This is a genomic window from Arthrobacter sp. efr-133-R2A-120, assembly GCF_030209835.1.
In the GTDB taxonomy this organism is placed as follows: Bacteria; Actinomycetota; Actinomycetes; order Actinomycetales; family Micrococcaceae; genus Arthrobacter.
The window spans coordinates 1-209,703 of sequence record NZ_JARVRF010000002.1; the positions used below are offsets into that span (position 1 = coordinate 1).

Genomic DNA, 209,703 nt, shown 5'->3' on the forward strand with positions numbered 1-209,703 from the left:
ATAAATCGGTATCAACAAACTTGGCACACTATTGAGTTCTCAAACAACAGACACACCCGGCACCACCCACACCCACCAAAGGGTCCAGGATCGCTCCGGAGCAACTTTCCAAACTTACCAGACACGCTCTCCCCGCACAACTCCCGAAACCGGGAACCACGCCGGACAAAACACCATCCGCGACCCCCGGAAACCGCACCGGAACGCAAAAAAGCGAACCAGGAATTTGGTTTCCATTTGAAAGGGAGTCCGTCGCAATTTTTCCGCATCAGCGGCGGCGACTCGATCTACTTTACACACCCCCAAGACCCGAGGCAAATCACGCCTGCACCACCATCCTGGACCCCAAGACCCTCTACAACACGGCGATTTCGGGTCCAACTCCAGCGGAATAAAGGCCATTCGGGCCGCAATGCGCAAACATGCCGTGCGTCACAAAACAAGCGGCGCGGCGCCGCCACCAAGCCGACCCGCCACCAGCCGCGCCGCCACCCAGCGGCGCCGCCCCGCGCGCGTCTAGTGCCCGGCTGCTCCCTCGGTCTTGCGCATCATGGTGGACAGCACTACGGCAACCACCGCAATCAAAGTGGCTGTCAGGAATGCGGCCTGCATCCCGGCAACAAAGCCGGAGGCAGCCGAGACCACGGCGAAGATCGAAACCAGGAGCGCAGTCCCTGCGGCTCCCGCCACCTGCTGGAGTGTGCTCATGATGGCCGAGCCGTGCGAATAGAGGTGGGGCGGAAGCGGGTTGAGGCCAGTGGTGAACGCCGGCGTGAACAGCAATGCCAACCCCAGGCTAAGCACTGCGTAAAGAACCACGACCCACCACAGGGGGCTGCTCGCGTTGAGCATCGAAAACTGCCACAGCGTGAGCACCAGCAGGATGGAACCCGTGACAGTCAGCGGAAGCGGACCTATCTTGTCGAACAACCTGCCGACCACCGGACCGAGCAGGCCCATTGCCAACCCGCCCGGAAGGAGTGCAAGTCCAGTCTCCATCGGCTGCAGGTGGAGGACGTTCTGCATGTAGAGCGGTAGCAGGATGACTCCGCCGAACAGGGCCATCATGGCAACCACCATGAGCAGGACCGACACCGTGAACATACGGAAGTTGAATGCCCTGAGGTCCAGCAACGGCGCGTCGGACTTCTGCAATTTGAGCTGGCGGAAAACGAACGCCACCATGCACAGGACACCGATCACCAGCGCAGCGATCGGAACGGCGGTTGCTCCGGCGTGGCCGCCGATCTGGCTCAGTCCGTAGACCAGCCCGCCGAAGGCAGGAACAGTCAAGACCACGGAGACGAAGTCCAACTTGACGTTGCCGCGTTCACCGACGTTGGTCAGGAACTTGGCGCCGATGCCCATAGCCAACAAGGCCACCGGCAGCACGAAGACGAACATGAATCGCCACGAGAAGTGGTCCAGGATGATCCCGGAAACCGTGGGGCCCAAGGCCGGCGCAACCGAGATCGCAATGGTCACGTTGCCCATCACGGCACCGCGGCGGGACAGGGGTACCAAGGTCAAGATGGTTGTCATCAGCAGCGGGAGCATGATTGCCGTGCCTCCCGCTTGGACGATGCGCGCCAACAAGAGCACTCCAAAACCCGGGGCTAGTGCCGCGAGCAAGGTGCCGCTGCTGAACAGTCCGATTGCCAGGAGGAACGCGGCTCGAGTGGTGAGCCTCTGGAGGATGAAGCCGGTGGTGGGGATGACCACGGCCATGGTCAGCATGAATCCAGTGGAGAGCCACTGGACTGTGGGTGCGTCGACATTGAGGTCCGTCATGAGCCGCTGCAAGGCGACGTTCATGATGGTCTCGTTGAGGATCACCACGAAAGTGGCCACAAGGAGCGTGACGATGACGGTGACAGACTCGCGCGACATCCTGTCGCTGGCTTGCTGTGTCCCCGTTTCCGGCACGGGGTTGCCGTGCGCGTCTGATGTGACGTCGGTAGACATGAGGATCCCTCAGCTTTGGGTGCGATGGTTTCCGGTGCTCCGCACCGGTGGAGATTGCAACAGTCTAAGCCTCAAGCGCATTCCCGTCAGCAACTTAATCCAAACGTTTGCGTACTCGCATCCGAAAGTTAAGAGTGCTCAGGAACTCAGCGGCACGTTGTCGATCAACCGCACCGGTCCGACCGTCGCCGCAATGATCGCGAGCCCTTCACCCCGGAAAGGAGTTTCCTTGCAGTTTTCGGCGAGCGGTTCCAGCGTGCGGGGGTCGACAACATCGAAATAGTCCAGCGTCACGAGAGGCTGCGATTCAACGAGCGCGACGGCGGAGTCCAGCTCGAGCGGTTCGTTCGCCAGGGCGCGGGACTCGAGGAGGCGGAGGGCCCGGGATAGAACCAGCGCCGCTTCCCGCTCTTCTTCGGAGAGGAAACGGTTCCGGCTGGAAAGCGCCAGCCCTTCCGCGTTACGCACAGTAGGCACCGCCACGATGTCCACCGGAAAGCTGAGATCGGCCACCATCCGCTTCACGAGGGCCAACTGCTGGGCATCCTTCTGGCCGAAGTACGCGCGGTACGCGGCAGCACCTCCGTCGGCGGCTGGACCGCCAGGCAGTCCGTAGTGCAGAAGTTTGGCGACCACTGTGAGGGCGCCGTCGAAGTGGCCGGGACGCGAGGCGCCCTCCCATTTCTCACCCAGCGGTCCCGATGTCACGCGGACCAGAGGCTCCCCACCGGGGTAAACCTCGTCAACGGAAGGGGCGAAGACGAGATCCACTCCCTCGGCGTCAAGGAGGGCCATATCGGCATCAAGCGTGCGCGGGTAGCGTTCGAGGTCCGCGGCCTCGCCGAACTGCAGGGGGTTCACGAAGATGGAGGCCACGACCACGTCGTTCTGCTGGACGGCGGTGCGGGCCAGCGCTGCGTGACCGGTGTGCAGCGCTCCCATCGTGGGGACGAGGCCTTGAGAGCTGCCACGCTTTTCCGCGAGCAACCGCGCACTCTCGGCCCGCAGTTCCGCCGCGGTGGTCACAAGTTTGATGGCCATGGTCAGTTTCCTTCCTGCGTCCCGGCAGCATCGTTGCCTGGACGGTCTTCGCCATTGTCCGGCGTACTCGAGCTATCCAAGGCGTTGTTGATGTCGCCAAGCTGGCCCTCCTTGAGCAGTCCGCGATTGACCGCCCGCCGGGCCGTGGCGAGGGCCATCGCCCGGTACGCGGCAAGGACATCGCCGCCCGCACCGCCGTCGTACTCCTTGAGCGCCTCCGCATGGGCGGCCACGGTTCCCGAATCCCCTCGGGCCACAGGCCCGGTCAGAGCCGATTCGCCCGAGGCCAGCGCATTCTCCAAGGTGGCGCGGAGCAAGGGGCCGAGCATGCGTTCCGGGGTGTCGACGCCGATGTCCCGGAGCAGTTGGGAGGACTGGGCCACGAGGGTGACCATGTGGTTCGAGCTGTGCGCGAGGGCTGCGTGGTAGAGCGTGCGATCGGCCTCGGCAATGGCCACCGGTTCAGCGCCCATCTCCACCACGAGGGCTTGGGCGATGGGCAGCATCGCGGCGTCCGCGGTGACCCCGAACGTGCAGTCCATGAGCCGGGTGAGGTCCAGGCTCATGCCCGTGAACGTCATGGCCGGGTGGAGCGCGAGCGGAATGGCACCTGCCGCGCGGACCGGCTTCAGTATCCCGACGCCGAACCGGCCGGAAGTGTGCGCCACGAGCTGTCCGGGTTGCCAAGCCCCGAGCTTGGCCAGTCCGGCTACGAGCTCACCGAGGGCGTCGTCCGGAACGGCGAGGAGCACCAACTCTGACCGCTCCACGATTTCCTGGATTTCGAGGATCGGAACCCCCGGCAACAGCGTCTCCGCCCGCTCCCGGCTCGCCTCCGACACTGCGGAAACCCCGACGACGGCGTGCTCGGCCCCGCGCAGCGCCGCACCTAGTACGGCACCCACCTTTCCAGCGCCGATGATTCCTACGCCGAGTCGTCCTGGCCTAGCCATGGTCGGGTTCCTCCTGGGTTGATGCACGCCGGATGGCATGCATGGCGGGCGGGGCTGGCACCGGCATCGCCGCGGGCGGAAGTTGCGCCAGCCATTGCTCGCTACTTTGCAGTTTGCGGGCTTTCCGCGCCCGGGCCCCCTGCTGGTCGAACAAACTTACTGCTTCCTCTGTGGCCGCCTGGATGAGCCGGGGAGCCACGGGCCCTGGAGTCGTATGCAACACGAGGTCGGCCACGCCGAAGAGCCGGGCCAACGGACCCTGGTGGAGGGCGATGGACTGGGTTCGCTGATGCGGGACCATCACCAACTTCCGCCACAATCGGCCGGAACGCAGCAGCAGGGCCGTATCCGTTGAAAGGAAGCCGTTGCGTCGCCAGCCCAACGGGGAAAGTATCCAGGCACGCTTGGGGGTGGTGACGAAGCCGGCGCCGGAATCCAGGCCGGTCAGCCCGGCTGTGAACACGCGCTCGGGATCGGCGGTACCGGGGTCGGGCAAGACGAGTGAGAGCATCATCATCACCTCGGGCTTCCGGCCGACCGGGAGCAGCATGGTCCGGTGCTCGCCTTCGCTGCGGTGGTGTTCACCGTAGCCGGCAACGTTCACGTGGATCCTGTACCAGCCGAGAATGCGCCACAACGGCGGCTGGGTGACCTTGAGGGCCTGGATGCGGCCGGGAGGCACGGTCTGTGCCCGGGTATCCAGGAGTCCGTAGCGCAGGCGGATGCCGTCCGGGGAAATCGCCGCCGTAAAGTTGTAGCCCGTGTTGAATGAGCGCCAGTAGGCGGTACCCAAGCCGAGGATTGCCGGAATCAAGTAGAGGATGAATGCCCGGGACTCGGTCAGCACTGACATCAGGACCGACGCGATGGCGCTGAGCACAATGAAGAGGCTCTGCTCGCTCAAGATCAGCGAACCGACAAGCCTCCCAGGCGGCACGTAGAGCACCACCTGTTCGGGGGCCTCGGGCACCTCGACCGTTTCGCTCCCGTCAGCAATACCTGCAGCCCGGCCCAGGATGGTGGCACGGAGCTGTTTGGCCTGCGCGAGCCTGAGGTAGGAGAGCCGCACGGCCGAATGGCCGGCGTCGGCCACCTCGAACTTCAGCTCCGCGAGCCCGAAAATGCGGGCAAGCAGGGGCTGCACGATGTCGATGGCCTGGACCCGGTCAAGCCGCGCCTGGCGCTGCTGTTTGAACAGGAAGCCGGTGTTGACGCGAACGTAGCCTTCGGCAAGCTGATACCGGGTGAAGTACCAGCTGAGGACGAAGGACCCCAAAGCCAGCAACAGCACGACGCCGCCCCCGGCCAGGAGCCAGAGCGTGCGTTCGTTGAAGTTGTCGCCAATGGTCCCCCGGCCTTGCAGCGTTCGTTCAAAGGTATCGCGGCCGAAGAAATAGATGATCGCCGCAAGCGCCACCCATCCCCGCACGAATGGCGACGCCGGGTGCACGCGGTGCCAGTCGCCGTCGACGACCGTCTGTTCCTGGGTCACAGCCCGGCCAGCCTCGCTTCGCCGCGGGCCGAAAGCTGCTCGCGCAACCGTGCTCCTTCAGCGGCGGGAAGTCCCGGAAGGTGGGCGTTGGTTCCGGCGGAAGCGGTGTGGAGCTTGAGGGTGCACAGCCCCAGGACCCGCTCGACGGGCCCAACCGCCACGTCGACGTACTGCATCCGGCCGTAGGGAACCACCATGGTCCGCTGGAAGAAGATACCGCGGCGGATCAGCAGGTCGTCGTCGCGCTCCGCATAACCGATGGCCCTCACTTGCCTCGGGATCAACACAAGGCGCCACAGTGCAATCAGCAGAAGGGCCGCGGGAACGGCGACGGCGAGCCACAGCGGCGGCCATTTCCACCACCCCAGTTCCACGAAGAGCAAGGGCAGGCTGAACAGGCCGACCATGATCACGTTGCCGATGGCCCACTCGACGAGCCGCACCGTCACGTATTTCGGCGAAACGCGCAGCCACTGGATGCCAGGAGGATCAATCGCCGCGGTATGCATATTCGCCTTCGCCCTTGGTTTCGCCACGGCGTGAATCCCGGACGCCGGGGCCGCCTTCCAGGTCTTCCGGTGGGATGCGGCAGAACCGCTCCACCACGAGCCCGACGACGGTCATGATGAGCCCGCCGCCGCCCATGATGAGCGCGAGCCAAAGGATGCCTTGGTCACTGCGGAGGCTCCAGAGCCGGAGTTGCTCAATCACGATCCCCACATGCCAGCCCAGCAGCACCGTGCCCGCATAGGCGCAGGCCTGGGCCAGGATCAGGGTTCGCGCGGCGAGGATGGGGTTGAGCATGGTCTTCTTCTTGCCGTTGCGCCAGCGCAGGACGCGGATGCCCATGATCAAGGTCAGCACGGCGATGACGCCCATGGTCACCAAAGCGGAAGGAGGAAGCACCGGCGTCGCCATGCTGTAGCGGGTGGTGAGCACAGTGGTAAGCCAGCCAACCGCGGCAAGAACGACCGCGATGATCGCCAACAAGAGCGGACGCATGGCCTTCATGGACTATTCCACCGCTCCCGCGGCAGCGACGCTGCCGGATCCGTCGAAACCGTCGAAAGGCCGAAGCCCCGGAAAGTCCTCGGCCTTGGTGGCCAGTTCGGCGACGCTCTCGCCGTTGAGCCGCGCCGCAGGGTCCAGGAGGGCCCACGGATAGAGCACGAAGGCCCGCTCCGCAGCCCGCGGATGCGGCAGGGTCAGGGTTTCGTCGTCGCTTGTGAGTTCGCCGTAGACAATGATGTCCACGTCCAAGGTGCGGGGGCCCCAACGGACCTCGCGGACCCGGTGGTGCTTTTGTTCGACGTCGTGGCAGTGCTGCAAGAGGTCCAGCGGCGCAAGGGTGGTCTCAACGGCGATCACCATGTTGAGGAAATCCGATTGCCCCACGGGCCCGCCCACGGCTTTGGTCTGCACCACGGGAGAAACACCGAGCAGGCGGATTTCCGGGCGGTCAACAAGGTCGGCAACGGCGGTGGACAAGGTGTCATTTCGCTCGCCCAGGTTGCTGCCGAGGGCCAGGATGGCCTTCGTGAATGGGGAGGTCATGCACGCTCCCTGTGGACACTGACAGTGACGTCACCGAAGGGCACTTCGATGGGAGCTTTGGGTTTGTGGACCGTGACATCGACGGCGGCGACGTTGAAGCCAGCCAGGATCCCCTCGGCGATCCGCACCGCGAGGGCCTCGATCAGGTTGAGCGGCTCGCCCGCAATGAGGGACGTAATGTACTCGGCCACTTCACCGTAGTGCGCCGTGAACTGCAGGTCATCGGTTTCCGCGGCCTTGCTGAAATCGGTGTACAGCACCGCGTCGACGACGAACGGCTGTCCGTCACGGCGCTCGAAGTCGAAGACGCCGTGATGCCCGACGGCGGTAACGCCGGTTAGTGTGATCTTGTCCAAACCGGTTCCTCCCCCTTTGTTCACGAAGCTTAGTGTCTGATGCGTGCGGCAACCTTGACGGCGTCAAGGCTGGGGCCGACGTCGTGGACGCGCACGGCCCAGGCGCCGTTCGCGGCACTGATTGCCGTGATTGCAGCGGTGGCATGGTCGCGTTCCTCCGGTGCCGCCGCCTTGCCGGCCACGGTCAGGAGCGTTCCGAGGAACCGCTTGCGGGAAGCTCCGATCAGGACCTTGTGGCCAAGTTCATCCAGCTTGCCGATGTACTTGAGAAGTTGCCAGTTCTGGTCCTCGTCCTTGGAGAAGCCCAGGCCCGGATCCACAATGATTTGTTCCGGGGTGACGCCTGCCGCGTAGAGCTTGTCGCGGACGCCCTTGAGCTCCTCGATGACTTCCTCCACGACGTCGCCGTAGTCGGCAAGGCTGTTCATGGTCTCGGCGTCGCCCCGGCGATGCGTCAGGACATAGGGCACCTTGGTACGTGCGACGAGTTCGGCCATCTCGGGTTCGATGCTCAACCCGGAGACGTCGTTGATGATCGCGGCGCCGGCCTCCACGGCCGCAGCTGCCGTCGATGCGTGCGTCGTGTCGATGCTGACAAGCGCCCCGGCCTTCACGAGTGCCTGAACCACCGGCAAGACCCGGCGCTGCTCTTCTTCCGGGGAGACGGGCTCGGCGCCCGGGCGGGTCGATTCGCCGCCGACGTCGATGATGTCCGCTCCGGCATACAACATGCGCAATGCATGGGCGATGGCGGTGTCCGCCGTGGGGTGCTTGCCGCCGTCGCTGAATGAATCCGGCGTGACGTTCAGAATTCCCATGACAAGCGTGCGGTCGGCCGGCAGGTCCGCGAAGCGGGCGGCCGGACGGGGTTTGCGGAGAATAGGCAGGGGGCTGGTAGCCGGGCCCGTTCCTGGTGCTGCTGCGAGGGAATCCATGGTCTTTGTTACCTTCCGAGTATGAGGCTCATGGCTTCGGCGCGGGTGGCCGGGTCATGAAGTTGCCCGCGTACCGCACTGGTGACGGTCTTGGCGCCGGGCTTGCGGATGCCACGCATGGACATGCACATGTGTTCGCATTCGACGACGACGATCGCGCCCCGGGGCTTGAGGTGGGTCACGAGCGCTTCGACGATCTGGGTGGTCAGGCGTTCCTGCACTTGGGGACGGCGGGCATAAATGTCCACGAGACGGGCAAGCTTGCTGAGCCCCGTCACTTTGCCGTCGTGGGAAGGGATGTATCCAACATGCGCGACGCCGTGGAACGGCACCAGATGGTGCTCGCACGTGGAATAGAACGGGATGTCCTTGACCAGCACGAGTTCCTCATGGTCGAGGTCGAACGTGGTGGACAGGACATCCTCGGGATCCTGGTGCAGGCCCGCGAAGACCTCGGCGTAAGCCTTGGCAACGCGCTTTGGCGTATCCACCAGTCCGCCACGGTCCGGGTCCTCGCCCACGGCAATGAGGATCTCGCGAACGGCGGCCTCGATGCGTGGCCGGTCTACCTTGTATGAGTGGTGTCCGTGGCCGTGGCCGTGGCCGCCTGATTTCCCCCCGGAGGTGCCGCCGAAGTCATCACTGGCGGCACCGCTGAAGTCGTCGTCGTCGATATGAGTCACAGCAGAAAGCTTAGCCTTGATGCGAAACGTCGGTGCCCGCGTCAGGTCCTTGACCGGTGAACGACTCCTGGCTGCTGACTCCCTGCGGGTGCGGGGACTGGGCGTCCAAGGGCTCTTCGAGACGCGCGGCCTTGGCTTGTTCCTGTGCTTCGCGTTCAGCCTTTTCTGCGCGGGATTCCACCGGCGGGATGGTCTGTACCGGACGGGACTCTTTGGAGAGCCAGACTTCGCGGAAATCACGCTTGCGGATGTCGCGGAAGATGTGGGCGATCTCGGCTTGGTTCAGCGTTTCGCGCTCAAGCAGTTCGAGGGCCAACTGGTCCAGTACGTCGCGGTTCTCGGTCAGGATCGCATAGGCCTCATCGTGGGCCTGATCGATCAGGCGGCGCACTTCCTCGTCAACGATGTAAGCCACCGAGTCCGAGTAGTTGCGTTCCTGTGCCATATCCCGGCCCAGGAACGGCTCGCCTCCGCCAGCGCCGAGCTTCACGGCGCCGATGCGCTCGCTCATGCCGAACTGGGTGACCATCTTGCGGGCCGTTCCGGTGGCCTTTTCGATATCGTTCGAGGCGCCCGTCGAGGGGTCGTGGAAGACGATTTCCTCTGCAACGCGGCCACCCATGGCGTACGCCATCTGGTCCAGGAGTTCGTTGCGGGTGATCGAGTACTTGTCGTCCTCGGGGACCACCATGGTGTAGCCGAGGGCGCGGCCTCGGGGCAGGATGGTGATCTTCGTGACAGGGGCGGAATTGCGAAGTGCTGCCGCCACCAGGGCGTGGCCGCCCTCGTGGTAGGCGGTGATCTTCCGCTCCATTTCCTTCATGACGCGGCTGCGCTTCTGCGGGCCCGCCATGACGCGGTCGATTGCCTCGTCCAGGGCGCGGTCGTCAATCAGGTTGGCATTGGACCTTGCCGTCAGGAGGGCAGCCTCGTTGAGCACGTTGGCAAGGTCCGCACCCGTGTAGCCCGGGGTCTTCTTCGCGACGCCTTTGAGGTCGACGCCGTGGGCCATCGGTTTGCCCTTGGCGTGGACGCTCAGGATCTGTTCGCGACCAATCAGGTCCGGTGCTTCAACGGTGATCTGGCGGTCGAAGCGGCCGGGACGGAGCAGGGCAGGGTCGAGGACGTCCGGGCGGTTGGTCGCCGCGATCAGGATGACGTTGGTCTTGACGTCGAAGCCGTCCATTTCGACCAGGAGCTGGTTGAGTGTCTGCTCGCGCTCGTCGTTGCCGCCGCCGATACCGGCGCCACGGTGACGGCCGACGGCGTCGATCTCGTCAACGAAAATGATGGCGGGCGCATTGGCCTTCGCTTGCTCGAAGAGGTCGCGGACGCGGGAAGCACCGACGCCTACGAACATTTCGACGAAGTCCGAGCCCGAGATCGAGAAGAACGGGACGCCTGCCTCGCCTGCGACAGCGCGGGCCAGGAGGGTCTTGCCGGTGCCCGGAGGGCCGTACAGCAGCACGCCCTTCGGGATCTTAGCGCCAACGGCCTGGAACTTTGCCGGTTCCGCGAGGAATTCCTTGATTTCCTGGAGCTCTTCGACGGCTTCGTCCGCGCCGGCAACGTCATCGAAGGTGACCTGCGGCATGTCCTTATTGACCAACTTGGCCTTCGACTTGCCGAACTGCATCACCTTGGAACCGCCGCCTTGCATGCGCGAGAGCAAGAACCAGAAAAGCACGCCCAGCAGGAGCACGGGGACGAGGAGCGAGAAAAGTCCGGAGAACCAATTGTTCTCGACGGGCTGGTCCGTGAAGCCGCCGGACGGTTGGGCATTGGTGACGGCCTTGACGACGTCCCCGGCCCGCGCCGTGACGTAGAAGAACTGGACGTTCTTGCCCTTGTCCTGGCCGTCGATGACGAGGTTGTCTTTCAGCGTCAGGTCAACGCGGTTCTCGGCGTCGTAGATTTTGGCCTGGTCCACCTTGCCGCTCTGGGCGAGGATCGCGAGGCCCTTATCGGTGTCGATACGGGTGGATCCGCCGGGGGCAAGGGTTGCAAATGCCACCAGGAGCAAGCCGACTACGACAACAATCCAGATGCCCGGGCCCTTGAAGAAACTCTTAGCTTTCATCTGTTCGGGGGCTCCGCCCCGTCCCTCCTGGTAGTGCTGCACGGCGCAGCTTCTGCGCGCGTGTGGTGCTGCGTCAGTTTCTAGCTTTACACCGTTCGGAGTGATTCACGCACAGTAAGGGGCAAAAGTTCCCTCTAGGCGTACATGAACAGGGAATTCCGGAAGCTCGCGGGAGAAATCCAAGGTTCTTTCAGGATCGCTGCGTAACCGCACAACGAGAAGCGGCCTCCCGAACAGGAGGCCGCTTTCACTCCGCGAACCTGCCGCGGTGGTTCGCTGCGAAAAGAGTTACTCGTAAACGTGCGGAGCGAGGGTTCCCACGAAGTCCAAGTTGCGGTACTTTTCGGCGTAATCCAGCCCGTAACCGACGACGAATTCGTTGGGAATGTCGTAGCCGACGTACTTGACGTCGATCTCGACCTTGGCGGCCGTAGGCTTGCGGAAAGCCGTACAGATTTCCACGGAAGCCGTGCCCCGCGATTCGAGGTTCGTCTTGAGCCAGGAGAGGGTCAGGCCGGAATCGATAATGTCTTCGACAATCAGGACATCCTTGCCCATGAGGTCGGTATCAAGGTCCTTGAGGATGCGCACGACGCCGGAAGACTGGGTACCGGAGCCGTACGAAGACACCGCCATCCAGTCCATGCTGACGTGGCTGTGCAGCGCACGGGCGAGGTCTGCCATGACCATGACGGCACCCTTGAGCACGCCGACGATCAGCAGCTCACGGCCCTCGTAGTCCTTGTCAATCTGTGCAGCAAGTTCGGCGATCCGTTGCTGGATCTGCTCCTTGGTGTAGAGAACGTGTTTGAGGTCTGCCTGGACGTCGTTTGAATCCACCAATGGCTCCTGTGTTGATGCGTGGGTGCGGCTACTGTTGGGGCGATCTTTGATGCCGGAATACTAGCTTCCCACAGCCGCCGCCTTCGCGGGGAACGGCAGTTCCCCGTGCTGAGGCCTCCCTCTCCAATTCGCTCAGGGATACGCGGTAGACGCTGACGCTTCCGGGAAGCTGCACCGGACCCGCCGATCCCTGCCGGCGCAGTAACGCTTCGGCCGCTTGAAGCCGCCCGTAACCGGGCTGTTGGCTCCCGACGTCGGCCGCTGCCTTGGCGATCACCCGGAACCTCAGCGCGGGGGACAATTCCCTCAAGGCGTCTTCGGGAAGCCAGACTCCATCGTCGCTCCGGTTCACGAGGCCCGCATAGCGCTCTGCGGCAAGCTGCTCCAGGAAGTCAGCGTCCTGTTGGAGGATCGCGGCGGTGCGGGCGAGTGATTCGGCAACCCCGGGCCCCAGCTTGTCCTCAAGCAAGGGCATCACCTCAACCCGGGTCCGGGAGCGGGCGAAGGCAGGGTCCGCGTTACTGGGATCGTGCCAGGTTTCGAGCTCCTCGACGTCGCAGATTTCAAGCGTTTCCGCCCGGCGAAGCCCCAGGAAGGGACGGAGGAGCTTGCCGCGTGCGGGGCGCATTCCAGCGAGGGAGCGGGTTCCCGAACCCCGCGCCAGGCCGAGCAGTACCTGTTCGGCCTGGTCGTCCAGCGTGTGCCCGAGCAGGATTGCTCCACAACCGAGTTCGGTGGCGGCTGCTTCGAGGGCCGCATGCCGGGCGTCCCGGGCTGCCGCCTCGGGTCCAAAGCCGGTAGCCGCCACGTCCACGGTCCTCAGCTGGACAGGCGAGAGGCCCAGCACCTCCAGGATCGCCACGGTTCGTGCCGCGACCTCACCCGAGCCTTCCTGCAGCTGATGGTCAACCACGACGGCGGCAACGCTCACGGGGCGGCCGTGCACATGGCCTCGACGGGCAAAATAGGCTGCCACTGAAGCAAGGGCCAGGGAGTCCGGCCCACCGCTGCAAGCGACGAGGATTCGCTCGGGATAGCCTGCGGAGGCCAGCGCGTCCTGCAACATGTTCCGTGCCTTGCCGACGACTGGCGCCAAACGCCCGGGGCGCCGTCGTCCGCTGCTTGCTGCGATACTCCTGCTTGGTGGGTTTATACTGCTTGCGCCCGGACCCGATGTGGTACCCGCGGTCACAGCCCCATCCGCTCAAGCCACAGCTTGGAGTCGTGGATTTCGGCTTCCGTGGGCAGTTCTTCGGCCGATTCCCACACCCGGTTCAGGCCTTCCATGCCGGCCACCGCAACCACTTCGCGGACAAACTTGGCTCCGTCGCTGTACTGGCGCATCTTGGCATCCAGGCCGAGGATGTTGCGGATGAATTTCTCGATCACCCCGCGGTCTTTGCCCCGTGCGTTGAAGCGCTGCCTGATGGTCTTCACTGAAGGGACAAGGGTGGAATCGACGGCATCCATCACCACGTTGGCGTGGCCTTCCAGCAAGCTCATGACGGCTGTGAGATGCGAGAGCGAGGCTTTTTCCTCGGGGTTCTGCAGGAGGTCCAGAATGGCCCCGCGGCCGGGTGTGGCACCGGTGGAGCGGTCGCGCAGGGAACGCGCGGCGGCCGTGGCGCGATCCATGATGGAGTCCACATTGCCGATCAGGTTGGCGCTGAGGCGCTCGATTTCCTCAAGCATGTGGGTCCGGAGCCAGGGCGCCGCAGCGAACTGCACCCGGTGGGTCTGCTCGTGAAGGCAAACCCAGAGCCGGAAATCGTCCGGATCAACATTGAGCTCGCGCTCCACGGAGATGATGTTCGGAGCCACCAGCAAAAGCCTGCCAGCAGGCGGCGCTTTCGAGTCCGGGGCGAGCGCCGCGAAAGGATCGTATTGACCCAGGACCTTGCTCGACAAGAAGGCAAGCACGGCCCCGAGCTGGGTACCCGTGATGGCGCCGCTCGCGGCAGCGGCAGCCGGCGTCATCGCCGGGCCGCGCCGGGAATCCAGCATTTGCTGAAGGGCCGGCTGGAGCATCACGGCAAAACTTTGGGTATTGGCCTTCGCCCATGACGCCCGGTCAACTACCAGGACATGGGAATCGCGGAGATCGCGTGCGGCTTCCAGACCGGTGATGTCATGCACATGCGGTACCGAGATGTCCGCGCTGAACCGCAGGCTGTCCACGGCTTTGCCGATCTGCGCCGGACTCAGTAGTGGACCGGGGGGAGCGAGCCGGGCAGCCGTGGAGGCGGCCAGCTCCCAGTTGATGAGGGACTGGGCTTGCTGCTGAGACTCCATACGAACCATCAGAACACAACAGGCTGAATCTGCGCCCTTAAGTTCGCTCAGCGGCGAACATCAGGCAGCGGCGAACGTCAACCACCAGTGCAACCACATGACGCGAGTGCAGTGGCGGCCCTGTCCAGCGCCACCTTGTTCCCCGCTGCGCCCGGCGTCAGCCCGTTGCCGATAAAGGAAAAGACCAGAAGGCGGCCGTTCGCGTCCACTACGTAGCCGCTCAAAGCGATCACCGAATTCAAGGTACCGGTCTTGGCCCGCACCAGCCCCGCCCCTTGGGAGGTGGTGGGGTCTGCGTAGCGGTCACCGAGCGTCCCGGTCAGTCCAGCAACCGGGAACCCGGCGAGGGCGGCGCGGAGACGAGTGTCCGGTCCCGAGGTAATGGCCCGCACAACGTCCGCGAACTGCCGAGCCGACACCTGGTTGCCCAAGGCAAGGCCGGACACGTCCGCCAAGTGCATGGAGTCCGTGGCGATCCCCACTTCCGCCAACTGGGAGCTCACGGCCGCCGTCGCGCCGTCGTTGGATCCCGGCTTTCCCTCGGACAAAGCGGACATCCGGCCGAACACCTCGGCCAGGTAGTTGTCCGAGGTTTCGAGCATCAAGTCCACTTGCTCGCGGACGGTGGCAGACACCACGCTGGCGAGAACGTCCTGCTTTCCGGACGGAGCGGCGGCGCGTTCCACACCCGGGACCACCGTGAATCCGGCCGCGGCGCCCGCGGCTTGGAGCTTTCCCGCGAAAGCCTCGGCAGCGGTGAGCGCGGCGTCTTGCGGGCGCGGACCTGTGGTTGCGCCCGGGCTTGTCCTGGCCGAGTTCAGGGCGAGCGGAAAGATTGGCGCGGTTTCGCCGGCGGCGACGTCGTCGAGGCTCCACGCCGGATTCAAAGCGGGCCCGGTGAATAGGCCATCGTCCAATTGCACCGTGACCGGCCCCTTCACGCCCCGGTCCTGCAGCGCTTTTGCGGCATCCGCCGCGAGGGTCTCCAGGCCGGCATGGCCAAGCACCTCGCCTGGCTGGGACGGGCCGTCGCCGAGCAGGACGTCGCCTCCGGCGCTCAGGATGATGGTCGACGCGGAAGGTCCTGCCAGGACCCGCGTGCTGAAGCGGGTCTCCGGGCCGATCGCCCGCAGCGCCGCGACTGCGGTGAGCAGCTTCATGTTGGACGCCGGCACCCGGTTCTTGGCGCCGTCCCGATCGTAAAGCGGAAGCCCGGTCAGCGCATCCTCAACGACGCCGGTGAAGTCTCCCCCGCCGTCGGGGGTCAGGAGGGCGTTGAGCTGGTTCGTGACATCGGCCGGCAGCGGGACCGGGGCGGAAGCGTCCAAGGGCGCAACGATGTGGGTACGGCTCAGCTGCTTGGGGACTTGTTGCCAGGCGGGCATCTTGGGTGTGGGCGTAACGGCTGCCCCGAAGAGGCCGGCCGCGACCCCGAGGCCCATCGGGACGGCCAAGGCCGCGATGACCAAGGTCAGCAAGACCTGCGGCAGGAAGCGGAAAATGGCCTTCGAAGCAGGGTTCGGGGGCCGGGTCTTCCTGGGCCTGAGAACGGGAGTGTCCTGCTGTTCCGGAGCCTGCTTTTCAGCCTCCGCCTCGTTAACGCCCTTCATGCAGCTTTAGTCCTCAAAGTCTTGAATGTCCCCACCGTTTCAAGAAACTTGGGCCTCTCGCTATATCCTCAATAGTAGTCGGCGGCGTCGGCTGCTCTGTTGCCGCGCCCATGCCAATACCGTCAAGGAGCATTCCATGAAGCACGACGTCACGATCGAGATCCCCAAGGGGTCGCGCGTCAAGTACGAAGTTGACCACGAGACCGGTCGCGTCCGCCTGGACCGCGTCCTGTTCACCTCCATGCAGTACCCCACGCATTACGGGTTCTTCGAGAACACCCTGGGCGAGGACGGCGACCCACTGGATGCACTGGTGCTCCTGCAGGACTTCGACCTGTACCCCGGAGTCATCGTTGAGTCCCGCCCGATCGGCGTTTTCAACATGACCGACGACGGCGGCGGAGACGCGAAGGTCCTGTGCGTTCCGGCCGACCCGCGCTTCGACCACATCCAGGAAATCTCCGATGTCAGCGAATTCCTGATCAAGGAAATCGAGCACTTCTTCACCCGCTACAAGGACCTTGAGCCGGGTAAGTGGGTCAAGGCTGAAGGCTGGGCCGACCGCGCAGCAGCCGAAGCCGAGCTGGAAGCTTCCATCAAGCGTTACGTTCCGGTCGCGCACTGATCCCCACCGCCACCCTAACCTCGCTCCGCTCGGCCAGGGAACCCTGGCGGCGTGGGCCCTGCGATGGTGCCCGACGGCGGCGGGTGCGGTTCCAGGCGAACCGCACCCGCCGCCGTCGTTAACGGGTGGGTCCCGGACGCGGAACGGATCGGCTCACAATCGCTGGGCACGCGCGGCCGTAACGACCAGTTGACTCTCGATTAACCCCTTGAAAGTCAGCTACCTGCCGGTAATGTTTGATCCACCATGTTCACGCTGACCATCAACCAACGCGACAGCCGCGGCAACGGAGACCTCGTACCGCAGCTGCTCAAAGACTTGCGCCACATCCCTGCGCGCTTGGACTTTGACCGCTCGGTGGAGGACGAAGTCCAAGGCATCGTGGAATTCCCGCAACAGGCCGTGGACTCAGCGCTCATAGCCTTGCGGAGCGGACAGTGGTACGTGGGAATCGGCGTCGGACCCGTCAACGAACCCCTGCCCAAGCAAATCAAAGACGCCTCCGGACACGGCCTGGTCTACGCCCGCCGCGCCGTGGACCGCTTGCGGAACAGCAAGGAGCGAGTCCCCGTGGCCGTCGAGGGGCCGATTGCTGCGCTTGCTGCCGAATCGGAGGCTGTGCTGCGGCTCTTGGGGCACATTGTGCAGCATCGGAGCGTTGCTGAGTGGCGCGTCCTGGACCTGTTGATGCCCGGCGTGCGTGGTCAACAGAAGGCCGTGGCCCAGGAACTGGGGATCAGCACCCAAGCCGTGAGCAAGGCACTGGCCCGCGCCCAATGGGTAGAGGAGCACGCTGCCAGACCGGCCGCAGCACGCTTACTGCAATTGATCCTCGAGGTTTACTGATAGCCCTCGGCCGCCTTTAGCCGAACCAGCCCTCGACACATCCAACCATTCCCGCCTAACTTGGGTCCATGATCACCAAGCCAAAGCTTGGGCGGCTACTTCCAGCGCTCAAGCAGGCTGTCACAGGGCACCGTCTCCTGTTTGCTGCCAAGACGGCCGCCGCGGCCGGGCTGGCTTGGTACCTCGCGCCACTCATGCCAGGGTCTGCCGCCGCCTACCCGTATTACGCACCCCTGGGCGTTTTGGTCAGCATGCACCCCACCGTTGCGGCTTCCGCCAAGCACGGGCTGCAAAGCCTTCTTGGACTCGGCTTGGGCATAGCCATGGCCTTCGCGGTGACCACGATTACCGCGCCAAACGCACTGGCGGTGGCCGTCGTCGTCGGCCTGGGCGTGCTCGTCGGTGGCCTGCCAAGACTTGGAAGTGCCTCCGAATGGGTGCCCATGGCGGCGCTGTTCGTACTGGTGCTGGGTTATTCGAATGCGCAAGGCTTCTCGTTCGCGTACGTCCTGCAGATGGGCATGGGGGTGGCGGTCGGTTTCGCGGTGAACTGGCTGGTCTTCCCGCCCCTGCATCTTGAAGGCATCGATCCCGCCATCGACGGTCACCAACGGGCGCTGTCCAAGCAACTCAGGGACATGGCCAGAGCCATGACGGAATCGTGGCCACCGGACCATGAGGAATGGGCGAGCCGCAGCGGCGAGCTCGCACGTACCGCGACCGTGGTGCGGACAGCTGTCCAGGCAGCGAAGTTGAGCGCCAAAGCGAACCCGCGGTCCCGCCGTCGAGCCGGGCGCCTGCCCGGCGACCTGGCCGGTTTGCGGGTGATGGAACGGCTGACTTTTCACGTCCAGGACGTCACAGATGTCCTGGCAAGCGTGATCTGGGAAGAGAACGCGGGAACGGTCATTCCGGAGGGTGTCCCGCCTAATTTGGCTGAGGCCCTGGAGGACGTTGCAACAGCGATTCGGCAATGGAGGCATGGAGACGCCGAAGACTTCAGGAGCGCCTTGCGCGACGCTAGGGACAGTGTGGCATCACTAAGTGGCACTCTCACGGAAGCCGCCGCCGGCCAGGAGTCCGTGAACGCCACCGCGTCGGTCGCCATGAGCCTGCGGCGTATCATCACCGTGGTCTCCGACGCCGCCTGAACTGCGGATGGCCAGTCCCGCTGAGTGTGGGTTTTTACAGTAGGCGGCGCAGGATGAGGGCTGCACCGTCGTCGTAGACAGAAGCGGTGACCTCATCCGCGACGGCGATGACTTCCTCGGGTGCCTGGCCCATGGCGACACCGCGCCCGGCCCAGCTGAGCATCTCGATGTCATTGCGGCCGTCCCCCACTGCCACCGTGTGGCGGGGGTGCGTACCGAGCCGCTGCCGCAACAGTTCCAAGGCGCTGGCCTTGGTGACGCCGGCGGCGGCGATATCCAGCCAGGCCGTCCAGCCCACTGAGTAGGTGACCCCGGACAGTCCGATCTTCCGGATGGCTGCGGAAAATTCTTCAGCCGTATTCTCGCTGCTGAACACCACCACACGCACGGCAGTGGCATCCAGCATGGTCTGGAAATCGACGCCGATTGCCTCAACACCGAAGCTGGCGTCCTGGAACCGCTCTGTGGAGAGAAAATTCCCGTCCTCGTCTTCGAGCGCGTATTTGGCGGACGGAAGCTGCTCGCGAAGTGCCATCAACGCCGGGGCAGGATCGAAGGTGGCCTTGTGAATGATCTCGTAGCCTGCGTCCAGCTGGGGGTCGAGCCGCAACGTGACTCCGCCGTTGCAGCATACGGCGTACCCGCGTTCCAGCCCGATCTGCTCAATGATGGGCAAAGTGGCGTTCAACGAACGGCCGGTGGCGATCAGGACGTCGTGACCTTGGGCGACGACTGCCCTTGCGGCGTCGCGGACACCTGGCGACATGTGACCATCGTGATCCACGAGGGTTCCGTCGACGTCCAACGCGACCATGAGTTTGTGATTCGAATTCCGCTGGTCATCGATGCCAGCGACTGAGGTACCAGTCAAAATAGTCATGCCTCCAGTGAAGCAGACCCCACCGACACCAGCTAGGACGCAGGCCACAGCAAGGGATTAACACGCGGTGAATACTCCCACGTTGTCCACAGTGTGAATGTTAACTTGAGGCTCTGGCGCGAGGCCTCAGTCCGGCGCGCAGGAGCTTCTGCCGAAGGCGACCTGGCTGCTCCAAATCCGCCCAACTCCACCTGACGACGGTGAACCCGAGAGCACGGATGCTGTCCTCACGCACCTTCTCCCGATAGACGATCTCCTCCGCGGTCCAATCCCCACGCATGTCTTCGTCAGCGTACTTTTGCTTGCTATCGAATTCGCCCGCGATCGATTGCTCCGGCCACCAGAAATCGGTTCTGGCGACGAACTGGCCGGAGTCAACAATCATGTGCTGTTGGAGCGGTTGCTCAAAGCCCAGCAGCTCGATGACGGCCCTGCTGAACGACTCCCCTGCGGATTCGGCCTTCGGGTGGGCCAAGCTCGCGATGCGGAGTGCCCGGTGCTTGGCGGCATCAGCCACGATCCTGTCCAGTGCCGAGGCGATCCCAGGGTGTTCGATCAAGCGGGCATCCTGCCCGAGCAAACCCTGCTGCCACAGCATTCGTGCGATTCCGTCAGCCACAACCAGCGCGCTGCTGAAGGACGAGGTGCACATAACATCGATGACCGTCTGCACCGGACTTGTGCAGGAAAAATGGCCGGAAACCACGGCCTGCGCATTGCGTCGAAGGACGTAGCGCATGGGATGGTTGCCTGCATTCCGGGCTTTTTCGGCAAGCACGCTGTTTCCGTGAACCGCAAAAGTCGCTGGCCGCCGTCCGGTGATCCGCTCGGAGGAAGTGGCCAGATCGACGAACTCCGGCGGGCGCAGTGTAGGGACGCCGAGCACGACAGCTGCGGACTCACCGCAAAAGACGGGCTGGTCGAATGCCATGCCCACCGCCGCCGCAGACCACTCGAACCTCTCGGCAGGCGTCGCTTCCACCCAGGTGGAGGTTTTCACGTAGTACCCCCGCCTCAGCCGGACGAGACGGCCTGCCCTGAACGGCCGGTGAATCCCGGCCGTGGAGCCCGTAAGGGCCAGCCGCTCGGCGGAGACGATGAGCTGCGGAGGTATGTCCATGGAATTACTATCCATGGGTCGTTCGGCAGCGTCAGCCGTGCTTTGGCTCTATGTGGATAAGCCAGGCTGTGGAGGACTACAGAACGGGCAGGACCTCGAGCCCTCCGATGTACTTCTGGAGTGCCTTGGGGACGTTGACCGAGCCATCCGGGTTCTGGTGGTGCTCCAGGATGGCCACGATCCAGCGGGTGGTGGCCAGCGTGCCGTTCAGGGTGGCGACAGCGCGCGTGCCCTTCACTACGCCATCCTCGTTGACCGCGCGCTCACGGATGTTCAGGCGGCGGGCCTGGAAGGTGGTGCAGTTGGACGTCGACGTGAGCTCGCGGTACGCGTTCTGGGTGGGGACCCAGGCTTCGCAGTCGAACTTCCGGGCCGCGGACATGCCGAGATCGCCCGCCGCCGTGTCGATCACGCGGTACGGGAGCTCGACCTTGGCCAGCATTTCCTCTTCCCAGGCCAGGAGGCGTTCGTGCTCGGCAGCGGCTTCTTCAACCGTGGTGTAGATGAACATCTCCACCTTGTTGAACTGGTGGACGCGGATGATCCCGCGGGTGTCCTTGCCGTGTGAACCGGCTTCGCGGCGGTAGCAGGAGCTCTGCCCCGCGTAGCGGATGGGGCCGGCGGAAAGGTCCAGGATCTCGTCCGCGTGGTAGCCGGCGAGGGCCACTTCAGAGGTTCCCACGAGGTAAAGGTCGTCTTCAGCGAGACGGTAGATCTCGGCGTCGTGCTTTACATCGAAGCCGGTGCCCTGCATGGTCTCCGGGCGCACCAAAGTGGGGGTGATCATCGGTACGAAGCCGGCCTCGATGGCCTGGTCCATGGCCATCTGCAACAGTGCCATCTCCAGGCGGGCACCGACGCCGCGGAGGAAGTAGAAGCGCGCACCGGACACCTTGGCGCCGCGTTCCATGTCGATCGCGCCGATGAGTTCGCCGATTTCCAGGTGGTCCCTCGGCTCGAAGTCAGGGAATTCGCGTGGTGTGCCGACCGTCTTGACCACCACGAAATCGTCCTCGCCACCCTCGGGCACGCCGTCCACAATCAGGTTGGGGATGACCCGGAGCAGCTCTTCCTGCTTGGCCTGGGCGGCGTCGGCTTCGGCAGAAGCGGCCTTGACCGAGTTGGCCAGTTCCTTGACCTCGGCCAGCAGCGCCTGCTTTTCCTCGCCCTTGGCCTGTGCCACCTTCTTGCCGAAGACGTTCTGCTCCGCACGGAGGTTTTCGTAGCGGATCAGAGCCGCGCGGCGGTCTGCATCGGCGGAAATGATCGCGTCCACCACGGACTCGTCGGCGCCGCGGGCGCGCTGGCTGGCACGGAACTTGTCCGGGTTTTCGCTGAGGTCTTTTACGTCGATCACCAGACAAGAGTATCGAATGAGCGCGCAGCTCCGCGGCCAACGCCCGACGGCGGCAGTCACCCCGTTCCGCCGTGCACGGCCGCACGTGCAGCGGGATAGGGTTGAATCACCATGAGCGACTGGATCCTGTACGTGATTCTGGCTGGGGGCGTGGTCTTCGCCGTCTCCAGTTGGTGGGGCGTGCGCCGGCTCAGAGCCAGGCATACCCGCAGTGCTGTGCACGAGGACGCATACAAGCCTGAAGCCGGCTTGCAAAGGGTGGCCGTGATCCTCAACCCGGTGAAAGCGAAGGCCGAGGACGCGCGGAGGATCATCCGGGAAGCCTGCCATCTTGCTGGCTGGGACGAACCCCGCTTCTTCGACACCACAGCGGAGGACCCCGGCCATTCGCAGGCCAAAGCGGCACTCGCGTACAGGCCCGACGTCGTACTCGTCGGCGGCGGCGACGGTACCGTGCGCGTCGTGGCAGAGGCCCTCGCGCACACCGACGTGGCGATGGGCTTGATTCCCCTGGGAACCGGAAACCTGCTGGCACGCAACGTGAACCTGGATGTCAACGACCTGAGGGGCAACGTCCACACGGCGCTCTTCGGCCACCAGCGCTACATCGACACCGCACGAATGGCTATTTACAACGAGCGGACGGGCGCCTCTTCCGAGCATGCTTTCCTGGTGATCGCGGGCATGGGATTGGATGCCGAGGTTGTAGGCGATACCAATGACGGCCTCAAGAAGGCAGTCGGCTGGCTGGCCTACACCGAGGCGGGCGTCCGCCACCTACCCGGCCGGCGCAAAAGGGTCTCCATTGCCATGGACGACGAGCCCGAGCAATCCCGGAAAATCCGAAGCGTCTTGTTCGCCAACTGCGGCCTGATTCCAGGTGGCATCGACTTCATCCCCGGCGCGATGATCGACGACGGCGTCCTGGACGTTGTGGTCATGAGCCCCCGCAGCGCCATCGGCTGGATTGCGGTGTACGCCAAGATCCTGTTCAAGCACAACCGGAACCTGCCGGTCATGAATTACTACCGTTCGGGCAAAGTGGTCATCAGCAGCAGCGAACCGATGGCCACGCAACTTGACGGTGATCCCTCGGGCGAGGCCACGAAAGTCACCGTCAAGGTGGAGCCGCGCTCTCTTCTCGTGCGCGTGCAATAACTCGTGCGCGTGCAATAGCGCGATGCGCTATTTGGCGTTCTTCGCCGCTTCCGTTGCCTTGTGCTCTGCCAGTTTGTTTTCCGCCAAGGCTTTGGCGGCCGCTCGCGCTTCCGATTGCTCGCGAATCATGGCCTGTTCTTCCTCAAAGCGCAGCCGATCAGCCCGGTCGGCGTCGTCGCCGTCCCAGTCCTGGTTGTCCGCCTTGGGCTTGGGGTTGACGATCATTCCCTGGCCGCTGGTGTCATTGCTATTTCCCGACATGGCCCGCTCCCTCCGTTAGGGGCATGCGTCCATCAATTGTGGATCAAGCAAGCATACGCACAGTTTTATCCACGCGATAGGGGTTGAAGAGTCAATTATCCAACGCTTTGCGAGAGCGGATTCGGGCGGTCAAGCGCCCGGTTCGCCACCCAGAATGCCACGAACCCAGGCATGCGCCGACGTGAACGCGGCGTCGGAGGTATGCGGCGCAACCAGGGCTTTCTGCTCGTCCGCCCGCGCATACGACCCCAGGAAGCGGGTGGCCGGGCTGATCCGGTGCAGGCCCGCCAGGGCATCGGCAACCCGGGCGTCCGCGGCGTGGCCATCGGCGTCGATACTGAAGAAGTAGTGACCCAGATACTGCCCTGTGGGCCGGGACTCGATGCGGCTGAGGTTGACTCCGCGGGTGGCAAACTGGTCCAGGATTTCCATCAAGGCGCCCGGGCGGTCTTCAGGGAGGGGTACAACGACGGTGGTCTTGTCTGCGCCCGTGGGTTCAGGCAGCGCGCCGGGGCGGCTGACCAGGACGAAGCGGGTAACCGCGCCGGGGTTGTCGCCAATGTTCTCCGCAAGGATATTCAGGCCCGGGCGTTCGGCCGCGACAAGGGGGGCACAGATGGCGGCGTCGTAGTGCGCATCGCCTTCAAGAAGCCCGACGGCGGCTGCCGCCGTGGAGGATCCCGGCACGTATTCCGCATTCGGGATATTTTCGTCGACCCACAGCCTGCACTGGGCCCAGGCATGGCCATGGGTGGAGATCCGGCGGATGTCCGAAATCTTCAAACCGGGGCGGGCAACCAGCACGAACGTGATGGGAACGAGGGCTTCACGGATGATCCGCAGTTCGGTACCGGTGGCAATGGCATCCAAGGTGGCGGTCACGCCGCCTTCCACCGAGTTCTCGATCGGCACCATGGCCGCATCGGCCTCGCCCTGGCGGACCCTCTCCAAAGCCGTATTCACATTGGTACAGGGCACCCTGTTGGCATCGGACGCGCCCGGGACCTGCAGGAGGGCAGCCTCGGTGAAGGTGCCTTCCGGGCCGAGGAAGGTGTAGGTGAGCGCGGATGCCGACATTTATATATTCCTTAGGTGTTATGCGTTGTGACTACAGGACGACCGGCTTGAGGCCGTTTTCCGAAACCATCGGGCGGCCGGTCTCGAACCACATGTCCATGCCTCCGGCGATGTTGGTGGCGGTGTAGCCCTGCGCCACCAGCCACTGGACGGCCCGATAGGACCGTCCGCCCGTGCGGCATATGACGTAGAGGTCATCGTCGGGGTCAAGTTCGTCAAGGCGTGCCGGGATCTGGTCAAGCGGAATATGCAGCGCGCCCTCAGCGTGGCCCGCTACCCATTCGTAATCCTCCCGGACATCCAAGATTTTCGCGTCCGCCGGAACATCGCCGACAGGCACGGTCTCGAAATCGCTCACGTGAGTTCCTTCCAGTTGATTCAGATCTCCAATCCAGCCTACCGTTGCAGGGACCGCGACCACACAAGGCAGGAGGCGTCCACATGGCTGATGGCGAGCCCACGATCCTGGCAACCTCCGGCGGCTATAAGTCCGGCCATCGCACCAGGATGGAGTTCGACCTCCTGGTTCACCACGCCGTCGAACTCTCCGGGGTGACTGGACGCGCGCCGCGAGTGGCGCATATTGGCACGGCGTCCGGGGACCAGCGTTGGTTCGCCGCGGAATTGGATCAAGCCGCAAGGGTGTCGGGCTTCGATTTCAGCCACCTGAACCTTTTCACGATGCCCAATCACGGAGATCCCGAGGCCTACCTTCTGGAACAAGACGTGGTGTGGGTCAACGGTGGCTCCGTGGTCAACCTTCTGGCCGTATGGCGTGCACACGGACTGGACGGCATCTTGAGGCGTGTCTGGGAACAGGGCGTAGTACTGGCCGGAGTGTCCGCGGGCTCGATTTGTTGGTTCCAAGGGGGCACCACGGATTCCTACGGCCCTGAATTGCGCGCCGTGACCAATGGACTTGGCTTCCTCCCCTACGCCAACGGCGTCCACTATGACTCCGAGCCGGGTCGCCGCCCGCTGGTCCACCAGTTGGTGGCAGACGGCGTGCTGGGGGAAACGCACTGCACCGACGACGGCGTCGGGCTCGTATACAGAGGCACGGAACTTGTGGACGTGGTTGCCGAAGCCAGGGGAAAGGCCGCCTATCGCGTCACCGCGGCACCCGGCGATTCGGTCGACGGCGTTCCCGCTGCCGTGGAGGAGCGCTTGGAGCCCCGCTTCCTTGGCTGACATCCACGAACTCGACGCGGTCGAGTTGCGCCAAGCCCTGGCCGCCGGCCAGCTCTCTGCAACTGAGGTGGCGGAACACTTCCTCGCGAGGATCGGACAGCTGAACCATATGCTGGGCGCCTTCGTCACGGTGACGGCGGACCAGGCCATGTTTGACGCCCGAACCGCCGACTCAGCGTACGTTCGCCGGCGCAGCGGAGGTCCAGAGCTCCCCCTCCTGCACGGCGTGCCGCTGGCCTTCAAAGACCTCACCGATGTCGCGGGAGTCGTGACCACTCACGGCAGTGGAGCTTTGGACCGTAAGCCCGCCCCGGAAGACGGGGCCCTCGCCGCGACGCTCAAAGGCGCCGGTGCCATCTCACTGGGCAAGACTCAGGTTCCGGAATTCGGACTTACGGCCTACAGCGAAAACCGCATCGCACCGCCGTCGCGCAATCCACACGCACTGAGCCGCAGCTCCGGCGGGTCCTCGGGAGGCAGTGCTGCCGCGGTTGCGGCGGCGTTGGTTCCCTTCGCGCCCGGGAGCGATGGCGGCGGGTCCATACGTATTCCCGCTGCGGCATGTGGACTGCTGGGGTTGAAGCCGGGCCGCGGTTTGGTGCCGGCCGGCGAAAGCGTCGGGGACACGGCACGCCTCGTGGTGGCGGGGCCCATGGCGCGCTCCGCCGCCGACGCTGCGCTCATGATGGATGTCCTGGTGCCACGCGAAATCCGGCCGGAAGGGGGCTACCTTGCGGGCCTCGAGGAGGCTCCTGCTGCCTTGCGGATCGGCGCGAGCCTGGACAGTCCGTGGTCCACCACGTTTCCCTTCGCCCCGGAGCGAGAAGCCCTGGATGCCCTCACCAAGGGCGTCGCACTACTGACGGACGCGGGCCATTCAGTGCTCGACGCCGAGATCCGCTATGACAATCGATATCCGGAAGCGTTCACTACCGCCTGGACGGCCGGTGTCGGGAGCGCCCGGATCCTGCCCCAGCGCGAAGCCCTGCTGACCCCGCTGACCCGGACGTTCCGGCGTCGGGCGCAACAGCGGAGCGCAGCCAAGGTCAACGAGGCCATCGGCTTCCTGCGGCAGTTCAGCCACGACACCATCGCGCAATACGCACAGTGGGACCTCGTCCTGACACCATCGCTCGCACAGACGCCAAGGCCTGTGGGCTGGTTCACCGGGACAATCCCCGGAGGCGAGCAATGGCCGGCCCCGGACTGGCCCGGCGATGCAGACGACGACTACCGCAAGCAATGCGAGTTCGCGCCCTGGTCCTCCATGGTGAATGTGTGCGGGCTGCCGGCAATCACAGTGCCCGTTCATTGGACCGGACCAACGCCTGGAACGGGGCTTCCGATGGGTATCCAACTCATCGGAAAACCAGGATCGGAGCTCCTGCTCCTGCGGCTCGCGAGGCAGCTTGAGCGGCAGCAAAAGAAGGCACCTATCGCTAGCAGATAGTTGCCCGAGGCATCTAAATGATGTGACAATGCGCTTAGCCAATGTCACCATGGATTAGATGAGCACAACTCTAGACACGCGGACGCCCGCCAAAAACGCGGGCGATACGTCATTTTTCGGCCACCCAAAGATGCTGGCCAGCCTCTTCTCCGTAGAAATGTGGGAACGATTCTCCTTCTACGGCATGCAGGGCATCCTGCTTTACTACATGTACTTCACCGCGGACCATGGCGGACTCTCGATCGATAAATCGCTCGCCGCCGGACTGGTCGGCGCGTACGGCGGAGGTGTCTACCTCTCCACGATCCTGGGCGCATGGTTGGCGGACCGGCTTTTCGGCTCCGAACGGGTACTGTTCGGTTCCGCGATCATGATCATGACCGGCCACATCGCGCTTGCCCTCCTGCCCGGGATCCCGGGCCTGGTGGCAGGCCTGGTGCTGGTGGGCATCGGCTCCGGCGGCCTCAAGGCGAACGCAACAGCGCTGGTTGGCACCCTTTACGGAGAGAAGGACGAACGCCGTGACGCCGGCTTCTCCATCTTCTACATGGGCATCAACCTCGGCGCCCTCATTGGACCGCTCGTTACCGGCTGGCTGCAGGAAAGCAATGGCTTCCACTGGGGCTTCGGCGCAGCCGCAATCGGCATGGCGATCGGCCTCGTCATCTACGCACTGGGCCGCAACAAGCTCCCGGAAGAGGCGCACCGCGTTCCGAACGCCCTTCCCTCCGCACAGCGGAGCCGTTACGGGCTCATCTTCTTCGGCATCGCCGTCGTGATCGCAGTGCTGCTGATGACCGGTGTCGTGAACCCCGGCAACCTGGCCCGCAGCATGGCTTACGCCGCCATTGTCGCCTCAGTCATCTATTTCACGCTGATCTTCAGAAGCAAGAAGGTCACGCCGTTTGAGCGCAAACGTGTTGTCGCGTTCATTCCGCTGTACATCGCGTCGGCAGCGTTCTGGGCACTCTTCCAGCAGCAGTTCACGTTCATTGCCGTGTACTCGGAGGAAAAACTGGACCGCAACCTCTTCGGCTGGGAAATGCCGGCAGCCTGGGTACAGTCCATCAACCCTGTATTCATCATCGTCTTCGCAGGCGTCATGGCTGCCCTCTGGACAAAACTTGGGCCGAAGCAGCCGGGATCCTCTATCAAGTTCGCTGCCGGGCTCTTCGTCATGGGCCTGGCGTTCCTGGCCTTCATTCCCTTGTCCGGCGCTGGAAAGACCCCGCTGCTTGCGCTCGTGGGAATCCTGTTCCTCTTCACGCTGGCGGAGTTGTTCCTGTCCCCCATCGGCCTGTCCGTGAGCACCAAGCTGGCCCCCAAGGCGTTCCACACCCAGATGGTGGCCCTGTTCTTCCTCTCGGTGTCGCTCGGCACCGCGCTGGCCGGCATCCTGGCCGGGCTGTACAACCCTGACAACGAACTGCCGTACTTCCTGGGCGTCGGCGGCACGGCCGTAGTGATCGCTGTGGCCTTGGCAGCCGGCTCGCCCGCCATCAAGAAATTGATGGGCGGCGTCCGCTAGTCACTTAATCGGGCTAAACCCGCGACGGCGGCCGGTGCGTTGGGTGGGATTCCCGCCAAACGCACCGGCCGCCATCGTTGTTGCTAGTAGTTGTAGTTGTAGCGCGAAGCAGTAGCGGCGAAAATCGCGATGAAGACCCAGAATATGACCGCTCCGGCAATGCCCAGGTAGCCCATCACAAGGCCCGCAATGGCCATGCCTTTGCCGGCCGGTTCCTTCTTGAGGGCCATGTGGCCGAGGATAACGGCGGCAATCTGGGGCAGGACGAAGAAGCCAAGGCCCACGAAGACCGCGATTCCGCAGCACATGCTCGCAATACTCAGGCCCTTGGGCTCGACCGGCATGCCGTAGTAAGCAGGCTGGCCATAAGGGCCCGCAGGCTGCCCGTATGCCGGCGGTCCTTGGGGAGCTTGCCGATACGGCTGTGCAGGCTGTCCGTAAGGGCTGGCCGGCTGCTGTCCGTAGGCGGGCTGGCCGAATTGAGCCGGACCACCCTGCGGCTGGCCGTACGGCTGCTGCGCTTGCGGCTGTTGCGGCTGGGGCTGGCCGTAGGGGCCGGAAGCCGCCGGCGAGGCGAACGGCTGCTCGCCGTACGGGTTTTCGGCGGGTTGGGGTGCCGGCGGAATGTGCGACGGCGGTTCGTAGCCCTTGGGCGGTTCGTCACCCTCGGGAGCGTTCTCGGGTTTAGCTGGCTGGTCGGTCATGGAATATCCCCCTTGCGAGTCTTTGTGCCCAGCCTACCGCCGAGCGAAGGCGGGCATAAGCTCACAGGGCCCCGGCTTCGCAACCCCATGCCGCACTCCGGTAAACGGGCAGTGAATCTTCGTCGGTGAAGCGGAAATACGAAGTCACAGGTACCGCAATAGTGGGTTTTCTCTTCAAGCACACCTGACGGTCTGGCATGCTGGGTCAATGGCTAGCCGTGCGGGCACTGTTGCCCTTCCCCAGGACCTTGTAGACATCACCGCTCTTCTTGACGCGTACTACGACGTGACGCCGGATCTGAGTGATCCCGCACAACGCGTTGCCTTCGGCACCTCCGGGCATCGGGGGTCGAGCCTCAAGGCCTCGTTCAATGAAGGGCATATCCTCGCCATCACCCAGGCGATTGTGGAATACCGTGCCGGGCAGGGCATCACCGGCCCACTCTTCCTGGCCAAGGACACCCACGGACTGAGCGAACCAGCACAGAATTCCGCCCTCGAAGTTCTCGCCGCCAACGGCGTCAATGTGCTGATCGACGCGCGGCACGGCTACACCCCCACCCCGGCCCTGAGCCACGCGATCCTGAAGTACAACAACGAAGCCGGCCCTGGCCAGCCGCAGGCAGACGGCATCGTAGTCACGCCGAGCCACAACCCTCCGGCCGACGGCGGTTTCAAATACAACCCCCCGCACGGCGGCCCTGCAGACACGGACGCCACCGGCTGGATCGCCAACCGCGCCAACGAGCTTCTGGAAAACGGCCTGCGCGGCGTCAAGCGGATTCCGTTGAACGACGCCCTCAAAGCGGATGGCACGGGCAAGTTCGATTTCCTGAGCAGCTATGTTGACGACCTCCCGTCCGTCCTGGACCTCGATGCGATCCGCACCGCGGGCGTGCGCATCGGCGCTGACCCCATGGGCGGCGCATCCGTGGACTACTGGGGTGAAATCGGAGAGCGTCACCAGCTCGACCTGACTGTGGTCAACCCCACCGTGGACCCGCAGTGGGCATTCATGACCCTCGACTGGGATGAGAAGATCCGCATGGACTGCTCCTCGCCGTCGGCCATGGCCTCACTCATCAAGCGCATGTCCGACAGTGCTTCGGCAGGCACGGGCGCCTTCGACGTCGCCACCGGAAACGACGCCGACGCGGACCGCCACGGCATCGTGACACCCGACGGCGGCTTGATGAACCCAAACCACTACCTCGCCGTCGCGATCGACTACCTCTACCGCAACCGCACAGGCTGGAACCCGGAATCCGTGGTCGGCAAGACCCTCGTCTCCTCCTCCATCATCGATCGCGTTGCCGCGGGGCTGGGCCGCAAGCTTGTGGAAGTTCCCGTGGGCTTCAAGTGGTTCGTCCCCGGCCTGCTCTCCGGTGAGGGTGCCTTCGGCGGCGAAGAATCAGCGGGCGCCTCCTTCAACAAGCGCGACGGAAGCGTCTGGACCACCGACAAGGACGGCATCTTGTTGGCCCTTCTCGCGTCGGAGATCACGGCGGTCACCGGCAAGTCGCCGTCCCAGCTTTACAAGGGCCTAACCGACCAGTTCGGCGCGCCCGTCTATGCCCGGATCGACGCCGCTGCGACGCGGGAGCAGAAGGCCAAGCTTGGCAAGCTCTCCGCCGCGGATGTCACGGCCACCACGCTGGCGGGCGAGGAAATCGCTGCGAAGCTGACCGAGGCTCCCGGCAACGGGGCGTCGATCGGCGGCCTCAAGGTTGTCACGGAAAATGCCTGGTTCGCTGCCCGCCCCTCGGGAACCGAGGACGTGTACAAGATCTACGCCGAGTCCTTCAAGGGTGCCGACCACCTCAAGCAGGTCCAGGAGGAGGCCAAGGCGCTCGTGGACGGCGTGATTTCCTAGCCTTCGCTAGCTTGATTCCGCCGGGAGGCGCCACACTTTCAGGATCCGCCGGATCGTGTGGTTGCCTTCCGGCGCCATGTCCACCAGCGCGATCTGGTCGAGCACGACGGCGTCACCCGGATTGGGGCGCTTGCCGTCGTGATGCGAAATATGCGGGCGGTAGTGCTCCAGGACGTAGCGCGGGGTTGCTGCGCGCCCTCCAACGCTCTCCATGGCGTCAAACAGTTCCTCGTGCAGGCCCTGCAATATGGGATGGTGTTCCACGAGGCTGACTGGGATGGACCCTTGGTGACCGAATCCGGCGTCGGGCCCCACGATGAGTTCCGCCCCTAGGGCGCCCATCGCGGGGGCCGTGACAAGCTCGCTGAGGCGCGCGGCGACGTCGACACCATCGGAGGGCTCGACGTCGAACCTCAACAGCGTGATGTGCAGCGGCCAGTCACTGCGCGGGAAGACCAGCCCGTCAGCCACGGCTTCGACGAACGCCACCAGTATCAGGTTCCGCATAAGGAAATTTTGCCACCGCGGCGCCCCTCCCACAGCGACGATCAATCCGAGCGGTGAGCGAGCGTCGGTCAAAAAGGCGTTATAGGTGAGCGAGCGTCGGTCGAAGAAAAACGCTCGCTCACATACACCGCCCCAAACACCGACGCTCGCTCACATATCTGGTGTAAAACCAGCAACGCTCGCTCATATATACCGCCTTAAGCGCGAACGCTCGCTCACAAGAGTGAGCGAGCGTCGGCGAAAAGGACGTCAAAAGTGAGCGAGGGTTAGACGGTGCGGACGACGTCCTCGTAGGCGAACTTCGGCTTGGCTTCGCCGAAAGCGTCCGGACCCGGCTGGCCGATGTTGACCACGAGGAAGCTCTTCTGGTCCCCGGCCGGGAAGAACTCGGCGTCGATCGCGGCGAAGTCGGCACCGGTCATGGGGCCGGCAGCGAAACCGAGGGAGCGGACAGCAAGGATGAAGTAGCCAGCCTGCAGGTGGGCGTTGTTGTTGCCCGTTGTTGCGGTGAACTCGGGGTTGGCGTCGTACATGGCCTTCGGGGCGGAGTAGACCGGGAGGAATTTGTCCCACTGCTCGTGCCAGGCGGTGTCGTAGGAGAGCACGGCGACCAGCGGAGCAGAGGCGGTCTTGGCCTTGTTGCCCGGAGAGAGGGTCTCGACGAGCTTGGCGCGGGCCTCGTCCGAACGGACGTAGGTGACGCGCAGCGGCTGGGAGTTGAACGCCGTCGGGCCGAACTTGGTCAGTTCGTAGATGGCCTGTGCTTGCTCGTCCGAGACCTCACCAGCAAAGGAGTTGGCAGTGCGGGCTTCGGCAAAGATGGCGTCGACTGCTGCGGCGTCAATCACTGCTTCTTCGTGGGCGATCGTCATTCGCGTACCTTTCGCTGTGCCCGCAGCCATCGACGGCCGGGCGCTTATGCTTTCCATGGTTGCAACTTCAACTTCCCTCCGCCTCTTCCCGTGAAGCCACGTGACGTTCCACACAGCGGAATCGGCGGCGCGTCCGGGCGGTAAGGTTGCACCCGGACAATCACAACTTTCAGGGAAGGCTCCCGTAGATGAGCATGCTCGGAACCAAATGGAAGCTGCACGGCAACGGCAAGTCGATCCGGCCGGGACATGTGGTGGCACCCGAGGAGCGGCTGGCGTGGCCGCTGACCATCGGCGTCGGCATGCAGCACGTCGTCGCGATGTTCGGAGCCACCTTCCTGGTGCCCATCATCACGGGCATGCCACCGGCCACCACGCTGCTCTTTTCCGGCATCGGCACCCTGTTGTTCCTGGTCATCACCAAGGGGCGCGTACCGAGCTACCTTGGTTCGAGCTTTGCCTTCATCGCCCCCATCCTGGCGTCCCAGCAGCAGTTCGGCGTTCCCGGCGCGCTCGGCGGAGTGGTGCTTGCCGGCGTCGTACTGGCGCTCGTCGGCGCAGTGGTGCAGAAGTTCGGCGCTGAGTGGATCAACCGGACCATGCCACCTATTGTCACGGGCGCCATCGTCGCCCTGATCGGGCTCAACTTGGCGCCGGCCGCAAAAGCCAACTTCGACAAGGCCCCGGTCACCGCCCTCGTGACGCTGGTGACGATCATCCTGGTGAGCGTCCTCTTCCGCGGCATTCTGGGCCGCCTGAGCATCCTGGTGGGCGTGGTGGTGGGCTACCTCACCGCCATGACGCGCGGCGAGGTGGACTACTCCAAGATGGACGCGGCGTCCTGGATCGGCCTGCCGCACTTCCAGACTCCGGAGTTCCACCTCGGCGTCGTGGGCTTGTTCGTGCCGGTCGTGCTGGTGCTCGTGGCCGAGAACGTTGGGCACGTGAAGTCCGTGGCCGCGATGACGGGACGCAACCTCGACGACGTCTCCGGGCGCGCGTTGATGGCCGACGGCGTCGCGACGGTCCTCGCCGGATTCGGCGGCGGCTCCGGTACCACGACGTATGCCGAGAACATTGGCGTCATGGCAGCCACGAAGGTCTACTCGACGGCGGCCTACTGGGTTGCAGGTGCCTTCGCCATCCTCCTGAGCTTCTCGCCGAAGTTCGGCGAACTGATTGCCACAGTTCCCCCCGGCGTGCTGGGCGGTGCCGCGACCATGCTCTACGGGATGATCGGCGTCCTGGGCGTGAAGATCTGGGTGCAGAACAAGGTCAACTTCTCCAACCCCATCAACCTGACCACGGCCGCCGTCGCGTTGATTATCGGGATCGCGGATTACACCTGGACCATCGGCGAACTGAAGTTCACGGGCATCGCGCTGGGCTCAGCCGCTGCCTTGGCGGTCTACCACGGCATGAAGGGCCTGGCCCGTTGGCGCGGGACAGTTGCCGAGCCGGAGATGGAGACGTAACCTCTCGTGTTTGCGTACAGATCGTGTCCCCTAAGCGCGCTTTAAAGGACACGATCTGTACAGACTTCCGTTAGCGACTATGAGAGGCGCTTGCGAACAATCTCGCTGACCGCCTTGCCGTCGAAGCGGCCGGCGACTTTTTCGCTGACCGGCTTCATGACATAGCCCATGTGCATCAGGCTCAACTCCACGCCGTCGGCCTTGAGCGAGGCGATGACCTCGTCAACGATGGACTCGACGTCCTCGGCGGTCAGTGGTTCCGGCAGGTATGCCTCGATTACCTCGGCATCCGCAATCTCCGTGGCGGCCCGCTCGGATTCTCCGGCCTCCTCGTAAAGGCGCGCGACCTCGTGATACTGGGAAGCCTCCTTCTGCAACATGGCCGTGATCTGAGCGTCGTCCAGGTGGATCGGCGTCTGGCCGGCTTTCTCACGGGTGTCAATCTCGCTGAGGACGTTGCGTGTGGCGTTCAGGGCGATGCGGTTGCCATCCTTCATGTGGCTGACGACGTCTGCGTGCAGCCTCTCCTTCAAGGTGGACATGGTGTGCTCCTCGATTCGATGGTGCCGTGCTGGCCGGCTGCCAGCCCGGCAGGCGGTGACGGCGTCCCGGGAGGGGTCGTCGCATCGTAGTTGCATGGCAGAAGTCAGAGCCATGCTTTGTACGTTAATTATCTGCCCGGCTTCGGCTAACAGCCCCGTTGAGCATGCCCCCTGGTGGATCGGAACTTAGACCCCTTCAAGCACCTGGCTCGTAGCCCAGGCGAGGTACTTGGCCGCGTTGGCCACGGCGTCGGCAACGTCCGGCACGCCATCCCGTCGCCGCGCGACGTCGAGCAACTGTGCCGCGGCAACCACGCCGTGGCCGGCTAGTTCCTCGGGGGTCACCAGGATCCTGCCCGCTACCACGATCACCGGAATGCCATGCTCCTGGGCGGAATCGGCCAGAGCGATAGGGGCCTTGCCGGTCAGGGATTGCGAGTCCATGGACCCTTCGCCGGTGATCACCAGGTCCGCGCCACCGAGCTGTTCGGGAAGCCCCGTGAGTCCCGCCACGAGTGCGAATCCGCCTTCCAGCGTCGCCTGGGTGAAGGCCAGGAACGACGCCGGGAATCCGCCGGCCGCTCCGGCGCCGGGAACGTTGACGTCCTGTCCGCCCGCTTCCCGCAGCAGCGACGCCCAGTTGCGCAGGCCGGCGTCGAGCAGTTCCACCGCGTCCTCGTCCGCACCCTTTTGGGGGCCGAAAACATGCGCGGCGCCGTCGCTGCCAAAGAGCGGGTTCTGGACGTCGACGGCGATCCGGAACCTCACCGCGGTCAGGCGCGGGTCCAGCCCGGAGACGTCGAGGGACACGACATCGGCGAGCGAGCCTCCGCCGAGCGGAACCACATTTCCGGCCGCGTCCAGAGGCTTGAGTCCAAGTGCACGCAGGGCGCCGCTGCCGCCGTCGGACATCGCGGAGCCGCCCAGGCCGAGCACAATCTCGGTGGCCCCGGCGTCGAGTGCCGCGGCGATGAGCTGGCCGCAACCGTAGCTGTGGGCGCGCAAGGCGTTTTCCGGAGTCGGCTCCATGTGCGCCAGTCCGGAAGCCTGCGCCGTTTCGATCACCGCTGTGGCTCCGCCGAAGGCATTTTGCCGAATGGCCCACGCGGCGCCTATCGGCTTGAGAATGGGGCCGACGACGGCATTGATCCGCTCTTCGTAGCCTGCCGCCACGGCTGCTTCCAGCGTTCCTTCGCCACCATCGGCGATGGGAAACTGAGTCACCACAGCGTCCGGATAGACGCGCAATGCCCCTTCGGCCATGGCCGAGGCTGCTTCGACGGCGGTGAGGGAGCCTTTGAACTTGTCCGGGGCAATCAGGATGCGCATGCTCCCATCCTGCCAGCGGGGCTAAGCTTTTCGCAGATTCGTGCGCGGAGATGTCGAAAACAGCCCACGCCGTTCGTATAGAGGGTGAGACGCGGGCACGGTACCGGCGCCACATCCCAAGGAGGAACAGTCATGCCACGCTATCTGCTCAGCATCTACCAGCCCGACGGCCCCGCCCCTGAGCCCGAAGTCCTCAACAAAATCATGGCCGATCTTGACGTCCTGAACCAGGAAATGCGCGACGCCGGCGCCTGGGTTTTCACCGGTGGCCTGCACCCCGCCAGCACTTCCACGGTGGTGCGTGTGAACGACGGCGAAGTACTCACCACGGACGGCCCCTTCGCGGAGGCCAAGGAACACGTGGGCGGCCTGTGGGTAATCGAGGCCCCGGACCTGGACGTGGCACTTGGCTGGGGACGCAAAGCCGCCCAAGCCACCACGCTGCCTATCGAGGTCCGGCCGTTCGCAGGTTACCGGGAATAGTTTTCCCATGATCCATATTTCGGAGATCGGACAAATATTCCGTGAAGAGTATGGACGATCCGTGGCGGTCCTGGTCCGCGTTTTGGGCAGCATCGATGCCGCCGAAGACGCGGTCCAAGACGCCTTCACCGAAGCCGTTGCCCGCTGGCCCGACGCCGGGCTGCCGCCAAGCCCCGCTGGCTGGATCATCACCACCGCCCGCAACCGGGCAATCGACCGGCTCCGACGCGAGGCATCCGGCAGGGAGAAACTCGCCCAAGTGGCCGTCCTGCGGGGCGATGAACCCGGCGATGAACCCGAAGGAATCGAGGTGGATACCGTGGAGGACAATCAGCTCCGGCTAATCTTCACGTGCTGCCACCCCGCCCTCAACCGGGCCGCGCAGGTGGCCCTGACACTCAAGCTCCTGGGCGGGCTCAGCACCGCGGAGATCGCCCACGCTTTCCTGGTCCCGGAGCCAACGATGGGCCAGCGCCTGGTGCGGGCGAAAGGAAAGATCCGCGACGCCCGCATCCCCTACCGGGTTCCGAGCGGGGCAGAGCTGCCTGAGCGCTTGAAGTCGGTGCTGGCGGTGGTCTACTTGGTCTTCAATGAGGGCTACGCGGCGAGTTCAGGGGCCGGGCTGGTGCGCGAAGACCTCTGCCGCGAGGCTGTACGCCTCGGCCGGCTCATCATGGAACTCATGCCAGATGAGCCCGAAGCCAAAGGCTTGTTGGCCCTCATGCTTCTGCTTAATGCCCGCCGTGCCGCCCGGACAACTCCCGACGGCGGCCTAGTGCTCCTTGCGGACCAAGACCGCAGCCTGTGGGACAGGGATCAAATAGCGGAGGGGCAATTGTTGGTGCGGCAATGCTTGAAGAGGAACCAGCCCGGACCATATCAATTGCAAGCTGCCATCAACGCGGTGCACAGCGATGCCGCACAACCCGCGGACACCGATTGGCGCCAAATCCTGGTGCTGTACGGGCAACTCCTGGCCATCGAGCCGACGCCGGTGGTCGCTTTGAACAGGGCCGTTGCCCTGGCGGAGGTGGAAGGACCGGCCGCGGGGCTTGCCGCCGTCGACGTCCTTGAACTAGGCAGCTACTACCTGTTCCACGCCGTGCGGGCGGATCTGCTCCGGCGCCTGGGCCGCAACAAAGAAGCTGTCGCAGCCTACCGGGCAGCGCAGGAGCGCACGAATAACGCCGCCGAGCGAGACTTCCTGGAAGGGCGCGTCCGGGCGCTCACCACCACTGGCCGCGGCCCTGCAGCACCGACTTCAGACGATCCGCACGGTCGGTGACCAGGCCGTCCACGCCCACGTCCAGCAGCCTGGCCATCTCGGCGGAATCGTTGACGGTCCAGACGTGAACCTGCAGCCCAAGCCGATGGGCGCGGCGCAGGAAGCCGCGGGTCACTACCGTCAGGGGTCCGTAGCGGACCGGCACTTGGAGCGCATCGACGTCGTGCAGGATCTTCCGCAACCAGCGCTCCGGAAGTAACGGTCCTAAGAGGGTAAAGGCAGCGTTGCAGGCGATGCCTGCCGAGGACGCCGTGGGGCGGCGGAGCAGGCGCAGGACGGCCCGACGCCGGCGATCTGAGAAGCTCGCAATCAGCACTCGGTCATGGGCATCGAGTTGCTCAATGACTCCGGCGAGGGCATTAACGGTATGCCAATCCTTGACGTCGACGTTGAGCCGCGCCTCGGGGAATTCCGTCAGGACGTCAGCCAAATGGGGAATTGCTTCGCGGCCGCCGATCCGGGCTTTGGCGATCTCGGCAGAGCTGAGGCTGGAGATGAGGCCATGGGCATCTGTGACACGGTCCAAGGTGTCGTCGTGGAAAAGGAGCACCACTCCGTCGGCGGTGGTGCGGGCATCGGTTTCAAGATGCGTGAAGCCGAGGTCAAGCGCCGCCCTGAATGCCCCGGCCGAGTTCTCAAGGCCATCCGGCGAAAACCCGCGGTGCGCGAAGGCAAGCGGAGCGGATTGTCCGTCCGGACGGCTGAAGAAGGGCAAGTACGAGCTCACACGGGTAGCCTAACCCGGCCGTGCTGCCCGAGGCCCTGTCAGGATTCCTGCGGGACGATCTCGACGCCGTCGCCGCAGTGCACCAGCGTGCGGCCGCGGCCGCCGTCGAGATTCACCCAGACCACGCTGTGGTCACTCGACACGGCGTCCACCTGGCCGGGGTTCTCAAACCCCGGCGCGAGCTTGACGCTCACGCGGTCTCCGCGGCGCAACTGCTTCCAATGTTCGGCCGGTACTGCGCGGCGAACGGGGGCCTCGGGCCACCCCGTCGTCTTCCTCTTGGCCATCATGTCCCCTGTGATCGGCATCGAATACGGCACGAGCCTACGGGGAGTAGTTGAACGGCAGTTGGACTTGAGCTGTGTAATGGGTGAGCGGTCCCAACTAACTAGCAATTGTTGTCGTTTAGAGGCCTGAAAACGACATTAAGTGCGAGTCAGTTGGGACCGCCCGGCTGGAAAAGGGCCCTAGATGATGGCGGCGCGAAGTTGCTTCGCGGCCAGTGCGGGGTCGTCCGCACCGTAGATGGAACCACCGACGACGGCGACATCCGCTCCAGCGCGCTGGACCGCTCCGATGGTGGACAGGTTCACGCCGCCAGCCACGGAGAACGGCACGCGGGCTTCCTCACCGGCGCTCAGCAGGACATCCAGGTTGTAGCCCGGCTTTGCCTGCTCGTCGAGGCCGGCATGGAACTCGATGAACTTGGCACCGAGGGCCCGGGCTTCCTTGGCACGGGTCACTTTGTCAGCCACGCCGATCAGGTCCACCACGATGCCCTTGTTGTGGTCCTTGGCTGCCTTGACAGCACCGGCGATGGTGGAGTCATCGGCGCCGCCAAGCACGGAGACGAGGTCCGCGCCGGCCTTGAATGCGATGTCGGCTTCGAGTTCACCGGCATCCATGGTCTTGAGGTCGGCGAACACGATCTTGTCCGGGTGGGCTTCCTTGATGGCGGTCACGGCGGACAGGCCTTCGCTTTTCACGAGCGGGGTGCCGAGTTCGATGATGTCCACGTATTCGGCGACCTTGCCGGCGATCTCGAGGGCGGCTTCGGTGGTGAGGACGTCGATGGCGACTTGCAGCTTCATGGAGGGAATCACTTTCGTTGTGGGTTGAGGTGTTGTTGCGGTGGAAATCAGGGGCTATTCGAGGTTGGCGTGGCGGAGCCAGAGTTCCTCGGCCGGGGTTGCGTCGTTGTCCCACAGGGTCTGGAAGACTGCTTCGGCAGCGAGGAAGAGCACCTGCTCGAACAGGCTGCCGGAGTATTGACGCGACAGCGTGGAACCGTGGTCTGTCTTCTGCGCCGCAGGAATGATGACGACGACGTCGGCCAGTTCCGCGAGCGGGGACGTGGCGTTCGTGGTGTACACGGCGATCCTGGCGCCGGCTTTGGAGGCTGTCTCGGCGGCTCGCACGACGCCGGAGGTCGTCCCGGAGCCCGAGGCGACCAAGAGGAGGTCGCCCGAGCGGATGGCCGGTGTGGTGGTGTCCCCCGCGATGTGCACGTCGAAGCCGAGGTGCATCAGCCGCATCGCAGCCATCCGCAGGACGAGGCCGCTGCGGCCGGCTCCTGCAACGAAGATCCGGCCGGTGGCCGAGTTCCCGGCAGTCTGGACTTCCGTGGCCAGGCGGGAGAGCTGCCCGAGGTCGACTTCAGCGGCTGTTTCCGCGATCTCGCTGCCCACGAGGGCCAAGCTCAGGTCGACATCCAGGCTTAGGTCGACATCCTGGGCGCCGCTCGCCAGGACGCGATCTTGGTCTGATGTGGCCTCGGCGGCCTCTGCGGTGGTAGTCATGCGTTGCCTCCTGCTCAGGTGAATGTTCCGTTTGAATCAATCGTTCCGGATTGAACGGATAGGAGTAACACTGAGCACGGGCAGTCTTAACTATCCGTTTGGGTAGTGTGCGCGTGTCCGAAACGGCTAAGGTGGCGGAATGACTTCAAGCACATGGACATTGCTGGAGGCCGTGGCCGAGCTGGCCAACGCTCCGCTCACGAGCATCGCCGAACGGCTCCGTGAAGCAACCCTTCCGTACGTGGGCAGCAGCGCGCTGGTCATTTTCACCGAGGATTGCACGGGCCGGCCCCAGAAGAAGGCGGGGGCAGAGGGGATCATCAGCCGCGTCTCCATTCCGGAGCTTGATCAATTGCGGGCCCGGGTCAAGGAAAGCGAGGCGTGGCAAGGTGAAGCGACCATCGCCGGCGAGCAGCGGCCCGTTCTCGCTTTGACGTCCGAGACCAACGCACTGCTGACCCTCACCGTGCCGGTCCTGCCCGAAGAACCGTTGGAGCGCGAGTCGGCGCTGCGGATGCTTGACTACCTCTGGCAGCTGACAGCCCGGCGCATCCAGGAGAAGGTGGCGGACGCGCCGCCGTCGTACCTCTTGGAATCCCGCGCTGCGTCAGCCGAGCGGCTCCGTGTCACGGCCGAACTCGTGGACAGGCATTCCACCACCCTGGAGACACTTTTGGCGGCGTTGCGATCGAGCGCCCTCGACGACGCGACTGCCAGAAAAACCGTCACGGACCTGGCCGCTACCTCGCTGGTCAATCTTCGGACGCTCAGCGACCGAACAACGGACCTCGTCGAAGAGCCGGTGGCCAAGGCCTTCGAACGGCTGCGGGAGGACTTGCGACCGCTCATGCATTTCAGTGGACTCGATATCCAGTTCATCGAGCCACCGGTCAACGGCCGCGCACTGCCCGGCGAAGTGGCCCACGCCGCCCGGGCGATCGTGCGGGGGCTGGTGCTTGCCATCGTTGAGCAGCCCGAGGTCCGCCGGGTGCGTGTGCAGTGGGATTGCGACGGAGTGAACCTCCTCGTCAACGTTCGCGACGACGGCCTTGGCGAACTGACGGCGGATTCGCCCAACATTTCCCGGCTCAACAGCAGGGTGTCGGCGCTCGATGGTCGCATGAACATCGAGGTCATGGCCGGCTGGGGGGCTGACGTGCAAGTGGTCCTGCCGCTGGATCCCCCGACGGCTCCCGTGGGCGACATCGGGGGATGGGGCTTGGCGGAACGCGAAATCGAAGTCCTCCAGCTGCTCGCTGCCGGCCAGCGCAACAGGAGCATCTCGGCCAAGCTGCACATCAGCGAAAACACGGTTAAATTCCATGTTAGGAATATCTTCAGGAAGCTCGGCGTGGGCTCACGAACCGAAGCCATTGCCTTGGCGCACAGCCACGGACTGCGGGCGCCGAACTAGCCGTGCACGGCGGCCCGGTGCGGGGCTCCCTAAACCCGCAGGGAAGCGAGCTTTGCCTCGAGGATCTGGGCCACGCCGTCGTCGTCGAAATGGGGCGCCTGCTGGCCGGCTGCGCTGATCGCCTCCGGATGGCCGCTGGCCATCGCATAACCGTCGCCCGCCCAGCGCAGCATCTCGACGTCGTTGGGCATGTCGCCGAAAGCCACCACATCGGCGGCGTCGATGCCCCGGGATGCCGCATATTCGGCGAGTGTGACGGCTTTGTTGATACCGGGCGCCGACATTTCCAGGAGTGCGGTCCGCGGCGCCGAGTGGGTGGTCTCCACGAGATGCGCGACGGCGGGCTGCACCTTTGCGAGGAAATCATCCGGAGTGCCGCTGCGGGTCACGGCAAGGAACTTCACCACGGCGTCGTCCGCGGTCAGCGTTTCGTCCAGCCAAGCGGGAGTGAACTCGGCCAGGAGCTCGCTGGTCTCGTTCTCGATGAACCCGGGTTCGAGATGGAATCCGGTAAGGGTTTCGGCCGCGAACAGGGCGTCGGGCCTGAGCTGTTTGATGATCCGGCGGGCCTCAAGCACAGACTCGATGCTCAAGGCATTCGCCGAAATCAGCTTGTCAGCTTCAAGATCCCACACCACTGCCCCATTGGAGCAAATAACGATGCCGCTGTGGCCGATCTGCTCGCGGAGGGGGTAGAGCCAGCGCGGCGGCCGCCCGGTTACGAACACCACCTCAATGCCCGCGTCACGGCAGGCATGGAAAGCGCGGATGGTGCGGCTGCTGATCTTGCCGTCATGTCCAAGGATGGTGCCGTCAATGTCACTTGCTACGAGCCGCATTATGTCAGTCTACGTGGGGGCGGCATCGGATTCGCCGCCGAGGCTAACGCTGTTCGAAATGGCCCGTGATGACGGCCCGGCCCAGCGTGTGGGCTGCCAGCTTGCGGACGAGCGCTTCCGTGGAGGCACCGGCGTCGAGGCCCAGTTCTTCGACGTCGACCGCGTGCACGGCCACGATGTACCGGTGCGGACCGTGCCCGGGCGGAGGCGCGGCACCCAAGTAACCGGGGAACCCGGCGTCGTTCTTGAGTTGAACCGCTCCGGCCGGCAAGTGCGCACCACCCGGAACGCCGGCACCGGCAGGCAACGAGTTCGTAGTGGCGGGGATGTTGACCACTGCCCAGTGCCAGTAGCCGCCCGCCCTCGGAGCATCGGGGTCGAAGACGGTGACGACGTAACCCTTGGTGCCCTCGGGGGCTCCGTTCCAGCTCAATTGCGGGGATTCGTCTTTGCCGCCTGCCACGCCGAAGCGCTTGCTGGTCTGGGCCGGGCTGAGCGCGTCACCGTCCTTCAGCGAGCCACTGGTGACATCGAAGGAGGGGACACGTGGGAGGTCGGCGTAACTCATGACTGCCTTTCGACACTTGCACCGGACTCCGGGACGCCCAGGGCGTTAAGTTCCGCGCGGGTCGGCGGGTTCGCGCCTGGCCGGGAGACCGTGATCGCCGCGGCGCGCGCCGCATGGTTGAGGATTCCTTCGAGCACTTCGGCGGGCATGGCATGCAGCTCGTCGCGGTTCTGGGCCCCCGCCAGCCCGTGGTCAACGATCCCCGAGAGGAGCGCGGCCATGAAGGAATCGCCCGCGCCCACCGTATCCGCCACCTCTACCTTTGGTGCGTCCACCTGGGCCTCGCCCGCGGCGGTGACGCCCCAAGGGCCGGCCGCGCCTCGCGTGACCACCACGACGGCGGGTCCCCCGCTGCCGCCCAGGCCCAGCCAGCGTCTGGCCGATTCCAAGACATCGACGCCGGGATAGAGCCACTCAAGGTCCTCGTCGGATGCCTTGACCACGTCGGCAAGCGCCACGAAACGCTCCACCTGAGCCCGCGCAAATTCTCGATCCTTGATGATGCTGGGCCGGCAGTTGGGATCGAAGCTCACAGTCGCGTTCGGATGGGCATGCTCGACGGCGGCAAGGACCTCAGCCGCGCCCGGCTCCAACATGGTGGCAATCGAGCCCGTGTGCAGGAGCGATGTCCCCTGAAGCATGAAAGGCAAGCGCGCGGCGAGGCCGGGAAGCTCCCAGGCGAGGTCGAAGGTGTAGCTGGCAGCGCCGTCGTCGTCGATCAAAGCGGTGGCCACGCTCGTGGGACTCTCATCCGGCGGCAGCGGGACCATGACGGAACTGGAGCGCAGATGGGCAGCGATCGATTCCCCGTAGGCGTCCTTGCCGAAGCGGCCAATGAACTGGACCGCGTGGTCCAGTCTGGCCAGACCCACGGCAACGTTGAGCGGACTGCCGCCCACGTGGGCGTCGATTCCCGAGGAACGCTGGACGACATCAACCAGCGCTTCACCTATGACTGTCAGCATGGGACAACTCTGCCACGCGGATGTGGTGCGCGTCTCTCGATGACAGCTGGTGACTTTGCCTGCAAACCGTCACCCCAGCAGTCGCTGCACCAACTCCCGGCACTTCTTGTACGCGACCGCCCTGGGGTCGATCAGGTCGTAGTGGTCGCCGGGCACCTTGAGGAACTGGGCCGCGCCCCCGGAAGCGGTGGCTGCGGCAACGTAGGCCTCGGACTGGCTGCAAGGGACATCCTCGTCCGATGCAGCGTGGACTGCGAAGACCGGAACGGGGATAGGCAGGGACCTCATGGGGTCCGCATAGATATGCCGTTTGGGGTATCTCACCGAGTCGCCACCCATGAGGTTGTCGACCGCGCCGTTGCTCAGGTTGAGCCGCTCGGCGTCAGCCAAATTCAGCAGACCAGATTGGCTCACGACGCCGGTCAGCCGCACTGCCGCGCCGTTTTCATGCCGATGGAGCTGCCGGTCGGCGTCCGGGGCGCCGATCTTGGAGAGCTTTTCCCGTCCGGCTGCCCAGACCGCGAGATGGCCGCCCGCGGAGTGTCCCAGCGCCACCACTTTGTTCAGATTGAGTTCATGCTTGCCGGCAATCTCGCCCAGGTGGTCGATCCCATCGAGGACATCTTCGAACGTATGCGGCCAGCCGCCTCCGTTTCCTGCCCTCCGGTACTCGAGGTTCCAGGCGGCTATTCCATGCGCAGCAAGGTCCCGGGCAATCGGCTCACCGAGTTCCGCGCCGTACTGGGAGCGCCAATAGCCTCCATGGATCACCACCACCACTCCGTCGGGTCTGCTGCGGTGTGGCTGCAGCGAATTGTCTGGTACGAACAGCTCGCCCCATTGGCTGGAGTGCTGGCCGTAGTAGTACTTGTGCCGCTTCATCGTGTCCTCCTTTGTGCCGAGCCTATCGCGGAGGAGCGCCGCGGAGCGGGAGCAATGGTTTGAGGATCAACGCGGAGCCTTCCTCAAGGCACTGCCCGAGCGTACCCTCCTGCTTCCAGGTGGCGCACCGGTAGCACCAGAGGCTCCTGCTCCGCTTCACTGTCGGCCCTCCACCGTAAGCTGGAGGCATGGCTAGCAATTGGGACAGCTTGGATCCTCAGCTGCGCGAATCAGTACAGGCGAATGTGGAGCTCTACGAACGGGTCCGGCCTGCCCTGAAACTCGTTACCCGCGACGTCCTGTTGACCCTGCGGGACATGCTCAAGAACAGCGAGTCCGTGCCGCTCTTCGTCACGGGACGCACCAAGACGGTCGAGTCTTTCCGGGAGAAGATTTCCCGTACCGAGGTGCCCTTGGAGGGCGGCCCGCGGGTGCTGAAGTTCCCGGACCCGTTCCGGACCCTGAACGACATGGTGGGGCTGCGCGTCATCACCAAGCTTCCGGCCGAGAACGCCGCGGTTGCCAACTTGATCAAGCGCCAGCGCCAACTTTTCGATTGCCGCGGCGACCTTGAGAAGGACATCGGCTCCATAGAGTCCGGCACCTACGGATATTCGAGCCGCCACCTTATCCTCCGCACCATCCAGAACGAGTCCGTGAAGGCCTACCAGCAAGTCTTCAATCCGGACATCCCCCCGAATGGCAGCTACTTCTTCGAGTGCCAGATCCGCACGGTTTTCGCGCACGCCTGGAGCGAGATCGAACACGACATCCGCTTCAAGGCCGAGGATCCGCGCGCATGGACGCCGCATTTCGACCGCCAGTTCACCGCCACAGCGGCAATGCTCGAAACCGTGGAGAGCGCCTTTGCCGACCTCCACGAACGCTACGAGGAAGTCCGCGGTTACTGGGATCTCGACGGTGAAGGTTCCATGCCCCTCACGCCCAATCGTGTGCGTGACGTTTGGCGGACGCTGCTTCCGCACGTTGACCGTAAAGTTGATGACGACTGGGGTTGGGCCGCGGAGCTCCTTGCGGCCCACGGACTGAACAAGACCGTGGAACTCGCCGGACTCCTCAGTGCCAACCGGATCACCGAGGTCCGCAAGGCCCTGGACCACCGTTACTCCCCTGGACCGGACCGCCTCCTGGATGACCTCCTGCTGTGGCAGTACGGCACTGAACACATCGACCTCACCGCCGAGGCGCCCGACGTCGTCCCCCACCCCCGGCGGGACAGCCTCCAGCGGCGCCTCAAACAGATTGAGCGGTACCGCCTGACCAACAGCTAAGGACCCATGACACCCGAGCAGCTCCAGTCCCTCCGTTTCACGCTGCGCTCACCACGCAGGCTCAAGACGGAAGCATTGGCCGGCTTGGTGGTGGCGCTTGCCCTCATTCCGGAGGCCATCGCGTTCTCCGTAATCGCCGGCGTGGATCCACGGATCGGGCTTTTCGCGTCCTTCACCATGGGAGTCACCACCGCGATCGTCGGCGGCCGATCTGCCATGATCTCCGCGGCCACCGGCGCCGTCGCACTCGTGATCGCACCAGTCATGAAGGACCACGGGCTCAACTACCTGATTGCCACGGTGATCCTGGCAGGCATCTTCCAAATCGTCCTGGCGGTCCTGGGCGTCACGCGGCTGATGCGCTTCATTCCGCGTTCGGTGATGATCGGGTTCGTGAATGCCTTGGCCATCCTGGTGTTCATGGCGCAGCTGCCTGAACTCCTAGGCGTTCCCTGGATGGTCTATCCGATTGTGGCCGTCGGGCTGCTGATCGTCTTCGGTTTGCCCAGAATCACGACGGCGGTGCCCGCGCCTTTGGTGGCGGTCGTCGCCCTCACAATCGTCACGGTACTGGCCGGAATCAATGTTCCTACGGTGCATGACAAGGGCGAACTTCCCAACAGCCTTCCCGGTTTCTTCCTGCCCAATGTTCCTTTGACCTGGGAGACCTTCCAGACGATTGCACCGTTTGCTTTGTCCATGGCGCTGGTGGGCCTCCTAGAGTCCCTCTTGACGGCCAAGCTCGTGGATGACATCACGGATACCCGCTCCAACAAAACCCGTGTTTCTTGGGGCCAAGGCATCGCCAACATCGTCACCGGTTTCCTGGGTGGCTTGGGCGGCTGCGCCGTGATTGGCCAGACCATGATCAACGTCAAGGGTTCGGGTGCCCGCAGCCGGCTGTCGACGTTCCTGGCCGGAGCGTTCCTGTTGGTCCTTGTGGTGGCGCTCGGGGACGTGGTGGGCATGATTCCGATGGCCGCTTTGGTGGCCGTGATGATCTTCGTATCCCTCATCACCTTTGACTGGCATTCGATCCGGCCCACGACGCTCAAGCGACTGCCGAAGTCCGAGACCGGCGTCATGCTCGTGACGGTAGCCGTGGTGGTGGCCACGCACAACCTGGCCATCGGGGTAGGAGCGGGCGTTCTGACGGCCATGGTGCTGTTTGCGAGGCGAGTGGCCCATTTCGCCACTGTGGAGCGGAGCGAACTCGAGCTCAACGGCCGGACCGTGGCGAGCTACACGGTGGACGGCGAGTTGTTCTTCGCCTCGTCCAATGACCTCTACACGCAGTTCGACTATGCGAAGGATTCCTCGGAGGGAATCGACCACGTGGTCATCGACCTGCATGCCTCGCACATCTGGGATGCTTCCACCGTTGCCGTACTGGATTCCGTGACCGAGAAATACCGCAGGCACGGCCGCGAGGTGGAGCTCATCGGCCTCAACGCGGCGAGCGTCCGGATGCGAGAACGGCTGGCAGGCAAGCTCAACGCAGGCTAACGTCCCCCGGCCCACCCAACTCACTCGCAGTTGTTGTCGTTATGAGCCGCCAAAACGACAACAAACGCGAGTCAGTTGGGCTCGGGAAAGCTACGGAGTCTTGAACTCCCAAGGCGCGGCCTTGGTGGTTCCCGCGCCAATGGTGCGTCCGGCGAGCCGGTCCAGAAGCAACGTGATGGCTCCTTCGAGGGCTTCCGGTTCCGGAGTCCCGCCCGCGGATCCAGGGGCCAGGACATCGAACCCGGCAGGCTGCATCGTGTCCGAAATGATGACCTGGGCTACTCCGCGCCGGGCCAGCTCCCCCACTGTGAGGTCAAGGAGGGTGCCGGGTGGAAGAGCCCCGATAATGGCGCCGTCGGCACCGCCGGAGAGCATGAACCGCCGCCATCCCTCGCCGATGAGGATCACGGGCTGGTAGCCATGCTGGGGCAAAATGCGTGCCGCCGCAGTCGCCAAGGCCCGGTCCCACGGCCACTCAAGGTCGCCGATGGCGATCGCCACGAGGTCGGTCTTGCCGCGGCGCATTCCGCGGGCGGCCTGATTGGGTACGTAACCCAGTTCCTTGGCCGCGGCTTGGACACGCTCTTGTGTTGCTTCGCTGATGCGGGTGGTGCCACCAAGGCGCCCGGACAAGACGTAGGACACGGTGGTGAGGGAAACGCCGGCGCTTTTGGCGACGTCCCGGATGGTCGGCTTGGCTCCAAGTCCCATGGCCTAGCGCTTTCCTTTCTTGCGGGAGCCCTTGCCCCTGCCCTTGTCCGGGTTCGGGGCATAGCGCTGAGCCACTGCAGGCTTTTTGGCACCGGTCCCGCGCCGGTCCGGCTTGGGTGCCCTCTTGGGCTTCTCTTGCTGCGCCGAAGGCTGCCGCGAACTCTGCGCGGTCCGGCCCCGGACAATGCCAATGAATTCCTCGATGACCTCGCTCGAGGAGTCGCTCGGCCAGGCAAGGGCGATCTGCGTCCCTTCGGCCCCGGTCAGGCGCCGCGCTACCGTGTCCTTGACGTTGAAATGCCGGGCCACGGACATCGGCAGGATCACGACGCCGGCACCCGAGGCCACCACCTGCATGGCCATCTCCGGCCCGCCCATTGCGGTGACATCCAGGAAGTTCTCCTCTGCGAGATCCTCCAGCGCCACCTCTTCGAACACCGAGATTTCGTGGCCCTTCGGGGCCACCACCACGGGCTGCTCTTCGTAGAGCGGAATGACGTGGAGTCCATCGCGATCCACGGGCAAGCGGACAAAGCTGAGATCCGCGGAACCGTCGCGCAGGACCTCCAGCTGCGCGCCGTCGTCGGACATGAACGAGTGCAGCGGAACATCGGGCATGCGTTCTTCCCAGCGCCGGATCCATTTCCCGGGCGTCACGCCGGCGACGTAGGCGAAAGTCAGCCCCTGGGGGCCGCTTGTTTCAGCGTCGGAGGCGCCGGGGACGCCGACGGCGGGCAGGGATTCTTGATCGGATGGCACCAGTTCACAGTACCGCGCGGGCGGTAGCCAACCCAGCGCCGGCCCAGGCTATGCCGCGTAGACCTGGACCGCCGTGGCCTTGACCACAAAGTAGACGCGCGATCCGGGTTCCAGTCCCAGCTCGGCGGACGCGGACGGCGTGATGTCCGCTGCCAGATCGCCAGCCCGGACCCTGATGTGGTCCCCGTGCGGTTCAAGATCCGTGATCGCAACGGGGAACGAGTTGCGCGGGCTTCCGTGGGCGGCATCCAGGAAGATGGAAACGGCCGACGGCGGGAAGGCCGCGACGCCGGGCTCGCCCGGTTCCGCTTCGTCATCGAGGTGTCCCGCAACATGCAAGCTGGGCAGCTCCGCGTTGGCGAAGGTCCTGAGTCCGTCCTCCGTGACGGTGCCCGCCATGAGGTTCACCCCGGCCAGGCCCGCGGCGAATTGGCTTCGTGGACGCCGGAAGACCTCACGGGTGGCGCCTTCCTCCACAATCCTGCCCTTGTCCATGACGATTACGCGGTCCGCGAGCATGAGCGCGTCCAAGACGTCGTGGGTAATGATCAGGGCCCGACGCCCGGACAGGACGCGTTTCAGGAGCCGGCGCAAGTGCGGAGCGGCGTGGATGTCCAGTGCGGACATTGGTTCGTCAAGAAGCAGCAACTCGGGACTTGCCGCCAGCGCGCGGGCCACCGCAACACGCTGGGCTTGTCCCCCGGACAGCTGCCCGGGCTTCCGCCCGGAGAACTCCATGACGTCGACTTCAGCTAGCCAGTGCCGCGCGGTTTCGCGTGATTCCGCCCGGGAAGCGCCTGCGCTGCGCGGGCCGAAGGCCACGTTGTCGAGGACGCTCAGGTGCGGGAAAAGCAGCGGTTCCTGCGCCAACAGCGCCGTACCGCGAAGGTGAGGAGGGGTCCATACCCGGCTGCCGCCGTCGAGGTTGAAGAGAACCTGGTCCCCTAGGCGGGCAGAGCCGGCATCCGGGCGCACGAGTCCCGCCGCGACGGACAGGAGCGTCGATTTTCCGGCCCCGTTGGGCCCGAGGATCGCCACGGTTTCCGCTTGCCCAAGGCTCAACGACACGTCGAGGTTGCGGGCCCGAACGGTGGCGTCAATGTGGAAACTCACGCGGCGGCCTCCGCGGGAATGTCCGCGCGGTGCGGACGCCGGTAAGACAGGCCGACGACGATCACAGCCACCGCGACGAGAACCAGTGAAAGCGCGACGGCGGCGTCCGCGTCGGTCTCGCGCTGCAGGTAGATTTCCAGCGGCAAGGTCCTCGTGACACCTTGCAGGCTCCCCGCGAAAGTCAGCGTGGCCCCGAACTCGCCCAGGCTGCGGGCAAAGGACAGTACGGCCCCGGACGCGAGCCCGGGGAGGACCATGGGTACGGTCACACGCCGCAGGATGGTGGTGGGGCGGGCGCCGAGCGTCGCGGCAACGGCTTCGTAGCGATTGCCGGCCGTCCGTAAGGCGCCTTCGAGGCTGACTACCAGGAACGGCAGGGCCACGAACGTCTGGGCGAGGACCACCGCCGTCGTCGAAAAGGCGATCTGGATGCCCGCGAGCTCAAGGCTCTTCCCCAGAAGACCCTGCCGCCCGAATGTGTAGAGCAGCGCAATGCCGCCCACCACCGGCGGCAACACCAAGGGCAGGAGGACGAAAGCGCGGAGGAGCCGCTGCCCGCGAAAGGGCCGGCGGGCAAGGACGAGGGCCAAGGGGATGCCCAAGACAACGCAGAGCGCGGTGCTCGCTGCCGAGGTACGGAGGCTGAGCCCTAGGGCCGTCAGCGAGGAATCGGAGGTCACCAGCGGGATGAACTGCGCCCAATTGACCTTTGCGACCATGGCAGCCAGCGGCAACAAGACGAACAGGCCGCCCACTGCCGCAAGGCCATAGACCCACCGTGGAATCCCGCTGAAGTTCATCAAGGCTTGCGGTACGCCGGGGCTTGCGTCACCGGGACTTTCCGGGCGGCCCCGGCGACTCTTATGTGCGGCATGGATTCATCCTAGAACAGCGGCTGTGCCACTTCCCTGTGGGGGCGGATACCCTTGAACCATGACCTCTGCAAACTCCCAGTCCATGAAGCCGGCCACCGTTGCCAAGAAACTTGGCATCTACCTGCCTGCAACACCCCAGGAGTTCCAGGATTCGGAAATCACCCGCGCCGATTTCGCCGAGCTCCAAGCCAACGCCCCGGAGTGGCTCGCCGAGCTACGCCGCACGGGTCCGCACCCGCGTCCCGTGGTGGCACAGAAGCTGAATATCTCCATCAGCGGCCTCGCCCGCGGCGGAATCACGGATCCCCTGACGACGGCGGAAATCACCGAACTGCTCGCAGCTCCCCCGCAGTGGCTCGTCGTCGAGCGCGCCACGCACGCAGCCGTGCGCTCCGAGGCAAAGCGCATCAAGGAAGAAGCTGCCAAGAAGGAAGCCACGAAGGACGCCAAGACAAACGCCGCTGCCAAGCGGGACGCGCCCAAGGCATCCAAGCGGGACCACGCTTAAGCTCCAACCGGACTTCCGCAGGAAGGCAGGACACCCCGGGGTGTCCTGCCTTCCTGCGTTGAGGAGCAAATCGGGCTCTCGCCTCCAGGGCTTCCTCGGCGCATACTGATTTCAAAGGGGTGCGCATTCGCGTGGAGGTGGTCCGATTGCCCGCCACAACTGGAATCCAGCTGACGTTCTGGGAGATCGGGCTGTGGGCGGTTTTGCTCATGTGCGCAGTGGCCTTTACGGTCAACACGGTCCGAAAAGCGGTCATCCACGGAGCCCCCGACGGCGGCCGCCTCGCCTTCCAGGGGCCCCTCGGCCACCGCGACCGGGACCTCGTCAAAGAGCCGGACGCCACCTTCTGGAACATCTTCGCCGGACTCGTGGTGATTGTCCCCGCAGTCCTCATCCCCGCGTTGGCCTCCCCCGCCGTCGGGCTCTTGATGCTCTTCCTCGGCCTAGCTGCCGCGGTTGCCGCCTTTGCCGTCGGCCGGAAACTGGAGCAGAAACGTCAAAACCGCAGCGGTTTCACGGAAGCGGCAGCCCGTCACGACGCCCTCCTGGCCCGCTGGCAAAGGTATGAACTGGATCCCGCCAAGGGCATCGACTTCCCCGGCATGAGCGACGTCAACGTTCCGCAGACCGCCGCCTTGGTCCGCGCACTGCAGGAAGCCCAACGCTGCCGTCTCACTGCGGGGACGGACTATGCCCGCGCGGTCCAGCAGTTGGACACCGCGATGGCCGAAGCCGAAGCAGCGGCGGGTGCTTCCGCGCCGTAGGCCGCGTCGCGCCTGTTTCGTGCACCTTATGGAATTGCCCCGATGTGCACAAGGAGTTCGTGCTCGGCACCGTCGAGGTAGCGGCGCAATTCGGCTGCGGCCTCTTCGCGCTCCCCGTTGCGGATCTGGGCAACCAAGGCGGCGTTGCGTTCAACGTAATGCCCGTGGAAGTCGGGGGTGGTGGCCATGGCGTGGAAGACCAATCGCATCTCGGCAAGCACTTTCTCCATCAATGCGTCCAGGGAGGCGCTTCCGGACAACGACACCAGGGCCTTATGCAGTTCCTGGTTGGCGTCCGCCATGCCAGCCACGGATCCTTCCGCGAGGGCGGCCCGGGCTTTGTCGACGATGACGTCCATGGCGTCTAGGGCTCCCGCCGGGACATCGCCCCACAACACGGCCGCGGGCTCGATCAAGCGGCGCACCCGGTAGATTTCGCGGACGTCGTCCGCTCCGGGAGCGGCTACGAACACGCCGCGGTTGGGGATGCGCTGGACCACGGATTCACCCGCCAGGACGGTGAAGGCCTCCCTCAGGGTGTTCCGGGATACGCCGAGCGCCTCGGACAAAGCTTGCTCGGAGAGCTTCGTGCCGGGCGGCAACAGACCATCGGAGATGCGCTGGCGAAGCTGGGCGGCAACCCACGCTCCGGTGTGGGCGTGGGTGGCGTGGCCGGCGTCGGCGATTCCTTGAAGCGCTGCGTTCATGGGCATGCCCCAAATCTACCGAACGGCGATGCCCCCGCAGGCGACCCCTCAGCCGATGCTCGCGATCACCTCTCCGCGCCCGACGGCGGCGCCCGGTTCGTGCGGACCCCGCGCCACGGTGCCGGAACGGTGGGCCGGGACAGTGGTTTCCATCTTCATGGCCTCCAACACGGCCACGGGTTGACCGGCTTCCACGGCTGCCCCGTCCTCAACCAACCACTTCACCAGCGAGCCGGACATCGGCGAGGCCAGCCCGGCGTCGTCGGCCACAACCGGAGCCGGGGCAGCAGAAACGGAACCGCCGCCACCGTTCATCAGCGCTTCGAACAAGCGAACGGGTAGCCCAAGTTGTACCGCTTTACCGTCCAACTCCACCGTGAACGTGCTTCGTTCGGAGCCTGGGGCCACGCGGGCGACCTCCGGAGAGGCGGCCAGCTCTTCGGCGAACTCGGTCTCGATCCACGTGGTGTAGACGCCGAGCTTGTCCTCCGAGGTGAAAGCCTCGTGGCGGACCACGGCCCGGTGGAAGGGAAGCACGGTGGGCAAACCCTTGATCTGCATCTCGTCCAGGGCAACCCGGGCGCGGCGCAGGGCCTGCTGCCGGTCCTCGCCCCGGACGATCAGCTTGGCCAGGAGGGAATCGTATTCTCCAGGAACCACTGAGCCGGATCGAACCCCCGAGTCCACGCGGATGCCCGGACCGGTGGGCGCCTCGAACGCGTCCACCACGCCGGGGCCCGGCAGGAAGCCGCGGGCAGGATCCTCGGCGTTGAGGCGGAACTCGAAGGCGTGGCCTTTCGGCTCCGGGTCTTCCGTCAGGGAGAGGACGCCGCCCGCGGCGATCCGGAACTGCTCGCGGACCAGGTCCACGCCGGAGGTTTCCTCGGTGACAGGATGTTCCACCTGCAGGCGCGTGTTGACCTCCAGGAAGGAGATGGTGCCGTCCACGGCCACGAGGTATTCGACGGTTCCCGCACCGTAGTATCCGGCCTCGCGGCAAATGGACTTGGCCGATTCGTGGATGAGCTTGCGCTGTTCAGGGCTCAGGAAGGGTGCGGGGGCCTCCTCCACGAGCTTCTGGTTCCGACGCTGCAGGGAGCAATCGCGGGTTCCGAGGACCACCACGTTGCCGTGCATATCGGCCAGGACCTGCGCCTCGACGTGCCGTGGCTGGTCCAGGAAGCGCTCCACGAAGCATTCGTCGCGTCCGAAAGCCGCCTTGGACTCACGCACGGCCGATTCGAACGCGTCCTCGATGTCCTCCAGGCGCCGCGCAATCTTGAGCCCTCGGCCGCCACCGCCGAAAGCAGCCTTGATGGCCACTGGCATACCGTGCTCCAAGGCGAACGCAAGTACTTCGGCGGCGTTGGCCACAGGTCCGTCGCTGCCGGGAACAAGGGGGGCCCCGGCGCGGACGGCGATCTCGCGGGCGACCACCTTGTTTCCCAGTTCCCGTATGGACTGCGGTGCCGGGCCGATCCATGTGAGGCCCGCGTCGATCACGGCCTGCGCGAAGTCGGCGTTCTCGGAGAGGAAGCCATATCCGGGGTGCACGGCGTCGGCACCGGCGCGGCGGGCGACGTCGATCAGCTTGGCGATGTCCAAGTACGTCTGGGCGCCGGTGGAACCTCGCAGTGGGTAGGCCTCGTCGGCGAACCGCACGTGGAGGGCGTCGGCGTCGGGGTCCGAGTACACGGCAACAGACCGCAAGCCCTCGTCTGAGCAGGCGCGGGCAATCCGCACGGCGATCTCGCCGCGGTTGGCGATCAGGACCTTCTTCATGGCTGGGTTCCTTCGGAGACAGCGCCGGCAACGGCAGGTTCATGTGGTTCAAGGGTTGCGGGGTCCACGATCGTGAACCGCACGCGGTGGCCGGGCGGCAATTGCGCCGCCGTCGGCAGGTCTTCGGGTACGACGACGGCAATCACCGGATACCCGCCGGTCACCGGGTGGTCGGCCAGGAAGAGGACGGGATGGCCATTGGGCGGCACTTGGAGTGCGCCGGCAACGGCGCCTTCGCTGGGGAGCTCTGCCGTCCGGTTGCGTTCGATCGTCACGCAGCCGACGGGCTTGAGCCGGACGCCGATCCTGTTGGACTGCTCGGTGGTGACCCAGTCCTGGCCCGTGAGCGACCCGAGTGCGCTGGAATCAAACCAGTCGTCCCGGGGGCCCAGGGTGATGCGCAGCTCGGTAAAGACGGCTCCTAGCCGCAGCGTGGATTCCTCGGGAGCGCCGACCATCTGGAACAGCGGCGCTCTTCCCACGGGGAGCCGGGTCCCGGCCACCAAGCGTGCGGGACCGATTCCGGACATCGAGTCGCTTGAGCGGCTGCCGAGCACCGGATGCACATCAATCCCGCCGCGGACGGCAAGGTAGCTGCGGGCCCCGAGCGTCGGTTCCCCCAGGTTAAGGGTTTCGCCGTCCAGGAGGACGAAGGGAGCGCACATCGCGGCGCAGCGGGCCGGATCCCCCGAAGCATCGCGGATTTCCAAAGGGACCACCGCCCCGGCAACAGCGAGCACCTGGTCGCCGACGGCCCGGACCGAGAGTCCGCCCAGCACCGTTTCCACAACCGCAGCACGGGCTTCGTTGCCCACCAAGCGATTGGCCTGACGCGTCGATTGTTGGTCCACGGCGCCCGCGGCTGAGACTCCCAGATCCCCTAGTCCGGGGCGCCCGAGGTCCTGGACCAGCGATTGAAGTCCGGGTGAGTCCACAACCAAGGCGGGTCCGTTGACTTCGCGGGCTGCCGGCGGTGCCGGAGTCAACGCGATGGCCTCTCGGACCGCCACATACCGGACCCGGTCTCCCGGACGAACAAGCGCCGGTGACTCCCGCTCGAGATCCCAGAGGACCGCCGTCGTGCGCCCGATCAGTTGCCAGCCGCCCGGGGACTGCCGCGGATAGACGGCGGAAAACGCCCCGCCGAGCGCCACGGAACCGGCCGGAACGGAGGTACGCGGCGAGCTGCGGCGCGGAACGTCGAGGCTGTGGTTCTCGCCGAGCAGGTACGTGAAACCCGGGGCGAATCCGCCGAAAGCCGCGATCCAAAGCTGGCCGGTGTGCCCGGCCACGACGCCGTCCCGGCCCAGACCGGTGAGCATGCCCACCTCGGTGAGGTCCTCGCCGTCGTACACCACTTCGATGGTGACGTCGCGGGAACTGTCGTGTGGCACCGCTCCCAGGTCAACATGCCCGACGGCGGCGCGCGCCGCGAGTGCCTCGGCGTGCGTTCCGAACTTAAGCAGTACGGTGGCTGCCGCGGCGACCGCATCAAGCTGGCCGGGCAGTGGCTCGGCAAGCAGGCGGGAATGAAACGCCAGCACGGAAGGGAGGTCGGAAAGCTCCACCAGCAAGGCGCGCGGGCCGGCCCAGCGTATTCCCGTGAGGCTCATGCGAAGCTCCGTACGGTGACCCCGGCGGACTCGAGTCCCGCGCGGACAGCGGCTGCCATGGCCACGGCGCCGGGAGTGTCTCCGTGGACGCAGATGCTTTCTGCATGTACGTTCCGGGTGGAACCGTCGCGGGCCACGACCTTGCCTTCCGTTGCCAGACGGACCATGTTCTCCGTGATGGCAGCGTGATCGTGAAGCACGGCGCCTTCTTCGCGGCGCGATACGAGGGTGCCGTCCGGGTTGTAGGCGCGGTCAGCGAATGCCTCGGCTACTCCCCGAAGCCCCTTCGCTTCGGCTTTGGCGAGTGCGACGGAGCCCGGCAGGAGAAGGAGCGGGAGTCCGGGACTGAAGGAATGGACGGCGTCGACGACCGCCTGGGCATGGACCTCGTGGTGGACGATCGTGTTGTAGAGGGCTCCGTGGGGCTTGACGTACTTGATCTCCGAGCCGGCAGCACGGGCCAGGGCTTGAAGCGCGCCGAGTTGGTAGAGGACGTCGTCGGCCAGTTCCGTTGCGGAGCAGTCGAGGAAACGGCGGCCGAAGCCCGCGAGGTCCCGATAGCCCACGTGGGCACCGATGGCCACTCCTGCGGCGACGGCCTCACGGCAGGTGCGGGCGATGGTGCTGGGATCTCCGGCATGGAATCCGCAGGCCACATTGGCACTCGACACGTAGCGGAAGACTGCAGCGTCGTCGCCCATGGTCCAGTTGCCGAACGATTCTCCGACGTCGCTGTTGAGGTCAATAAAAGGCATTGTGATCCCCGTCTCAGGTTGAATACCTCACCATCATGCCTGAAACGGGAAGATTGTTCAACAATCTTGGTGGCGGGACCGAATGCCCGGATTCCAAAAGTGAGGTCTCGACCCTTTCAACGAGCGAAAGAGCCGAGACCTCACGTGTGGATAGGATCGACTAGGAGACCGGTACCGCAGCGACACGGTTGTTGGCGGTGACGATCCGGGCGGCCGTTGCCTGGCCCATCCGGACTGCGCCGTCCACGTGCTGGTAGCCTTCCGCAGCCAGATCGGAGGAGGACCAGTAGATGGGTCCGACATTGGCGTGTTGGTCCTTGCCGTAGCGGTGCAAACCACCCAGGTCGTAGCTGGCCGCGTAGGCCCCGCGGGTCCATTCTTCGGAACCCCAGTCGGATTCGTAGTAGACCTCGGCGTCCAGGGCCTTTTCGCCCAGGAAGCTCGCGATGGACTCAAGGACCTTCTTCTTACGGTCCTCTGCGCTGAGCTCGAAGACGGCGTCTGCCTTTTCGTCCGAGATGAAGCCCACCAGGGTCCCGCGGGTGTCTCCATGGTTCGTGTTGTCGTAGACCTCCTGAACCAGGGCGTCGGCGCCGAAGCCCGTGCCGGACAGGCCGTCTTCGCGCCAGAACGGCGTGCTGTAGACAGCGTGGACTTTGATGACCAGGCCCAGGGACTGATGCTGGTGCATCTGGTGCTGGCGGCGCGGCAGCGGCGGGTTGTAGGACACGCGGGAGTACAGGTTCGGCGGGACAGCCATGATGACGAATCGCGCGTTGACGGTTGCGCGCTCGGACTCAACGGTGACGCGATGGCCTTCACCCGCCGGCTCCCAATTGATGGTGCGGACCGGGCTGTTAAGTACGACGTCGTCACCCAGTTCCGCGGCGATCAGCAGGGAGACCTGCTGCATGCCGCCAATAACCCGCTTGTCCAGGATGAAGTCTTCGTCCGTCAGGTTGGAGAAGGAGCCTGCCGAAGCCGCCATCAGCACTGCTTGCAGCGCAGAGAAGGCGTGGGCCGGCTTGGTCAGCATGCCACCGGCGATGAACAAGCCGATGTTGTTGCAGGCTTCCTCGTCCGTGGAGTTCTGGCGCAGCCAGTGGTGGAAGGAAATGGTGTCCAATTCGCGGGCCTTGGGGTGGGCCCAGGGCTCCTCCGGGCCCATCTCGGCGGCGAGGCCGTCCAAGATGGCGGTGAGCTTCTCCATCTCGGCTGCAGTGGTTTCGCTCACCGGGAAGGAAGCCCCGGTGTAGCGGGTGCGGCTGCCGTCAGGTGCGAGGTAGACAGATTCGCCGTCGCGGTAGCGGGAGTACATCTTCAGGCCCAGTTCATCCAGGAGCCCCATAAGGGCGGTCTGGTCCGGGGACACCCATTGTCCACCGATCTCCAGCATGGCCCCGTCAATGGTGTCGGTCCACGTGCGGCCGCCGACGCGGTCGCGTGCTTCAAGCACGGCAACACTGAGCCCGGCCTTCTTCAATTCGCGTGCAGCCGTCAACCCCGACGGACCGGCACCGACAATTACGACGTCGCGATCAAGATTCAGCATGATGTCCTTTCTGTGGCCGTCCCCGTTGGCTGACCAATAAATGAATGACGTTCATTTATCTCAACTGTAGCTGGCTTGGCCCCGGCTGTGAAGACCCAAATGGAATAATGCTGTGACACAGTCTCCAGAAAGGTCAGCGATGCCTGAACCCACCCCCGCTCCCGGCGAGACCAAAGCGCGCCGCAGGGCAGGTCGGCCAATGGCGGCGGTCCTGGACCAGGACGGCATCACTGCAGCTGCGCTGGAACTGATCAGCAAGAAGGGCTACGACGGCCTCACCATGGCCGCACTCGCGCGCTCCCTGGGTGTGGCGCCGTCGGCCCTCTACAACCACGTGTCCTCCAAGGATGAAGTCCTCAAGCTCGTCGAAGAGGACCTGATGTCGAAGGTCGACTTCGGCGGTTTCAGCACGCTGCCCTGGGAGGATGCCGTCCGGCAATGGGCTTATTCATACCGCGGCATTTTCGCGAGGCACACTCCGCTGATCTCGGTGATCGCGGTTCTTCCCGTGACCGACGCGCCCCAGACGCTCGCCATGTACGAAGCCGTCACGGAGGGATTCCTCCGCGCGGGTTTCCCGGAAAAGCAGATCATCCCAAGCATCGTGGCCCTCGAGGCCTATATCTTCGGCGCCGCTTTCGACGCGAACGCGCCGGCGGACATTTTCGATTCAGGCCGCTTGGCCGACTCCACACCGCACTTCACGTCGGCGGTCCGCAGCCTGGGGCCCGAGCGGAACAACTACCCGTCCGACCTCGCGTTCAGCATGGGCCTGGATGCGCTGATCACCGGGCTCGGGGCGCTGCGCGGGTAGCCCAACTCACTCGCATTTGTTGTCGTTATGAGCCGCCAAAACGACAACAAATGCGAGTCAGTTGGGAGTTACGAGGGAGTTAAACAAAGGAACCCCGGTCAGAGACCGGGGTTCCTTGAATTGCGTGCGCGAGGGGGGATTTGAACCCCCACACCCTTTCGGATACTGGCACCTGAAGCCAGCGCGTCTGCCGTTCCGCCACTCGCGCGCAACTTCCTTCGCCCGGGCCGCACCAGGTTTCCCCGGCCTCACCCCTGCGAAAGCAGCGAGATCAAGCATAACGGACAACGCGTTGAAAACGCCAATCGGCCAAGGACTGGGCCGTAAAACCCCGGGATGCCGCGGATTGGCGGTCCCCACATGATGCGGAAATCGCGCAGGAAGCGTCCCGAAATGACGCAGGCAGGCGAACTTTTCCGGCGTTCCAGGCGTTGTGGAATAAGGCCTTTCACAGTCTTGCCCAGTAGTATCGGGGTTGAAGACAGGCTTCTTGCGTGCGCTCCGGCCACTGCGGGGATTCGTCTTGGCTACTGATACTGCAGAGTCAACGAAACGGAAGGAGAAGGACCATGGGCTTGCTCGACAGGGTTGAACGTGGCATCGAAAAGGCCGTCCGCGGCGTCTTCTCTACCGGTTCGCGGGCGCGGGTGGAACCGGTGGAGATAGCCAGCAAGCTTCGCCGTGAACTGGACAATAAGTCCATCACCATTTCGGCCGGCCGTACCTTGGCTCCCAACGTCTTCGACGTCCTCTTGAGCAATGAAGACTTCGCTCGCGCCCAGGACTGGGGAACCCCCTTGGCCGAAGAACTGTGCGACGTGGTCATCCAGCACGTGCGCAGCCAAGGTTACATCCTGCAGGGTCCCGTACGGATCTCCTTCCGTCACGACGAAGCCCAGCGCGAAGGCCACTTCGAAATCACGTCCAGCACTGAGAAATCCAACGGGGCTGCCGCGCCCGCTGCCCCTCGGCCCGTTGTCCCCGCCGCGCCGAGCCGCGAGCCCACAAGGCTCCAGCCTGTCCTGGACATTGGCGGACAGCGCTATTCCCTCAATGCACCTTCCGTGGTGCTGGGCAGGTCGTCCGAGGCCGACATCCTGGTGGACGATACCGGCGTTTCGCGCAAGCACTTGGAAATCCAGACGGCGAACGGGATCATCCGCGCCGTCGACCTCGGTTCCACCAACGGAAGTTACGTCAACGGCCACAAAGTGGACGGCAGTGTGGAACTTACTGACGGATCCACCATCACCATGGGACGGACCAAGATCATTTTCAGACTTCTCCCCCAGCCCTCTGGTGGGCGCCCGTGAGCGACATCAGCGAACTGACAATCACCGCGCTCCGCTTCGGCTTCCTCCTGTTGCTGTGGGTACTGATCTTCAGCATCGTCTCGACCATGCGTCGCGATCTCGTGATCGGCCGCAAAGCGGCCATGGGAACTCCGACGGCGCGCGAAGTACGCAAGCATCCTGAACTCGCCCCCGCGCCACCCCAGCCAGTGAAGCAGCAAGCGCACCAGCTCGTCGTCGTCGAGGGACCGCTCAAGGGGACCACGCTTCCTCTGGCCGCGAGCCCCATTCTGCTGGGCCGCGCACAAGAGGCCACGTTGGTCCTCGAGGATGATTACGCTTCGGGCAGGCACGCGCGCCTGTTCCCCCAAGGCAGCCGATGGTTCATCGAAGACCTCGGCTCCACGAACGGCACCTACCTCGCCGACCAGCAATTGACCCGCGCCCTGCCGGTGGAGCTTGGCGTCCCCGTGAGGATCGGCAAGACGGTCATCGAATTGAGGGCGTAGCCCATGGCTTCCCCCCAAGCCTCCGAGGGCAAGTCACTGCCTCCGGAACTTCCCCTGATCATGCGCTACGCGGCGCGATCCGACGTCGGTCGTGTCCGCTCGAAGAACGACGACTCCGCGTATGCCGGCCGGCATCTTGCCGTTGTCGCTGACGGCATGGGCGGGCATGCGGGCGGGGACGTCGCCTCGGCCTCCACTGTGCTGGACATGATCCACCTCGATCACGATTCCTACCCGGACGGCGCGGAAACAGTCCTGGCAGATGAAATCCAGACCGCCAATTCCCTCCTCTCCGAGCTTGTCCATGTGGACCCGAAGCTCGCAGGCATGGGTACCACCGTCACCGCCCTGCTGCTCGAAGGCAGGCGGCTGCACTTCGCGCACATCGGTGATTCCCGCGCCTACCGCCTGCGCAATGGCAAATTCGAGCAAATCAGCGTGGACCACACTTTCGTCCAGAGGCTGATCGACGAAGGCCGGCTGCGCCCCGAGGAAGCCGAAACCCACCCGCACAAGAACGTCCTCATGCGCGTTCTGGGCGACGTGGACGCCAGCCCCGAACTGGACCTGGACGAGCTCGACGTCGAACCGGGCGAACGCTGGCTCCTTTGCTCCGATGGCCTGAACTACGTCCAAGGGGCCGTCGTGGAGCAAGTGGTCCGCGAAACCAAGGACCTCGCCGAATGCGCCGAGCTCCTCGTTGAGCTCACGCTCGCCAACGGTGCCCCGGATAACGTCACCGTGGTCCTGTTGGAAATCGTGGAAGAGACCGGCGACCTCAGCACGGCCGCCGTCGACGTCGTCCAGTCCGCGCCGACACCCCCGAAAGCGGCCGACGCGGGAAAGGCCGCACCGAGCACGGACGAGCACAGCAGCGATGCGAAAGCCCCGGCCAAGGAATCCGGGGCCAACAGCCCCGCCGCCGGTCGGGTCACGCCACCGGAAACAACGTCCGACGCCGGGCCTTCCGCCGCAGGAGTAAAGCCCACCGCCGCGGCGGAGCCTGGAGCGACAGGTCCCGCAAAGCCCGCCGGGACAACTGAGCCTCCGACGGCGACAGACCCACACTTGGGCGAACACCTGTCGGCGGAGATCCTCCGCGAAGAGCTTGCAAGCCGTCCGCACGAACTGGTCGGTGCTGCCGCAACCGCGGCGGAAACGGGCTCGATCCCCACCGTCGCCGGACGCAGCGTTGCACGCCGGGCAGCCACCGTGCTGACCCACAAGGCTGAACAGGACCGCCAGGATCCACAGCCGCTCGTCGCCCCGAAGCGGCGCTGGTTGACGCCGGCTATCGCCGCGGTCCTGGCCATTTTTGTGATCGCCGGACTGTGGCTCGGGTATGCGTGGACGCAGACACGATACTACGTCGGTGAATTCAACCAGCACGTCGCGATTTTCAACGGCATCTCACAGAGCCTTGGCCCTTTCCAGCTCTCGAAAGTGGAGGCCACGACGAACATCCGCATGGACTCTTTGCCTGAATTCACACAACAAGTCGTTCGCCAGACCGTACCGGCGCGGGATCTCGCCGATGCCCAGCAGATTGTGAAAAACCTGCAGGAGAAGGGCACCACCGGGCTGCCGGTCAATTGCCCTACAGGCACAGCAAAGCCGACGGCAAGTCCCACCCACGCGGCAAGCCCCACGCCGGCAAGCCCAAGTCCTTCGAACCCTCCAACATCGTCACCCACGTCCACGCCTGTCCCTACGTGCGCGGTGTCCCCATGATTCTGGCCATAACCACACCCAAGCCGCGCCGCAATGTCGAGCTCGTCCTGCTGATCCTTGCCCTCGCTGTGGGAATCGGCGCCAGCGCCATGGTCGGGCTCAATAGCGCGGCCGCTTTCGACAGTGATTTCTGGTTCCAATCGAGTCTCTTGATCGTGGCCTCATTCGCTTTCCACATGATCCTCAGGTTCCGCGCAAAATATGCCGATCCGATCATGCTTCCGATCGTTGTTGCCCTCAACGGCTTGGGACTGGCCCTGATCCACCGCATGGACCAGCCAGGCGAGGACACAGGCAACAACCAGTTGCGCTGGACGCTCCTTGCCATGGCCGTGTCAATCGCTGTGGTCTGGTTCGTGAAGGACCACCGACTCCTCCGCCGCTTCACCTTTATCTCGCTCGCGGCCAGCGCAGTCCTCCTTGTATTGCCACTCGTTCCCGGCATCTCCGCCGGGGAAGTGCTGGGCGCCAGCGTCTGGATCCGGCTCGGCCCCATGACTTTCCAGCCAGGCGAAATCGCGAAGATCACCCTGGCTATATTCTTCGCAGGTTATCTTTCCTCCAACCGGGACCTCATCCTGCTTGCAGGCCGCAAAATCGGCCCCATGCAATTGCCGCGCTTCAAGGATCTTGGCCCCATGATCACGGCTTGGCTCGTGAGTATCGGCATCCTCGTCTTCCAACGGGACCTCGGCACCTCCATCCTCTTCTTCGGCTTGTTCATCGTCATCATCTACGTGGCGACGAGCCGAATCAGCTGGGTGGTCATCGGCGTCGCGCTGATCCTCGGTGGCGGATTCCTGGCGTCCAGGTTCTTCTCGCACGTCGCGTTCCGCCTGGACAGCTGGTGGAACGCGTTCACCCCGGAAGTCTTCGACAGGTCCCCGGGCGGCAGCGGACAGATCGTCCAAGGCCTCTTCGGCATGGCCGATGGCGGACTTGTGGGCACGGGGCTCGGACAAGGCAGGCCGGATCTGGTGCCTTTTGCCAACAGCGACATGATCGTAGCCCTCATCGGTGAGGAGCTGGGACTGATTGGTCTCTTTGCCGTCGTGATGCTCTACATGCTGCTCTTCACCCGGGGGTTCCGCGCAGCTCTTGGCGCCCGGGACGCGTTCGGCAAGCTCTTGGCTTGCGGCTTGTCCTTTGCCATCGCGTTGCAGTGCTTCGTGGTGATCGGCGGCGTCACCCGGTTGATCCCGTTGACGGGGCTCACTACTCCCTTCCTCGCAGCGGGCGGTTCCTCTTTGCTTGCCAACTGGATCATCGTGGGTTTGCTGCTGATGATTTCGAACACCGCGCGCGGCCCGGTGGACACTACGCCCGTTACCCATGCCCCCACCGAGGCGGTGCAGACCTCATGAACCATTCCATACGCAATGCCTGGATGGCAGCCGTTGCCATGTTCGCCCTACTTTTTGGCGCAATCAGCTATGTCCAGGTCATCGGCGCGGGCGACCTCAATGACAATCCGTGGAACCAGCGCGCCGTCCTGGCGAACTACTGCAACGACCGGGGTGCGATCATCGTGGGCGGCAAGCCAATCGCCGAGTCCATTGCCGGGGACGAGACCTGCAAGTACCAGCGCAGTTATGCCCAGCCGGAGCTCTACGCAGGGATCACGGGCTACTTCTCCAGGACCTATGGGTCCACCGGGCTTGAGCAGCAGCTCCGGGATGAGCTGGCCGGAAGCTCAGACCAACTCTTCCTGGACCGTGTGAGCCAGATTTTCCTCGGCAGCCAGCCGAAGGGGGCTTCGGTGGAATTGACCCTCGATCCCGCGATCCAGAAGCTCGCCTACGACCTCATCCCTGATGGTCAGCGTGGCTCGATCGTCGTCACCAACCCTAAGACGGGCGCCATCATCGCCATGGTTTCCAAGCCGTCCTATGACCCCAACTTGATCGCAACGCACGATCCCGCCAAGGAAAAGGCCAGTTACGACCAAATCAACCAAGTCCCCGGGATCGACCTCAACCAGTCGGTGAGCGGACCCACCGGTGAGCTGCTGGCCCCCGGTTCCGTGTTCAAGCTCGTCGACACCGCGGCTGCATTGAGCTCCGGAAAGTACAACAAGGACAGCGTTTTGCCGAACCCGAGCAGCCTGCCCTTGCCCGGTTCGAGCGCATCGCTGCCCAACTACGCCGGCGGGAACTGCTCAACCCGCAACACGGCCGATTTCGCTTTCGCCTTGGAGCAATCATGCAACACGCCCTTCGCCAGCATCGCCTTGGACCTGGGCCAGAAAGCCATCGCGGACCAGGCCGGAAAGTTCGGCTTCGGACAGGATTTTGGGGACCAGCTCAAGCTTCAGACCGGGATCAGTATCTTCCCCAAGAATCTGGACCAGGCAGCGCTCGCCCAGTCCGCCGTCGGCCAGCGTGATGTCAAGGCCACTCCGCTGCAGATCGCGATGATGACCGCCGCTATCGCCAATAATGGCGTCCAGATGAAGCCGAACCTCATCAAGACTGTGCGGGCACCTGACCTCCGTGTGATCAGCGAGCCCAAGCCCGAGGCGCTGCGCACTTCCACGACGCCTGATATCGCCAGCCAGATCACACAGTGGATGACCGACGTCGTATCCCAGGGAATTGCGAGCGGTGCCGCGGTACCGGGAGTCCAGGTGGCCGGCAAGACCGGTACGGCGCAACTCGGCGATTCAGGCTTGAACAACTCATGGTTTACCGGGTTTGCCCCGGCCAACGACCCGCAGGTAGCCGTCACCATTGTCATGGAAGGTGTTGATGTGTCTACCGGCGCAAAGCTAACCAGTCCGAACGCGAAGAAGATTTTTGAGGCGGTGTTGAACAAGTGAGGCCTACGTCAGGAATCACCCTCGGCGGCAGGTTCCAGCTGACCAGTCGCATTGCAATTGGCGGCATGGGAGAGGTCTGGAGGGCAAAGGACCAGATCCTTGGCCGGATCGTCGCCATCAAGGTACTCAAAGAGGAATATACGGGTGATCCCGGGTTCCTCCAACGGTTCCGCGCCGAGGCCCGTCACACCGCGTTGCTCAATCACGTGGGGATCGCCAACGTCTTCGACTATGGAGAGGAAGACGGCTCCGCCTACCTCGTCATGGAATTGGTGCCAGGTCAGCCGCTGAGCAGCATCCTGGAACATGAGCAGGTACTTTCGCCGGACCGCACCCTGTCCATCATTTCCCAGACCGCCCGGGCACTGGCTCCCGCGCATGCCCAGGGCCTGGTGCACCGGGACATCAAACCGGGAAACCTCCTGATCACGCCGGACTTCCGCGTCAAGGTCACCGACTTCGGTATCGCCCGCTTGGCAGACCAAGTTCCACTCACGCAGACCGGGCAGGTCATGGGTACTGCCCAATACCTGGCTCCTGAGCAAGCCACGGGGCAAACGGCCACGGGCGCCTCGGACATATATTCCCTCGGGGTTATCGGTTATGAGTGCCTCACGGGGCATCGTCCGTTCTCCGGTGAATCCCAGATCGCCATTGCGCTGGCCCAGGTCAACGACGCTCCGCCCCCGCTGCCTGAAAGCCTGCCCACTCCAGTACGCGCCCTGCTGATGTCCATGCTCGCCAAGGATCCGAAGAACCGTCCCGCGGATGCCATCAAGCTGGCCGAAGCCGCAGAAGCGATCCGCGCGGGCGATATTTCCACGGCGCACGCCGCCGTACCGGGAATGTTGCTCTTCGAGTCCGCCACGGGCCCCATCACTGCTCCTACCGACATCGCCACCGCACCCACCGGGATCGTAGCCTCGCCGTACGGCAGGGAAGCGCGTTCGACGTCGACGTCGGCGCTCCCGGTGATCGGCGCCGCGGCAGCGGGAGCCGCAGCCGTAGGGGCTGCAGCCGAAGGCGGAAACGCTCTTGCCCGCGCCAATGCCTTGGCTGCCGAGCGCAGTTTGGATCAGGCCGACGCGCACAACCAGTACATCCATGAGGAAGAGGAGTACCAGGAGGAGCCGCCGCGGAAGAAACGCAGCCCGTGGACATGGCCGCTCATCGCACTCATCGTGCTCGTGCTGCTTGCCTTTGTGGGTGCGATCCTGACCCAGTCCGGGCTGTTCTCGCCGAGCAATCCAGCACCGGCCACTACAAGCGCGCCGGTCCAGAGTTCCAGCGCACCGCCAACCTCGGCAAGCCCGAGCCCCACGGAGACATCAGCCACTCCGACACCCACCACGACCACCGCCGAGGCCATCAACCTGATACCGGAGCAGTACAAGGGACAGCCGTACGACAAGGTGCGCTCGGACCTCAATGCACTCGGCCTCGTTGTCAGCGGTGTCCAGGTCTTTGATCCGTCCACGCCCGGCACCGTCATCGATATCAATCCTTCGGGTCCCGTGGCCAAGGGATCAACCATCACGGTCAGCTATTCCAAGGGACCGCAGATGGTTACTGTGCCGACCATCGGCCAGGGCGCCGCCGAATCACAGGTGCAGGCCGCCATCGAAGGCGCCGGCCTGCGCTGGGTCACTGGAGCCCCCGTTGATGGAGCGACCGGCCAAGCGCCGGGAACTTTCGTCAGTTCCGATCCCGCGGCCGGGCAGAAAGTACCTTCGGGGTCCGTCGTGACCTATCACCTGTCAAAGTCGGCCCCGTCTTCGTCTGCTACACCCGGCAAATAGGACACCATGCCAACCGGTCGCTCCACACCTGCCCACAGAGAGGACAGCACTCCCATGACATCCCAGCGCGTCCTCAACGGGCGGTACGAACTCGGTGAATTGCTCGGCCGTGGCGGCATGGCCGATGTCTACAAGGGCACTGACACTGTGCTCGGACGAACCGTGGCAGTGAAGCTGCTCCGTGCCGATCTCGCCCGCGATCCGCAGTTCCATGCCCGTTTCAAGCGCGAGGCTCAGGCTGTGGCGGCCCTGAACCACTCCTCGATCGTAGCTATCTACGACACCGGCGAGTACACCGTGTCCGGCGGCCCGGGCGAGGACGTTCGGGTCCCTTACATCGTCATGGAATACGTGTCCGGCCGGACTCTCCGCGATCTGATCCGCGCCAAGGAACTGGACATCGATCAAGCCATCGAGTTCATCCTTGGCGTCCTGGCCGCGCTGGAGTACAGCCACAAGGCCGGGATCGTCCATCGCGATATCAAGCCGGCCAACGTCATGGTGACCGGGGAGTCAAACGACGTGAAGGTCATGGATTTCGGAATCGCCCGGGCGATGGCGGATTCCGCGGCAACCATGACCCAGACGCAGGCCGTGGTTGGCACTGCCCAGTACCTTTCACCCGAGCAGGCCCTCGGCGAGACTGTGGATGCCCGCAGCGATCTGTACTCTGCGGCGTGCTTACTGTTTGAAATGCTCACATCACGCCCTCCGTTCACGGGCGACAGTCCTGTCTCGGTGGCCTACCAGCACGTCCGCGAGGTCCCGGAGCCCGCCAGCACGTTCAATCCGGCCGTTTCGGAGGCACTGGACAGCGTCCTCGCCAAGGGCCTGCAGAAGAATCGCGCCGACCGTTTCCAGGATGCGGCTGCCTTCCGCCGCGCCTTGCGTGCGGCCAAGAACGGCGTGGCAGTCCCGGCCTTTGCCGCCGGAACTCCCACAGACGTCCAGGACGTCGTGCCGTCGACGCAGCAGATTCCCGAGGGTGGCTTGGCGCGCGGCCTGACAGGTGCCGAGTTCCTGGACAGCACCCTGACCGGGGGGTCGGGCAATGGCCATGACGCCGGCGACCAGGACACGATGCTGGCCCTGCAGGCCGGTGAACCGGAACCTGAACCGGACAACGACGGCGCCATGCCGCTTGGTTTCGCCCCTGAACGCGAGCGGACCGCCCGGCAGAAGTCCCGCCGTCGTGCGTGGACCGCGGTGGTGGTTATTTTAGTGCTGCTGGTCTTGGCCGGCGGTGGATTCTGGGTGTACAGCACGGTGAACCAGAAGCCGGCTCCGCCGGCGTTGATCGCGGTACCGGCGGTCGCCGGCATGAGCGAGGCCACGGCGTTGCAGACGCTGTACGGCGCCAATCTCAGCCCCGAGTCGCACCATGTCCCGGATGACAAGGTCCCGAAGGGGACGGTGATCAGCACCGACCCCGGCGTGGGGTCCCAAGTGGCGCCGAAATCGCAAGTCCTGCTGAACGTTTCAGATGGGCCAGTCTCGGTGACTGTCCCGGCAGGCTTGAACGGACTCACCGAAGCCGCGGCCCGCGACCTCCTGCGTCAGGCTGGCCTCGTGGGCGGGTCAAGTACCTTGGCCAATAGTGCCACGGTTCCCGCAGGCTCCGTCATCAGCACCAAGCCGGCTTCCGGGGCTGTAGTAGGCGTGGGCAGCACCGTTGACTTGGTGGTGTCCACAGGCAAGGTATCCGTGCCTCAACTCGTTGGTTTGAGTGTGGCCGATGCCGAAGCGCTCCTCAAAGCGAACGGCCTGGCCATGGCGGTCACCGAACAGGAGAATTCGCAGGTAGCTCCCGGAAAGGTGACGAGCCAGGGCGATGCTTTCAATTCCCTTGTGGAGCAGGGCAAGACCATCAGCGTGATTGTCGCTAAGGCTCCCGCCCCGTCCCCGAGTCCCACTCCGACGCCCACGCCGTCTCCTAGCGACACCCACGGCGGAGGCTTCGGCGGATTAGGCGGCTAGCGCTGGATCAAGGGGCTAAGGGTGGCCGCACGGGCGGCCGCCCCGGACATCCCCAGTGATTCAAGCCAGTTCCCGAGCATGAGGTAGCCACCTTCGGTGAGTACCGATTCCGGGTGGAACTGCACTCCGCACAGCGGCGCCGAACGGTGCTGCAGGCCCATGACAACCCCGCTGGCGGTTTCGGCGGTGATTTCCAGTACGTCGGGAATGCTTTCCCGGACGGCCGCCAGGGAGTGGTAGCGGGTGGCCGTCACCGGCGAGGGCAGCCCGGCGAAAACGCTCTTGCCTTCATGCTGCACAGGTGATGTCTTGCCGTGCATCAGCTCCGGGGCATGCGTGACGGTTCCGCCGTAGGCCTCGGCCAGCGCCTGGTGCCCCAGGCAGACCCCGAACATCGGCTTGTTGTTGTCTCCGCACCACTTGATCAGCTCAATGCAGACACCGGCTTCGGCAGGGGTGCCGGGACCGGGAGAGATCAGCACGCCGTCGCGCGCGTCCGCCAGCTCGATCGCTTCGGCGAGAGTGACGTCGTCGTTCCGGACCACTGTGGTTTCCGCACCGAGTTCCTGCAGGTAACCGACCAAGGTGTAGACGAAGCTGTCGTAGTTATCCACGACGAGGATTTTTGTTGTGCTCATGGCTGCTGTGCTGAACCAATCGTTGAGTCGGTGAGGGTAGTGAACTGTGACATCCAGGGGAAGAGGAACTGGACCATCAGGGCAAGCGCGCATGCGACGAGGGCCGCTGATGTCAGGATACGCACCCACAGGGGTCCCGGGAGGTGGCGGAAGATCCATCCGTACATGGCTTAGCCCTTTCCGGCCGTCTGGGCGACTTGCTTGGCGATCTCCTGTGGTGGCCCGGCGGATGCCGGTTGCCAGCTTTCCAGCAAGGAGTACGCGATGATGCGTTCTTGCGCACCAAAGCGCGGATTGCAGCTGGTCATGGTCAGGTAGCTTTCGGTGGGCGTCGCACCGGGCTGTGTGGGGACCGGAAGAAGGACGTCGGTTCGCGAGGGCAGCACGATCTGGTTGTTGCGGAAAACGTACGTGTAGTAACCGTCTTTGGTCTGCACGTAGATTTTGTCGCCCGGAACCAGGAGGTGGATGTTGTCCAGTACAGCGCCATGCGTCTGACGATGTCCGGCGACGGCAAAATTGCCCGGGGCTCCGGGCATGCTGGTGGTCCCGTAGTGGCCCAGGCCCAGCGTGTCCAGGATGTCGGAACCGGTTCCCTCGATGATGGGCCGCGAATAATCCGGGCCGAATCGCGGAATGTACATGATGCCGATCATGCCGCCGTGCTCGGGAGCCTGGGCAACCACGGGCTTGCCGTAGTTGGGCGGTCCAGCAGGGTTGGCAGGGGCAACAGGTGCCACAGGTCCCGCAAAACTCTTCGCGAATCCCTGGACGGCCTGGCTTTGCTTCGCGTCAGCTTCGACGTTGGTCCACCACAGCTCCCACGCCACAAAGAGCAACAGGATAAGTCCCGCGGTGAGGAGGAGTTCGCCTACGATCTGCACGACCTTACGCACAATGTCGCCCGTGCTTGGCCGGCCCTTGCGCCTCGCCGGGCGCGGCCTGTGCCCCCCGGGGCGGGGACCCTCCGAGCCGGTTCCCGTGCCGTCGTCCGGCATGGCAGCGGCTTGCTGCGTCTGCTGCTGCGCCACTGGATCTCCTCTTAACAGGCGCGGATGCCCGACGACGAGCAGTCTCCGAAATCCGGCTAGACTTGACTGCTAGTACGAACCCCGGAATTGCCGCGTGCGCGTTGACCGCTGGAATTTTCCTTCCTGCAGGATATCAAGCTAGCGCGTGGCCTTTTCATTCAGCCGGCCAAGGAGGATCCGTGCCCGAGTCCAAGCCCCGCAAGAGGGCCGCCCGCCCCACCGAGGCGGCCACCACGCAGCAGTACAAGCCGAACCCCGTCTGGTACAAGCCCGTCATGTTCGGTCTCATGATCATCGGCTTGCTGTGGATCATCACGTTCTACATCACCAGCGGCCAACTTCCCGTAGCCGCATGGGCGTCCTGGAACATCGTCGCAGGGTTCGGCATCGCGATCGTCGGCTTCCTGATGACCACGCGCTGGCGCTCCTAAGAGACGACCTCACATTTCGGCCGCCTGCAGCGTCTACAAGACATGACCACCAGGCACACCATTATTGAGTCCCCACTGGGCCAGCTCACGCTGACTGCCCGGGACGGGCTGCTGACCGGCATCTTCTTCGAGGGTCATTGGCATATGCCGCCTTCGGAATTCTTCGGTGAAGCCGTCCCCGCTGACGATCCCTTGTTCCAGCAAACTGCCGTTGAGCTCGGCGAATACCTGGCTGGCGAGCGGACCGTGTTCGACGTCCCTTTCAAGGCTTCAGGGAATCCGTTCCAGCAGCGGGTCTGGGCAAGACTGGAAGAAATTCCGTACGGGGAAACCGTCAGCTACGGAGAATTGGCCACCGAGCTGGGCGATCGCAACCTTTCCCAGGCCGTCGGCTCGGCGGTTGGCCGCAATCCGCTGAGTATCATCATCCCGTGCCATCGGGTTGTGGGGAGCGACGGGAAGCTCACCGGATACGCCGGCGGCCTCGACAACAAACGGTTCCTCCTGGAACTCGAGGAACCAGCGGCGGCGAAGGAAAGCAAGCTCTTCTAGTGGAGCCCAAGAAGCCGTTCGAGCTGGTCGTCCGGGAGCACGGGCCCATGGTCCTGCGAGTGTGCCGCGCGGTTCTCGGCGCCCACGACGCGGAAGACGGCTGGTCCGAGACTTTCCTCTCCGCACTGAAGGCCTACCCCGAACTGCCTCCAAACGCCAACGTCCAGGCGTGGCTCGTCACCATCGCGCACCGCAAATCCATCGACATCGTCCGCGCCAGGACCCGTCAGCCGGTTCCCGTGGATGAACTGCCCGTGCGACCGTCCGGACTCGGCATCCCCGGCGACGGTCACCGGGAGGTGCTCGACGCCGTCGGGCAGCTTCCGCCGAAGCAGCGCCAGGCGGTTGCGTACCACTACCTCGCCGGGCTCCCCTACAAGGACGTCGCCGGGCTTCTCGGCGGAACCCCCGACGCCGCGCGTCGCGCGGGAGCCGACGGAGTCAAGGCGCTGCGCACCATTCTCGTCGATAGCTCCATGAGCTACGTGAAAGAGGAAACCCCATGACCATCCATCACGACGAACCGGACGTCTCCGAGCTCCTCGCACCCCTCGATTCCGCCGAACCGGGCGCCATGCAACGGCTCCACGACCGCCTCGCAGCGGCAGCCGCGGAGCAGCACACCCTCGATATTGCCTACCGCACGGTGGATTCCCCGATCGGCAAACTGCTGCTCGCGGCCACGGAACGCGGCATGGTGCGCGTGGCGTTCGAAGTGGAAGACCACGACGCCGTATTGCAGCTGCTCGCGGAAAAGCTCAGTCCGCGGATCCTCTTCTCAGCGAGTCGCCTGGATCCCGCGGCCCGCGAGCTGGACGAATACTTTGCCGGAACCCGGCACCGCTTCGACCTGCCCCTGGATTTCAGCCTTTCGCGCGGCTTCCGCCTCAGCGTCCTGGAACATTTGCCGCAGATCGCCTACGGCCATACGGAGAGCTACGCGCAAGTGGCCTTGGCGGCCGGAAGCCCGCGGGCCGTGCGCGCCGTAGGCACTGCTTGCGCCACCAACCCGCTGCCAGTGATTGTTCCTTGCCACCGGGTGGTGAAGTCCGATGGATCGTTTGGCAACTACCTCGGCGGCACGGAAGCCAAGCGCGCCTTGTTGGCTCTTGAGGCAGCATGAGCCCGGGGTGGACGGAACCACTGTTTCCGCTTGAGTTACCGGACTTGCCCGACGCCGGTCCACGGGAGATCGCGCCCGGCGCGGTGCACGTTCCGGGCTGGCTGAGCCTCGAGCAGCAGCAGTGGATCGCGGCCCGTTTCGATGAGTGGACGCGGGGTCCCGTCCCCTTGCGTGCCGCCGTCCTCCCAGGCGGGCACCCGATGTCCGTCCGGACGGTCTGCCTCGGCTGGCACTGGCAGCCCTACAGATACACGCGCGAGGCCTTTGACGTCAACGGCCGGCGGGTCCTCGACTTTCCCGATTGGATGGTGCGTCTGGGCCGCAAAGCACTGTTCGAGGCCTACGGCGACGCCGCCGAAGCCACCGGCTACACGCCAGACACTGTGCTGGTGAATTTCTACGACGAGGCCGCCAAGATGGGGATGCACCAGGACAAGGACGAAAAGTCCCGGGCCCCCGTCGTCTCGATCAGCATCGGAGACAGTTGCGTCTTCCGCTTCGGGAACGTGGAGACGCGCACCAAGCCGTATACCGACGTCGAACTTTCCTCAGGAGACCTCTTCGTGTTCGGAGGGGCATCCCGTTTTGCGTACCACGGCGTCACCAAAGTGCTCCCCGGAACGGCTCCTGAAGGCTGCGGGCTGCCGAGGGGGCGGATCAATATCACCATGCGCGTCACTGGAATGTCGTAGGACCGGGGCACAATGTCAACAACAGCTTCTGCCCGGCTTCCTGTGGAGGAACAGCTATGAACCCGCCCGAGAACGGCACCATCATTGGCGACGACGGCCTTGCGCGTCCGCCTTGGGCATCCGTTGACCCGCTCATGCGCGAGTACTACGACCACGAGTGGGGCATGCCGGTACGGGACGAACGGGGCCTGTATGAGCGCATCAGCCTTGAGGGATTCCAAGCGGGCTTGTCCTGGGCCACTATCTTGCGCAAGCGCGAAGCATTCCGGTCCGCTTTCCTGGACTTCCACCCTGAAAGCGTCGCGGCTTTCACGGAGGCGGACGTCGAACGGCTGATGCAGGATTCGGGAATTGTGCGCAACCGCCTCAAGATCCGCGCAACCATCACCAACGCCAAGGCCACCATCGCCTTGCGGAGCGAAGGCGGGTTGGTGGACTTCGTGTGGTCGTTCCAACCGGAATCGACGCCGGAACCGCGCACCTTTGCCGATGTCGCTACCCAATCGCCGGAGTCGATTGCTCTGTCCAAAGCCCTGCGGAAGAAGGGCTTCGCTTTCGTAGGCCCCACCACCATGTATGCGCTGATGGAGGCGATCGGCATGATCGATACCCATCTGCTTCACAGCCATCGTCGGGGAAGCTCCGGAGTTTGGCTCTGATGCCCAGCTTCTTTCCACAGAAGTGCGTAACTTTATCCACAGCTGTGGACAATTCATGTGGACATCCATGCACATGAAGCCAAGATCCCTGACATTCAGGTGATAACCGGGCCCTCACGCCTCGAACCCGTGGTTTTACCCAATGTGCACAAGGCTGTGGATAGTATCCGCGGGTTCACTGAGAGTTCACCGCGAGAGCATTGAGAACTTCATTCAGACCCTACTGACCGTGGCGTCTGGTCGACTTCCGGTTCGCTGTCCCGGGTCCTCGATGTGGGTTTGGCCGGGTTGTGTGAAAGAATCTGCGTATGAATGCAGATAAGAATGCCTGCTCGCTGGGAGTCGACAGCCAATACGTTGAATTGGCTGTGGAAGTGTTCGCGATGCTGGCTGATGCGACGAGGGTCCGGATCGTCCTGGCGCTCCGGAACGGCGAAATGGCCGTCGGGGCGCTGGCGGAACTCGTAGGGAAGTCGCCGGCGGCAGTATCGCAGCACCTTGCCAAAATGCGCTTGGCGAGAATGGTTTCCACGCGACAGGACGGAACCAGGGTCATGTACCGGCTGGAGAACGAGCATGCCCGCCAACTGGTGGCGGATGCGATATTCCAAGCAGAACACGCCTTGGGCGGCACCCCTGCACACCACCGCGCGGAACAGGAATCGGCATGAGCGGTCACCAGCAAGTCGGTCATCACGAGCATCATGTGCACGACCACGACCACGACCACGACCACGAGCATCATTCGGGTCTCAAGGGGTGGTTGTATGAGCTTTTCGTCCCACACACCCACGATGCCGCCGATTCAATCGACGATGCCCTTGAGTCCAGCACACAGGGCGTCCGGGCGCTGAAGATCAGCCTTTTCATACTCCTGGGCACCACGGTCCTGCAGTTTCTTGTGGTCCTCATCAGCGGCTCGGTTGCGTTGCTGGCCGACACCATCCACAACTTCTCGGACGCGCTCACCGCAGTGCCATTATGGATTGCGTTCATCTTGGGACGTCGCGCAGCAACTCGCCGCTACAACTATGGATTCGGGCGGGCGGAAGATCTTGCCGGACTGTTCATCGTCGGCGTGGTCGCGCTTTCGGCAGTCGTCGCCGCGTGGCAATCCATCGATCGGCTGTTCCATCCCCAACCCCTGCACAATCTGTGGTGGGTTCTTGCGGCCGGAGTCATCGGCTTTGCGGGCAATGAAATCGTGGCCGTCTACAGGATCAGGGTCGGCCGGCAGATCGGGTCTGCTGCGTTGGTTGCCGACGGCGTGCATGCGCGCATTGACGGATTCACCTCGCTCGCGGTGGTGCTTGGGGCCGGCGGCGTGCTGCTTGGCTTCCCGTTGGCGGATCCGATTGTGGGCCTGCTGATATCGGCGGCCATCATCGTCCTGCTCTGGGGTACGGTACGCAGCATCGGAAGACGGCTGATGGACGGCATAGAGCCCGAACTCCTGGACAGCGCAAAGGCCGCATTGGAAATGACACCGGGCGTTCTCTCCGTGCCGCGGCTGCAACTGCGTTGGGTCGGCCATCGCCTGCAAGGCGCCGCCACCATCGTCGTCGCCAACGCGCCCCTGTCAGCGGTGGAAGAAACTGTCAACGAGGCCACGCATCGGCTTGGGCACGCCCTCCCAAAGCTTGACGACATGGTGATACAACCCGTTGCGGAAGCTGGCCGCTGATCGACCGGGTCCTGTTCCCAACCGCTACCCAGCCCCTACGGCTATGATGGCCCACTGAACCTTATGTTGAGCCACTGACCCGATCTTGAGCCACTGAACCGGACCCGCCCGGCCGCCCGAGATCCACGAAGGAATATGCCCATGAGCCAGCAAGCGATTCTGGCGAAGCCTCGCCGAAACGTGGAAATGGTGCTTTTGGTGCTGGCCCTTGGCGTCGGCATTGGTGCCCTTGCAATGACCAGTGTGGACAAAAAGGAAGCCCTTGACGTTGGATTCTGGCTTCAGGCGGGTGCCTTGACGGCACTGGCCGGGGTCTTCCACGTTGTCCTGCGGTTCAAGGCAAGGTATGCGGATCCGGTGATCCTCCCGATTGTGGTGGCTTTGAACGGCCTCGGCATCGCCATGATCCGACGCTTGGATGCCTCGAACGGTACGACTGCGGGAGCTAATCAGCTCACATGGACGATCGTCTCGGTTCTGGTCGCGGCCGCCGTTTTGTGGCTTTTGAAGGATCACCGGCTTTTGCGCCGGTATACCTTCATTGCACTTGCGATCAGCGCCGCCCTCCTTATCCTTCCCCTTGTGCCGGGCATTTCGGCCGGCGACATCAATGGCGCGAATGTCTGGATACGCCTCGGCTCCCTGCAGTTCCAGCCCGGCGAGATCGTGAAGATCACGCTCGCCGTCTTCTTCGCGGGCTATTTGTCCTCCAACCGGGACTTAATCCTGCTGGCCGGCAGGAAATTCGGACGCCTGCAGTTCCCAAGGATCAAGGACACGGGCCCGATGATCACCGCTTGGGCAGCGAGCGTCGGCGTACTGGTCTTCCAGCACGATCTCGGCATGTCCATACTGCTGTTCGGGCTGTTCATCGTGATGATCTACGTTGCCACGAGCCGGGCCAGCTGGCTCGTCCTCGGCGTCGTGCTCATGCTTTTGGGCGGATACGCCGCAGCAAAGATCTTTTCCCACGTCGGCTTGCGCATTGACGCCTGGATCAATGCTTTCGACCCCCAGGTCTTCACCCGCTTCCCCGGAGGCAGCGCCCAGATTGTCCAAGGCCTCTTCGGAATGGCCGACGGCGGCCTGATCGGCAAAGGCCTCGGGCTCGGAAGCCCGGACCTCGTGCCATTCGCGAACAGCGACATGATCATCGCTTCCCTTGGTGAAGAACTTGGCCTGATCGGGCTGTTCGCGATCGTTCTCCTCTATTTGCTGCTTTTCACGAGGGGATTCCGGGCCGCCCTGGGCATCCGGGATGCGTTCGGGAAGCTCCTTGCCTGCGGGCTGGCCTTCTCCATGGCTCTTCAGTGCTTCATCATTATCGGCGGCGTCACCCGCCTTATTCCCCTCACAGGGCTGACGACGCCGTTCCTCTCCGCGGGCGGGTCCTCCCTCCTCGCCAACTGGATCATCGTCGCCCTGCTGTTGCGGATAAGTGATGCCGCCCGCAGGCCGCAGACCGTTGCTTCCCAGACCGAACACGTTCCGGTCTGACTCCGGTCCGCTACCCAGGCTGCCAGGCGTGCGTGCCTCGGCGAAGCCCGTCGCACCATCGAGGAGCCCCGGCTTCGTGTCGAGTTCTGGTCCGACTTAGCCGAGGGTGGCGACTTCACGGTGCTATGGTGACTCGCCCTGTCGGGACGGGTCCGTCTATATCGAAATTGTGAGCCGGGCGGTTTCGTCTGGGAGGCTCCACCCAAAGCGAGTACGGCTGGCGCGCGGCCGTGGTTTCGTCCGGCGCGGATGACCGTCTACTCCGGGCACCACGGTAGCTTTAAACGCATGTCTGGTTCCATGTCGCGATTGATCTACGTGGACGATTCCGGCGACCCGAAGTTTGGGTGGATCGTCTACGGATGGGTTGAATGCGCCCCTGCGGAATGGCGGCATGCTCTGCGCGAGTGGCTAGAGCTTCGTAAACGGCTCTGGCGCGACTACGGCGTTCCGCCGGGACAGGAGCTTCACGACACCCAGTACGCGCAGGGCCGGGGCAAGATTTCCAAGCTGTGCCCTGAGCGGTACATTCATGAAGGGGTGATGTACTGGAAGGATTTGGGGCGCAACGTCGCAGCCGAGTGTTTGGAAGTGCTCAAAGCTTGTCCCAGCATCCGGATCGGGGCAGTGGCCCGCAAGACAACCGCCAAAGGTTCTGATTACGAAGCTGAAAGGCCGAGGTCTACACCCGGCTCATCAACCGGTGGAACGATGAGCATGCTCAGGACGGAACTTTCGTGTTCGTCAGCATGGATGGCGACGGATCCGCCCAAAGCTATTTCAAGGCCCACCGGTCCTTGCCGTTGGACACCCGTCACGTGATTGAAGACCCGATGTTCCACGACTCCAAACGGTCCCAGTGGACGCAGATGGCCGACTTGGTCGCGTACGCGGCCTACATGCACGTTGACCAACATCCGAGAAATAAATTCGCGTGGGGCTGGTACCAGGATTTTCTCTCGAAAATCCTCCCGAGCTGATCTAACCTCTTAAACAGCTAAGCCCGCCAATCCGCGGAAGCGGGGCGAGCTTGCTCATAAAGCATAACACTACACAGGTGTAACCCACGATCATGGCGCAGGTACTCCACCGCATGGTCGCTGCGACCTTCCATTGCGCTGGCATTGTGGAAAGCGGCGGGGATAGTACCCGTCCGCGCTCCTATTGGTGCCGGCGGCACCGCCGTATCGCTTGGCCTCCTGCTGCGGCGGCCGCGAGCGATGGATGAACACCAGATTCCGGTAACAGATTTCATTTGGCGCCTTTCCACGCCTGGACCCAGGCATGTGCCGCTACCGGCAAGACAGAGCGATCAAAAATCCGCTTCCCACAACCGCTGCAGTGGGGGCACCCGAGTTACGCACTTAACAACAGGCAACTACCCACAAGTTATCCACAGTTGGGGAAAAACTGCGCCTACATAGTGGAAAACTCCCGGAACGGCGGGCCTCAGAGGGTAGGAAAGACAACGAACTACAGCAATGTGAGTTATTAACAATGTTGATAACTCTGTTGATACCGCGCTCTTGCGGCTGCGAACGCTGAAGTTGTCCACACACCCCCGGATAACCCACTTCTTATCCACATACCCACAGGCGTATGGGCAAAAGTTATCCACAGGTGTGGACGTTAATCCCAAGAGGAAAGCCCGACCCCTGCCATCTCGCTCCGGAGAGTCCATTCACCATCGAACTACATGCTTGTAAGTTACGCACATTGTGGATAACGCCTGTGGAAAACATCTCCAAGGGCCTTGACGGCATCAGTGCACAGTTCTAGGCTGGCCTTATTCAATGAATTAGTTGATAAACCAGTTGCTTGAGTACGGCGGAAGAGGTGGAAATCCGCGATGCGTGAGCCTGAGCCCAATAGGGGAGAAGCATGCCGGGCACGATTGCTGCAGCGGTGCTGGATCCGGAAGACCAGCTCAACAGGGCGTTCATGGCCCTCGCCGATCCTGTCCGCCGCAAGATACTGGCACGGTTGGCCTTGGGCGATGCCACCGTCAATGAGATCGCCCAGCCCTTCGCCGTCACCCTCCAAGCCATCTCCAAGCATCTTCAGGTGCTCGAAGGCGCGGGGCTTATCACGAGAAGCAGGGAAGCCCAGCGCCGTCCCTGCCACTTGAACACCACGGCGCTCGGCCCCTTGGCCGAGTGGATCGAGAACTACCGTCTTCAGGCTGAGGAACGTTTCGCCCGACTGGACGAACTATTGGCCAGTGAGACGCCATCTGCCGGCGAAGACACGGCAGACCCCGTCAAAAAGGGCACAGCCGACAAGGACAATCCGGAAAAGGAGAAGAACAATGAGCACCAACACAACAACCATTGACGTCACGGCGGGCACGCCGTTCATCGACACGAGCCGCGACTTCGACGCCGCACCGGAGCGCGTGTTCCAGGCTTTCACAGACCCCGAACTCGTCGTCAAATGGTTGGGTCCGCGTCGCCTGGAAATGCGCCTGGAGTCGTACGACGCGCGTACGGGCGGCAGTTACCGCTACACGCATCTCGACGACCAGGGCAACGAGTTCGGCTTCCGCGGGGTCTTCCACGAAGTCCAGGAGCCACTGCGGATCATCCAGACCTTCGAGTTCGACGGCGCCCCGGGGCAAGTCACCTTGGACACAACCAGGTTTGAAGACCTCGGAGGCCGCACACGTGTGGTGCAGCACTCCGTGTTTCCCTCGGTGGAAGCACGGGACATGGCAGTAGCCAGCGGCATGGATGCGGGCATCAAAGAGTCGATGGATCGCTTGGAGGAGCTCCTCGGTTAAGGAGTTCCTAGCCCGTCGTGAAGCGGAAGACGGTAGCCAGGACCAGAATCCCGGCCACAAGCGCCAGGCCGGCAGTCTGCAACAGCGCCTGGCGCGGTCCACGCGGAGCAAAGGCAATCACGGCGGCACACAGGCCTCCGGTGACAAGGCCGCCCAAGTGGGCCTGCCAGGCGATTCCCGGGACAACGAAGCCAATCACGCCGTTGATGGCAATCAGGATCCACAGCTGCCGGGTGTCTCCGCCGCGTCGGCTTTGGACTACCAACAGCGCGCCAAAGAGGCCGAAGATCGCACCGGAAGCACCTTCTACTGCAGTTCCAGGGATGACAGGAGTCAGGAGCAGGAAGCCGACAGAGCCACCAATGGCAGACAGAAGGTAAACGGCCAGGAAGCGGATGCGCCCCAGGACAGGCTCCAGCACTTGGCCAAAGATCCAGAGCATGTACATGTTGAGCACGATGTGCAGGACGAAGCCCTGGGAATGTACAAAAGCACTCGTCAACATCCGCCAGGGTTCGAAAGCCCCGTATTGCGGAGTGGCATAGCCGGATACAAAGAAGAGCTGACGCTCGACGACATCGCCGGGAATCAGCCATTGCAGCACGTACACCAGGGCACACAGCCCGATAAGTATGTACGTCGCCAAAGGACGTCCCGTCGCAATGGCGCCGCCATAAGCGGAACGCACTGCCGGCGTCGAACGCTTCATTTCATTGACGCAGTCAATGCATTGGAACCCGACGGCGGCCGCCCGCTGGCATTCGGGGCATGCAGGACGCCCGCAACGCTGGCACCGTACATAGGAGGGCCTGTCCGGGTGCCTGGGGCACACCGGAATGTCTGCTGACGGCTCCGCCGCCGGGATTCCGTAACTCATATGCTGCTCAGGCCCCGGGGATCAGAGCTGGACAATGTCAATGCTGTTGATGACGACGTCTTCGACAGGGCGGTCGCCCATGCCGGTGCGGACAGCCTCGATGGCGTCTACAACCTTCTTGGACTCTTCGTCAGCAACCTCACCGAAGATGGAGTGCTTGCCGAAGAGCCAGTCGGTGTTGACCGTGGTGATGAAGAACTGGGAACCGTTGGTGCCCTTGCCCATCTGGATGCCGGCGTTGGCCATGGCCAGCTTGTAAGGGGCGTTGAAGTTGAGTTCCGGGTGGATCTCGTCGTCGAACTTGTAGCCCGGACCGCCGATGCCGCGACCGAGGGGATCGCCGCCCTGGATCATGAAGTCTTTGATGATGCGGTGGAAAATGGTGCCGTTGTACAACGGGGTACCGGTCTTGTCTTCGCCGGTCTCCGGGTGCGTCCAGGACTTTTCGCCTGTGGCCAGGCCAACGAAGTTGGCGACCGTCTTGGGCGCGTGGTTGCCGAAGAGGTCAACCACGATGTCACCGAGGCTCGTGTGGAAAGTTGCTTTTGCGGTTGCGATGGTCATACGGCCATTCTTCCACGCAGGGTCAACGCCGGGACGGCCAGGAAGGCGGTTCCGCGCTCGGTGAAATCTTCCATGAATCCGCCGGATGAATAGCCGGTGCCGATCAAGCGACGTAGGCTAACAACAAACGAGCATGTTGATCGGGAGGTAGTTGTGAAGAAATCGGACCGGATTGCCCGCGAACTTGAACACACCGTTGTGAATGGTGTCGAAAATGCCAAGGACTGGGCGACACCGCGCGTCGAAGCAGCTGTGAACTGGGCTGTTCCCCGCATCCAGCACGGAATCGACACCGCTTCGCCGAAGCTCCAGGAAGGCCTGAAGTCGGCTGCGTACAACCTCGCCGACGGCGTTGCAACCGTCACGCCGAAGCTCCAGGAAGGCCTCGCGAACCTCGCACCGAAGATCCACGACGTCGTCGAGGACGCCTCACCCAAGATCCAGGAAGCCCTTAACAAGGCCACCCCGGCCCTCAGTCACGCCCGAGACAAGGTTGTGGAGGAGTACCTGCCCAAGCTCTCAGAGCAGCTCGGGCAAGCCTCCGAGGTTGTCCACCACGCCCTTGAGAATGCACCCGCGCAAGTGGACGCCGTCGCCCAGAAGCTGGTGGACTCCGGCGTGGTTCACAATCTGCAGGAGCAAGCACAAGCCACAGGATCCCAGCTGAAAGCCGCGGCCGAGGAAGCCTCCAAGACCGTTTCGAAAGAACTCGCCAGGACCCGGAAGCCCAAAAAGCGGGGCTTCCTGATCTTCACCGTTGTAGCAGCAGCTGCCGCGGCCGGGGTCGCCGCGTGGAGAGCCAGCCGCCCGGTGGAGGACCCGTGGAAGACTCCGGTCCCGGTAACCCCATCACCGGTGCCGGCCGCAGCGGTGGCCGAGAAAGTCGCTGACAAGGCCAACGAAGCAGCCGCCAAGGTAGCTGACAAGGTTGACGACGTGAAACTCAACGTGGCTGACAAAGCCGAGACCGTAGCCGAGAAGGCAAAGCACGCCGTCGAGGACGCTACGGACACCGCAGCAAAGGTGGCAACCGACGCCAAAACCGCGGTAAAGAACATCGCCGCCAGCCTGCACAAGGACGAAGCAGGCAAGGATCAGGCGGCCACGGACGAAGCCGGCAAACACGAAGCCTGAGCGAAAGCCACATTCGCTCCACGTTGAAGGGATTCCGGTTCGCCGGGATCCCTTCAATTGTTTGGCCACTTGTCACCGGAGGCTTCCTCAAGTAACACCGGCCTGATGTTAGATTTATGGGGATGCCAGCCGATAGATCTTTCGTAGATGCAGCCACCAACGCAGCCGTCGCACCCGTGAAGCCGAGCGTTTCAATCATCATCCCGGCGTTCAACGAGGAAAGCGTCATACGGCAGTGCTTGATCGCGGCCATCTACCAGTCGGTACCTGCGGACGAGATCATCGTCGTGGATAACAGGTCCACAGACCGCACTGCGCAGATCGTCCAGCAGATGCAGCAGGAATACCCGGAGAGCCCCATCATCCTGTTGAGCCAGGACAACGTGCAGGGACTCATCCCCACCCGCAACTTTGGCCTCAATAGCGCAACGTCGGATGTCCTCGGCCGGATCGATGCCGACTCCGTCCTGGAACCTGACTGGGTTGAGCAGGTCCAAAAGGCCTTCGCCGATCCCTCAGCGCAGGCGGCCACGGGTCCGGTGGTCTACTACGACATGCCCATGCGCCGATTCGGACTCAAAGCAGACGACAAAATGCGCCAGCTCATGCTTCGGCTCGCGAAACACCAGTACCACTTCCTCTTTGGATCCAACATGGCGCTTCGCCGTTCCGCCTGGGAAACCATCCGGGACGAAACCTGCCTGGATGAGAAGGACGAGATGCATGAGGACATCGATCTATCCCTGCACCTTGCCGACCACGATCTCAGGGTCCAGTACTGGCCGCAGATGGTCTCGGGAATGTCTGCCCGCAGGCTCGAGGATTCACCGCGCGACTACCGGTATTACGTGACCCGTTTCGACCGCACCTACAAGGCCCACAACGTCAAGAAGATGGCACTGAAGGCCCCCATGGTGGTGTTCTTCTCGGTCTACTTCCCGGCCAAGCTTCTCCGGGCCATCCACACGGCCAATGCAGGCCAAGGCGTGCGCCGCGGCGGCCTGTAGCCACTCAGTCAGCGCCGAGCTCGGCGATCTTGCCCTCGGCGTCGCCCTTGCCGCGCCGCTGACCAGCGACGACGACGGCGAGCCCAACCAGGATCAGGGCGAGTCCAGCATAGGTACCGGCCGGCAGGGTCTCGTGCAGGAAGACGGCAGCGAGAAGGGCTGCGCCCGGAATCTCCAGCAGGATGATCATCGACACCAGCAGCGGGCTCACGGTGGCCAGGAGGTGGTTGAACGCGGTGTGGCCCACCAATTGTGCGCACACAGTGATTGCTACGATCCCCAGCCAACCGCCGGCGTCGAACCCCACAAGCGGCTGGCCGCCAGTGAGGGCCAGAACGGCGACGATGGCGGCACAGATCCCGTAGCAAAGCGTCGTGTATGTTCCGGTGCCCATGCTCTGGCGGGCTTTACCTCCGGCCAGGGTATACAGGCCCGCCAGGGCGCCTCCCGAGAGGGCCAGGATGTCACCAAGGAGGGCTTTCGGGGAGGTTCCCATATCGAAGCCCGTGATGGCCGCGACGCCGCCCAACGCGATGCCCAGGCCCACCAGGACCGGCCAACGGTGCTTGCTGCCCCGGAGGAGCTGGAAAACGGCGATCCACGCCGACTGCAGGCACACCAAGGCGGTGGCTGCCGCGACTGACGTGAGCTGCAGCGCAGTGATGAAGCAAGCGAAGTGGAAGGCCAGCGCCACTGCCGCGACAGCGGACCAAGTGAACTCTCTGCGGGTGATCTTGCGGAACTGGCGCGGCTCGCGGATCAAGACCGGCGAGGCCATGACGACGGCGGCGATTGCGTTGCGCCAGAACGCGATGGCCAGCGCCGTGACAGAGGTAGCTCCAAGCGTTCCGGCGATGAGGGGTCCGGATGATGCGACTCCGAGCACACCCAAAGCAGCAACAATGAAGTTCACATTTCAACCTTAGTGGGGTGGCTTAACGCAAAGAGTCCCGGTCATTTCTGACCGGGACTCTTTCTTATGGTGGAGGCACGGGGACTCGAACCCCGAACCCCCTGCTTGCAAAGCAGGTGCGCTACCAATTGCGCCATGCCCCCATAAGAAGCAACCCATCCATACTACCCCAGTTCCTTCGATGGTTTTCACCATCTCCGGGCCGGGCGCCTTCGCTAGTCAACCGTGTCGGTTGCCTTGCTCCAGACTGTTTTCCGGGCTTCGGATTCCTGCACTTTTTTGTAGAGCAGGACGCCTGCGATCGCAGCTGCAACTACCAGCAACTTCTTCACATGCACCCCGTTCCGGCTTGGCTTCCCAAACCTTTAGCAAAACCTGTGCAGGTTCCGTGGGCGTACCAGGACTTGAACCTGGGACCTCTTCGTTATCAGCGAAGCGCTCTAACCGCCTGAGCTATACGCCCCGATACCTCTTCGGGCCGAGACATGACTTTACAGCACATCCCGGCCCGATCTCAAATCGAGGTATTTTCACCACTGTTTTCCAGCAGTTTCCCTCATTTTCCGGCCGTCTGTATCAGTCGTCGGTAAGGGTCACGCCAATACCGCCCACGAGTGTTGCCGCAATGTTATAAAGCACGGCGCTCAGCATGGACAGGGCGGTCAGCAGCACAACATTCACCACGGCAATGATGGTGGCGAAGGAGGCCACCTGTCCCAGCGATGCGACCTTCTTGAGTTCGAAGCCACCGCTTTCCGAGCCTGCCAGGGTGCCCAGAAGGCTGTCCACCTGGTTGAAAATGCCGGTGAGGTCCAACACAGTCCAAAGCACGATTGCGGCAATCACAGTCACGATGCCCAAGGCAACGGACAACAGGAACGCCATCTTCAGGACAGACCACGGATCAACCTTGCTGACGAGCAGGCGGGCGCGGCGAACCTTCGCCTTAGGAGCCGGCTTCACGAGCCCGGGAGCCCCGGTGGCGGGCCGCTGCTGGCCCTGCACGGGCCGCTGGCCCGGTGCGGCGGGACGCTGCCCCGCCGGGCGCTGCGTTCCAGCGGGACGCTGGCCGGGAACCGCCGGGCGCTGGCCGGGAACCGCCGGACGCTGACCTGGGACCCTTTCCGCCCCAGTTCCTGCCGCACCCGAGGAGGATGCCACAGGGCGCTGCTCGGGACGGGCCGGTGCGTCTACCCGCGGAGTAGCCGACGGCTGCCGGAATCCTCCAGGGACACCCGTGCTCGGCTTGGGATATGAGTCCGAATTGCTCACTCGTTACCTCCGGTGTTGTCTTCGTTCAGCTCGACGCCGGACCCATTGCCGGATCCTGCGGCCGATCCCGATTCGGCCGTCGCGGTCGCCTGATCGGCGCCGCCGTTTGCAGCCAACGTTACGTCATCGTCCGCCTCGGACTGTCCTCCGACGGGATTTTCGACACTATTGACGGTTGATGCGTCGTGTCCGCCCTCACCCTGTTCGTCGTCGGATTCCTCGCCTTCAAGGCCGCGTTCGCTGTTGCGGGCCACCTCGATGATGCGGTCGTTCTTGTCAGGCTTCGCGAAGATGACGCCCATGGTGTCGCGGCCCTTGGCAGGCACACCGGCCACGGCCGAGCGGACGATCTTTCCACCCTCCATGACCACCAGGACTTCGTCTTCTTCGTTGACGATCAACGCACCGACAAGGTCGCCGCGCTCTTCCTGAAGCTTGGCCACCTTGATGCCCAGGCCGCCACGGCCTTGGAGCCGGTACTCCTCGACGGCGGTGCGCTTGGCGTACCCGCCTTCGGTCACGACGAACACGAACGAGCCGTCCTGCACGACGTCGGCCGCGAGGAGTTCGTCGTCTTCGCGGAACTTCATGCCGGTCACACCCGAGGTGGCGCGACCCATGGGGCGCAGTGCCTCGTCGGTGGCCGTGAAGCGGATCGACTGGCCCTTGCGGGAAACCAGGAGGAGATCATCCGTTTCGGACACAAGCTGCGCCGAGACGAGCTCGTCCTCATCCCGAAGGTTGATGGCGATGACGCCAGCGGTGCGGTTGGTGTCGTAGTCTTCCAGGCGCGTCTTCTTCACAAGGCCGTTCTTGGTGGCGAGCACCAGGTACGGGGCTTGCTCGTAGTCGCGCAAGTCCAGGACCTGGGCGATGTGCTCGTCCGGCTGGAAGGCCAACAGGTTTGCCACGTGCTGTCCCTTGGCGTCACGGCCGGCCTCGGCAAGCTCGTACGCCTTGGCCCGGTACACGCGGCCCAGGTTGGTGAAGAACAGCAACCAGTGGTGCGTGGTTGTGACAAAGAAGTGCTCCACAACGTCGTCGCCGCGAAGCTGGGCACCCTTGACGCCCTTGCCGCCTCGCTGCTGCGAACGGTAGTTGTCGCTGCGGGTGCGCTTGACATATCCGCCGCGGGTGATGGTGACTACCACTTCTTCCTCGGGGATGAGGTCTTCCATGGACATGTCACCGTCGAAGCCCATGAGGATATGGGTCCGGCGGTCATCACCGTGCTTGGCCACGATCTCGGCAAGTTCCTGGCTGATGATGTCGCGCTGGCGCTGCTCGGAGGCCAGGATCGAGTTGAATTCCGTGATCATGGCTTCAAGCTCGGCGTGCCTGTCCTGGATCTTCTGCCGTTCCAGCGCTGCGAGGCGGCGGAGCTGCATGTCGAGGATGGCGCGGGCCTGGAGCTCGTCGATCTCCAGCAGACCCATCAGGCCGTCGCGGGCAGCCTCGGTGGTGTTGGAGGCCCGGATGAGTGCAATGACCTCATCCAGCATGTCCAGCGCCTTGAGTAGTGCGCGCAGGATGTGCGCCTCTTCCTCGGCTTTGCGCAGGCGGTAGCGGGTCCGCCGGACGATGACGCTCATCTGGTGGGCCACCCAGTGCCGGATGAAGGCGTCCAGGCTCAGGGTGCGGGGTACGCCGTCGACGATCGCCAGCATGTTGGCACCGAAATTGTCCTGCAGCTGGGTGTGCTTGTAGAGGTTGTTGAGCACCACCTTGGCTACGGCATCGCGCTTGAGAACGATCACGAGCCGCTGGCCGGTTCGGCCGGAAGTCTCGTCGCGGAGGTCCGCGATGCCTTGGATCTTGCCGTCCTTGACCAGTTCGGCGATCTTGATGGCCAGGTTGTCCGGGTTCGCCTGGTACGGCAATTCGGTGACCACCAGGCATGTGCGGCCCTGGAGTTCCTCCACGTTCACCACGGCGCGCATCGTGATGGAGCCGCGGCCCGTCCGGTACGCGTCCTCGATGCCCTTGTGGCCGAGGATGGTTGCACCGGTCGGGAAATCCGGACCCTTGATCCGCACGAGCAACGCCTCGAGCAGCTCTTCACGGCTGGCCGTCGGGTTGGCCAGATACCACTGCACACCATCGGCGACTTCGCAGAGGTTGTGGGGCGGGATGTTGGTGGCCATGCCGACGGCGATGCCGGAGGAACCGTTGACCAGCAGGTTGGGGAAACGGGCAGGCAGGATGGTGGGTTCCTGGTTCTTGCCGTCGTAGTTGTCCTGGAAATCGACGGTTTCCTCGTCGATGTCGCGGACCATTTCCATGGCCAGCTGGGCCATCTTGGTTTCGGTGTATCGCGGAGCCGCGGCACCGTCATTGCCAGGGGAACCGAAGTTACCCTGGCCGAGCGCCAGCGGATAGCGCATCGTCCAGTCCTGGATGAGGCGGACCAAGGCATCGTAGATCGCCGTGTCACCGTGCGGGTGGTACTGGCCCATGACCTCGCCCACCACGCGGGCGCACTTGTTGAAGGAGCGGTCCGGGCGGTACCCGCCGTCGAACATCGCGTAGAGCACGCGACGGTGGACAGGCTTCAGGCCGTCGCGGACGTCCGGAAGCGCACGGCCAACGATGACGGCCATGGCGTAGTCCAGGTACGAACGCTGCATTTCCGTCTGCAGGTCCACCTGGTCCACGCGGTCGGTCAGCACATCGCCCTCAAGTACGGGCTCCGGAATGCCGGCCGACTCGGCGGGAACCTCGGGTGTTTCTTCACTCATAGTCTATGATTTCCGTTTCAGGTATATGTCAGTACTGGAATATTCCTAGGGGCTTTGAAGTCTCTAGATATCCAGGAACCTGACGTCCTTGGCGTTCTGCTGAATGAAGTTCCGGCGCGATTCCACGTCCTCACCCATTAGCACGGAGAAGGTCTGGTCCGCCGCCAGGGCATCGTCCATGGTGACTTGCAGGAGCGTGCGGTGGTCCGGGTCCATGGTGGTGTCCCAGAGTTCGGTGTAGTCCATTTCGCCGAGGCCCTTGTAGCGCTGGATGCCGTTGTCCTTCGGGATACGGCGGCCGGCGGCCTGTCCGGAAACCAGCTTGGCGTCACGTTCACGGTCGCTGTAGACGTAGTCGTGAGGGGCGTTCGACCACTTGATGCGGTAGAGCGGCGGCTGGGCCAGGTAGACGTAGCCGTTCTCAATGAGCGGACGCATGTAGCGGAACAGCAGGGTCATCAACAGCGTGGTGATGTGCTGGCCGTCCACGTCGGCATCGGCCATCAGGACGATCTTGTGGTACCGCAGCTTGGAGATGTCGAAGTCCTCGCCGATCCCGGTACCAAAGGCCGTGATCATGGACTGGACCTCATTATTGCCAAGGGCCTTGTCCAACCGGGCGCGCTCCACGTTCAGGATCTTGCCGCGCAACGGCAGGATGGCCTGGGTCTCGGGGTTCCGGCCACGCTTGGCCGAACCGCCCGCGGAGTCACCCTCCACGAGGTAGACCTCGCAGCGCGATGGGTCCTTCGACGAGCAGTCGGACAGCTTGCCCGGCATACCAAAGGATTCCAGGGGGCTCTTGCGGCGTGCGTTGTCGCGGGCCTTCCGGGCCGCCATCCGGGCCTGGGCAGCCTGGACAGCCTTGCGGATGACGTCGCGGGCTGGGCCGGGGTTCCGCTCCAACCAGTCACCAAGCTGGTCGGTGACCACCCGCTGGACGAAGCCCTTGACCTCGGAGTTACCCAGTTTGGTCTTTGTCTGGCCCTCGAACTGCGGTTCGGACAACTTCACCGAGATGACGGCCGTGAGGCCCTCGCGGATGTCGTCGCCGGTCAGGTTGTCATCCTTTTCCTTGATGATGGTCTTCTCGCGCGCGTAGCGGTTGATGAGCGATGTCATCGCGGCACGGAAACCTTCTTCGTGGGTGCCGCCCTCGTGCGTGTTGATGGTGTTGGCGTAAGTGTGGACGCTCTCGGAATAGGCCGTGGTCCACTGCATCGCGACCTCGACGGCGATGTGTCGCCCAATGTCCTCGGTTTCGAAGGCGATGACGTCCTCGTGGACGACGTCCACCTTCTTGTTCGAGTTCAGGTGCTTCACGTAGTCGAGCAAGCCGTCGTTGTATTGGTAAACGACGGTGCGGTGTTCAGCCGCCACTTCGCCGTCAGTGGCAACCGCGTCAAGATCCAGATCATCGTCGCCTGCTCCTGCGACAGGACGCTCGTCCGTGAGCGTGATGCGCAGGCCCTTGTTGAGGAAGGCCATCTGCTGGAAGCGTGCGCGGAGGGTCTCGAAATCGAAATCGGTGCTCTCGAAGATGGTGCCGTCCGGGTAGAACGTCTGGGACGTTCCAGTCTGGTCCGTTGCTTCGCCCTGGACGAGCCCGCCCTGCGGCTTGCCGCCGTCGGCGAAACTCATCCGCCAAACGTGGCCCTGGCGACGCACCTCGGTGTCTACCCTGCGCGAAAGCGCGTTGACGACGGAAATACCGACGCCGTGGAGGCCACCGGACACGGCATAGCCACTGCCGCCGAACTTGCCGCCCGCGTGCAGGATGGTCATGACAACTTCGACGGTTGGCTTCTTCTCCGTGGGGTGCATGTCCACGGGGATGCCGCGCCCATCGTCCACCACCTTGACGCCGCCGTCGGCCTGGAGGGTCACTTCAATGTGGCTGCAGTACCCGGCAAGGGCCTCGTCCACCGAGTTGTCCACCACTTCGTACACCAAGTGGTGGAGGCCGCGCGGGCCTGTGGATCCGATGTACATACCCGGGCGCTTGCGCACCGCTTCGAGACCTTCAAGAACGGTGATGTCGCTCGCACCGTACTCCTTGGACCCCGAGGGTGTGTCAGGCTTGTGGGCGTTCTCCTTCGCGGGATCTACTGCCAAGGTCTCTGCATTGTCGTTAGCCACAGGCGCTTTCGACTCCTCCGTGTTCGATGGTCGCCGGCCGTCACCGCACCAAGGAAGCACGTCCGTCAGGACACACCCCAGGGATACGGCAGCCGCCAACAGGGACGTCACTGCTAACGCCGGCTACTTCGTGATTGGCGGATCCGCTTCTACAAGTGCTGTTCAGCGGAGCCAATCGACGTTCACCGGCGCCCAGTTGTCTATGCCGATTCTATCGTGACTAAGCGCAGTTCCTTGCAAAACCCGGCCCTTATGCTCAGGAAAGTAGCTCTGGGAGGCCGCTGGCCGCATCTGCAAGCTGCCAAAACGGCACCCTCTAGGGAGCTATACGGTCCGGGCAGGTTTCTCGCCCCTGTGCGCCGTTCAAGCAAATGCGCTCACGCGGGTGCCGGGGAAGTTACCCGTAGGTATCCCGGGGGCCCCGCCCATTGACGCTTCGTCCGCCCTTGCGCCAGCTCGGCGCGGTGGGCGCGAGCACTTGAATGGACGTCACCACACCGTCTCCGAGTTCTTTTCGGAACATGTCCAGGAGGCTGGTGCTCAGGAGCCTGAGCTGCGTTGCCCACGCGGTGGAATCGCAGCGGACATGCAGGGTGGTGTCGGTGAAGCTCTCCGGAGTGCAATGTGCGGAAATCTCCGGTCCCACCAAGGCATCCCACTCGGCCATCACGGAGCCCACGGCAACTGGAGATGTCCAACCGCGTTCGGCCACGAGCCTCCCGACGACTTTCCCCAAACCAAGCGGGTCCCGGCCGCTGCCATGGAATTGGCTGAATCCTCGGGTGTCCCGGACGCCCTTGCGTTTCGGAGCGGTACCCGTCCGCGGGGCGGCGCGACGGATTTCGCCCCGCGCAGCGGCCGCTTCGCGCATCCGGTTCAAAGCTGATTGGGCAGCGTCAATCTCGTCAGGGTCCCTGCCCGGCTGGCGTCCGCCGGGGCTATCCTTCTCCATCAATGCCTCCGGGCACAACCTTCACGCGCCGCCCCGCCAGTTCCTCGGGAATATCGGCGTCGACGGCGGCCGTCACCAAAACCTGTTCGGCGCCGGCCACTATTGCAGCCAGTTTACGCCTGCGCTGCACGTCCAGCTCGGCGAACACGTCGTCGAGGATGAGGATCGGAGCAGAACCCCCGGTACGGGTGTCGTCGAGCATGACGTAGTACGAGGCCAGGCGCAGGGAGAGGCACATGGACCATGTTTCGCCATGGGAAGCATAGCCCTTGGCCGGAGCTTGGCCTAAAACCAATTCGAGTTCGTCGCGATGGGGTCCGACCAGGGAAATTCCGCGTTCCAACTCTTTGCGGCGCGAGGCGGCGAAAGCCTGGACGTAACGCTCAGTGAGTTGCTCCACGGATAGCAGGCGGAGGTCCTCAACCCCCTCTGAACCCTCAGCCAGACGTTCGGCGGGACCGCCGTCGTCGTCCAACACGCCTTGGATAGTGGAGCGGTAGATCGCGCCCGCTTCCTTCGATCCATCCGTCAGTTGCGCGTAGGCGCTGTTTAGGTGGGGTCGAAGCCGTTCCACGAGTTCCAGCCGTGCATGCAGGAGTTCCGCGCCGGCCCGCGCCATGTGCTGGTCCCAAACATCGAGCGTTGCTTCGTGGCCCGCGGTGAATTTTCCGGTGCGGGCCGATTTCAGCAGGGCGTTGCGCTGTTTGAGCACGCGGTCGTAGTCGCTGCGGGTCGCCGCATGCACTGGCATGAGGCTGACCAGCAGCTCGTCGAGGAAGCGCCGGCGGTTGGACGGATCACCCTTGACCAGGGCCAGGTCTTCGGGGGCGAAGAGCACGGTCTGGCAAATGCCCAGGATGTCGCGGGCGCGTACGGGATTTCCGCGGTTGATCCGGCCACGGTTGGCACGGCCGGCATTGATTTCGAGCTCGACCACGGTGGATTGTTCACCGCGGACAAGCTTCGCCCGGATCAAAGCGCGCTCCGTGCCGAAGCGCAGGAGGGGCGCATCCGTGCTGACTCGGTGCGAGCTCAGGGTGGCCAGGTATCCGATGGCTTCCATGAGGTTCGTCTTGCCGATGCCGTTGGACCCCACGAGGACGGTGACCCCGGGGCCGAGCTTGAGGTCAACCTGCGCGTAGCTGCGGAAATCGGTCAGCGAAAGATGTTCGAGGTACACGCGTACTGCTGGTCGGCCGGGACTTAGTTGGCCGGGCGGGTGGCGTGTCCGCCGAACTGGTTGCGCAGCGCGGACACCATCTTCATGGCCGGTGAGTTGTCCTCGCGGGAGGAGAAGCGGGCGAAGAGCGCAGCGGTGATTGCCGGCGCGGGGATCGCGTTGGCAATCGCTTCTTCAACGGTCCAGCGGCCTTCGCCGGAGTCCTCGACGTAGTCCCCGATGGAGGCCAGGCCCGGGTCTTCGTCCAGGGCTTTGACCATGAGGTCCAACAGCCAGGACCGCACCACGGTGCCTTTTTGCCAGGCACGGAAAGTCCCGGGAAGGTCCTTGATGATGTCCTTGGCCGCGAGCAGTTCGTAGCCTTCGGCGTAGGCCTGCATCAAACCGTATTCGATGCCGTTGTGGACCATCTTGGCGTAGTGTCCTGCTCCCACGCCGCCCACGTGGACGAAGCTGTCGGCACGATCGCCTTCGGGACGGAGCGCGTCGAATACCGGCATGGCCAGTTCGATGTCTTCGTCCGCGCCGCCTGCCATGAGTCCGTAGCCGTTCTGCAGGCCCCAGACGCCTCCCGAAACACCGCAATCGGCGAAGCGGATGTCCTTGGATGCCAGGAAGGCGGCATGCTTCTGGTCTTCGGTGAAGCGTGAGTTGCCGCCGTCGATCACCATGTCCCCGGCGGAGAGCTTTTCACCGAGTTCGCTGATCACGGCATCGGTGATGTCGCCGGAGGGAACCATGACCCAGACCAGGCGCGGAGCCGGAAGTGCAGCAATCAGTTCGTCAACGGATGCGACGTCGGCGATGTCCTGATTGCGGTCAAAGCCAGTGACCTCGATTCCGCCGTTGCGCATGCGTTCGCGCATGTTGAAACCCATTTTTCCAAGGCCGATCAGTCCGATGTGCACGGTGTGAACTCTTTTCTGCGCTGGTGGTTTTGGTATTGACCCGACCGTTCCCTGGCCGTGGGGCCCCTCCGGCGAGGGCCCCTGCCTGAGCTTGCGAAGGCTGGGAGCCGGTGGGGACTTGCGAGGCGGTGGGGACTAGTTGGGGAGACGGACGGGCATCACGAGGTAGCGGTAGTCGCCCTTGTCATCGCCGTCGGCGTCAACCTGGGCGGTGATCATGGCTGGCTTGGGTGCGGTAGTGAAGGAGAAGCGCACGAACTTGGTCTCAATCACGCCCAGGCCTTCCACCAGGTAGTGCGGGTTGAAGGCCACGGTGATGTCGTCGCCGCTGAGCTGGGCTTCCAGTTCCTCGGATGCCTGGGCATCTTCGCCGGTACCGGCGTCGAGATTCAGTTGGCCTTGGGTGAACGCCAGGCGAACCGGGGTGTTTCGTTCCGCGACGAGGGACACACGGCGAACGGCTTCAACGAGTTCCTGGGTTTGGACCGTGGCGTGGATCGGCGTGGAATCCGGGAACAAGGACCGGATCTTGGGGTAGTCGCCGTCGACGAGCAGGGAAGTGGTGGTGCGCCCGCCGCTTTCGAAGCCAATCAGGCGGCTGTCGTCATCAGCGAGTGCGAGGTGGATGTCGCCGCTGCCACCGAGCGTCTTGGCCACCTCGTTGAGGGTCTTGGATTTCACTAAGGCACTCGTGGAAATTCCCGGGGTGACGGGCTTCCACGGCACTTCCCGCATGGCGAGGCGGTAACGGTCCGTGGCGAGGAGGGTGATCATGTCATCCTCGATCTCCATCCGGACACCGGTAAGGATCGGCAGGGTGTCATCCCTGCTGGCCGCGATGATGACCTGCGAAACGGCTTGGGCGAAGGCGTCGCCGGGCAAGGTTCCACTGATGGCGGGAAGCGCCGGAAGTGGCGGGTACTCGGATTCCGGCATGGTGGCGAGATGGAAGCTGCTTCGACGGCACGTGAGGGTGACTTTGCTGCCGTCGGTTTCGATGTCGACAGGCGCCGAAGGGAGGCTGCGGCAGATATCGGCCAAGAGGCGACCGGAAACCAGGATGGTTCCCTCGGTGGTGACGTCAGCCGGAATCTCGAGACGGGCGGAGGTCTCGTAGTCAAAGCTCGAGAGACTCACTGTTCCGGCTTCTGCCTTGAGCAGGAGACCTGAGAGTACCGGGACGGGCGGCCGCGGAGACAAGGACCGGGCTGTCCATGTGACGGCTTCTGCCAGGACATCCCGCTCGACTCTGAACTTCACGGAAGGGTGCCGCCTTTCATTGCTGCTGCCAGTGTTCCACCGGAAACTCCCGCAGGAGCCCCGAAAACCAGCGCCCCGAACTCGGCAGCTGCATGGTCCGCAGTGAGCGAACTACAAAGCAGCGCCAAGGATGGACGCGATGCAGACAGCTTAGCCGGAACTTCGGGCATTAACCCATCCCCGGCTTGCTGGCTTGTGGTTCGAAGCAGCCACGGGCTGCGTCGGCGGGTGGGCGGAAGGAGATTGTTATTTGAGGGAATTCATTTTTTTGGGATTAGTAGTGTTAATAACCCCTGTGGAAACTGTGGATAACTGCCTCTGGACCCGCGGTTCCGCGGTTAACCCCTGTTCACGACATGTGGGCGACAGGGGTTTTAAACAGGGTGTGGACGTGGATAACCCCCAGGGCCGTTTTTAACGATCCACAGACGCCTTAAGGGTTTTAAGCCCATTAACCGCGCTTGTCCCCTTAAGTATCCACAGGCTTATCCACATGCGCCTGTTAATAAGGTATGGAGTGGCTCGAGGGAGGGACTCAGGAATCGCGTTGCTGCTGCTTGATGCGGTTGGTCAGCTCTGTCACCTGGTTGTAGATCACACGGCGCTCGGCCATCAGTTCGCGAATCTTGCGGTCCGCGTGGATCACGGTGGTGTGGTCGCGGCCGCCTAGCTCCTGGCCGATCTTGGGCAGGGACATGTCCGTGAGCTCGCGGCACAGGTACATGGCGATCTGCCGCGCGGTCACTAAAGTGCGTGTGCGGGACTTGCTGCAAAGCTCTTCCATGCTGAGCTTGAAATAGTCAGCCGTCTGCTTCAGGATCTGGTCGGCCGTGATCTCCTGGGCGCCGTCGTCGGTGATCAGGTCCTTCAGCACCATTTCGGCGAGGGCCACATCGACGGGCTGGCGGTTGAGGCTGGCGAACGCAGTGACGCGGATCAGCGCGCCTTCGAGCTCGCGGATGTTGCTTGAGATCTTGGAAGCGATGTACTCCAAGGCGTCGTCGGGCGCGGACAGTCCCTCGCTCTGGGCTTTCTTGCGGAGGATCGCGATGCGGGTTTCGAGTTCCGGCGGCTGGATATCGGTCAGCAGGCCCCACTCAAAACGGGACTTCATGCGGTCCTCGAAGCCGGCGAGCTGCTTGGGCGGCAGGTCCGAGGTGATGACCACTTGCTTGTTGTTGTTGTGCAGGGCGTTGAACGTGTGGAAGAACTCTTCCAGCGTCCGGTCCTTGCCTGCAAGGAACTGGATGTCGTCAATCAGGAGCACATCGACGTTGCGGTACGTGGTCTTGAAGCTGGCGCCTTCATCGTCGCGGATCGAGTTGATGAAGTCGTTGGTGAACTCTTCGGAATTCACGTAGCGCACCCGGATGCCGCTGTAGAGTCGGCGGGCGTAGTGGCCGATCGCGTGCAGCAAGTGCGTCTTGCCGAGCCCGGAGTCGCCGTAGATGAACAGCGGGTTGTAGGCCTTGGCTGGTGCTTCGGCGACCGCGACGGCGGCCGCGTGGGCAAAGCGGTTGGAAGAACCGATCACGAAGGTGTCAAAGACGTATTTCGGGTTCAGCCGGCCGAATTCGTGTGAAGTACTCGGCGGGGTGGGCTGCGGCTTCAGTTCCACGGCCAGGTCGTTCGCGGAAGAGAGTTCGACGGCGGGGGCCGGCTCTTCGTGGATGGGCACCAGATCCGTGTCGACGTCGATCGCGCACCGGATATCGTCGGAAAAGACGCTGCGAAGGGCGTCATCGAGGGCGTCCTTGACTTGCGTCTGGAGAACCTCGCGGGTCAATTCGTTGGGTACGGCCACCAAGAGGGTGGAGCCGATCAGGCCCTGCGCCTGCGCAAGGATAACGAAACCGCGCTGCCGGGGTGTGACGCGATCGTCTTGTTCCAGCAGGCTCAGCACCCGCCGCCAGGAACTTCCGACCGTGTTGGCGTGGTTGGCTTCGTCTACCGTCATCAATTGGTTCCCTCGAGTGCTTGCTTGCCTGGATTGCGGCAGCCGAAGGTCCAAACCATGAGTGGATTCCGAACCGAATCCACAGGGTTATGCACAGTCCGTGGATAATCGGCTACTGAGACACTCTAGGGGATGGAAACTCCAGAAGATAGCTGGGAACAAGCTTGTGGATAATTACACCGTTGTGGTTCTTAAACGGGGTCTGTGAGCCACTTCATCCACAGGCTGGCGGTCGTACTTAGCCACAGCTGGGGATATCGGGCACGGTGGCTCCCGGTTTGACCTCGGGGGTCTTTTTGCCCTAACGTTGTGAAGTCCTATGTGTCCGCTTTTCGACCACCCGCACTTCCGGTAAATCCGGCGTTGGGCGGCGGCGGATACACAATAAACTTAGCGTCGGCCAGTTCTTCCCCTTTTGATCGGGTGGGCGCACCTTTGATCCACTGGAGTAACTAACGTGAGCAAGCGGACTTTTCAGCCGAATAACCGCCGTCGGGCCAAGAAGCATGGCTTCCGCCTTCGTATGCGCACCCGTGCCGGCCGCGCCATCCTGGCCGCCCGTCGTGGCAAGGGCCGCGTCGAACTGTCGGCCTAAATAACTGACTCGTCGGTCAGCCTTCCAAGCGAGTCAATAGGTGCTAGCCACCCGTAACCGTCTGCGGACTTCTACCGACTTTTCAACAACTGTACGTTCCGGCGTCCGCAATGGACGCCGGAACTTAGTGTTATATACGGCACCTATTGGTGCCGGAGAACCGAGCCGCATCGGCTTCATCGTTTCCAAAGCTGTCGGGAACGCTGTGACCAGGAACCTCGTTAAGAGGAGACTGAGAGAAGCAGGTGCTTTGTCTTTGAATAGGCATGGCACGGGTCTTGCTGTCGTGGTCCGGGCGTTGCCTGCGGCTGCGACGGCGAGCTGGGACCAGCTGCTGACGGATTACAATGCCGCCTTGGCGGCAACCACGAAACGGCTCGGCGGATCCTCTCCGCGGGTTGTTTCGCCCACCCAGGGCACCACAACGGAAGGGACACCGCGTGCATGAGCTGAGCTCCGCCGTCGTCCGCTTCTTTAGAGTCGCTCCGAGGATCCTCGGAACTTTTCTGTGGGAGCTGCCGCGCAACGTCCTCATCATCTTGCTGAAGACGTATCGCAGGATCATCTCTCCCTTATACGGCCAGGTGTGCCGGTTCTTCCCATCCTGCTCGGCATATGCCCTCGAAGCGGTGACGGTACATGGTGCCGTCAAGGGAAGTTGGCTCGCAGTGCGGCGCCTAGCGCGTTGCCACCCCTGGAACGCCGGCGGCGTGGACCACGTCCCCGCCGGACATCGTCACTGGCCCGAAGGCCAGACGCCCACAATTGTTGTACTGAACAACCCGGACCAGTTCCTGGCTGTGTGGTCTGATGAAGACGGTCGCCGCACAGCGGCCTGAGGAAATAGGGAAAACGTATGGACATCTTTGGAACAATTCTGGCCCCGTTCAAGTGGCTAGTGTCCGCGATCATGCTGGGGTTCCACGACGGGCTGAGTTTCATCGGCCTGCCTCCGGAGAACGGTTGGACGTGGACGCTGTCCATCATCGGTTTGGTGCTGGTGATCCGTGCCGCCCTGATTCCTGTTTTCGTCAAGCAAATCAAGGCACAGCGAGGCATGCAGCTGCTTCAGCCTGATCTGAAGAAGATGCAAGCGAAGTACAAGGGCAAGACGGACCAGCTCTCCCGCCAGGCGATGGCGCAGGAACAGATGGCGCTGTACAAGAAGCACGGCACCAACCCGTTCTCCGCTTGTTTGCCCATGCTGATCCAGATGCCGTTCTTCTTCGCGCTGTTCCAGGTGCTTTCCGGTATCAGTGCTGCGAAGGAAAGCGGCCAGGGCATCGGCGCTTTGAGCCATGAGCAGGTAGTGCAGTTCGATGCGTCCAGTATCTTCGGCGCCCCCCTCTCGGCTTCGCTGCTTCACGGGACACCGGCCGGCGGCGGCGACGTGACTGTTGTGTGGGTCCTCTCCATCGTGATGATCCTCGCCATGACGGCGTCGCAGTTCATTACGCAGAAGCAGATCATGGCCAAGAACATGTCCGAAGAGGCCATGGCCAGCCCGTTCATGCGCCAGCAGAAGATGATGCTCTACATCCTGCCGCTCGTGTTCGGTGTTGGTGGCATCAACTTCCCGATCGGTGTGCTCATCTACTGGACCACCACCAACCTCTGGACCATGGGCCAGCAGTTCTTTGTCATCCGCCGCATGCCGACGCCGGGATCTCCCGCCGCGAAAGCCCTCGCTGAGCGTCGCGCCGCTAAGGGCCTGCCCTCCCACCCCCTTCTGGGCGGTAAGAAGGACGCAGACGTCGCCGCTGAAGTGGCCGCCGTCGAGGTCAAGGCACAGCAGCGCATCCAGCCACAACGTAAGAACAGGAAGAAGAAGTAATGTCTGTTGAAAGCACCGAAGAGGCAACGGCCGCTGCCGCCACCGAGGAACCGGCAGAGGCCACAGTAGAAACTTCCGAAGAGGGCGCTCCCGCCGGCAAGGGCACTTCCGTGAGCCGCCTCGAGGAAGAGGGCGACGTCGCCGCAGACTACCTCGAGGAACTGCTCGACATTGCCGACATCGACGGCGACATCGACATTGAGATCCGCAACGGCCGTACCTACATCTCCATCGCAGCCGAAGACGACTCCGAGGGGCTTGAGAGCCTGGTAGGCCGCGACGGTGAAGTGCTCGAAGCCCTTCAGGAACTCGCTCGCTTGTCCGTGCTGTCGGCGACCGAGAACCGCTCGCGCCTGGTGCTCGACATCAACGGTTACCGCAAGGAACGTGCCGGCGATCTTCAGCAGATTGCCGAAGACGCCGTCGCGAAGGTGAAGGAGACCGGCGCCCCGGTGGCCCTTGAACCTATGAGCGCTTACGAGCGCAAGATTGTGCACGACGCCGTGGCTGACCTCGGGTTCGTATCCGAGTCCGAGGGCGAAGGCGCCGGCCGCCACATCGTGGTTTCGGCCGACTAACGGATCATGGTTGAAATCACGGCAGCCGAACTCCAAGCGGCAGAGAAGATTTTCGGTGACCGGCTTGGGCTCGCCCAGCGGTACGTAGAACACTTGGCGACATCCGGAACCGAGCGCGGGCTGATTGGCCCGCGCGAGGTTCCCCGCCTGTGGAGCCGGCACGTTCTCAATTGCGCCGTCATCGAGTCGGCAATAGCCCACGGAAGCCACGTCGCAGACGTTGGTTCCGGTGCGGGCCTTCCCGGCTTGTGCTTGGCAATCGCGCGTCCCGATCTTGAACTCACGCTGATCGAACCCCTGGAGCGGCGCGTCATTTGGCTTCAGGAAGTAGTGGACGACCTTGGGCTGGGTAATGTGACCGTTATGCGCACGCGGGCCGAGCTCGCGGTGGGAATGGTCGACGCGGACGTTGTCACGGCACGGGCTGTCTCTGCTCTGTCCAAGCTCGCCGGATTGACCATTCCCTTGCTTAACGGCAAGGGTGAAGTGGTGGCGATCAAGGGCCGCAGTGCTGCCGAGGAGATTGAGCAAGCAGCAAAAGTCATTCGCAGGCTCGGCGGCGTGGAAACGTCTGTTGTGGTTTGTGGGCAGGAGCTCTTGGAGGAACCCACCACTGTGGTCAGGATCGTCGTTAACAAACAGCGGAAGATCGCTTAGCTTCGGCGCTGTGTCCCGCGTGTCCGCAACTGAGCGGTTAAGCTAGAGAACGGCAGCTAGAGCCGAATGAGAGTGAGAGTGTGACAGTGGGCAGTAGCGAAACCTCCACCCAGCGGATCCCGCCATTTATTTCCTTGGGGTCGGCTCGGGCCATGGCTGCACCTTCGGCGTCTTTTGAATCTGCGCTGATGCGTACGAATTCAGTTGCAAACGCCGCTGTTTCACGTGAAACCCTGATTGTCGGACACGACAACGTCATGGACTCCATCGATGACTCCAGCCCTATTGCACGCCAGCTCGCCAACGAGACCAGACGTCGCGAACGGCTGCTGGGACGCGAGCTTCCCAAGCCGGAGAAGACCCGCATTTTCACGGTGTCCAATCAAAAGGGTGGCGTTGGAAAGACCACCACCACGGTCAACATTGCGGCCGCCTTGGCTTCCGCCGGACTCAATGTCCTGGTGATCGACATCGATCCCCAGGGAAATGCATCCACTGCCCTCGGCATTGAGCACCACGCCGACGTCGACAGTATTTACGATGTGCTGATCAACGACCTTCCGCTGCGTGACGTTGTGGCCCCTTGCCCCGATATTCCCAATCTCATCTGCGCGCCGGCAACCATTCACTTGGCCGGCGCTGAGATTGAATTGGTTTCCCTCGTTGCACGCGAGCAGCGTCTGCGCCGCGCAATCGATGTGTATTCGAAGGAACGGGCGAAGAACGGTGAAGCCCGCCTTGACTTCATCTTCATCGACTGCCCGCCCAGCCTGGGCCTGCTGACCGTTAACGCCTTCTGCGCCGCCAGCGAGGTACTCATCCCGATCCAGTGTGAGTACTACGCATTGGAGGGGCTGAGCCAGCTCCTGAAGAACATCGAAATGATCCAGAAGCACCTTAACGCTGATCTGGTCGTTTCCACCATTCTCCTCACCATGTACGACGGCCGCACGAACCTGGCCGCGCAGGTGGCTTCCGAAGTCCGTCAACATTTCCCGAACCAGGTTCTCGGTGCGGTGGTTCCACGCTCCGTGCGAATCTCGGAGGCCCCGAGCTACCAGCAGACGGTGATGACCTACGATCCGTCATCCAGCGGCGCGTTGTCCTATATGGAAGCCGCCGCGGAAATCGCCGAGCGTTAGACTTTCTGAATCACTGCAATATCCTTGGCGGGCTCTATTCTTGCCAATCCACCGGAGGGACATACTAATGAGCGAAAAGCGACGAGGCCTGGGTAGGGGTCTTGGGGCTCTCATTCCCAGCTCCGCTTCGGCTGGTGCATCGGGCAATGGCGTTCCGACGTCCCGCCCTGTGGACCTCTTCTTCCCTGAGGCGCGCAAGGCCCCGGAGACGGTGGATACGCCTGAGGTGCCTGAAACCGAAGTAGCGAAGAGCTCTCCGTCGCGAGGCTCCTCTTCCAAGAGCACGACGGCGGCAAAGGGTGCTGCTTCGAAGTCGCCCGCCGCGAAGGTCACCACCGTTGAGGAGCCGGCCGTGTCTGAGCCGGCCGATGCCACTGCCGATGACGCCGTTTCTGAGTCGTATGCCGCGGAATCGTCCGAGGTTCAACTCGTTGAAGTACCCGGGGCGCGCTTTGCCGAAATTCCGGTTGGGGACATTCATCCCAACCGGAAGCAGCCGCGCAGCGTCTTCGATGAGGACGACATGGCGGAGCTGGTTCACTCCGTCAAGGAAATAGGCGTACTCCAGCCAATTGTTGTACGGACTTCAACTGAAAAGGGTGGAGAACCGTACGAACTGGTGATGGGTGAGCGTCGATGGAGGGCAGTACAGGCCGCCGGGCTCGAAACCATCCCGGCGATTGTTCGCGATACCAATGATGACGACCTCCTGCGCGATGCTTTGCTGGAGAACCTCCACCGCAGTCAGCTGAATCCTTTGGAAGAAGCTGCCGCATACCAGCAACTCCTGGAAGACTTCGGCACCACACACGAGCAGCTAGCTGATCGGATCGGACGGTCGCGGCCGCAGGTGTCCAACACCCTTCGCCTCCTCAAACTTCCTCCCTTGGTACAACGGCGCGTCGCGGCAAGCGTGCTCTCGGCCGGCCACGCACGTGCATTGCTCGCTCTCCCTGATGCGGCCTCGATGGAACGTCTCGCTCAGAAGATTGTCGCCGAAGGAATGTCCGTACGTGCAACTGAGGAAGCAGTGGCGTTGTACCAGGATCCTACGGTTCCGCCGAAGAACAGTATCCCGCGCCCTAATGCACGGCATGAGCGTCTCGACTACCTTGCTTCCTCTCTTTCGGATCGGCTCGACACCAATGTGAAGATCACCTTGGGTGCCCGTAAGGGTCGAGTCAGCATTGAGTTCGCAAGCGTTGAGGATCTAAACCGCATTATGGATGTTTTGTCACCGACGGACGAGGGCTAGTCGCTCGACTTCTACGGAATTGGGGTTTGCTTCTAGTGAGGCAGATCCCATTTTCTTTTAAGAGTCTCCTGGGCGTGCATGGATATTGCACTGTTCCTGGGAGGGGTTCATCCTCGACGGCACTTTGTACGTGCGCGTTCGGGGGTTGTGCCTGGCTGTGAACTGCTGTCTGAGATTGCTTGCCCGTACTTCCTGTGTGGCCGGGCTTGGGAACCATCTGCCCTCGACGCGCGCAATTATGTGCGTCTGGCTTCCATTTGGTTCTGATTTGACTCTGAAGTATCCGTTGCTGTGAGGCCGCCCGCAGCGCCGGGCCCTTATCGTTTGGGGTGAGTTCGGTTCGCTTGTATCCGCGAACGATCGTGGAGATTGGTAGGACCCGGGTATAGCGGCGCTACGTCGGTGTTTCACGTGAAACGATCGGCAGCAGTGAGAAGGCTGATGGGATCGAGGGCTTCTCATTGGCGCTCCGGTGAGGATGGTGGGTTCGCGCCGCTCTAAGACGCATGAGTGCTTCGTGCAATCGCGAGAGTCTTTCGGTTCCAGCATCTTGGGTGGTCCTATAAAGTGAGGCGACAGCCTGTTACGTTAGGTGGCGTGCCTGGCCTCCCCCAATCTTTCCGTGAGTTCATTTCCTTGAGTTTCACGTGAAACATCAGGGTTCGCCTGCCTTTTTTACGAGCATCCGGAACGCGGACATTCGAGCCTCAAAAGCCTCGCTCAATTGCTTGTCCGTCAGGTCTACATCCTCCATCGTGGGCCGGTCTGGATCCATGCTTGTCCAAGTGAATCAACGCCTTGTGCGCGCCGTGGCGGTTCACGATGTTTCACGTGGAACAGTCACCGCATAGAGCCTCGGAAGGTGGGACGTGAACCGGCCTGAGTGGTGGCTCTTCAGACGGCCTGCTCGGACGGACGACTCCTTCGGTTTCACGTGAAACACTGACCTGCAGCAGGCTCGATCGTCGACTACACTCGATGCCGTGGCTCTAGCCTCCATAATTGGTAGTTCACTCGCAGTACGAATGAATGCTCAGTGGCGCGCCTCTGCGAGAAGGCTCGGAGCTTTGTTGATCCACCGGTTTTCCCTTCTCCACTCACCCTTTGGAAGGTGTGGTCTCAGGGATCTGACAATAGACCGTCGACCCTCCGCCCAAGGTTGGGTCGCAACCGCCCGAGTCATCGAAGGAGCGTTCGTAGTAATAGTGATGGGTCCAACTAGGCCTTCCGGCGCCGCCTAGTCACAACGTAGGCTGCCATCGCCTCTTGGCAGACAGCTGCACTAAGGTCAAGGCTCGGCGCACTTCGCCGCACGAAGCAGGGCTGAAAGTAGTCCCGGCAGGCGTGCGTGGGCACCATGCGGCGGATGCGCGCGGGGTCTTGCGGTTGGCCGACTGGTCCGGTGTGGAGCCAGCACTATTCGCCGGAGCCCGCGCTGCTCGGTGCGAAGTATTGCTACCGTAGTGAATGCGTATGGGTCGGTGCAGAATTGGGCGGCGCTCTGAAGCTATCGAAGGAGGGATAGCCAGGAGCTGGCACTGGGGCTGGCCATGGGGAACTGCCACCGGCGGGCGCTGCGCATGGCCTCGGAGCCAGCGAAAGGGTTGCTGATGGCACGCTGTTGATTGTCTTCGCGTGGCTGGGTACTGCGCTGATTGTCGCTGTAGGGTGCGGATCTGAGCGACGCAGACCCCATTGCACATTTGGTGCCTGCAGCACTCAGTCGAGGTCAGCGATCGGGCGCTGGTCCCCTGCTCGCCGGAGAACGAGGTCGGTAGGGACGAAAGCATTTTTGCCGGTTTCAACCGGGGTGGCACTGTTGAGCCGGGCCCTGTCCCGTCCGGCGTCAGGGTTGTTGCATGTTCTCTGTGCGGACGCGTCCAGTACGGTTGGTGCCTCCCTTGGGCCGTGTGAGTCCCCAGGTCTGCCTCGCAGTTGGCTCCCACGTATCGAACGCGATATCGCAAACGGTCTCAGCGACAACGTGACCGTACCCTCCTGACCTGACGAGGCTCAGGATCTGTGTCGCAGTACCCGTGCTGGATCCGGCACCGGTTCTCGGGACGATGTTCACAGTCGGGCGCAGCCTGGTACTACCTGCCGTGATCGCATGGGATGAAGGCATCAATTGACGGCGGCTCCCCCAGCCTCGTCATGCTCTGGTCGTCCGTGGCGCACGGGCACACCCGTTCACTCTGTTAGTGGCCCACCCTCGGATACGACTTCCCGATGGTTCGTGCCTGCGGCGATGGGCGACCTGGGAGAGCCTGGATGGTGAGCGACTAGTAGGGTGCGTGACGTCCATGTCGATCCACACCGCGGTCCGTGGTGTATAGGGATTGAGCCTGGACTGTGGGCACTCTCTCCGGGCAAAGCCATGGACCGGCCGCACACCGTGCTCGGAGCCGTCGGGCGGTGGCGATCGGCTGCGGGGTCACATCGGCATGCCAAATTCTAGAGATCTAGTGACAGCCGGATGCGATCCTCGGTAGGCCCCTGCCGGACCATTGAGACAGGCACATGCGGTACTTCCAGAACCCTGGCAATCCGCTATCGATGATTCAAGACACGGAAGGTCGCGGAGAATTGAGGCACGCTGGGTGAGCCCCTGGGGTAGGAGAAAGCGCGTCTCTGCTTCGCCGGCGCCATGGCCCTGGCTCGTTGACGCGTACAAACCGCTGTTGAAAAGTCCGGGAGCAGCGGTGGATATCGTTGTGGATAACTTTGTTGATAAGTGGTCCGGGTTGAGGGTGTGGCGGTCTGCACCGAACTAGTTTTTGTCCAGGCGGCGTTGATACTCGTGTGCTCCTTGAGCTCTTCGATGGCCTTGTTTCACGTGAAACAGAGCCACGGTCTGCAAGCTGGTCATTTACACCCCAATTTGGCCTGATTCTGGCCGATTTCTGACCCTTCATGCGCAATCCAGGCCAGACGAAGCTTTGATCTGTTCTGGACCCCTGGTCGTCGCCCCTACTCGCGCCGGACTCGCTCCATTCCACGTCGGGAGAGCCGCGCGGACGACCATTCTTCACCGGTGGATATCGTTGTGGATAACTTTGTGCATAACTTCCGAGCGGTCGGTGGATATCTCTCCCGGCGAGGATTCCGTTGCTGCGGTAGCTTGGCCCTGTGTTGTGCCTAGTGCTTGTACTGCTGGTCGGCAATTGCGGATTTCTGGTGCCTCCCGCGCTCGGTGCAACGAGCAGGTGCACCATGGTCCCGTCATGTTTCACGTGAAACTGCGACTGCTCCGGCTACTCCACGTGGCAGCAACATTCTCTAACTGAGGGGGAACTGCGGGGCGAAATTGTCCTATGGGCACAGGCGCACCAATGCGCTGAGGTGAGAAGGAGCGTTACGGATTATGTAGATCTAGTGCTGAGACCCGCAACGGCCGCACACTCGCCTACTTTGGGGCTTGTCCAGTCTTGGCGCTGTTACGGCGCCGAGAAGGTCGACCGTCCTCATTGCTACCGGGTAACGGCTTGGGCCAATCAATCGTCAATGACGCCGCGCATGCCCTGTTCCAAGCCGGACCTCAGCCAGTATGTTGAGCGGTCAAGACTTGCGGGTGAACCGCAGGCTCCTTGCTTGGGCGAACTCTCGCCCTTCGGAATACCACCCGAGGTCCACCTCTTCGACTGCGTGGACCATCCACACACCCGGACACACACGTGTCTTCGGTGCGTTAGTGTCTTACCGGTACCCCGGAGTACAGTTCATGCTCTCCATCTCAGGCCGACCCACCCTGCCAACCTCGCAACTGATGAGCGTTCTTAACTGGGAGCTTGCGTGTGGAGATGCCAGAGCAAGGGGGCCCTCCATAGACCGATCCCGCAAGACCCTATGCGGGACGCCGATGCTTCCGTTGCGTTTGAATGATCCTCCTGCCTTGTCCGCGATTGTTGCCAGGCTGCTTTCGTTACTCGTGGTCAGCGGCTGGACGTACGCGCAAGGTCCGTCGAGGCACGCGGCAAATAGCTCGAACGGAAGACTGCCGACGCCGGTTCGCCCGCTACTTAGGGTCAAAGGTCCTGACCAGAATCCCCGAGGTGCAGCGCCCCCGAGGTGCAGCCCCCGGACTGCTCTTTTGGCTCCTCTTGAATTTCCCTCCACCCCAATTTCGGCCGTGGGAACTGAAGCCGAAGGCTGCAACGTTGGCTTCTAGGATGTGCGCCTTGGGATGGTTCGCGTGGACCGCTTTCCATTAGCGAACGCGCCGCTACTATCCGGGCATGGCTTTCGAAAGGCCGACCGCCACGATGAGTCGTGAGTTGGGAGTTCAAGCGCGAGTCAGTCGCTGATTGGCCGGCTCGATGGAACCTGCCCGACCGAATTTGAGGGTTAAGCTGACCCGTTCGTACGACTGCTGCAGTGCCGCGTGTGATTAAAGTGGCGGTGTCCTGAGTCTTGTGGCGCTGTTTCCGGGCCCTATCCCTTCCGATGGCTTGAAGGCAGCTGCTTTGCCTCCTCCACTGGTGTTTTTGCAAGTGTCCTACTCCGAGCCACTCTGTTGCACTCTTTGAGTCTGCTTGTGAGATACATCCCGGAATCGAGGGCGTGTGGGAGCCGCGAATCCCATCGTCACCCCCATAGCTGTTGAGAATGATGTCCACGGCGTGCCGGCTCGCGAGGATCGAGGTGTGTCAGCGGACAGATCCCGGGTCCGTCATCGAACCGCAGGGCTATGGTGGCTTGTCCTCGGTCATCGTGAGAAAGGGCTCGACCGCCGACTCTGGGCGACCACGGCCCCTGTGCCTATCCGAGTGCCGAGCTGTGTCCGAAAGCTCCTGATGTCCTGGCATCGACGATGGACTGGGCTGATGAGTGTGGAAGTGGATCTACGTGTGTTGAAACAATCTAAATAGATTGTGTGAGCAACTAGGTAGATTGCGCTAACCGCGTTCAGAATCCCAGGCTTGAGAATCCGGCTGGAGGAGCAGCTGCCCGGCGACGTGGTGCGGCCGGGCACTCGAGTCTTGTGTGATGCTCACAGTACGTCGCGCCGATCTGTCGGGGCCCGCTGCTTCTTGAAGGACTCTGGCAGCGAGTCCTATCGAGTCCGCGCCGAAGAGCGTTTGGCGCAGCCCCCCTTCCGGCATGGCGTTTCACGTGAAACATCCAGCACAGTGGAGTTCCCGCAGAACACACCTATTTGTCAGCGAAGAGGTGATCGGGGCGGTCCTCCTCCTCCGGCCAGGCGATACGCTCACGCAGCCAGCAGGATCGGGAGTTCGCAAGGCATATGAATCAGCAAGCCAGGCTGATGTTATACGGCATCAGCACAGGCAAGAATTCAGCCACGGCCAGTGTCTGCAACAATGCCGCAAACTCGGCAGTGACCCGCGACCCCGCGACCCTTGCGCTGATCCTGTTTCACGTGAAACATATGCAAGTTCCAGATGGCAAGGAGCATGTCCTCAGTCCAAACACCACAAAGGCAAATCGAAGCCTCCCGAGCGGTCAGCCTCGTTTCACGTGAAACGGCGTATCGACTCAGTGCTCGCGAGGATCGCCCTGGTACTGAATTCGACAACGGAAGTCTCCCGGCATCTACCGAAGGACCAACTCTGTTTCACGTGAAACGGCCGAATCGAACACTTCGGCTCTGACATCACACAAGGAGGCGCTACAAGCGAGTGGACTCCCCGACATCAACCACGAGCAAAAGGCTCAATAGGGCGAACGCGCCATAAGGCGCTGTCTCAGGTCTCGAAGGTTGGACGATTTCCGCGGCCCGGCGGCCTGACTCCAGCCGAGCAAGAGATGTCCTGCCCGCCTGACACCCTCACAGAGAATCCGGTCCTTTTGTAATCCAAAAAGGTTCACAAACCGCAACGCCAAGCTCTGAGCAGCAAGTGCCCATTCGCGCACCCAGCTATACCGCAAACAATCACCCGTAGCTGCGGGACTGCGGGCCCAGGAAGGAGAACCCGAAGACGCGAAAAAGCCGGTGGTTCTCGCTCAATAGCGAGAACCACCGGCTGAATCAGAAGCGGCCGCTAAACGGGCGCCTGAAGTCCTAGGACAGGACGGACTCAAATTCCTTTTCGAAGAACTGCTTCGGCTTGGCACCGATAACCGTGCTCTTAACTTCTCCCCCACTGAAGAGGTAGACCGCCGGAATAGACGTGATGCCGTACTCAGCGGCGATTGCGGGGTTGTCATCGACATTCAGCTTGACGACGTCAACCTTGTCTCCGTATTCAACCGAGATCTCGTCGAGGATCGGACCCAACTTGCGGCACGGGCCGCACCACTCTGCCCAGAAGTCCACGATGACCGGCTTTTCAGCGGCCAGGACGTCGGTGCTGAAACTGGCGTCGGTAACGTTTTTAGCGTTGCTCATAATTCTTTCCCTTCGAATGGATGGCTGCTGTGCCGATTAGGCGTGCAGGTCTGCAAGATAGTGCTCGACGTCCAAAGCCGCGACACAACCGGAACCGGCTGCCGTGATGGCCTGACGGTAGGTGGGGTCGACGACGTCGCCGGCGGCGAAGACGCCCTTGATGCTGGTCTTCGAGCTGCGGCCTTCGACGGCAATCGTGCCTTCGGCGGCGAGCTCCAGTTTCCCCTTGACGAGTTCCGTGCGGGGATCGTTGCCGATGGCCACGAAAACGCCAGTGACGGCGAGTTCGGACTCGGTGCCGTCGACGAGGTTCTTCAGCTTCAAGCCGGTCACCTTGTCTCCACCGATAACGTCCTCGACGGCGGTGTTCCACACAAAGTTGATCTTCTCGTGGGCCTGGGCGCGGTCACCCATGATCTTGGAAGCCTTGAGGGTGTCGCGACGGTGTACCACGGTGACTGACTTGGCGAACTTGGTGAGGAAGAGTGCTTCTTCCATCGCAGAGTCGCCGCCGCCGATGACTGCGATGTCCTGGTCCTTGAAGAAGAAACCGTCGCAGGTTGCACACCAGCTCACGCCATGGCCCGAAAGACGCTTTTCATTCGCGAGGCCGAGTTCGCGGTATGCGGAACCGGTCGACAGAATGATGGCACGTGCCTTGAAGGTCTCCCCCGTGCCGATGGTCACGGACTTGATGTCGCCGTCGAGGTCCAGGTCGGTGACATCCTCAAACTGAATTTCAGTCCCAAAACGTGCCGCCTGCTTTTCGAAGCTCTCCATGAGATCAGGTCCCATGACGCCCTCGGGGAAACCGGGGTAGTTCTCGACGTCTGTTGTGTTCATCAGTTCGCCACCGGCAGTCACGGAACCGGCGATGAGCAGCGGGTTCATGTTGGCGCGTGCCGTGTAGACGGCCGCCGTGTAACCGGCAGGCCCGGAGCCTACGATGATGACATCACGTACGTTGGACGCGGTGTTTTCTGCGTTGCTCACTGTTGGGTGAACCTCTTCCTTAGTCGATGCACCGGATCCTTGCGGCCGGCCACATGGCACAACCCTGTGACGGCACGGAATATTCCGATGTTCCCGGGGACCCTAATATCCGCCACCATTCAGGGTACCTTCTGGCAGCGCACGGCATGGAAGGACGAAGGCTCCGTTACCGGAGTTGACGCTCCCCCGGGTTGCAAGCACCCGAAACAGACGCAAGCCCCCGAAACGCTCCCGTGCCGCCGAAGAGGCCGCACGCCGTCGACTACTGGACCTTGATCTCCGCAAGGCGCAGGCCGAACCCGTAGCGCGTCTTGGGTGCGGTCAGTTTGGGCAGGGACTTGATGGAGACAATCACGTACTGGGCCGTTACAGGGGAACTCAGCGGCATGGTCAGCTCCGGTGAGGTGAAGCTGTTGGTGCCCACCATCTTGGCGCCGTCCATCGCGGGACGATCATTCGTGTAAACGCTGATGTTTCCACCGGAAGCGCCCAACTGGCTCAAGGTGACGGACGTCACTTGCGAGGGTGCCTTGAGCTTGACAAGAAGTGAGACTCCATCAGGAGCGAGTCCACCCCAGTCCGCAGTGGCGAACTCCATGTCCGACCAGTAACTCGCCGCATTGCCGTCGTAGGCCTTGACCAAGTCCTTGTCATAGGTCGCGGCGAACTCGAAATCACCCATCCGAGTGACTCCGTCAATGACCGGTGGCGCTGCCACCGGAGCTGCCGACGCACTGCTACTCGGCTGTCCAGTCACTGGCTGGGACGCTGTGGAGGACTGCTTGGCTGCGGGAGTCCCGCCGGGGATCAGGTTGCCGAGGTTGGTGACAGCCAGAATCAAACCCAGGATCAAGACGGCGGCAAGGACCCCGCCCACAAGCCAACGGAAGGAACGGGGCTCGCGAACGGGCTCCTCGTCATAGTATTCGTCCTCGTCGAGGGGCTCTGCTTGCTCACGAGCTATCGCCGGGAAGCTCGATGCTCCTCGGCTGTATCCACTGGTAGCAGCGGCCGTATCGCGGGAAGCGCCCGCACCGCGGGAGCCGGCGTCGTCATTAATGAAACCGTAGTCGTCTTCGGACCAGAGAGAGACTTTGGATTCCTGGGCGGGATTGGCGGAGGTAGGCGCCGGAGGAGTGGACGCTGGTACAGCCTGCGTGTCAGGCGCCGCTTGGATTTGCTGGGGGGCGGTCCGGCTTGACTCAGCCCGGCTCGACTCGGCAGCCGAATCGGATCCGCTCCTCCCGGAAGGTGCGGCTTCGCCGTCGTCGCTGTTTGCCTTGCCGGTGCCCTTTACGGCGGCCGCGGCCGCAGCTGCAGCCGCCCCTGCTCCGGCTGCCGCCGCGGCGATCCGGGAACCAATGCCTCCGGGGGCCGACGCCGGCCGGCCAGCAGGCATGGGAGGAACCACCGGGCGGCGCGGGTCCGCAGGTGCCGCGGCAGGTGGTAGTGATTCGCCGGCAGGATGTGGCTCGACTTCGTCGTAACTGATGTACTCGGCGTCGTGCTCTTCGTCGTCGTACAGTCCGTCGTAGGTCTCGGGTTCGTGGGACCGGGCCTGGCCGAAGATCTCGCTGCCAAGCGTGTCGGTGAAGAACGGTTCGACGTAGGGCGGGTTGGTGGCCACCACGAGGTCCAACAGGTCAGGTGCGCTGCTGTGGTTGGTGATGAGGTACGTGGTGCTGTCGCTGACGCCCAGATCGAGGATCTGGACATGCCCGGGCCGTTCGCCGGTGGCTACCTCGCGGGCGCTCTTGGCAACCTGCTCGGCGTTTTCGGGGCCAGCCACGAGGATGCTGACAGGTCTGTTGAGAACCTGGTCCACGCCGTCGAGCACCAGATCCTGGTCGTGCGAAGTCAACACGGTGGCTGTGACTTTGTAGCGGCCGCCAAGCACTGATCCGACATCGATCGGGTGGGACACGGGTTCCTCCTATGACTGTCCGGAAGCTGCGGGTCCTGAATACGGGATCCGGCCAGCCGGGTGACCCGTGGTCTGCAACTACCTGTATTAGTTTCTGATCCTAGCTGATTGGGCCGTTCTGGCTCTCGGTTTGCGAGGATGCGTCACCGTTTGCGGCGGTGTCCACCGCGGAAATAGGGGTTGTTTCCCAGCGTTCCTTGATAGGTGCGGCGGCCGGGCAGCGGGATGCCTGGGCGGCCTGTGCCCCCTTGTGCGGTACTGGGCAGGTCTTCATCCGGCAGATATGACTTCTCGACGTCGGACCAAGCGTCCACCTTATCCTTCCCTTCAGCAGTAGCTCCATCGCGGACGTCATCCCACCCGTCCTTGGAAGGGATGGTTTGCAAGGCGGGACCGGCACGGAACGATGCTGCGTCGAACTCGCCCGAGATGCGCGGAATGAGCCCGGTGTCGTCGGACACGGTGGCGCGGACCGCCGTCGGGGTCTGCTTTCCGCCCGCGGACGGTGTTTTCGCGACCGGAACGCCCCGGCCGAGCCGGCCGAGTACCGGTCGAAGCAAATCGCGCAGCTCGCTCACGTGGAAGACCCGTAGCAGGAACAGGTACGCAAGCAGCATGACGGGCCCGACGACGACTACCGTCACCAAAGCGGCGGGCCTGCTGCTCCATGCGAAGCCGTCAGCGTGATAGCTGCCCAGGAGCCACAAGGCCAAGGCGCCGGCGATTGCCGAGCCCAAGGCGGCGTAACCCATGCGGATGTACGAGTTTGCGATCCGAGGGCCGTCCACATGGCCGAGGAGGCGTCGCAGGAACCAGACGCTGATGACCACGGACAGGATATTGCCGAGGGTGTACAGGACTGCGATGGCGAAGATGATCTGGCCCACCGGCAGGAACTGGATGATGAACGCGCCCACAACGTTGAGCAGGGCCAGCATGAGCTGGATGTAGAAAGGGGTTCGGGCGTCTTCGTTGGCGTAGAAGACGCGGGACATCATGAAGTTGGCGCTCATGAACGGCGTGCTCAGCGCGAGGATCGTCAGCGTCTGGGCGAGCATGACGCCGTCCTGGGGCTTCCCGCCGGAGAAGAACATGCCCAGCGGTCCGGCGAGGGCAAAGAGGGCCAGCGCCCCGAAAACAGTGGCGACGGCCATGGTCCGCAGTCCGTGCGAAAGGGCTTCACGCAGTTCGGCTTTGTTGCCCGCCTGGGACGCGTGGGCCATCCGGTTGAACAGCACCGTGGCGAGCGACAGCGCAATGATCGAGTGCGGCAGCAGATACAGCTGGCTGGCGACTTCCAGGACCGCGTTACCGGGGAGGGTGGCAGCCGCCGGGTCTTGCGCGTGCTCCAGGCGGAGCCGCTCGGAGCCAGGAATCGTGGCGATCCTCATGACATAGAGGAAAGCGAGCTGCCCGACGGCGGCGGTCAGGAGGGTCCAGACGCTCAACTTCGCTGCCTGGCCGAGTCCCACGCCCCTCCAGCCGAAGCGGGGCCGGAGCCCGAGCCGCAGGCGGATTACCGGGACGAGGAGTATCGCCGTCTGCGCTAATACGCCGACGGTGGAGAATCCTGCGATCAGGAAGGTCTGGAAGGGCCCCCAATTGTCCAAGGTGTGGGGGTTGGTGTTGTTGGCGCCGAGGATCCAGATGAACATGCCCAGTCCGGCGATGGCCACCACATTGTTCAGGATCGGCGCCCACATGGCCGGGCCGAAGGCGCCGTTGGCATTGAGGACCTGGGTCAGGAGCGCATACAAACCGTAGAAGAAAATCTGCGGCAGGCAATAGAACGCGAAGGTTACGGCCAGCGATTTCTGTTGGGGTGAATAGCCCTGCGTAGTGAGGTCGATGACCATGGGCGCGGCCAGCGTGACCAGCGCCGTCAGCGTCAACAGAACCAGTACGGCCAAGGTCAGGAGCCGGCTGATGTAGTCCGCGCCGCGGTCCGGGCCCTTGCTCGCTTTGATGATTTGCGGGACAAGCACGGCGTTGAAGACACCGCCCGCCACCAGGAGGAAGATCAGGTTGGGCAGGTTGTTGGCGTTGATGAAGGTGTCGTTGACCGTCGACCCCAGGCCCAGTGCGGCGCCAAGCATCCAGGTTTTGGCGAAGCCGAGGAACCGTGAAACGAGCGTCCCTGCGGCCATGACGGCGCTGGAACGGGTTTCTCCGGACTGGGTTGACTGGGTTGTTTTGGCGGCAGACATTGTCATTATCGTCCCATGAGCCGGGCTGCCTGGTGCGTCAAGCCTGTATAAAAGGCCGCGTTAGAGGTGTTCGGGCAGGACTTCCCGGGCAAGATCGGCGATGCGCCGCTCATTGGGAAAGGACAACTTACGGGCCAAATCCTGGAGTGGAACCCAAGCGGCATCGATGGCCTCTTGGTCGGGATCGTTCTCGATGGTCAGCTCCCCGCCCGTCGCCCGCAGGAGGAAATGGTGCACGGTTTTGTGCACCCGGTGCCCGCTCACGGTGAACCAGTAATCGATGCTGCCGAGAGGAGCGAGGACGTTGCCTTCGATCCCGGTCTCTTCAGCAATCTCGCGGACGGCTGCCTCTTCGTTGTTTTCCTTGCCCTCCGGATGCCCCTTCGGCAGGCACCACTCGAGCCGGCCACCCCTATTAAGGCGGGCGATGATCGCGACCCTCAGTTCGCCGTCGGACGTGTCCACTACGACGCCGCCGGCAGAGACTTCCTCTACCGTCGGAAGGGCAGCCTGAGCCGGGTGCGGGGCGGGCGCGACGTGGGCACCAATTGCCGACGGCAATGGTGCGTTCGTCCTCCTGCCAGGAGCACTCGGGATCGGGTTGGCCATGAAGTCCACTCTAACGACTCTTGCCCGTTGGTGATGACCGGGACATGGACTCGCGGTGACGCGCGGATGGCGTTCGGCCGTGATCCCGGTGTCATCGCTACGCAATCGCAGCGCAATGACAGGGATCCGGTGGGATGGCGCTGCGAAATCTGACAAGCTTAAGGAACTATGGCGCAAGTATTGGACAGTTCTTCAGTTAATTTCCAGATGGATCCAGTGGTCCTGGACCTCGGTCAGCGGTTCGTGGACGCTGGATTCGAACTGTCGCTGGTTGGCGGGCCGGTGCGGGACCTCTTCCTTGGCCGTGTCTCACCGGACCTGGATTTCACCACCGACGCCACTCCGGACCAGACCCTCTCCATCATCAAGAGGTGGGCAGACAATTTCTGGGAGATCGGCCGCGCCTTCGGAACGATCGGGATGAAGAAGTCCGGCTTCCAGATCGAGATCACCACGTACCGCGCCGAGGCCTACGATACCGATTCGCGTAAACCCGCGGTGGCTTTCGGCTCCTCGCTCCTGGACGACCTCCTACGCCGCGACTTCACCATCAACGCCATGGCCCTCCGGCTGCCCTCCCTGGAGCTCGTGGATCCGTTCGGCGGGGTCCGCGATCTCCATGCCTCGGTCCTCGCCACCCCGGGAGCACCGGAGGCGTCATTCTCCGACGATCCCCTGCGCATGATGCGCGCTGCCCGCTTCGCGGCACAGCTCGGCGTTGCGGTGCACGACGACGTCCGCCTCGCCATGTCCGGGATGGCCGAGCGGATCAAGATCATTTCCGCCGAACGGGTCCGCGAGGAGCTCGTCAAGCTCATTAACGGTGCGCACCCGCGCGCGGGCATCGACCTCCTCGTGGATACCGGACTGGCCGAATTCGTCCTCCCCGAGGTTTCCGCGCTGCGCCTTGAAGCCGATGAGCACCACCGGCACAAGGACGTTTACCAGCACTCCCTGCAGGTCCTGGAGCAGGCCGCGTCGCTCGAGACCGGTCCGGACGGCCCGGTGCCGGGTCCGGACTTTGTGTTGCGCTTCGCCGCGCTAATGCACGACGTCGGCAAGCCGGCGACGCGCCGTTTCGAACCGGGCGGCGCGGTGAGCTTCCGCCACCACGACATGGTGGGCTCCAAGCTGACCGCAAAACGCATGAAGGCCCTGCGCTTCGACAACGACACCATCAAGGCCGTGGCGCGGCTTGTAGAGCTCCACATGCGTTTCTACGGCTACGGGGACGCGGGCTGGACCGATTCTGCCGTCCGCCGCTACGTCGCAGACGCCGGGCCTTTGTTGGAGCGACTGCACCGACTGACCCGGTCCGACGTCACCACACGTAACCAGCGCAAGGCGGAGCGGCTTTCCTTTGCCTACGATGACCTTGAGCAACGGATTGAGGTCTTGGCCGAACAGGAATCGCTCAATGCCATCCGGCCGGACCTGGACGGAGCGCAGATCATGGCTTTGCTGGGACTCAAGCCCGGACCCGTGGTCGGCCGCGCCTACAAGTTCCTGCTTGAGGAGCGCATGGAAAGCGGTCCATTGTCCCAGGAGGAGGCCGAGTCCAAGCTCCTGGCGTGGTGGTCAGGGCAACCCGAGTCCGCCGTCGAACTTTCATCGGAACCAGCCGTCGATGCCAAAACAGGCACCGCCGAACCAGAGGAGTCCTAAGTGAACCCTGCATCCAAGCCCTCCCGGCCTCAGCTCTGGATCATGCGTCACGGAGAGACCGAATGGTCCAAGAGTGGCCAATACACCGGTTTGACGGACCTTCCCTTGACGGTGGAAGGCGAGCAGCAGGCCGTGGAAGCCCGCAAGATCCTGGAAGGCATCGACTTCGATTTGGTCCTGACATCGCCGCTGCGCCGAGCCCGGCGTACCGCGGAGTTGGCGGGCTTCCCCGACGCCGTTCATGAACCGCTTGCCGTGGAATGGAACTATGGCGACTACGAAGGCATCAGCTCGGACCTCATCCGCAAGGACAACCCTGACTACCTCATCTGGTTCGATGGAGTCCCGAATGGCGAGACGCTCGACTCCGTGGCGGCCCGTGCCGACAAGATCATTGCGCGCGTGCTGGAGTCCGGGATGGACAACGTCCTGATTGTCGCCCACGGCCATTTCTCCCGCATCCTCACGGCCCGCTGGCTTGAATTGGACGCTCGGGAAGGACGCCACTTTGTCCTGGGAACAGCCAAAGTTTGTACCTTGGGATGGGACAAGCGGACGCCGGCCATTCTTCGTTGGGGACTGTAAGAAGAATTAATTTCTAAATTGTTTGTAATTGGCTGGTCAACAGCGCGATTCATGGTGTAACTTTATTTTTGATCCCAGAGCGATCTGCCGGGATTGAGGCGTGCGCTGTCCAGTCAGTCAGCTGGACTAGTGCCAAAGCAGAAAAGGAGGTTGGGAAAATGATTACTTTGACTAGCGGATGGAAGATGACCGTTGCTGGCACCCCGGCCTTTGCTGCTCGACGCCGTTTTGCGGCCTAACTCCCCCTGATGTACTTCCTGCCCTGATTATTTGGGGCAGTTCAAGGTGCAATCAGGCTCCGAGTTTGGCCTGCCATTGAGCGGTATCACGCGATCGACGTGGTGCGCAGTTTCCTCATAGTTCGGAACCAGCTTCTTGTTGGGGACGGCTGCCCCCTGGATACCACGTACCGGAGCTCCATGCTCCTGTACTGTCCACGGTCATTCGCGAAATCCGCTTAATCCACTCATTATTGCCCGGCATTCACATGCCTAATTCTGCCGCTGTTTTCTTCGAATTCAGGGGGCTTAATTGTCATGCCTGAATTCCGGCAATTCTCTTCAATGACGAAAGGAGGTGAACCCTTGGCCAAGCGCCTCAAGGACCTGATGGTCTTCAACGGCAAGCCCGTCGTCAAAGACAAGACCCTCTTCAACGGTCAACTGTTGGACCAACGCCGGGAAGACGTATACGTCGTCCTGCATCAAATGGGCATCATCCGCTGAGTGTCCCCCACCGTTGCAATTCAGGAGGGACTGATGGCACACATCGGACCGTTCGCCTCGGAAGCCCACGCGGCTATGCGTGGGCTTCCGCCTTTTAAAGGCTCAACGGGCGGCCGGGCCGGGTGCGGCGGGCCCGGCCCTGGCGGGACTCGACGCCGTCGGGGGCGGCTGAAGGTAAGCTCGATTCCATGCAGGAGACGAAGCCGCACATCCAGCAAAAGCGTGCGCGCTTTGTGGTTCCCAGCCGTAGCGACTCCCTGCTGGGGAACTTCACCGAACTGATCGGAGGACCCCTCGGGCGGCGGTCCTCCCCTGGAGCCGTCTCCCCCGGATTCTTCACTGTTGAACGGGTCCTGATCATCCTCACGATCGTTGCCGCGCTCATGTCGATCCTGATCAAGGGCTATTGCCGCGTCAATGGCTGGCACACCCCCCAACAGTTTTACGCGACCTGTTACTCGGACTTCCCCGAACTTTTCAGCAGCCGGGGCCTTGCGGATGGCGTGTTTCCGCTCTTCGACCAGAAAACCCTCTTCGAGTACCCCGTGATCACGGGGCTTATAGCGGGTGTCACCGCATGGCTCGTACCAGGGCACGGTGCCAGCCCCGATCGGATCCTTGGCTACTTCGATGTCAACGCCACCCTCATTGCGGCCATGTGGATAGTGGTCGTTCTGGCCACCGCACGCATCAACCGACGCCGCCCGTGGGACGCTGCCATGGTGGCCCTGGCACCCGCGATCGTGCTGGCCGGATTAATCAATTGGGACATGTGGGCCGTGGCCATGCTCGCGGTGGGGATGTACTTCTTCGCGAAGGAACGCCCCGTCCTGGCCGGTCTGTTCATCGGCTTGGGAACAGCCACCAAGCTCTACCCGGTGCTCATACTGGGTGCAGTCTTCCTACTGGCGGTACGCAGCGGCCGGCTGCGGGTCCTCTTCGTGACAACCCTGTCAGCCGCGGTAGCGTGGCTCGCGGTCAACGCCCCGGTAGCCGCGGCGAACCCAGCCGGCTGGCGGTACTTTTTCGACTTCACCCAGGACCGCCCCGCCGGATACAGCTCGTTGTGGTTCGCCTATAACCTCGTTGCCGAACGCCTGCGGCTGTCCCAACTTGGTCCCGGAGCCATCAACGCCTTGGCGATGGACATGTTCCTCCTTGCGTGCGTTCTGATTGCAGGATTGGCCTTGACAGCGCCTCGGCGACCGCGGCTGGCCCAGTTGACTTTCTTGATAGTGGCAGCCTTCGTCCTGAGCAATAAGGTCTATTCGCCCCAATATGTCCTGTGGCTAGTGCCATTGCTGGCTTTGGCCAGACCCCGCTGGCTCGATTTCCTGGTCTGGCAGGCAGCCGAGGCGTTGCATTGGGCCGCCACGTGGATGTATCTCGGTCAGATCAGCAGCGGCGGGGCGGCGCAGAACAACATCGATATGCCGTACTACGTCATGGCCGTGTTTCTACATATGGCCGTAACGGCATATTTGATGCTGAGGGTTGCGTGGGACATCTGGGAGCCCCACCTGGATCCCCTCCGAGTCCAGGGTGTGGATGACCCTCACGGCGGTGAGTTCAATGGTGCCGAGGATTGGTTCCGGGTGGACCTCAAGAGTCCAGCGTCATCGGTGTTGCCTTGGCGGCGGGTAGCTGCGTTCTCCGGCGCGTCCAAGTCGACTGGCGATGCCGCACAGCCTGAGCACGATTCATTGCCTTCCACGCGCGGCGAGGGTGAACGCGATGGCTGACGTCGCCGTCGTCGGCTCCGGACCGAACGGTTTGGCCGCCGCTGTGGTCATGGCTCGCGCGGGACTGGCTGTGCGGGTGTACGAGGCTGCCGAGACGATCGGTGGGGGAACACGGACGGCTGAACTGCTGGAACCGGGACATCTCTACGACGTCTGTTCCGCGGTCCACCCGATGGCGCTGGCTTCGCGTTTCTTCCGGGATTTTGAACTCGGGCGGCGCGTGGAGCTCCGTTTGCCGGACGTCCAATACGGAACTCCGCTCGACGGCGGCAGGGCGGCCCTCGCGTATCGCTCGCTGGAGCGGACCGCTTCTGAACTCGGGGCAGACGGAGCTGCGTTTACCCGCCTGATGGGGCCGTTGGTCGAGCGGCTGGGCGGGGTGTTGGACGTGACGCAGAATCAGCTGCTACGGATCCCGGCCAATCCGGTGGCGGCTTTACGACTCGGCCTGGCAACCTTGGAGCAGGGTTCGCCGTGGTGGAACCGGCGCTTCTCCGGGGATGCGGCGCCAGCGCTCTTGACTGGTGTCGCGGCGCATGCCGTGGCGCCGCTTCCTTCGCTCGCCGCTGCGGGGGCGGGACTCCTTCTGGGTGCGCTGGCTCACGCCGGCGGGTGGCCGATTCCGATTGGTGGCTCGGCGGCGATCGCCGATTCCATGGTCCGGGATATCGAGGCCCACGGTGGAGTGGTAGAGACCGGTGCGCAGATCGATTCCTTGGAAGAGCTGCGTCCGGCGAAGGCGATCCTGCTCGACGTCGCTCCCCCGGGACTGTTGCGTGTGGCGGGTACAGCGCTTCCCGGGCGCTACAGGCGGTCGCTGGAAACATTCCGCTTCGGGAATGCAGCATGCAAGGTTGACTTCATCCTGTCGGGGCCGGTGCCCTGGTCGGCTCCAGGGCTGGCCGCCGCCGGAACGGTTCACGTCGGTGGCACTCGTGCCGCCATGGCCGAGGCCGAGAACCTGGTAGCCTCTGGCCGGCATCCCGCGAAGCCGTACGTCCTGGTGGCCCAGCCATCCATCGTGGATCCCGGGCGCGCTCCCGCTGGGCGGCACATCCTCTGGTCCTATTGCCACGTGCCCAAGGGATCGACCGTTGACATGGCCGAGGCGGTCATGTCGCGGATCGAGGAATTCGCGCCGGGTTTTCGCGACGTGGTGGTTGGCTGGAAGACGACGACGGCGGCAGGCTTGGCCGATTACAACGAGAACTATCTGGGCGGCGATTTCAGTGCGGGGATCATGGACATTCGAGGGCTCGTGCAGCGTCCCGTGTTCTCCCCGGTCCCGTGGCGGACCCCTTTGCCCGGAGTGTACTTGTGCTCCTCGTCCACGCCCCCTGGGCCCGGAGTGACAGGAATGCCCGGGTACCACGCCGCTAAACATGCCTTGAAGGACATGTTCGGCCTGAAGATACCCGGGCTTGGCTTAGGCGCGTAACCACCCCCGACGCTCGCTCACCCATGCCGGCGAAATCCGGGACGCTCGCTCACCTATGCCGGAAAGATCCCGAACGCTCGCTCACCTATGCCGGAAAGATCCCAAACGCTCGCTCACCTATGAGCCCAATCGACGGATCGCTCCTGCAGATAATCTGCAGGAGCGATCGGTGTTTTTCCCTCAGATGTGAGCGAGCGTTGGCAAATGGGCCGTCAGATGTGAGCGGGCGTTGGGTTAGTTGGCTGCCGTGAAGCGGGCGCGGCGGTGGGCCGGAGTTTCGATCTCATCCAGCATGGCTACGGCGTAGTCCTGCGTGGAGATGGTGTTGCCGGCTGGGGAATCCTTGGCAGTGGAGTACTTTCCTGTGCGCTCACCTGGCTGGATGACGGGCGCGGGTGCGAGTACGGTCCAGTCCAAGCTCTCGGGAGCTTCCTTGACGGCGGCGAAAGCTGCGGCCGCGGTGGTGGCCTCGGCCTTGTAGGCCTCAGGGAAGTCGGGCGAATCGAGGAGCCGAACGCCGTCGATCTCCAGCGTGCCTGCGCCGCCGACGATCATGAGGCGCGTGCCTTCTGCGTTGCTGTAGGCGGTGTCCATTGCCGCGAGCCACTCTCCGTGGTCGCCGCCGGTGCGGCTCGGGCCGGTGGCGAGGATGACGGCGTCGTGCTCTTTGGCGATCTCCGCGAAGCTCTGGCCATCAGCGAGATCGGCAGCGAGGGCCTTCGCTCCGGCAACCTCTGAGCCCTTGCGGGAGATGGCAGTGACTTCGTGGCCGCGGGTGAGGGATTCGTTGACGATCTGGCTTCCGACCATGCCTGTTGCGCCGTAAACTGCGATTTTCATGACTCTCCTTGGGTTGCTATCCTTGCAATATGAAAACAGTATCTAATTGATACTGATAGCTTCAAAGGAACTTAGTTACCTCATGGATACCGACGATCTGCCAGCAAACGTCCTCGACCCTGATTGCCCGTCCCGGGTGATCTTTCAGCGCATCGGAGACAAATGGGCCTCGTTGGTGGTCCAGGTCCTCGCGGACGGCCCTATCCGTTTCTCCGAGCTTCGCAAGATGGTCCACGTGGTGACGCCCAAGGTGCTGACCCAGACCCTTCGCACCTTGGAGCGCGATGGTCTCATCACCCGGACTGTCCACGCGCAGGTGCCCCCGCGTGTTGACTATGAACTGACCGAACTTGGAGCATCCCTATTGGAACCATTGACACTCTTGCGCCTTTGGGCCGAGGACCACGTGCCCAGCATTCTCAAGGCTCGCGACGCTTATGACGATGCCCAGGACGAGGCTGTCATCGGGGGCTGACCCTTCGTTTCTTGCCCAACTGACTCGCAGTTGTTGTCGTTTTGAGGCCTCATAACGACAACAAATGCTAGTCAGTTGGGTGCTCCGACGGGGACGCCCACACCGAGGCGCCCGTCCCGCATAGTTGCGACCGAATCGGTGAGCGGCAGGAATTCGGTGTCGTGCGTGACCATGACGGTCGCCGTTGCGAACTCGTCCGTGACCTGGCGCAGCAGCCGCACGATCGATTCACTGCGCTCGTGATCCAAGGCTGCCGTCGGCTCGTCGACAAGCAGCACTCGGGGCTGGCCCATGAGCGCCCTCGCGATGTTCACGCGCTGCCGCTGGCCTCCTGAGAGCTGGTGCGGCCGCTTGTTGAGAGAACTCCCAAGCCCGACGACGTCGAGCAGTTCCGTAGCGCGCTTGCGTGCCGCTTTGGCCGGCTTCCCCCGGAAATGGTCGCCGATGATCAACTGCTCGACGGCGGTCAGCGAAGGAAGCAGATTGGGTTGCTGGAAGATGATGCCCACCTTCTCCCGGCGCAGGGAAGTGAGTTCGGTGTCCTTGAGTCCTGTGGCATCCGTGCCGTCGATGATAACGAGCCCTGAACCCGGCCGGACCAATGTCGCCGCGACTGCCAGGAGCGAGGACTTCCCGGAGCCGGACGGGCCCACGAGGGAAAAGAATTCGCCGGCGTGCACGCTGAGATTTACGGAGTCCAGGGCCTTGAGGGTGGAATCGCCGTCCGGGTATTCCAGGGTGACGTTGACGAGGTTGAGTACGGGGTTCATTGATATGCCTTTCGTGGAATATTTTCGGGTGGATTGCCTAGTTGCCGCCGAGGGCAATGAGTGGATCCACTCTGGTGATGCTGCGTACTGCCAGCGCCGCACCGCCAAGCCCAAGGAGCACGATCCCGGCAATCGGGACGAGCGTAGTCAGCGGGGTCACGAGGAACGGGGCCGCCTTGGCAGCAAAGAAGCCGCCCAGCACGCCCAGGCCGCCACCGAGTCCCGCGCCCGCGAGCAAGACGATTCCCGCCTGGACCAGGGCGTCCCGCACCACGTAGCCGGACGAGGCACCCATGGCCTTGAGCACCGCGATGTCGCGAGTGCGCTGAACAGTCCAGACGGTCAGGAATGCCACGATGACAAGGGCCGAGATGCCGTAGAGGAAAGCCTGCATCAGCATGAGGGAGCCGTTTTCGCTCTTGTAGGAGCCGAGGGCCTGGAACGAACCATTCGGAGTGGCGCTGACAGTGCCGGCCGCCGCATTGGCGGCGTCGAGGTCCACGGTGGCTCCGGCGTCGTACGTCACGGCAAGGATCGTCCCAATCGATTCCCCTGCAGGAATATGCGCAAGCTTCTGCCACGTAGCCCGGGAGGTCCAGACGACTGCGGTGTGCGAATACCACTCATCCTGGGTGATGGCGGAAACCGTCAGTTCGGTACCGCCCACCGTCACCCGGCTCCCGGTACTCAGAGAGAGTTCCTTCGCCAAGGACTCCCCGACCACCGCGTCACCCTCCTTGACCGCTACTGGCGAGATGCCGCCGTCGGCCCCGAAGACTGCGACGTTGGCAGTGCCGGCAGCATTATTGGAGGAATCGAGGGACTGAAACCGCGTCTGGCTGATACCAACGGCTTCGGCAGAAGCAACCCCCGGCCGGTTCCGCCAAGCTTCCAGCTGTTGGTTCGAGACTTCCGATTCCGTATAGGAGGCCCTCGCCTCGCCCCCGGCCGGCGCACCGAAGGCGATTTGCTGCGCCGGAAGGGCTGCAATGGCCGACGTCGACTGGTTGCCGAGGCCCGCCGTCAGCCCGGAGAGCATGACGAGGAGGAGTGTGATGAGGGCGACGACGCTTCCCATGAGGGCGAAGCGGCCCTTGGCGAAGCGGATGTCGCGCACGGCGAGAAACATGGAATTCCTTTGGTTCGGAGGCGATCTTCTGGTCTTGTTTCAACTCTCCGGGCACGGGACGCGTGAAGCATCGGGAAGTGGATGGACCCATCCGATCGCCTTGGTTGACCCGCGGATCAACCGTTCGGTTGATTGGGCACGAATACGGCGGAACCGGGGCAAAAGTGTCGGAGGGCGAGGCTACGCTGGAAGGCATGCAGGGAGACGATTCGCCGCGAGCCACCGCGCAGCCCAGCGTTACGGCGCAGCCCAAAGAGACGGCGCAGCCAGGAGAGCCGGCGCAGCCCAGTGGCTCCGCGGTGATTTTGCGTGTCCTGCGCGTCAGCCTGCACGTCGGTTTTGCGGTGCTTCTCTTGGTGGCAGTCGTCAGGCTTGCGGTCGCGGGCCTTTCGGCATTCGCCACTTGGGCAGGCCTCGGTCTTGCCCTGCTGTTGGCTGCCGTCTACCTCTTGGGGACGGTTCTAGAAAAGAGACACGCCGGCAATTCCGAGCGTTTCGATCCGAAGCCATATGCGCGCTGGTGGCTCGCCGTCGTTGGTTTCCTGTGGCTGCTGCTCATGCTCATCACTCCGGACTTCGCTTGGATAGCTTTCCCGTTGTTCTTCGTGCAATTGCATATCTTGCCGCGGCGCTTCGCCCTGCCCGCGATAGCTGCAAGCACGGCACTCCTGATCGCGGCCATGTGGTTCCATAACCGTGGTGCCGGGGCGGATGCCTTGCAACTTGGCATGGTCCTCGGGCCTGTTTTCGGTGCCGCGTTCGCTGTTGTCACCGGCCTGGCGTATCGGGCGCTTTACGTGGAGGCAGAGAACCAACGCCTCGCCGCCGAGGAATTGCGCCGCACCCGGGCCGAGCTGGCACGTAGCCAGCACGACGCCGGCGTGCTGGCTGAGCGCGAAAGGCTCGCCCGCGAAATCCACGACACCCTGGCGCAAGGATTTTCGAGCATCGTCCTGATGGGGCGCTCGGCGGAAAAAGCCCTCGACGTCGGTGACCACGCCGCTGCCCGCGACCGACTCAGGACAGTCCGGGAGACAGCAGCCAGCAACCTGGCGGAGGCCCGCAATGTTGTCCGGGGACTCGGGTCCCCGGAACTGGTCGAATCCTCCTTGGCGGACACTCTGCGGCGTCTCTGCACCAAGACCGAGGCCGAGGCCGCCGCACGCGGAGCCACGTTGCGCTGCCGCTTCGAGCTCCAGGGCACTCCGGTGCCGCTGCCCAACCCTTACCAGACCACCTTGTTGCGCGCGGCTCAGTCTTCCCTGGCGAACGTGTGGGCGCATGCCCAGGCGAGGACCGCCGTCGTCACTCTCTCCTTCCTGGACGCCGAGGTGACCATGGACGTGTTCGACGACGGTGCGGGCTTCGACCCCGCAGCGGCCGCCGCCGCGGCAGCCCGCGGTGACGGAACCGGCGTCGGGCTCAAGAGCCTGCGCGAACGGCTCGCGGCGCTGAATGGAACGCTCGAGGTCGAGTCGGCTCCCGGCGAGGGGACTGTGGTGGCAATCCGGCTTCCGCTGGTTGCTGGCAGCGCAGCTCTGGAGGCGTCCCCATGACCAACATCAGGGTTTTGCTGGTTGACGATCATCCCGTGGTCCGAGCGGGGCTCCGCGCCATGCTTGCAGACTTCGAGGGAGTCCAAGTGGTGGCGGAGGCGGCCGACGGCGGAGCCGCGTTGGCGGAACTGTCGAAGCTCCACACCCTCGGCGAACCCGTGGACGTGGTTCTCATGGACTTGCAAATGGGCTCGGGAATGGACGGCGTCACCGCCACAGGCAAGATCAAAGCCGGTGAAGCCGGAACTCCCCCACCGCCGGTCCTGATCCTGACCACGTATGACAACGACGCCGATATCCTCGCCGCAGTAGAAGCCGGTGCCAGCGGATACATGCTCAAAGACGCGCCACCCGAGCAAATCCGGCAAGCCGTGGTATCTGCTGCAGCGGGTCAGACGGCCCTGGCTCCCGAGGTTGCCGCGCGGCTCATGGGCAGGATCCGCAATCCTGTGCATGCCCTGAGTGCGCGCGAAGTCCAACTCGTGGAGCTCCTCGCCACCGGCATGAGCAACCGTGCGATGGCGAGGGAACTCTTCATCTCCGAGGCCACGGTCAAGACCCATTTGGTGCATATCTACAGCAAGCTGGGCGTCGACAACCGGACGGCGGCCATCGCGGTGGCGACTCAACGCAGGATCATCCGCAGCCAGTAGGATCGGCGCGCAGCTCTTGAGCATCACAAAAGCGCAACGTGCTGTGATTTGGATCATTTCTGTCGGCCCAAGAAGGCATAATGGCGCAAATGGGGAAAACTAAAAACATTGTCCTGGGGCTTGCCGCCCTGATGATTGCTGGGTCGCTGACCGCTTGTGATGACGGCCGCTCCGGGGCGGAAGGCGCTGCCAAGCAGCTCGCGTCGTCCCTGGCGGCGCTCGACGTCGGATCGCTCGCCGTTGACGGCAAAGACGCCGCAGCGGCAAACGAGCAGCTCAAGGCGGTGTTTGCGGCCCTCGATCCGGCCAAGCCTTCCGTTGAAAGCGGTGCGGTGAAGCTCGACGGCGACAAAGCGTCGGTCCCGCTCAACTTCACGTGGAAGATCGGAACTGCGGAGTGGAAGTACACCTCCCAGGCCGCACTGAAGAAATCAGGCGACAAATGGGCCGTCCAATGGACTACAACTCTCTTGGAGCCGGACTTGAAGGACGGCGAAGTCCTGGACAAGACCGTCACTGCGCCAACCAGGGCCGAGATCCTCGGCGCAGGGGACTCGAAATTGGTCAGCTACCGTCCTGTGGTTTACGTCGGCATCGACAAGACTACGATCGGAGCCGCGGATCCCGCTGCTTCAGCGGCGAAGCTGGCGCAACTGGTCGGCGTGGACGAAGCGGCGTATGTGAAACAAGTCCAGGCGTCCGGCCCGCAGGCTTTCGTCAGCGCCATCACCCTGCGTCAGGACGGCCGGACGATCACGGACCAGCAGATTGCTGCTATTCCAGGTGCCCGTGGCATTCCCGATTCACTGCCTTTGGCACCGACACGCACCTTCGCCCGTGCTGTGCTGGGTACCGTCGCTGAGGCAAGCGCCGAACAGATCCAAAAGGCAGGGGGTGCCTTCAAAGCGGGAGACGTCGTCGGGACCGGGGGCCTGGAGGAACAATACGACGCCCAGCTTCGTGGCCAGGATGGGGTCTCCATCAAGGCCCGTCCGCAAGGCATGACCGACGACCAGATAAAGGCCGCGAAGCCCGACCCACGCCGGGTGCTTTTTGCCGTCGACGCCAAGCCTGGCGATCCGCTGAAGACAACCCTGGATCCGCGCCTGCAGCAACTCGCCGAAGACACCTTGGCCGGCGTTGGCCCGGCTTCGGCAATTGTCGCGCTCCGCCCCTCCACCGGCGCCGTCCTCGCAGCGGCTTCCGGCCCCGGAAGCAACGGCTACAACACGGCAATGCTGGGCCAGTACGCGCCGGGCTCCACGTTCAAGATCGTCGATTCCCTCGCCTTGATCCGCAATGGAATGACGCCCGATTCCAAGGTTGAGTGCACACCAACAATTACCGTGGATGGCCGGACTTTCAAGAACGCCGAAGGTTATCCAGAGTCGTCGCTCGGCTCTGTCGCTCTGCGGGACGCTTTTGCGCATTCGTGCAACACGGCCTTCATCAGTTCCCGGGACAAGGTAAGCCAAGCCCAGCTTGAGTCGGCGGCAACCTCATTGGGAGTGGCAGTCCAAGCCCCGAAGCTGGGGGCCGAGGCTTTCTTGGGCTCAGTACCGGGAAATGCAGACGGCACCGAGCACGCAGCTTCGATGATTGGCCAGGGCAAAGTGCTGCTTTCCCCGCTGGCCGCAGCGATTATGGCCGCCTCGGTGGCCCATGGCGCTCCGGTGTCGCCGCAACTCGTCCTGAACCCCGCCTCAGTCTCAGCGGGTGCCACGACGACGGCGTCCGGGCCGCCGTCGTCGTCGGCCTTGCCCTCCGCGCCGGCGTCCGACAAGCCGGTCACCCCGGCGGAGGCAGCCGCGCTCGGTGACATGATGAGGGCCGTGGTGACCTCCGGCCACGCCGGTTTCCTCGCGTCGGTGCCCGGGGCGCCCGTCGGTGCGAAGACCGGGACGGCCGAATTCGGAAACGAGAACCCGCCCAAGACACACGCCTGGATCGTCGCAGTGCATGGAGACCTGGCAGTGGCAGTATTCGTGGAAGATGGTGGCCTCGGTGCGACGACCAGCGGCCCGCTGCTCAAGTCGTTCCTGACCGCGGCCGGCTGACGCCAGGGAACTACAGCTTTAGGGAACCAGTCCGCCGGCGATGTCCAGCACGTCGTCCAGGATTGCCAGGCCGGCCTTGAGGTCGTCAACGCTGATGTTGCACGGCGGGACTACGTGGATGCGGTTGAAGTTGGCGAAGGGGATGAGTCCGCGGGACTTGCAGGCGGCCACGAGTTGGTTCATTTCCGGGCTTGAGGAGCCATAGGCGGCCAGGGGTTCCCGGGTTTCACGGTCGCGGACCAACTCGATTGCCCAGAAGACGCCCTTGCCGCGGACCTCGCCCACGGACTTGTGCCGTGCGGCGAAGCCGGCAAGGGCAGGCCCGATCACCGTCCCGCCCAACAGGTCAGCGTGTTCCACTATGCCCTCGCGTTCCATGGCGTTGATGGTGGCGACGGCTGCGGCTGTTGCCAAGGGGTGGCCGGAGTAGGTCAGGCCGCCGGGGTACACGCGCTTGCCGAACGTCGCCGCGATCTCCGGGCTGATCGCCACTCCGCCCAGCGGCACGTACCCGGAATTCACCCCCTTGGCGAAGGTCAGCAGGTCCGGGACGACGTTGAAATGCTCGACGGCGAACCACTTGCCCGTGCGGCCGAAGCCGGCCATGACCTCGTCGGCGATGAACACGATGCCGTACTTGGTGCAGAGCGCCCGGACGCCCTGCATGTATCCGGCCGGGGGCACGTAGATTCCTGCCGTTCCAGGTATCGATTCCAGGATCAGTGCCGCGATGGTGGATGGGCCCTCGAATTCGATGAGCTGCTCGAGGTGCTCCAAGGCGCGCTGGCTCTCTTCCTCTTCCGTGGTGGAGTGGAAGACGGTGCGGTAGAGATAGGGCGGGAAGAAGTGGATGGTGCCGGTGGAGCCGTTGTCGTTGGGCCAGCGGCGGGGGTCGCCCGTGAGGTTGATGGCGAGTTGGGTGCCGCCGTGGTAGGAGCGGTAGGCGGAAAGGACCTTCTGTCTGCCGGTGTGCAGCCGGGCCATGCGGACGGCGTGCTCATTGGCGTCTGCCCCGCCGTTGGTGAAGAAGATCTTGTTGAGCTCGCCCGGGGTCCGTTCGGCGATGAGGCGGGCTGCTTCGGAGCGGGCCTCGTTGACGTAGCTGGGTGCGATGGTGCATAGCTTCGCTGCCTGGGCTGCGATGGCGGCGACGACCGCGGGGTGCTGGTGTCCGATGTTCGTGTTGACCAGCTGGGAAGAGAAGTCGAGGTACCTGTTGCCCTCGCCGTCCCACACGTGCGATCCCTCGGCGGCCGAGATGACCATGGGGTCCAGCAGATCCTGGGCGGACCACGAGTGGAACACGTGCATGCGGTCCAGCTCGTAGGCGCGGCGTGCGGAGTCGATGTCGCTTTGAAGGGGCGTATCTACTGTCGAGGTCATGATTGATTCCGTTCCTGGAGGAGGCAGTCTGGTCAGTTGTTCTGCGGGAATCCGAGGTTGATGCCGCCGTGGCTGGGGTCAAGCCAGCGGGTGGTGACGGCCTTGCCGCGGGTGAAGAAGCCGACCCCCTCCGTGCCGTGCGCGTGGGTGTCTCCGAACAGGGAGTTCTTCCAGCCGCCGAAGGAGTAATAGGCCATCGGGACAGGCACGGGCACGTTGATGCCCACCATGCCCACCTCCACTTCGTTCTCGAAGCGGCGGGCCGCACCGCCGTCGTTCGTGAAGATCGCCGTTCCGTTGCCGTAGGGGTTGGCGTTGATCGTGGCGAGGGCCTCGTCGTAGCTGTCCACGCGGACCACTGAGAGCACCGGGCCGAAGATCTCGTCGCGATAGATGGACATGTCCGTCGTGACGTTGTCGAACAAGGTGGGGCCGACGAAGAAGCCCTCGCCCTCGGCGTCGGGCATGACCGAGCGGCCGTCGACGACGAGTGTGGCACCCGCCGCTTCGCCGGCGTCGACGTAGCCGGCAACCTTGTCCCGGTGCTGGGCGGTGACGAGCGGGCCCATGTCGCAGCCGCGGAGTCCATCGCCGGTCCGAAGGCCACGCGCGCGTTCGGCGATCTTCGCCACCAGGGAATCGGCGATGTCGCCCACGGCAAGCAACGCCGAAATGGCCATGCAGCGTTCGCCCGCGGAGCCGAAACCGGCGTTGATCGCGGCGTCGGCGGCGAGGTCGAGATCGGCGTCGGGCAGGACGATCATGTGGTTCTTCGCGCCGCCCAGGGCCTGGACGCGCTTGCCGTTCGCGGTAGCGGTCTCATAGACGTACTTGGCGATCGGGGTGGAGCCGACGAAGGAGACGGCCTTGACGTCGGGGTGGGTGAGCAGCGTGTCGACGGCCACCTTGTCGCCCTGCAGGACGTTGAAGACGCCGTCCGGCAGTCCGGCTTCCTTCCAGAGTTCGGCCATCCACACGGCGGCCGTGGGGACCTTTTCGCTCGGCTTGATGATCACCGTGTTTCCGGCGGCGATGGCGATGGGGAAGAACCACATGGGCACCATGGCGGGGAAGTTGAAGGGGCTGATGATCGCCACGGGACCGAGGGCCTGGCGGATGGAGTGGATGTCCACCTTGGTGGACGCGTTCTCCGTGTAGCTGCCCTTGAGCAGGTGCGGGATGCCGCAAGCGAACTCCACGACTTCCTGCCCGCGCGTGACCTCGCCCAGGGCGTCGTCCAGGACCTTGCCGTGCTCTGAGGTGATGATCGCGGCGAGTTCTTCCTTGCGGGAGTTCAGCAGCTCGCGGAAGGAGAACAGGATCTGGGTTCGCCGGGCGAGGGACGTATCGCGCCATGCCGGGAAGGCGGCCTTGGCGGCGGCGACGGCGGCGTTGCCGTCTTCCACGCTCGCCAAAGCCACCCGTGCCGTGACTTTGCCCGTAGCGGGGTTGCTCACGGGGGCGGTGCGCTCCCCGGCCGGGACGTAGCTGCCGTTGATCCAGTGCTCGATCGTGTTCAAGGGTTCTCCTGGGTTGGTTCTCAGAGCGGCGTTCGCTTCCGCGTTGCGTTCAGTTTGTCCGCACCACGTCGCTCCCATAAGAGACGATGTGTAAAGAAAATTCCACGTGAGGATTACACTTTGTAAATGCTGCCCACTCTTCGGTCGATCCTTGACCTTCCCTTAGTGCGCGACGCCGCTCCGGAGGTCCTGGGCGGAGAGGCCCGGCTGGACGATCCTGTGCGCTGGGTGCACGTCAGCGAAATCCTGGACCTGACAGGCCTGCTCTCCGGCGGCGAACTGGTGCTGACTACCGGCCTGGAGCTGGACAAAGAACTTAGCGAACCCGGCCGCACGGCGTCGTACATCAGCTCGCTCGAACACGCCGGAGCCGCGGGCCTTATCGTGGAACTCACCGCGCCCCGGGAGCGTACGACGGCGGCACTGCGGTCCGCGGCCCGCTCGGCTTCGATGCCGGTAGTGATCGTCCGGCGGCGCGTGCGCTTCGTGGAAATCACCGAGATAGTGCACCGCTTGATCGTTGCCGAGCAGCTCGAACGGGTGGAGCGGGCGCGGGACGTCCATGAGGCTTTCACCGTGTTGAGCCTTGAGAGCGCCGGGACGCAGCAAGTGGTGGAGACAGCGGCCGCAATGATCGGTGCGCCGGTGGTGCTGGAGGACCTGCAGCACCTGGTTCTGGCCTATTCCGCCCGCCATCTGGCAACCACGGAGTTGTTGGAAGACTGGGAGCGGCGATCGCGGACCACTCCTTCGCCGGCCCAAGCCCATGGCTCGGCCAAGCGGATCGGTCCCGAGGGATGGCTGCAGGTCCCGGTCGGTGTGCGGCAGCAGTTATGGGGCCGCTTGGTGGTTCCGGTGCCTCAGAGCACTGGAGGCGACGACAACATGAAGGTCATGGTCCTTGAGCGTGCCGCGCAAACCCTTGCCATCAACCGCCTGGCCGAACGGGACCAACGCGAACTTTCCCAGCAAGCGCAGGCCGGACTCCTCAACGCGCTTCGCCAGCCGCGCGGACTCAGCGAGGCGGAGGCTCTTGCACGCGCCGGCTCGCTGGGCTTGAAACGATCGCCCTACTACCTTCCCTTGGTATTCAGAACGGCGCTTCCCGCCGCTCCGTCACTTTCCGGCGACCCCTTGGCAGGTCAGCAAGAGGAACGCGTGCTGCTGGAAACGCTGGCCAGGGCACTGAAATCCACGGCCAGCAGCGGATTGACGGCCAGCATCCACTCAGGCTCGGTGGGAATGATCCTTGCCCTCCCGGCACGGCAGCTCGAGGAAACCGCGCTGCAGCGCCTGGCCGGCGCACTGCACGCCCACGGCGGCGACTTCGCCCCGCACTGGACCATCGGCGTCGGGCGCTGCCGCTCCTCGCTTCTGGAAGCGGCGGCAGGAATCGACGAGGCCGCGCACGTTGCCGAAACGGCGGCCACCCTCCGCGAGCCAGGCAAACCGTACTACCGCGCCACGGACATCCGGCTCCGCGGCCTCCTGGCCCTGATCCGCAGTGATCCCCGGGTCCAGCAGTTCGTGGAATCCGAGCTCGCGGCCGTGCTGCAGGCCGAAGCCGAAGGCAGGCCCGGTTACCTGGAGCTGCTCGGCAGGTATCTGGAATCCGGAGGCAACAAGGCGGCCATGGCACGCGGCGGATACCTGAGCCGCCCTACCCTGTACGCCCGTCTGGCCAAGCTGGAGGATCTCCTGGCGGTGGATCTGGAGGACGCGGAATCACGGACCTCGCTGCACGTGGCACTCATGCTGCACCGGCTGCGGGGGCAGTAGAGGCTCGCTCACTTTTGGCGCCTTGACGCGATATGTGAGCGAGCGTCGCCGGAAAAGGGGATATATGTGAGCGAGCGTCGGAGGGCGAGGGGCGCCTCTGGACACGATTTCCCCACGGGTGCACACTTAATTCAACGCTTGTTGAATTAGTTGCAACAATGAACTTCAACTCCGGGAGTGGCCATGAACCAGCCTGAAGGCACCACATGTGTCATCGCGGGCGGGGGACCCGCCGGAGTGATGCTCGGACTCCTTCTGGCCCGGGCCGGCGTCGAGGTCACCGTCCTCGAAAAGCATGCCGATTTCCTGCGCGATTTCCGCGGCGACACCGTGCACGCCTCCACCATCCGACTCCTGGATGAGCTTGGGCTGGGCGAAGGATTCCGGGCCTTGCCGCAAAGCAAGCTCGGCAATTTCAAACTCCCCACGGGCGGCAAGGAAGTGACCCTGGCCGACTTCGACCGCCTCAAGCCACCCTACGATTACGTAGCCATGGTTCCGCAGTGGGACCTCCTGAATTTCCTGGTGGACGCCGCGCAGCAAGAGCCGCAGTTCACGCTCCGGATGAACACTGAGGCCACGGATCTGCTGTACGACGACGGCGGGAAGGTCGCCGGCGTGGCGTACCGCACCCGGGACGCGGCGTCCGGCGTCGAAACCGGAACAGGGGAGCTTCGCGCGACGTTGACGGTGGCATGCGACGGCCGCAGCTCGGTGCTCCGGCAGAAGGCAGGACTGGTCCCCCGCGAGTTCCCCGTGCCCTTCGACACCTGGTGGTTCAGGCTCTCCCGGCACGCGGACGAGCAGGAACAGTTGGCCTCGATCATGCCCCGCTTCTCCGGCTCCGATGTGCTCCTCAGCCTGACCCGCAAGGACTTTTACCAGATCGCCTACCTCGCGGAGAAGGGCAAAGACCCGCAATTGCGCGCCGAAGGCGTGGAAAGCTTCCGTGCACGCGTGGCCCGAATCCGCCCGGATCTGGCAGACCGCGTAGACGAAATCAGATCCATGGACGATCTCCATTTGCTCGATGTGAAGCTCAACCGGATCAAGCCATGGCACAAACCTGGTCTCCTCCTCATCGGAGATGCCGCACACGCCATGTCTCCAGCAGGCGGTGTGGGGATCAACCTCGCCATCCAGGACGCCGTCGCCGCGGCCCAGCGCATCGCCCGCCCATTGCTTCAGGGCACCCTTGGCGAGGCAGATCTCGCTTCGGTGCAGAAGCGGCGCTGGTTCCCCACCGTGGTGATCCAGAATGCGCAGCTTGTCATTCAGAAAGCGGTCTTCGGTCCCGCTGTGAAAGGCCGGTTGATGGGCCCGCCGAGTCCAGTGGTCTTTGTCGCGCTCCACGTTCCCTGGTTCCGGAAACTTCCAGCCCTCATGATCGCCTTCGGCCCGCGGCCGGAGCACGCCCCGGACTTCGCGCGCCGGAAGGCCGCCGTGAACCGGAAGCCGGGGTGAACAGGGGTCGCCGTCCGGGGCAAGTGAGCAGCCGGGACGCGGTTCTCCGGGCGGCACGCGAACAGTTCAGCCGAAAAGGATATGACGCCGCAACAGTCCGGGCCATCGCGGCCGAGGCCGGCGTGGATCCGTCCATGATCAACCACCATTTCGGCACCAAGGAGCAGCTGTTCATGGCTGCGCTCGAATCACCCGTGGATCCCAAGGATCACATATCGGCTGTCCTGGGCGGGCCACGGGAAGGCGCCGGGGAGCGACTGGTGACGCGCATCCTCGCCGTATGGGACTCGCCGGCGGGGGCAGCCGGCGTCGCGGTCTTGCGGACGGCGATGCAGCACGAATGGAGTGCCGCGCTGGTCCGCGAGTTCATTCTCAACCGGGCTATCAAACCGCTTCTCGCTGGCCTTGGGGTGCCCGCCGAGGAGGCATCCTGGCGCGGAAACCTGGTGGCGTCGCAGCTTTCGGGGCTCATCCTGACCCGCTACCTGATCAAACTGGAGCCGATCGCCTCGGCGCCGCACGCCGTCGTCGTCCAAGCGCTGGGGCCGACAATCCAGCGCTATCTCACTGGCGCGGTGGGTGCGGACCACCTGGGCGGCTGAGGAGTCCCCCGCGGTCCGTGGGAAGATTGTACGCGTGGCCCACATCGACGTTTCCGGTATAGATTACTTCCTCTCCGACGGCACCCAGCTGCTCAACGGCGTGACCTTCAAGGTCCCGGACGGTAGCAAAACAGCCCTGATCGGGCCCAACGGAACGGGAAAGACCACCCTGTTCAAGATCATCGCCGGCGACCTCACGCCCGATGAAGGAGTGGTGGGTCGTTCCGGCACCATGGGCATCATGCGCCAATTCGTCGGCCAGGTCCGCGATGAATCCACCGTGCGTGACCTGCTCGTTTCAGCCGCGCCGCCGGCCCTCGCCGCGGCCGCCAAGGCGGTTGAGGACGCCGAGCTCGCCATGATGGAGCACGACGACGAACCCACCCAAATGCGGTACGCCCAAGCGATCGTGGACTGGGGAGACGCGGGAGGGTACGACGTCGAGACCGTCTGGGACGAGGTCTGCATGGCCGCGCTCGGCATCCCCTTTGACCGCGCGCAGCACCGTCCGGCGTCGAGCCTTTCGGGCGGCGAGCAAAAACGGTTGGTGCTTGAGGCGCTCTTCTCCGGACCTGATCAGCTGCTGCTCCTCGATGAGCCGGACAACTACCTGGATGTTCCCGGCAAGCGTTGGCTCGAAAGCAAGCTCAACGAATCCAAGAAAACGGTCTTCTTCATCAGCCACGACCGCGAGCTGCTCAACAACGCGGCGGGCCGCATCGTGACCCTGGAACCCGGCATCAACGGTGCCGGCGCCTGGGTGCACGGCGGCGGCTTCGGCACCTATGTGGACGCGCGGATCGACCGCAACGCGCGATTCGAGGAACTGCGCAAGCGCTGGGACGAGGAGCACCTGAAGCTCAAGGAACTCGTCATTATGTACAAGACCAAGGCTGCATTCCGCTCGGACATGGCAAACAAATACCAAGCCGCCCAGACGCGGCTCGCCAAGTTCCTGGAGGCCGGGCCGCCCGAAGCCCTGCCGCTCGAGCAGAACGTGCACATGCGCCTCAAGGGAGGCCGAACGGCCAAACGCGCCGTGGTGGCTGAAAAGCTTGAACTCACTGGCCTCATGAAGCCGTTCTCCACCGAAATCTGGTTCGGGGACCGCGTGGGCGTGCTGGGTTCCAATGGATCGGGCAAGAGCCACTTCCTGCGGCTCCTTGCTGCCGGCGGCACCGATCCGGAGCGCGAGCACTTGCCCGTTTCCGACGTCGAGATCGCCGAAGTTCCGCACGAAGGCACCGTCAAACTGGGTGCCAGGATCCGTCCCGGATTCTTCGCGCAGACCCATTCCCGTCCGGACCTCCTGGGCCGGACGCTCCTGGACATCCTGCACCGCGGCGACGAACACCGTTCCGGCCTGGGCCGCGAAGCCGCTTCCGGCGCGCTCGACTCCTACGGGCTGGTGGGCTCGGCTGAACAGAAGTACGAGTCGCTCTCCGGAGGGCAGCAGGCGCGCTTCCAGATCCTGCTCCTCCAGCTGTCCGGCGCTACGCTCCTGCTCCTGGATGAGCCGACGGACAACCTGGACCTACACTCCGGCGAAGCCTTGGAACGTGCCATCGACGCGTTCGAAGGCACCGTCCTGGCTGTCACACACGACCGGTGGTTCGCGAAGTCCTTCGACCGTTTCCTCGTCTTCGGATCCGACGGCAAGGTCTACGAGTCCGACGAGCCCGTCTGGGACGAGTCCCGGGTAGAGCGGGCGCGCTAGCTTCCAGCCTGCTCCCCCGGGCTGGGAACCCTCGCTCACCTTTGGCGCGTTTTTTCGGAACGCTCGCTCACCTTTGGCGTGTCATCACATGACGCTCGCTCACCTCTAGTGAGCGAGCGTCAGCCCGAAACGCCCCATAGGTGAGCGAGCGTCTGAGCCGTTCGGCACACAGGGAGCAAATGGAATGCACAGGCCGTGGCCTTGGTTGCAGCCATGGACGCGGTAAATGTCATTGTGACGGACCGGAAGCCAAGCACTGAAGAACGCACCCTACTTGAAAATCTCTCCGTGGAAGTTGTGATCGTATGACCACCAGCACCCGAACCGCCCCGAACGTCAAAGCCGCGGCAATCGCCACTTTCCTGGTCTTCGGCATGAACGGGCTGGTTTTTGCCAGTTGGGCGGCACGCATACCCGCCGTGACCCAGACTTTGAACCTGACATCGGGACAGATGGGCACCCTCTTGCTGTGCACCGCCGTCGGGTCCCTTGTTGCGCTGCCCTCCGCGGGATGGGTTGTCGGGAGGATCGGGACGGCTAATACCGTGCGCGCTGCCGGGCTGCTCGCTGCCTCGGCCGGAGCGGCCATCGCGTTCTCCCTGATGGCCGGCTCCGTGGCCGCCACCGCGCTGGCACTGTTTTTCTTCGGTGTGGGGGTAGGTCTGTGGGATGTGTCCCAGAACATCGAAGGGGCCGACGTCGAGCACCGGCTCGGGCGGACCATCATGCCGCAGTTTCACGCCGCTTTTAGCGGGGGCGCCTTTGTGGGTGCGCTGATTGGTGCGTGGCTTTCCGAGATCGGCGTCGGACTTCCGGAGCACTTGCTGGTCATTGCCGGCGTCGTCGTACTACTCACGTTGACGGCGCCGCGTTACTTCATGCGCCACGAAACCGCAGGAACGACGCCCGACGGCGGCGCGCCCGCCGTCAAGGGTCCGTCGGCGTGGCGGGACTCCCGCACTCTGTTGATCGGTGTGGTGGTGCTCGGAGCAACCCTCACCGAAGGCGCCGGAAACGACTGGATCGCCAAGGCCTCCGTGGATGGCCTGAATACGAGCGAATCGACGGGCGCTCTGTTGTTTGCGCTCTTCGTGGCGGCGATGACCCTGATGCGTTTCCTCGGCGGACGCGCGATCGACAGGTTCGGACGCGTAGCCGTGCTGAGGGCCAGCATGGCCGCCGCAGCAGTGGGCCTGGCGCTCTTCGTCTTCGCGGGCAACCTCATCCTTGCCGGGATGGGTGCGGCTCTTTGGGGTATCGGGGCAGCCTTGGCCTTCCCCATGGGCATGTCCGCTGCTGCCGATGATCCGAAACACGCCGCCGCGCGCGTCTCGGTGGTCTCGACAATCGGTTATGTTGCGTTTCTCGCCGGCCCGCCGCTTCTGGGATACCTGGGCGATCACACAGGCATCAACATGGCCCTGCTTGCCATCGGGGTGCCGATCCTGATTGCCCTGTGGCTGGCCGGCGCCGCGAAGCCTTTGGTTAAAGACAACTGATCCCCGCCGCCACCCTCGCCTCGCAAGTCCCCACGGGCTCCCAGCCTTCGCAAGCTCAGGCAGGGACCCTCGCCGGTGTGGCCCCACGGCCAGGGAACCCTGGCGGCGTGGGCCCTCGCAGTTGTTGTCGTTTTGCCCCGACTAAACGACAACAACTGCAAGTCAGTTGGGTTGCTTCGAGGACGGTGGCTACGGACCCGAGGTGGCGGGTGCCGAAGGAATGGCGGTTGGCGATGCCCCGTTGGTGGGAGCGCCGCTCTGCCGGTTCCGGCCCTGGCCACCGTTGAAGTTCTGGAACTGGCCGCGGCCTGGACGGGCCTGGCCCGCGTCCATTGCCTTAGTGACGCCGACGCCGGCAAAGAATCCGACGGCAACCAGCAGCACTGCAAGGAGGATCTGCGTCAGGCGGCCCATCTTGAAGCGCTTCTTGGGAACGAACGGCTCCGGCGTCTGGGGTTGGCCCCAACCCTGCCCGGTGGGTTCCTGGCCAGTGGCTTGCAGGACCGCGGTTGGCTGTCCGGGGTAGGGCTGCTGGGGCTCCGGCTGGTTCGTGGGGCCGGGCTCGGGTGCTGAATAGGACATTTGTGGCTCCTGTTGGCTGTTTCTTCTTTTAGTTGCTGGGAGTGGAACGATGGGCGGTTATTCGTACCGCAGGGCGTCGATCGGCCGTAGTTTCGCCGCCTTGTTGGCCGGGTAGATCCCGAAGACCAGGCCGATTGCCGCGGATACCAGGAACGACAGCCACACCGTCCACCACTGGACTTCTGGCTGGGTTCCCAACACCGGGAATGCGCTGCCGATGTAGCCCGCAGCGATGCCCAGCACCCCGCCGATCAGCGAAATGATGAGCGATTCGATGAGGAACTGGCTCACGATGCTCCCCCGCGAGGCTCCGATCGCCTTGCGGATGCCGATTTCGCGCGTACGTTCGGTGACGGTGACGAGCATGATGTTCATGACGCCGATTCCGCCAACCAGGAGCGAAATGCCGGCCACGGCGCCCAGGAGGACGGTCAGGGTGGCCGTGGTGGTGGTGGCCGTCGTAAGGATCTGCGCCTGGTTCCGCACTTGGTAGTCACGGTTGGCGGAGGTGACGTTGTGCCGGGCATCGAGGATCATTTGAACCTCGTTCTGGGCCTGGTTCATCACTTCCGCTGATTTGGCCTGGACGGTGATGGAGGCGAGGGAAGGCGAGTAGCCAGTGAACTTGTCCTGGGCTGCGCTGTAAGGGACCACCACAATGTCGTCTGGGTCGTTGAGGCCCGAGGACCCCTTTTGAGCCAGGACGCCGGAGACCACGAAGTTCTGTCCGTTGAGGGCGATCGTCTGCCCCACGGCCGAGGTCACTGAGCTGCCCACGAGGTCTTGCGCCACAGTATTGCCGATCACGGCTACCGCGGTGCCGTTGCTTGCGTCACCGTCGCTGAAGTAGGACCCCGCCGCGAGCGTGTCGTTCGAAATGGAAAAGTACGACGGCGTGGTCCCCACGAATGTTGCGACGGCGTGGGTTGCGTCCTGGTAAGTACCCGTGACGTTCTGTGCCGTGACCACCGGCGCCGTTGCGGCGACGTCGGGGGCCATGACGGGATCTGTCAGCGCGGCCATGTCCTGGAGCGTCAGGTTGGTGCCGCGGGACCGCGGACCGGTGACGGCTTGTCCGCCTGCGGCGCGGCCGCCAGCGGTCGTCTGGCGGCTCACGGTGAGCACGTTGGTTCCCAGTTTGCCGATCTGGGCCTTGATGGCGTTCGAGGTTCCGGCGCCTACGGCCAGGAGGATGATCACGGACGCGATGCCGATCAGGATGCCCAAGGTGGTGAGGATGGAGCGCATCTTGTTGGCCATCACCCCGGTCAGGGCGAAGCGGACGGATTCGGCGATCATCATGCCGGCACCGCCGTCGCTACAGGGTGGGCATGGACGTCCCGAAGCCGGTGGTCTTCGATGATGTGCCCGTCCTGGAATCGCACAACACGGTTGGCCCGCGCCGCGACGTCCGCCTCGTGGGTAATCATCACGATGGTCCGGCCGTTGGCGTGCAAGGACTCGAAGAGATCCAGGATCTCGTGCGAGGACTTGGTGTCCAAGGCTCCCGTTGGCTCGTCGGCCAGCAGCAACACCGGGTTGGTCACCAGGGCCCGGGCGATGGCAACACGCTGTTGCTGACCTCCCGAGAGCTGCGAAGGTTTGTGGTCGGCCCGTTCCGCCAAACCCACTGAATCGAGCACTTGCAAGGCCCGCTCGCGCCGTTCCTTGCGGTGCACTTTTGCGTACGCGAGCGGCATGGAGACGTTGTCCACGGCCCGCGTACGCGGTATCAGGTTGAAGTTCTGGAAGACGAAGCCGATTTTCCGGTTGCGGATCTGCGCGAGCTGGAATTCGTCCAAGGTCCCGGTATCGATGCCGTCCAGGTGGTAAGTACCCTCGGTGGCGCCGTCGAGGCAGCCGATGATGTTCATCATGGTGGATTTTCCGGAGCCCGAGGCGCCGATGATGGCTACGAAATCGCCCCGGTCAATGGAGATGCTGACGGAATCAAGTGCCCGTACTTCGGCCTCCCCTTTGCCATAGATCTTGCTCACGGAGTCCAGTTGGATGACAGCGTCGTTCACGGCTGCTTACCCGCCATTTCCACGTGTGCCAGCGGTGCCGCCCGTAACGCCGGCGCCTCCTGTGCCACCGAATCCACCCGTACCGCCAAATCCGCCCGCCCCGGTTCGTCCGGTGGTGCCGGTGGTGTCCAGGGTGGAGGAGATGGCCGGGAGTTCAATCTGATCGCCCGCGCTGAGTCCGGTGAGCACCTGGGTGCGGCCGTTGTCCGTGATCCCGGTGGTGATGGTCACCGCCGTCGTGGTCCCGTTCTTCATGACGTTGACAGTCTGCTTGGTTCCCGTGGTGGTGATGGCCAGCGAAGGCACCGCCAAAGCGTTCTTGGCAGTCGCCGTGGTTACGGAGATGTTTGCGCTCTGGCCGAGCCGGAGGTCAGCCGGGGGGTTCTTGATGGAGATCGTCACCGGGTAGCTGACCACGTTGTTAGTGGTTGTGGCGTTCTGGGCGATCGCCGTGATGGTACCTGTGACGGGTGCCGCGGAGGGGTCGGTTTTGAGTGCCGGGAAGGTGAAGGTGGCTGAGTCGCCGGTCTTCATGGCGGCGATGTCAGATTCGGCGAAGTTGGCGACGACTTGCAGGTGCGCCGTGTCGCTGATGGTGATCAGTCCTGAGGACGATGTGCTTGCGGCGCTCGTGGAAGCGCTGCCGGTGGAACCGGAAGCCCCGGAAGCCGAGGACCCGGAAGAGCCGGAGCCGCTGCCGGCGTTGCCTCCGACGACGGCGTTCACGGCGGTGACAGTGCCCGAGACCGGGGCCGCGAGGGAGCAGGACGCCAGGTTCTTGGTCGCGGTGTCAACGGCAATCTGGGCAGACGTGGTGTTGGATGTGGCGCCGCCACCGCTCTGGGCGGAATTGAGGGCCGTCGCAGCGGAGGCGATCTGCTCTTTGTCCTTGAGGGCAGAGCTGGCTTGCTGGTTGGCTGCCTGGGTCAGCGCTTGGTTGTCCTTCGCCAGCTGGGCCTGAGCTGCGCTCAGTGCGTTCTGGGCCGGCTGGCTGGTGGGCTGGGCGCTGGCAGCGGCCTGAGCCGTGGCGACTGTCGCATTGTCGTTGTTCACGGCTGTCTGCGCGGCGGCCACGGCACTGGCTTGCTGGCTCGCGTCCAGGTTGGCCGTTTGTTGGGCGTTGGCGAGGCTCTGGTTTGCCGAAGCTACCTGGTTGCTGGCTGAAGCCTGCTGCTGGTTTGCCTGCGCTGCGGCGGAATCCAGTTGCGCCTGGGCAACGGCCAGGGCGTTCTGGGCGTTCGTCGGATCAATGGTGACGAGCACCTGCCCGGCCGCGACTTGCTGACCGGTCACCGCGGAGACCGTGGCGATGGGCCCGGTGCAGTTCTGCGCGTTGATGACCGTGGTGCTTGCGGGCGAGACGTTTCCGCTCGCGGTAGACACGGCGGTGAGGTCCGCTGCGCTGACCGCGACGGTGCGGGCGGTGGTGTCCGAAGCCGTCTGCGGGACGCCGTTCAGAACGAAGAAGGCGCCGGCGGCAATGCCGACGACGGCCACCCCGATGCCGCCGTTGATGAGTTGAGGTTTTGAGAGCATGCCCGAAGACTATTGTCGCTCTCTTGGAGAAGACCGAGTGCTACCTGATGGTTTACCCTACGTGACGCTCTGCTCAGCGTGCCGCTCCCGACGCGCGACCCTCGATCTCCACTCCAGGGCACGGCGTGCGTCTATATTCTCCACGATGCATATATTCTGGCAGGCTAGCCACAGGAGGAGCACGACGGCGGCCGCCAGGCAAGCGCCACCCACCACATCCGTGAGCCAATGGGCGGCCAAATAGATCCGGCTGATCATCATGGCCAGCATTCCGCCAACCGCGAGAATCCACGCCCAGGCACGTCCGATGAGGAGTGCCACCACCAGAACGAACGCCGTGGTGGCGGATACGTGCCCTGAGGGGTATGAATAGGTGTCCGTGGCCACATGGGCATTGAGAGGGCGCGGCCTGTGAATGACCCATTTGAGCAGCTGGGTCAGCAACATCACGGTGAGTCCTGCCACGGCCGAGAATGCGGCCGAACGGGGTCTTCTGCGGATCAACAGCGCCAAGGCCAGGAGAATGTGGAAGATCAGCATTCCCGTATAACCCGTCCAGTTGAGGGCGACGTTCAGGCTATCCCAGAACGGTGTGTGGAGCGTCGCCATGAACGCCTGCCAGGCGTCGTCCAGGCCTTGGAATGGCGGGTTCCTATCCCCTGCAAGCAGAATGCCGCCCAGGACCACAACGATGGCCAGCAGCACGGTCGAGATGACAATTGTGCGTCCCTGATCGAGCTTGCGGGGGAGAATGACCCTCACCATCTCCACATCCTAACCAGCCCGCCGATAGTCTGGTGGGATGCGAAGCAAGCTGCGATGGGGCCAATGGGACGTAAGAAACGTGGCGCGCCTCGATCGTGCCATTGTCGGTGCCGTTTCGCGGTGGCCCGAAGGCCCGCATGACGCCGTCTGGAAAAACCTCTCGGAGGCCGCTACCAAGGGCAAGCTCTGGTTTGCCGTCGCTGGCGTTTGCGCGGCGTTTCCGGGTAAGCCCCGCAACGCGGCGATCCACGGACTCCTGGCACTTGGCGTTGCGTCGGCCGTCACAAATCTCGGTTTCAAGACACTTCTTCCGCGGACGCGGCCATTGCCCGAACTCCTTCCGGTTTTCCGCTTTGTCAACCCGCAGCCCACGAGCTCCTCGATGCCTTCCGGCCACTCGGCATCCGCTGTCGCATTCACTCTTGGCGTCGCGCTGGTGAATCCCCGCCTTGGTGCAGTTTTGGCTCCTGTTGCGGCGGGTGTGGCGTATTCCCGTATCCATACAGGCGCCCACTGGCCCTCCGACGTCGTGCTCGGCTCCGCGATCGGCGCCGGAGCGGCCCTGCTGACGCGGAAGTGGTGGCCTGCCAGGCCTCCCGTCCCGGCCACGGACCGGTCACCCGCCGACGCGCCGGCAGTCGGCGACGGCGAGGGGCTAAGCATTGCGGTCAACGCCCTCGGCGGCTCCTACTCGCCCGAGACCGAGACGCAGCTTCGGGAAATATTCCCCAAGGCTCATATTCGCATGATTTCCGACGGCGATGACGTGGCTGCCGAAATCCAGGCCGCAGCGGGGCAGCCCGGGACGAAGGCCCTGGGTGTGTGGGGCGGCGACGGAACCGTCGGCACTGCCGCCGCGGCCGCCGTCGAGCACGACCTGCCCTTGCTGGTCCTGCCGGGCGGTACGCTCAACCATTTCGCGCGTGACGTGGACGCACGCTCCCTCGAAGGGGCCCTCGAGGCCGCCAAAACGGGAGCGGCAGCCTGGACGGACCTTGGCCACGTGACTGCGGGCCGTGGCATTGACGGCAAGGATGAGGTCGCCGAGCTCATCATGCTGAATACTGCCAGCGTTGGCGTCTACCCCAACTTGGTGCGCCGCCGCGAGCGGCTTCAGCCTGCCCTGGGGAAACCCCTCGCGGGACTCGTCGCAGGTCTGCGCACCTTCGGGGCGGCAACCCCCACCACTCTCCTGATCAACGGGGTGCGCCACAAGCTGTGGATCCTTTATTTGGGGCGCGGCCGCTACTACCCGCGGGACCTGGCGCCGCTGACGCGTCCCGTGCTTGACGACGGAGTGCTGGACATCCGCATGGTCACGGCCGATGAGCCTTTTGCGCGGCTGCGGCTGCTGTGGGCGGTCCTCACCGGAACCGTGGGTACGTCCAAGGTGACCCATCTCAGTGAGGCGGCGGAGCTCAGCATCGAGGCGTCCGGCGAACCGTTGGTGATAGCGGTCGACGGCGAGCCGTTGCCGGGCGTGCGGACCGCGGAGTTCACCGTGAAGCGCCGGGCGCTGCGGGTGTATTCACCGCTTGCCTAATGCTTTCATAGTGCCTTCTCAGTGCCTGGGAAGCCCTGGCTGCAGCCGGGATCATCCATAGGGACTACCCTGAGCGGCCCCTGAATCATCCCTGAGACCGGCGAATTCCGCTGTGTCGGTGGCTAGCGTTGTACCTACAGTCACCACCTAGCTGCAGCAAGCGGAGGGAACGCTTCCATGATTGAGGCAACAGGCTTGAGGAAGGTCTACGGCGCAAAGACAGCCGTGGACGGAATCAGCTTCACCGTACAGCCCGGGAAAGTCACGGGCTTCCTTGGCCCGAACGGCGCCGGCAAGTCCACCACCATGCGCATGATCATGGGTCTCGACCGCCCGACGTCGGGCGACGTCATCGTCAACGGCCGGCATTACTCCCAGCACAAAGCCCCGCTCCACGAAGTTGGAGCACTGCTCGATGCCAAGGCGGTGCACACGAGCCGCAGCGCGTACAACCATTTGCGAGCCATGGCAGCAACCCACGGGATTCCGAACTCGCGCGTTGAGGAAGTCATCGAGATGACGGGCCTCACCGCGGTTGCCAAGAAGAAAGCCGGAGGTTTCTCCCTCGGCATGGGCCAGCGGCTTGGCATCGCCAACGCACTCCTGGGTGACCCCCAGACGCTCATCCTCGACGAACCGGTCAACGGACTCGATCCCGAGGGCGTCCAGTGGGTCAGGAACCTTGCACGCTACCTGGCAAGCCAGGGCAAGACCATCTTCATTTCCAGCCACCTCATGTCCGAGATGGCCCAGACCGCGGACCACCTCATTGTGATCGGTCGCGGCAGGATCATTGCCGACACCACGGTGGATGCGCTGATTGAGAGCCAGTCCCGCAAGCGCACTTTGGTCCGTACCTCCGAGACCACGCGCTTGTCCGAGTTGCTGGCCCGCGATGGTGTCCGGGTGGAGCAGAACGAGCGTGAAACCCTGGAAGTCTACGGGGTTGAGCCGCTCCGCATCGCCGAGCTCGCCCTCGACAACCGGGTGCTGGTCTACGAGCTCACTCCGCTCACGTCCTCGCTGGAAGAGGCCTACTTCCAGCTGACGAAGGACGAGGTGGAATACCACTCGCACATCACCGGCGGACCGGCAGCACCGGGCGGGCCGGTGGACGGAAGCCCCGCCGGCGTCGGCGCCACCTCCGCTGCCACCATGGAAGGGATCCAGTCATGAGCACCACCACCATCAGCAAGAAGCCTGCGATCCCGTCAGCCGGGACCGGTGGCGTCACTTTCCTCCGGGTACTGAACTCCGAATCCATCAAGTTCCGGACCCTCATGAGCACCAAGATCCTGTTGGTCCTGACCTTCGTGGCCATTGTCGGCATCGGCGTGCTCTCCGCCCTGGTGCGCTGGAACTTCATCAACCAGATGGTCGAAGTCGGCCGCCAGGGCCACAAGGAATCGGTGCAGCAAGCCATTGACTCCTTCCCGCCGGGATCGGGTTTCGACCTTTACAACCTTCCGAACGCCGGACTCAACATCGGCATCCTCGTCATGGGTTCCCTGGCCGTACTCTTCATTGCGTCTGAGTACGCCACCGGCATGATCCGGTCAACCATGAACGCGGCGCCGGGCCGGCTCTCCACCTTCGGCGCCAAAGCCGTGGTCCTGGTTGTGGTCTCCTATGTCCTTTCGGTAGTGGCCGGCGTCGTGACCTTCCTGTTGGCGTCACCCATGTTCGCCAACTTCGGGCTCGGCCTCGGCTGGAACACGAACGGCGTCCTCTACAGCGTTTTCACCGGCGGCCTGTACGTCTCCGGCGTCGCGCTGATCGGGCTCTCGCTCGGAACATTGCTGAAGAACCCGGCCGGCGGCATCACTGTCCTGGTGGGCATCATGTTCGTTCTCCCGTTCGCGGGCCAGTTCCTCGGCTTCGCACCGGGAGACTTTTGGAAGTACGTCCCGCAGTACCTGCCCAGCGAGGCAGCTGGCCGGTTCTTGTCGATCGGCCACGTGGACGGCAACCTGGATCCATGGGCGGGCGGCCTCGTGTTCCTGGGCTACGTCATCTTGTTCATGGTTCCTGCCCTCATTACGCTCAAGAAGCGCGACGTCTGATTCGCGACCGTCCGATTCGCGATCCAAGCGGACCCACTCCAGGCGAGGCCACTAGGCTCAAGCCATGAGTGAAGAGTTGCCGGCACAGGACGCGTCGGCCCACGTGGCCGACGCGTCCTTTGCTGAAATCACGCTGCGCCGCCGTGGCAGGATCCGCCGCTATCTCTTTGAGCACCCGCGGGTCATGGACTCGGTGGTGGTGCTTTGCTATTCGCTGTTGGCGCTGGCCACCTTCATCAGCTCGATCGTGGATGGCAAGTGGTTCGCAGCCGTGCTGCTCGTTGTCATTGCCGCCATCCTGTTCCTTCGCCGCCGCAATCCCCTCAGCGTCACTGCGGCCGTTGCTGTCCTCGAAGTGGCCGTGACGCTGCTGAATCCCTGGGGTTCGAACGTCTCCGCGGGATTGTGGTTTGCGCTGTACGCGGTGGCCGTGGCGAGGACCCGTACCTTCGCGTTGACTGTGTTTGGCGCGGCAAGCCTCCCTCTGACCCTCGTGTATCTCTTCATGTGGACCAGCCCGGCGGCCCCGTCCAACGGAGAGGCGATCCCGGAGAATTTCCACCTCATCAGCAACATCACTGCCGCGGTCAGCATTTTGTTGTCCAACCTGATCGCCACCGGCATCGGGATTTCGGTGCGGCAGCGCCGTGAGCATGAGAGCGAAATCAGGGCCTGGGCAGCCCGCACGGCCCGCTTGGGTTCCGTCACCGAACGCAACCGGATCGCCCGGGAGATGCACGACGTCGTGGCCCACTCCCTGACGGTCATGATCAGCCTCTCGGACGGCGCCGCCGTCGTGGTCAAGAGGGATCCGGAGCGCGCGGGTGAGGTGCTCGGCGAACTCTCCCGCACCGGAAGGACCGCGCTGGCCGACATGCGCCGAGTGCTTGGCGTGCTCCGGGACGACTCCGCCCGCCCGGCGCCTTTGGAGCCCTTGGTTTCCGGGCACGACCTGAGCAAGCTGCTGGATGGATTCCGGACGGCGGGGCTGCCGTTGCACTATTCGCACACCGGCCCGGCCCTTCCCGAAGACCCGGCGTTCCAGCTCACGGTCTACCGGATCGTCCAGGAATCCCTCACCAACGTGCTCAGATACGGGCGTTCGTTGAGCCAAGTGGATGTGCGGATCGTGCGGGACAGTGACTCGGTCACCATTGAAGTGCTCGACGATGGGCGGGGCTCCCGGGAGCTGGGAACCGAAGAGGTGGCCTTGGGAACTGGCCAAGGCATCGCGGGAATGCGTGAACGTGCGGGAATTTATGCTGGAACCGTGGATGCCGGTCCTGGTATCCGCGGCGGGTGGCGTGTCCATGCGGAGCTGAATTGGAATGGCGACAAGGGGAAATCATGACTGACAACGCTCCCATCAAGGTCCTGCTGGTGGACGACCAGCCACTCCTGCGCATGGGGTTTCGGCTCATCCTTGAAGGCGAAGGGGACCTCGAGGTGGTGGGTGAAGCCTCGGACGGCGCCGAAGCCGTGCGGAAGGTCGAGGAACTGGAACCGGACGTGGTGCTCATGGACGTCCGGATGCCCGCCATGGATGGAATCGAAGCCACACGGCGGATCACGGCCTCGGCATCCAACGCCCGGATCATCATCCTGACAACTTTCGACCTCGATGAATATGCCTTCTCCGGCCTGCAGGCAGGGGCCTCCGCCTTCCTGCTCAAGGATGTTGCGCCTGCCGAGTTGGTCCAGGGCGTCCGGCTCGTGGCCAGCGGCGACGCCGTGGTGGCTCCGAGGGTCACCCAGCGGCTCCTGGAGACCTACGTCCGCGGAGGCCGCGTGCCCGGCCAGGCCACAGCCCAGCCCCGCGATCCACTGCTCGAAGAACTGACGCCCCGCGAAACCGAGATGCTCGAGGCCATCGCCGGAGGGTTGTCCAACGCGGAAATCGCCCACAAGTTCTTCCTGTCCGAGGCCACGGTCAAGACCCACGTCCGGCGGATACTCACCAAGCTGCACCTGCGGGACAGGGTCCAGGTGGTGGTCTACGCCTACGAAACAGGCCTCGTGATCCCGAGCAACCCGGATTACTGATCCGCGGCCGGGACTAGACTCGGAGCCATGCCTTCGAACTCCGCTGCAGAACACATCCAGGACCTTGGCGCATATGTGAGCGCATCGCCGTCGAGCTTCCACGCCGTCCACGAGGCCGCACGCCGGCTCGATGCGGCCGGGTTCACGGCCCTTGATGAACTTCAGCCATGGGAAGGCGGGGCGGGCAGCTTCTACGTGATCCGGGACGGCGCCCTCATCGCGTGGGTGACCCCGGAAGGCGCCACTCCGACCACGGCGTTCAATATCTTTGGCGCCCACACGGATTCTCCGTCTTTCAAGCTCAAGCCCAAGCCGACAACGGGCAAGTTCGGCTGGCTGCAGGCCGGCGTCGAGGTCTACGGCGGCCCTTTGCTGAACTCCTGGCTCGACCGTGAGCTTCGGCTTGCGGGCCGGCTCGTGATGCTGGACGGCACCCAGCACCTCACGGCAACCGGACCGCTCCTGCGCTTCCCGCAATTGGCCATCCATCTGGACCGGGCCGTCAATGACGGACTCACGCTCGACAAGCAACAGCACATGAACCCGGTGTTCGGCCTCGGCGATCCCGATTCCGCGGACGTCCTGGCAATCCTGGCGGTTGCCGTGGCCGGGGCCTCCGTGGATCCCGCGCAGATCGGCGGCTACGACATCGTCGTCGCGGACACCCAGGCACCTGAGCAGTTCGGTGCCAAGGGCGAACTCTTCGCGTCAGGACGGCTCGACAACCTCTCTTCAACCCACGCCGGGCTTGCGGCACTCATTGCGCACGCAGCCGCGGGCGCGCCGGCCCGGGGGCCCATCGCGGTCTTGGCCGCCTTCGACCACGAAGAAATCGGCTCTGCCTCCCGTTCCGGCGCCTGCGGACCCATCCTCGAAGACATCCTCACCAGGATCTCCGACGGATTGGGCGCCACGGTGAGTGAACGGCTCCAGGCGTTGTCGGCGTCGTTCTGTGTTTCCGCGGATGCCGGCCACGCCGTCCACCCCAACTACCCCGAGCGGCACGATCCCGCCAACCGGCCCATCCTCAACGGCGGACCGCTCCTCAAAATCAACGCCAACCAGCGCTACGCCACGGACGCCACCGGCGCGGCCTTCTGGGCCCGGCTCTGCGGCGAGGCCGGCGTCCCCTACCAGGAGTTCGTCTCCAACAACGACGTCCCGTGCGGCTCCACCATCGGTCCGCTGACGGCGACCCGCTTGGGGATCCGGACGGTCGACGTCGGAGTGCCGCTTCTGTCGATGCACTCGGCCCGCGAGCTCTGCGGCATTGAAGACCCGCGCCACCTGGCCACGGCGGCAGAGCTGTTCTTCCGGACGGCGATCTAGCTCAGGATGCGAGGCTCACCACGAGGTTGATGGTGGTGGCCAGGATCCCGACGCCGAAAACGTAGGCCAGCAGGCTGTGCCGCAAGGCGGCAGACCGCATTGCCCTGGTGGTGATCGACGTGTCCGAGACCTGGTACGTCATCCCGAGGCTGAACGCCATGTAGGCGAAATCCGTGTATTGCGGGGGTTCTTTTTGGTTGAATTCGATGCCGCCGGGCGGATCGGACGTGTAGTACACCTCGGCATAGCGCAAAGTGAAGAGGGTGTGCACCAGGAGCCACGACGCCACGGCGCCGCCGAGGGCCAACAGGGCGAGCATGAATTTGTCGACGCCGTGTGCATCCTTGGCTCCAAACATCACCAGGACGAAGGCTGCGAGGGAGCCCACGGCTGCACACAGGATGAGGAGGTCGGCGGTGGAGCGCCGTGGATCTTCTTCCCTGGCATGGCTCCTCGTCTGATCGGCCTTCATCGGGGTGATGACCGTCCACACGAAAACGTTGTAGACCGCGGCGGCCACTGCCCAGCCCGCCGCGGGCGCGTAGATCCATTGACCCCAGATTCCGGTGGCTACCGCGGCGGCGATGCCGGTGACGACCATTAGCAAAAATCGCAATCGAGAACGTTTGGCACGGGCGGACTTCGGACCCTGGTTCTTCGCTGCGGCGTTCATAGTCAGATCATGGCACGGCTGGCTCCAGGCCCCGGCGTCACGCCACGCAGACTTTTAGCGTGCGGAGTGGAGCAGCGCCGCGGAAAACCGGGGGATCCCGACGTCGGACGGTCCAGAAAGTTGCACAGCGTGACGGCCGCTTCGACGGTTCAGCTGCCTTGCCGGCTTAGCTGCCCGGCCGAGGCGCGAACATGATGACGGCCACGCCGAAGATGCAGATCATCGCGCCGATGACGTCCCAACGGTCCGGGCGGAATCCGTCCATGAGCATTCCCCAAGCCAACGATCCGGCGATGAACACCCCGCCGTAAGCGGCAAGCACGCGGCCGAAGTACGCGTCAGGTTGGAAAGCTGCCACGAAACCGTAGATACCCAAGGCTGCGATACCGAGGCCTGCCCACCACCACGGTTTGGCCTCCCTGACTGATTGCCACACGAGCCAGGCCCCGCCTATCTCGGCGACGGCCGCCAGGATAAAGAGTGCGACGGATTTGAGGATGGTCATGGATTCAGTCTGCCTGGGCTTGGCGGGTGCGGATGGCGGCTACCCAGGTTATCCACATACGCGACGTCGCTCATTCCACCTCGCCGACACGCCGAATAGGCTTAGACACGGGAAATGGACTAAGATATTGAAGTCTGTGCTGCGCCCTGTCTCCGCTTCTGGAAGCGGTCGCCAGCACTGTTCATCGCAAATGAACCTCCTGTTACGGAAATGCCGTAACCGCTTAGCCCAAAGGAGGTGGGTTCACATATGCGTCCTTACGAATTGATGGTAATCATCGACCCCGAGGTCGAAGAGCGTACCGTAGAGCCGTCGCTTCAGAAGTTCCTCAATGTCATCACCACCGATGGTGGAACCATCGAAAAGGTTGACATCTGGGGCCGCCGTCGCCTCGCTTACGACATCAAGAAGAAGTCCGAAGGTATCTACGCTGTGGTGAACTTCACCGCCAAGCCGGAAACCGCCAAGGAACTTGACCGCCAGCTGAGTCTCAACGAGACCATCATGCGCACCAAGATCACCCGCCCCGAAGAGCAGAAGGTCGTTGCTGAGTAGTTTCAGCTCCCGGCTTTCATTCTTTACCCCGCAGGAACGAACAAGGAGGCAGTAGATGGCAGGCGAAACCACTATTACGGTCATCGGTAATCTCACCAATGACCCCGAACTGCGGTTCACACCGTCAGGCTCGGCGGTAGCGAACTTCACCATCGCTTCTACTCCCCGGACCTTCGACCGCCAGTCCAATGAGTGGAAGGACGGGGAAACCCTGTTCCTCCGCGCATCGGTATGGCGCGAAGCAGCCGAAAACGTCGCCGAATCCCTCACCAAGGGCATGCGCGTGATTGTTTCCGGCCGCCTGAAGAGCCGTTCCTACGAAACCAAGGAAGGCGAGAAGCGCACCGTTATCGAGCTCGAAGTCGATGAAATCGGCCCGAGCCTGCGTTACGCCAACGCCAAGGTCAACCGCACCCAGCGCTCCGGCGGTCAGGGTGGTCAGGGCGGCTTCGGCGGCGGCAACAACAGCGGCGGCTTCGGAGGTGGCGGCGCTGGTGCAAACCAGGGCGGCAACTCCGGCGGAACATGGGGCGGCGGCCAGTCCGCACCGCAGGAAGACCCCTGGGCTACCCCGGGCGTCAGCAATGCGGGCGGATGGGGCAACGGCCCGGATTCCGAACCTCCCTTCTAAACATTCACAAGTTCGACGCCGGAACCCGCCGGATGTGCCGCGAGGCACCCGGGTGGCAACCGCCGTCGAGCACCACCATCCCGTGGATCCATTCCACGGGCTCCATAGAAAAGGAGCTCCACGATGGCTAAGGCTGAACTCCGTAAGCCCAAACCAAAGTCCAACCCCTTGAAGGCCGCTGACATCACCGTCATCGACTACAAGGACGTAGCATTGCTGCGCAAGTTCATCTCCGACCGCGGAAAGATCCGCGCCCGTCGCGTCACTGGCGTCACGGTGCAGGAACAGCGCAAAATCGCCCAGGCAATCAAGAACGCCCGCGAAGTTGCTCTGCTGCCTTACTCCGGCGCTGGCCGCGGCTAAGGAAGGGATTAACTAACATGGCAAAGCTCATTCTGACCCACGAAGTAACCGGTCTCGGTGCTGCCGGCGATGTTGTCGAGGTCAAGGACGGTTACGCACGTAACTTCCTGCTGCCCCGCGGCTTCGCTCTGACCTGGACCAAGGGTGGCGAGAAGCAGGTTGAGTCCATCAAGGCTGCCCGCGCTGCTCGTGCCCACGCTTCGGTTGAAGCTGCACAGGCCCAGGCTTCTGCGCTTTCTTCCAAGAAGGTCAAGCTCGTAGTGAAGGCCGGCGAGTCCGGTCGTCTCTTCGGCACCGTCAAGCCGGCTGATGTCGCTGCTGCAGTTGAGGCCGCTGGCCTCGGCTCCATCGACAAGCGCAACGTTGAACTGCCGAACCACATCAAGTCCCTTGGTTCGTACCAGGCCAACGTCCGCCTGCACGAGGATGTTTCCGCTGTCATCGACCTTGAGGTCGTTGCCAGCAAGTAGCGTAGCTTCACGAAGGACCCCCGTCCCCGGTTTCCGGAGGCGGGGGTCCTTTGTTTTGCGCGGTTTCCGGGCGCGCGAACTGGCAGTAGATGCCCTCTGGCGGCCTCGTAAGGGGCATTAGCTGCCAGTTCGCGCTAAGGAAGACGGGGGAACTTGATAGCCTGCAGCGGTGACCCTTGAAACCATGCGCACCAGGCCCTTCTCGCAAGTGGATGTCTTCACTGACGTGCCGTACCTCGGCAATCCGCTCGCCGCCGTCGTCGATGCTGAAGGGCTCAGCGCAGACCAGATGCAGCACTTTGCCAACTGGACCAACTTGTCCGAGACCACCTTCCTGCTGACGCCGAGCGATCCTGCGGCCAATTACCGCGTCCGGATCTTCACGGGCAGCGAGGAATTTCCTTTCGCGGGGCATCCGACGCTCGGCTCGGCGCACGCGTGGTTGGCGGCCGGCGGAGTGCCGAAGCGGGAAGGGGTGCTGGTCCAGGAATGCGGCGCAGGATTGGTCAAGGTAAAGGTCGACGGCGGCCGCCTCGCCTTCGCTGCGCCGCCGCTGACCCGTTTCGGGCCCGTGGGCGAGGTAATCATGGAACAGTTGGCCGCCGGACTCCGGTTGCCCCAATCCGCGCTCTTGGATGCCTCGTGGCTGGTCAACGGCCCGCAATGGATCGGCGTGCTGCTCGAATCGGCCGAGCAGGTCCTTGGCCTCGAGCCGGACCTCGTGGCATTGGGGGATCTGAAGGTTGGTGTGATCGGCCCCCACGAACCGGGTGCCGGCGTCGATTTCGAAGTCCGGACATTCATTCCGGGAGACGCAATGGTGGAGGACCCGGTCACGGGAAGCTTCAACGCGGGGATCGCTCAGTGGCTGATCGGCAGCGGCCGGGCTCCGGAGCAGTACGTCGCCGCGCAGGGTACCGTGCTGGGCCGGGCGGGACGCATCCACGTCAAAGCGGAAGACGGCGAGATCTGGGTGGGCGGGACTTCGGTGATGTGCATCCAGGGGACCGTGCGGCTGTAGGGGGAATAAAAGGGGCGGGGCCACAGTTTGGGAGTATAGATGCAAACGCATGTACTCTGGTTTGAAGCCATCGAACCACCTAGCAACAGGAGACCGCCATGGAGACCCGCCGCATAACCGTCCTTTCCGCCGGACTCGGCGTACCGTCGTCGAGCCGGCTTCTTGCAGACCAGCTCGCCGCGTCGGCCAGGCGCCAGCTTGGCGATGCCGGGTACGAGGTGCGGGTGGACGTTATCGAACTCCGGGACCTGGCCGTGGATATCGCCAACAACTTCGTCACCGGCTATGCCGCACCGCGCCTCGCAGAGGCGATCGCCGGCGTCGAGGATTCCGATGGCATCATCGCCGTGACTCCCGTCTTCAGCGCCTCCTACAGCGGGCTGTTCAAGTCTTTCATCGACGTTCTGGACCCGAAGTCCCTGGACGGCAAGGCGGTTCTTCTCGGCGCCACGGGCGGCACCGACCGGCACCAAATGGTGCTCGACTACGCCATGCGTCCGCTCTTCACCTACCTTCGCACCCGGATTACCCAGACGTCCGTTTTCGCAGGACCCCAGGACTGGGGAAACACCGACGACGGCGCGTCGCCGCTATCGGTCCGCGTGGACCGGGCGGCGGGCGAGCTTGCCCAGCTCCTGGGCGGCGAACAGCCGCATCGCAAGGCGGACACGATGGAATCACTGCCTTTTGAGCAGCTCCTCGCAGGGATCACCGCGGGACGCTAGGTCGAGCCTCGGCTCTCCCGCTCCTTGCGCTAGTCGTCCAGCAGCTCGATGAACTCCCGGGCCTGCTTCATGCTGATGTCGGAATGCTTGGTCAGGGCCAACGCCGCGGCTTCGACGTCACCGCTCTTGGCCAGGGTGCGGATCCGTCCGTAGATCTCGTCGTTGAGCATGTTGCTGCTCACTTCGCGCGTGACGTCGCCCTTGCTGACGATTGCCCGGTAACGGTAGGGGAAGCGCTCCGGCTCGTCGTCGTCGGGCATGAGGTCCTGCGGGGCGGGTTCGGGCTTGCGGAAGGGCTGCGGGTGCGCCGCAAGGGCGCCGACGGCGTCCCGTGAGGCGCGCAGGCCCTCTCCGGTGGCGCTGAGGTACAGCTTGATGGCCGCCATGGCCTGACCTTGGGCGATCAGGGAATACAGCTGGCGGTGTTGATCCTCGCTGAGCTTCGCGGCGGCTTCGCGGGCCAGCTCCACAGGGTCCACGGGTGCCTTGCCCGTGGCAGCATTGCCGCGGAGTTCCGTGGAGCGGCGGGAGAGCACACGGCTGATCAGCAGCACGCCGACGACGACGGCCGCCAGGATCAAGACCGGAACGAGTAGGGATGACATGCGCTAAAGCCGATCTATGTAGTTCTTGGCGGTCAACAAGTCCGAGTGGGTTTGCTGGCGCAGGAGCTTGATGGCCTGAATCTTCTGCCCGCTGCGGACCATGCCCTGCAATTGCAGGGCAAACTGTGGATTCAATTGCCCGTTGGGCAGGATGGGACCGTTGTAGCCGGCCTGGCCGACTCCCGGGCTGGCCCCGACTTGCGCCTTCAGCGCTGCCCGCGACTGGCTGTCCTGCTGGGACTGTTGCTGCGCATTCTGGCTGGGCCTTGTGGATGCATCGATGCGGGCCCTTGCAGCCGTCGCCGCCTGCACTTGGGCCGCCTGGTGGGCTGCCGAGCGGGCGGCCAGTTCCCGCTGATAGCGCTCGGCGTCGGACAACCCTGGGTTGCGTGGCTTGAATGCCGCCGTCAGGGCCCAAATCACAGCCACAAGGATGACAACGGGCATTGCGACCAGCAGTACATCCCCAATGGTGAAACCCATACCTAGAGCTTATGCCAGAACGCGGTTATCCACAGCACATTCCTGCTTTGGCATAGCTTCTGAGAGCCGTCTGTCAAATTTTGGGATCGATTGTGGGGAGTATCACATTTTTGGCATATTTATCCCGCTTTGGGCCATTGGACGAGGGGTGAACTGTGGATTGCGTGTATCGGCCTGTGGATGATCCGTGGAAGAAAATACTTTTGATCCACATGGCGTGAAGAACGTTTTCCCAGTTCAGGGGCTATTTGCCACAAAAAGAATTTCTCTTTCCACAGGGTCATGCACAGACTGTGCACAAGTAGGGGTATGTATTCCACACTTTATCCACAGGCCCGGCTTGGTGCCTCGGAAAAGCAGGGCTAACGTGGCTGAGTACCTGCTTTAGGTACTTGGAAAACCCCTGTTTCTTGTGGACGGCACCCTGGTGCCGTCGAAAAGCAGCGCGCCCGCGGACCTGTCTGTGGATAAGTTGTGGAAATCCCGGGGAACCCAAAATTGTCGGTGCCCTACGGAACAGTTTGGACCAGCCGGCATAAACGGCGCGGTCGGAGCAACCCACACCGGGGCAGTGGCCAACCGCACCGCCGGGAACAGTTATCTGCCGCGGTACACAATGGAGGACGGCTTGTCAGTTACGCACTTGGATTCGATCGAGGGCGGCCGGACATCGGACGCCAGCCGCAAACCGCCGCAGGACATCCCTGCTGAGCAATCGGTTCTCGGCGGCATGATGCTCTCCAAGGACGCCATTGCGGACGTCGTGGAGATTGTCCGCGGCCATGACTTTTACCGTCCGGCCCACGAAACCATCTATGAGTCCATCATCGATCTCTACGGCCGCGGCGAACCCGCTGACGCCGTCACGGTGTCCGATGAGCTCACCAAGCGCGGCGAGATCAACAGGATCGGCGGCCCCGCCTACCTGCACGAGCTCATCCAGACCGTGCCCACGGCGGCCAACGCAGGCTACTACGCTGAGATCGTTGCCGAACGCGCCGTCCTGCGCCGGCTCGTCAACGCCGGCACCAAGATCGTCCAGATGGGCTACGGCCAGGACGGAGAGGTGGAAGACCTCGTCAACCAGGCCCAGGCCGAGATCTACGCCGTGGCCGAACGCCGCACCGCGGAAGACTACGTGGCGCTCAAGGACGTCATGGAATCCACCGTTGACGAGATCGAGGCATCCGGCCACCGCGGAGAGGGCATGACGGGCGTCCCCACCGGGTTCTACGAACTCGATGAGCTCACCCATGGTCTGCACCCGGGCCAGATGATTGTCATCGCCGCGCGCCCCGCCGTCGGTAAATCCACGTTCGCGCTTGACTTCGCCCGTTCCGCTGCCATCAAGAACAACCTCGCCACCGTGATGTTCTCCTTGGAAATGGGACGCAATGAAATCGCGATGCGCCTGCTGTCCGCCGAGGCCACCATTGGCCTCCAGGACCTTCGCAAAGGCACCATCAAGGACGAGCAGTGGTCCAAGATCGCCACCACCATGGGTCGCATGAACGACGCCCCGTTGTTCATTGATGACAGCCCCAATATGTCCCTCATGGAAATCAGGGCTAAGTGCCGCCGCCTGAAGCAGCAGCACGACCTCAAACTGGTGATCCTCGACTACCTCCAGCTCATGAGCTCCGGCAAGAAGGTGGAATCCCGCCAGCAGGAAGTCTCGGAATTCTCGCGTGCCCTCAAGCTGTTGGCCAAGGAGCTCCAGGTTCCGGTCATCGCGCTCTCGCAGCTCAACCGTGGATCCGAGCAGCGCCAGGACAAGCGGCCCATGGTCTCGGACCTCCGTGAATCAGGCTCCATCGAACAGGACGCCGACATGGTCATCCTGCTTCATCGCGAGGACGTCTACGACAAAGAATCCCCTCGCGCCGGCGAAGCCGACATCCTCATCGCCAAGCACCGTAACGGTCCCACCAAGGACATCGTGGTTGCGTTCCAGGGCCATTATTCCCGCTTCGCCAATATGGCGGGCGAGACCGGCGGCGGCGGTGGGTTCTAGGGCGGTAGTGGCCGCCGACTAGGTAAAGGGTGTCCGGAGAACCCGGAACGATGGACGCTAGCCCTCAACCAGCGCACGCATCCGATCACTCGTAGGCGTGCCCGGTACCGGTGCGTACATCACGAGGTGCAGCTCCGGCGCATCCGAGGGCGCCAGACGGTGCTGCTCAAAGACCAGTTCGCCGACCGCGGGATGCAGGAACACGCGCTGCCTGGACGCGAAGCGCTCCACGCCGCGGTCCGCCCAGAGTTTCGCGAACTCCGGACTGGCCTCGATCAGCCGGTTGATCAGCGTGGTGTGGGCGGCGGAGCCGAGCCGGGCACCTGCCTCCGCCCGGAACTCGGCGACGAAATGGCGTGACGTCTCTTCCCAATCGGGCAGCATCTCGCGCAGGTGCGGGTCTGTGAAGATCAGCCACAAGAGGTTTCTGTCGGCCAGGTCGACGGCGGCGATTCGCGAATACAGGCCGGCATAGGCGCGGTTCCAGCCGGCGATCCCCCAGTCCGGGGCCACTGCAAAGGCGGGGAAGTCAACAGAGTCGAGCAGCCGCTTCACGTGCGCCGGAGGTTCCTCGATCACTGCCACCTCGGCATCCGGCACGGGGGCATAGCCGCCCAATGCCAGCAGGTAGGACTTCTCGGCACCGGTGAGGCCAAGCACTCGTGCAATCGCCTCGAGCACCTGCCGGGAGGCATTGATTTCGCGGCCCTGTTCGAGCCAGGTGTACCAAGTGACGCTGACCGCGGCGAACGAAGCGACCTCTTCGCGGCGAAGCCCGAGGGTGCGGCTCCGTCCAATCGGCGGCAGCCCCAACTCCGCCCGCACCAGGTTTCCTCGCCTGTCGCGCAGGAATTGGCCCAACTCCCGCCTGCGCTCCTCACTCATTCCACTAAATCTAGCACTGCCACTACTAGTACCAAGAGCGTCTTCAACCCCCGCTATTCGGCTGATTGACTGGTGAGATGCCTCAACTCCGTTCACGAACAGTCACCCACGGCCGCAACATGGTCGGCGCACGAGCCTTGCTCCGTGCCGCCGGTGTGAAAGGGTCCGACTTCGGAAAGCCGATCATCGCCGTCGCGAACAGCTTCACCGAATTCGTCCCCGGACACACGCACCTTCAGCCAGTCGGACGCATCGTCTCCGACGCCATCATCGAGGCAGGTGGCATCCCGCGCGAGTTCAACACCATCGCCGTGGATGACGGCATCGCCATGGGACACGGCGGCATGCTCTACTCTCTGCCGTCCCGCGAACTGATCGCCGATTCGGTCGAGTACATGGTCAACGCCCACTGTGCCGACGCGCTCATCTGCATCTCGAATTGCGACAAGATCACTCCCGGCATGCTGATGGCCGCGCTTCGCTTGAACATTCCCACGGTCTTTGTCAGCGGGGGGCCGATGGAGGGTGGCACCGCCGTCCTGGTCGATGGCACCGTGCGCAAGCGCCTGAACCTGATCTCCGCGATCGCCGACTCCGTGGACGAAAGCGTCTCTGACGCCGATCTGCTCACCTTGGAAGAAAACGCGTGTCCCACCTGTGGTTCCTGCTCGGGGATGTTCACTGCCAACTCGATGAACTGCCTCACCGAGGCGCTCGGGCTCTCGCTGCCGGGTAACGGCACGACGCTCGCCACCCACACCGCCCGCCGCGACCTCTACGAGGACGCGGGCAAAGCCATCGTCGACATCACCAACGCGCACTACTTCGACGGCGACGATTCCGTTCTGCCCCGGTCCATCGCGGGCCGCGAGGCGTTCGAGAACGCGATGACAATGGACATCGCAATGGGCGGCTCATCCAACACCATCCTGCATTTGCTCGCCGCCGCCCAGGAAGCCGAACTGGACTTCACCCTCGAGGACATCGACGCCATCTCGCGCCGCACCCCGTGCTTGTCCAAGGTGGCGCCCAACGGCACCTACCTGATCGAAGACGTCCACCGTGCCGGCGGGATCCCAGCCATCATGGGCGAACTGGACCGCGGCGGGATGCTCAATCACAACGTACGCTCCGTGCACAGCCCAGACCTGCGCTCCTGGCTGGACGCCTGGGACATCCGCGGCGGCCAGGCGAGCGACGAGGCCGCCGAACTCTTCCACGCGGCCCCCGGCTGTGTCCGCTCCGCTACGGCCTTCTCCCAGTCGGAGCGCTGGGAGAGCTTGGACACCGACGCCGAGAACGGCTGCGTCCGCTCGATCGCCAACGCCCACACCGTGGAAGGCGGCCTGGCCGTGCTCCGAGGCAACATCTCGCTCGATGGATGCGTCGTGAAGACCGCCGGCGTGGATGAGTCGATCTTCCGCTTCTCCGGCCCCGCCGTGGTTTTCGAATCGCAGGATGACGCCGTGGAGGCAATCTTGAGCAAACGAATCGTCGAGGGCGACGTCGTCGTCATTCGATACGAGGGCCCGCGCGGCGGCCCTGGCATGCAGGAAATGCTCTACCCGACGTCATTCCTGAAGGGTCTCGGGCTCGGGGCGAAGTGCGCCCTCATCACCGACGGACGATTCTCCGGGGGGACCTCCGGGCTATCGATCGGCCACATCTCTCCCGAAGCCGCCGCAGGAGGAGCGATCGCCCTCATCGAGGACGGCGACACGATTTCCATCGACATTCCCGCCCGCTCGATCACTGTTGAGGTGCCCGACGACGAGCTTGACCGCCGTCGCGCACTGCTTGAGGCGACCACAGGCTACCGGCCGCGCAACCGCGAACGCGCTGTCTCGCCAGCGCTGCGCGCATACGCGGCGTTCGCGCTTTCGGCGGACAAGGGAGCCGTGCGGCACGTGCCCTTGGAATCAGTACCTGCGGCTATCAGCCGCTAGTAACCGGCAGTCCGTAAGGTGCAATGGCCACCGCTGGGGGTGGCCACTGCACCTTAGGGCACTTCGCCATGGATCGGTGTTTGGGCGTCGCCTACCTGCCGTTGAGCAAATGGTCGGGCATCCGGTTTCCGGGAGCCCTTCCGCGGATCTCCAGCAGTTCGCGGGCGTGGGCGTGAAGGCGACGATCCTCGTCGGTTTCCGGAACCCAGGGTGGGATCGGAACGGACGTGCCGGTCTTGTCCCTGGCCACCATGACCGTGAGGCAATAGGTGGTCAGGTTCATCTCGCGGGTCTTGGGGTTTCCGGAGCGCACATGGACCGCAATATGCATGCCTTTATGGCCTGTGTAGACGAGGCGGGCTTCGACTTCCACCACGTCGCCGATCAACAGTGGTCGGTAGAAGCGCACGCCGCCGGAGAACACGGCCACGGTGTCCTTGCCGCAATAGCGGGAAGCGCAGACGTAGGCGGCCTCATCGATCCACTTCATGACGATGCCGCCATGGACTTTCCCGCCCCAGTTCACATCGGTGGGGGCTGCCATGAAGCGGAGAACAACGCGCTCGGCCGTGCCGGCGTCGGTATATTCCTGCGCGTTCATGGCTTCGACGATCTTTTCCCGCACGGCGATTCGCGCGAGGGCGCTGTTGCGCTGCTCGATTTCCTCCGGCGTCGCTGGCTCGAACTGGGGGACTGGAACCGGGCGGCCGTCGGGACCGACCGCAACGAAGATCACCAGGCACTGGCTGCGCATCGTGGCCGGGCCGCCCTTGGGGTCGCCGGAGGACACGATGGTCCGGATGTGCATGGAAGAGCGGCCCGTGTAGACGATGGTCGCTTCCACCTCGACCATGTCCCCGCTGTTCACGGGGTCGGCGAAATGGATGTTGCCCACGTAAGCCGTGACGCAATAGGACTTCGCCCAGCCAACAGCTGCCGCGTACGCGGCCTTGTCCACCCACTCAAGGACTGTGCCGGCGTCGACGGACCCGCTGTGTCCGACGTCGGTGGGGGAAGCAAGGAACCGCAACGTGACGGAGTGGGAGGGGAGCTCGCTCATGACGTGAGTGTATCGACGGCGTGGATGCCGGCGCGCTGTATGACGGGCCGGCGACGCCCACGCGGCTCCGCGACGCGCAAATGGGTCCGTGACACGCAAAAGGGCTGGCGACGCCCGCGCGGCTCCGCGACGCGCAAATGGGTCCGTGACATGCAAAAGGGCTGGCGACGCCCGAATTCGGGAGTCGCCAGCCCTTTGTGGCATCGCCGGCGCAATTGGGTGTCGCCAGCGAAGCAGCGCACGCGATCCTAGGCGAGAATGCGCAGCTTGGAACCCCTCCGGCCGAAGACGGCGGCGTCGACGGAGATTCGTCCGGCGCCGGTCAGGGCCACGGCCGCCACTGCGGCCGCGAGGGCCAGGACGAGTTCGTATCCGCCCTTGTCGGCAAACAGGCCGGCCGGGGCGTGGACCAGGAACAGGGCACCGAGCATATCCAGTGCAAGGAGAGCGGCGAAGATGCGCGTCAGCACGCCCGCGATGAGGGCAATGCCTCCGACAAGTTCGATGCTTGCCACGATCGGGGCCACGACGTCGGCAGCAGGAACGCCCATCTTGCCGAAGGCGGCCTGTGTGCCGGCGATGGTGAACTCATTGAATTTCTGCCAGCCATGCGCGGCGAAGATGAAGCCGACGATGACGCGCAGGACGGTAAGGGCTGTGTTGGTCAGGGTGGACTGGTTCATGTTTTTGCACCGTTTTCGGGTAGCGGTTGGCTGTCGCGAAGCTCCCAAGACCGGAATCAATTTGTTGAAGCTTCAACTCAAGCCTTTCCGACTTTGCTTGAAGTGTCAAACAAGCGTGACGCAGTGAGACCGCCTCCGCAGTCCCGGCAGGTCCTACCGGCCCTTGCGCTTCGCTTCCAACCAGGGCTTCAGGAGGCGGGTGGTGACCGGCAGGAAAATGTAGACCATGAGCGGCGTCAGGATGCAGATGTTCAACAGAACCTGGAGAACCAGCGGCCAGCCCAGGACCAAGGGGTGCAGCAGGAAATTGGCCAGCAGGCTCAAGGGAAAGAACGGCAGGAAGATGCTGACGGCCTGCTTCCATCGCGGCGGCACCACCGTCTCCGGGACGGCGAGGTTCACGTCGCCGGGTTGCGAGAACCATCCTTCGATTCCGGAACGGCGCTCCACCCGCGTGACCTCCATGAGCTCAGTGGCGCTTTCGATCCACCATCGGCGCTCTTCGGATTCCTCCCAAGCCTGCAGGGTTTCAGCATCGGCGAAGCGGTAGAGCATGTGCCATTCATCGGAATCGGCCGCCGTGCGCACCCATCCTGAACCCAGGTAGCCGGGCCATTCCCGGGCAAGTTCCTGGCCTGCGTGGGCCCATGCGTTGGCTTGGCGCGTGTAACCGGGAGTAATGGTGCGGGCGACGGAAACGGTGATGGGATGCTGGAGCGACACCTCAACAATCTACTCGCCGGTGCCCCGCTAGGCTGGGAAAGTGCCCCAAACAGTGACCCGTCCCACCACGCCCTCCACTTCCCGCGAGATCCTGCGCCTGGCTGTCCCCGCCTTTGGGGCGCTCATCGCCGAACCCCTCTTCCTCTTGGCCGACTCGGCCATTGTGGGCCACCTTGGCGTCCCTCAACTTGCCGGAGTCGGGCTGGCCTCCACCCTGCTGTACACCGCCGTCGGACTCATGGTCTTTCTGGCATATTCGACAACTCCTGCCGTGGCCCGGGCGATCGGGGACGGAAAGCTCGCCAAAGCGCTGGCCGCAGGTCGCGACGGCGTCTGGCTGGCCTTGTTGCTAGGCACCGTCCTGGCCGTGGCCGGTTTCCTCGCGGCCGAGCCGCTCGTCGGGCTGCTTGGAGCCGGTGGCGAGGTGCAGGCATATGCCGTCGAGTACTTGCGCTGGTCGATGCCAGGACTCGTAGCCATGCTCCTGATCTTCGCTGGCACCGGCGTCTTGCGCGGACTACAGGACACCCGCACCCCCTTGGTGGTCGCAACAGCGGGCTTCGCCATCAACATTGCCCTGAACTGGACCCTCGTCTACGGGCTGCATTTATCCGTGGCGGGGTCAGCTATCGGTACCAGCATTGCGCAATGGGCCATGGCTGCCGTCTATTTGGTGATGGTGGGACGGAATGCCCGGCGCCACGGGGTTTCATTGCGACCGGACTGGCGCGGAATCCGCACGATGACCTCCGTGGGTTCATGGCTCATGCTCCGCACCCTCAGCCTGCGCCTGGCTATCCTGGCCACCGTCCTGGTGGTCACGTCCCAAGGGTCCGTGAACCTCGCTGCGCACCAGCTCGCGATGACCATTTTCTCCTTCCTCGCCTTCGCCCTGGACGCCTTGGCGATTGCTGCGCAGGCCCTCATCGGCAAGGAACTCGGCGCCTCCCATCCGGCTCGGGCGCGCGATCTCACCCGCACGATGATCCGCTGGGGTGTGGGCTTCGGCGTCGTGACCGGTGTACTCCTCGCGGTCGCCGCTCCGTGGGTGGGCTTCCTCTTCACCTCCGACGCCAGCGTCCAGTCCGCGCTCACCGCGGCACTGTGGGTGCTCGCCGTCGGGCAGCCTCTCGGCGGCTACGTCTTCGTCCTGGACGGCGTCCTGATCGGTGCGGGCGATGCCCGCTACCTGGCGATTGCCGGCGCCGTGAACCTCGCGGTCTATCTGCCGCTCTTGGTGGCAGTCCACGTGACAAAGCCCGACGGCGCGGCGGGGCTCGTCTGGCTCTGGGTCACGTTCGCGCTGGGCTACATGATGGCCCGCGGGGTCACGCTGGGGCTGCGTGCCCGCTCTGACAAATGGATGGTCCTCGGTTCGCACTAAACTGGACTGGTGACTCTCCCCACCTCTTCAGCGACTTCATCCACGCCTTCAGCAACCGGACTCTGGAAGCCCGTACTTCTCCGCGCCGGTGCTGCGCTGGTGTTTGGAGCCGTGACCGTCTTCTGGGGCTCGCCATCCGTTCACGTTCTGGCCTGGGCTACAGGGCTCTACCTGCTCGCAACCGCGGGCGGCGCGTTCCTGGCTGCGAGTGTTCCGGCGGCCGCGGCTGTGGTCGTTGGCCTGGCAGGGGTGGGTGCCTTGATTACGCAGTCCGACACGGGGGTTGGCGTTTCCGCGCTCGTAGGGTTGCTGGTGCTCGGGGTGTTTGAGCTGGTCCAGGGATTCCGGCAGCGCGGACAGCATGTGCTTGCCCGCGACTGGATCATTTCCGGTGTGGTGGGCATCGGCACCGCCGTTGCGTTGCCGTTCTTCATCAGCCTTGGAGCGCACGCGCTTCTCGGTGTTGCCGGCGGTGGCGCCATCATCTCGGGAGTCTTGTGGGTGCTGTCCGGGCTGAGCCTCCGGCACGATGGGCGAAGCCCCTCCGCTGAGGCCGTAAACTAGTAGTCGTACGTTCTACCCTTCGTAGAACTTTCAAGGCGCGAACGGCGCCAACACCCACATTGGAGGAATGACCTTGGCTGACCAAAAACCAGGAGAGCCGCGCAAGATGCGGACCTCGGTTAAGGGACCGCTGATGTTCTCCGCGTTTTGGGGCGTCGTGATCTTTTTCGCCGTGCTGATTTTCGCCTCCGGCGGGAGCGCCCGGACTCCGCGCTTTGACCTCGCCTTTACGGGCGCCGGCATCGCCTTCATTGTGAGCCTTGTCCTCGCCGCAATGCTTTCCATGAGCCACAAGGAAAACGCCGAGCACCTCGGCAAGGGCTCGGGCGTCAACCTGAGTTCCAGGAAGCCGGGCCAAGGTCACGGTTCTGCGGCCCCCCATGCGGGCAGCGAGACGGAAACCCCCGACGCCGACTAGGCCGTCCTAGCCTCGTATCCCGTCACGCCACGCAACTTTTGCCGGCTGGCGACCCCGGAAACTCGCGGCAGGCCGCCGTCGTGCGCCCCGAAAAGTTGTTCCGCGTGACGCTCGCGCCGGCTCACTCCGTACCTGAGGCCTTTCGGGCCCGGTAGGCGGCCACGTGGGTTCGGTTGGCGCAGTTGCCGGTATCGCAATAGAGCTTGGAACGGTTGCGGCTCAAGTCCAGCACAACCGCGTCGCAATCGTCTGCCGCGCACACCCGCAGGCGGTCCATTTCCTTGCTGCGGATGACGTCGACGAGTGCCATGGCAGCCTCCGTCCCCATGCGTTCCGCGAGGGGCGCTTCAGGAGTGGTGGCGTGCAAGTGCCAATCCCAATGGTCGTGCTTGACCAGCTGGGGAAGTGCACGCGCGTCGGTGAGGAGTTGGTTGACGGTCTTTGCGGCCGCGTCCTCGTCCGCTGTCCACAGGGAAGCCAACTGGCTCCGCAGGCGCTTCACGCTGGCCAATTCCGCCGCGGTTCCCTCCCTGGTCCCCGTGAATTCTTCCGCGTCGAGGAAGGCGTGGAGCTCGGCTGCACCCGTGAGGGATTCGGTCCCGTTGGCGGCCGTATTGATCAAATTGACCACGGTTCGAAGCGCCACTTCAGTGTCAGGTGCAAAAAGCACTTTGACTCCTTACATCTCTCGGGGGTATTGTCAGCAGCGTAACCCATTTTACTCCTGACAGGAGGCTGCTGTGTCAGCTGCAACAAACCGGGCTGGTGCTGCGGGCTTCATGGCGTCGGGCCTGGGGCTCGCGCTCTTTTCCTCAGCTGTTTTCGGCTTGTCCGGCTCGTTCGCCAAGTCGCTCCTGGAAACCGGGTGGACCCCCGGCGCGGCAGTTGCCATCCGCTTGAGCGGTGCCTCACTCATCTTGGTGATCCCGGCCGTCGTCGCTCTCCGGGGCCGTTGGCACCAGCTCAAGGACAATTGGCTCACCATCCTGTTGTTCGGCGTGATTGGCGTCGCCGGGTGTCAGCTTTTCTACTTCAACGCGGTATCCAAGCTGTCCGTGGGTGTCGCCCTCCTGCTCGAATACCTCGCGCCAACCATGATCGTCTTGTGGCTCTGGGTCGCGAGCCGACGCCGCCCCCGGGCCCTCACCGCTATTGGAACGCTGCTTTCCCTCGGCGGGCTCGTCCTGGTGCTTGATCTCACCGGCTCTGTGAAGGTGGACTTCATTGGCGTCCTGTGGGGCATGGCCGCAGCCGTCTGCCTGGTCATCTACTTCTTCATCACCGCCAAGCAGAACGACACATTGCCGCCCATCGTGCTGGCCGCAGGCGGTCTCATGGCAGGTTCAATCCTTATCTGGATTGCCGGCGGGACCGGTCTGCTGACCATGACTTTCGCCACCGCGGATACGCAACTCGGGCCGTGGACAACGCCGTGGTGGGTCTCGATCGCCGGCCTCGTCATCCTGTCCACCGTGCTGTCTTACGTTACGGGGATCATGGCTGCCCGAAGCCTTGGTTCCAAGGTGGCTTCCTTTGTCTCGCTCACGGAGGTGTTGTTTGCCGTCGTGTGGGCCTGGCTTCTCCTGGCCGAATTGCCCGGAGCCATCCAGCTCGTGGGCGGGGCACTCATCGTGTGCGGGGTGGTTCTGGTGCGAATCGACGAGCTACGGGCTGACAAGCGCGATGCCGCCGGATTCGGCGAAGACCACACGGCCCTTGAGCTTGACCACGCGAACGACGTCGAGCCGGTTCCCTCGGAGAGGGTGCTCTGAAACAATCTCCGGTGGTCCCGCAGCTACGACTTCAGGACCTTTGTCAGGGCTCAGATATCGCTTCAAGGGGTCCCGGCACGGGAGAGCGGGGCCTAGCATGTTGATATGTGCCGGAACATTCACACTCTCCACAATTTTGAGCCACGAGCCACCTCTGCGGAGGTGGAAGCCGCAGCCCTGCAATACGTGCGCAAGATCAGTGGCACGACGAAGCCCTCGAAGGTCAACGAGGAAGCGTTCGCCGAGGCTGTCCATGAGATCGCGCACATCACCCAGCACCTGCTCGATTCCCTCGTGACCCATGCGCCAGCGCGCAACCGCGACGAGGAGGCGGCAAAAGCCAGGGCCCGGGCAGCCGTTCGTTTCGGAACGGCCTAGCTTCCCCCAAACTGCTAGCTTCCCCCAAACTAACTGGCAGTTGTTGCCGTTCTCACGCCGGATAACGACAACAACTGCGAGTCAGTTGGGTGGGGCCCACGGTGACGGTGGGGGCTACTTTGCGAAGGAGCGCAACCGTAGTGAATTCGCGACTACCAGGACCGAGCTCGCAGCCATGGCCGCACCGGCGATCATCGGGTTGAGCAAACCAAGGGCTGCCACCGGGATACCGATGGCGTTGTAGAAGAAGGCCCAGAACAGGTTTGTCTTGATGGTGGTGAGGGTCTTCCGGGACAGCTCGATGGCTTGCACCAGCTGGCCGAGGTCACTGCCCATCACGGTCAGATCCGAGGCCTCGATGGCAACGTCGGTACCCGATCCCATGGCTATGCCAAGGTCGGCTTGCGCCAGCGCAGCGGCGTCGTTGACTCCGTCCCCTGCCATGGCCACAGTGGAACCCTGGGCCTGGAGTTTCCGCACCGCGTCCACCTTGCCTTCCGGCAGGACTCCCGCGAATACGTCTTCCGGGGAGATCCCGACGGCGGCGGCCACTTGGGCGGCGACGGCGGCGTTGTCTCCGGTCAGCAGCAGAGGGCGAATCCCGAGTTCCTTGAGCTTTGCGATGGCTGCCGCCGAACCGGGTTTGACAGTGTCCCTTAGCGACACGATCCCGGCGGGCTCCCCGTCCACAGCAACCCAGATGGCGGTCGCCCCACCAGCTTCCTCAGTGGCCAGGGCCCGGCGCTGTGCATCGTCGGGGAAGATTCCGTTGTCTTCCAGCCAGCCGGTCCTGCCGGCCACGACCGTCCGACGAGCGCCATTCCCTGCTCCATTCAGCGCAACCATTCCCCGGACTCCGCCGCCCGGGGCGGAACTGAAGTCCTTCACGGCGGGGAGCAGTCCGGCGTCGGGCATTGCGGACTTGGCTGCGGCGGCAACGGCGTGGGCGATGGGGTGCTCCGACGCTGCCTCGACTGCGCCGGCGAGAGACAGGACGTCGGCGGGGGAGTGGCCGTTCAAGGCCAGGGTATGTCCGACGGCGAGCTTGCCGCTCGTGACGGTTCCGGTCTTGTCCAACAGGATGGCGTCCACCGTGCGCGTATCTTCAAGCACCTGTGGACCCTTGATGAGGATGCCGAGCTGCGCCCCCCGACCGGTCCCGGTCAAGAGGCCAACGGGTGTCGCGAGCCCGAGCGCACACGGGCAGGCAATCACGAGGACCGCCACAGCAGCAGTGAACGAGGCGTTGAGGTCCCCGGTCAGGGCGAGCCAGAATACGAAGGTAACGACGGCGATGACCAGCACGACCGGAACGAACACGGCGCTGATGCGATCGGCGAGCCGTGCAATCGGGGCTTTGCCCGTCTGCGCTTGGCTTACCAGCCGCCCCATTTGCGCCAGCGTCGTGTCGGAACCGACGCGGGTCGCGCGGACCAACAAACGGCCCGAAGTATTGATCGTGGCGCCCGTGACCTGGCTTCCCGGTCCGACCTCCACCGGCATGGATTCGCCGGTGATCAGCGAAGCGTCGACGGCGGATTCACCGCCCGTCACTACGCCGTCAGTAGCGATCTTCTCGCCCGGGCGGATCACGAAGATGTCCCCCGCCACGAGTTGCTCGGCCGGGATCTTGTGCTCGACGCCGTCGCGCAGCACCGTTGCGTCCTTGGCTCCAAGGTTCAGCAGGGCCTTGAGGGCATCGCCGGCCTTCGCTTTGGCGTTGGCCTCAAGATAGCGGCCCAGCAGCAGGAACGTGGTGACCACAGCCGCAACTTCGAAGTACAGCCCGCCGCTCACGCCGCCCATGGACTCCATGCCGGGGTGTTCAGTCATCATGGGGTTGGCAACGAGCTGCCACGCAGAGTAGAGGTACGCGGCCAGGACACCAATCGAGACGAGCGTGTCCATGGTCGAGGCGAAATGGCGCGCGTTGATGGCGGCCGCACGATGGAAGGGCCAGGCAGCCCACGTCACCACGGGAAGAGCCAGTGCAGCGGCGACCCAACCCCATTGCGGGAACTGCAGGGCTGGAATCATCGAGATCGCGAAGACCGGGACCGTCAGTATGGCAGCGGCGATTAGTCTCGGCTTTAGCTGCCGGGACGCGGGGCCGTGGTGCATGTGGTCTTCGTGGGCGCCGTGGTCGCCTGCGCGGTCGCTGGCACCGTGGTCGACTTGCGCGCCGCCACCGGCGCCGTGGTCACCGTGGTCGCCTGCCGCGGCGCCACGGGCCGCATGCTCGGCGTGCTCGGTCGTTCCTCCCCACCGGCCCCCTAACCTCGCAAGCTCGGCCAGGGAACCCTGCCGGCGTGGGCCCACCTTAGACGCACGCTGCCGCATGCCCCCCGCGTCGCCACTGTGGTCATGGAGCCACTCGTTGTGGTCGCTATCGCTGTGGTCATGTTCGGGTTCGGAGTGCTCGCCAAGATGCCCTGTGCCGGTCTCGAGCATGTCGGTTTCGCGATCGTGGGCGTGGGCGATGGACGGGCTGGGCCGGGATTCGCGGATCCAGGCTTTGTAGCCCGTTGCGTTTACGGTGTCCACGATCTGTTGGTCGGTGACGTTGTCCGGGACTTTTACCTGGGCTGATTCGAGGGGGAGGTTGACGGAAGCCTCCACGCCGTCGAGCTTGCCCAGTTTCCGCTCTACGCGGGCCACGCACGATGCGCACGTCATTCCCTCGATGTCGAGTTCGATGATGCGCGTGCCCGTTTGGTGGAGGATGTCGTGATTGCTCACATTGGCCCCTACGCCTCGCTGGCGACTACCAGGTAGCCGGCTTCGGCGACGGCTTCGCCGATTTCGGACGGCGACAATTCCTGGGTTGAGGTGATGGTGACGGTGGAGATTCCGCCGGCATTCAGATCGATCTCGACATTCTCCACTCCCGTCAAGGACTCAATTTCTTCGCTCACTGCGGAAACGCAGTGCCCGCAGGTCATTCCGGAAACGCTGACGTTCGTCTGGATGGTGGCGGTGTGGCCCATGGCGTGCTCCTTGGTAGTGAGTTGAATGGTGTGGTGAGTGCTTGCGGGGTTACCGCAACAGGCGCCCGATGGCATCGGCTGCCTCCTTGACCTTGATGTCGATTTGCTCTGCGCGCACGACGGGATCGGACTCGGAGGCAGCTCCGACGACGCAGTGCCCGATGTGTTCCTCCACGAGCCCGAGGCTCACGGCATGCAGGGCTTTAGTGACAGCCGAGACTTGGGTGAGGATGTCGATGCAATATTTGTCCTCTTCCACCATGCGCGCAATGCCGCGTACCTGGCCCTCGATCCGCTTAAGGCGCCGCAAGTAAGCGTCCTTGTTGGAAGAGTAGCCGTGTTGGGAATGCGCTCCATCCTCAACGTCGATGCCCGGCTGGCCAATGTTCAAATCAACCGGGTTCAAGTCTGCGGGGTCCACATCGATCGTGCTCATGCCCCAAAGCTATACCCCCTAGGGGTATAAAATCAAGTACCCCCAGGGGGTATCAGCCATCGTGCGAAAGATCGCCTATTTACAAATTCTCGTTTTGCAATGCAAACCTTTTGCCGCTTGTGCTTCCGCCCACAAAAGTATGTTTGTAAAGTTTCCTTCCATACCCGAAGCGGGGGACCGCCGGGCACTCAACCCTTTTCTCTATGGAGGATCCATTGAAAATCGCACGCTCTGCGGCTGCCTTTGCCCTCGCCGCCCTCGCACTGACGGCCTGCGCCCCGCCTACTTCGAACAACGCCGCGTCATCTTCCGATGAGAAGTCCGGCACCATCCGCGTGTGGCTGTTCTCGGAAGTCAACCAGGACCCCAAATCCGCGGTTGTCAAGGCCGCCGTGTCCGATTTCGAAGCCAGTCACAGTGGCGTCAAGGTCGACGTCCAGTACATTCCCGTCGACAGCCGGGCGGAACGGTTCAAGGCCGCGTTCAACGATCCCTCGAGCGCTCCCGACGTCGCCGAGTTCGGCAACACGGACCTCGCCAGCTACGTTGCATCCGGCGGATTGTCCGACATGACTGCAGACATCAAGGCCTGGGATGAGTCCAAGGACCTGGACAGCAAGATCCTGGCCACCACGGACGTCGGTGGCAAGAACTACGGTGTGCCGTGGTACGTCGGCGTCCGAGCCCTCTACTACCGCGCCGATCTGCTGCAGAAGCTCGGGCTGGGGGCGCCCAAGACTCTTGCCGACGTCGAAACCGTGGCCCGCGCCGTCCGCGCAGCCAACCCGGACATGCTCGGGATTTCGGTTGGTGGAGCTGCGCAGTTCTCCGCTATGCCCTACCTCTGGGCCAACGGTGGCAACATTGCCACGAAGAAGGGTGACACTTTCGTCTCTGGTCTGGATTCGGCCGAATCCCGGGACGGCATCTCCGCTTATGCCCGGCTGCTCAAGAACGACATCTGCCCGCCCCAGACGTGCGCCGAATTCGGCGGAAACGCGAGCGTCCAGCAGTTCATCGCCGGCAAGTCGGCCATGACCATCGGTGGCGACTTCAACTACAAGGCCGTGGCGGCCAGCGCCGTCAAGGACAAGTTCGCGGTGGTTCCGGTTCCGGGCAATACGGCAGGTTCGATCGCTCCTGCATTTGCCGGCGGAAACAACCTGGGCGTCTTCAACAGCAGCAAGCACCACACCCTTGCAGCTGAGTTCGTTGAGCTGTTGGCTGGCAAGAAGTTCCAGCAGAAGATGTTCGACGCCATGGGCAACCTGCCGACATTCAGCGACGTCCAGAAGTCTGTTGCGGCGTCCAATCCACAGCTTGACCCCTTCATCAAGACCCTCGCCGCCGGCACCAATTTCGTCCCCGTGACGGAAACCTGGTCCACCATCGACGCCCAGGGCATCTTCACCGGGATGTACCAGAAGATCGTCACGGGTAAAGCTGACGTCAATACGGCTACTGCGGACGCGGCTGCAGCCATGAACAAGGTCTTCGGATCCAAATGACGGGGTTCGTGAGGCACGTCCGATCCACGCCAGGTGGCGCGGCGTGACGGCGCTTGCATCCGCGAAGGCGGGCACAAACGGAGCGAACCGCAAACAGGACCGCAAACAGAACCGCAAGCCGACGACGGCGCGCATGCCCCGCCGTCGTTCGCAGGGCAAGCGCAGCTTGGAACCGTGGTTCTACCTGGCCCCGGCTTTCATTGTCCTGATCGCGCTGCTGGGATACCCGATATTCCAGCTCATCAACGTTTCCTTGTATGACTACCGCCAGGCCCAAGTCAGTGGCAAGGCACCACTGCAGTTCACGGGCCTGGAGAACTACCAGAAACTGTTCGCCGATCCGGAGTTCTGGTCCGTCCTGGGCAACACAGTGTTGTTCGCGGGCGCCTGCGTTGTCCTGACGCTGCTGGTGGGAACGTTGTTGGCAGTGCTGGCCACACGGCTCCGGCCCTGGGTCCGGACCGCGCTGTTCGTAGTGTCGCTCGGCGCTTGGGCCACACCGGCCGTCACCGGCAGCGCCGTGTGGTTGTTCCTCTTCGACCCCACCTTGGGACTCGTCAACAAAGCACTCGCGTCCGTGGGCCTGACCCAGTTCAACGGCTACTCCTGGACCTACGACAAATGGTCCGCCTTCGGGCTGGTGGCCAGCGAAGTGGTGTGGTGTTCGTTCCCGTTCGTGCTCGTGACGGTCTACGCCGGCATCCAGGCGATCTCCACCGAAGTGATTGAGGCGGCGCGGCTCGACGGTGCTTCCATGCCCCGGATCGCGCGCAGCATCATGCTTCCGATGCTGCGGCCCATCGTGATGGTGGTGACCATCCAGTCCATCATCTGGAATTTCAAGATCTTCTCCCAGATTTACATCATGACCAATGGCGGCGGTATTGCCGGGCAGAACCTCGTGCTGAACGTCTACGGCTACCAGCAGGCCTTCGCGGCCAGCCTTTATGGCCTCGGCTCGGCCCTCGGCGTCATCATGACCACGCTGTTGATGATCATCACCCTGATCTACCTCCGCATCCTCAAGAGAACGGGAGAAGTCCTGTGACCGCCGTCGACGTTCCACTCCGCAAGAATCGGCCCGCACCGGACGCGCCGCAACAGTTCCGCAAGCGCGGACGACGCCGGTTCGGCGCCGACGCGGCGGCACTCGCCATCGCGCTCCTCGTCGCGTTCCCGCTGTTCTGGATGGTGCTTTCGGCCCTCAAGCCGAAGACGGCGCTCGACGCCGGCGATGCGGCACCGTTCACGCTGGAACCGTCCTTCGATTCCTTCATGCGGGTCTTGTCGCTCAACAACTTCGGCAGGTACTTCCTCAACAGCGTGATCGTGGCGCTCGTGGTGGTCATCGTCTCCACTGTGCTGGCGTTTTTGGCCTCCGTGGCATTGACCCGCTACCAATTCAAGGTGCGCACCAAGTTGCTGATCGTGGTGCTGGTTTCCCAGATGGTGCCCGTTGAGGCGCTCACCATTCCGTTGTTCTTCCTGCTGCGAAATGCCGGGGAAGCCGTACCGTTGGTGGGCCTGAACCAGCTCGGGTCCCTGGTGCTGGTCCATGTGGGATTCAGCATTCCGTTCGCGATCTGGATGCTTCGTGGCTTCGTGGCAGCCGTGCCGGTCGAGATCGAAGAGGCAGCGCGCATAGACGGCGCGAGCGGTTTCCGTTTTGTCCGCTCGATCCTCTTCCCGCTCGTGGCGCCCGGAGTGGTGGCATGCTCGGTATTTTCGTTCATCTCCACGTGGAACGACTTCCTCTTCGCCAAGACATTCATCATTTCCGCCCAGGAGAACCAGACCTTGCCCATGGCATTGTTGACCTTCTTCAAGCCCGACCAGAACGATTGGGGTGCCATCATGGCCGGTTCCGTGATTATGACCATTCCCGTGCTGATCTTCTTCATCGCAGTGCAGCGAAAACTCGTGTCCGGGCTGGCGGGGGCGGTGAAGGGATGAGCGCCGCGGATCTGCTGGTTCCCGTGCCGTACTCAGTGGAGTCCGGCGGCGGTTTCCTGGAACTGGACGCAGCCACCACGCTGGCCGCCGATCCGGAGCTCAACAGTGCGCGCCGCTGGCTCGCCCAAAACCTCGGAGCGGCCACTGGCTGGGACCTGTTCCCGGCCGCCGCGGCCGATGCGGGTATCAGCCTCCTGCTTGACCCGGAGCTCGACGCCGAGGCGTACCGCCTGGAGGTGGGCGCCGCCGTCGTGATTCATGCGGGCGGTCCGGCCGGAGCCTTCTATGGCGCGCAGACGCTCCTGCAGCTGATGGGATCCGCCGCGTTCCGGCAAGCGCCCGTTCCGGAGAGGGACGGCGCATGGCCGGTTCCCAAGGTATCCATCCAGGACCACCCGCGTTTCGGGTACCGCGGGGCCATGCTGGACGTGGCCCGGCACTTCATGCCCAAGGACAACCTGCTGCGGTTCATCGAGGTGATGGCCATGCACAAGCTCAACGTCCTGCACCTGCACCTCACGGACGACCAAGGCTGGCGGATCCAGGTCAACCGCTACCCGAAACTTACCGAGACCGGGGCATGGCGTCGCGAGTCCTCGCTTGGTTCTTGGCGGGCAGGGGTTTTCGATGGGCTTCCGCACGGCGGGTTCTACAGCCAGGACGATTTACGCGAAGTGGTCGCGTTCGCTGCCGAGCGCCACATCACCGTCATTCCGGAGATCGATGTTCCAGGACACAGCCAGGCCGCCATCGCCGCCTACCCCGAACTGGGAACGGGCGTGGCCACCGAGGTGTGGCCCCGTTGGGGAATCAACGAGACGGTCCTGGAAGTCTCGGAAACCTCATTGGAGTTCTACCGCAACGTGCTCGATGAAGTGGTGCAGATCTTCCCGTCCCGCTGGATCAGCTTGGGCGGAGACGAGGTTCCTTTGACCCAGTGGCAATCCAGCGCCCAGGCACAAGCCAAAGCCGCCGAACTCGGATTGCCCGACGTTTCGGGACTGCACAGCTGGTTTGTCGGGCAGTTGGCGAAGCACCTTGACGGGCATGGGCGTGCTACCTCCGTGTGGGACGAAATCGGCGACGGCGAGCTGCCGGGTGGTGCATTGGTGGCCTCCTGGCGAGGCTACGAAGGCGGTATGAGCGCGCTCAAAAGCGGTTATGACGTGGTCATGTGCCCTGAGCACAAGCTGTACCTTGACCACCGGCAGGCCGACGGCGACGGCGAACCCGTGCCCGTGGGTTTTGTCACCAGCCTGCAGGATGTCTACGGCTTCGAACCGCTGCCCGCGGGTGCGGATGAAACGTTCCGGGGCAGGCTCCTCGGCGCGCAGGCCAACATCTGGACGGAACACCTGGATTCCCCGCGACGGGTCCACTTCGCCGCGTTTCCGCGGCTGAGCGCCGCGGCGGAGGTGCTCTGGTGCCAGCCGGAGAACCGCGACTACGATGGTTTCCTGGCCAGGCTCGAAGGCGCGCATCTGGAACGCCTGGAGGCCATGGGAGTGGAATACCGGCCGCTGTCCGGACCGCATCCCTGGCAGTTGAGGCCTGGAGTGGTTGGCTGGAAACGCGATTACGACGCCGAGCAGCGCATCGCCGCTGGATAGGACACACGTGGGTACTGAAGGCACGGAGGCCCGGAACTCCTCGGCTTCGCTGCGGAAGGCGCTGGCTTTGCTGGCGGTGGTGGCGGAGCATCCGGTGAGCGCGGACGGACTCGCCTTGGTGGAGCTGTCCAAGCTCTCCGGGCTCAACAAGAGCACGGTTCTGAGGTTGGCCGCGCCCTTGTTGGACGAAAACCTGCTGGAACGCGACGCCGAGAGCGGCCGCTTCCGGCTGGGCCATGGTTGCCTGCGTTTGGGACAGTCATACCTGGACCGGCTCGATTTGCGGAGCGTCGCGAATGCCGAGCTCAGAGTGCTGATGAGGGCTACGGAAAGCACCTGCCACTTGGTGGTCCTGTCCGGCCATGATGTGGTCTACCTCGACAAAGTTGAAGACGAGGCAACAGTCCGTATGGCATCGCGCGTTGGGGCGACCATGCCGGCGTACTGCACCGCGGTTGGCAAAGCCATGTTGGCCTTCAGCCCGGAGGAAGTGGTGGCGCCTATCCTGGCCGGCGATTTGGTGCCCATCACCGACAGGACCATCACGGATCCCGAGCAGTTGCGGGCTGAATTCGCCGCGATCCGTCGCCGAGGCTATGCGATCGACGACCGTGAAAACGAACCCGAGGTCCGGTGCGTCGCTGCCCCGATCTTCGGCCACGACGATCACGTGGTCGCCGCCCTCAGCGTCTCGTCGTTGTCGTCCCGGATGACCGCCAAACGCGTCCGTGAAGTAGGTCCGATGGCCGCCGAAACCAGTTTGCGCATCTCGGCCAAGCTGGGATCGCGACGTGCCAACGCCAAACTCGCGAAGCTGGCTTAGGAGGGCAGATGGAAAAGCCAAAGAACGACGCGGGTGCTGCGGTTGGGGCGGACGGTGCCGCAGGCGCTTACTTCCGTGCGAAGCTGCAGTTCGAGATCGACGTCATGGACGTTGCCGATGCGGCTCCCGGCAGTTTCGTGCTCGTGGATACACGCAGGCAGTCTTCGTGGGACCACGGTCACATCCCCGGTGCCGTGCACCTTCCGACTGCCGGGATACCCGCCCGGGCAGCCGCACTGATCCCGGCCGGGACCGCAGTGGTGGTCTATTCCTGGGGACCTGGTTGCAATGGAAGCACCTTCGCGGCCCTGGCCTTCGCCGAGCTCGGGTATCCGGTGCGGGAGATGATCGGTGGCATCGAGTATTGGGCGCGGAACGGGCTTCCTGTGGAGACAGCTACGGGTGTTGTCGTTCGGGACTTCGATGGCCTGGTGACGGCGCACCAGCCCAGGGGATACCAGCCACCGCTACCCCCATCCCGCCCAGTCCTCCGGTCTGAGCGAGGGCCGGCCGAGAAGGTAACCTTGGGCCGCGGTCATCCCGAGCTTGGTGACCGCAGCCAGCTCGGCCTCGGTCTCGATCCCTTCGGCTACCAGGGCGGCTCCGATTTCGGAGGAAAAACCGACCATCGCAGCTCCCAGGGCCCGCTGTCCCGGATCTGTGTCGATGCCGGCGATGATCTCGCGATCGAGTTCGATGAGGTCCGGCTTGAGTTGCAGGATGTGGCGCATGGAAGCAAAGCCGGCGCCGGCGTCGTCGACGGCTATTCTCAGGCCGGCGCGCCGCAACGGCGCCAGCGCTTCGGCGAGCGGTTCATAGTTGGCGACCTCATGGCGTTCGGTGACCTCGAGCACGACGCGTCGTGGAGGGATGGTCGACTCGACAATCGCGGCTGCCAGCCGAGGGTCAAGGCACGCGCGCGGTGAGAGGTTTGCCGCGATGTACAGTTCCGGCGGGAGCCCCGCAGCGGTGGTCAGCGCGGTCCGGAGAGCAAGGATCTCGAGCTCGATATCCAGGCCGACCGAGGCGGCCTCCATGAAACGCACCTCCGGGGACAACTCCTGGGAGCCGCTGAACCGTGTCAACGATTCCACTCCAACTACGTTGCCGGTTTCCAGGCACCGGATCGGCTGGAATGCTGTGATGAGTGAGCCGTCATTGAGCAATGCCTGGATGCGGACGGTGACTTCCGCACGCGAACGTGCCGTCTCTGGATTCAAGACGCGGCAGGTGCCCTCGAAACCGCAGTCCCTGCCCTCCCTGTCGCGGATCGGCCTTCCGGCAACATCAATCAAGACGCGGCTGCCGTCCCGGTGGCGGCACACGGTGACCACCCGTGACCACGAGGAGTCACCGCTTTCCCTGGCTTTCCAGTCCACCCGTGCGTCTGCCAGGTCCCCGGGGTCGATGACGCGGGTGATGTGCCTCCCCAGCAGCTCGGAAGGTTCGTACCCCGTGATGTCCTTGCAAGCCGGGCTGCAGAACGTAAATCGCCCATCGGGCCCCGTGGCCCACAGCCAGTCCAGGCTTGTATGCAGCACGGTGTCCATCAAGCGCGACGTCCGGAACGCCTGGCTTCGTTCCCGCTGCTGCTGCCGCATGAGACGCCACGCCGCCAGCACCATCAGGGGCACGATCAGCAATGCCAGAAGAGCCGGGAACCCGGTCATTTCATCGATGCCGCCCCACAGCGGAAACCCGAAAGCCAATGGCAGGCGGATAGACAAGGCGACTGCAGCCTCGATGAATACGACAACCAGCAGCAACCATCCGGTAGAAACCGACGCCAGCCGGTTTGCTTGGCGTCCGTCCCGGGAAGACGCCCTCTTAAGCCTGGGAACGCGCATAAAGGGCATCACCCAATAGTGCCACCAAGCCGGGCTCGGGGGATTACGCCGTAACCGCCAGCGCGTCGATTTCCACGAGCATGACTTCGTGCGGGAGGTCGACGAACACCGTGGTGCGGCTGGGCAGTTGGCCACTGGGGACGTTCTCGGTGATGAATTCGCCGTAGACCTCGTTCATAGCGGCGAAGTCGTCGCGGGTAGTGAGGTAGACGCGGAACATGATGACATCTTCTACCGAAGAACCGCCGGCTTCGAGGATCGCCTTCACGTTCTCCAGTGTGCGGCGGGTCTGGACGCGGACGTCGCCCTCGCCGATGTACTGGTTGGTGGCGGGATCCATGGGGCCCTGGCCGGATACCTGGAACAGGCCGCCCTTCTGGATGCCTTGGGAGAATACGTGCGCCGGGGCCGGAGCATTTTCGGTCAGTACTACAGTCTTTTCACTCATGCCGAGTTCCTTTCGTGGCTGATCCAGCCGAGGTCGCGGGAGATGGCCTCGGTGCTGGCTTTGAGGTCGGGCAGCAGCTCAAGCAGTCCTTCATAGCTGAGCATCACCACCGGTACCGAACAAGAGGCTGCGGCCACGACGGCGCCACTCGCGTCGCGAATTGGGGTCGCGATGCAGTGCACGAAGGATTCGTGCTCGGCGTTGTCGTGGGCCCAGCCCTGGATCCTGACCTGCTCCAGTTCGGCCAAAAGGGCCTGCGGCGAGGTCAGGGTGGTGTCGGTAATTCTTGTGTAGTCGAGTCCCGCCGCGATCTTTTCCTGCCGGCTGCGTGGCATGTCGGCAAGCAGGACTTTTGCGACGGCAGCCGAATGCAGGGACGCGGTCAGGCCGATCCGGGAGTACATCCGCACGGGATGGTGCGACTCGAATTTGTCGATGTACACCACGTCATTGCCTTCGAACGCGGCAAGGTGCACGGTGTGCCCGGTCTTTCCGTTCAGTTCGGCCAAGTACGGGTGCGCCACTTTGCGGATGTCGCGCTGTTCCAGGGCGAGCGAGGACAGCTCGAACAGCTTGGAGCCAAGCATGAACCGCTGATCCTCATCGCGGACAACGAAGCGTTTTTCCTCCATCGCGTGCAGGAGCCGCATCACGGTGGTCTTGTGCACCGAAGCCTTGGAGGCAAGCTCATCGAGGGTGGCCGGTTTGGAAGCAAGCTCGGCGAGCAGGTCGATGGCCCGCATCAGGCTTTGACTCATAGTGCTGTTCTCCGATCTTGGGGGCTCCGATTCTGGCTGCTGAAGTGTCCCCCGGCAACGTGGATCCCGGCCCACTCGGCGTCTGTGGAATCGAGGATGGCCGAAAGCAGCGCTGAGCCGGGAAGGGGGCCGCGATCGCCATGCACGGTGAGGGTGCAGGCTGCGGCGACGTGACCGCGGCGGAGGCTCGCCTTCTGCTCGAGGCCGAACAGCACGCCGCTCAGGTAGCCGGCAGCGAAGGAATCACCCGCGCCCACCGGCTCAAGCACGTCCACGGACAATGCCGACACCTCGGACCGCGTCCCGTCCCGTTCCAGCGCGATGGCGCTGATGGCTTCGTTCTTGATGACGACGACGGCGGGATCCGGCATGAGGCGCCGCAGTTCAGTTTCGTCCGTGGTGCCGAAGGCGTGCTCGGCCTCGTCCTTGCCCACCAGGACGATGTCGGCAAGGTTGGCCAGACGGCGCAGCACGGAACGGTCCTGTCCGGCCCAGAGTGCCGCCCGCCAATTGACGTCGAAGCTGATGATGCGGCCCTGCCTCGGTGCGGCGAGGATGGTTTCCATCAGTTCGAGGCATTCCGCTGAGAGCGCCGCTGTGATGCCGCTCAGGTGGATGAGCGATGCTTCGTTAAGCAAACGCTCGACGGCGGGATTCGCCAAGGTGCCCAGGCCCATGGCCGACGCGGCGGAACCCTGCCGATAATACAAAACTGAACTGCCGCCGTCGGGATCTGTTTCCTGGGCTGGGACCTTGACGTAAAGCCCGGTGGGCCGTCCGGGATCAACCTCGACGCCGGAAATGCCTACTCCGTGGCCGCTGAGCTCCTCCAGGATCCGGGTGCCGAATCCATCCCGGCCCACCCGGCCTACCCAGTGGGAGTCCAGGCCCATGGCGGCCAGGCCCATGGCAACGTTCGATTCCGCGCCGCCGATGCCGCAGTGCAGCTCCGTGGCTTGGTGCAGCGGGACGGGCTTCACCGGAGTGAGCATGGCCATCGTCTCGCCCACACATACAGCTGAAAGCATGAAACTCCCGCGCTCCCTCTGCCGCGTCCAGCGGCACTCGACACCCCAATGAAGAAGGGATTTCCGTGGCCTGATCAGGGGGTGGCGGGCCACGCCGCGGCCTTGACTCCCAATCCTGCACCATGTTAGACATATCACCAACAGCTTTGCAACCTGCGTTGCAAAATACGCAACGCAATGAAATTGCGAGCAGAATGCGCACAGTGAATCGCGCACCGTGAAGGGATCGAACTGGTGAACACTTCCACGTCCGGGGCCGGAGCAGAGGCCGGGGCAATTGCGACCGACGCCGTGGCCCGCCTGGCAGATGTCCGGCTCGACTGGCGGCACAAAGCCGTGCCCGCCACAGCCAACGGCACCAGCCACCGCGAGTTCCTCTCCACAACCCCGAAACTCAAGGACCTCCAGACACCGTTGTTGACGCTTGATGCCGGGGCGATGCGCGGCAATGCCGATCGGCTGGCTTCGTGGTGCGCGGAGCATGGCGTCTTGCTGGCTCCGCATGGAAAGACCACCATGGCGCCACAGCTCTGGGCCGAACAGCTGAGCCGCGGCGCCTGGGGGATCACCGTGGCGAACTTCGCCCAGCTCCGCGTGGCCCGCGAATTCGGCGTGCGGCGCCTGCAACTGGCCAACAGCCTGAGCGATCCGCACGCGATCGAATGGGTCGCCAAGACCGCAAATCCGGACCGGCCGATCCTGTCCTGGGTGGACTCCGCCGTCACCGTGGAGGTCATTGGCCGCACCTTGGAAGCTGCTGGAAGCAATGCCGTCCTGGATGTCCTTGTTGAGCTTGGCGGGACCGGCGGCCGCACCGGCGCACGAGGCGTGGCGGCTGCACTCGACGTCGCGCGCGCCATCTCTGCCTCCCGGCACCTGCGGCTGGTGGGGGTGAGCGGCTACGAAGGATCGCTGGCCCACACGGCAGACGCCGACAGTCTCGCCGCCGTCCGCGGGTTCCTGGGCCAGATGGGTGAGCTGCATCAGCGGCTCCTCGAGGAAGGTCTCTACGGGGCCGACGCCGTCATCCTCACGGCAGGCGGCAGCGCCTACTTCGACGACGTCGTCGACGTCCTTTCGCCGCACGTCACCGCTGGCTCCGAGGCGGGCACCCGGGTGGAACTCATGATCCGCAGCGGGGCCTACATCATCCACGACGATGGCTTCTACCGCGGCATCTCGCCGTTTTCCCGCGACGGCGGCCAGCCGTTCACGGCAGCTATGCACGGCTGGGCGCGCGTCGTGTCCCAGCCCGAGCCCGGCCTTGCCATCCTCGACGCCGGCAAGCGGGACTTGCCCGTTGACGAAGGCCTGCCACGTCCGCAGCTGATCGGGCCTGACCTCGGCAGTCCCATGCTGCCCCTCGCCGGTGCCGAGATCACTGCCGTCAACGACCAGCACTGCTTCATGACGTTCGACGCCGGCACAACCACTGTGCGGCCCGGAGACGTCGTGCGACTGGGGCTTTCGCATCCGTGCACGGCCTTCGACAAGTGGACGCTCATCCCAGTGCTGGCGGATACCGACGGCGACCAAACCGTCGTCGACCTCATCCATACCTTCTTCTAGGACACACGCCATGAAGACACTCATCAGCAACGCCATTCTGGTGGACGGAACCGGGGCGGACCGCCGTCCCGCGGACGTCCTGCTGGACGGCGGAGTGATCGCCGTCGTCGCCGACGCCGGATCCCTCACCGCAAGCGGAACCGGCGCCGAGCGGACCATCGATGCCACGGGACTCGTCCTGAGCCCCGGATTCATCGACATGCACGCCCATTCGGACCTGCAGTTGCTGGTCAACAAGGACCACTACGCCAAGCTCAGCCAGGGCGTCACCACCGAACTTCTGGGCCAGGACGGGCTGTCCTACGCTCCGGTGGACGATGCCACCCTGACCGGGGTCCGCGAGAAGATCGCCGGTTGGAACGACAACCCGCAGGATTTCGACTGGAATTGGCGGACGGTAGGCGAGTACCTGGAGCGCCTCGACGCGGAAGAGGACGGCGGCCGGATCGCCACCAACGCCGCCTACCTCGTGCCGCAGGGAACCGTACGGGCCCTTGTGATGGGGTTCGCCGAAGGGGACCCGACGCCGGAGCAGCAGGAGCGGATGCAGGACCTGGTCCGCACCGCCCTGGAGGAAGGCGCCGTGGGGATGTCCTCCGGGCTGACCTACACCCCCGGCATGTACGCCGGCACCGAGGAACTGGCGGGACTTTGCCGCACGGTGGGGGAGCTGGGTGGTTTCTACGCCCCGCACCACCGCTCCTACGGAAAGGGCGCGCTCGGCGCCTACGCTGAGATGATCGGACTGAGCCGGGACACCGGCTGCGCGCTGCACCTTTCCCACGCCACCATGAACTTCGCCGAAAACAAGGGCCGGGCGGACGAGCTGCTTGAGCTCATCGATGCAGCGCTCGACGACGGCGCCGACATCACGCTCGACACCTACCCTTACCTCCCCGGCGCCACCACGCTCGCGGCCATTTTGCCTAGCTGGTCATCCTCCGGCGGTACCGAGGCCACACTCGCGCGCTTGGCCGACCCGGCCACGCTGGCGAGAATCCGCGAAAGCGTGGAGATTTACGGCTCCGACGGCTGCCACGGCGTGGTCGCCGAGTGGGACACCCTGGAGGTCAGCGGCGTCCAGAACCCGGCGCTCGCCGGACATGTGGGCAAGACCATCGCCGCAATCGCCGCCGAAATCAACGCAGAGCCGTTCGACGTGTTCGCACAGATCCTCCAGGCGGACCGCCTGGGCACCGGGATCCTGCAGCACGTTGGCCACGAGGAAAACGTGCAGGCCATCATGGTCCACCGTACGCACACCGGCGGCAGCGACGGCCTCTTGGTCGGAGCCAAGCCGCACCCGCGTGCCTGGGGAACATTCCCCCGCTATTTGGGCCACTACAGCCGCGACTTGGGCTTGCTGACGCTGGAAGATATGGTCCACCACTTGAGCGGCCGCCCCGCCGAGCGGCTCAAGCTCGATCGCCGCGGGCTGGTCCGCGAAGGCTACGCGGCCGACGTCGTCCTCTTCGATCCGCGCACCGTCCGTGACGAAGCCACCTTTGAAAACCCGCGCAAGCCAGCCACTGGCATCCATTACGTGTTCGTCAACGGGACGGCAGCGATCGACGGCGGGAAGCCCACCGGCGCCCGTGCCGGCCGCGCCCTGCGCCGCAGCCTCGACGGACGCACCCGAGCAGGAAGTACGGAAATCGCATGACTCCTGAAGAATTCGTCGAACAGCTTGAAGCCGACCGCACCCTCGCCGTCGTCCGTGCGCCGTTTATCCCCGACGCCGCCGAGCTGTGCCGCGCACTGGCCGACGGCGGCATCCGCAGCGTCGAATTGACGTTCACCACCCCGGACGTGCTGAAGCATGTGCGTCGGGCGGCGGACACCGCCGCGCAGCACGGCGCCGCCGTCGGAATCGGTACCGTGATGACGGCCGAGCAGGCAAGGGCAGCAATCGACGCCGGTGCCCAGTTCCTCGTGACGCCCGGCCTTCGCCCCGAGGTTGCGGCGGTGGCCGTCGCAGCCGGCGTTCCCTTCAGTTTGGGCGCCATGACACCCACCGAGGTGGCGCAGGCCCTTGACCTCGGTTCCGTCGCAGTCAAGATCTTCCCGGCCAGGCAGCTCGGCCCGGCCTACCTCAAGGATCTTCAGGGTCCCTACCCTGGCATCCGGCTTCTGCCCTCCGGCGGGATCGACGCCTCGAACGCCAAGAGCTACCTCGACGCCGGCGCCGCAGCGGTCTGCTGTGGAACCAGCGTGGTCCCTCCGTCCGCCGTGGCCGCAGGCGACTGGGCTGACATTTCGGCCAGGGCCGCCGCCTTCACCGCCACCCTCGCGTAGGAATCCCCAGAAAGTAACCTCCATGAATGAATTCCTGAACTGGCTACGGCACGATACGGCCGGCCTGCTTCTCCTGGCAGGTGCCGGCATTGCCCTCCTGTTGTTTCTGATCATCAAAGTCAAGGTAGAACCGTTCATTGCCTTGGTGGGTACCAGCGTGCTCGTCGCGCTGGCGGGCGGCGTGAGCATCGATGCCCTTGTAGGCTCGCCCATCAAGAGCGGGGACGCCCTTATCGAGAAGGGCTTCGCCGGGATCCTCGGACACATCACCCTGATCATCGGCCTGGGCACCGTCCTGGGCGCCATCCTGGAACGATCCGGCGGCGCGGAGGTCCTGCTGGGCAGGCTCGTGAAGATCTTCGGCGAAAAGGGAACGCCGCTGGCCATGGGCGTCACCGGGTTTGTCCTCGGCATTCCGGTCTTCTTCGACATCGGCATTTTCGTGCTCGCACCCCTCGTCTACGTGGCGGCGGTGCGCGGCGGGAAATCCCTCATTTTGTACGCCTTGCCGCTCCTCGCCGGCCTCTCCGTGACCCACGCCTTCCTGCCGCCGCACCCAGGTCCCGTAGCCGCGGCCGGACTGTTCCACGTTGAACTGGGCTGGATCATCATCATGGGCCTCGCCTGCGGCATCCCTGCCTGGTTCGCTTCCGGCATTCTCTGGGGCCAGTGGATCGGCAAGCGAGTGCAAGTTGCCGTTCCGGAGGACCGCGTGATCCCGGAGGCGGAGGAAGCCGTGGGCCACGAGCCGCCCATGAGCGTCGTTGCCCTTGCCATCGGCCTGCCGATGCTCCTGATCCTTGGCGCCACTTTCGGCAACGTCTTCCTCCCCGCGGGCGGATTCCGGGATGCGCTCGTGTTCTTCGGCAACCCGGCCATTGCGCTCACGGTCGCCGTCGCACTGTCGATGTGGCTCCTGGGCACGCGTCGAGGCATGAGCGCCAAGGACCTCTCCGAACTGAGCTCGGCCTCGCTGAAGCCGGTCGGCATGATCCTGCTTGTTGTTGGAGCCGGTGCATTCTTCGGCGCAGTGCTCTCGGCAACCGGGGTGGGCAACGCCGTGGCGGACACCTTGGCCAAGGCCGGGCTTCCTGTCATTGTGTCCGCTTACGTGATCGCCTGCGGCATGCGCCTCGCCCAGGGCTCGGCCACGGTCGCGATCGTGACCACCGGCGGCATCCTGGCCCCGGCGCTCACGGCCGGACACTATTCGCAGCCGCAATTGGCCCTGATCGTCATGGCCATCTCTTCCGGCTCCATCATCGCCAGCCACGTCAACGACGGCGGATTCTGGATCATCTCCAAGTACTTCAACATGTCAGTCAAGGACACCCTGAAGACGTGGACGGTGCTGGAGACCGTGCTCTCGGTAGTGGGCTTCGGTATGGCGGCCCTGCTGTACCAGTTCGTCTAGGAGCTGAGCGACACGGAAAATCCCTGGCGCCTCCGGAATTCCGTGGGCGCCAGGGATTTTGCGTGTCGCGAGGCTTAAACAAAGAGCTCCGGAGTGCGTTATTGGGGGATACGCACTCCGGAGCGGACTTTCGAGCAGGTTCTTGGCGTTCCTGCTGACAATTAGCTTACGTGCCACGACAGCGCTCCGCTACCAATCTGAATAACTACTTTCACTTTACTTTTTCCAGCCCCGAATTTAGGGCCGGACCCGGCATTTGATCAAGGTCCTCGTCCCCTTGTAGTGCACCCGGCGCAGGCCTAGCGTTAACTTGCACAGGAAGGGGTGGTCCACGTGGAGATCTTCATGTGGTGGCTGGACATAGACCTCAAGAGCAAGGAATGGCTGCGGGAGAACCTCCGCGCCACAGAGCTTCCGATTGAAGTCCTGCAACGCATTGCCGACGTTGGCGGCCCGCGCCTTGAGGAACTGGCCGGCGGGCTAAGCGACGCCGACTGGGACTTCATTGAGACGCAATCCGAGTTCGTGGACTGAGGCGGTTTCCTAGAAGCGGTTCATAAAACCGTTGCGGCCCCCGCGCGGGGATGGTTGCATGGGGTTCATGGCTACCGCAGAGAGTTATGTCTTGGCGATCGGGACCAAAAAAGGATTGTGGCTGGCACGCAGCACAGACCGCAAGGAATGGTCCCTCTCCGGTCCGCACTTCCTCATGAGCGAAATCCCAAGCATCGGGATCGATACGCGCGGGGACAATCCCCGGATCATGGTGGGCGTGCGCTCCGAACACTGGGGTCCCACCGTGGCCCACTCCGATGACCTGGGCGCCACATGGACCGAGCCCGAACAAGGCGCCATCAAATTCCCGGAAGGCACCGATGCCGCTCTGGAACGGATCTGGCAGATCTATCCTGACTCCGCCTCCCGGCCCGGGGTGGTCTGGGCAGGTTGCGAACCGATCTCCGTCTGGAAATCGACCGACGGCGGCGAGCACTTCGAGTTGAACCGCGGCCTATGGGACCACCCGCATCGCAGCGAATGGGGAGCCGGTTACGGCGGCGCTGCCGCCCACTCGATCGTGGTCAACCCTTCCGGGGAGAACGTCCACGTCGCCATGAGCACGGGCGGCGTCTACCGCTCGCTCGACGGCGGAGCCTCCTGGGAGGCACGCAATAAGGGGATTTCGGCGTACTTCATGCCCGATCCCAATCCAGAGTTCGGGCAGTGCGTGCACAAGATCGCCGCGGATGCCGCCGTCGAAGGCAGGTTGTATGCGCAGAACCACCACGGCGTGTACCGCACGGACGACAACGGCGAAAACTGGGTTTCAATCGCCGACGGTCTTCCCGCTGATTTCGGCTTCGTGATGCTCACCCACCCTCGCCGCGAAGGGACGGCCTGGGTGGTCCCGATCAAGGCCGATAGTGAGCGGATTCCGCCGGACGGCCATCTCGCGGTGCACCGCACGGATGACGCCGGTCAGTCCTGGAAGCGCTTGGATGTGGGCCTCCCGGACCATGAATACAACGCCGTGCTCCGTGACGCAGCCGCGGTGGATTCTGCTGAACCTGCCGGGGTGTACTTCGGAACACGCGGCGGTTCGGTCTACGCCAGCGCCGACGAGGGCGAGTCCTTCATCGAAGTCGCCTCGCACCTGCCTGATGTTTTGTGTGTGCGGGCTGCCGTTGTCTCCACTGATGTGGCCGCTGAATTGGCTGCTGCCGTCGCAACATCCGGCCTGCCGGCCTAGGACGGACCTTGCCTGACATCACGGTGCTTTTGCCCAGCGTTCTCCAGCCACTCGCCGGCGGGCAGTCCTACCTGACTACGCCCGCCGACGGAGCTGTGACCGTGGAAAGTTTGCTTGATGCTGTGACCGGGGACTACCCGGTGCTGGCCCGGAGGATCCGGGATGAAACCGGTTCGCTCCGCCGCTACGTGAATATTTACGTGAACGGCGAGGAGGTCCGGCGTCTGAAGGGTCTGGATACTGAGGTTGCTGCCGGCCAGGAGGTCTTGATCATCCAGTCCGTGGCTGGCGGCTGAGCGGTTCGGGGCCAGGTCAGGCCACTCGCCAGACTGTGCATTCGTCGGTATTGATGGCCTTGCGCAGGCCCGTCAGCTGATCCATGATCCAGACGACGCCGATGCCCGGGGCCGTTTCCTGGACGCTGCCCCTGCGGATGACGACGTCATCGTAGGAGGGTCCGACGGAGAGGCGGGCTTCGATCTGGTCGCCGCGGTGCAACTGGTCAAGTGCGCGGATTCTTGTGGGGTGGGTCGATACTTCCTTCAACATGGTGGCCTCCCTGGCTGGAGCTGCCAGCGTTTGCCGGCTATTCCAGTGTGGCGGCCCAATGTTGCGGTGTGGTTTCGTATGGGTTAGCCGTGGGTAAGACTTCCGGGACAAAGAAAATCCGTGGTTCCACACGGGCCCAGAGGGCGGCCGGTGTGGAACCACGGATTTGTTTGAGGCAGCGTCCTACTTCAGGCCGAGTTCCGCCGTCGGGGTCTTGAAGGATTCGCGGGCGGTCATCGCCGAGACCGCTGCGATGACGCATATGACGCCGGTGAAGATGCTGATCTGGACCCAGCCACCGGCCTTGGTGCCGCCCATTGCGGTGACGATCGTCGGGGCGAACCCAGCCATGAGGAAGCCGATCTGGGTTCCGATGGCCAAGCCGGAGAAACGGACCTTGGTGCTGAACATTTCGCCGTAGAAGGAGGGCCACACGGCGTTTGCAGCGGCGTATCCGAGGGAGAAGTACACCACGGAGACCAGGAACATGAGCGGCACGTTTCCGGATTCGAGCGTCAAGAGGAACACCGGCGTCATGATGGCGCTGGCTACGGCGCCATAGATGAAGACGGGCTTGCGGCCGATCCGGTCGGCCATCCTGCCGAACACCGGCTGGGTGCCGAGCGCGACGACGTTTGCCGCCACGACGAGCCACAGGGTGATGGTGCTGTTCACGTGGGCCACGTCCTTGGCATAGGCAATGGCCAAGGTGCCGAAGACAGTGCTCACTGCGGAGATGAAGGCGCAGCAGATAACACGCAGGACGTCGGCCCAGTGCAGCCGGAGGAGGTCGGCCACGGGAAGCTTGGCGATCTGGTTGTTCTTCTTGGCCTCGGCGAACGCCGGCGGTTCATGCAGTGTGCGACGGATGAAGAACGCTACGAGGACCACCACGGCGCTGAGCCAGAACGGGATGCGCCAGCCGATACCGTACTTGATCTCGTCGGGAAGGGCGACGACGGGGATGAAGACCAATGCTGCGAGGATCTGGCCACCCTGGGTTCCCGTGAGGGTCCAGGAGGTAAAGAACGAGCGACGGTTGTCCGGAGCGTGTTCCAGGGTCATGGACGAAGCCCCGGCTTGTTCACCGGCGGCCGAGAGGCCCTGGCAGAGGCGTGCGAAGACCAGCAGCGCCGGAGCCCACCAGCCGATGGACTTGAAATCGGGGAGGCAGCCGATGATGAAGGTCGCACCGCCCATGAGTACCAAGGTAAACATCAGCACGCGCTGGCGGCCGATGCGGTCGCCGAAGTGCCCCAGGATGATGGCTCCAACGGGCCTTGCTACATAGGCGAAGCCGAATGTCGCGAACGACATGATGGCTGCGTTGGCGTCGGCGCTGGGGAAGAAGACGTGCGGGAAGATCAAGGCCGCGGCCGAACCGAAGATGAAGAAGTCGTAGTACTCGACGGCGCTGCCGAGGAAGCTGGCGAGGGCTGCCTTCTTCGGCGTTCCCGCCGTGGCAGTGCCCGGCGTCGTAGACGGGATCGTGTGACTCATGGTGTTCCTTTGTGTGACGGCGATGTCGCATCTGGCTGAAATTTGCTTGCCTGGAACGTCGTTGTGGGTCCGGCAGCGGCCTCACACTGTAGCCACATTGTGAGAGCTACTTGTGCGATATAGCAATGATGACTGTGAGCACAGTCACTTGTCAAGATATTTACTCACCATCTAGATATAGCTCTCACGATGTGGCAATCTTTAGTTATGGATGTGAAGGAAGACACAAAAACCGACATGATCGGCAAGGCCCTGGGCCTCCTCGTATTGCTGGGCAATGAGCCGAAGGGGGCCAGTGCCTCGGAGCTCGCCCGCCAGGCGGAGCTGCCATTCAGTACCACCTACCGGCTGCTCGGATCCCTGACCCGCGACGGATTCGTCGACTACGAGGCCGACGGTCGCCGCTACCATCTGGGACTTCGTGTCTTCCAGCTCGGTCAGCGGGTATCAAACCACCACGGCTTTGCGGGTACCGCACGGCCCATCTTGCAGCGCGTGACGGAAGGGACCGGCGAAGCCACCATCCTTTCGGTCCGGGATGGCCACCACCACCTCACAGTCAACAAGGTGGACGGCCCCCAAATGTTCCGGGTCACGAGCGATCCAGGGCATCTTGGAATGCTCCACACCACGGCGGTTGGCAAGGCGCTTGTTGCCTTCGCTGACGACGACGAGCGCAAGCAGTTGGTGGAAGAGCTCGAACTGGAGCCGCTGACGGAGTTCTCCATTACCGACCGCGACGCTTTCCGCCTGGAAATCGAAAAGGTCCGGCGCCAGGGCTACGCGATCATGGACGAGGAGAACGAGGTGGGCATGCGCGCCGTCGCCGTCCCGGTACTCAATTCCCAGGGCGTTGCGTTCGCCTCGCTTGCCACCGCCGTCCCTGTCTTCCGAATGAGCGTGGAGCAGCTGGTGGCGGTGGTCCCCTTGCTGAAAAGCGCTGCATCCGAGCTTGCCGACCGCCTGCCGCAGCGCTAAGCGGCACTCACTTTTGTTCGCGATAAGAACACTAGTGCAACATATGAACATTTTGTGTAGTCTGATTCATACCGCCCGGCGGAGCAGCAGGCTCTGGACGTCCCGAGGGAATCCAGAGAGGGCCGATCCGCGGGTGCAGTTGTCAAAGGAGCAATGAGCATGAGCAACCGAGCCGAATCCTTCCTGGTGGGCCTTATCGGCGAAGGCGTATCGCCTTCGCTGACGCCGCCCATGCATGAGAGGGAGGCCGACGTCCAGGGGCTGCGCTACCTGTACCGGCCAATCGACCTGCTGGAGCTCTCCTTGCCCGGCTCCGCCGTCGGCGATCTGCTGGCCGCAGCTTCCAGGCTTGGCTACAACGGCCTCAACATCACGCATCCGTGCAAGCAACTGGTGCTGCCGTTCCTGGACGAGGTTTCCGAGGACGCCCGGCGGCTCGGTGCGGTGAACACCGTGCTGATCGAGGACGGCCGCTTCATCGGCCACAACACAGACTTCTCCGGCTTCGGCTCAGCTCTGGCCAGCGGCCTCCCCGACGCCGGACTGGAGCGCGTCGTTCAGCTCGGCGCCGGTGGTGCCGGCTCCGCCGTCGCATACGCCCTCCTTTCTGCCGGGGTCAAGTCACTGGACCTTGTGGACGTCGATCCGGCGCGCTGCGCCGAACGGGCGGCGGAACTCGCCGCCCTGTCCCCGGGCAGCACCGTCACGGCGCGCACGACGGCGGAGCTGCCGCAACTCATGCCGCTGGCCGACGGTTTGGTGCACTGCACGCCGGTGGGCATGGCCGCACATCCAGGCCTACCACTGGACATGTCCCTCGTTGAGTCCCGCCACTGGGTGGCTGACATCGTCTACCGGCCGATCGAAACGCAGCTGGTGCTTGAGGCCCGCGCCAAGGGTTGCCGCGTGCTCGACGGCGGTCGCATGGCCGTGGGACAGGCCGCCGACGCTTTCCGCATCTTCACCGGCCGAGAGGCCGATCCGGAACGGATGCGGGCACATTTCCTGGAGCTGGTGAGCGCCGAAGAATCCAAGGCTGAAGAGTCGAAGGCCGACAAGGCACTCGCCGGAGCGGGGCACTGATGCGCACGGGAATCGCCACGGTCTGCCTTTCCGGCACGCTCAAGGAAAAGATGCAGGCCTGCGCGATCGCGGGCTTCGACGGCATCGAGATCTTCGAGCAGGACCTCGTCACCTCCCCGCTTAGTCCTGAGGACGTGCGGAAGATGGCGGCGGACCTTGGACTCGGACTGGACCTCTACCAACCGTTCCGCGACTTCGACAGCGTCTCCGAAGACACCCTGCTGGAAAACCTGCGCCGGGCGGACGCCAAGTTCAAGCTCATGTCCCGCCTCGGCATGGACACCATTCTGGTGTGCACCAACGTGGGAACCGCCACGATTGACGACGACGATCTCCGGGCCGAGCAGCTCTCCCGCCTCGCGGAATTGGCCGGGGACCACGGCGTCAAAGTAGCGTACGAGGCCCTGGCCTGGGGCAAGTACGTCAGCGACTACGAGCACGCGCACCGTTTGGTGGATACCGTGGACCACCCCAACCTGGGCACGTGTCTGGACTCCTTCCACATCCTTTCCCGCGACTGGGACACCGCACCCATCGAGGCGATCAAGCCCGAAAAGATCTTCTTCGTCCAGGTGGCCGACGCTCCGAAGCTCTCCATGGATGTCTTGTCCTGGAGCCGCCACTACCGCGTGTTCCCGGGGGAAGGACAGTTCGAGCTGGCCAAGTTCATGGGCCACGTGGCCCGTGCGGGATACTCCGGCCCGGTCTCGCTGGAGGTCTTCAACGACGTCTTCCGCCAATCCGATGTGGACCGCACTGCCGTCGACGCGATGCGCTCGCTGATCTGGCTTGAGGAACAGAGCGCCAAGTGGCTCGACGCGAACGCGACGTCCCCGACGCCGGGAGATGCCAGCGGTGACTCGCTCGCCAAGGCAGCCGGCCGCCGTCGTTACCCCATGGAACTGGCCACGCTGCCCAAGGTGGCTGAACCGGGCGGATTCAACTTCGCCGAAGTCAAAACCGATGACCCTGCACAGCTCGAGACGCTTCTGGGTCAGCTCGGCTTCGAATTCGACGGCCGGCACCGGACCAAGGACGTGCAGTTGTGGTCGATGGGCCACGCGCGCGTCGTCATCAACGAACAAGCGCCGTCGCACAGTGAACCCGCCATCGCGGCGTTGGGGTTCGACGTCGACTCTCCCGTGATTGCCTCGGCCCGCGCCCAGCAACTCAAGGCCCCCGTGGTGCCGCGCAAGGTGCAGGCGGACGAGGAAGTGTTCCAAGGCATCGCCGCTCCGGACTCGACGGAGATCTTCCTCTGTCAAGGCAGCCCTGACGGCACCGCCGCCTGGACCCGCGAATTCGGCGAGGGCCTGGAGCATCCTGCCGCTGGAGCGCGAGCCGTCATCGACCACGTGAACCTGGCCCAGCCCTGGCAGCACTTCGACGAAGCCGTCCTCTTCTACACGAGTGCCCTCGCGCTGGAACCTCAGCCGTTCGCCGAAGTGCCGAGCCCCAGCGGCCTGGTGCGCTCGCAGGTCATGCAAACGTCTGACCGCGCCGTGCGCCTGGTGCTGAACCTTGCTCCGGTGCTTCAGCAGGAACCCGGGCAGCAGGGACCAGGCCAGCATGGCAACGGCGCCCGCAAGAGCTACCAGGAACACATCGCGTTCGCGGTGGATGATCTCGTGGCCACGGCGCGGGCGGCTCATGCCCGTGGACTCGACTTCCTCCAAATACCGGCCAATTACTACGAGGACCTGGATGCCCGCTTCGCCTTGGATCCTGCCTTCCTTGCCACCCTCAAGGAACTGAACCTTCTCTACGACAGGGACGCCAACGGTGAATTCCTCCACTTCTATACCGCCACGGTGGGCAGCGTGTTCTTCGAAATGGTGGAACGCCGCGGCAACTACGACGGCTACGGCGCCCCCAACGCCCCCGTGCGGCACGCCGTCCAATACGACTCGCTTCACGCCCATCACGTGCATCGCTAAGCAGAAACACCAGCAGAAACCAGGAAAGCAACCACCCGAAAGGAGCCGGCCGTGCTGCTAGACGCAAATGCCGGGCACTACCAAGACGACGAGCTCGTACCGGCGGCCGAACCGCATGCCGGGCACGCGCCGTTGGACGCCGCAGCCGAAACCCAAGCGGATCTCAGCGCCGAGATCAAGGCCATCGGCGAAGCGTATGCCCAGGCGCTGAAGAACGGCGCCGCGCCGGAGACCCAGCCCCGACTGGACTTCGCGCCGTACCGCAGCAGCATCCTGCGCCACCCCACCAAGAGCCTGCACCACGCGGACCCGGAGACCATCGAGCTGTACTCGCCGGCGTTCGGGCACCAGGACGTGCACGCCTTGGAATCGGACCTCACCATCCAGCACAACGGCGAACCCCAGGGCGAGCGGATCATCGTGCAAGGCAAAGTGCTCGACGGCGACGGCCGCCCGGTTGCCGGCCAGCTCGTGGAGATCTGGCAGGCCAACGCTGCCGGCCGCTATATCCACAAGCGCGACCAGCACCCCGCCCCGCTCGACCCCCACTTCACCGGCGTCGGACGCTGCATCACCGGACCGGACGGCTCCTACCGCTTCACCACCATCAAGCCCGGCGCCTACCCGTGGAAGAACCACCTCAACGCTTGGCGGCCTGCGCACATCCACTTCTCGCTGTTCGGCACGGATTTCACGCAGCGCATCGTCACCCAGATGTACTTCCCGGGCGACCAGTTGTTCCCCTTGGACCCGATCTACCAATCGATCGTGGACCAGGACGCCCGCGACCGCCTCGTTGCCACATACGACCACGAGCTGACGAGCCCCGAATGGGCCCTCGGCTACAACTGGGACATCGTCCTGAGCGGGTCGAAGCGGACCTGGACCGAAAACGAAGCCTTTGGCGACGCCGGGGATGAGGAGTAGAACATGAGCAAGCTGACACCTACACCAGGCCAGACCGTTGGCCCGTTCTACGGTTACGCCCTCCCTTTTAATAAGGACAACGAGCTCCTCGCCCCGGGCAGCGCCGGAAGCATCCGTCTGCAAGGCACTGTGTACGACGGCGCCGGAGAAGCCATCCCGGACGCCATCCTGGAGATCTGGCAGCCGGACTCCGAGGGCAATGTGGTCCAGCGCACGGGCTCACTTGTCCGCGATGGCTACACCTTCACCGGTTGGGGCCGCGCCGCGGTAGGAAACTCCGGTGTGTACACCTTCACCACGGTCAACCCCGGCCCCACTGAAGCGGGAGCGGCTCCGTTCATTTCCGTCGCCGTTTTTGCGCGTGGCCTCATGAACCGCCTGTTCACCCGCATCTACTTGCCGGAAAACGAGGAAGCGCTCGCCGCCGATCCGCTGCTCAGCTCCCTCGATCCCGAGCGCCGCAGCACCCTGATCGCGCGCCGCGACGCGGATGGTGGCCTCACGTGGGATCTGCGCCTCCAGGGCGAGAACGAGACCGTCTTTCTCGACTTCGAAGGCGCCTCCCAGTGAGTGGCGACGGCGATTTCGGGCTGCTCAGCCCGGTCTCGGCGTCGCCCGCCGTGGTGGCGCTGACGGGTGACCGTGCAGTGATCGCGGCCATCCTCGACGTCGAGGCCGCCTGGGCATCCGTGCTCGAAGAGGCCGGCTTCGCGCCCCCCGGTTCTGCCGCCGTCGTCACCGAGGCCGCGGAATCCTGGGCCTACGACGCCGCATCCATCGCCGAACGCGCACAAGGTGGCGCCAACCCGGTCATTCCGCTGCTGGCCGATCTCCGGGGCAGGGTCAAAGGGCTGGACGCTAGCGCGCTTGCCGCCGTGCACACCTCGTTGACCAGCCAGGACGTCCTGGATTCGGCCCTGATGCTGCTCGCGCACCGCGTGGTTTCCGCCCTTCTCGCCGAGGTAAAGGGTACGACGACGGCGCTCGCCGGCCTTGCGGAACAGCATGCGGACACGCTGTGCGTGGGTAGGAGCCTGACGCAGCATGCGCTTCCGTTCACCTTCGGTCTCAAGGCGGCGCAATGGTTTCACGGAGTGGCCGCCGCGGCCCGTCGCCTCGAAGCCCTGGAGTTCCCTGTCCAGTTCGGCGGCGCCAGTGGGACCCTGGCTGCCGGTACCGTGCTCGCGGAGGGCTCGTCGTCGAGCCCCTTTATTCTGGCCGATGCCTTGGCCGGGAAACTGGGCCTCGCTCCCGTTCCGGCTCCATGGCACACGAACCGGCTGGCCGTCACGGGACTCGGCGACGCCTTGGCTTCCCTCACGGACTCCTTTGGCAAGATCGCCTCGGATCTGCTGTTCCTCAGCCGCCCCGAAGTTGCCGAGCTGGGTGAACCCCTTGCCGCGGGCCGCGGCGTCTCATCGGCCATGCCGCAAAAGCAGAATCCGGTGCTGTCCGTGCTGATCCGCAGCGCGGCGCTCCAGGCTCCTGGCTTGGCCGCGCAGCTGCACGTCGCAGCCACGAACTTCAACGACGAACGCCCGGACGGTGCCTGGCACAGCGAGTGGCCTGCCTTGCGGGGCTTGCTTCGGCTCACACTCGGCGCAGCCACCCAGCTGCGCGAGCTCGCCGAAGGCCTCCGCGTCTTCCCAGAGGCGATGCGCCGCAACCTGGAAATCTCCGGGCCGTTGCTCCTCAGCGAAGCCGTCGCATCCTCCGTTGCTCCGCTCCTCAGCGCGGACAGGGGCGATGCGAAGGCCAAGCTGCAGGCCGTCGTCGACGAGACCCTGCAGGCACCCGCAGCGGAGCAAGCCCGGATCTACACCAAGCTCCTCCGCGAGGCCGTCCCGGCCGGCAAGCTGTCCGACGAGGAACTGAAGGCACTTCTGGATCCTGCGAACTATGTCGGCGAGGCAGCCGAGATCAGCCGCCGCATCCTCGCCGCTTACCCCGAATTCGCACACACCAATCCGAAGGGAGCCGATCGTGGCTAAACCCATCGTCAAGGCGGTGTTGCTGTCCCCGCAGCGCACCCTGGGGGAGAAGCCGCTCCTGGTGGTGGGGCCCTCGCTCGGAACGTCCACGGTGCTCTGGACCGAGACGGCAGCGCTGCTCGGCGGTGAGTTCGACGTGATCGGCTGGGACCTGCCCGGTCACGGCGTCTCGCCCGCAGCCTCCGAAACGTTCAGCGTCGCCGAACTGGCCGACGCGGTGGTTGACTTGGTGGACTCGATCGCGCCCGGCGCCGTGTTCCACTACGCCGGGGACTCCCTGGGCGGCGCCACCGGTCTGCAATTGGCCATCAAGCACGGAGAACGCCTCAAGTCCCTGTCCGTGCAATGCTCCGGAGCGAAGCTCGGTACGCCCGAGGGGTGGCTGGAACGGGCTGAAACCGTTCGCGGACAAGGTACCGCGGTGATGATCCAGGGTTCGGCGCAGCGATGGTTCGCTCCCGGTTTCATGGATCGCCAGCCCGTGGTCAGCAGTCGCCTTCTGCATGCCCTGCGGGACGCCGACCGCTTCAGCTACGCCTTCTGCTGTGAGGCCCTCGCCGGCTTCGATGTCCGCTCCGAGCTCGGCAGCATCACCGTCCCCACGCAGGCATTGGCGGGTGTCGAGGACACTGTTGCACCGCCGTCGTTCGCTGAAGAAATTGCCGCGGGCATCAACTCCAGATTCAACACAGGTGGCGGCAGCGCTGTTGCCGTAGCGCTCGACGGCGTCGGGCACCTAGCGCCCGCGGAGGCGCCTGCCGTCGTCGCGGACCTCATGCGGACGTTCATGACGGAGGCCGGAAAATGAGCAATGATCCTTCGCAAGGCGCCGTTCAGCGCGACGCTAGCTCGCAGGAAATCTACGACGCCGGGATGGTGGTCCGCCGCGAAGTGCTCGGCGATGCGCACGTGGACCGCGCCAACGCCAAGAAGGACGAATTCACCGAAGACTTCCAGGACATGATCACCCGCATCGCCTGGGGAGGCATCTGGACGCGTCCCGGCCTGACCCGCCAGATGCGCTCCGCCGTCACCATGACCGCGATGGTGGCACACGGACACTGGGAAGAACTGGCCATGCACATCCGCGCGGCCATCACGAACGGGCTGAGCAGGGACGAAATCAAGGAAATCCTGCTGCAGACCGCCATCTACTGCGGAGTCCCCTCCGCCAACACCGCATTCAAGACCGCGCAGGGCGTTTTCGCGGAACTCGACGAGACCCCTGAAGCTCCCACCCCACCCAACTGACTCGCATTAGATGTCGTTTTGAGCCCTCATAACGACATTAACTGCGAGGTAGTTGGGACTACAGAAACTTAGAGGAGACCCCATGAATCAGGCTTTTGTGTACGACGCCGTGCGCACACCTTTTGGAAAATTCGGCTCGGGCCTTGCCGGGGTCCGGCCGGACGACCTCGCTGCCCACGTGGTGCGCGAAGCCGTCAAGCGCGCCCCTGCCCTGGATGTTGAGCGCATCGACGAAGTGGTGTTCGGCAACGCCAACGGCGCCGGCGAGGAGAACCGGAACGTCGCCCGCATGGCCACCCTCCTGGCCGGGCTCCCGACGTCGATTCCGGGCACCACGGTCAACCGGCTGTGCGGTTCCTCCCTGGACGCCGCCATCATCGCCTCCCGCCAGATCAACGCCGGCGACGCCGAGCTCATGCTGGTGGGCGGGGCCGAGTCCATGTCCCGCGCTCCGTGGGTGTTGCCCAAGACCTCCAAGCCGTACCCGGCCGGGGACATGACCCTGGCTTCGACCACCCTGGGCTGGCGTCTGGTGAATCCGGCCATGCCGAAAGACTGGACCATTTCCTTGGGCGAGGCCACCGAGAGGCTGCGTGAGAAGTACGGGATCACCCGGGAGCGGCAGGACGAGTTTGCCGCGGCCTCGCACAACCTCGCCGCGGCGGCGTGGGACGAGGGCTTCTACGACCAGTTGGTGACCCCGGTACCGGGCACCGAGTTGGTCCGTGACGAAGGCATCCGGGCGGGCTCGACGGCGGAGAAGCTCGCCGGACTCAAGACCGTTTTCCGTCCCGAAGCCAGCGCCCCGGAAGGGGGAACGGTCACCGCGGGCAACGCTTCGCCGCTGTCCGACGGCGCGTCCGCGGCTTGGATCGGCAGCGAAAGCGCCGCCGGGCTGCTGGGGCTCGAGCCGCTCGCCCGCATCGCCGGACGCGGGGCGCACGGAAACGATCCCCAGTTCTTCGGCTACGCGCCGGTGGAGGCCGCCAACAAGGCACTCGCGAAGGCGGGCATCGGCTGGGAGCAGGTGGGCGCCGTCGAACTTAACGAAGCTTTTGCCGCGCAGTCCCTGGCCTGCATCGACGCATGGGGAATCGACCCGTCCATCGTGAACCGGCACGGCGGCGCGATCGCGATGGGCCACCCGCTGGGCGCGTCGGGCACGCGCATCCTGGGGACCTTGGCCCGCAGCCTGCAGGCTTCCGGTGAGCGCTGGGGCGTCGCGGCGATTTGCATCGGCGTTGGGCAGGGCCTGGCCGTGGTGCTGGAGAACGTCACCTCCGGCGTAGCCGGAAAAGGAGCCTAGGGCCATGCTGAATTTCATTGACACTGTTGGCCAGGCTGTCGCCGGCATCAAAGACGGTTCCACCGTCATGATCGGCGGCTTCGGAAACGCTGGCCAGCCGTTCGAACTCATCGACGCGTTGCTCGATTCCGGCGCCACCGACCTTACCGTGGTGAACAACAACGCGGGCCAGGGCGACCAGGGCCTCGCACTGCTCATCAAGGAAGGGCGGGTCCGGAAGATGATCTGCTCCTTCCCGCGCCAGTCCGATTCCTGGCACTTCGACGCTAAGTACAAGGCCGGGGAAATCGAACTGGAACTCGTCCCGCAAGGAAACCTGGCCGAGCGCATCCGGGCGGCTGGCGCGGGGATCGGCGGGTTCTTCACACCCACCGGCTACGGCACCATGCTCGCTGAAGGGAAGCACACGCGCTTCCTCGACGGCAAGTGGCAAGTGTTCGAGACACCCATCCACGCCGATGTCGCGCTCATCAAGGCGCTCAAGGCCGACGGCAAGGGCAACCTCGTCTACCGCAAGACCGCCCGTAACTTTGGCCCAATCATGGCCGCCGCGGCCAAGCACACCATCGTCCAGGTGTCCGAGATCGTCCCGACCGGCGCCCTGGACCCGGAGAACGTGGTGACCCCCGGAATCTACGTCAACAGCATCGTGAAGGTGGCCTGACATGAGCATCCAAACCTCAACAACACCCCTCGGCCGCGACGACCTCGCGCGCCTCGTGGCGCGGGATATCGCCCCGGGCTCGTTCGTGAACCTCGGCATCGGCCAGCCCACGCTCGTCTCCAACTACCTCACGGAAGAGCAGAACATCACGCTCCACACGGAGAACGGGATGCTTGGTATGGGCCCGGAGGCCAAGGGCGAGGAGATCGACGGCGACCTCATCAACGCCGGCAAGATCCCCGTCACCGAACTCCCCGGTGCTTCGTACTTCCACCATGCCGATTCCTTCGCGATCATGCGCGGCGGCCACCTCGATATCTGCGTCCTTGGCGCTTTCCAGGTGTCGGCCACGGGTGACCTCGCTAACTGGCACACCGGAGCCCCGGACGCCATCCCGGCCGTCGGCGGGGCGATGGACCTGGCCACCGGCGCGAAGGACGTGTTCGTCATGATGACTCTCCTGACCCGCGAGGGCGTGTCCAAGCTTGTGGAGCACTGCAGCTACCCGCTCACCGGCGTGGGCTGCGTGACGCGCGTGTACACGGACAAAGCGGTTTTCCTGATAGGGCCCGACGGCGTGACCGTGCGTGAGACGTTTGGCTGCACCTTCGAAGAACTCCAAGCGCTGGTGCCCGTCCCTCTGGTGCCGTTCGACGAGAAGGCGGCGGGCGCCGTCGTTGGCGTCTAACGCGCTCAAAGTCGAGCGCGAACTGGCAGCAGATGCCCCTTGGATCGACTTTTGAGGGAATCTGGTGCCAGCTCGCGCCAATAAGATTGGTAACCATGACCGACGCAGCAGTAGCCGGAGCGCCTCAGGCCGGTGCACCCCAGGCGAGTGACCAGTACGTGCAATCGCTGGCACGCGGCTTGTCCGTGATCCGTGCTTTCGACGCGGCCAACCCCATCATGACGCTCAGCGAGGTGGCGGCGCGCACCAACCTGACGCGTGCCACGGCCCGTCGGTTCCTGCACACACTGGTGGAGCTGGGCTATGTCCGCACGGACGGCAAGACCTTCGCGCTCACGGCCATGGTGCTGCAGCTTGGCTACTCGTATTTGTCGGCGTTGTCCTTGCCCCAGCTCGCGCAGCCGCACCTTGAGGAGCTGTCGTTGAAGCTGGGGGAGTCGACGTCGGCCGCGGTGCTGGATGGCGCGGACATCTTCTATGTGGCCCGCGTGACCACGCGCCGGATCATGACGGTCGGCATCTCGGTGGGCACCCGCTTCCCCGCCTACGCCACGTCCATGGGTAGGGTGCTTCTGGCCGGCCTGCCGCAGCAGAAGCTGGACGAGTACCTTTCCTCGGTGGAGTTCGAGGCCCTGACACCGCGGACCATCACATCCCGCGGGGAACTGGTGGCCGAGCTGGATCGAGTGCGCAGGCAGGGCTGGTGCCTGCTGGACCAGGAGCTGGAACTCGGACTCATGTCCATCGCTGCGCCGGTGTGGAACCACAACGCAGGCCATGTGGCTGCTGCGGTCAACGTCTCACTTCAAGCCCAAAACGTCGCTGCGCAGCCGAACCCGGAGGCCTACCTCGAATCGGTCAAGGAGCAGATTGTTGAGACGGCCCGCGCGATATCGCAGGACGTCTCGGCGAAGCACTAGCCTCGTTGCCACGGCGCGTTGCGGCCGCGCGTTGCAGCGCGTAGGCTCACAGCCCATGACCGACGTGGACGAGCAAGGACGACCGGAACCTCCCCTCGCGGCCGACGAGGCCGCAACCCTGCTGGGCTTCCTGGATTACCAACGAGCCACCTTGGCATGGAAGTGCGCGGGGCTGGACGCATCCGGCTTGGGAGCGAGCGTGGCTCCGACGTCGATGACCCTCGGCGGCCTGCTCAAGCACCTGGCCTATGTCGAGGAGCATTGGTTCTCCCAATGCCTGCACGACCGGGACCGGCAGCCCCCGTGGGACACGGTGGACTGGAAAGTCGACCCGGACTGGGAATGGCACTCGGCCGCCGAGGACTCACCCGAGCAGCTCCGTGCGCTCTGGCAGGACACCGTGTCTCGCTCCCGCTTGCTAGTCGCCGAAGCGATGGACGACGGCGGCCTGGACCAGCTTGCCGCACGCACCTGGTCCGATGGCCGGGCACCCAGCCTGCGATGGATCGTGCTCCACATGATCGAGGAGTACGCGCGACACAACGGCCACGCCGACCTGCTCCGCGAGTCGGTGGATGGGGTTGTCGGGGAGTAGCCCCCGCTACCGCCCCGCTACCGCGTCAGCTTGGCGCCGTCCGGGTGTTCGTCGCCGATGTGCCCGGGAGCGTTGGCGGCCAGGACGCGTTGAACGAACGCGCTGAATTCCTCCATGTAGTGGCGCAAGAGGGCCGCGGTTCCTTCGTCCCGGACGGATCCGTCCTCGTTGTAGGACGCCGGATCGAACTTGATGTAGGCCTCCGGGGCGTTCAGTTGCGGTGCGTCGAGGAAGCTCAGGACGCTGCGCATGGAGGACTGCATCACCGCCGTGCCGATGCTGCCCGGAGATGTGCCGATGATGCCAGTGGGCTTGCGCGCGAAGGAGTTGGTTCCCCAAGGCCGCGATCCCCAGTCGATGGCGTTCTTCAAGGCGCCGGGGATGGAGCGGTTGTACTCGGGGGAGACGAAAAGGATGCCGTCCGACGCCGCAATCGCGTCTTTCAACGCCCGGCCTGCGGGCGGGAAATCGGCGTCGTAGTCGGAGCTGTAGAGGGGCAGGTCCTTGATGGGGATCTCGGTGAATTCGAGTTCTTCCGGCGCTACGCTGATGAGCGCCTTGGACAGGACCCGGTTGATGGAGCGGCTTGAAAGGCTGCCGACGAAGTATCCGATCTTGTACGTGGCCATGGCAATGTTCCTTCCCGACGGCGCGGCCGGAACCGGCTCATCGACGGTGCGGTAACTGGAGGCTCCCAGCCCACAGCGAGCTTAGTAGAGCAGTCCGAAGATGGGAATGGCCGGTCGGCGTTGGGCGCCTACTCCCGCCCGGGCCTTCCGCGTCCTAGACTCAAGCCAACAACGGCTCGGGGCAATGGGGTTTCGGGAAGGGAGCGCAGGTGAAGCTTGGCATAGCGCGGGAACGCCTGGACGGTGAAAGGCGCGTGGCCGCGACGCCCGAGACCGTCACGCAATTGGCCGGACTCGGTCTTGAAGTCGTCGTCGAAAGCGGTGCTGGAACCGCTGCGGGCCACAGCGACGACGACTATCGCCAGGCAGGGGCCCTCATCGTCCTCGCCTTGGATCTCGCCCGATTGGACGTGTACGCGCACGTTCGCCCCCTCGAACCCACGACGGCGGCCGCGCTGCGCCGGGGCGCGGTCACCGTGGGCCTGGCCTCGCCGTCGTCGGAACTTCCCACCGTCCGCGCGCTCGCGGAAGCGGGCGTGACCTCCTTTGCGCTTGAGCTGGTGCCGCGCATTTCCCGCGCACAATCCATGGACGCGCTCACGTCCCAGGCCCTCGTGGCCGGGTATCGCTGCGTGCTTGAGGCCGCGATGCGCCTGCCGCGCTTCTTCCCGCTCTACATGACAGCCGCTGGAACCATTCCGCCGGCCCGCGTGCTGGTGCTGGGCGCCGGGGTGGCGGGCCTGCAGGCCATCGGCACCGCGAAGAGGTTGGGCGCGCGCGTCTCCGCCAACGACATCCGGCCGGCGTCGGCGGACGAGGTCGCCTCGATGGGCGGCACGTTCATCAAGCTCGACGTGGAGACGGCGGAGGCATCCGGCGGCTATGCCCGCGAGCTCAGCGCCGATCGCGGTGCCTTGCAGCGCGAACTGCTCGCGCCGCACGTGGCCCAGGCCGACGTGCTCATCACGACGGCGGCGGTCCCCGGACGGCGGGCCCCGCTCCTGGTGAGCCGCGAAATGGTTCAGCACATGCGCCCAGGCTCGGTGGTCATCGACCTCGCCGCCGAATCCGGCGGCAACGTGGAAGGCTCCGTACCCGGCATGGATCTCCAGATCCCGACGGCTGACGGCCAAGGTACGGTCACCTTGGTGGGGATGAAGGATGTCGCCTCTGCGATGCCGGCTGACGCCTCACGCCTCTACGCGAAGAACGTCGCCAACCTGCTTGCCCTCATGACTTGTGATGGAGCCGTTGTCCCGGACTTCGGCGATGAAGTGGTGGCGGGCGCGTGCCTGACGCACGACGGCGAGGTGCGGCACGGCCCGACGGCTGAGGCGCTTGCGGCACTCTCGGCCGAGGCGGCGGAATCCATAAGCTCCGCCAACGAAGGAGTCTCCTGATGGACGGCATCGCCCTGCTCACCATCACCGTCTTGGCGGTCTTCGTGGGCTTCGAAGTGGTCTCCAAGGTCTCAAGCACGCTGCACACGCCCTTGATGTCCGGGGCCAACGCCATCCACGGAATCATCCTGGTGGGCGCCATCATCGTTGCCGGGCAGGCCTCGGACCCGTGGGTGCTCGCAGTGGCGTTGCTCGCCGTCGTCCTCGCCACCGCCAACCTGGTGGGCGGCTTCGTGGTGACCGACCGCATGCTGGAGATGTTCCGCGGCCGTAAACGCGTAGCGCCGCCAGCCGGGAAGCCCGACGCCATAAAGGCCGAGTCCAGAGCATCAGGGTCCAAGGAGGGCATGCGATGACCTTCATCGATCCGGTGTGGACCTCGCTCCTCTACCTCGCTGCCGCCGTGTGCTTCATCCTCGCGCTCAAGGGACTGAACTCTCCCCGCACCGCCCGGCGAGGCAACCTGGTGGGCGCCTTCGGTGCGGCACTCGCCGTCGCCACGGTCTTCATGTCCGTCAAAATGGACAACGTTCCCTGGATCCTGGGCGCGATGGTGGTCGGTTCGGGCGTGGCCGCGCCGGTCGCGCGCCAGGTCAAGATGACGCAGATGCCGCAACTCGTGGCGCTGTTCAATGGCGTTGGCGGTGGTGCCGCGGCCCTCGTGGCACTCCTGGAACTCGCGCACTCGGAGGACCACTGGGTGCGCGTGGCCATCGTCTTCACGCTGTTGGTGGGGGCCGTCTCGTTCGCGGGTTCAGCCATCACGTTCTCCAAACTGCAGGAGCTCATGACCACCCGTCCGGTGGTGTTCCCGGGCCTGCCGACCCTTATGGGAGCGGTGCTGATCGCGGCGGTGGGTGCCGCCGTCGCCGTCGTCTTCAGCGGTTCCCTCGCGCTCGCGCTGCTGCTCCTGGTGCTTGGGCTGGCGGCGGGCGTGCTGTTGGTGCTGCCAGTAGGCGGCGCGGACGTGCCGATCGTCATCTCACTCCTGAACGCCTTCACGGGCCTGGCCGTCGCCACCTCCGGCCTGGTGCTTGGCAATGTGCTCTTGGTGGTGGCCGGCACATTGGTGGGCGCCTCGGGCACCATTCTTACGCGCGCCATGGCCGCGGCCATGGGCCGCAGTGTTGCAGGTATCCTCTTCGGCGCCTTCAAGGGAGGCTCGACGGCGGGGTCGACGGCGGTGAGCGACCGCCCCGTCCGCTCCTCCAGCCCGGAGGACGTGGCCGTGCTCCTTGGCTACGCGCAGCGGGTCATCATCGTTCCTGGTTATGGGCTCGCTGTGGCCCAGGGGCAGCACACGGCGGCGGAACTGGCCCTTGCATTGGAGGCGAGGGGCATCGACGTGGATTTCGCGATCCACCCGGTGGCGGGGCGCATGCCGGGGCACATGAATGTCCTGCTCGCCGAAGCCAATGTGCCCTATGAGTCCCTCAAGGAAATGGGCGAGATCAACTCGGAATTCCGGACGGCCGACGTCGCGCTGGTGGTCGGCGCTAACGACGTCGTCAATCCAGCCGCGAAAACCACCGCTGGCTCGCCGATCTACGGCATGCCCATCCTCGAAGTGGCCGACGCGCGCCAAGTAGTCTTCCTGAAGCGCTCCATGCGGCCTGGATTCGCGGGAATCGAGAACGAACTCATGTACGAACCGCAGACCACGCTGCTGTTCGGCGACGCCAAGGAGTCCCTGGCCAAGGTGTTGAGCGCAGTCAAGGCGCTCTGATTTCGTTAACCAGCCCTAGGGTGCCCATCTGCTTCCATGCTGCCCAATCGGGTGAGCACACTCAGGATCGGGAGCCGCTGCTGCTGCCCAGCCGAGTGAGCTCACTCAAGACGCAGCCGGATTCAACGCCCTATCATCGGCCGAAGGCCTAGGGAGGAATGCTCCCATCCTTGACGGTTGCTATGGCTTCGAATGGACGGTGAGTGGAGTGGCTAGACTCTCGACGCGGGAGCAGAAGGTGCCGCGGCGCTTCGGGGTCCGGTGGGGTGCCATTGGTGCGTGTGCCGCCATGGTCCTGGCAATCCTGAGCGGTTTTGCTTTGCCGGCGCATGCGGCTGCAAACACCATCATCACGCTGACCTTCGATGACGGCAACGCCGACCAAATGACCGCCGCAGCCACGCTGAAGAACCTCGGGCTTCACGGCACGTATTTCGTCCCCTCCGGATGGATAGATCAGCCGAGCTATTTCACGTCGGCGAACTTGCAGCAACTCTACGCGGACGGCAACGAGATTGCCGGGCACACGGTCACCCACCCCGATTTGGTCACCTTGACGTCGGATGAAGTAACGCGCCAGGTGTGCAACGGCAGGGTGGCCCTGGCCAATATGGGTTTCAAGGTCACAAGTTTCGCCTATCCCTTCGCCTCTTTGGACCCTGCCGTGCAGACCATCGTCAAGAATTGCGGTTTCAACAGCGCACGCGGGCTCGGGGACCTCTACAGCAAGGACGATCCCGGGCTCCCGGCCGCGGAGACCATCCCGCCCGCCAATCCCTACGACACCGCGGCACCCGAAGAAGTGGACAGCACCTGGACACTGCAGAACCTGGAAAATTCTGTGACCAGGGCCCAGGCAGCTGGGGGTGGCTGGGTTCAATTGACCTTCCACCACATCGCAGTCGGGACCGATCCGACGCTCACCATCAGCCCCACCTTGTTCAACCAATTCGCGTCCTGGCTAGCGCAACAACAGACGGCGGGCAGCGTTGCCGTCAAGACCGTTGACCAAGTAATTGGTGGCGCGGTCCAGCCCCTCGTCTCCGGCCCGCCGGTGCCGCCGCCGCCCGCGCAGGGGACCAACATGATCCAGAACCCGAGCCTGGAAACGCTTACCAGCGGAATTCCGCTGTGCTGGGCCGCGGGTGGATACGGGACCAACACGCCCAGCTATTCAGTGGTCTCGCCTGGCCACACGGGCAACAACGCAGAACGGTTGACCATGAGCGGCTACGTCAGCGGTGACGCGAAGCTCCTGCCGGCCCTGGACCTTGGCGGCTGCTCACCCACGGGCACGCCAGGCCATATCTATCAGCTCAGCGCTTGGTACAAATCCAATGTCATCACCCAATTCGAGGTCTACTACCGAACGGGAACGGGGTACTGGACGTACTGGACCGCGAGCCCGCTGTTCAACGCAAGTAGCAACTGGACCCAGATCACTTGGACCACGCCGGTCCTCCCGGCAGGCGCCTCCGGTATCAGCTACGGACTGAACATCCAATCCAACGGATCGATCACCACGGACGACTACTCGATGATCGACGTCAGCCCGGCTACCGCGACGGCGCCTGCGGCTCCGGCCGGTGTGGCCGCGACGGCGGGCAACGCCTCCGCGGTGGTGTCGTGGACGGCTCCGGGCAACGGCGGGTCCCCGATCACCTCGTATGCCGTGACGCCTTCGTCCGGGGGCACGGCCCTGGCTCCGGTGACGGTTACCGGAAATCCGCCCTCGACGACGGCGACCGTCACCGGATTGACTAACGGCACGGCCTACACCTTCACGGTCACGGCCACGAACGCGGTCGGCACGTCCGCGGCGTCTGCCGCGTCGGCTCCCGTGACGCCGACGGCGCCCGTTCCCGGCGTCACCAACGGCGGCTTCGAATCCGGACTCACCGCCTGGACCACCGGCGGCGTCAGGGCGCCCGTGGCCTCCACCGTTGCCCACACCGGCACCGGTTCCGCGCTGCTGGGCCTGGCCTCCGGTGCCGAACCCCTCGGGGACAGCTCCCTGTCCCAGACGATCACCGTGCCCGCGGGCGGGACCTCCACGCTGTCCTTCTGGTACC

At 63.9% G+C, this 209,703-nt stretch carries 202 protein-coding genes, 3 tRNA genes and 1 pseudogene; 110 read left to right on the forward strand and 96 right to left on the reverse strand.

What is annotated here, in order from left to right; all coding sequences use genetic code 11:
* Positions 1–516: 516 nt before the first annotated feature.
* The 15 genes from QRN52_RS00830 to dacB form a co-directional block, all read right to left on the reverse strand.
* Positions 517–1,965 carry a DHA2 family efflux MFS transporter permease subunit gene (locus tag QRN52_RS00830; protein WP_284750920.1) on the reverse strand — a complete coding sequence of 483 codons (1,449 nt, stop codon included), beginning with the start codon at positions 1,963–1,965 and terminating at the stop codon, positions 517–519.
* A 138-nt stretch (positions 1,966–2,103) separates the two neighbouring features.
* Complete coding sequence (panC, locus tag QRN52_RS00835) at positions 2,104–3,006, reverse strand: pantoate--beta-alanine ligase (RefSeq protein WP_284750921.1); 903 nt, start codon at positions 3,004–3,006, stop codon at positions 2,104–2,106.
* 2 nt (positions 3,007–3,008) lie between these two features.
* Positions 3,009–3,959, reverse strand: coding sequence for a Rossmann-like and DUF2520 domain-containing protein (locus QRN52_RS00840; RefSeq protein WP_284750922.1), 951 nt, complete (start codon positions 3,957–3,959; stop codon positions 3,009–3,011).
* The gene (locus QRN52_RS00845; RefSeq protein WP_284750923.1) at positions 3,952–5,451 is read right to left on the reverse strand and encodes a PH domain-containing protein; all 1,500 of its coding nucleotides are present in this window, start codon (positions 5,449–5,451) and stop codon (positions 3,952–3,954) included. The genes QRN52_RS00840 and QRN52_RS00845 overlap by 8 nt, the downstream gene beginning before the upstream one ends.
* Positions 5,448–5,960, reverse strand: a complete 513-nt coding sequence (locus tag QRN52_RS00850) for a PH domain-containing protein (protein ID WP_284750924.1) — start codon at positions 5,958–5,960, stop codon at positions 5,448–5,450. The genes QRN52_RS00845 and QRN52_RS00850 overlap by 4 nt, the downstream gene beginning before the upstream one ends.
* Entirely contained in the window at positions 5,941–6,462 is a 522-nt protein-coding gene (locus QRN52_RS00855) for a DUF3180 domain-containing protein (RefSeq protein ID WP_284750925.1), read from the reverse strand. Before QRN52_RS00855 ends, QRN52_RS00850 begins: the two co-directional genes overlap by 20 nt.
* A gap of 3 nt (positions 6,463–6,465) precedes the next feature.
* A complete protein-coding gene (gene folK, locus QRN52_RS00860) occupies positions 6,466–7,005 on the reverse strand; it encodes a 2-amino-4-hydroxy-6-hydroxymethyldihydropteridine diphosphokinase (protein ID WP_284750926.1) in 540 nt (179 codons plus the stop codon).
* Entirely contained in the window at positions 7,002–7,361 is a 360-nt protein-coding gene (gene folB / locus QRN52_RS00865) for a dihydroneopterin aldolase (RefSeq protein ID WP_284750927.1), read from the reverse strand. Before folB ends, folK begins: the two co-directional genes overlap by 4 nt.
* Before the next feature lie 29 nt (positions 7,362–7,390).
* Entirely contained in the window at positions 7,391–8,296 is a 906-nt protein-coding gene (gene folP, locus QRN52_RS00870; RefSeq protein ID WP_284750928.1) for a dihydropteroate synthase, read from the reverse strand.
* 8 nt (positions 8,297–8,304) lie between these two features.
* Entirely contained in the window at positions 8,305–8,979 is a 675-nt protein-coding gene (folE, locus tag QRN52_RS00875; protein WP_284750929.1) for a GTP cyclohydrolase I FolE, read from the reverse strand.
* Between the two features lie 10 nt (positions 8,980–8,989).
* A complete protein-coding gene (ftsH, locus tag QRN52_RS00880; RefSeq protein ID WP_284750930.1) occupies positions 8,990–11,059 on the reverse strand; it encodes an ATP-dependent zinc metalloprotease FtsH in 2,070 nt (689 codons plus the stop codon).
* 288 nt (positions 11,060–11,347) lie between these two features.
* Positions 11,348–11,899, reverse strand: a complete 552-nt coding sequence (gene hpt, locus QRN52_RS00885; protein WP_059388924.1) for a hypoxanthine phosphoribosyltransferase — start codon at positions 11,897–11,899, stop codon at positions 11,348–11,350.
* Between the two features lie 31 nt (positions 11,900–11,930).
* Positions 11,931–12,968: a tRNA lysidine(34) synthetase TilS gene (tilS, locus tag QRN52_RS00890; RefSeq protein WP_284750931.1), complete on the reverse strand. Its 1,038-nt coding sequence runs from the start codon at positions 12,966–12,968 to the stop codon at positions 11,931–11,933.
* A gap of 122 nt (positions 12,969–13,090) precedes the next feature.
* Positions 13,091–14,194, reverse strand: coding sequence for an Rv3626c family coenzyme F420 biosynthesis-associated protein (locus tag QRN52_RS00895; RefSeq protein WP_284750932.1), 1,104 nt, complete (start codon positions 14,192–14,194; stop codon positions 13,091–13,093).
* A 77-nt stretch (positions 14,195–14,271) separates the two neighbouring features.
* On the reverse strand, positions 14,272–15,804 hold the full coding sequence (gene dacB / locus QRN52_RS00900) for a D-alanyl-D-alanine carboxypeptidase/D-alanyl-D-alanine endopeptidase (protein WP_502869672.1): 1,533 nt from the start codon (positions 15,802–15,804) through the stop codon (positions 14,272–14,274).
* A gap of 136 nt (positions 15,805–15,940) precedes the next feature.
* Here dacB and QRN52_RS00905 point away from each other — a divergent pair, with 136 nt between their 5' ends.
* The 3 genes from QRN52_RS00905 to QRN52_RS00915 all read left to right on the forward strand — a co-directional run bounded on the left by QRN52_RS00905 (position 15,941) and on the right by QRN52_RS00915 (position 18,426).
* Complete coding sequence (locus tag QRN52_RS00905) at positions 15,941–16,429, forward strand: inorganic diphosphatase (RefSeq protein WP_284750933.1); 489 nt, start codon at positions 15,941–15,943, stop codon at positions 16,427–16,429.
* A 246-nt stretch (positions 16,430–16,675) separates the two neighbouring features.
* Positions 16,676–17,275 carry a hypothetical protein gene (locus tag QRN52_RS00910; RefSeq protein ID WP_284750934.1) on the forward strand — a complete coding sequence of 200 codons (600 nt, stop codon included), beginning with the start codon at positions 16,676–16,678 and terminating at the stop codon, positions 17,273–17,275.
* Positions 17,276–17,343: 68 nt separating this feature from the next.
* Positions 17,344–18,426: an aromatic acid exporter family protein gene (locus QRN52_RS00915; protein WP_284750935.1), complete on the forward strand. Its 1,083-nt coding sequence runs from the start codon at positions 17,344–17,346 to the stop codon at positions 18,424–18,426.
* Positions 18,427–18,460: 34 nt separating this feature from the next.
* Here the strand turns inward: QRN52_RS00915 and QRN52_RS00920 are convergent, their stop codons facing one another.
* From QRN52_RS00920 to serS, 3 genes are all read right to left on the reverse strand, one after another.
* Positions 18,461–19,306, reverse strand: coding sequence for an HAD family hydrolase (locus QRN52_RS00920; protein ID WP_284750936.1), 846 nt, complete (start codon positions 19,304–19,306; stop codon positions 18,461–18,463).
* A gap of 100 nt (positions 19,307–19,406) precedes the next feature.
* A complete protein-coding gene (locus QRN52_RS00925) occupies positions 19,407–20,426 on the reverse strand; it encodes a hypothetical protein (RefSeq protein ID WP_284750937.1) in 1,020 nt (339 codons plus the stop codon).
* A 76-nt stretch (positions 20,427–20,502) separates the two neighbouring features.
* Entirely contained in the window at positions 20,503–21,783 is a 1,281-nt protein-coding gene (gene serS, locus QRN52_RS00930) for a serine--tRNA ligase (RefSeq protein WP_284750938.1), read from the reverse strand.
* Between the two features lie 111 nt (positions 21,784–21,894).
* Here serS and QRN52_RS00935 point away from each other — a divergent pair, with 111 nt between their 5' ends.
* Positions 21,895–22,941, forward strand: coding sequence for a diacylglycerol/lipid kinase family protein (locus QRN52_RS00935; RefSeq protein WP_284750939.1), 1,047 nt, complete (start codon positions 21,895–21,897; stop codon positions 22,939–22,941).
* Between the two features lie 27 nt (positions 22,942–22,968).
* Here the strand turns inward: QRN52_RS00935 and QRN52_RS00940 are convergent, their stop codons facing one another.
* From QRN52_RS00940 to QRN52_RS00950, 3 genes are all read right to left on the reverse strand, one after another.
* A complete protein-coding gene (locus tag QRN52_RS00940) occupies positions 22,969–23,202 on the reverse strand; it encodes a hypothetical protein (RefSeq protein ID WP_284750940.1) in 234 nt (77 codons plus the stop codon).
* A 129-nt stretch (positions 23,203–23,331) separates the two neighbouring features.
* On the reverse strand, positions 23,332–24,279 hold the full coding sequence (pheA, locus tag QRN52_RS00945) for a prephenate dehydratase (protein WP_284750941.1): 948 nt from the start codon (positions 24,277–24,279) through the stop codon (positions 23,332–23,334).
* A gap of 31 nt (positions 24,280–24,310) precedes the next feature.
* On the reverse strand, positions 24,311–24,637 hold the full coding sequence (locus QRN52_RS00950) for a rhodanese-like domain-containing protein (protein ID WP_284750942.1): 327 nt from the start codon (positions 24,635–24,637) through the stop codon (positions 24,311–24,313).
* A gap of 83 nt (positions 24,638–24,720) precedes the next feature.
* On the opposite strand from QRN52_RS00950, the gene QRN52_RS00955 reads away from it, so the two are divergent.
* From QRN52_RS00955 to QRN52_RS00965, 3 genes are read left to right on the forward strand one after another with little or no spacing between them, the layout of a single operon-like run.
* Positions 24,721–25,470, forward strand: a complete 750-nt coding sequence (locus QRN52_RS00955; RefSeq protein ID WP_284750943.1) for a Type 1 glutamine amidotransferase-like domain-containing protein — start codon at positions 24,721–24,723, stop codon at positions 25,468–25,470.
* Positions 25,463–26,920, forward strand: a complete 1,458-nt coding sequence (locus tag QRN52_RS00960) for an amidase (protein ID WP_284750944.1) — start codon at positions 25,463–25,465, stop codon at positions 26,918–26,920. The genes QRN52_RS00955 and QRN52_RS00960 overlap by 8 nt, the downstream gene beginning before the upstream one ends.
* Before the next feature lie 58 nt (positions 26,921–26,978).
* Positions 26,979–28,448, forward strand: a complete 1,470-nt coding sequence (locus QRN52_RS00965) for a peptide MFS transporter (RefSeq protein WP_284750945.1) — start codon at positions 26,979–26,981, stop codon at positions 28,446–28,448.
* An 83-nt stretch (positions 28,449–28,531) separates the two neighbouring features.
* On the opposite strand, the gene QRN52_RS00970 is transcribed toward QRN52_RS00965, so the two are convergent.
* Complete coding sequence (locus QRN52_RS00970) at positions 28,532–29,152, reverse strand: DUF4190 domain-containing protein (RefSeq protein WP_284750946.1); 621 nt, start codon at positions 29,150–29,152, stop codon at positions 28,532–28,534.
* Between the two features lie 208 nt (positions 29,153–29,360).
* On the opposite strand from QRN52_RS00970, the gene pgm reads away from it, so the two are divergent.
* On the forward strand, positions 29,361–31,025 hold the full coding sequence (gene pgm / locus QRN52_RS00975) for a phosphoglucomutase (alpha-D-glucose-1,6-bisphosphate-dependent) (RefSeq protein ID WP_284750947.1): 1,665 nt from the start codon (positions 29,361–29,363) through the stop codon (positions 31,023–31,025).
* 6 nt (positions 31,026–31,031) lie between these two features.
* On the opposite strand, the gene QRN52_RS00980 is transcribed toward pgm, so the two are convergent.
* Both QRN52_RS00980 and QRN52_RS00985 read right to left on the reverse strand, forming a co-directional pair.
* Positions 31,032–31,532: a 2'-5' RNA ligase family protein gene (locus tag QRN52_RS00980; protein WP_284750948.1), complete on the reverse strand. Its 501-nt coding sequence runs from the start codon at positions 31,530–31,532 to the stop codon at positions 31,032–31,034.
* A gap of 266 nt (positions 31,533–31,798) precedes the next feature.
* Positions 31,799–32,404: a malonic semialdehyde reductase gene (locus QRN52_RS00985; RefSeq protein WP_059388911.1), complete on the reverse strand. Its 606-nt coding sequence runs from the start codon at positions 32,402–32,404 to the stop codon at positions 31,799–31,801.
* A gap of 188 nt (positions 32,405–32,592) precedes the next feature.
* Here QRN52_RS00985 and QRN52_RS00990 point away from each other — a divergent pair, with 188 nt between their 5' ends.
* Entirely contained in the window at positions 32,593–33,879 is a 1,287-nt protein-coding gene (locus QRN52_RS00990) for a uracil-xanthine permease family protein (protein WP_284750949.1), read from the forward strand.
* A gap of 77 nt (positions 33,880–33,956) precedes the next feature.
* Here the strand turns inward: QRN52_RS00990 and QRN52_RS00995 are convergent, their stop codons facing one another.
* Entirely contained in the window at positions 33,957–34,421 is a 465-nt protein-coding gene (locus tag QRN52_RS00995) for a GatB/YqeY domain-containing protein (protein WP_284750950.1), read from the reverse strand.
* Positions 34,422–34,607: 186 nt separating this feature from the next.
* Positions 34,608–35,750, reverse strand: coding sequence for a glycerate kinase (locus QRN52_RS01000; protein ID WP_284750951.1), 1,143 nt, complete (start codon positions 35,748–35,750; stop codon positions 34,608–34,610).
* Positions 35,751–35,882: 132 nt separating this feature from the next.
* On the opposite strand from QRN52_RS01000, the gene QRN52_RS01005 reads away from it, so the two are divergent.
* Both QRN52_RS01005 and QRN52_RS01010 read left to right on the forward strand, forming a co-directional pair.
* The gene (locus QRN52_RS01005) at positions 35,883–36,233 is read left to right on the forward strand and encodes a YciI family protein (RefSeq protein ID WP_284750952.1); all 351 of its coding nucleotides are present in this window, start codon (positions 35,883–35,885) and stop codon (positions 36,231–36,233) included.
* Positions 36,234–36,240: 7 nt separating this feature from the next.
* The gene (locus QRN52_RS01010) at positions 36,241–37,518 is read left to right on the forward strand and encodes an RNA polymerase sigma factor (protein ID WP_284750953.1); all 1,278 of its coding nucleotides are present in this window, start codon (positions 36,241–36,243) and stop codon (positions 37,516–37,518) included.
* Here the strand turns inward: QRN52_RS01010 and QRN52_RS01015 are convergent.
* The 4 genes from QRN52_RS01015 to hxlB all read right to left on the reverse strand — a co-directional run bounded on the left by QRN52_RS01015 (position 37,460) and on the right by hxlB (position 40,044).
* Positions 37,460–38,245 carry a glycerophosphodiester phosphodiesterase family protein gene (locus QRN52_RS01015; RefSeq protein WP_284750954.1) on the reverse strand — a complete coding sequence of 262 codons (786 nt, stop codon included), beginning with the start codon at positions 38,243–38,245 and terminating at the stop codon, positions 37,460–37,462. The two genes, QRN52_RS01010 and QRN52_RS01015, sit on opposite strands and share 59 nt — an antisense overlap.
* Positions 38,246–38,283: 38 nt before the next feature.
* Positions 38,284–38,532 carry a hypothetical protein gene (locus QRN52_RS01020; protein WP_078107057.1) on the reverse strand — a complete coding sequence of 83 codons (249 nt, stop codon included), beginning with the start codon at positions 38,530–38,532 and terminating at the stop codon, positions 38,284–38,286.
* A gap of 180 nt (positions 38,533–38,712) precedes the next feature.
* Positions 38,713–39,336 carry a 3-hexulose-6-phosphate synthase gene (hxlA, locus tag QRN52_RS01025; RefSeq protein ID WP_284750955.1) on the reverse strand — a complete coding sequence of 208 codons (624 nt, stop codon included), beginning with the start codon at positions 39,334–39,336 and terminating at the stop codon, positions 38,713–38,715.
* Between the two features lie 54 nt (positions 39,337–39,390).
* Entirely contained in the window at positions 39,391–40,044 is a 654-nt protein-coding gene (gene hxlB / locus QRN52_RS01030) for a 6-phospho-3-hexuloisomerase (protein WP_284750956.1), read from the reverse strand.
* Between the two features lie 139 nt (positions 40,045–40,183).
* Between hxlB and QRN52_RS01035 the strand changes: the two genes are divergently transcribed.
* Positions 40,184–41,458 carry a helix-turn-helix transcriptional regulator gene (locus QRN52_RS01035; protein ID WP_284750957.1) on the forward strand — a complete coding sequence of 425 codons (1,275 nt, stop codon included), beginning with the start codon at positions 40,184–40,186 and terminating at the stop codon, positions 41,456–41,458.
* Between the two features lie 29 nt (positions 41,459–41,487).
* Here QRN52_RS01035 and QRN52_RS01040 read toward each other — a convergent pair whose 3' ends face one another.
* The 4 genes from QRN52_RS01040 to QRN52_RS01055 form a co-directional block, all read right to left on the reverse strand.
* Positions 41,488–42,297: an HAD family hydrolase gene (locus tag QRN52_RS01040; protein WP_284750958.1), complete on the reverse strand. Its 810-nt coding sequence runs from the start codon at positions 42,295–42,297 to the stop codon at positions 41,488–41,490.
* A 43-nt stretch (positions 42,298–42,340) separates the two neighbouring features.
* Positions 42,341–42,865, reverse strand: coding sequence for a YbhB/YbcL family Raf kinase inhibitor-like protein (locus QRN52_RS01045; protein ID WP_284750959.1), 525 nt, complete (start codon positions 42,863–42,865; stop codon positions 42,341–42,343).
* Positions 42,862–43,830, reverse strand: a complete 969-nt coding sequence (locus QRN52_RS01050; RefSeq protein WP_284750960.1) for a carbohydrate kinase family protein — start codon at positions 43,828–43,830, stop codon at positions 42,862–42,864. Before QRN52_RS01050 ends, QRN52_RS01045 begins: the two co-directional genes overlap by 4 nt.
* Before the next feature lie 69 nt (positions 43,831–43,899).
* Positions 43,900–44,712 (reverse strand): alpha/beta hydrolase, encoded by an 813-nt coding sequence (locus QRN52_RS01055; RefSeq protein WP_284750961.1) that lies wholly within the window; start codon positions 44,710–44,712, stop codon positions 43,900–43,902.
* A gap of 188 nt (positions 44,713–44,900) precedes the next feature.
* On the opposite strand from QRN52_RS01055, the gene QRN52_RS01060 reads away from it, so the two are divergent.
* Together QRN52_RS01060 and QRN52_RS01065 are read left to right on the forward strand one after the other, a co-directional pair.
* Positions 44,901–46,004, forward strand: coding sequence for a GTP pyrophosphokinase (locus QRN52_RS01060; RefSeq protein WP_059388901.1), 1,104 nt, complete (start codon positions 44,901–44,903; stop codon positions 46,002–46,004).
* A 6-nt stretch (positions 46,005–46,010) separates the two neighbouring features.
* Complete coding sequence (locus tag QRN52_RS01065) at positions 46,011–47,510, forward strand: SulP family inorganic anion transporter (RefSeq protein ID WP_284750962.1); 1,500 nt, start codon at positions 46,011–46,013, stop codon at positions 47,508–47,510.
* 90 nt (positions 47,511–47,600) lie between these two features.
* On the opposite strand, the gene QRN52_RS01070 is transcribed toward QRN52_RS01065, so the two are convergent.
* Genes QRN52_RS01070 through QRN52_RS01085 form a run of 4 tightly spaced genes read right to left on the reverse strand, consistent with a single transcriptional unit; the run spans position 47,601 to position 50,893 of the window.
* On the reverse strand, positions 47,601–48,221 hold the full coding sequence (locus tag QRN52_RS01070; RefSeq protein ID WP_284750963.1) for a LacI family DNA-binding transcriptional regulator: 621 nt from the start codon (positions 48,219–48,221) through the stop codon (positions 47,601–47,603).
* 3 nt (positions 48,222–48,224) lie between these two features.
* Entirely contained in the window at positions 48,225–48,980 is a 756-nt protein-coding gene (locus QRN52_RS01075) for a LysR family transcriptional regulator substrate-binding protein (RefSeq protein ID WP_390281554.1), read from the reverse strand.
* Positions 48,981–49,028: 48 nt separating this feature from the next.
* On the reverse strand, positions 49,029–50,093 hold the full coding sequence (locus tag QRN52_RS01080; protein WP_284750964.1) for a sulfate/molybdate ABC transporter ATP-binding protein: 1,065 nt from the start codon (positions 50,091–50,093) through the stop codon (positions 49,029–49,031).
* Positions 50,090–50,893, reverse strand: coding sequence for an ABC transporter permease (locus tag QRN52_RS01085; protein ID WP_284750965.1), 804 nt, complete (start codon positions 50,891–50,893; stop codon positions 50,090–50,092). The genes QRN52_RS01080 and QRN52_RS01085 overlap by 4 nt, the downstream gene beginning before the upstream one ends.
* Before the next feature lie 133 nt (positions 50,894–51,026).
* Here QRN52_RS01085 and QRN52_RS01090 point away from each other — a divergent pair, with 133 nt between their 5' ends.
* A complete protein-coding gene (locus QRN52_RS01090; RefSeq protein ID WP_284750966.1) occupies positions 51,027–51,476 on the forward strand; it encodes a DUF5997 family protein in 450 nt (149 codons plus the stop codon).
* Between the two features lie 146 nt (positions 51,477–51,622).
* A complete protein-coding gene (locus tag QRN52_RS01095; RefSeq protein ID WP_284750967.1) occupies positions 51,623–52,240 on the forward strand; it encodes a hypothetical protein in 618 nt (205 codons plus the stop codon).
* Positions 52,241–52,266: 26 nt separating this feature from the next.
* On the opposite strand, the gene QRN52_RS01100 is transcribed toward QRN52_RS01095, so the two are convergent.
* The 5 genes from QRN52_RS01100 to QRN52_RS01120 all read right to left on the reverse strand — a co-directional run bounded on the left by QRN52_RS01100 (position 52,267) and on the right by QRN52_RS01120 (position 58,649).
* A complete protein-coding gene (locus QRN52_RS01100; RefSeq protein ID WP_284750968.1) occupies positions 52,267–52,953 on the reverse strand; it encodes a GntR family transcriptional regulator in 687 nt (228 codons plus the stop codon).
* Between the two features lie 42 nt (positions 52,954–52,995).
* Positions 52,996–54,729: an acetyl/propionyl/methylcrotonyl-CoA carboxylase subunit alpha gene (locus QRN52_RS01105; protein ID WP_284750969.1), complete on the reverse strand. Its 1,734-nt coding sequence runs from the start codon at positions 54,727–54,729 to the stop codon at positions 52,996–52,998.
* Entirely contained in the window at positions 54,726–56,342 is a 1,617-nt protein-coding gene (locus tag QRN52_RS01110) for a 5-oxoprolinase subunit B/C family protein (protein WP_284750970.1), read from the reverse strand. Before QRN52_RS01110 ends, QRN52_RS01105 begins: the two co-directional genes overlap by 4 nt.
* The gene (locus QRN52_RS01115) at positions 56,339–57,097 is read right to left on the reverse strand and encodes a LamB/YcsF family protein (protein WP_284750971.1); all 759 of its coding nucleotides are present in this window, start codon (positions 57,095–57,097) and stop codon (positions 56,339–56,341) included. The genes QRN52_RS01110 and QRN52_RS01115 overlap by 4 nt, the downstream gene beginning before the upstream one ends.
* Before the next feature lie 160 nt (positions 57,098–57,257).
* Positions 57,258–58,649: a flavin monoamine oxidase family protein gene (locus QRN52_RS01120; protein WP_284750972.1), complete on the reverse strand. Its 1,392-nt coding sequence runs from the start codon at positions 58,647–58,649 to the stop codon at positions 57,258–57,260.
* Between the two features lie 139 nt (positions 58,650–58,788).
* Between QRN52_RS01120 and QRN52_RS01125 the strand changes: the two genes are divergently transcribed.
* Complete coding sequence (locus QRN52_RS01125) at positions 58,789–59,463, forward strand: TetR/AcrR family transcriptional regulator (protein ID WP_284750973.1); 675 nt, start codon at positions 58,789–58,791, stop codon at positions 59,461–59,463.
* A gap of 125 nt (positions 59,464–59,588) precedes the next feature.
* Here the strand turns inward: QRN52_RS01125 and QRN52_RS01130 are convergent.
* A tRNA-Leu gene (locus QRN52_RS01130) sits at positions 59,589–59,671 on the reverse strand.
* Between the two features lie 361 nt (positions 59,672–60,032).
* Between QRN52_RS01130 and QRN52_RS01135 the strand changes: the two genes are divergently transcribed.
* From QRN52_RS01135 to pknB, 7 genes are read left to right on the forward strand one after another with little or no spacing between them, the layout of a single operon-like run.
* A complete protein-coding gene (locus QRN52_RS01135) occupies positions 60,033–60,776 on the forward strand; it encodes an FHA domain-containing protein (protein ID WP_284750974.1) in 744 nt (247 codons plus the stop codon).
* Between the two features lie 5 nt (positions 60,777–60,781).
* Positions 60,782–61,264 carry an FHA domain-containing protein FhaB/FipA gene (locus tag QRN52_RS01140; RefSeq protein ID WP_284751097.1) on the forward strand — a complete coding sequence of 161 codons (483 nt, stop codon included), beginning with the start codon at positions 60,782–60,784 and terminating at the stop codon, positions 61,262–61,264.
* 3 nt (positions 61,265–61,267) lie between these two features.
* Positions 61,268–62,995, forward strand: a complete 1,728-nt coding sequence (locus QRN52_RS01145) for a PP2C family protein-serine/threonine phosphatase (protein ID WP_284750975.1) — start codon at positions 61,268–61,270, stop codon at positions 62,993–62,995.
* On the forward strand, positions 62,992–64,359 hold the full coding sequence (locus QRN52_RS01150; protein WP_284750976.1) for an FtsW/RodA/SpoVE family cell cycle protein: 1,368 nt from the start codon (positions 62,992–62,994) through the stop codon (positions 64,357–64,359). Before QRN52_RS01145 ends, QRN52_RS01150 begins: the two co-directional genes overlap by 4 nt.
* Positions 64,356–65,813 carry a penicillin-binding transpeptidase domain-containing protein gene (locus QRN52_RS01155; RefSeq protein WP_284750977.1) on the forward strand — a complete coding sequence of 486 codons (1,458 nt, stop codon included), beginning with the start codon at positions 64,356–64,358 and terminating at the stop codon, positions 65,811–65,813. The genes QRN52_RS01150 and QRN52_RS01155 overlap by 4 nt, the downstream gene beginning before the upstream one ends.
* Positions 65,810–67,612 carry a protein kinase domain-containing protein gene (locus tag QRN52_RS01160; protein ID WP_284750978.1) on the forward strand — a complete coding sequence of 601 codons (1,803 nt, stop codon included), beginning with the start codon at positions 65,810–65,812 and terminating at the stop codon, positions 67,610–67,612. Before QRN52_RS01155 ends, QRN52_RS01160 begins: the two co-directional genes overlap by 4 nt.
* A gap of 6 nt (positions 67,613–67,618) precedes the next feature.
* On the forward strand, positions 67,619–69,589 hold the full coding sequence (pknB, locus tag QRN52_RS01165; protein ID WP_460455308.1) for a Stk1 family PASTA domain-containing Ser/Thr kinase: 1,971 nt from the start codon (positions 67,619–67,621) through the stop codon (positions 69,587–69,589).
* On the opposite strand, the gene QRN52_RS01170 is transcribed toward pknB, so the two are convergent.
* The 3 genes from QRN52_RS01170 to QRN52_RS01180 are packed head-to-tail and all read right to left on the reverse strand — an operon-like array spanning position 69,586 to position 71,258.
* A complete protein-coding gene (locus QRN52_RS01170) occupies positions 69,586–70,227 on the reverse strand; it encodes an aminodeoxychorismate/anthranilate synthase component II (protein WP_284750980.1) in 642 nt (213 codons plus the stop codon). The two genes, pknB and QRN52_RS01170, sit on opposite strands and share 4 nt — an antisense overlap.
* Positions 70,224–70,394, reverse strand: a complete 171-nt coding sequence (locus tag QRN52_RS01175; RefSeq protein WP_284750981.1) for a hypothetical protein — start codon at positions 70,392–70,394, stop codon at positions 70,224–70,226. The genes QRN52_RS01170 and QRN52_RS01175 overlap by 4 nt, the downstream gene beginning before the upstream one ends.
* A gap of 3 nt (positions 70,395–70,397) precedes the next feature.
* Positions 70,398–71,258 (reverse strand): class E sortase, encoded by an 861-nt coding sequence (locus QRN52_RS01180; RefSeq protein WP_390281527.1) that lies wholly within the window; start codon positions 71,256–71,258, stop codon positions 70,398–70,400.
* Between the two features lie 179 nt (positions 71,259–71,437).
* Here QRN52_RS01180 and QRN52_RS01185 point away from each other — a divergent pair, with 179 nt between their 5' ends.
* The 13 genes from QRN52_RS01185 to QRN52_RS01240 all read left to right on the forward strand — a co-directional run bounded on the left by QRN52_RS01185 (position 71,438) and on the right by QRN52_RS01240 (position 80,675).
* Positions 71,438–71,689: a cell division protein CrgA gene (locus tag QRN52_RS01185; RefSeq protein WP_284750982.1), complete on the forward strand. Its 252-nt coding sequence runs from the start codon at positions 71,438–71,440 to the stop codon at positions 71,687–71,689.
* Positions 71,690–71,731: 42 nt separating this feature from the next.
* Positions 71,732–72,241: a methylated-DNA--[protein]-cysteine S-methyltransferase gene (locus tag QRN52_RS01190; RefSeq protein WP_284750983.1), complete on the forward strand. Its 510-nt coding sequence runs from the start codon at positions 71,732–71,734 to the stop codon at positions 72,239–72,241.
* The gene (locus QRN52_RS01195; RefSeq protein ID WP_284750984.1) at positions 72,241–72,747 is read left to right on the forward strand and encodes an RNA polymerase sigma factor; all 507 of its coding nucleotides are present in this window, start codon (positions 72,241–72,243) and stop codon (positions 72,745–72,747) included. Before QRN52_RS01190 ends, QRN52_RS01195 begins: the two co-directional genes overlap by 1 nt.
* Positions 72,744–73,364 carry a methylated-DNA--[protein]-cysteine S-methyltransferase gene (locus tag QRN52_RS01200; RefSeq protein ID WP_284750985.1) on the forward strand — a complete coding sequence of 207 codons (621 nt, stop codon included), beginning with the start codon at positions 72,744–72,746 and terminating at the stop codon, positions 73,362–73,364. The genes QRN52_RS01195 and QRN52_RS01200 overlap by 4 nt, the downstream gene beginning before the upstream one ends.
* Complete coding sequence (locus tag QRN52_RS01205) at positions 73,361–74,056, forward strand: alpha-ketoglutarate-dependent dioxygenase AlkB family protein (protein WP_284750986.1); 696 nt, start codon at positions 73,361–73,363, stop codon at positions 74,054–74,056. The genes QRN52_RS01200 and QRN52_RS01205 overlap by 4 nt, the downstream gene beginning before the upstream one ends.
* A gap of 56 nt (positions 74,057–74,112) precedes the next feature.
* On the forward strand, positions 74,113–74,715 hold the full coding sequence (locus QRN52_RS01210) for a DNA-3-methyladenine glycosylase I (RefSeq protein WP_284750987.1): 603 nt from the start codon (positions 74,113–74,115) through the stop codon (positions 74,713–74,715).
* A gap of 308 nt (positions 74,716–75,023) precedes the next feature.
* A complete protein-coding gene (locus tag QRN52_RS01215; RefSeq protein WP_284750988.1) occupies positions 75,024–75,386 on the forward strand; it encodes an ArsR/SmtB family transcription factor in 363 nt (120 codons plus the stop codon).
* On the forward strand, positions 75,383–76,399 hold the full coding sequence (locus tag QRN52_RS01220; protein ID WP_284750989.1) for a cation diffusion facilitator family transporter: 1,017 nt from the start codon (positions 75,383–75,385) through the stop codon (positions 76,397–76,399). Before QRN52_RS01215 ends, QRN52_RS01220 begins: the two co-directional genes overlap by 4 nt.
* Positions 76,400–76,540: 141 nt before the next feature.
* Complete coding sequence (locus QRN52_RS01225) at positions 76,541–77,896, forward strand: FtsW/RodA/SpoVE family cell cycle protein (protein WP_284750990.1); 1,356 nt, start codon at positions 76,541–76,543, stop codon at positions 77,894–77,896.
* 288 nt (positions 77,897–78,184) lie between these two features.
* Entirely contained in the window at positions 78,185–78,718 is a 534-nt protein-coding gene (locus QRN52_RS01230) for a hypothetical protein (protein ID WP_284750991.1), read from the forward strand.
* Positions 78,646–78,876: a DUF3800 domain-containing protein gene (locus tag QRN52_RS23890; RefSeq protein WP_350225117.1), complete on the forward strand. Its 231-nt coding sequence runs from the start codon at positions 78,646–78,648 to the stop codon at positions 78,874–78,876. Before QRN52_RS01230 ends, QRN52_RS23890 begins: the two co-directional genes overlap by 73 nt.
* Positions 78,877–79,777: 901 nt before the next feature.
* Complete coding sequence (locus tag QRN52_RS01235; protein ID WP_284750992.1) at positions 79,778–80,230, forward strand: ArsR/SmtB family transcription factor; 453 nt, start codon at positions 79,778–79,780, stop codon at positions 80,228–80,230.
* The gene (locus tag QRN52_RS01240) at positions 80,205–80,675 is read left to right on the forward strand and encodes an SRPBCC family protein (RefSeq protein WP_284750993.1); all 471 of its coding nucleotides are present in this window, start codon (positions 80,205–80,207) and stop codon (positions 80,673–80,675) included. The genes QRN52_RS01235 and QRN52_RS01240 overlap by 26 nt, the downstream gene beginning before the upstream one ends.
* A 7-nt stretch (positions 80,676–80,682) precedes the next feature.
* On the opposite strand, the gene QRN52_RS01245 is transcribed toward QRN52_RS01240, so the two are convergent.
* Both QRN52_RS01245 and QRN52_RS01250 read right to left on the reverse strand, forming a co-directional pair.
* Positions 80,683–81,552, reverse strand: a complete 870-nt coding sequence (locus tag QRN52_RS01245) for a rhomboid family intramembrane serine protease (RefSeq protein WP_284750994.1) — start codon at positions 81,550–81,552, stop codon at positions 80,683–80,685.
* 21 nt (positions 81,553–81,573) lie between these two features.
* Positions 81,574–82,116: a peptidylprolyl isomerase gene (locus QRN52_RS01250; RefSeq protein ID WP_059388874.1), complete on the reverse strand. Its 543-nt coding sequence runs from the start codon at positions 82,114–82,116 to the stop codon at positions 81,574–81,576.
* Positions 82,117–82,269: 153 nt separating this feature from the next.
* Here QRN52_RS01250 and QRN52_RS01255 point away from each other — a divergent pair, with 153 nt between their 5' ends.
* Positions 82,270–83,250 (forward strand): hypothetical protein, encoded by a 981-nt coding sequence (locus QRN52_RS01255; RefSeq protein ID WP_284750995.1) that lies wholly within the window; start codon positions 82,270–82,272, stop codon positions 83,248–83,250.
* Between the two features lie 122 nt (positions 83,251–83,372).
* A complete protein-coding gene (locus QRN52_RS01260; RefSeq protein WP_284750996.1) occupies positions 83,373–84,257 on the forward strand; it encodes a glycosyltransferase family 2 protein in 885 nt (294 codons plus the stop codon).
* Positions 84,258–84,261: 4 nt separating this feature from the next.
* Here the strand turns inward: QRN52_RS01260 and QRN52_RS01265 are convergent, their stop codons facing one another.
* The 12 genes from QRN52_RS01265 to dnaA form a co-directional block, all read right to left on the reverse strand.
* Positions 84,262–85,170: a DMT family transporter gene (locus QRN52_RS01265; RefSeq protein ID WP_284750997.1), complete on the reverse strand. Its 909-nt coding sequence runs from the start codon at positions 85,168–85,170 to the stop codon at positions 84,262–84,264.
* A gap of 67 nt (positions 85,171–85,237) precedes the next feature.
* Positions 85,238–85,313: transfer RNA gene (locus tag QRN52_RS01270), tRNA-Ala, on the reverse strand.
* A 72-nt stretch (positions 85,314–85,385) separates the two neighbouring features.
* Positions 85,386–85,502, reverse strand: a complete 117-nt coding sequence (locus QRN52_RS01275; protein WP_284750998.1) for a DLW-39 family protein — start codon at positions 85,500–85,502, stop codon at positions 85,386–85,388.
* 57 nt (positions 85,503–85,559) lie between these two features.
* Positions 85,560–85,633 (reverse strand) — tRNA-Ile (locus tag QRN52_RS01280).
* 113 nt (positions 85,634–85,746) lie between these two features.
* Complete coding sequence (locus QRN52_RS01285) at positions 85,747–86,442, reverse strand: DUF3566 domain-containing protein (protein WP_284750999.1); 696 nt, start codon at positions 86,440–86,442, stop codon at positions 85,747–85,749.
* Positions 86,439–89,180, reverse strand: coding sequence for a DNA gyrase subunit A (gene gyrA, locus QRN52_RS01290; RefSeq protein ID WP_284751000.1), 2,742 nt, complete (start codon positions 89,178–89,180; stop codon positions 86,439–86,441). The genes QRN52_RS01285 and gyrA overlap by 4 nt, the downstream gene beginning before the upstream one ends.
* A 63-nt stretch (positions 89,181–89,243) precedes the next feature.
* The gene (gene gyrB, locus QRN52_RS01295) at positions 89,244–91,319 is read right to left on the reverse strand and encodes a DNA topoisomerase (ATP-hydrolyzing) subunit B (protein ID WP_284751001.1); all 2,076 of its coding nucleotides are present in this window, start codon (positions 91,317–91,319) and stop codon (positions 89,244–89,246) included.
* A gap of 397 nt (positions 91,320–91,716) precedes the next feature.
* The gene (locus QRN52_RS01300) at positions 91,717–92,271 is read right to left on the reverse strand and encodes a DciA family protein (protein ID WP_284751002.1); all 555 of its coding nucleotides are present in this window, start codon (positions 92,269–92,271) and stop codon (positions 91,717–91,719) included.
* Entirely contained in the window at positions 92,258–93,451 is a 1,194-nt protein-coding gene (recF, locus tag QRN52_RS01305) for a DNA replication/repair protein RecF (protein ID WP_284751003.1), read from the reverse strand. Before recF ends, QRN52_RS01300 begins: the two co-directional genes overlap by 14 nt.
* 23 nt (positions 93,452–93,474) lie before the next feature.
* The gene (gnd, locus tag QRN52_RS01310) at positions 93,475–94,359 is read right to left on the reverse strand and encodes a phosphogluconate dehydrogenase (NAD(+)-dependent, decarboxylating) (RefSeq protein WP_284751004.1); all 885 of its coding nucleotides are present in this window, start codon (positions 94,357–94,359) and stop codon (positions 93,475–93,477) included.
* Positions 94,360–94,494: 135 nt separating this feature from the next.
* On the reverse strand, positions 94,495–95,619 hold the full coding sequence (gene dnaN, locus QRN52_RS01315; protein ID WP_284751005.1) for a DNA polymerase III subunit beta: 1,125 nt from the start codon (positions 95,617–95,619) through the stop codon (positions 94,495–94,497).
* Between the two features lie 535 nt (positions 95,620–96,154).
* Positions 96,155–97,576 carry a chromosomal replication initiator protein DnaA gene (gene dnaA, locus QRN52_RS01320; RefSeq protein WP_284751006.1) on the reverse strand — a complete coding sequence of 474 codons (1,422 nt, stop codon included), beginning with the start codon at positions 97,574–97,576 and terminating at the stop codon, positions 96,155–96,157.
* A 457-nt stretch (positions 97,577–98,033) separates the two neighbouring features.
* Here dnaA and rpmH point away from each other — a divergent pair, with 457 nt between their 5' ends.
* The 8 genes from rpmH (at position 98,034) to QRN52_RS01360 (ending at position 103,637) form a co-directional block, all read left to right on the forward strand.
* Positions 98,034–98,171: a 50S ribosomal protein L34 gene (gene rpmH, locus QRN52_RS01325; RefSeq protein ID WP_011776797.1), complete on the forward strand. Its 138-nt coding sequence runs from the start codon at positions 98,034–98,036 to the stop codon at positions 98,169–98,171.
* Between the two features lie 40 nt (positions 98,172–98,211).
* A complete protein-coding gene (rnpA, locus tag QRN52_RS01330) occupies positions 98,212–98,619 on the forward strand; it encodes a ribonuclease P protein component (RefSeq protein WP_078107069.1) in 408 nt (135 codons plus the stop codon).
* The gene (gene yidD, locus QRN52_RS01335) at positions 98,612–99,010 is read left to right on the forward strand and encodes a membrane protein insertion efficiency factor YidD (protein ID WP_425550475.1); all 399 of its coding nucleotides are present in this window, start codon (positions 98,612–98,614) and stop codon (positions 99,008–99,010) included. Before rnpA ends, yidD begins: the two co-directional genes overlap by 8 nt.
* A gap of 17 nt (positions 99,011–99,027) precedes the next feature.
* Positions 99,028–100,005, forward strand: a complete 978-nt coding sequence (yidC, locus tag QRN52_RS01340) for a membrane protein insertase YidC (RefSeq protein ID WP_284751007.1) — start codon at positions 99,028–99,030, stop codon at positions 100,003–100,005.
* Positions 100,005–100,583 carry a Jag family protein gene (locus tag QRN52_RS01345; RefSeq protein ID WP_284751008.1) on the forward strand — a complete coding sequence of 193 codons (579 nt, stop codon included), beginning with the start codon at positions 100,005–100,007 and terminating at the stop codon, positions 100,581–100,583. Before yidC ends, QRN52_RS01345 begins: the two co-directional genes overlap by 1 nt.
* Positions 100,584–100,589: 6 nt before the next feature.
* Positions 100,590–101,240 (forward strand): 16S rRNA (guanine(527)-N(7))-methyltransferase RsmG, encoded by a 651-nt coding sequence (rsmG, locus tag QRN52_RS01350; RefSeq protein WP_059388861.1) that lies wholly within the window; start codon positions 100,590–100,592, stop codon positions 101,238–101,240.
* Between the two features lie 86 nt (positions 101,241–101,326).
* On the forward strand, positions 101,327–102,382 hold the full coding sequence (locus QRN52_RS01355) for a ParA family protein (protein ID WP_284751009.1): 1,056 nt from the start codon (positions 101,327–101,329) through the stop codon (positions 102,380–102,382).
* Between the two features lie 67 nt (positions 102,383–102,449).
* Positions 102,450–103,637, forward strand: coding sequence for a ParB/RepB/Spo0J family partition protein (locus QRN52_RS01360; protein WP_284751010.1), 1,188 nt, complete (start codon positions 102,450–102,452; stop codon positions 103,635–103,637).
* Positions 103,638–109,659: 6,022 nt separating this feature from the next.
* On the opposite strand, the gene trxA is transcribed toward QRN52_RS01360, so the two are convergent.
* The 5 genes from trxA to QRN52_RS01385 form a co-directional block, all read right to left on the reverse strand.
* On the reverse strand, positions 109,660–109,986 hold the full coding sequence (gene trxA / locus QRN52_RS01365; RefSeq protein WP_078107075.1) for a thioredoxin: 327 nt from the start codon (positions 109,984–109,986) through the stop codon (positions 109,660–109,662).
* Positions 109,987–110,022: 36 nt separating this feature from the next.
* Positions 110,023–110,979, reverse strand: coding sequence for a thioredoxin-disulfide reductase (gene trxB, locus QRN52_RS01370; protein ID WP_284751011.1), 957 nt, complete (start codon positions 110,977–110,979; stop codon positions 110,023–110,025).
* 262 nt (positions 110,980–111,241) lie between these two features.
* Positions 111,242–112,903: an ABC transporter substrate-binding protein gene (locus QRN52_RS01375; protein ID WP_284751012.1), complete on the reverse strand. Its 1,662-nt coding sequence runs from the start codon at positions 112,901–112,903 to the stop codon at positions 111,242–111,244.
* A 143-nt stretch (positions 112,904–113,046) separates the two neighbouring features.
* On the reverse strand, positions 113,047–115,110 hold the full coding sequence (gene murJ / locus QRN52_RS01380; protein ID WP_284751013.1) for a murein biosynthesis integral membrane protein MurJ: 2,064 nt from the start codon (positions 115,108–115,110) through the stop codon (positions 113,047–113,049).
* 60 nt (positions 115,111–115,170) lie between these two features.
* Complete coding sequence (locus QRN52_RS01385; RefSeq protein WP_284751099.1) at positions 115,171–115,671, reverse strand: NUDIX hydrolase; 501 nt, start codon at positions 115,669–115,671, stop codon at positions 115,171–115,173.
* A 216-nt stretch (positions 115,672–115,887) separates the two neighbouring features.
* On the opposite strand from QRN52_RS01385, the gene QRN52_RS01390 reads away from it, so the two are divergent.
* From QRN52_RS01390 to QRN52_RS01410, 5 genes are all read left to right on the forward strand, one after another.
* Complete coding sequence (locus tag QRN52_RS01390) at positions 115,888–117,384, forward strand: CCA tRNA nucleotidyltransferase (protein ID WP_284751014.1); 1,497 nt, start codon at positions 115,888–115,890, stop codon at positions 117,382–117,384.
* Positions 117,385–117,969 carry a histidine phosphatase family protein gene (locus QRN52_RS01395; protein ID WP_284751015.1) on the forward strand — a complete coding sequence of 195 codons (585 nt, stop codon included), beginning with the start codon at positions 117,385–117,387 and terminating at the stop codon, positions 117,967–117,969.
* Between the two features lie 584 nt (positions 117,970–118,553).
* Positions 118,554–118,694 carry a hypothetical protein gene (locus QRN52_RS01400; RefSeq protein WP_172465581.1) on the forward strand — a complete coding sequence of 47 codons (141 nt, stop codon included), beginning with the start codon at positions 118,554–118,556 and terminating at the stop codon, positions 118,692–118,694.
* Positions 118,695–118,882: 188 nt separating this feature from the next.
* A complete protein-coding gene (locus QRN52_RS01405; RefSeq protein ID WP_284751016.1) occupies positions 118,883–120,436 on the forward strand; it encodes a glycosyltransferase family 87 protein in 1,554 nt (517 codons plus the stop codon).
* Positions 120,429–121,874, forward strand: coding sequence for a phytoene desaturase family protein (locus QRN52_RS01410; protein WP_284751017.1), 1,446 nt, complete (start codon positions 120,429–120,431; stop codon positions 121,872–121,874). Before QRN52_RS01405 ends, QRN52_RS01410 begins: the two co-directional genes overlap by 8 nt.
* Before the next feature lie 234 nt (positions 121,875–122,108).
* On the opposite strand, the gene QRN52_RS01415 is transcribed toward QRN52_RS01410, so the two are convergent.
* Positions 122,109–122,714, reverse strand: a complete 606-nt coding sequence (locus QRN52_RS01415) for an NAD(P)-dependent oxidoreductase (RefSeq protein WP_284751018.1) — start codon at positions 122,712–122,714, stop codon at positions 122,109–122,111.
* A gap of 82 nt (positions 122,715–122,796) precedes the next feature.
* On the opposite strand from QRN52_RS01415, the gene QRN52_RS01420 reads away from it, so the two are divergent.
* Complete coding sequence (locus QRN52_RS01420; protein ID WP_284751019.1) at positions 122,797–123,189, forward strand: winged helix-turn-helix transcriptional regulator; 393 nt, start codon at positions 122,797–122,799, stop codon at positions 123,187–123,189.
* Between the two features lie 71 nt (positions 123,190–123,260).
* Here QRN52_RS01420 and QRN52_RS01425 read toward each other — a convergent pair whose 3' ends face one another.
* Positions 123,261–123,959, reverse strand: a complete 699-nt coding sequence (locus QRN52_RS01425; protein WP_284751020.1) for an ABC transporter ATP-binding protein — start codon at positions 123,957–123,959, stop codon at positions 123,261–123,263.
* Positions 123,960–123,996: 37 nt separating this feature from the next.
* Positions 123,997–125,088: an ABC transporter permease gene (locus QRN52_RS01430; RefSeq protein ID WP_284751021.1), complete on the reverse strand. Its 1,092-nt coding sequence runs from the start codon at positions 125,086–125,088 to the stop codon at positions 123,997–123,999.
* A gap of 194 nt (positions 125,089–125,282) precedes the next feature.
* On the opposite strand from QRN52_RS01430, the gene QRN52_RS01435 reads away from it, so the two are divergent.
* The 3 genes from QRN52_RS01435 (at position 125,283) to QRN52_RS01445 (ending at position 129,354) form a co-directional block, all read left to right on the forward strand.
* A complete protein-coding gene (locus tag QRN52_RS01435; RefSeq protein ID WP_284751022.1) occupies positions 125,283–126,644 on the forward strand; it encodes a sensor histidine kinase in 1,362 nt (453 codons plus the stop codon).
* Positions 126,641–127,297 (forward strand): response regulator, encoded by a 657-nt coding sequence (locus QRN52_RS01440; protein ID WP_284751023.1) that lies wholly within the window; start codon positions 126,641–126,643, stop codon positions 127,295–127,297. The genes QRN52_RS01435 and QRN52_RS01440 overlap by 4 nt, the downstream gene beginning before the upstream one ends.
* 89 nt (positions 127,298–127,386) lie before the next feature.
* Positions 127,387–129,354, forward strand: a complete 1,968-nt coding sequence (locus QRN52_RS01445) for a penicillin-binding transpeptidase domain-containing protein (RefSeq protein WP_284751024.1) — start codon at positions 127,387–127,389, stop codon at positions 129,352–129,354.
* An 18-nt stretch (positions 129,355–129,372) separates the two neighbouring features.
* Here the strand turns inward: QRN52_RS01445 and QRN52_RS01450 are convergent, their stop codons facing one another.
* Together QRN52_RS01450 and QRN52_RS01455 are read right to left on the reverse strand one after the other, a co-directional pair.
* Positions 129,373–130,737: an aspartate aminotransferase family protein gene (locus QRN52_RS01450; protein WP_284751025.1), complete on the reverse strand. Its 1,365-nt coding sequence runs from the start codon at positions 130,735–130,737 to the stop codon at positions 129,373–129,375.
* A 32-nt stretch (positions 130,738–130,769) separates the two neighbouring features.
* On the reverse strand, positions 130,770–132,257 hold the full coding sequence (locus QRN52_RS01455; protein WP_284751026.1) for a CoA-acylating methylmalonate-semialdehyde dehydrogenase: 1,488 nt from the start codon (positions 132,255–132,257) through the stop codon (positions 130,770–130,772).
* 126 nt (positions 132,258–132,383) lie between these two features.
* Between QRN52_RS01455 and QRN52_RS01460 the strand changes: the two genes are divergently transcribed.
* From QRN52_RS01460 to QRN52_RS01480, 5 genes are all read left to right on the forward strand, one after another.
* The gene (locus QRN52_RS01460; protein ID WP_284751027.1) at positions 132,384–134,036 is read left to right on the forward strand and encodes a PucR family transcriptional regulator; all 1,653 of its coding nucleotides are present in this window, start codon (positions 132,384–132,386) and stop codon (positions 134,034–134,036) included.
* Between the two features lie 183 nt (positions 134,037–134,219).
* Entirely contained in the window at positions 134,220–135,500 is a 1,281-nt protein-coding gene (locus QRN52_RS01465) for an FAD-dependent oxidoreductase (protein ID WP_284751028.1), read from the forward strand.
* Positions 135,501–135,523: 23 nt separating this feature from the next.
* Positions 135,524–136,102: a TetR/AcrR family transcriptional regulator gene (locus tag QRN52_RS01470; RefSeq protein ID WP_284751029.1), complete on the forward strand. Its 579-nt coding sequence runs from the start codon at positions 135,524–135,526 to the stop codon at positions 136,100–136,102.
* A 34-nt stretch (positions 136,103–136,136) separates the two neighbouring features.
* The gene (locus QRN52_RS01475) at positions 136,137–137,819 is read left to right on the forward strand and encodes an ABC-F family ATP-binding cassette domain-containing protein (RefSeq protein WP_284751030.1); all 1,683 of its coding nucleotides are present in this window, start codon (positions 136,137–136,139) and stop codon (positions 137,817–137,819) included.
* 305 nt (positions 137,820–138,124) lie between these two features.
* On the forward strand, positions 138,125–139,318 hold the full coding sequence (locus QRN52_RS01480; RefSeq protein WP_284751031.1) for an MFS transporter: 1,194 nt from the start codon (positions 138,125–138,127) through the stop codon (positions 139,316–139,318).
* A 189-nt stretch (positions 139,319–139,507) separates the two neighbouring features.
* Here QRN52_RS01480 and QRN52_RS01485 read toward each other — a convergent pair whose 3' ends face one another.
* From QRN52_RS01485 to QRN52_RS01505, 5 genes are read right to left on the reverse strand one after another with little or no spacing between them, the layout of a single operon-like run.
* A complete protein-coding gene (locus QRN52_RS01485; protein ID WP_284751032.1) occupies positions 139,508–139,900 on the reverse strand; it encodes a hypothetical protein in 393 nt (130 codons plus the stop codon).
* 57 nt (positions 139,901–139,957) lie between these two features.
* The gene (locus QRN52_RS01490; RefSeq protein WP_284751033.1) at positions 139,958–141,202 is read right to left on the reverse strand and encodes an ABC transporter permease; all 1,245 of its coding nucleotides are present in this window, start codon (positions 141,200–141,202) and stop codon (positions 139,958–139,960) included.
* Complete coding sequence (locus tag QRN52_RS01495) at positions 141,199–141,927, reverse strand: ABC transporter ATP-binding protein (protein ID WP_284751034.1); 729 nt, start codon at positions 141,925–141,927, stop codon at positions 141,199–141,201. The genes QRN52_RS01490 and QRN52_RS01495 overlap by 4 nt, the downstream gene beginning before the upstream one ends.
* Positions 141,928–141,933: 6 nt before the next feature.
* On the reverse strand, positions 141,934–143,463 hold the full coding sequence (locus QRN52_RS01500) for an efflux RND transporter periplasmic adaptor subunit (RefSeq protein ID WP_284751035.1): 1,530 nt from the start codon (positions 143,461–143,463) through the stop codon (positions 141,934–141,936).
* A 57-nt stretch (positions 143,464–143,520) separates the two neighbouring features.
* Positions 143,521–144,228, reverse strand: coding sequence for a phosphatase PAP2 family protein (locus QRN52_RS01505; protein ID WP_284751036.1), 708 nt, complete (start codon positions 144,226–144,228; stop codon positions 143,521–143,523).
* A 37-nt stretch (positions 144,229–144,265) separates the two neighbouring features.
* Between QRN52_RS01505 and QRN52_RS01510 the strand changes: the two genes are divergently transcribed.
* The 6 genes from QRN52_RS01510 to QRN52_RS01535 all read left to right on the forward strand — a co-directional run bounded on the left by QRN52_RS01510 (position 144,266) and on the right by QRN52_RS01535 (position 151,206).
* Positions 144,266–145,771 (forward strand): bifunctional phosphatase PAP2/diacylglycerol kinase family protein, encoded by a 1,506-nt coding sequence (locus tag QRN52_RS01510; RefSeq protein WP_284751037.1) that lies wholly within the window; start codon positions 144,266–144,268, stop codon positions 145,769–145,771.
* A 177-nt stretch (positions 145,772–145,948) separates the two neighbouring features.
* Entirely contained in the window at positions 145,949–146,947 is a 999-nt protein-coding gene (locus QRN52_RS01515; RefSeq protein WP_284751038.1) for an ABC transporter ATP-binding protein, read from the forward strand.
* Complete coding sequence (locus QRN52_RS01520) at positions 146,944–147,834, forward strand: ABC transporter permease (RefSeq protein WP_284751039.1); 891 nt, start codon at positions 146,944–146,946, stop codon at positions 147,832–147,834. The genes QRN52_RS01515 and QRN52_RS01520 overlap by 4 nt, the downstream gene beginning before the upstream one ends.
* Positions 147,835–147,898: 64 nt before the next feature.
* Complete coding sequence (locus QRN52_RS01525; RefSeq protein WP_284751040.1) at positions 147,899–149,185, forward strand: sensor histidine kinase; 1,287 nt, start codon at positions 147,899–147,901, stop codon at positions 149,183–149,185.
* Positions 149,182–149,877, forward strand: coding sequence for a response regulator (locus QRN52_RS01530; RefSeq protein ID WP_284751041.1), 696 nt, complete (start codon positions 149,182–149,184; stop codon positions 149,875–149,877). The genes QRN52_RS01525 and QRN52_RS01530 overlap by 4 nt, the downstream gene beginning before the upstream one ends.
* A 27-nt stretch (positions 149,878–149,904) precedes the next feature.
* A complete protein-coding gene (locus QRN52_RS01535) occupies positions 149,905–151,206 on the forward strand; it encodes a M18 family aminopeptidase (protein WP_284751042.1) in 1,302 nt (433 codons plus the stop codon).
* A gap of 1 nt (position 151,207) precedes the next feature.
* On the opposite strand, the gene QRN52_RS01540 is transcribed toward QRN52_RS01535, so the two are convergent.
* Together QRN52_RS01540 and QRN52_RS01545 are read right to left on the reverse strand one after the other, a co-directional pair.
* Positions 151,208–151,822, reverse strand: coding sequence for a DUF1345 domain-containing protein (locus QRN52_RS01540; RefSeq protein WP_284751043.1), 615 nt, complete (start codon positions 151,820–151,822; stop codon positions 151,208–151,210).
* A gap of 223 nt (positions 151,823–152,045) precedes the next feature.
* Entirely contained in the window at positions 152,046–152,384 is a 339-nt protein-coding gene (locus tag QRN52_RS01545; RefSeq protein WP_284751044.1) for a YnfA family protein, read from the reverse strand.
* 249 nt (positions 152,385–152,633) lie between these two features.
* Here QRN52_RS01545 and rpsF point away from each other — a divergent pair, with 249 nt between their 5' ends.
* The 6 genes from rpsF to QRN52_RS01575 all read left to right on the forward strand — a co-directional run bounded on the left by rpsF (position 152,634) and on the right by QRN52_RS01575 (position 156,149).
* Positions 152,634–152,939 (forward strand): 30S ribosomal protein S6, encoded by a 306-nt coding sequence (rpsF, locus tag QRN52_RS01550; RefSeq protein WP_028267876.1) that lies wholly within the window; start codon positions 152,634–152,636, stop codon positions 152,937–152,939.
* Positions 152,940–152,994: 55 nt separating this feature from the next.
* Positions 152,995–153,570, forward strand: a complete 576-nt coding sequence (locus QRN52_RS01555; RefSeq protein ID WP_078107100.1) for a single-stranded DNA-binding protein — start codon at positions 152,995–152,997, stop codon at positions 153,568–153,570.
* Between the two features lie 123 nt (positions 153,571–153,693).
* Positions 153,694–153,933, forward strand: a complete 240-nt coding sequence (gene rpsR, locus QRN52_RS01560; RefSeq protein WP_003800144.1) for a 30S ribosomal protein S18 — start codon at positions 153,694–153,696, stop codon at positions 153,931–153,933.
* A gap of 17 nt (positions 153,934–153,950) precedes the next feature.
* A complete protein-coding gene (gene rplI, locus QRN52_RS01565; RefSeq protein WP_234752901.1) occupies positions 153,951–154,403 on the forward strand; it encodes a 50S ribosomal protein L9 in 453 nt (150 codons plus the stop codon).
* 169 nt (positions 154,404–154,572) lie between these two features.
* Positions 154,573–155,424 carry a PhzF family phenazine biosynthesis protein gene (locus QRN52_RS01570; RefSeq protein WP_284751045.1) on the forward strand — a complete coding sequence of 284 codons (852 nt, stop codon included), beginning with the start codon at positions 154,573–154,575 and terminating at the stop codon, positions 155,422–155,424.
* A gap of 98 nt (positions 155,425–155,522) precedes the next feature.
* On the forward strand, positions 155,523–156,149 hold the full coding sequence (locus tag QRN52_RS01575; protein ID WP_284751046.1) for an FMN reductase: 627 nt from the start codon (positions 155,523–155,525) through the stop codon (positions 156,147–156,149).
* A 29-nt stretch (positions 156,150–156,178) separates the two neighbouring features.
* On the opposite strand, the gene QRN52_RS01580 is transcribed toward QRN52_RS01575, so the two are convergent.
* Together QRN52_RS01580 and QRN52_RS01585 are read right to left on the reverse strand one after the other, a co-directional pair.
* Positions 156,179–156,754, reverse strand: coding sequence for a hypothetical protein (locus QRN52_RS01580; RefSeq protein WP_284751047.1), 576 nt, complete (start codon positions 156,752–156,754; stop codon positions 156,179–156,181).
* Between the two features lie 3 nt (positions 156,755–156,757).
* Complete coding sequence (locus QRN52_RS01585) at positions 156,758–157,237, reverse strand: hypothetical protein (protein ID WP_284751048.1); 480 nt, start codon at positions 157,235–157,237, stop codon at positions 156,758–156,760.
* Between the two features lie 628 nt (positions 157,238–157,865).
* On the opposite strand from QRN52_RS01585, the gene dnaB reads away from it, so the two are divergent.
* On the forward strand, positions 157,866–159,251 hold the full coding sequence (gene dnaB / locus QRN52_RS01590) for a replicative DNA helicase (protein WP_078107106.1): 1,386 nt from the start codon (positions 157,866–157,868) through the stop codon (positions 159,249–159,251).
* A 57-nt stretch (positions 159,252–159,308) separates the two neighbouring features.
* Here the strand turns inward: dnaB and QRN52_RS01595 are convergent, their stop codons facing one another.
* Positions 159,309–160,136, reverse strand: coding sequence for a helix-turn-helix transcriptional regulator (locus QRN52_RS01595; RefSeq protein ID WP_284751049.1), 828 nt, complete (start codon positions 160,134–160,136; stop codon positions 159,309–159,311).
* Positions 160,137–160,213: 77 nt separating this feature from the next.
* Here QRN52_RS01595 and ilvD point away from each other — a divergent pair, with 77 nt between their 5' ends.
* A complete protein-coding gene (gene ilvD, locus QRN52_RS01600) occupies positions 160,214–162,082 on the forward strand; it encodes a dihydroxy-acid dehydratase (protein WP_284751050.1) in 1,869 nt (622 codons plus the stop codon).
* Positions 162,083–162,173: 91 nt separating this feature from the next.
* On the opposite strand, the gene QRN52_RS01605 is transcribed toward ilvD, so the two are convergent.
* The 3 genes from QRN52_RS01605 to QRN52_RS01615 form a co-directional block, all read right to left on the reverse strand.
* A complete protein-coding gene (locus QRN52_RS01605; protein WP_284751051.1) occupies positions 162,174–163,142 on the reverse strand; it encodes an acyl-CoA thioesterase in 969 nt (322 codons plus the stop codon).
* Between the two features lie 248 nt (positions 163,143–163,390).
* Positions 163,391–163,825 (reverse strand): DoxX family protein, encoded by a 435-nt coding sequence (locus QRN52_RS01610; protein ID WP_284751052.1) that lies wholly within the window; start codon positions 163,823–163,825, stop codon positions 163,391–163,393.
* 153 nt (positions 163,826–163,978) lie between these two features.
* Positions 163,979–164,548, reverse strand: coding sequence for an antibiotic biosynthesis monooxygenase (locus QRN52_RS01615; RefSeq protein ID WP_284751053.1), 570 nt, complete (start codon positions 164,546–164,548; stop codon positions 163,979–163,981).
* Positions 164,549–164,588: 40 nt separating this feature from the next.
* Between QRN52_RS01615 and QRN52_RS01620 the strand changes: the two genes are divergently transcribed.
* From QRN52_RS01620 to QRN52_RS01630, 3 genes are all read left to right on the forward strand, one after another.
* Complete coding sequence (locus QRN52_RS01620; RefSeq protein WP_284751054.1) at positions 164,589–165,932, forward strand: MATE family efflux transporter; 1,344 nt, start codon at positions 164,589–164,591, stop codon at positions 165,930–165,932.
* 9 nt (positions 165,933–165,941) lie between these two features.
* Positions 165,942–166,496 (forward strand): hypothetical protein, encoded by a 555-nt coding sequence (locus QRN52_RS01625; RefSeq protein ID WP_284751055.1) that lies wholly within the window; start codon positions 165,942–165,944, stop codon positions 166,494–166,496.
* Positions 166,497–166,563: 67 nt separating this feature from the next.
* Complete coding sequence (locus QRN52_RS01630) at positions 166,564–166,914, forward strand: hypothetical protein (protein WP_284751056.1); 351 nt, start codon at positions 166,564–166,566, stop codon at positions 166,912–166,914.
* A gap of 121 nt (positions 166,915–167,035) precedes the next feature.
* Here QRN52_RS01630 and QRN52_RS01635 read toward each other — a convergent pair whose 3' ends face one another.
* A complete protein-coding gene (locus QRN52_RS01635; RefSeq protein WP_284751057.1) occupies positions 167,036–167,584 on the reverse strand; it encodes a CGNR zinc finger domain-containing protein in 549 nt (182 codons plus the stop codon).
* A 70-nt stretch (positions 167,585–167,654) separates the two neighbouring features.
* Here QRN52_RS01635 and QRN52_RS01640 point away from each other — a divergent pair, with 70 nt between their 5' ends.
* Both QRN52_RS01640 and QRN52_RS01645 read left to right on the forward strand, forming a co-directional pair.
* The gene (locus QRN52_RS01640; protein WP_284751058.1) at positions 167,655–168,686 is read left to right on the forward strand and encodes an EamA family transporter; all 1,032 of its coding nucleotides are present in this window, start codon (positions 167,655–167,657) and stop codon (positions 168,684–168,686) included.
* 105 nt (positions 168,687–168,791) lie between these two features.
* Positions 168,792–169,064 (forward strand): DUF2277 domain-containing protein, encoded by a 273-nt coding sequence (locus QRN52_RS01645; protein WP_234752874.1) that lies wholly within the window; start codon positions 168,792–168,794, stop codon positions 169,062–169,064.
* 114 nt (positions 169,065–169,178) lie between these two features.
* Here QRN52_RS01645 and QRN52_RS01650 read toward each other — a convergent pair whose 3' ends face one another.
* The 3 genes from QRN52_RS01650 to QRN52_RS01660 form a co-directional block, all read right to left on the reverse strand.
* Entirely contained in the window at positions 169,179–171,740 is a 2,562-nt protein-coding gene (locus QRN52_RS01650; RefSeq protein ID WP_502869678.1) for a heavy metal translocating P-type ATPase, read from the reverse strand.
* Between the two features lie 71 nt (positions 171,741–171,811).
* Entirely contained in the window at positions 171,812–172,051 is a 240-nt protein-coding gene (locus QRN52_RS01655; RefSeq protein ID WP_284751060.1) for a heavy-metal-associated domain-containing protein, read from the reverse strand.
* A gap of 49 nt (positions 172,052–172,100) precedes the next feature.
* Positions 172,101–172,487: a metal-sensitive transcriptional regulator gene (locus tag QRN52_RS01660; RefSeq protein WP_284751061.1), complete on the reverse strand. Its 387-nt coding sequence runs from the start codon at positions 172,485–172,487 to the stop codon at positions 172,101–172,103.
* 215 nt (positions 172,488–172,702) lie between these two features.
* Here QRN52_RS01660 and QRN52_RS01665 point away from each other — a divergent pair, with 215 nt between their 5' ends.
* From QRN52_RS01665 to QRN52_RS01685, 5 genes are read left to right on the forward strand one after another with little or no spacing between them, the layout of a single operon-like run.
* Positions 172,703–173,995, forward strand: a complete 1,293-nt coding sequence (locus tag QRN52_RS01665; protein ID WP_284751062.1) for an extracellular solute-binding protein — start codon at positions 172,703–172,705, stop codon at positions 173,993–173,995.
* Between the two features lie 43 nt (positions 173,996–174,038).
* Positions 174,039–175,043 carry a carbohydrate ABC transporter permease gene (locus QRN52_RS01670; protein WP_284751063.1) on the forward strand — a complete coding sequence of 335 codons (1,005 nt, stop codon included), beginning with the start codon at positions 174,039–174,041 and terminating at the stop codon, positions 175,041–175,043.
* Positions 175,040–175,948: a carbohydrate ABC transporter permease gene (locus QRN52_RS01675; RefSeq protein ID WP_284751064.1), complete on the forward strand. Its 909-nt coding sequence runs from the start codon at positions 175,040–175,042 to the stop codon at positions 175,946–175,948. Before QRN52_RS01670 ends, QRN52_RS01675 begins: the two co-directional genes overlap by 4 nt.
* A complete protein-coding gene (locus QRN52_RS01680; protein ID WP_284751065.1) occupies positions 175,945–177,558 on the forward strand; it encodes a beta-N-acetylhexosaminidase in 1,614 nt (537 codons plus the stop codon). Before QRN52_RS01675 ends, QRN52_RS01680 begins: the two co-directional genes overlap by 4 nt.
* Positions 177,559–177,565: 7 nt before the next feature.
* A complete protein-coding gene (locus QRN52_RS01685) occupies positions 177,566–178,381 on the forward strand; it encodes an IclR family transcriptional regulator (RefSeq protein WP_284751066.1) in 816 nt (271 codons plus the stop codon).
* Here QRN52_RS01685 and QRN52_RS01690 read toward each other — a convergent pair.
* The gene (locus QRN52_RS01690) at positions 178,378–178,557 is read right to left on the reverse strand and encodes a hypothetical protein (RefSeq protein WP_284751067.1); all 180 of its coding nucleotides are present in this window, start codon (positions 178,555–178,557) and stop codon (positions 178,378–178,380) included. The two genes, QRN52_RS01685 and QRN52_RS01690, sit on opposite strands and share 4 nt — an antisense overlap.
* Here QRN52_RS01690 and QRN52_RS23985 point away from each other — a divergent pair.
* Positions 178,486–178,824, forward strand: a pseudogene (locus QRN52_RS23985) (rhodanese-like domain-containing protein); the annotation flags it as partial. The gene QRN52_RS01690 and the pseudogene QRN52_RS23985 sit on opposite strands and share 72 nt — an antisense overlap.
* A gap of 24 nt (positions 178,825–178,848) precedes the next feature.
* Here QRN52_RS23985 and QRN52_RS01700 read toward each other — a convergent pair.
* Genes QRN52_RS01700 through QRN52_RS01715 form a run of 4 tightly spaced genes read right to left on the reverse strand, consistent with a single transcriptional unit; the run spans position 178,849 to position 182,462 of the window.
* Positions 178,849–180,237, reverse strand: coding sequence for a sensor domain-containing phosphodiesterase (locus tag QRN52_RS01700; RefSeq protein ID WP_284751068.1), 1,389 nt, complete (start codon positions 180,235–180,237; stop codon positions 178,849–178,851).
* A 34-nt stretch (positions 180,238–180,271) separates the two neighbouring features.
* Entirely contained in the window at positions 180,272–180,676 is a 405-nt protein-coding gene (locus tag QRN52_RS01705; RefSeq protein ID WP_059388814.1) for a RidA family protein, read from the reverse strand.
* A complete protein-coding gene (locus QRN52_RS01710; protein WP_284751069.1) occupies positions 180,673–181,434 on the reverse strand; it encodes an IclR family transcriptional regulator in 762 nt (253 codons plus the stop codon). The genes QRN52_RS01705 and QRN52_RS01710 overlap by 4 nt, the downstream gene beginning before the upstream one ends.
* Positions 181,431–182,462: a sugar kinase gene (locus tag QRN52_RS01715; protein WP_284751070.1), complete on the reverse strand. Its 1,032-nt coding sequence runs from the start codon at positions 182,460–182,462 to the stop codon at positions 181,431–181,433. The genes QRN52_RS01710 and QRN52_RS01715 overlap by 4 nt, the downstream gene beginning before the upstream one ends.
* Before the next feature lie 234 nt (positions 182,463–182,696).
* Between QRN52_RS01715 and QRN52_RS01720 the strand changes: the two genes are divergently transcribed.
* The 7 genes from QRN52_RS01720 to QRN52_RS01750 all read left to right on the forward strand — a co-directional run bounded on the left by QRN52_RS01720 (position 182,697) and on the right by QRN52_RS01750 (position 189,783).
* Positions 182,697–184,031, forward strand: a complete 1,335-nt coding sequence (locus QRN52_RS01720; RefSeq protein ID WP_284751071.1) for a type III PLP-dependent enzyme domain-containing protein — start codon at positions 182,697–182,699, stop codon at positions 184,029–184,031.
* Positions 184,032–184,041: 10 nt separating this feature from the next.
* Complete coding sequence (locus QRN52_RS01725) at positions 184,042–185,694, forward strand: N-acyl-D-amino-acid deacylase family protein (RefSeq protein ID WP_284751072.1); 1,653 nt, start codon at positions 184,042–184,044, stop codon at positions 185,692–185,694.
* Entirely contained in the window at positions 185,691–186,326 is a 636-nt protein-coding gene (locus QRN52_RS01730) for a bifunctional 4-hydroxy-2-oxoglutarate aldolase/2-dehydro-3-deoxy-phosphogluconate aldolase (protein ID WP_284751073.1), read from the forward strand. The genes QRN52_RS01725 and QRN52_RS01730 overlap by 4 nt, the downstream gene beginning before the upstream one ends.
* 22 nt (positions 186,327–186,348) lie before the next feature.
* Entirely contained in the window at positions 186,349–187,740 is a 1,392-nt protein-coding gene (locus QRN52_RS01735) for a GntP family permease (RefSeq protein ID WP_284751074.1), read from the forward strand.
* Positions 187,741–188,073: 333 nt separating this feature from the next.
* Positions 188,074–188,274, forward strand: a complete 201-nt coding sequence (locus tag QRN52_RS01740) for a hypothetical protein (RefSeq protein WP_284751075.1) — start codon at positions 188,074–188,076, stop codon at positions 188,272–188,274.
* Between the two features lie 58 nt (positions 188,275–188,332).
* The gene (locus tag QRN52_RS01745; protein ID WP_284751076.1) at positions 188,333–189,487 is read left to right on the forward strand and encodes a WD40/YVTN/BNR-like repeat-containing protein; all 1,155 of its coding nucleotides are present in this window, start codon (positions 188,333–188,335) and stop codon (positions 189,485–189,487) included.
* Between the two features lie 8 nt (positions 189,488–189,495).
* Positions 189,496–189,783 carry a MoaD/ThiS family protein gene (locus QRN52_RS01750; RefSeq protein ID WP_284751077.1) on the forward strand — a complete coding sequence of 96 codons (288 nt, stop codon included), beginning with the start codon at positions 189,496–189,498 and terminating at the stop codon, positions 189,781–189,783.
* A gap of 16 nt (positions 189,784–189,799) precedes the next feature.
* On the opposite strand, the gene QRN52_RS01755 is transcribed toward QRN52_RS01750, so the two are convergent.
* Both QRN52_RS01755 and QRN52_RS01760 read right to left on the reverse strand, forming a co-directional pair.
* Positions 189,800–190,036: a hypothetical protein gene (locus QRN52_RS01755; protein ID WP_059388807.1), complete on the reverse strand. Its 237-nt coding sequence runs from the start codon at positions 190,034–190,036 to the stop codon at positions 189,800–189,802.
* Between the two features lie 183 nt (positions 190,037–190,219).
* Positions 190,220–191,536, reverse strand: a complete 1,317-nt coding sequence (locus tag QRN52_RS01760; protein ID WP_284751078.1) for an MFS transporter — start codon at positions 191,534–191,536, stop codon at positions 190,220–190,222.
* Between the two features lie 207 nt (positions 191,537–191,743).
* Here QRN52_RS01760 and QRN52_RS01765 point away from each other — a divergent pair, with 207 nt between their 5' ends.
* From QRN52_RS01765 to QRN52_RS01825, 13 genes are all read left to right on the forward strand, one after another.
* Entirely contained in the window at positions 191,744–192,514 is a 771-nt protein-coding gene (locus QRN52_RS01765; protein WP_059388805.1) for an IclR family transcriptional regulator, read from the forward strand.
* A gap of 159 nt (positions 192,515–192,673) precedes the next feature.
* Positions 192,674–193,597, forward strand: a complete 924-nt coding sequence (locus tag QRN52_RS01770; protein ID WP_284751079.1) for a shikimate dehydrogenase — start codon at positions 192,674–192,676, stop codon at positions 193,595–193,597.
* Positions 193,597–195,534: a bifunctional sugar phosphate isomerase/epimerase/4-hydroxyphenylpyruvate dioxygenase family protein gene (locus tag QRN52_RS01775; RefSeq protein ID WP_284751080.1), complete on the forward strand. Its 1,938-nt coding sequence runs from the start codon at positions 193,597–193,599 to the stop codon at positions 195,532–195,534. Before QRN52_RS01770 ends, QRN52_RS01775 begins: the two co-directional genes overlap by 1 nt.
* Positions 195,535–195,588: 54 nt before the next feature.
* Positions 195,589–196,461, forward strand: coding sequence for a protocatechuate 3,4-dioxygenase subunit beta (gene pcaH, locus QRN52_RS01780; protein ID WP_284751100.1), 873 nt, complete (start codon positions 195,589–195,591; stop codon positions 196,459–196,461).
* Positions 196,462–196,464: 3 nt separating this feature from the next.
* Positions 196,465–197,031, forward strand: a complete 567-nt coding sequence (gene pcaG / locus QRN52_RS01785) for a protocatechuate 3,4-dioxygenase subunit alpha (RefSeq protein ID WP_284751081.1) — start codon at positions 196,465–196,467, stop codon at positions 197,029–197,031.
* Entirely contained in the window at positions 197,028–198,452 is a 1,425-nt protein-coding gene (locus QRN52_RS01790; RefSeq protein ID WP_284751082.1) for a lyase family protein, read from the forward strand. The genes pcaG and QRN52_RS01790 overlap by 4 nt, the downstream gene beginning before the upstream one ends.
* Positions 198,445–199,260 (forward strand): alpha/beta fold hydrolase, encoded by an 816-nt coding sequence (locus QRN52_RS01795; RefSeq protein WP_284751083.1) that lies wholly within the window; start codon positions 198,445–198,447, stop codon positions 199,258–199,260. The genes QRN52_RS01790 and QRN52_RS01795 overlap by 8 nt, the downstream gene beginning before the upstream one ends.
* Positions 199,257–199,703, forward strand: coding sequence for a 4-carboxymuconolactone decarboxylase (gene pcaC / locus QRN52_RS01800; RefSeq protein ID WP_284751084.1), 447 nt, complete (start codon positions 199,257–199,259; stop codon positions 199,701–199,703). The genes QRN52_RS01795 and pcaC overlap by 4 nt, the downstream gene beginning before the upstream one ends.
* An 82-nt stretch (positions 199,704–199,785) precedes the next feature.
* Positions 199,786–201,009: a thiolase family protein gene (locus QRN52_RS01805; protein ID WP_284751085.1), complete on the forward strand. Its 1,224-nt coding sequence runs from the start codon at positions 199,786–199,788 to the stop codon at positions 201,007–201,009.
* Positions 201,010–201,013: 4 nt separating this feature from the next.
* Positions 201,014–201,673, forward strand: coding sequence for a 3-oxoacid CoA-transferase subunit A (locus tag QRN52_RS01810; protein ID WP_284751086.1), 660 nt, complete (start codon positions 201,014–201,016; stop codon positions 201,671–201,673).
* Between the two features lies 1 nt (position 201,674).
* A complete protein-coding gene (locus tag QRN52_RS01815; protein WP_284751087.1) occupies positions 201,675–202,361 on the forward strand; it encodes a 3-oxoacid CoA-transferase subunit B in 687 nt (228 codons plus the stop codon).
* A 95-nt stretch (positions 202,362–202,456) separates the two neighbouring features.
* On the forward strand, positions 202,457–203,281 hold the full coding sequence (locus QRN52_RS01820) for an IclR family transcriptional regulator domain-containing protein (RefSeq protein WP_284751088.1): 825 nt from the start codon (positions 202,457–202,459) through the stop codon (positions 203,279–203,281).
* A gap of 55 nt (positions 203,282–203,336) precedes the next feature.
* On the forward strand, positions 203,337–203,876 hold the full coding sequence (locus QRN52_RS01825; RefSeq protein WP_284751089.1) for a DinB family protein: 540 nt from the start codon (positions 203,337–203,339) through the stop codon (positions 203,874–203,876).
* A gap of 17 nt (positions 203,877–203,893) precedes the next feature.
* Here the strand turns inward: QRN52_RS01825 and QRN52_RS01830 are convergent, their stop codons facing one another.
* Positions 203,894–204,505 (reverse strand): NADPH-dependent FMN reductase, encoded by a 612-nt coding sequence (locus tag QRN52_RS01830; protein WP_284751090.1) that lies wholly within the window; start codon positions 204,503–204,505, stop codon positions 203,894–203,896.
* A gap of 209 nt (positions 204,506–204,714) precedes the next feature.
* Between QRN52_RS01830 and QRN52_RS01835 the strand changes: the two genes are divergently transcribed.
* The 4 genes from QRN52_RS01835 to QRN52_RS01850 all read left to right on the forward strand — a co-directional run.
* On the forward strand, positions 204,715–205,905 hold the full coding sequence (locus QRN52_RS01835) for a Re/Si-specific NAD(P)(+) transhydrogenase subunit alpha (protein ID WP_284751091.1): 1,191 nt from the start codon (positions 204,715–204,717) through the stop codon (positions 205,903–205,905).
* Positions 205,905–206,261, forward strand: a complete 357-nt coding sequence (locus tag QRN52_RS01840; RefSeq protein WP_284751092.1) for an NAD(P) transhydrogenase subunit alpha part 2 — start codon at positions 205,905–205,907, stop codon at positions 206,259–206,261. The genes QRN52_RS01835 and QRN52_RS01840 overlap by 1 nt, the downstream gene beginning before the upstream one ends.
* Positions 206,258–207,631 (forward strand): NAD(P)(+) transhydrogenase (Re/Si-specific) subunit beta, encoded by a 1,374-nt coding sequence (locus tag QRN52_RS01845; RefSeq protein ID WP_284751093.1) that lies wholly within the window; start codon positions 206,258–206,260, stop codon positions 207,629–207,631. The genes QRN52_RS01840 and QRN52_RS01845 overlap by 4 nt, the downstream gene beginning before the upstream one ends.
* A gap of 208 nt (positions 207,632–207,839) precedes the next feature.
* Positions 207,840–209,703, forward strand: a 1,864-nt coding sequence (locus tag QRN52_RS01850) for a polysaccharide deacetylase family protein (protein WP_284751094.1), incomplete at its 3' end; no start/stop codon positions are given.

Coding starts and splice junctions, on each gene's coding strand:
- QRN52_RS23890 (WP_350225117.1), top strand. CDS start 78,646: ATGGATGGCGACGGATCCGCCCAAAGCTATTTCAAGGCCCACCGGTCC.
- pknB (WP_460455308.1), top strand. CDS start 67,619: ATGCCAACCGGTCGCTCCACACCTGCCCACAGAGAGGACAGCACTCCC.
- QRN52_RS01035 (WP_284750957.1), top strand. CDS start 40,184: ATGACTTCAAGCACATGGACATTGCTGGAGGCCGTGGCCGAGCTGGCC.
- tilS (WP_284750931.1), bottom strand. CDS start 12,968: ATGTTGCAGGACGCGCTGGCCTCCGCAGGCTATCCCGAGCGAATCCTC.
- QRN52_RS01435 (WP_284751022.1), top strand. CDS start 125,283: ATGCAGGGAGACGATTCGCCGCGAGCCACCGCGCAGCCCAGCGTTACG.
- murJ (WP_284751013.1), bottom strand. CDS start 115,110: ATGTCTGCCGCCAAAACAACCCAGTCAACCCAGTCCGGAGAAACCCGT.
- QRN52_RS01610 (WP_284751052.1), bottom strand. CDS start 163,825: ATGAACCAGTCCACCCTGACCAACACAGCCCTTACCGTCCTGCGCGTC.
- QRN52_RS01520 (WP_284751039.1), top strand. CDS start 146,944: ATGAGCACCACCACCATCAGCAAGAAGCCTGCGATCCCGTCAGCCGGG.
- ilvD (WP_284751050.1), top strand. CDS start 160,214: ATGCCTCAACTCCGTTCACGAACAGTCACCCACGGCCGCAACATGGTC.
- QRN52_RS01000 (WP_284750951.1), bottom strand. CDS start 35,750: ATGCGCATCCTGATTGCCCCGGACAAGTTCAAAGGCTCCCTCACCGCC.
- QRN52_RS01050 (WP_284750960.1), bottom strand. CDS start 43,830: ATGCTGACAGTCATAGGTGAAGCGCTGGTTGATGTCGTCCAGCGTTCC.
- QRN52_RS00955 (WP_284750943.1), top strand. CDS start 24,721: ATGGCTGATGGCGAGCCCACGATCCTGGCAACCTCCGGCGGCTATAAG.
- QRN52_RS01555 (WP_078107100.1), top strand. CDS start 152,995: ATGGCAGGCGAAACCACTATTACGGTCATCGGTAATCTCACCAATGAC.
- QRN52_RS01170 (WP_284750980.1), bottom strand. CDS start 70,227: ATGAGCACAACAAAAATCCTCGTCGTGGATAACTACGACAGCTTCGTC.
- QRN52_RS01190 (WP_284750983.1), top strand. CDS start 71,732: ATGACCACCAGGCACACCATTATTGAGTCCCCACTGGGCCAGCTCACG.
- QRN52_RS01220 (WP_284750989.1), top strand. CDS start 75,383: ATGAGCGGTCACCAGCAAGTCGGTCATCACGAGCATCATGTGCACGAC.
- QRN52_RS01810 (WP_284751086.1), top strand. CDS start 201,014: ATGCTGAATTTCATTGACACTGTTGGCCAGGCTGTCGCCGGCATCAAA.
- QRN52_RS01710 (WP_284751069.1), bottom strand. CDS start 181,434: ATGAGTCAAAGCCTGATGCGGGCCATCGACCTGCTCGCCGAGCTTGCT.
- QRN52_RS01465 (WP_284751028.1), top strand. CDS start 134,220: ATGAACCAGCCTGAAGGCACCACATGTGTCATCGCGGGCGGGGGACCC.
- QRN52_RS00910 (WP_284750934.1), top strand. CDS start 16,676: ATGTTCACGCTGACCATCAACCAACGCGACAGCCGCGGCAACGGAGAC.
- QRN52_RS01745 (WP_284751076.1), top strand. CDS start 188,333: ATGGGGTTCATGGCTACCGCAGAGAGTTATGTCTTGGCGATCGGGACC.
- QRN52_RS01440 (WP_284751023.1), top strand. CDS start 126,641: ATGACCAACATCAGGGTTTTGCTGGTTGACGATCATCCCGTGGTCCGA.
- QRN52_RS01425 (WP_284751020.1), bottom strand. CDS start 123,959: ATGAACCCCGTACTCAACCTCGTCAACGTCACCCTGGAATACCCGGAC.
- QRN52_RS01575 (WP_284751046.1), top strand. CDS start 155,523: ATGGAGACCCGCCGCATAACCGTCCTTTCCGCCGGACTCGGCGTACCG.
- QRN52_RS01735 (WP_284751074.1), top strand. CDS start 186,349: ATGAATGAATTCCTGAACTGGCTACGGCACGATACGGCCGGCCTGCTT.
- QRN52_RS00940 (WP_284750940.1), bottom strand. CDS start 23,202: ATGTCGGGAAATAGCAATGACACCAGCGGCCAGGGAATGATCGTCAAC.
- QRN52_RS01775 (WP_284751080.1), top strand. CDS start 193,597: ATGCGCACGGGAATCGCCACGGTCTGCCTTTCCGGCACGCTCAAGGAA.
- QRN52_RS01840 (WP_284751092.1), top strand. CDS start 205,905: ATGGACGGCATCGCCCTGCTCACCATCACCGTCTTGGCGGTCTTCGTG.
- hxlB (WP_284750956.1), bottom strand. CDS start 40,044: ATGACTACCACCGCAGAGGCCGCCGAGGCCACATCAGACCAAGATCGC.
- QRN52_RS00985 (WP_059388911.1), bottom strand. CDS start 32,404: ATGACGATCGCCCACGAAGAAGCAGTGATTGACGCCGCAGCAGTCGAC.
- QRN52_RS01755 (WP_059388807.1), bottom strand. CDS start 190,036: ATGTTGAAGGAAGTATCGACCCACCCCACAAGAATCCGCGCACTTGAC.
- QRN52_RS00920 (WP_284750936.1), bottom strand. CDS start 19,306: ATGACTATTTTGACTGGTACCTCAGTCGCTGGCATCGATGACCAGCGG.
- QRN52_RS00850 (WP_284750924.1), bottom strand. CDS start 5,960: ATGCATACCGCGGCGATTGATCCTCCTGGCATCCAGTGGCTGCGCGTT.
- QRN52_RS01005 (WP_284750952.1), top strand. CDS start 35,883: ATGCCACGCTATCTGCTCAGCATCTACCAGCCCGACGGCCCCGCCCCT.
- QRN52_RS01505 (WP_284751036.1), bottom strand. CDS start 144,228: ATGGTGAGGGTCATTCTCCCCCGCAAGCTCGATCAGGGACGCACAATT.
- QRN52_RS01730 (WP_284751073.1), top strand. CDS start 185,691: ATGACTCCTGAAGAATTCGTCGAACAGCTTGAAGCCGACCGCACCCTC.
- folP (WP_284750928.1), bottom strand. CDS start 8,296: ATGGATTCCCTCGCAGCAGCACCAGGAACGGGCCCGGCTACCAGCCCC.
- QRN52_RS00855 (WP_284750925.1), bottom strand. CDS start 6,462: ATGAAGGCCATGCGTCCGCTCTTGTTGGCGATCATCGCGGTCGTTCTT.
- QRN52_RS01085 (WP_284750965.1), bottom strand. CDS start 50,893: ATGAACTTCAGCGGGATTCCACGGTGGGTCTATGGCCTTGCGGCAGTG.
- QRN52_RS01825 (WP_284751089.1), top strand. CDS start 203,337: ATGACCGACGTGGACGAGCAAGGACGACCGGAACCTCCCCTCGCGGCC.
- QRN52_RS01680 (WP_284751065.1), top strand. CDS start 175,945: ATGAGCGCCGCGGATCTGCTGGTTCCCGTGCCGTACTCAGTGGAGTCC.
- QRN52_RS01065 (WP_284750962.1), top strand. CDS start 46,011: ATGACACCCGAGCAGCTCCAGTCCCTCCGTTTCACGCTGCGCTCACCA.
- QRN52_RS01070 (WP_284750963.1), bottom strand. CDS start 48,221: ATGGGACTTGGAGCCAAGCCGACCATCCGGGACGTCGCCAAAAGCGCC.
- QRN52_RS01580 (WP_284751047.1), bottom strand. CDS start 156,754: ATGTCATCCCTACTCGTTCCGGTCTTGATCCTGGCGGCCGTCGTCGTC.
- QRN52_RS01100 (WP_284750968.1), bottom strand. CDS start 52,953: ATGCCCATGAACGCAGCGCTTCAAGGAATCGCCGACGCCGGCCACGCC.
- hxlA (WP_284750955.1), bottom strand. CDS start 39,336: ATGAAGCTGCAAGTCGCCATCGACGTCCTCACCACCGAAGCCGCCCTC.
- QRN52_RS01240 (WP_284750993.1), top strand. CDS start 80,205: ATGAGCACCAACACAACAACCATTGACGTCACGGCGGGCACGCCGTTC.
- trxA (WP_078107075.1), bottom strand. CDS start 109,986: ATGAGCAACGCTAAAAACGTTACCGACGCCAGTTTCAGCACCGACGTC.
- QRN52_RS00990 (WP_284750949.1), top strand. CDS start 32,593: ATGAGCATGCTCGGAACCAAATGGAAGCTGCACGGCAACGGCAAGTCG.
- QRN52_RS01055 (WP_284750961.1), bottom strand. CDS start 44,712: ATGAAGCGGCACAAGTACTACTACGGCCAGCACTCCAGCCAATGGGGC.
- QRN52_RS01060 (WP_059388901.1), top strand. CDS start 44,901: ATGGCTAGCAATTGGGACAGCTTGGATCCTCAGCTGCGCGAATCAGTA.
- QRN52_RS01700 (WP_284751068.1), bottom strand. CDS start 180,237: ATGCCCTTTATGCGCGTTCCCAGGCTTAAGAGGGCGTCTTCCCGGGAC.
- pheA (WP_284750941.1), bottom strand. CDS start 24,279: ATGTCGGCATCCGCGCTCACCTACACCTTCCTCGGCCCGGAAGGCACC.
- QRN52_RS01450 (WP_284751025.1), bottom strand. CDS start 130,737: ATGACCTCGACAGTAGATACGCCCCTTCAAAGCGACATCGACTCCGCA.
- QRN52_RS01125 (WP_284750973.1), top strand. CDS start 58,789: ATGCCTGAACCCACCCCCGCTCCCGGCGAGACCAAAGCGCGCCGCAGG.
- QRN52_RS01725 (WP_284751072.1), top strand. CDS start 184,042: ATGAAGACACTCATCAGCAACGCCATTCTGGTGGACGGAACCGGGGCG.
- QRN52_RS01485 (WP_284751032.1), bottom strand. CDS start 139,900: ATGTCCTATTCAGCACCCGAGCCCGGCCCCACGAACCAGCCGGAGCCC.
- QRN52_RS01480 (WP_284751031.1), top strand. CDS start 138,125: ATGACCACCAGCACCCGAACCGCCCCGAACGTCAAAGCCGCGGCAATC.
- rplI (WP_234752901.1), top strand. CDS start 153,951: ATGGCAAAGCTCATTCTGACCCACGAAGTAACCGGTCTCGGTGCTGCC.
- QRN52_RS01150 (WP_284750976.1), top strand. CDS start 62,992: ATGATTCTGGCCATAACCACACCCAAGCCGCGCCGCAATGTCGAGCTC.
- QRN52_RS01530 (WP_284751041.1), top strand. CDS start 149,182: ATGACTGACAACGCTCCCATCAAGGTCCTGCTGGTGGACGACCAGCCA.
- QRN52_RS01845 (WP_284751093.1), top strand. CDS start 206,258: ATGACCTTCATCGATCCGGTGTGGACCTCGCTCCTCTACCTCGCTGCC.
- QRN52_RS01145 (WP_284750975.1), top strand. CDS start 61,268: ATGGCTTCCCCCCAAGCCTCCGAGGGCAAGTCACTGCCTCCGGAACTT.
- QRN52_RS01200 (WP_284750985.1), top strand. CDS start 72,744: ATGACCATCCATCACGACGAACCGGACGTCTCCGAGCTCCTCGCACCC.
- QRN52_RS01595 (WP_284751049.1), bottom strand. CDS start 160,136: ATGAGTGAGGAGCGCAGGCGGGAGTTGGGCCAATTCCTGCGCGACAGG.
- QRN52_RS01210 (WP_284750987.1), top strand. CDS start 74,113: ATGAACCCGCCCGAGAACGGCACCATCATTGGCGACGACGGCCTTGCG.
- QRN52_RS01715 (WP_284751070.1), bottom strand. CDS start 182,462: ATGCTTTCAGCTGTATGTGTGGGCGAGACGATGGCCATGCTCACTCCG.
- QRN52_RS01515 (WP_284751038.1), top strand. CDS start 145,949: ATGATTGAGGCAACAGGCTTGAGGAAGGTCTACGGCGCAAAGACAGCC.
- QRN52_RS01135 (WP_284750974.1), top strand. CDS start 60,033: ATGGGCTTGCTCGACAGGGTTGAACGTGGCATCGAAAAGGCCGTCCGC.
- QRN52_RS01525 (WP_284751040.1), top strand. CDS start 147,899: ATGAGTGAAGAGTTGCCGGCACAGGACGCGTCGGCCCACGTGGCCGAC.
- QRN52_RS01645 (WP_234752874.1), top strand. CDS start 168,792: ATGTGCCGGAACATTCACACTCTCCACAATTTTGAGCCACGAGCCACC.
- QRN52_RS00980 (WP_284750948.1), bottom strand. CDS start 31,532: ATGCGGAACCTGATACTGGTGGCGTTCGTCGAAGCCGTGGCTGACGGG.
- QRN52_RS01760 (WP_284751078.1), bottom strand. CDS start 191,536: ATGAGTCACACGATCCCGTCTACGACGCCGGGCACTGCCACGGCGGGA.
- QRN52_RS01460 (WP_284751027.1), top strand. CDS start 132,384: ATGCTGCCCACTCTTCGGTCGATCCTTGACCTTCCCTTAGTGCGCGAC.
- QRN52_RS01390 (WP_284751014.1), top strand. CDS start 115,888: ATGGCGCAAGTATTGGACAGTTCTTCAGTTAATTTCCAGATGGATCCA.
- QRN52_RS00995 (WP_284750950.1), bottom strand. CDS start 34,421: ATGTCCACCTTGAAGGAGAGGCTGCACGCAGACGTCGTCAGCCACATG.
- rpsR (WP_003800144.1), top strand. CDS start 153,694: ATGGCTAAGGCTGAACTCCGTAAGCCCAAACCAAAGTCCAACCCCTTG.
- QRN52_RS01630 (WP_284751056.1), top strand. CDS start 166,564: ATGACCTTGGCTGACCAAAAACCAGGAGAGCCGCGCAAGATGCGGACC.
- QRN52_RS01655 (WP_284751060.1), bottom strand. CDS start 172,051: ATGGGCCACACCGCCACCATCCAGACGAACGTCAGCGTTTCCGGAATG.
- QRN52_RS01155 (WP_284750977.1), top strand. CDS start 64,356: ATGAACCATTCCATACGCAATGCCTGGATGGCAGCCGTTGCCATGTTC.
- QRN52_RS01360 (WP_284751010.1), top strand. CDS start 102,450: ATGAGCGAAAAGCGACGAGGCCTGGGTAGGGGTCTTGGGGCTCTCATT.
- QRN52_RS01120 (WP_284750972.1), bottom strand. CDS start 58,649: ATGCTGAATCTTGATCGCGACGTCGTAATTGTCGGTGCCGGTCCGTCG.
- pgm (WP_284750947.1), top strand. CDS start 29,361: ATGGCTAGCCGTGCGGGCACTGTTGCCCTTCCCCAGGACCTTGTAGAC.
- QRN52_RS01650 (WP_502869678.1), bottom strand. CDS start 171,740: ATGACGTGCGCATCGTGCGTGGCCCGCGTAGAGCGGAAACTGGGCAAG.
- QRN52_RS01585 (WP_284751048.1), bottom strand. CDS start 157,237: ATGGGTTTCACCATTGGGGATGTACTGCTGGTCGCAATGCCCGTTGTC.
- QRN52_RS00965 (WP_284750945.1), top strand. CDS start 26,979: ATGAGCACAACTCTAGACACGCGGACGCCCGCCAAAAACGCGGGCGAT.
- QRN52_RS01250 (WP_059388874.1), bottom strand. CDS start 82,116: ATGACCATCGCAACCGCAAAAGCAACTTTCCACACGAGCCTCGGTGAC.
- QRN52_RS01430 (WP_284751021.1), bottom strand. CDS start 125,088: ATGTTTCTCGCCGTGCGCGACATCCGCTTCGCCAAGGGCCGCTTCGCC.
- QRN52_RS01110 (WP_284750970.1), bottom strand. CDS start 56,342: ATGAGCCTCACGGGAATACGCTGGGCCGGCCCGCGCGCCTTGCTGGTG.
- QRN52_RS01235 (WP_284750992.1), top strand. CDS start 79,778: ATGCCGGGCACGATTGCTGCAGCGGTGCTGGATCCGGAAGACCAGCTC.
- QRN52_RS01010 (WP_284750953.1), top strand. CDS start 36,241: ATGATCCATATTTCGGAGATCGGACAAATATTCCGTGAAGAGTATGGA.
- QRN52_RS01415 (WP_284751018.1), bottom strand. CDS start 122,714: ATGAAAATCGCAGTTTACGGCGCAACAGGCATGGTCGGAAGCCAGATC.
- QRN52_RS01535 (WP_284751042.1), top strand. CDS start 149,905: ATGCCTTCGAACTCCGCTGCAGAACACATCCAGGACCTTGGCGCATAT.
- QRN52_RS01705 (WP_059388814.1), bottom strand. CDS start 180,676: ATGAGTGAAAAGACTGTAGTACTGACCGAAAATGCTCCGGCCCCGGCG.
- QRN52_RS01020 (WP_078107057.1), bottom strand. CDS start 38,532: ATGGCCAAGAGGAAGACGACGGGGTGGCCCGAGGCCCCCGTTCGCCGC.
- QRN52_RS01230 (WP_284750991.1), top strand. CDS start 78,185: ATGTCTGGTTCCATGTCGCGATTGATCTACGTGGACGATTCCGGCGAC.
- QRN52_RS01770 (WP_284751079.1), top strand. CDS start 192,674: ATGAGCAACCGAGCCGAATCCTTCCTGGTGGGCCTTATCGGCGAAGGC.
- QRN52_RS01260 (WP_284750996.1), top strand. CDS start 83,373: ATGCCAGCCGATAGATCTTTCGTAGATGCAGCCACCAACGCAGCCGTC.
- QRN52_RS01115 (WP_284750971.1), bottom strand. CDS start 57,097: ATGCCTTTTATTGACCTCAACAGCGACGTCGGAGAATCGTTCGGCAAC.
- QRN52_RS01300 (WP_284751002.1), bottom strand. CDS start 92,271: ATGGAGAAGGATAGCCCCGGCGGACGCCAGCCGGGCAGGGACCCTGAC.
- QRN52_RS00915 (WP_284750935.1), top strand. CDS start 17,344: ATGATCACCAAGCCAAAGCTTGGGCGGCTACTTCCAGCGCTCAAGCAG.
- rsmG (WP_059388861.1), top strand. CDS start 100,590: ATGGTTGAAATCACGGCAGCCGAACTCCAAGCGGCAGAGAAGATTTTC.
- QRN52_RS01510 (WP_284751037.1), top strand. CDS start 144,266: ATGCGAAGCAAGCTGCGATGGGGCCAATGGGACGTAAGAAACGTGGCG.
- ftsH (WP_284750930.1), bottom strand. CDS start 11,059: ATGAAAGCTAAGAGTTTCTTCAAGGGCCCGGGCATCTGGATTGTTGTC.
- QRN52_RS01765 (WP_059388805.1), top strand. CDS start 191,744: ATGGATGTGAAGGAAGACACAAAAACCGACATGATCGGCAAGGCCCTG.
- QRN52_RS00895 (WP_284750932.1), bottom strand. CDS start 14,194: ATGGAGTCTCAGCAGCAAGCCCAGTCCCTCATCAACTGGGAGCTGGCC.
- QRN52_RS01815 (WP_284751087.1), top strand. CDS start 201,675: ATGAGCATCCAAACCTCAACAACACCCCTCGGCCGCGACGACCTCGCG.
- yidC (WP_284751007.1), top strand. CDS start 99,028: ATGGACATCTTTGGAACAATTCTGGCCCCGTTCAAGTGGCTAGTGTCC.
- QRN52_RS01605 (WP_284751051.1), bottom strand. CDS start 163,142: ATGAGCGAGCTCCCCTCCCACTCCGTCACGTTGCGGTTCCTTGCTTCC.
- QRN52_RS01545 (WP_284751044.1), bottom strand. CDS start 152,384: ATGACCATCCTCAAATCCGTCGCACTCTTTATCCTGGCGGCCGTCGCC.
- QRN52_RS00925 (WP_284750937.1), bottom strand. CDS start 20,426: ATGGACATACCTCCGCAGCTCATCGTCTCCGCCGAGCGGCTGGCCCTT.
- pcaC (WP_284751084.1), top strand. CDS start 199,257: ATGAGCAATGATCCTTCGCAAGGCGCCGTTCAGCGCGACGCTAGCTCG.
- QRN52_RS01405 (WP_284751016.1), top strand. CDS start 118,883: ATGCAGGAGACGAAGCCGCACATCCAGCAAAAGCGTGCGCGCTTTGTG.
- QRN52_RS01090 (WP_284750966.1), top strand. CDS start 51,027: ATGACCTCTGCAAACTCCCAGTCCATGAAGCCGGCCACCGTTGCCAAG.
- QRN52_RS01490 (WP_284751033.1), bottom strand. CDS start 141,202: ATGATGATCGCCGAATCCGTCCGCTTCGCCCTGACCGGGGTGATGGCC.
- QRN52_RS01105 (WP_284750969.1), bottom strand. CDS start 54,729: ATGAAGAAGGTCCTGATCGCCAACCGCGGCGAGATCGCCGTGCGGATT.
- QRN52_RS01500 (WP_284751035.1), bottom strand. CDS start 143,463: ATGCTCTCAAAACCTCAACTCATCAACGGCGGCATCGGGGTGGCCGTC.
- pcaG (WP_284751081.1), top strand. CDS start 196,465: ATGAGCAAGCTGACACCTACACCAGGCCAGACCGTTGGCCCGTTCTAC.
- QRN52_RS01830 (WP_284751090.1), bottom strand. CDS start 204,505: ATGGCCACGTACAAGATCGGATACTTCGTCGGCAGCCTTTCAAGCCGC.
- QRN52_RS01805 (WP_284751085.1), top strand. CDS start 199,786: ATGAATCAGGCTTTTGTGTACGACGCCGTGCGCACACCTTTTGGAAAA.
- QRN52_RS00935 (WP_284750939.1), top strand. CDS start 21,895: ATGAGCGACTGGATCCTGTACGTGATTCTGGCTGGGGGCGTGGTCTTC.
- panC (WP_284750921.1), bottom strand. CDS start 3,006: ATGGCCATCAAACTTGTGACCACCGCGGCGGAACTGCGGGCCGAGAGT.
- QRN52_RS01245 (WP_284750994.1), bottom strand. CDS start 81,552: ATGAGTTACGGAATCCCGGCGGCGGAGCCGTCAGCAGACATTCCGGTG.
- QRN52_RS00970 (WP_284750946.1), bottom strand. CDS start 29,152: ATGACCGACCAGCCAGCTAAACCCGAGAACGCTCCCGAGGGTGACGAA.
- dacB (WP_502869672.1), bottom strand. CDS start 15,804: ATGAAGGGCGTTAACGAGGCGGAGGCTGAAAAGCAGGCTCCGGAACAG.
- folK (WP_284750926.1), bottom strand. CDS start 7,005: ATGACCTCCCCATTCACGAAGGCCATCCTGGCCCTCGGCAGCAACCTG.
- QRN52_RS01045 (WP_284750959.1), bottom strand. CDS start 42,865: ATGAGTTACGCCGACCTCCCACGTGTCCCCTCCTTCGATGTCACCAGT.
- QRN52_RS01410 (WP_284751017.1), top strand. CDS start 120,429: ATGGCTGACGTCGCCGTCGTCGGCTCCGGACCGAACGGTTTGGCCGCC.
- QRN52_RS01175 (WP_284750981.1), bottom strand. CDS start 70,394: ATGTACGGATGGATCTTCCGCCACCTCCCGGGACCCCTGTGGGTGCGT.
- QRN52_RS01040 (WP_284750958.1), bottom strand. CDS start 42,297: ATGCGGCTCGTAGCAAGTGACATTGACGGCACCATCCTTGGACATGAC.
- QRN52_RS01215 (WP_284750988.1), top strand. CDS start 75,024: ATGAATGCAGATAAGAATGCCTGCTCGCTGGGAGTCGACAGCCAATAC.
- dnaA (WP_284751006.1), bottom strand. CDS start 97,576: ATGACGGTAGACGAAGCCAACCACGCCAACACGGTCGGAAGTTCCTGG.
- QRN52_RS01445 (WP_284751024.1), top strand. CDS start 127,387: ATGGGGAAAACTAAAAACATTGTCCTGGGGCTTGCCGCCCTGATGATT.
- QRN52_RS00830 (WP_284750920.1), bottom strand. CDS start 1,965: ATGTCTACCGACGTCACATCAGACGCGCACGGCAACCCCGTGCCGGAA.
- QRN52_RS01345 (WP_284751008.1), top strand. CDS start 100,005: ATGTCTGTTGAAAGCACCGAAGAGGCAACGGCCGCTGCCGCCACCGAG.
- QRN52_RS01660 (WP_284751061.1), bottom strand. CDS start 172,487: ATGAGCACGATCGATGTGGACCCCGCAGACTTGAACCCGGTTGATTTG.
- QRN52_RS00840 (WP_284750922.1), bottom strand. CDS start 3,959: ATGGCTAGGCCAGGACGACTCGGCGTAGGAATCATCGGCGCTGGAAAG.
- rpsF (WP_028267876.1), top strand. CDS start 152,634: ATGCGTCCTTACGAATTGATGGTAATCATCGACCCCGAGGTCGAAGAG.
- QRN52_RS01225 (WP_284750990.1), top strand. CDS start 76,541: ATGAGCCAGCAAGCGATTCTGGCGAAGCCTCGCCGAAACGTGGAAATG.
- gyrA (WP_284751000.1), bottom strand. CDS start 89,180: ATGAGTGAAGAAACACCCGAGGTTCCCGCCGAGTCGGCCGGCATTCCG.
- QRN52_RS00905 (WP_284750933.1), top strand. CDS start 15,941: ATGAAGCACGACGTCACGATCGAGATCCCCAAGGGGTCGCGCGTCAAG.
- QRN52_RS01420 (WP_284751019.1), top strand. CDS start 122,797: ATGGATACCGACGATCTGCCAGCAAACGTCCTCGACCCTGATTGCCCG.
- QRN52_RS01820 (WP_284751088.1), top strand. CDS start 202,457: ATGACCGACGCAGCAGTAGCCGGAGCGCCTCAGGCCGGTGCACCCCAG.
- QRN52_RS01205 (WP_284750986.1), top strand. CDS start 73,361: ATGAGCCCGGGGTGGACGGAACCACTGTTTCCGCTTGAGTTACCGGAC.